The sequence below is a fragment of the Nitrosopumilaceae archaeon genome (genome assembly GCA_035631875.1).
Lineage (GTDB): Archaea > Thermoproteota > Nitrososphaeria > Nitrososphaerales > Nitrosopumilaceae > TA-20.
Genome location: DASQHX010000009.1, coordinates 171,512 through 402,197, shown reverse-complemented (window position 1 = coordinate 402,197; position 230,686 = coordinate 171,512). Strand labels below are relative to the sequence as shown.

The 230,686-nt window shown below is 33.8% G+C and carries 252 protein-coding genes, 6 tRNA genes, 1 other RNA gene and 1 pseudogene (2 of these 260 cut by a window edge); 157 read left to right on the top strand and 103 right to left on the bottom strand.

All coding sequences use genetic code 11. The annotated features are described in order from the left end of the window. Positions 1–93, top strand: partial view of a hypothetical protein gene (locus VEU72_04320; GenBank protein ID HYL66356.1) — the 3' end only. It extends 525 nt beyond the left edge of the window; only the last 93 of its 618 coding nucleotides appear in the window; the start codon falls outside the window, past its left edge; it ends in the stop codon at positions 91–93. Here the strand turns inward: VEU72_04320 and VEU72_04315 are convergent. Next, positions 90–365, bottom strand: a complete 276-nt coding sequence (locus tag VEU72_04315) for a peptidylprolyl isomerase (GenBank protein ID HYL66355.1) — start codon at positions 363–365, stop codon at positions 90–92. The genes VEU72_04320 and VEU72_04315 overlap by 4 nt on opposite strands. Positions 366–556: 191 nt before the next feature. On the opposite strand from VEU72_04315, the gene VEU72_04310 reads away from it, so the two are divergent. Both VEU72_04310 and VEU72_04305 read left to right on the top strand, forming a co-directional pair. Next, complete coding sequence (locus VEU72_04310; GenBank protein HYL66354.1) at positions 557–856, top strand: 4Fe-4S binding protein; 300 nt, start codon at positions 557–559, stop codon at positions 854–856. 93 nt (positions 857–949) lie between these two features. Then, positions 950–1,444 carry a dual specificity protein phosphatase 23 gene (locus tag VEU72_04305; protein ID HYL66353.1) on the top strand — a complete coding sequence of 165 codons (495 nt, stop codon included), beginning with the start codon at positions 950–952 and terminating at the stop codon, positions 1,442–1,444. Here the strand turns inward: VEU72_04305 and VEU72_04300 are convergent, their stop codons facing one another. Further along, positions 1,445–1,591: a hypothetical protein gene (locus VEU72_04300; protein HYL66352.1), complete on the bottom strand. Its 147-nt coding sequence runs from the start codon at positions 1,589–1,591 to the stop codon at positions 1,445–1,447. It lies immediately after the preceding gene. Between the two features lie 30 nt (positions 1,592–1,621). Further along, entirely contained in the window at positions 1,622–2,164 is a 543-nt protein-coding gene (locus VEU72_04295) for a hypothetical protein (GenBank protein HYL66351.1), read from the bottom strand. Between the two features lie 46 nt (positions 2,165–2,210). Here VEU72_04295 and VEU72_04290 point away from each other — a divergent pair, with 46 nt between their 5' ends. The 6 genes from VEU72_04290 (at position 2,211) to cobJ (ending at position 7,393) form a co-directional block, all read left to right on the top strand. After that, a complete protein-coding gene (locus VEU72_04290; protein HYL66350.1) occupies positions 2,211–2,492 on the top strand; it encodes an RpoL/Rpb11 RNA polymerase subunit family protein in 282 nt (93 codons plus the stop codon). Next, positions 2,493–2,804, top strand: coding sequence for a transcription factor S (locus VEU72_04285; protein ID HYL66349.1), 312 nt, complete (start codon positions 2,493–2,495; stop codon positions 2,802–2,804). Positions 2,805–2,839: 35 nt separating this feature from the next. Further along, complete coding sequence (gene pcn / locus VEU72_04280) at positions 2,840–3,586, top strand: proliferating cell nuclear antigen (pcna) (GenBank protein HYL66348.1); 747 nt, start codon at positions 2,840–2,842, stop codon at positions 3,584–3,586. A gap of 43 nt (positions 3,587–3,629) precedes the next feature. Further along, positions 3,630–5,024: an aspartate kinase gene (locus tag VEU72_04275; GenBank protein HYL66347.1), complete on the top strand. Its 1,395-nt coding sequence runs from the start codon at positions 3,630–3,632 to the stop codon at positions 5,022–5,024. Positions 5,025–5,098: 74 nt separating this feature from the next. Further along, positions 5,099–6,547: a hypothetical protein gene (locus VEU72_04270; GenBank protein ID HYL66346.1), complete on the top strand. Its 1,449-nt coding sequence runs from the start codon at positions 5,099–5,101 to the stop codon at positions 6,545–6,547. Between the two features lie 57 nt (positions 6,548–6,604). Further along, positions 6,605–7,393, top strand: coding sequence for a precorrin-3B C(17)-methyltransferase (gene cobJ, locus VEU72_04265; protein HYL66345.1), 789 nt, complete (start codon positions 6,605–6,607; stop codon positions 7,391–7,393). Positions 7,394–7,445: 52 nt separating this feature from the next. Here the strand turns inward: cobJ and VEU72_04260 are convergent, their stop codons facing one another. Both VEU72_04260 and VEU72_04255 read right to left on the bottom strand, forming a co-directional pair. Next, positions 7,446–8,498: a tyrosine--tRNA ligase gene (locus tag VEU72_04260; protein ID HYL66344.1), complete on the bottom strand. Its 1,053-nt coding sequence runs from the start codon at positions 8,496–8,498 to the stop codon at positions 7,446–7,448. Between the two features lie 34 nt (positions 8,499–8,532). After that, a complete protein-coding gene (locus VEU72_04255) occupies positions 8,533–9,084 on the bottom strand; it encodes a hypothetical protein (protein ID HYL66343.1) in 552 nt (183 codons plus the stop codon). A 104-nt stretch (positions 9,085–9,188) separates the two neighbouring features. Between VEU72_04255 and VEU72_04250 the strand changes: the two genes are divergently transcribed. Next, a complete protein-coding gene (locus VEU72_04250; GenBank protein HYL66342.1) occupies positions 9,189–10,277 on the top strand; it encodes a DegT/DnrJ/EryC1/StrS family aminotransferase in 1,089 nt (362 codons plus the stop codon). Continuing rightward, the gene (locus VEU72_04245) at positions 10,274–10,759 is read left to right on the top strand and encodes a tetrahydromethanopterin S-methyltransferase subunit A (protein HYL66341.1); all 486 of its coding nucleotides are present in this window, start codon (positions 10,274–10,276) and stop codon (positions 10,757–10,759) included. The genes VEU72_04250 and VEU72_04245 overlap by 4 nt, the downstream gene beginning before the upstream one ends. On the opposite strand, the gene VEU72_04240 is transcribed toward VEU72_04245, so the two are convergent. From VEU72_04240 to VEU72_04230, 3 genes are read right to left on the bottom strand one after another with little or no spacing between them, the layout of a single operon-like run. Next, positions 10,756–11,088: a dUTPase gene (locus tag VEU72_04240; protein HYL66340.1), complete on the bottom strand. Its 333-nt coding sequence runs from the start codon at positions 11,086–11,088 to the stop codon at positions 10,756–10,758. The two genes, VEU72_04245 and VEU72_04240, sit on opposite strands and share 4 nt — an antisense overlap. A 34-nt stretch (positions 11,089–11,122) precedes the next feature. Beyond that, on the bottom strand, positions 11,123–12,016 hold the full coding sequence (locus VEU72_04235; protein HYL66339.1) for a PfkB family carbohydrate kinase: 894 nt from the start codon (positions 12,014–12,016) through the stop codon (positions 11,123–11,125). 11 nt (positions 12,017–12,027) lie between these two features. Continuing rightward, positions 12,028–12,498, bottom strand: coding sequence for a hypothetical protein (locus VEU72_04230; GenBank protein ID HYL66338.1), 471 nt, complete (start codon positions 12,496–12,498; stop codon positions 12,028–12,030). Positions 12,499–12,634: 136 nt separating this feature from the next. Between VEU72_04230 and VEU72_04225 the strand changes: the two genes are divergently transcribed. Continuing rightward, complete coding sequence (locus VEU72_04225; GenBank protein ID HYL66337.1) at positions 12,635–13,126, top strand: hypothetical protein; 492 nt, start codon at positions 12,635–12,637, stop codon at positions 13,124–13,126. Here VEU72_04225 and VEU72_04220 read toward each other — a convergent pair. Genes VEU72_04220 through VEU72_04210 form a run of 3 tightly spaced genes read right to left on the bottom strand, consistent with a single transcriptional unit; the run spans position 13,119 to position 14,736 of the window. Then, positions 13,119–13,313 carry a hypothetical protein gene (locus tag VEU72_04220; protein ID HYL66336.1) on the bottom strand — a complete coding sequence of 65 codons (195 nt, stop codon included), beginning with the start codon at positions 13,311–13,313 and terminating at the stop codon, positions 13,119–13,121. The two genes, VEU72_04225 and VEU72_04220, sit on opposite strands and share 8 nt — an antisense overlap. A gap of 21 nt (positions 13,314–13,334) precedes the next feature. Continuing rightward, positions 13,335–14,246, bottom strand: coding sequence for a hypothetical protein (locus VEU72_04215; protein HYL66335.1), 912 nt, complete (start codon positions 14,244–14,246; stop codon positions 13,335–13,337). A 10-nt stretch (positions 14,247–14,256) separates the two neighbouring features. Continuing rightward, positions 14,257–14,736, bottom strand: a complete 480-nt coding sequence (locus VEU72_04210) for a peptidylprolyl isomerase (GenBank protein HYL66334.1) — start codon at positions 14,734–14,736, stop codon at positions 14,257–14,259. 348 nt (positions 14,737–15,084) lie between these two features. Between VEU72_04210 and VEU72_04205 the strand changes: the two genes are divergently transcribed. The 3 genes from VEU72_04205 (at position 15,085) to VEU72_04195 (ending at position 16,438) form a co-directional block, all read left to right on the top strand. Next, positions 15,085–15,321 (top strand): hypothetical protein, encoded by a 237-nt coding sequence (locus tag VEU72_04205; GenBank protein ID HYL66333.1) that lies wholly within the window; start codon positions 15,085–15,087, stop codon positions 15,319–15,321. A gap of 83 nt (positions 15,322–15,404) precedes the next feature. After that, a complete protein-coding gene (locus tag VEU72_04200; GenBank protein ID HYL66332.1) occupies positions 15,405–15,851 on the top strand; it encodes a hypothetical protein in 447 nt (148 codons plus the stop codon). Between the two features lie 176 nt (positions 15,852–16,027). After that, positions 16,028–16,438, top strand: a complete 411-nt coding sequence (locus VEU72_04195; GenBank protein ID HYL66331.1) for a hypothetical protein — start codon at positions 16,028–16,030, stop codon at positions 16,436–16,438. A gap of 34 nt (positions 16,439–16,472) precedes the next feature. Here the strand turns inward: VEU72_04195 and VEU72_04190 are convergent. Both VEU72_04190 and bluB read right to left on the bottom strand, forming a co-directional pair. After that, positions 16,473–16,565: transfer RNA gene (locus tag VEU72_04190), tRNA-Arg, on the bottom strand. Between the two features lie 25 nt (positions 16,566–16,590). Next, on the bottom strand, positions 16,591–17,301 hold the full coding sequence (gene bluB, locus VEU72_04185; protein HYL66330.1) for a 5,6-dimethylbenzimidazole synthase: 711 nt from the start codon (positions 17,299–17,301) through the stop codon (positions 16,591–16,593). 86 nt (positions 17,302–17,387) lie between these two features. On the opposite strand from bluB, the gene VEU72_04180 reads away from it, so the two are divergent. Both VEU72_04180 and VEU72_04175 read left to right on the top strand, forming a co-directional pair. After that, positions 17,388–17,461, top strand: a tRNA-Val gene (locus VEU72_04180). A gap of 35 nt (positions 17,462–17,496) precedes the next feature. Next, entirely contained in the window at positions 17,497–17,895 is a 399-nt protein-coding gene (locus tag VEU72_04175; GenBank protein ID HYL66329.1) for a pyridoxamine 5'-phosphate oxidase family protein, read from the top strand. Here the strand turns inward: VEU72_04175 and VEU72_04170 are convergent. Then, entirely contained in the window at positions 17,892–18,389 is a 498-nt protein-coding gene (locus tag VEU72_04170; GenBank protein HYL66328.1) for a hypothetical protein, read from the bottom strand. The genes VEU72_04175 and VEU72_04170 overlap by 4 nt on opposite strands. Positions 18,390–18,473: 84 nt before the next feature. Between VEU72_04170 and VEU72_04165 the strand changes: the two genes are divergently transcribed. After that, positions 18,474–18,968 (top strand): CopD family protein, encoded by a 495-nt coding sequence (locus tag VEU72_04165; protein ID HYL66327.1) that lies wholly within the window; start codon positions 18,474–18,476, stop codon positions 18,966–18,968. On the opposite strand, the gene rtcA is transcribed toward VEU72_04165, so the two are convergent. After that, on the bottom strand, positions 18,951–19,979 hold the full coding sequence (rtcA, locus tag VEU72_04160; protein HYL66326.1) for an RNA 3'-terminal phosphate cyclase: 1,029 nt from the start codon (positions 19,977–19,979) through the stop codon (positions 18,951–18,953). The genes VEU72_04165 and rtcA overlap by 18 nt on opposite strands. Positions 19,980–20,046: 67 nt before the next feature. On the opposite strand from rtcA, the gene VEU72_04155 reads away from it, so the two are divergent. Genes VEU72_04155 through VEU72_04145 form a run of 3 tightly spaced genes read left to right on the top strand, consistent with a single transcriptional unit; the run spans position 20,047 to position 22,528 of the window. Next, positions 20,047–20,544: a nicotinamide-nucleotide adenylyltransferase gene (locus tag VEU72_04155; GenBank protein HYL66325.1), complete on the top strand. Its 498-nt coding sequence runs from the start codon at positions 20,047–20,049 to the stop codon at positions 20,542–20,544. Between the two features lie 42 nt (positions 20,545–20,586). Next, positions 20,587–21,729, top strand: coding sequence for an alanine--glyoxylate aminotransferase family protein (locus VEU72_04150; GenBank protein ID HYL66324.1), 1,143 nt, complete (start codon positions 20,587–20,589; stop codon positions 21,727–21,729). 43 nt (positions 21,730–21,772) lie between these two features. Beyond that, complete coding sequence (locus VEU72_04145; protein ID HYL66323.1) at positions 21,773–22,528, top strand: FKBP-type peptidyl-prolyl cis-trans isomerase; 756 nt, start codon at positions 21,773–21,775, stop codon at positions 22,526–22,528. 2 nt (positions 22,529–22,530) lie between these two features. Here the strand turns inward: VEU72_04145 and VEU72_04140 are convergent, their stop codons facing one another. Further along, positions 22,531–23,592, bottom strand: coding sequence for a sn-glycerol-1-phosphate dehydrogenase (locus VEU72_04140; protein HYL66322.1), 1,062 nt, complete (start codon positions 23,590–23,592; stop codon positions 22,531–22,533). Positions 23,593–23,681: 89 nt separating this feature from the next. On the opposite strand from VEU72_04140, the gene psmB reads away from it, so the two are divergent. After that, positions 23,682–24,314 (top strand): archaeal proteasome endopeptidase complex subunit beta, encoded by a 633-nt coding sequence (psmB, locus tag VEU72_04135; protein HYL66321.1) that lies wholly within the window; start codon positions 23,682–23,684, stop codon positions 24,312–24,314. A gap of 10 nt (positions 24,315–24,324) precedes the next feature. After that, a complete protein-coding gene (locus VEU72_04130) occupies positions 24,325–26,256 on the top strand; it encodes a beta-CASP ribonuclease aCPSF1 (GenBank protein ID HYL66320.1) in 1,932 nt (643 codons plus the stop codon). Here VEU72_04130 and sepF read toward each other — a convergent pair. Continuing rightward, a complete protein-coding gene (gene sepF / locus VEU72_04125) occupies positions 26,248–26,526 on the bottom strand; it encodes a cell division protein SepF (protein HYL66319.1) in 279 nt (92 codons plus the stop codon). The two genes, VEU72_04130 and sepF, sit on opposite strands and share 9 nt — an antisense overlap. A gap of 72 nt (positions 26,527–26,598) precedes the next feature. Continuing rightward, positions 26,599–27,603, bottom strand: a complete 1,005-nt coding sequence (locus VEU72_04120; GenBank protein ID HYL66318.1) for a tRNA (5-methylaminomethyl-2-thiouridylate)-methyltransferase — start codon at positions 27,601–27,603, stop codon at positions 26,599–26,601. 71 nt (positions 27,604–27,674) lie between these two features. Here VEU72_04120 and VEU72_04115 point away from each other — a divergent pair, with 71 nt between their 5' ends. Beyond that, positions 27,675–28,736 carry an aminopeptidase P family protein gene (locus VEU72_04115; GenBank protein HYL66317.1) on the top strand — a complete coding sequence of 354 codons (1,062 nt, stop codon included), beginning with the start codon at positions 27,675–27,677 and terminating at the stop codon, positions 28,734–28,736. 202 nt (positions 28,737–28,938) lie between these two features. After that, on the top strand, positions 28,939–29,226 hold the full coding sequence (locus VEU72_04110) for a hypothetical protein (GenBank protein ID HYL66316.1): 288 nt from the start codon (positions 28,939–28,941) through the stop codon (positions 29,224–29,226). A gap of 116 nt (positions 29,227–29,342) precedes the next feature. On the opposite strand, the gene coaBC is transcribed toward VEU72_04110, so the two are convergent. From coaBC to VEU72_04090, 4 genes are read right to left on the bottom strand one after another with little or no spacing between them, the layout of a single operon-like run. Further along, on the bottom strand, positions 29,343–30,581 hold the full coding sequence (coaBC, locus tag VEU72_04105; GenBank protein HYL66315.1) for a bifunctional phosphopantothenoylcysteine decarboxylase/phosphopantothenate--cysteine ligase CoaBC: 1,239 nt from the start codon (positions 30,579–30,581) through the stop codon (positions 29,343–29,345). Beyond that, a complete protein-coding gene (gene panB, locus VEU72_04100; protein ID HYL66314.1) occupies positions 30,574–31,407 on the bottom strand; it encodes a 3-methyl-2-oxobutanoate hydroxymethyltransferase in 834 nt (277 codons plus the stop codon). The genes coaBC and panB overlap by 8 nt, the downstream gene beginning before the upstream one ends. Then, on the bottom strand, positions 31,400–32,146 hold the full coding sequence (locus tag VEU72_04095; protein HYL66313.1) for a phosphopantothenate/pantothenate synthetase: 747 nt from the start codon (positions 32,144–32,146) through the stop codon (positions 31,400–31,402). The genes panB and VEU72_04095 overlap by 8 nt, the downstream gene beginning before the upstream one ends. Further along, positions 32,146–33,033, bottom strand: coding sequence for a GHMP kinase (locus tag VEU72_04090; GenBank protein ID HYL66312.1), 888 nt, complete (start codon positions 33,031–33,033; stop codon positions 32,146–32,148). The genes VEU72_04095 and VEU72_04090 overlap by 1 nt, the downstream gene beginning before the upstream one ends. 62 nt (positions 33,034–33,095) lie before the next feature. Between VEU72_04090 and VEU72_04085 the strand changes: the two are divergent. From VEU72_04085 to VEU72_04075, 3 genes and pseudogenes are all read left to right on the top strand, one after another. Then, positions 33,096–33,233 (top strand): annotated as a pseudogene (locus VEU72_04085) (AbrB/MazE/SpoVT family DNA-binding domain-containing protein). Between the two features lie 192 nt (positions 33,234–33,425). Next, on the top strand, positions 33,426–34,073 hold the full coding sequence (locus VEU72_04080; protein HYL66311.1) for a PhoU domain-containing protein: 648 nt from the start codon (positions 33,426–33,428) through the stop codon (positions 34,071–34,073). 132 nt (positions 34,074–34,205) lie between these two features. After that, positions 34,206–35,846, top strand: a complete 1,641-nt coding sequence (locus tag VEU72_04075; protein ID HYL66310.1) for a fibronectin type III domain-containing protein — start codon at positions 34,206–34,208, stop codon at positions 35,844–35,846. A gap of 40 nt (positions 35,847–35,886) precedes the next feature. Here VEU72_04075 and VEU72_04070 read toward each other — a convergent pair whose 3' ends face one another. Beyond that, on the bottom strand, positions 35,887–36,558 hold the full coding sequence (locus tag VEU72_04070; protein HYL66309.1) for a hypothetical protein: 672 nt from the start codon (positions 36,556–36,558) through the stop codon (positions 35,887–35,889). A gap of 495 nt (positions 36,559–37,053) precedes the next feature. Here VEU72_04070 and VEU72_04065 point away from each other — a divergent pair, with 495 nt between their 5' ends. The 3 genes from VEU72_04065 to VEU72_04055 all read left to right on the top strand — a co-directional run bounded on the left by VEU72_04065 (position 37,054) and on the right by VEU72_04055 (position 40,279). Then, the gene (locus tag VEU72_04065) at positions 37,054–37,815 is read left to right on the top strand and encodes an Lrp/AsnC family transcriptional regulator (GenBank protein HYL66308.1); all 762 of its coding nucleotides are present in this window, start codon (positions 37,054–37,056) and stop codon (positions 37,813–37,815) included. Next, on the top strand, positions 37,808–38,992 hold the full coding sequence (locus VEU72_04060) for a hypothetical protein (GenBank protein ID HYL66307.1): 1,185 nt from the start codon (positions 37,808–37,810) through the stop codon (positions 38,990–38,992). The genes VEU72_04065 and VEU72_04060 overlap by 8 nt, the downstream gene beginning before the upstream one ends. A 75-nt stretch (positions 38,993–39,067) precedes the next feature. Beyond that, on the top strand, positions 39,068–40,279 hold the full coding sequence (locus VEU72_04055) for a plastocyanin/azurin family copper-binding protein (protein ID HYL66306.1): 1,212 nt from the start codon (positions 39,068–39,070) through the stop codon (positions 40,277–40,279). 24 nt (positions 40,280–40,303) lie between these two features. Here VEU72_04055 and VEU72_04050 read toward each other — a convergent pair whose 3' ends face one another. Together VEU72_04050 and VEU72_04045 are read right to left on the bottom strand one after the other, a co-directional pair. Then, positions 40,304–40,813, bottom strand: coding sequence for an NUDIX hydrolase (locus VEU72_04050; GenBank protein HYL66305.1), 510 nt, complete (start codon positions 40,811–40,813; stop codon positions 40,304–40,306). 27 nt (positions 40,814–40,840) lie between these two features. Beyond that, positions 40,841–41,746, bottom strand: coding sequence for an AsnC family transcriptional regulator (locus VEU72_04045; GenBank protein ID HYL66304.1), 906 nt, complete (start codon positions 41,744–41,746; stop codon positions 40,841–40,843). 116 nt (positions 41,747–41,862) lie between these two features. Between VEU72_04045 and VEU72_04040 the strand changes: the two genes are divergently transcribed. Genes VEU72_04040 through VEU72_04020 form a run of 5 tightly spaced genes read left to right on the top strand, consistent with a single transcriptional unit; the run spans position 41,863 to position 47,389 of the window. Continuing rightward, on the top strand, positions 41,863–43,059 hold the full coding sequence (locus VEU72_04040; protein ID HYL66303.1) for an FtsX-like permease family protein: 1,197 nt from the start codon (positions 41,863–41,865) through the stop codon (positions 43,057–43,059). Next, positions 43,052–43,756 (top strand): ABC transporter ATP-binding protein, encoded by a 705-nt coding sequence (locus VEU72_04035; GenBank protein ID HYL66302.1) that lies wholly within the window; start codon positions 43,052–43,054, stop codon positions 43,754–43,756. Before VEU72_04040 ends, VEU72_04035 begins: the two co-directional genes overlap by 8 nt. Continuing rightward, positions 43,753–45,402: a hypothetical protein gene (locus VEU72_04030; protein HYL66301.1), complete on the top strand. Its 1,650-nt coding sequence runs from the start codon at positions 43,753–43,755 to the stop codon at positions 45,400–45,402. The genes VEU72_04035 and VEU72_04030 overlap by 4 nt, the downstream gene beginning before the upstream one ends. 30 nt (positions 45,403–45,432) lie before the next feature. Then, positions 45,433–45,849 (top strand): hypothetical protein, encoded by a 417-nt coding sequence (locus VEU72_04025; GenBank protein HYL66300.1) that lies wholly within the window; start codon positions 45,433–45,435, stop codon positions 45,847–45,849. Between the two features lie 25 nt (positions 45,850–45,874). Beyond that, positions 45,875–47,389, top strand: coding sequence for an AarF/ABC1/UbiB kinase family protein (locus tag VEU72_04020; GenBank protein ID HYL66299.1), 1,515 nt, complete (start codon positions 45,875–45,877; stop codon positions 47,387–47,389). On the opposite strand, the gene hsp14 is transcribed toward VEU72_04020, so the two are convergent. Further along, the gene (hsp14, locus tag VEU72_04015) at positions 47,390–47,755 is read right to left on the bottom strand and encodes an archaeal heat shock protein Hsp14 (protein HYL66298.1); all 366 of its coding nucleotides are present in this window, start codon (positions 47,753–47,755) and stop codon (positions 47,390–47,392) included. It abuts the gene before it with no gap. Between the two features lie 100 nt (positions 47,756–47,855). On the opposite strand from hsp14, the gene tmk reads away from it, so the two are divergent. The 3 genes from tmk to pyrH are packed head-to-tail and all read left to right on the top strand — an operon-like array spanning position 47,856 to position 50,362. Beyond that, positions 47,856–48,434: a dTMP kinase gene (tmk, locus tag VEU72_04010; GenBank protein HYL66297.1), complete on the top strand. Its 579-nt coding sequence runs from the start codon at positions 47,856–47,858 to the stop codon at positions 48,432–48,434. A 3-nt stretch (positions 48,435–48,437) separates the two neighbouring features. Beyond that, positions 48,438–49,688, top strand: coding sequence for an HD domain-containing protein (locus VEU72_04005; protein ID HYL66296.1), 1,251 nt, complete (start codon positions 48,438–48,440; stop codon positions 49,686–49,688). Further along, positions 49,685–50,362, top strand: coding sequence for a UMP kinase (gene pyrH, locus VEU72_04000; GenBank protein HYL66295.1), 678 nt, complete (start codon positions 49,685–49,687; stop codon positions 50,360–50,362). Before VEU72_04005 ends, pyrH begins: the two co-directional genes overlap by 4 nt. Here pyrH and VEU72_03995 read toward each other — a convergent pair. After that, positions 50,349–50,663 carry a hypothetical protein gene (locus VEU72_03995; protein ID HYL66294.1) on the bottom strand — a complete coding sequence of 105 codons (315 nt, stop codon included), beginning with the start codon at positions 50,661–50,663 and terminating at the stop codon, positions 50,349–50,351. The genes pyrH and VEU72_03995 overlap by 14 nt on opposite strands. Positions 50,664–50,739: 76 nt before the next feature. Here VEU72_03995 and VEU72_03990 point away from each other — a divergent pair, with 76 nt between their 5' ends. Beyond that, entirely contained in the window at positions 50,740–51,297 is a 558-nt protein-coding gene (locus VEU72_03990) for a hypothetical protein (GenBank protein ID HYL66293.1), read from the top strand. A gap of 87 nt (positions 51,298–51,384) precedes the next feature. Here the strand turns inward: VEU72_03990 and VEU72_03985 are convergent, their stop codons facing one another. Together VEU72_03985 and VEU72_03980 are read right to left on the bottom strand one after the other, a co-directional pair. Continuing rightward, positions 51,385–51,960, bottom strand: a complete 576-nt coding sequence (locus tag VEU72_03985) for a hypothetical protein (protein HYL66292.1) — start codon at positions 51,958–51,960, stop codon at positions 51,385–51,387. A 119-nt stretch (positions 51,961–52,079) separates the two neighbouring features. Then, complete coding sequence (locus tag VEU72_03980; GenBank protein ID HYL66291.1) at positions 52,080–52,757, bottom strand: hypothetical protein; 678 nt, start codon at positions 52,755–52,757, stop codon at positions 52,080–52,082. A 327-nt stretch (positions 52,758–53,084) separates the two neighbouring features. Here VEU72_03980 and VEU72_03975 point away from each other — a divergent pair, with 327 nt between their 5' ends. The 11 genes from VEU72_03975 to VEU72_03925 all read left to right on the top strand — a co-directional run bounded on the left by VEU72_03975 (position 53,085) and on the right by VEU72_03925 (position 62,666). Next, complete coding sequence (locus tag VEU72_03975) at positions 53,085–53,861, top strand: sulfurtransferase (protein ID HYL66290.1); 777 nt, start codon at positions 53,085–53,087, stop codon at positions 53,859–53,861. A 171-nt stretch (positions 53,862–54,032) separates the two neighbouring features. Continuing rightward, a complete protein-coding gene (locus VEU72_03970) occupies positions 54,033–54,374 on the top strand; it encodes a hypothetical protein (protein ID HYL66289.1) in 342 nt (113 codons plus the stop codon). Positions 54,375–54,386: 12 nt separating this feature from the next. Continuing rightward, entirely contained in the window at positions 54,387–54,941 is a 555-nt protein-coding gene (locus tag VEU72_03965; GenBank protein ID HYL66288.1) for a V-type ATP synthase subunit E family protein, read from the top strand. Next, positions 54,941–56,008, top strand: coding sequence for a V-type ATPase subunit (locus VEU72_03960; GenBank protein HYL66287.1), 1,068 nt, complete (start codon positions 54,941–54,943; stop codon positions 56,006–56,008). The genes VEU72_03965 and VEU72_03960 overlap by 1 nt, the downstream gene beginning before the upstream one ends. A 2-nt stretch (positions 56,009–56,010) precedes the next feature. Further along, on the top strand, positions 56,011–56,349 hold the full coding sequence (locus tag VEU72_03955; GenBank protein ID HYL66286.1) for a V-type ATP synthase subunit F: 339 nt from the start codon (positions 56,011–56,013) through the stop codon (positions 56,347–56,349). Positions 56,350–56,356: 7 nt separating this feature from the next. Further along, a complete protein-coding gene (locus VEU72_03950; GenBank protein ID HYL66285.1) occupies positions 56,357–58,123 on the top strand; it encodes a V-type ATP synthase subunit A in 1,767 nt (588 codons plus the stop codon). Then, positions 58,124–59,515 (top strand): V-type ATP synthase subunit B, encoded by a 1,392-nt coding sequence (locus VEU72_03945; GenBank protein ID HYL66284.1) that lies wholly within the window; start codon positions 58,124–58,126, stop codon positions 59,513–59,515. A 3-nt stretch (positions 59,516–59,518) separates the two neighbouring features. Continuing rightward, the gene (locus VEU72_03940; GenBank protein ID HYL66283.1) at positions 59,519–60,187 is read left to right on the top strand and encodes a V-type ATP synthase subunit D; all 669 of its coding nucleotides are present in this window, start codon (positions 59,519–59,521) and stop codon (positions 60,185–60,187) included. Then, positions 60,177–60,305: a hypothetical protein gene (locus tag VEU72_03935; GenBank protein HYL66282.1), complete on the top strand. Its 129-nt coding sequence runs from the start codon at positions 60,177–60,179 to the stop codon at positions 60,303–60,305. The genes VEU72_03940 and VEU72_03935 overlap by 11 nt, the downstream gene beginning before the upstream one ends. A 1-nt stretch (position 60,306) precedes the next feature. Beyond that, complete coding sequence (locus VEU72_03930) at positions 60,307–60,633, top strand: hypothetical protein (GenBank protein ID HYL66281.1); 327 nt, start codon at positions 60,307–60,309, stop codon at positions 60,631–60,633. Next, positions 60,633–62,666: a V-type ATPase 116kDa subunit family protein gene (locus VEU72_03925; protein HYL66280.1), complete on the top strand. Its 2,034-nt coding sequence runs from the start codon at positions 60,633–60,635 to the stop codon at positions 62,664–62,666. Before VEU72_03930 ends, VEU72_03925 begins: the two co-directional genes overlap by 1 nt. An 18-nt stretch (positions 62,667–62,684) precedes the next feature. Here VEU72_03925 and pyrI read toward each other — a convergent pair whose 3' ends face one another. Beyond that, complete coding sequence (gene pyrI / locus VEU72_03920) at positions 62,685–63,146, bottom strand: aspartate carbamoyltransferase regulatory subunit (GenBank protein HYL66279.1); 462 nt, start codon at positions 63,144–63,146, stop codon at positions 62,685–62,687. 42 nt (positions 63,147–63,188) lie between these two features. On the opposite strand from pyrI, the gene pyrB reads away from it, so the two are divergent. Continuing rightward, complete coding sequence (gene pyrB, locus VEU72_03915; protein HYL66278.1) at positions 63,189–64,121, top strand: aspartate carbamoyltransferase; 933 nt, start codon at positions 63,189–63,191, stop codon at positions 64,119–64,121. 75 nt (positions 64,122–64,196) lie between these two features. Beyond that, positions 64,197–64,484, top strand: coding sequence for a hypothetical protein (locus VEU72_03910; protein ID HYL66277.1), 288 nt, complete (start codon positions 64,197–64,199; stop codon positions 64,482–64,484). Between the two features lie 91 nt (positions 64,485–64,575). Here the strand turns inward: VEU72_03910 and VEU72_03905 are convergent, their stop codons facing one another. After that, positions 64,576–65,625 (bottom strand): tetratricopeptide repeat protein, encoded by a 1,050-nt coding sequence (locus tag VEU72_03905; protein ID HYL66276.1) that lies wholly within the window; start codon positions 65,623–65,625, stop codon positions 64,576–64,578. Between the two features lie 199 nt (positions 65,626–65,824). On the opposite strand from VEU72_03905, the gene VEU72_03900 reads away from it, so the two are divergent. Genes VEU72_03900 through VEU72_03890 form a run of 3 tightly spaced genes read left to right on the top strand, consistent with a single transcriptional unit; the run spans position 65,825 to position 68,453 of the window. After that, positions 65,825–66,793: a zinc ABC transporter substrate-binding protein gene (locus VEU72_03900; protein ID HYL66275.1), complete on the top strand. Its 969-nt coding sequence runs from the start codon at positions 65,825–65,827 to the stop codon at positions 66,791–66,793. A gap of 3 nt (positions 66,794–66,796) precedes the next feature. Then, positions 66,797–67,591, top strand: a complete 795-nt coding sequence (locus tag VEU72_03895; protein ID HYL66274.1) for an ABC transporter ATP-binding protein — start codon at positions 66,797–66,799, stop codon at positions 67,589–67,591. Continuing rightward, positions 67,578–68,453 (top strand): metal ABC transporter permease, encoded by an 876-nt coding sequence (locus VEU72_03890; GenBank protein ID HYL66273.1) that lies wholly within the window; start codon positions 67,578–67,580, stop codon positions 68,451–68,453. The genes VEU72_03895 and VEU72_03890 overlap by 14 nt, the downstream gene beginning before the upstream one ends. Positions 68,454–68,577: 124 nt before the next feature. Here VEU72_03890 and VEU72_03885 read toward each other — a convergent pair whose 3' ends face one another. Then, a complete protein-coding gene (locus tag VEU72_03885; GenBank protein ID HYL66272.1) occupies positions 68,578–68,961 on the bottom strand; it encodes a CopG family ribbon-helix-helix protein in 384 nt (127 codons plus the stop codon). A gap of 121 nt (positions 68,962–69,082) precedes the next feature. Here VEU72_03885 and VEU72_03880 point away from each other — a divergent pair, with 121 nt between their 5' ends. The 3 genes from VEU72_03880 to VEU72_03870 are packed head-to-tail and all read left to right on the top strand — an operon-like array spanning position 69,083 to position 71,711. Beyond that, positions 69,083–70,060, top strand: a complete 978-nt coding sequence (locus VEU72_03880) for a zinc ABC transporter substrate-binding protein (protein ID HYL66271.1) — start codon at positions 69,083–69,085, stop codon at positions 70,058–70,060. Then, positions 70,057–70,854: a metal ABC transporter ATP-binding protein gene (locus VEU72_03875; protein ID HYL66270.1), complete on the top strand. Its 798-nt coding sequence runs from the start codon at positions 70,057–70,059 to the stop codon at positions 70,852–70,854. The genes VEU72_03880 and VEU72_03875 overlap by 4 nt, the downstream gene beginning before the upstream one ends. A gap of 5 nt (positions 70,855–70,859) precedes the next feature. After that, positions 70,860–71,711, top strand: coding sequence for a metal ABC transporter permease (locus VEU72_03870; GenBank protein ID HYL66269.1), 852 nt, complete (start codon positions 70,860–70,862; stop codon positions 71,709–71,711). Here VEU72_03870 and VEU72_03865 read toward each other — a convergent pair. The 5 genes from VEU72_03865 to VEU72_03845 form a co-directional block, all read right to left on the bottom strand. Next, entirely contained in the window at positions 71,701–73,080 is a 1,380-nt protein-coding gene (locus VEU72_03865; GenBank protein HYL66268.1) for a hypothetical protein, read from the bottom strand. The genes VEU72_03870 and VEU72_03865 overlap by 11 nt on opposite strands. A 126-nt stretch (positions 73,081–73,206) precedes the next feature. After that, positions 73,207–73,710, bottom strand: a complete 504-nt coding sequence (locus VEU72_03860; protein ID HYL66267.1) for a hypothetical protein — start codon at positions 73,708–73,710, stop codon at positions 73,207–73,209. Positions 73,711–73,897: 187 nt separating this feature from the next. Next, on the bottom strand, positions 73,898–74,395 hold the full coding sequence (locus tag VEU72_03855; GenBank protein ID HYL66266.1) for a winged helix-turn-helix transcriptional regulator: 498 nt from the start codon (positions 74,393–74,395) through the stop codon (positions 73,898–73,900). Between the two features lies 1 nt (position 74,396). Next, positions 74,397–74,771 carry a hypothetical protein gene (locus tag VEU72_03850; GenBank protein HYL66265.1) on the bottom strand — a complete coding sequence of 125 codons (375 nt, stop codon included), beginning with the start codon at positions 74,769–74,771 and terminating at the stop codon, positions 74,397–74,399. A 92-nt stretch (positions 74,772–74,863) separates the two neighbouring features. Then, positions 74,864–77,824: a copper resistance protein CopC gene (locus VEU72_03845; protein HYL66264.1), complete on the bottom strand. Its 2,961-nt coding sequence runs from the start codon at positions 77,822–77,824 to the stop codon at positions 74,864–74,866. 185 nt (positions 77,825–78,009) lie between these two features. On the opposite strand from VEU72_03845, the gene VEU72_03840 reads away from it, so the two are divergent. The 5 genes from VEU72_03840 to VEU72_03820 all read left to right on the top strand — a co-directional run bounded on the left by VEU72_03840 (position 78,010) and on the right by VEU72_03820 (position 81,955). Further along, positions 78,010–78,951 carry a hypothetical protein gene (locus tag VEU72_03840; protein ID HYL66263.1) on the top strand — a complete coding sequence of 314 codons (942 nt, stop codon included), beginning with the start codon at positions 78,010–78,012 and terminating at the stop codon, positions 78,949–78,951. Positions 78,952–78,977: 26 nt separating this feature from the next. Further along, positions 78,978–79,679: a hypothetical protein gene (locus VEU72_03835; GenBank protein ID HYL66262.1), complete on the top strand. Its 702-nt coding sequence runs from the start codon at positions 78,978–78,980 to the stop codon at positions 79,677–79,679. Between the two features lie 41 nt (positions 79,680–79,720). Further along, positions 79,721–80,713, top strand: a complete 993-nt coding sequence (locus tag VEU72_03830) for a CFI-box-CTERM domain-containing protein (GenBank protein ID HYL66261.1) — start codon at positions 79,721–79,723, stop codon at positions 80,711–80,713. Positions 80,714–80,735: 22 nt separating this feature from the next. Next, the gene (locus VEU72_03825; GenBank protein ID HYL66260.1) at positions 80,736–81,284 is read left to right on the top strand and encodes a plastocyanin/azurin family copper-binding protein; all 549 of its coding nucleotides are present in this window, start codon (positions 80,736–80,738) and stop codon (positions 81,282–81,284) included. Positions 81,285–81,406: 122 nt separating this feature from the next. Beyond that, positions 81,407–81,955, top strand: coding sequence for a PEFG-CTERM sorting domain-containing protein (locus VEU72_03820; protein HYL66259.1), 549 nt, complete (start codon positions 81,407–81,409; stop codon positions 81,953–81,955). Between the two features lie 70 nt (positions 81,956–82,025). Here VEU72_03820 and VEU72_03815 read toward each other — a convergent pair whose 3' ends face one another. Then, entirely contained in the window at positions 82,026–83,087 is a 1,062-nt protein-coding gene (locus VEU72_03815) for a prealbumin-like fold domain-containing protein (protein HYL66258.1), read from the bottom strand. 153 nt (positions 83,088–83,240) lie between these two features. Between VEU72_03815 and VEU72_03810 the strand changes: the two genes are divergently transcribed. Together VEU72_03810 and VEU72_03805 are read left to right on the top strand one after the other, a co-directional pair. Then, positions 83,241–84,710, top strand: a complete 1,470-nt coding sequence (locus tag VEU72_03810; protein ID HYL66257.1) for a PEFG-CTERM sorting domain-containing protein — start codon at positions 83,241–83,243, stop codon at positions 84,708–84,710. Positions 84,711–84,781: 71 nt separating this feature from the next. Then, on the top strand, positions 84,782–85,513 hold the full coding sequence (locus tag VEU72_03805) for a rhomboid family intramembrane serine protease (protein ID HYL66256.1): 732 nt from the start codon (positions 84,782–84,784) through the stop codon (positions 85,511–85,513). A 5-nt stretch (positions 85,514–85,518) separates the two neighbouring features. On the opposite strand, the gene VEU72_03800 is transcribed toward VEU72_03805, so the two are convergent. Beyond that, the gene (locus tag VEU72_03800; GenBank protein ID HYL66255.1) at positions 85,519–85,758 is read right to left on the bottom strand and encodes a hypothetical protein; all 240 of its coding nucleotides are present in this window, start codon (positions 85,756–85,758) and stop codon (positions 85,519–85,521) included. A 63-nt stretch (positions 85,759–85,821) separates the two neighbouring features. Here VEU72_03800 and VEU72_03795 point away from each other — a divergent pair, with 63 nt between their 5' ends. Together VEU72_03795 and VEU72_03790 are read left to right on the top strand one after the other, a co-directional pair. Next, a complete protein-coding gene (locus tag VEU72_03795) occupies positions 85,822–85,998 on the top strand; it encodes a 4-oxalocrotonate tautomerase family protein (GenBank protein ID HYL66254.1) in 177 nt (58 codons plus the stop codon). Positions 85,999–86,033: 35 nt separating this feature from the next. Continuing rightward, positions 86,034–86,843 (top strand): carbon-nitrogen hydrolase family protein, encoded by an 810-nt coding sequence (locus VEU72_03790; protein ID HYL66253.1) that lies wholly within the window; start codon positions 86,034–86,036, stop codon positions 86,841–86,843. Here VEU72_03790 and VEU72_03785 read toward each other — a convergent pair. After that, positions 86,833–87,309 (bottom strand): DNA topoisomerase, encoded by a 477-nt coding sequence (locus VEU72_03785; GenBank protein ID HYL66252.1) that lies wholly within the window; start codon positions 87,307–87,309, stop codon positions 86,833–86,835. The two genes, VEU72_03790 and VEU72_03785, sit on opposite strands and share 11 nt — an antisense overlap. A gap of 63 nt (positions 87,310–87,372) precedes the next feature. On the opposite strand from VEU72_03785, the gene VEU72_03780 reads away from it, so the two are divergent. The 7 genes from VEU72_03780 to VEU72_03750 all read left to right on the top strand — a co-directional run bounded on the left by VEU72_03780 (position 87,373) and on the right by VEU72_03750 (position 96,725). Continuing rightward, positions 87,373–88,527, top strand: a complete 1,155-nt coding sequence (locus VEU72_03780; GenBank protein ID HYL66251.1) for a thiolase domain-containing protein — start codon at positions 87,373–87,375, stop codon at positions 88,525–88,527. Continuing rightward, a complete protein-coding gene (locus tag VEU72_03775; GenBank protein HYL66250.1) occupies positions 88,520–88,894 on the top strand; it encodes an OB-fold domain-containing protein in 375 nt (124 codons plus the stop codon). Before VEU72_03780 ends, VEU72_03775 begins: the two co-directional genes overlap by 8 nt. Positions 88,895–88,964: 70 nt before the next feature. After that, positions 88,965–89,126: a hypothetical protein gene (locus VEU72_03770; GenBank protein HYL66249.1), complete on the top strand. Its 162-nt coding sequence runs from the start codon at positions 88,965–88,967 to the stop codon at positions 89,124–89,126. Positions 89,127–89,193: 67 nt separating this feature from the next. Continuing rightward, positions 89,194–91,287, top strand: a complete 2,094-nt coding sequence (gene nrdD / locus VEU72_03765) for an anaerobic ribonucleoside-triphosphate reductase (GenBank protein ID HYL66248.1) — start codon at positions 89,194–89,196, stop codon at positions 91,285–91,287. 435 nt (positions 91,288–91,722) lie between these two features. Then, on the top strand, positions 91,723–94,380 hold the full coding sequence (locus tag VEU72_03760) for an adenosylcobalamin-dependent ribonucleoside-diphosphate reductase (GenBank protein HYL66247.1): 2,658 nt from the start codon (positions 91,723–91,725) through the stop codon (positions 94,378–94,380). A gap of 45 nt (positions 94,381–94,425) precedes the next feature. After that, on the top strand, positions 94,426–95,550 hold the full coding sequence (locus VEU72_03755; GenBank protein ID HYL66246.1) for a hypothetical protein: 1,125 nt from the start codon (positions 94,426–94,428) through the stop codon (positions 95,548–95,550). Between the two features lie 26 nt (positions 95,551–95,576). Continuing rightward, complete coding sequence (locus tag VEU72_03750) at positions 95,577–96,725, top strand: hypothetical protein (GenBank protein HYL66245.1); 1,149 nt, start codon at positions 95,577–95,579, stop codon at positions 96,723–96,725. Between the two features lie 15 nt (positions 96,726–96,740). Here VEU72_03750 and VEU72_03745 read toward each other — a convergent pair. Together VEU72_03745 and VEU72_03740 are read right to left on the bottom strand one after the other, a co-directional pair. Next, positions 96,741–96,814 (bottom strand) — tRNA-Gly (locus VEU72_03745). Positions 96,815–96,831: 17 nt separating this feature from the next. Continuing rightward, positions 96,832–97,473: a ribosome biogenesis protein gene (locus VEU72_03740; GenBank protein HYL66244.1), complete on the bottom strand. Its 642-nt coding sequence runs from the start codon at positions 97,471–97,473 to the stop codon at positions 96,832–96,834. Positions 97,474–97,489: 16 nt separating this feature from the next. Here VEU72_03740 and VEU72_03735 point away from each other — a divergent pair, with 16 nt between their 5' ends. From VEU72_03735 to VEU72_03685, 11 genes are all read left to right on the top strand, one after another. Then, positions 97,490–97,861: an RNase P subunit gene (locus VEU72_03735; protein ID HYL66243.1), complete on the top strand. Its 372-nt coding sequence runs from the start codon at positions 97,490–97,492 to the stop codon at positions 97,859–97,861. 31 nt (positions 97,862–97,892) lie between these two features. After that, positions 97,893–98,345 (top strand): 30S ribosomal protein S19e, encoded by a 453-nt coding sequence (locus tag VEU72_03730; protein HYL66242.1) that lies wholly within the window; start codon positions 97,893–97,895, stop codon positions 98,343–98,345. A 7-nt stretch (positions 98,346–98,352) separates the two neighbouring features. After that, entirely contained in the window at positions 98,353–98,631 is a 279-nt protein-coding gene (locus tag VEU72_03725) for a DNA-binding protein (protein HYL66241.1), read from the top strand. Positions 98,632–98,675: 44 nt separating this feature from the next. Beyond that, a complete protein-coding gene (locus VEU72_03720) occupies positions 98,676–99,725 on the top strand; it encodes a zinc-binding dehydrogenase (GenBank protein HYL66240.1) in 1,050 nt (349 codons plus the stop codon). 13 nt (positions 99,726–99,738) lie between these two features. Then, positions 99,739–100,602 carry a CoA ester lyase gene (locus VEU72_03715; protein HYL66239.1) on the top strand — a complete coding sequence of 288 codons (864 nt, stop codon included), beginning with the start codon at positions 99,739–99,741 and terminating at the stop codon, positions 100,600–100,602. 33 nt (positions 100,603–100,635) lie between these two features. Beyond that, positions 100,636–101,226: a riboflavin synthase gene (locus VEU72_03710; protein ID HYL66238.1), complete on the top strand. Its 591-nt coding sequence runs from the start codon at positions 100,636–100,638 to the stop codon at positions 101,224–101,226. Between the two features lie 72 nt (positions 101,227–101,298). Further along, on the top strand, positions 101,299–101,979 hold the full coding sequence (gene ribB / locus VEU72_03705) for a 3,4-dihydroxy-2-butanone-4-phosphate synthase (protein HYL66237.1): 681 nt from the start codon (positions 101,299–101,301) through the stop codon (positions 101,977–101,979). Between the two features lie 2 nt (positions 101,980–101,981). After that, positions 101,982–102,392 (top strand): 6,7-dimethyl-8-ribityllumazine synthase, encoded by a 411-nt coding sequence (gene ribH / locus VEU72_03700; protein ID HYL66236.1) that lies wholly within the window; start codon positions 101,982–101,984, stop codon positions 102,390–102,392. A gap of 1 nt (position 102,393) precedes the next feature. Next, positions 102,394–103,146, top strand: a complete 753-nt coding sequence (locus VEU72_03695; protein HYL66235.1) for a GTP cyclohydrolase IIa — start codon at positions 102,394–102,396, stop codon at positions 103,144–103,146. Beyond that, positions 103,140–104,333, top strand: coding sequence for an amidohydrolase family protein (locus tag VEU72_03690; protein ID HYL66234.1), 1,194 nt, complete (start codon positions 103,140–103,142; stop codon positions 104,331–104,333). Before VEU72_03695 ends, VEU72_03690 begins: the two co-directional genes overlap by 7 nt. Further along, positions 104,320–104,973 carry a 2,5-diamino-6-(ribosylamino)-4(3H)-pyrimidinone 5'-phosphate reductase gene (locus tag VEU72_03685; GenBank protein HYL66233.1) on the top strand — a complete coding sequence of 218 codons (654 nt, stop codon included), beginning with the start codon at positions 104,320–104,322 and terminating at the stop codon, positions 104,971–104,973. Before VEU72_03690 ends, VEU72_03685 begins: the two co-directional genes overlap by 14 nt. On the opposite strand, the gene VEU72_03680 is transcribed toward VEU72_03685, so the two are convergent. The 4 genes from VEU72_03680 to VEU72_03665 are packed head-to-tail and all read right to left on the bottom strand — an operon-like array spanning position 104,970 to position 108,223. Beyond that, positions 104,970–105,479, bottom strand: a complete 510-nt coding sequence (locus VEU72_03680; GenBank protein HYL66232.1) for a transcription factor — start codon at positions 105,477–105,479, stop codon at positions 104,970–104,972. The genes VEU72_03685 and VEU72_03680 overlap by 4 nt on opposite strands. 26 nt (positions 105,480–105,505) lie before the next feature. Beyond that, positions 105,506–106,036 (bottom strand): tRNA (cytidine(56)-2'-O)-methyltransferase, encoded by a 531-nt coding sequence (locus VEU72_03675; GenBank protein ID HYL66231.1) that lies wholly within the window; start codon positions 106,034–106,036, stop codon positions 105,506–105,508. Next, positions 106,026–107,153, bottom strand: a complete 1,128-nt coding sequence (gene hflX, locus VEU72_03670) for a GTPase HflX (protein HYL66230.1) — start codon at positions 107,151–107,153, stop codon at positions 106,026–106,028. Before hflX ends, VEU72_03675 begins: the two co-directional genes overlap by 11 nt. A gap of 26 nt (positions 107,154–107,179) precedes the next feature. Continuing rightward, entirely contained in the window at positions 107,180–108,223 is a 1,044-nt protein-coding gene (locus VEU72_03665; GenBank protein ID HYL66229.1) for a phosphate uptake regulator PhoU, read from the bottom strand. A gap of 102 nt (positions 108,224–108,325) precedes the next feature. On the opposite strand from VEU72_03665, the gene VEU72_03660 reads away from it, so the two are divergent. Both VEU72_03660 and VEU72_03655 read left to right on the top strand, forming a co-directional pair. Beyond that, a complete protein-coding gene (locus VEU72_03660; GenBank protein ID HYL66228.1) occupies positions 108,326–108,784 on the top strand; it encodes a PUA domain-containing protein in 459 nt (152 codons plus the stop codon). Positions 108,785–108,798: 14 nt separating this feature from the next. Then, positions 108,799–109,140, top strand: coding sequence for a nascent polypeptide-associated complex protein (locus tag VEU72_03655; GenBank protein ID HYL66227.1), 342 nt, complete (start codon positions 108,799–108,801; stop codon positions 109,138–109,140). A gap of 90 nt (positions 109,141–109,230) precedes the next feature. Here the strand turns inward: VEU72_03655 and VEU72_03650 are convergent. Continuing rightward, positions 109,231–109,304, bottom strand: a tRNA-Gly gene (locus tag VEU72_03650). 52 nt (positions 109,305–109,356) lie between these two features. Between VEU72_03650 and VEU72_03645 the strand changes: the two genes are divergently transcribed. The 6 genes from VEU72_03645 (at position 109,357) to VEU72_03620 (ending at position 115,349) form a co-directional block, all read left to right on the top strand. Continuing rightward, positions 109,357–109,530: a zinc-domain-containing protein gene (locus tag VEU72_03645; GenBank protein ID HYL66226.1), complete on the top strand. Its 174-nt coding sequence runs from the start codon at positions 109,357–109,359 to the stop codon at positions 109,528–109,530. Positions 109,531–109,733: 203 nt separating this feature from the next. Next, positions 109,734–110,147 carry a S6e family ribosomal protein gene (locus VEU72_03640; GenBank protein ID HYL66225.1) on the top strand — a complete coding sequence of 138 codons (414 nt, stop codon included), beginning with the start codon at positions 109,734–109,736 and terminating at the stop codon, positions 110,145–110,147. Between the two features lie 30 nt (positions 110,148–110,177). Next, positions 110,178–111,443, top strand: coding sequence for a translation initiation factor IF-2 subunit gamma (locus tag VEU72_03635; GenBank protein ID HYL66224.1), 1,266 nt, complete (start codon positions 110,178–110,180; stop codon positions 111,441–111,443). Then, the gene (locus tag VEU72_03630; protein ID HYL66223.1) at positions 111,436–111,624 is read left to right on the top strand and encodes a hypothetical protein; all 189 of its coding nucleotides are present in this window, start codon (positions 111,436–111,438) and stop codon (positions 111,622–111,624) included. Before VEU72_03635 ends, VEU72_03630 begins: the two co-directional genes overlap by 8 nt. Positions 111,625–111,841: 217 nt before the next feature. Beyond that, complete coding sequence (locus tag VEU72_03625; protein HYL66222.1) at positions 111,842–112,498, top strand: MBL fold metallo-hydrolase; 657 nt, start codon at positions 111,842–111,844, stop codon at positions 112,496–112,498. 28 nt (positions 112,499–112,526) lie between these two features. After that, positions 112,527–115,349: a peptidylprolyl isomerase gene (locus tag VEU72_03620; GenBank protein HYL66221.1), complete on the top strand. Its 2,823-nt coding sequence runs from the start codon at positions 112,527–112,529 to the stop codon at positions 115,347–115,349. Positions 115,350–115,361: 12 nt separating this feature from the next. On the opposite strand, the gene VEU72_03615 is transcribed toward VEU72_03620, so the two are convergent. The 3 genes from VEU72_03615 to cobO are packed head-to-tail and all read right to left on the bottom strand — an operon-like array spanning position 115,362 to position 116,893. Continuing rightward, the gene (locus VEU72_03615) at positions 115,362–115,517 is read right to left on the bottom strand and encodes an RNA-protein complex protein Nop10 (GenBank protein ID HYL66220.1); all 156 of its coding nucleotides are present in this window, start codon (positions 115,515–115,517) and stop codon (positions 115,362–115,364) included. A 2-nt stretch (positions 115,518–115,519) separates the two neighbouring features. After that, the gene (locus VEU72_03610) at positions 115,520–116,320 is read right to left on the bottom strand and encodes a translation initiation factor IF-2 subunit alpha (protein HYL66219.1); all 801 of its coding nucleotides are present in this window, start codon (positions 116,318–116,320) and stop codon (positions 115,520–115,522) included. A gap of 39 nt (positions 116,321–116,359) precedes the next feature. After that, the gene (gene cobO, locus VEU72_03605) at positions 116,360–116,893 is read right to left on the bottom strand and encodes a cob(I)yrinic acid a,c-diamide adenosyltransferase (protein HYL66218.1); all 534 of its coding nucleotides are present in this window, start codon (positions 116,891–116,893) and stop codon (positions 116,360–116,362) included. A 108-nt stretch (positions 116,894–117,001) separates the two neighbouring features. Between cobO and VEU72_03600 the strand changes: the two genes are divergently transcribed. Continuing rightward, positions 117,002–118,222: an NAD(P)/FAD-dependent oxidoreductase gene (locus tag VEU72_03600; protein HYL66217.1), complete on the top strand. Its 1,221-nt coding sequence runs from the start codon at positions 117,002–117,004 to the stop codon at positions 118,220–118,222. Positions 118,223–118,260: 38 nt separating this feature from the next. Then, the gene (locus tag VEU72_03595; GenBank protein HYL66216.1) at positions 118,261–119,616 is read left to right on the top strand and encodes a cobyrinate a,c-diamide synthase; all 1,356 of its coding nucleotides are present in this window, start codon (positions 118,261–118,263) and stop codon (positions 119,614–119,616) included. A gap of 47 nt (positions 119,617–119,663) precedes the next feature. On the opposite strand, the gene VEU72_03590 is transcribed toward VEU72_03595, so the two are convergent. The 6 genes from VEU72_03590 to VEU72_03565 form a co-directional block, all read right to left on the bottom strand. Further along, complete coding sequence (locus VEU72_03590; GenBank protein ID HYL66215.1) at positions 119,664–120,215, bottom strand: hypothetical protein; 552 nt, start codon at positions 120,213–120,215, stop codon at positions 119,664–119,666. A 103-nt stretch (positions 120,216–120,318) separates the two neighbouring features. Beyond that, positions 120,319–120,957 (bottom strand): precorrin-8X methylmutase, encoded by a 639-nt coding sequence (locus VEU72_03585; protein ID HYL66214.1) that lies wholly within the window; start codon positions 120,955–120,957, stop codon positions 120,319–120,321. After that, on the bottom strand, positions 120,954–121,700 hold the full coding sequence (locus VEU72_03580; GenBank protein ID HYL66213.1) for a CbiX/SirB N-terminal domain-containing protein: 747 nt from the start codon (positions 121,698–121,700) through the stop codon (positions 120,954–120,956). The genes VEU72_03585 and VEU72_03580 overlap by 4 nt, the downstream gene beginning before the upstream one ends. Then, positions 121,697–122,761: a cobalamin biosynthesis protein gene (locus VEU72_03575; GenBank protein ID HYL66212.1), complete on the bottom strand. Its 1,065-nt coding sequence runs from the start codon at positions 122,759–122,761 to the stop codon at positions 121,697–121,699. The genes VEU72_03580 and VEU72_03575 overlap by 4 nt, the downstream gene beginning before the upstream one ends. 35 nt (positions 122,762–122,796) lie before the next feature. Next, positions 122,797–123,891 carry a cobalt-precorrin-5B (C(1))-methyltransferase gene (locus VEU72_03570; protein HYL66211.1) on the bottom strand — a complete coding sequence of 365 codons (1,095 nt, stop codon included), beginning with the start codon at positions 123,889–123,891 and terminating at the stop codon, positions 122,797–122,799. 38 nt (positions 123,892–123,929) lie between these two features. Next, a complete protein-coding gene (locus VEU72_03565; GenBank protein ID HYL66210.1) occupies positions 123,930–124,370 on the bottom strand; it encodes a DnaJ domain-containing protein in 441 nt (146 codons plus the stop codon). A gap of 55 nt (positions 124,371–124,425) precedes the next feature. Here VEU72_03565 and VEU72_03560 point away from each other — a divergent pair, with 55 nt between their 5' ends. After that, complete coding sequence (locus VEU72_03560) at positions 124,426–125,304, top strand: NAD(P)H-binding protein (GenBank protein HYL66209.1); 879 nt, start codon at positions 124,426–124,428, stop codon at positions 125,302–125,304. Here VEU72_03560 and metK read toward each other — a convergent pair. Together metK and VEU72_03550 are read right to left on the bottom strand one after the other, a co-directional pair. Further along, positions 125,281–126,438 carry a methionine adenosyltransferase gene (metK, locus tag VEU72_03555; protein ID HYL66208.1) on the bottom strand — a complete coding sequence of 386 codons (1,158 nt, stop codon included), beginning with the start codon at positions 126,436–126,438 and terminating at the stop codon, positions 125,281–125,283. The two genes, VEU72_03560 and metK, sit on opposite strands and share 24 nt — an antisense overlap. Positions 126,439–126,456: 18 nt before the next feature. Continuing rightward, on the bottom strand, positions 126,457–126,699 hold the full coding sequence (locus VEU72_03550) for a U6 snRNA-associated Sm-like protein LSm6 (GenBank protein ID HYL66207.1): 243 nt from the start codon (positions 126,697–126,699) through the stop codon (positions 126,457–126,459). 109 nt (positions 126,700–126,808) lie between these two features. Between VEU72_03550 and VEU72_03545 the strand changes: the two genes are divergently transcribed. Genes VEU72_03545 through VEU72_03535 form a run of 3 tightly spaced genes read left to right on the top strand, consistent with a single transcriptional unit; the run spans position 126,809 to position 130,333 of the window. After that, the gene (locus VEU72_03545; GenBank protein HYL66206.1) at positions 126,809–127,465 is read left to right on the top strand and encodes an ATP-binding protein; all 657 of its coding nucleotides are present in this window, start codon (positions 126,809–126,811) and stop codon (positions 127,463–127,465) included. 32 nt (positions 127,466–127,497) lie between these two features. Beyond that, positions 127,498–127,623 (top strand): hypothetical protein, encoded by a 126-nt coding sequence (locus VEU72_03540; GenBank protein ID HYL66205.1) that lies wholly within the window; start codon positions 127,498–127,500, stop codon positions 127,621–127,623. After that, complete coding sequence (locus VEU72_03535) at positions 127,574–130,333, top strand: DEAD/DEAH box helicase (protein HYL66204.1); 2,760 nt, start codon at positions 127,574–127,576, stop codon at positions 130,331–130,333. The genes VEU72_03540 and VEU72_03535 overlap by 50 nt, the downstream gene beginning before the upstream one ends. On the opposite strand, the gene VEU72_03530 is transcribed toward VEU72_03535, so the two are convergent. After that, positions 130,330–131,727, bottom strand: coding sequence for a single-stranded DNA-binding protein (locus tag VEU72_03530; protein ID HYL66203.1), 1,398 nt, complete (start codon positions 131,725–131,727; stop codon positions 130,330–130,332). The two genes, VEU72_03535 and VEU72_03530, sit on opposite strands and share 4 nt — an antisense overlap. A gap of 75 nt (positions 131,728–131,802) precedes the next feature. Here VEU72_03530 and VEU72_03525 point away from each other — a divergent pair, with 75 nt between their 5' ends. From VEU72_03525 to VEU72_03515, 3 genes are read left to right on the top strand one after another with little or no spacing between them, the layout of a single operon-like run. Beyond that, entirely contained in the window at positions 131,803–132,744 is a 942-nt protein-coding gene (locus VEU72_03525) for an ABC transporter ATP-binding protein (protein HYL66202.1), read from the top strand. Beyond that, positions 132,728–133,489: an ABC transporter permease gene (locus VEU72_03520; protein ID HYL66201.1), complete on the top strand. Its 762-nt coding sequence runs from the start codon at positions 132,728–132,730 to the stop codon at positions 133,487–133,489. Before VEU72_03525 ends, VEU72_03520 begins: the two co-directional genes overlap by 17 nt. 48 nt (positions 133,490–133,537) lie before the next feature. After that, positions 133,538–133,774, top strand: a complete 237-nt coding sequence (locus tag VEU72_03515) for a hypothetical protein (GenBank protein HYL66200.1) — start codon at positions 133,538–133,540, stop codon at positions 133,772–133,774. Positions 133,775–133,793: 19 nt separating this feature from the next. On the opposite strand, the gene VEU72_03510 is transcribed toward VEU72_03515, so the two are convergent. Then, positions 133,794–133,883: transfer RNA gene (locus VEU72_03510), tRNA-Gln, on the bottom strand. Positions 133,884–133,979: 96 nt separating this feature from the next. Then, positions 133,980–135,017: a DUF354 domain-containing protein gene (locus VEU72_03505; protein ID HYL66199.1), complete on the bottom strand. Its 1,038-nt coding sequence runs from the start codon at positions 135,015–135,017 to the stop codon at positions 133,980–133,982. A gap of 65 nt (positions 135,018–135,082) precedes the next feature. On the opposite strand from VEU72_03505, the gene VEU72_03500 reads away from it, so the two are divergent. From VEU72_03500 to VEU72_03470, 7 genes are all read left to right on the top strand, one after another. Next, the gene (locus VEU72_03500) at positions 135,083–136,219 is read left to right on the top strand and encodes a hypothetical protein (GenBank protein ID HYL66198.1); all 1,137 of its coding nucleotides are present in this window, start codon (positions 135,083–135,085) and stop codon (positions 136,217–136,219) included. 36 nt (positions 136,220–136,255) lie between these two features. After that, a complete protein-coding gene (locus VEU72_03495; GenBank protein ID HYL66197.1) occupies positions 136,256–136,792 on the top strand; it encodes a nucleotide exchange factor GrpE in 537 nt (178 codons plus the stop codon). Positions 136,793–136,813: 21 nt separating this feature from the next. Beyond that, complete coding sequence (gene dnaK / locus VEU72_03490; protein ID HYL66196.1) at positions 136,814–138,658, top strand: molecular chaperone DnaK; 1,845 nt, start codon at positions 136,814–136,816, stop codon at positions 138,656–138,658. A 37-nt stretch (positions 138,659–138,695) separates the two neighbouring features. Next, positions 138,696–139,796: a molecular chaperone DnaJ gene (gene dnaJ / locus VEU72_03485; protein ID HYL66195.1), complete on the top strand. Its 1,101-nt coding sequence runs from the start codon at positions 138,696–138,698 to the stop codon at positions 139,794–139,796. A gap of 13 nt (positions 139,797–139,809) precedes the next feature. Then, complete coding sequence (locus tag VEU72_03480; protein ID HYL66194.1) at positions 139,810–140,361, top strand: hypothetical protein; 552 nt, start codon at positions 139,810–139,812, stop codon at positions 140,359–140,361. Between the two features lie 10 nt (positions 140,362–140,371). After that, positions 140,372–140,456: transfer RNA gene (locus VEU72_03475), tRNA-Leu, on the top strand. A 70-nt stretch (positions 140,457–140,526) separates the two neighbouring features. Then, positions 140,527–140,871, top strand: coding sequence for a P-II family nitrogen regulator (locus VEU72_03470; GenBank protein ID HYL66193.1), 345 nt, complete (start codon positions 140,527–140,529; stop codon positions 140,869–140,871). Positions 140,872–140,881: 10 nt separating this feature from the next. On the opposite strand, the gene gatE is transcribed toward VEU72_03470, so the two are convergent. Both gatE and gatD read right to left on the bottom strand, forming a co-directional pair. Continuing rightward, complete coding sequence (gene gatE, locus VEU72_03465; GenBank protein HYL66192.1) at positions 140,882–142,792, bottom strand: Glu-tRNA(Gln) amidotransferase subunit GatE; 1,911 nt, start codon at positions 142,790–142,792, stop codon at positions 140,882–140,884. A gap of 32 nt (positions 142,793–142,824) precedes the next feature. Continuing rightward, positions 142,825–144,111, bottom strand: a complete 1,287-nt coding sequence (gatD, locus tag VEU72_03460; GenBank protein HYL66191.1) for a Glu-tRNA(Gln) amidotransferase subunit GatD — start codon at positions 144,109–144,111, stop codon at positions 142,825–142,827. Positions 144,112–144,199: 88 nt separating this feature from the next. Here gatD and VEU72_03455 point away from each other — a divergent pair, with 88 nt between their 5' ends. Continuing rightward, a complete protein-coding gene (locus VEU72_03455; GenBank protein ID HYL66190.1) occupies positions 144,200–145,303 on the top strand; it encodes a site-specific integrase in 1,104 nt (367 codons plus the stop codon). Between the two features lie 77 nt (positions 145,304–145,380). Here the strand turns inward: VEU72_03455 and VEU72_03450 are convergent, their stop codons facing one another. The 3 genes from VEU72_03450 to VEU72_03440 form a co-directional block, all read right to left on the bottom strand. Continuing rightward, positions 145,381–145,635 carry a hypothetical protein gene (locus VEU72_03450; GenBank protein ID HYL66189.1) on the bottom strand — a complete coding sequence of 85 codons (255 nt, stop codon included), beginning with the start codon at positions 145,633–145,635 and terminating at the stop codon, positions 145,381–145,383. A gap of 773 nt (positions 145,636–146,408) precedes the next feature. After that, positions 146,409–146,939: an HNH endonuclease signature motif containing protein gene (locus VEU72_03445; protein ID HYL66188.1), complete on the bottom strand. Its 531-nt coding sequence runs from the start codon at positions 146,937–146,939 to the stop codon at positions 146,409–146,411. Between the two features lie 236 nt (positions 146,940–147,175). Further along, positions 147,176–147,313: a hypothetical protein gene (locus VEU72_03440; protein HYL66187.1), complete on the bottom strand. Its 138-nt coding sequence runs from the start codon at positions 147,311–147,313 to the stop codon at positions 147,176–147,178. 51 nt (positions 147,314–147,364) lie between these two features. Here VEU72_03440 and VEU72_03435 point away from each other — a divergent pair, with 51 nt between their 5' ends. Further along, positions 147,365–148,213: a hypothetical protein gene (locus VEU72_03435; protein HYL66186.1), complete on the top strand. Its 849-nt coding sequence runs from the start codon at positions 147,365–147,367 to the stop codon at positions 148,211–148,213. A gap of 196 nt (positions 148,214–148,409) precedes the next feature. Here the strand turns inward: VEU72_03435 and VEU72_03430 are convergent, their stop codons facing one another. The 7 genes from VEU72_03430 to VEU72_03400 form a co-directional block, all read right to left on the bottom strand. After that, positions 148,410–149,552, bottom strand: coding sequence for a restriction endonuclease subunit S (locus tag VEU72_03430; protein HYL66185.1), 1,143 nt, complete (start codon positions 149,550–149,552; stop codon positions 148,410–148,412). Position 149,553: 1 nt separating this feature from the next. After that, a complete protein-coding gene (locus VEU72_03425; protein ID HYL66184.1) occupies positions 149,554–152,628 on the bottom strand; it encodes a type I restriction endonuclease subunit R in 3,075 nt (1,024 codons plus the stop codon). Continuing rightward, a complete protein-coding gene (locus tag VEU72_03420; protein ID HYL66183.1) occupies positions 152,625–153,872 on the bottom strand; it encodes a restriction endonuclease subunit S in 1,248 nt (415 codons plus the stop codon). Before VEU72_03420 ends, VEU72_03425 begins: the two co-directional genes overlap by 4 nt. Further along, positions 153,862–155,430, bottom strand: coding sequence for a class I SAM-dependent DNA methyltransferase (locus VEU72_03415; protein HYL66182.1), 1,569 nt, complete (start codon positions 155,428–155,430; stop codon positions 153,862–153,864). The genes VEU72_03420 and VEU72_03415 overlap by 11 nt, the downstream gene beginning before the upstream one ends. Positions 155,431–155,435: 5 nt before the next feature. Next, on the bottom strand, positions 155,436–156,146 hold the full coding sequence (locus VEU72_03410; protein HYL66181.1) for a hypothetical protein: 711 nt from the start codon (positions 156,144–156,146) through the stop codon (positions 155,436–155,438). Beyond that, positions 156,143–158,323: an N-6 DNA methylase gene (locus VEU72_03405; protein ID HYL66180.1), complete on the bottom strand. Its 2,181-nt coding sequence runs from the start codon at positions 158,321–158,323 to the stop codon at positions 156,143–156,145. The genes VEU72_03410 and VEU72_03405 overlap by 4 nt, the downstream gene beginning before the upstream one ends. A gap of 107 nt (positions 158,324–158,430) precedes the next feature. Then, positions 158,431–161,520, bottom strand: a complete 3,090-nt coding sequence (locus VEU72_03400; GenBank protein ID HYL66179.1) for an ATP-dependent DNA helicase — start codon at positions 161,518–161,520, stop codon at positions 158,431–158,433. 267 nt (positions 161,521–161,787) lie between these two features. Here VEU72_03400 and VEU72_03395 point away from each other — a divergent pair, with 267 nt between their 5' ends. Further along, positions 161,788–162,735: a DUF5655 domain-containing protein gene (locus VEU72_03395; GenBank protein ID HYL66178.1), complete on the top strand. Its 948-nt coding sequence runs from the start codon at positions 161,788–161,790 to the stop codon at positions 162,733–162,735. Between the two features lie 3 nt (positions 162,736–162,738). Here VEU72_03395 and VEU72_03390 read toward each other — a convergent pair whose 3' ends face one another. Next, a complete protein-coding gene (locus VEU72_03390) occupies positions 162,739–163,026 on the bottom strand; it encodes a hypothetical protein (GenBank protein HYL66177.1) in 288 nt (95 codons plus the stop codon). Positions 163,027–163,087: 61 nt separating this feature from the next. Between VEU72_03390 and VEU72_03385 the strand changes: the two genes are divergently transcribed. Then, positions 163,088–163,363, top strand: coding sequence for a hypothetical protein (locus VEU72_03385; GenBank protein ID HYL66176.1), 276 nt, complete (start codon positions 163,088–163,090; stop codon positions 163,361–163,363). Between the two features lie 164 nt (positions 163,364–163,527). Here VEU72_03385 and VEU72_03380 read toward each other — a convergent pair whose 3' ends face one another. Then, positions 163,528–164,262: a hypothetical protein gene (locus VEU72_03380; protein HYL66175.1), complete on the bottom strand. Its 735-nt coding sequence runs from the start codon at positions 164,260–164,262 to the stop codon at positions 163,528–163,530. 205 nt (positions 164,263–164,467) lie between these two features. Beyond that, the gene (locus tag VEU72_03375; protein HYL66174.1) at positions 164,468–164,605 is read right to left on the bottom strand and encodes a hypothetical protein; all 138 of its coding nucleotides are present in this window, start codon (positions 164,603–164,605) and stop codon (positions 164,468–164,470) included. Between the two features lie 215 nt (positions 164,606–164,820). On the opposite strand from VEU72_03375, the gene VEU72_03370 reads away from it, so the two are divergent. The 7 genes from VEU72_03370 (at position 164,821) to VEU72_03340 (ending at position 168,523) form a co-directional block, all read left to right on the top strand. Then, positions 164,821–165,075: a hypothetical protein gene (locus tag VEU72_03370; protein HYL66173.1), complete on the top strand. Its 255-nt coding sequence runs from the start codon at positions 164,821–164,823 to the stop codon at positions 165,073–165,075. Then, positions 165,072–165,458: an E2/UBC family protein gene (locus VEU72_03365; protein ID HYL66172.1), complete on the top strand. Its 387-nt coding sequence runs from the start codon at positions 165,072–165,074 to the stop codon at positions 165,456–165,458. The genes VEU72_03370 and VEU72_03365 overlap by 4 nt, the downstream gene beginning before the upstream one ends. Before the next feature lies 1 nt (position 165,459). Continuing rightward, complete coding sequence (locus VEU72_03360) at positions 165,460–166,851, top strand: ThiF family adenylyltransferase (protein ID HYL66171.1); 1,392 nt, start codon at positions 165,460–165,462, stop codon at positions 166,849–166,851. Next, the gene (locus VEU72_03355; GenBank protein HYL66170.1) at positions 166,848–167,078 is read left to right on the top strand and encodes a hypothetical protein; all 231 of its coding nucleotides are present in this window, start codon (positions 166,848–166,850) and stop codon (positions 167,076–167,078) included. Before VEU72_03360 ends, VEU72_03355 begins: the two co-directional genes overlap by 4 nt. Before the next feature lie 3 nt (positions 167,079–167,081). Beyond that, positions 167,082–167,489, top strand: coding sequence for a hypothetical protein (locus tag VEU72_03350; protein HYL66169.1), 408 nt, complete (start codon positions 167,082–167,084; stop codon positions 167,487–167,489). 237 nt (positions 167,490–167,726) lie between these two features. Beyond that, positions 167,727–168,050, top strand: coding sequence for a DUF5678 domain-containing protein (locus VEU72_03345; protein HYL66168.1), 324 nt, complete (start codon positions 167,727–167,729; stop codon positions 168,048–168,050). A gap of 17 nt (positions 168,051–168,067) precedes the next feature. Then, positions 168,068–168,523: an aspartyl protease family protein gene (locus VEU72_03340; GenBank protein ID HYL66167.1), complete on the top strand. Its 456-nt coding sequence runs from the start codon at positions 168,068–168,070 to the stop codon at positions 168,521–168,523. Between the two features lie 107 nt (positions 168,524–168,630). Here the strand turns inward: VEU72_03340 and VEU72_03335 are convergent, their stop codons facing one another. Next, entirely contained in the window at positions 168,631–170,832 is a 2,202-nt protein-coding gene (locus tag VEU72_03335; GenBank protein ID HYL66166.1) for a CDC48 family AAA ATPase, read from the bottom strand. A 103-nt stretch (positions 170,833–170,935) separates the two neighbouring features. Between VEU72_03335 and VEU72_03330 the strand changes: the two genes are divergently transcribed. Then, a complete protein-coding gene (locus tag VEU72_03330) occupies positions 170,936–171,667 on the top strand; it encodes a 50S ribosomal protein L2 (GenBank protein ID HYL66165.1) in 732 nt (243 codons plus the stop codon). A 50-nt stretch (positions 171,668–171,717) separates the two neighbouring features. Beyond that, on the top strand, positions 171,718–171,996 hold the full coding sequence (locus VEU72_03325; GenBank protein HYL66164.1) for an acylphosphatase: 279 nt from the start codon (positions 171,718–171,720) through the stop codon (positions 171,994–171,996). On the opposite strand, the gene VEU72_03320 is transcribed toward VEU72_03325, so the two are convergent. The 4 genes from VEU72_03320 to VEU72_03305 form a co-directional block, all read right to left on the bottom strand. Continuing rightward, positions 171,993–172,322 carry a hypothetical protein gene (locus VEU72_03320; GenBank protein ID HYL66163.1) on the bottom strand — a complete coding sequence of 110 codons (330 nt, stop codon included), beginning with the start codon at positions 172,320–172,322 and terminating at the stop codon, positions 171,993–171,995. The two genes, VEU72_03325 and VEU72_03320, sit on opposite strands and share 4 nt — an antisense overlap. 26 nt (positions 172,323–172,348) lie before the next feature. After that, positions 172,349–172,665: signal recognition particle sRNA (gene ffs / locus VEU72_03315), an RNA gene on the bottom strand. 40 nt (positions 172,666–172,705) lie between these two features. Next, entirely contained in the window at positions 172,706–173,614 is a 909-nt protein-coding gene (locus tag VEU72_03310) for a TIGR00269 family protein (protein ID HYL66162.1), read from the bottom strand. A gap of 64 nt (positions 173,615–173,678) precedes the next feature. After that, positions 173,679–174,815, bottom strand: a complete 1,137-nt coding sequence (locus VEU72_03305) for a site-2 protease family protein (GenBank protein ID HYL66161.1) — start codon at positions 174,813–174,815, stop codon at positions 173,679–173,681. Positions 174,816–174,925: 110 nt separating this feature from the next. On the opposite strand from VEU72_03305, the gene cutA reads away from it, so the two are divergent. Beyond that, a complete protein-coding gene (gene cutA, locus VEU72_03300; GenBank protein ID HYL66160.1) occupies positions 174,926–175,255 on the top strand; it encodes a divalent cation tolerance protein CutA in 330 nt (109 codons plus the stop codon). Here the strand turns inward: cutA and VEU72_03295 are convergent. Both VEU72_03295 and VEU72_03290 read right to left on the bottom strand, forming a co-directional pair. Continuing rightward, positions 175,226–176,278: an mRNA surveillance protein pelota gene (locus tag VEU72_03295; GenBank protein ID HYL66159.1), complete on the bottom strand. Its 1,053-nt coding sequence runs from the start codon at positions 176,276–176,278 to the stop codon at positions 175,226–175,228. The two genes, cutA and VEU72_03295, sit on opposite strands and share 30 nt — an antisense overlap. 40 nt (positions 176,279–176,318) lie before the next feature. Next, positions 176,319–176,744, bottom strand: a complete 426-nt coding sequence (locus tag VEU72_03290; GenBank protein ID HYL66158.1) for a hypothetical protein — start codon at positions 176,742–176,744, stop codon at positions 176,319–176,321. A 168-nt stretch (positions 176,745–176,912) separates the two neighbouring features. On the opposite strand from VEU72_03290, the gene VEU72_03285 reads away from it, so the two are divergent. Both VEU72_03285 and VEU72_03280 read left to right on the top strand, forming a co-directional pair. After that, a complete protein-coding gene (locus tag VEU72_03285; GenBank protein ID HYL66157.1) occupies positions 176,913–177,062 on the top strand; it encodes a hypothetical protein in 150 nt (49 codons plus the stop codon). Beyond that, positions 177,043–177,252: a YjbQ family protein gene (locus tag VEU72_03280; protein ID HYL66156.1), complete on the top strand. Its 210-nt coding sequence runs from the start codon at positions 177,043–177,045 to the stop codon at positions 177,250–177,252. Before VEU72_03285 ends, VEU72_03280 begins: the two co-directional genes overlap by 20 nt. 86 nt (positions 177,253–177,338) lie before the next feature. On the opposite strand, the gene VEU72_03275 is transcribed toward VEU72_03280, so the two are convergent. From VEU72_03275 to VEU72_03265, 3 genes are read right to left on the bottom strand one after another with little or no spacing between them, the layout of a single operon-like run. Continuing rightward, positions 177,339–177,494, bottom strand: a complete 156-nt coding sequence (locus VEU72_03275; GenBank protein HYL66155.1) for a hypothetical protein — start codon at positions 177,492–177,494, stop codon at positions 177,339–177,341. Positions 177,495–177,534: 40 nt separating this feature from the next. Beyond that, positions 177,535–177,975, bottom strand: a complete 441-nt coding sequence (locus VEU72_03270) for a metal-dependent transcriptional regulator (GenBank protein HYL66154.1) — start codon at positions 177,973–177,975, stop codon at positions 177,535–177,537. A 20-nt stretch (positions 177,976–177,995) separates the two neighbouring features. Continuing rightward, entirely contained in the window at positions 177,996–178,760 is a 765-nt protein-coding gene (locus VEU72_03265; GenBank protein ID HYL66153.1) for a helix-turn-helix domain-containing protein, read from the bottom strand. A gap of 148 nt (positions 178,761–178,908) precedes the next feature. On the opposite strand from VEU72_03265, the gene VEU72_03260 reads away from it, so the two are divergent. Together VEU72_03260 and VEU72_03255 are read left to right on the top strand one after the other, a co-directional pair. Further along, complete coding sequence (locus VEU72_03260; GenBank protein ID HYL66152.1) at positions 178,909–180,573, top strand: radical SAM protein; 1,665 nt, start codon at positions 178,909–178,911, stop codon at positions 180,571–180,573. 108 nt (positions 180,574–180,681) lie between these two features. Continuing rightward, the gene (locus VEU72_03255; GenBank protein HYL66151.1) at positions 180,682–181,632 is read left to right on the top strand and encodes a glycosyltransferase family 4 protein; all 951 of its coding nucleotides are present in this window, start codon (positions 180,682–180,684) and stop codon (positions 181,630–181,632) included. Here VEU72_03255 and VEU72_03250 read toward each other — a convergent pair. Next, a complete protein-coding gene (locus VEU72_03250) occupies positions 181,629–182,543 on the bottom strand; it encodes an NAD-dependent epimerase/dehydratase family protein (protein ID HYL66150.1) in 915 nt (304 codons plus the stop codon). The two genes, VEU72_03255 and VEU72_03250, sit on opposite strands and share 4 nt — an antisense overlap. A gap of 121 nt (positions 182,544–182,664) precedes the next feature. On the opposite strand from VEU72_03250, the gene VEU72_03245 reads away from it, so the two are divergent. Further along, positions 182,665–184,059, top strand: coding sequence for a nucleotide sugar dehydrogenase (locus VEU72_03245; GenBank protein HYL66149.1), 1,395 nt, complete (start codon positions 182,665–182,667; stop codon positions 184,057–184,059). Next, on the top strand, positions 184,046–185,266 hold the full coding sequence (locus VEU72_03240) for an asparagine synthase C-terminal domain-containing protein (protein ID HYL66148.1): 1,221 nt from the start codon (positions 184,046–184,048) through the stop codon (positions 185,264–185,266). The genes VEU72_03245 and VEU72_03240 overlap by 14 nt, the downstream gene beginning before the upstream one ends. A 25-nt stretch (positions 185,267–185,291) precedes the next feature. Here VEU72_03240 and VEU72_03235 read toward each other — a convergent pair whose 3' ends face one another. Beyond that, on the bottom strand, positions 185,292–186,353 hold the full coding sequence (locus tag VEU72_03235; GenBank protein HYL66147.1) for a glycosyltransferase family 4 protein: 1,062 nt from the start codon (positions 186,351–186,353) through the stop codon (positions 185,292–185,294). A 146-nt stretch (positions 186,354–186,499) separates the two neighbouring features. On the opposite strand from VEU72_03235, the gene VEU72_03230 reads away from it, so the two are divergent. After that, the gene (locus tag VEU72_03230) at positions 186,500–187,543 is read left to right on the top strand and encodes a methyltransferase domain-containing protein (GenBank protein HYL66146.1); all 1,044 of its coding nucleotides are present in this window, start codon (positions 186,500–186,502) and stop codon (positions 187,541–187,543) included. Positions 187,544–187,551: 8 nt separating this feature from the next. On the opposite strand, the gene VEU72_03225 is transcribed toward VEU72_03230, so the two are convergent. From VEU72_03225 to VEU72_03195, 7 genes are all read right to left on the bottom strand, one after another. Further along, complete coding sequence (locus tag VEU72_03225; GenBank protein ID HYL66145.1) at positions 187,552–188,403, bottom strand: class I SAM-dependent methyltransferase; 852 nt, start codon at positions 188,401–188,403, stop codon at positions 187,552–187,554. 85 nt (positions 188,404–188,488) lie between these two features. Further along, positions 188,489–191,281: a glycosyltransferase family 39 protein gene (locus VEU72_03220; protein ID HYL66144.1), complete on the bottom strand. Its 2,793-nt coding sequence runs from the start codon at positions 191,279–191,281 to the stop codon at positions 188,489–188,491. A gap of 37 nt (positions 191,282–191,318) precedes the next feature. Beyond that, entirely contained in the window at positions 191,319–192,203 is an 885-nt protein-coding gene (locus tag VEU72_03215; protein ID HYL66143.1) for a glycosyltransferase family 2 protein, read from the bottom strand. Between the two features lie 90 nt (positions 192,204–192,293). Further along, positions 192,294–193,232 (bottom strand): NAD-dependent epimerase/dehydratase family protein, encoded by a 939-nt coding sequence (locus VEU72_03210; GenBank protein HYL66142.1) that lies wholly within the window; start codon positions 193,230–193,232, stop codon positions 192,294–192,296. A gap of 53 nt (positions 193,233–193,285) precedes the next feature. Beyond that, the gene (locus VEU72_03205) at positions 193,286–194,560 is read right to left on the bottom strand and encodes a DegT/DnrJ/EryC1/StrS family aminotransferase (protein HYL66141.1); all 1,275 of its coding nucleotides are present in this window, start codon (positions 194,558–194,560) and stop codon (positions 193,286–193,288) included. A gap of 4 nt (positions 194,561–194,564) precedes the next feature. Beyond that, positions 194,565–195,584: an SDR family NAD(P)-dependent oxidoreductase gene (locus VEU72_03200; protein HYL66140.1), complete on the bottom strand. Its 1,020-nt coding sequence runs from the start codon at positions 195,582–195,584 to the stop codon at positions 194,565–194,567. A gap of 131 nt (positions 195,585–195,715) precedes the next feature. After that, the gene (locus tag VEU72_03195) at positions 195,716–196,882 is read right to left on the bottom strand and encodes a glycosyltransferase family 4 protein (protein ID HYL66139.1); all 1,167 of its coding nucleotides are present in this window, start codon (positions 196,880–196,882) and stop codon (positions 195,716–195,718) included. 149 nt (positions 196,883–197,031) lie between these two features. Between VEU72_03195 and VEU72_03190 the strand changes: the two genes are divergently transcribed. Continuing rightward, complete coding sequence (locus VEU72_03190) at positions 197,032–197,973, top strand: SDR family NAD(P)-dependent oxidoreductase (protein ID HYL66138.1); 942 nt, start codon at positions 197,032–197,034, stop codon at positions 197,971–197,973. A 37-nt stretch (positions 197,974–198,010) separates the two neighbouring features. Here VEU72_03190 and VEU72_03185 read toward each other — a convergent pair whose 3' ends face one another. After that, complete coding sequence (locus VEU72_03185; GenBank protein HYL66137.1) at positions 198,011–198,856, bottom strand: polysaccharide deacetylase family protein; 846 nt, start codon at positions 198,854–198,856, stop codon at positions 198,011–198,013. Between the two features lie 91 nt (positions 198,857–198,947). On the opposite strand from VEU72_03185, the gene VEU72_03180 reads away from it, so the two are divergent. Then, positions 198,948–200,000: a GNAT family N-acetyltransferase gene (locus VEU72_03180; GenBank protein HYL66136.1), complete on the top strand. Its 1,053-nt coding sequence runs from the start codon at positions 198,948–198,950 to the stop codon at positions 199,998–200,000. Positions 200,001–200,010: 10 nt separating this feature from the next. Here VEU72_03180 and VEU72_03175 read toward each other — a convergent pair whose 3' ends face one another. From VEU72_03175 to rfbB, 3 genes are all read right to left on the bottom strand, one after another. Continuing rightward, positions 200,011–201,057, bottom strand: a complete 1,047-nt coding sequence (locus VEU72_03175) for a glycosyltransferase family 2 protein (protein ID HYL66135.1) — start codon at positions 201,055–201,057, stop codon at positions 200,011–200,013. Positions 201,058–201,129: 72 nt separating this feature from the next. Further along, positions 201,130–202,206 carry a glucose-1-phosphate thymidylyltransferase gene (locus tag VEU72_03170; GenBank protein HYL66134.1) on the bottom strand — a complete coding sequence of 359 codons (1,077 nt, stop codon included), beginning with the start codon at positions 202,204–202,206 and terminating at the stop codon, positions 201,130–201,132. Between the two features lie 20 nt (positions 202,207–202,226). After that, the gene (gene rfbB / locus VEU72_03165) at positions 202,227–203,216 is read right to left on the bottom strand and encodes a dTDP-glucose 4,6-dehydratase (protein HYL66133.1); all 990 of its coding nucleotides are present in this window, start codon (positions 203,214–203,216) and stop codon (positions 202,227–202,229) included. Positions 203,217–203,350: 134 nt separating this feature from the next. Here rfbB and VEU72_03160 point away from each other — a divergent pair, with 134 nt between their 5' ends. The 8 genes from VEU72_03160 (at position 203,351) to VEU72_03125 (ending at position 212,932) form a co-directional block, all read left to right on the top strand. Further along, complete coding sequence (locus tag VEU72_03160) at positions 203,351–204,403, top strand: hypothetical protein (protein HYL66132.1); 1,053 nt, start codon at positions 203,351–203,353, stop codon at positions 204,401–204,403. Positions 204,404–204,759: 356 nt separating this feature from the next. Continuing rightward, a complete protein-coding gene (locus VEU72_03155) occupies positions 204,760–205,872 on the top strand; it encodes an MBOAT family O-acyltransferase (GenBank protein HYL66131.1) in 1,113 nt (370 codons plus the stop codon). Between the two features lie 50 nt (positions 205,873–205,922). Next, positions 205,923–206,375 (top strand): WxcM-like domain-containing protein, encoded by a 453-nt coding sequence (locus VEU72_03150; GenBank protein ID HYL66130.1) that lies wholly within the window; start codon positions 205,923–205,925, stop codon positions 206,373–206,375. Between the two features lie 69 nt (positions 206,376–206,444). Further along, on the top strand, positions 206,445–208,322 hold the full coding sequence (locus VEU72_03145; protein HYL66129.1) for a hypothetical protein: 1,878 nt from the start codon (positions 206,445–206,447) through the stop codon (positions 208,320–208,322). Positions 208,323–208,642: 320 nt separating this feature from the next. Continuing rightward, entirely contained in the window at positions 208,643–208,837 is a 195-nt protein-coding gene (locus VEU72_03140) for a hypothetical protein (GenBank protein ID HYL66128.1), read from the top strand. A gap of 46 nt (positions 208,838–208,883) precedes the next feature. After that, entirely contained in the window at positions 208,884–209,990 is a 1,107-nt protein-coding gene (locus tag VEU72_03135; protein ID HYL66127.1) for a 6-hydroxymethylpterin diphosphokinase MptE-like protein, read from the top strand. A gap of 61 nt (positions 209,991–210,051) precedes the next feature. Next, positions 210,052–211,707: a radical SAM protein gene (locus VEU72_03130; GenBank protein HYL66126.1), complete on the top strand. Its 1,656-nt coding sequence runs from the start codon at positions 210,052–210,054 to the stop codon at positions 211,705–211,707. A gap of 52 nt (positions 211,708–211,759) precedes the next feature. After that, the gene (locus VEU72_03125; protein ID HYL66125.1) at positions 211,760–212,932 is read left to right on the top strand and encodes a DegT/DnrJ/EryC1/StrS family aminotransferase; all 1,173 of its coding nucleotides are present in this window, start codon (positions 211,760–211,762) and stop codon (positions 212,930–212,932) included. A 3-nt stretch (positions 212,933–212,935) separates the two neighbouring features. On the opposite strand, the gene VEU72_03120 is transcribed toward VEU72_03125, so the two are convergent. Further along, positions 212,936–213,802, bottom strand: coding sequence for a polysaccharide biosynthesis protein (locus tag VEU72_03120; GenBank protein HYL66124.1), 867 nt, complete (start codon positions 213,800–213,802; stop codon positions 212,936–212,938). Positions 213,803–213,996: 194 nt separating this feature from the next. Between VEU72_03120 and VEU72_03115 the strand changes: the two genes are divergently transcribed. Both VEU72_03115 and VEU72_03110 read left to right on the top strand, forming a co-directional pair. After that, the gene (locus tag VEU72_03115) at positions 213,997–214,983 is read left to right on the top strand and encodes a Gfo/Idh/MocA family oxidoreductase (GenBank protein HYL66123.1); all 987 of its coding nucleotides are present in this window, start codon (positions 213,997–213,999) and stop codon (positions 214,981–214,983) included. After that, positions 214,980–215,801, top strand: coding sequence for an SDR family oxidoreductase (locus VEU72_03110; GenBank protein HYL66122.1), 822 nt, complete (start codon positions 214,980–214,982; stop codon positions 215,799–215,801). The genes VEU72_03115 and VEU72_03110 overlap by 4 nt, the downstream gene beginning before the upstream one ends. A 24-nt stretch (positions 215,802–215,825) precedes the next feature. Here the strand turns inward: VEU72_03110 and VEU72_03105 are convergent, their stop codons facing one another. Next, positions 215,826–216,521 (bottom strand): acylneuraminate cytidylyltransferase family protein, encoded by a 696-nt coding sequence (locus VEU72_03105; GenBank protein ID HYL66121.1) that lies wholly within the window; start codon positions 216,519–216,521, stop codon positions 215,826–215,828. Positions 216,522–216,560: 39 nt separating this feature from the next. Continuing rightward, entirely contained in the window at positions 216,561–217,259 is a 699-nt protein-coding gene (locus VEU72_03100) for an N-acetylneuraminate synthase family protein (GenBank protein HYL66120.1), read from the bottom strand. Positions 217,260–217,451: 192 nt separating this feature from the next. Here VEU72_03100 and VEU72_03095 point away from each other — a divergent pair, with 192 nt between their 5' ends. The 10 genes from VEU72_03095 to VEU72_03050 all read left to right on the top strand — a co-directional run bounded on the left by VEU72_03095 (position 217,452) and on the right by VEU72_03050 (position 227,195). Next, positions 217,452–218,576, top strand: a complete 1,125-nt coding sequence (locus VEU72_03095; GenBank protein ID HYL66119.1) for an N-acetyl sugar amidotransferase — start codon at positions 217,452–217,454, stop codon at positions 218,574–218,576. Between the two features lie 44 nt (positions 218,577–218,620). Further along, complete coding sequence (gene neuC / locus VEU72_03090; protein HYL66118.1) at positions 218,621–219,772, top strand: UDP-N-acetylglucosamine 2-epimerase; 1,152 nt, start codon at positions 218,621–218,623, stop codon at positions 219,770–219,772. A gap of 6 nt (positions 219,773–219,778) precedes the next feature. After that, on the top strand, positions 219,779–220,186 hold the full coding sequence (locus VEU72_03085) for an acyltransferase (protein HYL66117.1): 408 nt from the start codon (positions 219,779–219,781) through the stop codon (positions 220,184–220,186). 72 nt (positions 220,187–220,258) lie between these two features. Continuing rightward, positions 220,259–221,560: a CDP-glycerol glycerophosphotransferase family protein gene (locus VEU72_03080; protein ID HYL66116.1), complete on the top strand. Its 1,302-nt coding sequence runs from the start codon at positions 220,259–220,261 to the stop codon at positions 221,558–221,560. Between the two features lie 21 nt (positions 221,561–221,581). Then, positions 221,582–222,256 carry an SDR family oxidoreductase gene (locus VEU72_03075; GenBank protein ID HYL66115.1) on the top strand — a complete coding sequence of 225 codons (675 nt, stop codon included), beginning with the start codon at positions 221,582–221,584 and terminating at the stop codon, positions 222,254–222,256. Between the two features lie 177 nt (positions 222,257–222,433). Beyond that, on the top strand, positions 222,434–223,444 hold the full coding sequence (locus VEU72_03070; GenBank protein HYL66114.1) for an N-acetylneuraminate synthase family protein: 1,011 nt from the start codon (positions 222,434–222,436) through the stop codon (positions 223,442–223,444). Further along, complete coding sequence (locus VEU72_03065) at positions 223,441–224,262, top strand: TIM barrel protein (GenBank protein ID HYL66113.1); 822 nt, start codon at positions 223,441–223,443, stop codon at positions 224,260–224,262. The genes VEU72_03070 and VEU72_03065 overlap by 4 nt, the downstream gene beginning before the upstream one ends. Next, entirely contained in the window at positions 224,259–225,248 is a 990-nt protein-coding gene (locus VEU72_03060) for a GDP-mannose 4,6-dehydratase (GenBank protein ID HYL66112.1), read from the top strand. The genes VEU72_03065 and VEU72_03060 overlap by 4 nt, the downstream gene beginning before the upstream one ends. Positions 225,249–225,264: 16 nt before the next feature. Next, positions 225,265–226,014, top strand: coding sequence for an acylneuraminate cytidylyltransferase (locus tag VEU72_03055; protein HYL66111.1), 750 nt, complete (start codon positions 225,265–225,267; stop codon positions 226,012–226,014). Continuing rightward, complete coding sequence (locus VEU72_03050; protein HYL66110.1) at positions 226,011–227,195, top strand: DegT/DnrJ/EryC1/StrS family aminotransferase; 1,185 nt, start codon at positions 226,011–226,013, stop codon at positions 227,193–227,195. The genes VEU72_03055 and VEU72_03050 overlap by 4 nt, the downstream gene beginning before the upstream one ends. A 64-nt stretch (positions 227,196–227,259) precedes the next feature. On the opposite strand, the gene VEU72_03045 is transcribed toward VEU72_03050, so the two are convergent. Then, positions 227,260–228,141: a class I SAM-dependent methyltransferase gene (locus VEU72_03045; protein HYL66109.1), complete on the bottom strand. Its 882-nt coding sequence runs from the start codon at positions 228,139–228,141 to the stop codon at positions 227,260–227,262. Between the two features lie 149 nt (positions 228,142–228,290). Here VEU72_03045 and VEU72_03040 point away from each other — a divergent pair, with 149 nt between their 5' ends. The 4 genes from VEU72_03040 to VEU72_03025 form a co-directional block, all read left to right on the top strand. Further along, on the top strand, positions 228,291–228,458 hold the full coding sequence (locus VEU72_03040) for a hypothetical protein (GenBank protein HYL66108.1): 168 nt from the start codon (positions 228,291–228,293) through the stop codon (positions 228,456–228,458). Between the two features lie 134 nt (positions 228,459–228,592). Beyond that, on the top strand, positions 228,593–228,781 hold the full coding sequence (locus tag VEU72_03035) for a hypothetical protein (GenBank protein ID HYL66107.1): 189 nt from the start codon (positions 228,593–228,595) through the stop codon (positions 228,779–228,781). Positions 228,782–228,825: 44 nt separating this feature from the next. Further along, on the top strand, positions 228,826–229,929 hold the full coding sequence (locus VEU72_03030; protein HYL66106.1) for a 6-hydroxymethylpterin diphosphokinase MptE-like protein: 1,104 nt from the start codon (positions 228,826–228,828) through the stop codon (positions 229,927–229,929). 60 nt (positions 229,930–229,989) lie between these two features. Then, positions 229,990–230,686 carry the 5' portion of a radical SAM protein gene (locus tag VEU72_03025; protein HYL66105.1) on the top strand. It continues 959 nt past the right edge of the window, so 697 of the gene's 1,656 nt are visible here — the first part of the coding sequence; the start codon lies at positions 229,990–229,992; the stop codon falls past the right edge of the window.

Sequence of the window (230,686 nt, the reverse complement as noted above, 5' to 3'; positions counted from 1 at the left end):
ATTTTACTTGAAAAAAATGATCAAGGAATAATTTTAAATTTTTTAGATAAAAAAGAAAAATCAATTATCCCTGCAGATTCAATTCCACTTTAATCCAATCTTTTTATTATGTGATATCCGAACTGAGTTTTTACTATGTCTGAAACCTGACCTTTCTCTAGAGAAAATGCAGCTTTTTCAAATTCTGACACCATCATACCTCTACCGAAATACCCAAGATCGCCACCTCGTTTTTTCGAGCCATCAATTGAATATTCTTTAGCAAGATTTGCAAAGCTTTCACCCTTTGTAATTTTTGTTTTTAATTCTTGAGCAATACTTAGCTTTTCAACTAGAATATGTGCACAATGAACTTTGTTTGCCATGATTTTAAAATAAAATTAAATTATAAAAAAACGTCGATTACATGCAATACACTTAACTCATTCTAAAAATTTAGAATAAGCTAATGATCTCAAATAAAATTTTAACACTGTTATAAAATTCTCAAACGCCGTTATAACTCAGTTATTTTGAGCAAGTTATATTAAGATCCGTTAGCGAATTAATACTGAATATGCCAGTTGGAATAATACCCGATATAGGCGAACAAATGTGTATAGGATGTGCACTCTGCGTAGAGATCTGTACATCACTAGGCCCAGACGTACTAAGAGTAAAACCAGTAGAAGGCTGGAAGAGGGGTAAAGCATTTGTCTTTTATCCAGAAAGATGCATCTCAGACGGTGCATGTATAGGAGTTTGCCCAACAAAAGCAATCTTCTGGATGAGACCAATGGACTTTACAGTAGGTCAACCAGTACCATTATACAGAAACTCTGTATTCGTCAAAGGTTGGACTGAACTAGCAGAATAAGTAGTCCGACAATTAACTTTCTTTTTCTTTAAACTATACTAGTGAATACTATACCACGCTGTCTAAATATATGGAAAAATTCAACCATAATTGTTGAGCAAACCCGGTAACTTATGGCGTCGTGTACATGGTAAGATAACAAAAAAACCAACTAACTTTGGCTGGTTAATTAACAATAAACTTGCAGGAAGTGGAATGCCAACATCTATAGCTGAGCTTGAATGGGTTAGAAAACGGGGCGTGAAATCCATTATTACAATGACAGAAAATCCTCTTCCAGAGTCATGGATTAAAGATATTAACTATCTTCATGTACCCACAGAAGATCTTTCTGCACCAGACATGGATAAAATAGATCAGACTGTTGACTTTATCCAAAAACGGATCAAAAATGATGAACCTATTATGGTTCACTGTGCAGCTGGAATTGGTAGAACGGGAACCATATTAGCTTGCTACTTGATAAAATATCATAACTTATCTGCTAAAAATGCAATTGAAAAAGTACGTAAAGAAAGACCAGGCTCCATACAATCTGAATCACAAGAAATAGCAGTAGGTCTTTATCACAAATTTGTTCACAAGTAACTATTCTGGTATAGAAGTAGTTACCATTTTTCCATTTTCAAGCTTGATAAACAAAAATCTGTTATCCTTGAAGATCAAAGTTATTTCGCCATTTTTTTCTTCTACTTCAAGCAGTTCCTGTCCTCTAAGTCCATCAAATTTTGCCATAACCTAACTCTAATAATTCCATTTATATCCTTATTTGGTAATCTCGATCTCTATCTCTTTAGAATGTGTTTTTTCATCAAATGTATCAGTATAGTCATGTTTTAACCAAGAAACAAAAACCTCTGCACCAACCTTATGTTTTCCAATACTAAGATCAGACGCTTTGAATTCAATTTTTTCATTAAAATTAAGAAGCAATTCTTGAGCCTCTACCAGACTTTTTGGAATAAACGGTTCAAAATTTTTTGCTATCTGTACCCAGATCTTTTTTTCTGCCATCTGGGTGAGTTTAGGGTTACGTGTCCAAAATAACGCTGCCTTTCTGTATGTGTCTACTGGTTTTCCTATCTCACGTTTTCGTAGTCCACCTGTATAGAGTCTGACTCCGTATTTTAGCTTGAACGTATTGTCATGTTTATTGTATGCTCTTTCCCAATTTTTTTCATTAAAAGCTTCTCGAAATGCACCCATTACAGCAAATTTTACATTTATTGTAACATTTTCATCGGTTCTGAATTTATCATTTGATTTCTCTAGTTCCACATCAGTGATGAAGGTCTTTTCATTAGACAATTAACCGTAATGGTTTATATCCTCAATAAGTATTTTTTTTATTTACATGGATGCAAAAATAACAAAATCTTCTCCAAAGGAAGTTTCATTAACTATATCGAAATCTGATATTGGCACATTATACATAGTGCAACATGAACTTCTCAAGGAATCTAGTATAGAATTTGCAGGTGTAATAATGAAGCATCCACTTACTAGAGAATATTGGATGCGTGTAAACACATCAAAAGGAAATCCATTAAAAGAAATAGAAAAGGCAGTAAAGACTGCAATTGAATATACAGACGAACTAAAAAAAGTAGTACATTCTAAATTAAAAGGTGTTTAAATGAAATTTTGCCCCAAGTGTGAGGTGCGCTTAAAACAAGATAGCTCTGATTCTTTTATTTGTCAAAAATGTGGTTACGCTGAAAAAGGAGGAAAAGAAAGAAAACAAGTAAAAGGAGAGAGTAGCTCTACCATTAATGTTTTCGATAAAAATGAAAAAACGCCAACGTTACCTGTTATAAAAATTGACTGTGAAAAATGTGGAAACACAGAAGCAGTGTGGTGGATGTTACAAACTAGAAGTGCAGATGAACCAACAACCCAGTTTTATCGCTGCGTTAAATGCAGCTATACATGGCGTAATTACGCATAACGTTTAACTTGAAGATGTTAGACAATTGATTAAGTTTGGTATTTTCTGCAAAAACAAATGGATCAGATGAATGGAAAGCAGTCATCTCTGCAATTTCTACTTTGGTAGAAGAAGCTACCTTTGAAGCAACAGGAGAAGGAATAGCATTTAGAGGCATGGATCCATCTCATGTTGCATTAATAGATATTGCATGGCCCAACTCCGCATTTGAAAAATATGAATGTGATAATGATGTAAAGTTTGGTGTAAGAATTGATGAATTTTCTAAGCTAATAAAAAGAGCCGATAAAAAAGATAGCATTGAGGTCAGTATATCAGAAGAAAACCTATTACTTGTCACAATAGGAAAAAATAAAAAATACAAAATGAGACTGATTGAGAGCTCTGCGACAGACACTCCTCTCCCAAAAATCTCATATAATGCAAGGATTGGGGTTACTTCAACGGAGTTTGACAAAATTCTAGGTGATATACAAGTTGTTTCAGAATATCTTTCAATAAGTGCAACTGCATCCAAAGCTGAATTTTCTGGAAGAGGTGATTCTGGAGAGGCAGTAATTACACTAGAAAAGGGAATGACAGAAATGCCGGAAATTGAGGTAAAAGAAGAAAGTACAGCAACCTACAGTTTGGAATATCTTAACAGTATTGTAAAAGCTGTGGGGACTGTTGCAGGAACAGTGGTTTGCGAATATTCTACTAAGATGCCACTAAGATTAGAATTCAAAGTAGCAAACATAGGTAGAATTCATTTCTATTTAGCACCTAGGGTAGAAAGTTAAAGCATTTAAGGACAATTAAGACAGGTATACTGAATTGAAATTAGTGTTGAAGTTTGGTGGGACATCAATTTCTTCTGTTGGAAACATTAGACATGTAGCTAATTTTATTAACTCATTATCAAAACAACACAAAATAGTTTGTGTCTTTTCTGCAATTACTGGTGTCACAGATGATTTGATAAGAATAACAACCCTAATTCAAAATAGAAACAAAGACGCTGCAAATAATCTTGCAAAAAAAATAATTAAAAATCACCTGCAAATTTCAAATACATGCGTCAAAAATCCCAAGATAAGAAAAGAATTAGTCGATAAGATGACAGCGGATCTTTCTGAGCTACAAGAATTATTGCATGGAATGCTTTTACTTGGCGAAGTGACTCCTCGTTCTTCTGATTATCTTATCTCATTTGGAGAAAGATTATCTATCAATCTAGTTGCAGCTGCTCTAAATGATTTAGGTACCAAAGCAATAGCCCTTACTGGAAAAGATGCAGGAATAGTAACTGATTCGAATTTTGGTGAGGCAAAACCCCTTATGGACACAACAAGATTACATGTTTCTCATACAATTGATGCATTCTTGGAAAAAAAGACTTTACCTATCATTGGAGGATTTGCAGGAGCTGATCAGCATGGAAACATAACCACTTTTGGAAGAGGAGGTTCAGATTATACTGCCACAATTATAGCTTCTAGTATCAAGGCTGATGAAGTATGGCTTATGAGTGATGTAGATGGTTTAATGACAACCGATCCAAAAATTGTGAAAAACGCCAAGGTCCTAAAGGAGGTTTCTTATATTGAGGCTATGGAAATGGCACTCTTTGGTGCAAAATACATTCATCCAAGAGCACTAGAACCATTAGTTACAAAAAAAATACCACTTAGAATAAGAAGTACATTTAATGTTAAAAATTCTGGAACATTTGTAACTGCTACTCCAAAAGCTGATGCGCAAAAAACAGTAAAATGTGTTAGTGCAATACGACACACTGCACTCATAGATGTTAGAGGAGGAAGCATGGTTGGTGCACCTGGAACTGCCGCTACAATATTTTCTACACTTGCCAAAGCTGGAGTAAACGTTATGATGATCTCACAAAGCCCATCAGAATCAAGTATATCGATTATCGTAAAAAAGAATGATCTAGACAAAGCTGTCAATGCACTTGAAATGAATCTATTAGGTAAAATAATAAAAAAAGTAGATGTAACAGTTGATGTCGCAATAATTGCATTAATCGGATCTGGTATGAGGGGAATTGTTGGTGTTGCATCAAAAGTCTTTGCTGCTATTGCAAAAAAAAGAGTAAATGTTGTAATGATTGCACAGGGCTCTTCTGAGCTTAATTTGGCATTTGTAGTAAAAGATGCTGATTGTAATGTGGCAGTACAGGCCCTACATGATGAATTTGAACTTGCAAAAATAAATTAATTTTATAAAACGAGTTCAAAAATGAGAATTGAGCCTTGGAAAAGGCATTTATGTAAAACAATGATTCGGACTTTATGAACAAATACATTCTTTTGATTGCAATTTTTGCTATTTCTGCTGTTATACTTTCTATCCCATTACTTTCAAATCAATATGTTAATGCAGGAATTATAAAAAAAATACAGTTCACACAGACATTTACCTCATCACAAGATCCAGGTCAAGGGCACGATAGTGAACAAATGGCAATTATTTTATCTCCTAATAATGGAACTTTGTATAGTGGTTCATTAACATATGCTGCAAGTGAACCAGTACAAATCATAATTTTGCATCAAATAGACAGAGCTGATGCAAAAGGTCAGCCTACATGGACAGTTGATGGCAACACCATTTTTGCTGAAACTGTAGTGGATCCTGGTACAAACGCAGGTTCTTATGATTTCACAGGAGCAGCAGTTGGTATGCATTCTACAAACTCTACTGCATTTACAGCGACTGTCAGTGTTGATGGATGGATACGAGGACAAACACCTGAAGCAATGCAACATTACGCAGACTCTGCAATAACACAATCTTCATTAAAATTATCAAGTGCAAGTGTTTCTGCAAAAATTCCAATGCACATGGGATTCTTCAATACTAGTCCTGTTTACTATATCATAACTGATACTAACGATAAAAAAAGTGCTACTGTAATCTCTGAAAAACAAAAATGGAAAGTTGGAAATTCACCAATCCTAAGTAACCTTCCAAAAGAATCGTTAGGCAAAGTCTATCTCTTCGATAATGGAATTATGGGTAATGGAATTAATGGATTTCAAAATGATGTCTTTTCAAGTACTCCTGCACAAGATCAATACACCCCACTTAGATCTGTAATACATGTAATTTGGAATACAAATAATACAGAAATTTTAGATTCCGAACAAAAAATTCTTGATGCAAATATGACAGGCAAAGTAAAACTTAGCAATATTGGCGTAATCATAAACATGCCGCAGATCATGTGGCCTGGTGGTCAAATGTCAATTCGAGAAGATAAAAATCTAGAACAAAAGCCGTTTGAAGGAGGGCAAATTCTTGATATTAATACCAACAACATGGTTGTTACCTTTGTAGCTCACAGATCATGGGGACCAGATGGTAAAACCATTTACTATATTGTAACTGATGCCACAACAGAAGGACTAGCTAAAATGATGGGTATAGTAAATACACCCTCACTTTCCTCACTAAGTCCTGCATTCATAGACTTTTTTCAATTTACAAATGGACTAACAGGATCAGGACCTTTTGGTTTCCAACCAGGAATTAGTAGTGCATCTTCAGGATACGATACGTATGGACCGCTATGCAAGATATCTCTGGTTTCTTGGAATAATCCAACCCAGGCAAAACTTCTTGAAAACATGGAAGATATTAACACAAAGAAATCAATAGGAGATATAACAATACAACCTGCAAAAGTTTTAGATACTGATTATGTTCTGGATTGTCCATTCATAGATCCATTTCAGTAAAATTAGTTATTTTTTATGAAAACGGATAAATTTCCTTAAACAACGGTTTATTGTAACATGACTGGAAAATTATACATTGTAGGAGTTGGTCCTGGTCATCATGATCACATGACTTTTCGTGCAAAACAAGTGATCGAAGAAAGTAATACCATCGTTGGATATGAAACATATGTCAACTTGGTAGAAGATCTTATTGATGGAAAGGAAGTTCACCGATATGCTATGACTCAAGAGGTAGAAAGAGCTCATCAATGCATTGATCTTGCTAAATCAGGAAAAATAGTCTCACTTGTTTCAAGTGGAGATCCAGGAATTTATGGAATGGCTGGTCTCATCTATGAAGTACTTGCAGAGGAAGGATGGGATAGAAAAAATGGTTTGTATGTTGAAATAGTACCAGGAGTATCTTCACTCAATTCCTGTGCTGCTCTTGTAGGTTCTCCGCTCATGACAGATTTTGCTGTTGTAAGCATGAGTGATTTGTTGGTTCCATGGGAAATAATAGTAAAAAGAGTAGAAGCAGCTGCACAAGGAGATTATGTGATAGTTATTTACAATCCATCTAGCAAAAAAAGAATTCATCAACTACAAGACACACGAAAAATTTTGTTAAAATATAGATCTCCAACTACACCAGTTGCAATAGTAAAAGGAGCATTTAGGGAATCACAAACAATAGTTCTAACAGATCTAGAAAACCTTGAAAATCACGCAGATCAACTTGGCATGATTAGTACTGTAATAGTTGGAAATTCTTCTACATATACATACCAAGACTTGATGATCAACCCTCGTGGATATACGTCAAAGTACAACATAATAGATCCGCAAAAAAACAGAAACTAGTATGAAATCAGTCCAAGTGAGTTTATTATTTTCAGAGAAAGTAGACCACAACTTAGGTAGTTTGTTTAATTGCATTAACAAGCTCCTCACTTAAGGCAAGTTTCTGACGAATAGGTTTGATAATCTCTATGATATATCTAGCAACGGTTTCTTTAAGGTCAGAAGGATGTAATTTCTTTTCTGCAAATTCTTTTTCTAGTTGTTGATAGCTGGTGAATGTTATATTTCCACCAAACTTTGAGGGTCTCTCAGCAGTAATTTCCTCAAACTCATGGAAAAGCAGATGTCTTGAAATCTCTAAAAGTGGGTTATTTTCAACAATTCCTTCTGGACACCAAGCTTTTTTGAACTTTGATTTTATCTCATCATCAGAGTCATGAATAAAAATCCCTGATCCTGATTTGGATTTGCTCATTTTAGTACCGGTAAAACTAGAATCCCTGACATCATTATCTTGTGGTTCTGATAAACCTGGAAGAATATGGTGGTGAACAGCCACGGGAACTTTCCATTTCATTTTTGGAAAAATTTCTCTTACAAGCATGTGAATTTTTCTCTGATCCATGCCTGCATGAACAATGTCAAGATCCATGGCATGTATATCAACAGCTTGCATGGGCGGGTAAAGCAGCTGACCCAAGTCTATTTTTTCTTTTTCTGTTCTTCCCATAATTGTAAGTGATCTCATGGCACGTTCAAGTGACATGTGTTTTGCAAACTTCACAAGATCTAACCAATACTCCTTTCTTGACTCATAAAGCTCAGAACCTTGAATTATTTTCACACCAGGACAAAAAAGCTTGAAAGCATCTGCATAGTATTTAGAAACACTCTTAATTTTTTCCCAATCTCCTCCAAGCTTATTATTGATAAAAGTGTGCCAATCAGCTAAAAAGATGGTAGACTCTACTCCTGCCTTGATGAAATCATTGATCTTAAAACCAGTTAGTATGAGACTTCCAAGATGTAAGAATCCGGAAATTTCTAATCCGATATAGTGTTTTGGATGTGAATTTGTCTTGAAAAGATTTTCAAGTTCCTCTTTGGTTACTACTTCTTCAGTAGGATCTTTTGTCACAAGTGCTATTTTTTCTGTAACATCCAATGCGAGTCAAATTTTCCTTTGTAACCCTATAAAGTTACGCATCAAGTTCATGATGTTGTTTCCTTGGTCTTGTACTAAGGTAGAGTGCATGTGAGCTTATTATAAAACCTGCAAGGAACATCTTTGTTGCAAAGATTAGATTCCATGGCCTATTTGGATCAGGATATGCAATAGTTAACGAATCTATGTCTGGTACCTTTCCAGCCACAATGCCTGCAGTAATCTGTGCATTAAGAACTACAAAATTATAAATTGCTTCATAAAGACAGATTGTAGAAAATCCTACTAACATCAACTGAAGAAGAGACAATCTCCATGATGGAATGCTGGTAGTTTTTTTCCACCCCACTCTTGTTACACAATACCATCCTACTATAGTAGAAAAGAATAACCAAGTTGTCAGTTTAGCAAAATGACTTGTAGGAAATTCAGTTTTTACAAGAACCTCTCCCATTACATACGTGCCTTTAGTTGACCACTCTTCAAACATAGCATAGATTCCAAATGCTGTAATAGATGCCATTATTACTGCACAAGCGTAGAAAATGTACAAAAATATCCTGTATCCGGCTTCATTCTCTTGCAAGTGTACTTTCATTCAACTCCAATTGTTTTCATCTGAAATATAAAAATTGGTTTTGAATAAATTCCAGAGGTTTATTATAGTATTTATAATCATAATTTCTGTAGTTGAAAATCCTGGTAAATACACCAATAATCGGCAAAGAAGAAATCAATGAAGTAAGGGCTGTACTGGTAGAAAATTCTCTTACATCTGCAGCAAACTCGGGCGGTAAAAGAGTACAAGAATTTGAGAAGCTTCTTTCTTCATTTGTTAAATCAAAATATGCAGTAGCAGTAAACTCTGGTACTGCTGCACTGCAAGCAGCACTGTATTCACTTGACATTAAACAAGGAGATGAAGTGCTTCTTCCATCATTCACATTTGTTGCGACTGCAAATTCAGTAGTATCAGTTGGAGCAAAACCTGTTTTCGTTGATATATTAAAAGAAAACTATACTATGGATCCTAATGATTTACGAAAAAAAATTACAAAAAAATCTAAGGCAATAATTCCTGTTCATTTGTATGGAAATATGTCTTACATGAATGAGTTGTCTGAGGTAGCAAACAAATACAATTTAGAAATAATTGAGGATGCTGCACAGTCACTTGGTACAACTTACAAGGGAAAACATTCAGGAACATTTTCTAAACTTGGATGCTTTAGTTTGTATGCAGCAAAGGTAATGACATCAGGTGAAGGTGGTGCAATAGTTACTAATGATAAAAGCCTTTTTGAAAAATTGCGCAAAATAAGAAACCATGGTATGCTACATGGTTATGATACCCGAACTCTTGGTTTGAACTTGAGACTTCCCGAAATTAATGCGGCAATAGCAAAAATACAAATGAAAAAACTAGGTAGCTTTCTAAAACAAAGACAAAAGAATGCTATAACTCTCACTGAACTTTTGTCTGACTTGGACATTGTAATCCCTCATGAAAGAAAAGGTGAGAAGGTTAATTGGTATCTTTTTACAATTGCCACTAAAAATAGAAACAAGATAATGAAAAAACTGAATTCTGAGGGAATTGGTGCAACAGCTTACTATTCAATTCCTGTACACAAGACTCCATTTTATAATTCTAAACAAAAGCTTTCTGTTACAGAATGGGCAGCCTCTAGTGTTCTAAGCTTACCAGTTCATCCGTTAGTAAGTAAACAAGAACTCGAATTCATAGCAAAATCTATGCATAAAGCTGTTAAGGCATGAATTTAATAGAAAATCTAGCAGGTGAAGTATGCAAAATTATTCTTCCTATCAACGAAGAAATATTTTTCGGAAATCCAAAATCTTCACTTGCAATTTGTACCCTTTCAAGTATTACTCTGCTAAAAGAAATTGCCAATTCTAATCTGTTGTCAAAAGTTGCCCTCGCAGGAAGACTATTTTCTGAAAACAAAGGGATTAATTCATTGGTTAGATATGTAATATCAAATAAAAATTTAGAAACAATTCTACTTTGTGGAAAAGATACACCTGGGCATAGACCAGGACATTCACTTCTTAATCTTTACAAAAATGGAGTAGACAGTCAGGGAAAAATTATCGGTTCATCTAGTCCTGATCCTGTACTGACTATAACAAAGTCAGATATTCATGAATTTCAAACTCAGATAAAACTTATTGATGAAATTGGTGAAACTAGTATTTCTAAAATTAAACTTTCAATTAATACAAGAGTAAAAATCTAATAGCCGTTCTTCTGTCGCTCTTGATTTATTTTATTTTTCTTTTGGTATTCATTTAAGATATCATCTGGAGTCATATTCAATTCAAGAGAAGCTTGGATAACAAAATGCCATATATCTATGAGTTCTTCACGAGCAGCAGCTTGATCAAAAGTAGTTGGTTTTTTCCACCATTTCCAGTTTGTAGTTCGTTGTAGTTCTATTGCCTCATGAACTATAGCTGTACAAAGAGCAGAAATTTTTCCCTCTACATCCTTTGGATATCTATCTAGGCTCATCATTTTTTCCAAATTTTTTTGTAACTTGAATATTGTTTCTAGTTTATCTTCCATAGGTTTGGTCTTGATTTGATATCTATAACCTTTGTTAGAATCTAACCATACTTCTATATTTTTTAAATCTTTTCTGAACTTGTGATTTCTTTAGATTTGTCAAACCATATACCCCGTATTTCTCTACAGCAAATGATCCCATGATGTTTCCATATACTGCAGCTTCACGAATAGTTGAGATTTTTGTACTATTCTTACTTGACATATATCCAATCATGCCACCTGCAAACGAGTCACCTGCTCCAGTAGGATCGACTATATTTTCCATAGAAAATGCAGGTGATGGAAAAACCACATCCTCATAAAAAAGAAGTGAACCATGTTCACCTTTTTTAATAATTACATATTTTGTTCCCCACTCCATAATCTTTTTTGCACATGTTATGAGGTTGTGAGTTTTAGTCAGAAGTTTTGCTTCCTCATCATTTATTACAACAGAATCTACTACGCCCATCATTTTTATGACATCGTTTCTTTTACTAGAGATCCAAAAATCAATTGTATCGCACATTGAAAATTTTACTCTGTCAAATTCCTTTATGATCTTAGTATTCTGTACTGGATCATTATTTGCAAGATAAACAAATTCTGATTTTCTATACTTTTCTGGAACAATTGGTCTAAAACCCCCAAGAACATTAAGCTCTGTTTTATTTGTAGTTCTAATGCTCAGTGTCTGGTCATAACTTCCATCATATCTGAATGTTTTTCCATTTGCACGTACTACTCCTTTCAAATCAACAAATTTGTTTAAAATATTATGATATTTTTTTGGAAAGTCTTGACCTATTACTGCAATAAGCCCAGGTTTTACAAAAAAACTAGCTGAGATTGCTGCATAAGTTGCAGCACCTCCAAGTACGTTTTTTAGAATTTTCGTAGGTGTCCTTATAGTATCCAGTGCAACAGAACCAAAAACTGTCAGCATATTTTGCTGATTTACGTACCGTGTATAAATGCGCTAGCTTCGTCTTGTGTGGGATAATATGTAAAGGGAATATTAATTGAAGCAACAAGGAAATCGTATTTTGTCGTTCCAGTTAATTTTACAGATGGAACATTATTATTTTTATTATATTTATCAAGAATCGTATTATCAGCTAGAAATGGTGCTTTTTGAACAGTATTTCCCATAGCGGGTATTGTAGATGGTTCTAGTGTACCACTACCAAGATCTTGACCTTCTACAGATATTACAAAGTCAGTTTTTCCTACATTTAAAATCATTAATGATGGATTCTTAAATTCAAGCTGCATATTATAGAGTGTACCATCATTAGTTCTCTCCACAACCTTACTGTCTAATATGGACACATGGAGATGAGTAACAGAAACATACTGAATATACCCAAAAGCACCAACTGCGCCTATTATTGCTATTACCATGATTATCTTAGAATTCTTTTGCATACTATCTCAACCAAAAAATTCCTTTTTAGCACACATAGGAAAAAAAACCAAATAATTTGTGTAAAAATTTTGATCTGTTTTCTAAGCTACTTAGAGCTAGTAGAATAAATGAAAATACTCAAATGGATTGATACGAATGGCCAAAATTAGACTAAAATTCGGTGAAAATGAGATAGAAGTAGAATCTAAGGACTTTTACGTAGACAATAAAAGCATAGACGAAGTCATATACAATCTTTCTAGGTTTGTAGCAAGAAATCAAACCGAAGAACAAAGAACAAACACACAAGTAGAAATCATAAGAGAAGTACTAAATAATGAACCAAAAACAAATTATCTAAGTTCGCTTGAAGATGCTGAAATTCATGAACCTGAATTCGTTCAACCAATTTCTATTGATAGAAATCAGATAAGAAGCAAAATACACATACTAACACGGGATTCTTTTTTTGAACAACCAAGAACAGTTTCAGAGGTTGTTGCACAACTCCGTGAATATGGTTGGGCTGCCGTACCACTAGATGTATCAAAGGTACTGGCAAATATGGCCTTGAAAAAAGAAATACAAAAAGACATGCGAGAAAAACGTAGCTACTACTCAAACAAGATAATAGCACAGTTCAGCTAGATTTGTAACCACAAACTTTGCAGGAATCAAATACATCTCCTTCCAAGTGGTCAAAATGAACATTACATTTTCTACATGTATGATGCATATCAAAATACCCATCACTTTCAATCTTGCCTACCTGTTCTGATTTTAGATCAGTACTTCCGCATTTTATACAATGACAGCCACATTGCATAGAATTCATTTATGGAATACACCTAATAACCTAGTTGAAATTTAGGCGGTTTCTGAACTGTAATGCAATTACAACAGTGATTCCTATGACCAACGGCACAAATAATGGAAATTCAGGAATTGCAGTTGTACCCGTTAACTGAATTGTGCCAGCTTTAGATGGATGTAATCCAATCCAAATATGAGTTCCATTTTTGTAAAACGTGTTGGTTAAAGTACCATTACCATTAAGCTTTCCTTGGAATTCATTGGCCCATAAAAGCTTCTGTGGCATTATTACTGTTACAAATGAATGTGGTTTATTGATATCAAATGAATATGCTTTTGCTGATTGGTCAAATGTATAAGGACCCAAATCTGAAAGAGTTTGTATACCTACTATGAAATTACTATTTTGCCATTCTACATTTTGTAAAGTGACTGGTTCATTGATAATATAGTCTAAAGTAAAACCATTACCGTGTTGTCTAAGTCCATGATCACCTAGATAAACTGGTCTATGATTGGCCCAAATCGTGTCAGCTCCTTTTGGGAAGTAAAAGTCTGTATAACCCGCATCAGATGGTTCTGTATAATTCCATTCCCAAACGCCATTAATTTGAGTTACGGCATTTGTTAGATCATATTTGATTATAGTCATATTTCTTGATGTGGGAGGAAACAATACTGATTTTTGAGCTGTGGCTACACTAAAATATTGTACGGAATTGCCATTTTGATCTGTTACAGAAAAGTTTGTCATATTTCCTTTTACTGTAATTACTTGAATTGCCACTGCACTGTTACCTTTAACAAAATGTGTCACATGAGCTGTTCCGCTTTCATCAAGTACAATTTTAATGTCTTCCACCGGATTTTGTCCCATTGTTAATTCCTGACCAAAAACTTGTGACATTGATAAAAGCATTAATGACATTATTAAAATTGAAAGTAATTTTCTCAATTCATTATTCCTATTCTGATATTGTTACATGAAGCATTTTTGCTTCCTGATGCGGGCAATCATTTTTGTCTCGTGGCAAATTCACTATTTTGTCTGCTACATCCATACCTTCTGTCACTCTGCCAAAGACGGTATACTGTTTATCAAGAAAAGTACTATCTGTTGTAACTATGAAAAATTGCGAGCCAGCGCTATTAGGATCCATTGCACGAGCCATAGAAACTATTCCACGAAGATGAGATTTGGAACTAAATTCGGCTTTGATAGTATGGCCTGGACCACCTGTACCCCACTTACTTTTATCTGGTTTTTTGGTATTGGGATCTCCGCCTTGAATCATGAATCCTGGAATAACCCTGTGAAATAACGTTCCATCGTAGAAGGAGCCCTTTGCAAGTTTTGTGAAATTTCTTACCGTTTCAGGTGCAAGATCTGGTAAAAGATCGAAAACTATCTTACCAAAAGTAGTCTCTATCGTAGCCTTGGGCATTTTCTTCAAACTTGGTCATTTAATCATAAGAATCTTTCTTCACAATTGTTTATGTTAAGATGCCCCTTTGTTATTGTAAATACAAGTCACTGTTAATACTGAAGAAATTATACCAAATAATCTAATTATCACAAAAATGAATCAAAAAATTCCAAGACTTATAATTACCAAAACAATCTAACAATAGATAAGCCCAACATGTTACTTTTGATAATTATTCCTGGTTCAAACAAGATTGAACCAAGAAAAATCTTCTTATGTAATCAAAATTTTTCCATTTTTTAAATATGAAAGTAATACAAAAAAGATAGTAACAGTCTTATATAGAAGATCTGAAAAATACAAAACGTGAATCGCTCTACTCAAAGCACAAATATTAAACAAGCCATAAACTCGTTGCTTGACAAGGGCCTTACAGACAAACAAGATATCTATACCAAAGTGGTCGAAGAGCTTGGTGTTCCAAGACCAACAGTAAGGCGAGTAGCACGAGATCTACGAAATGAACTTTTACAAAAAATTCAGATTTTGCAGTCTGAGGTTCCAAAACTTGGATCAGGCGATAAAGATACTAGTACCGACTAGCAAAATCTTTCCTTTTTATAATATGTATTTTAGATCTGATAATTTCCATTACCGTTATATTCTAGGAATCATGTGATAAAATTATGGGGCACATTCCTACAATAGTAGTTACTTGTCTTGCATCTGCTCTTACAGGGCTATACTTTGTGCTCCCTGACGCAACACACTTTGCTATGATAGTATTCATCGCAGCCGCATGGTTTCTTGTTGTAATATGCTGGTTAGCACAAAAGAGTGCTGACTATATTACGAAGGGCGGCTACGGTCATGAAGAAAAAAAAAAGCTAGTCAACACTAATAATCATCAACAAACAGTACAGATAACTTCAAATCAAATCAAACAAGCCAAAGTTACACTTGGTGCAGAGTTAGATGAATTACGAAACACTGTAAAAAATAAAGATAGTGAGATTGAAAACCTAAAAAATGAGATTGCTAGCCTGCAGACCCTTGTACAAATAGAAGCCCTCAAGACAGAGCTTGCAAATCTAAAAGCACTAGCAGCAAAGGAAAACTCAAAGAGAAAATAATTATTTACAATGTGAACAGTTAATCTTTCCGTGATTTTCTTTACAGCCAGGACAGCTTACTGCACCGCCGAAATGGCAATGACAACGACATCCATCATTTAATTTCTCTTCTGGTACCAATTGATATACACTAATTATGCGTCATCTTAATATGTAACTTTTTCAAAAGAGAATTTATGAAATATGTGCTTGGTATGGCGGTAGGAATTATTTTACTATTATTGCCAAGCCTGAGCTCTGTATCACAAGGAGTCCAATGGGATCCAAAATTAATTGCCAATGACAATATTCAATTAGAAAAATCAATAGTGTACATGCATATTCCAGCTGATAACAAACTTCCATTTGGTTGTGTTTGGGGCACAGTAACAGACGCTGTACCAGGATATCCAGTAGTAGTTCAGATTTATCAAAATGGTAAACCAGTTTATTTTGCCCAAGTAGATGTGAAAAATGATGGTTCATACGAACACTATTTTAGAATTAAATCTGTAGATGGTAATAACGTGATTAATATTTTTCAGGGAGATTACACTGTTGACATCTTCAAAACAGTTTATGCTATAACTGCTCCAACTACAACCTAAGAATTCGTAATTTCATCTAAATACTGTAATAAAGCGGGCTCGGAGGGCTTCGATCCCTCGACCTGTAACTTAGGAGGCTACTGCGCTATCCATGTTGCGCGTCAATAAGACTCTGCGCTACGAGCCCAGAAAAAATCAGTCTTGTTAACAATTTAAGCGTAATCAAGATTTGAAACTATCATCTGTCTGATTTGATTCCAGGTTGGATCATCAAGACTATTCCATTTTTCATAAAATACGACATCTTTCAAATCAAGTCGTGGAAGCCAACCAGCTGCTTCTAGATCTGGTTTTTCTGCAAATTTTGAAACATGACCAAGACACAAGTATGCAATAGGAACAACATGCTCTGGTATTTCAAGAATTTTTTTCAGATCATCATTTGAAAGTATGCTGACCCAACCAAGCCCAATGCCTTCTGTTCTTGCAGCAAGCCAAAGATTTTGTATTGCACAACACACGCTGTAAATTCCTGTTTCAGGAATACTTGATCTTCCTATTACAAAAGGGCCAAACTTTGTAGGATCATATGTTACACAGACATTTACTGCTGAAGACAAAATTCCTTCTAACCTTAAGGAAAGATATTTTGTTCTCTTTGGATCCTCAACAAGAGTTGCAGAGCGTTTTCTTTCATTATCAAATGATTCTTTTACTTTTTTTCTAGTCTCGACATCTTTTATCAGAATAAAGTTCCATGGCTGCGAAAAACCGACAGATGGTGCATGATGCGCCGCATTTAGAATTTTAGACAGAGTCTTGTCATCAATTGGTTCTGGTATAAAATGAGATCTCACATCTCGTCTTGAAAAAACTGCTTTGTAAAAACCATTTTTTTCATCTTGAGAGAATTCTTCATTCATAAAACACTCACCAGTAACAATGCATATTATTCTTGTTTTCTCAAATTAAACGTTAATAACGCCTACAAGAAGAGTCGTATTTTAACGGGCCGATCGTCTAGTTGGTTAGGATACCGCCCTGACACGGCGGTGGTCGAGAGTTCAAATCTCTCTCGGCCCATCTGTTTTTATTCTATAATTTTATGACTAGCATTAATGATCAAATTTACCAAAAAGGAAATAGAGTTTTTACAAAATAACGAAGCATGTAGAATGGCAACCTCTCATGATAACATACCACATGTTGTTCCAGTTACATATTATTTTGAAGATGACCTTTTTTATCTGGCAACAGATTATGATACAAAAAAACATTCCAATCTTCAACAAAATAACAAAATAGCAATAACTGTAGACATTTACACGTCTGGGAAACATAAGGCCGTAATCGTACAGGGAATAACAGAATTTATTGAAAAGGGTTCAGAATACAAACGATTGTATGAAATTTTTTATAAAAAATTTTCATGGGTCAGAGATAATCCTTGGAAAGAAGGAGAAGCACCCTTTGTTAAAATAAAACCAAAAACAAAGACTAGCTGGGGCCTAAATTAGCCAAATGTAGATTCAAAATCTCTTGTAATTAGAGTCCATGCTGACTCTACAGTTACCTGACCAGTTACCTTGTAGCTAACTGGTTGACCGCTTATGATGGATTGGTATTCATTAGAGATTTGTTCAGTATCTACAAGCTCAAACGTATTGGTAAATGTCACTGTGCTACTAGGGAACAGTGGTGCTCTTCCAGCCATGGCAATATCCTCAGTACTATAATGACCACTTCCAAGATGTTTACCATTTACAAATAAATCGTAATTGATAGAAGGAATGGTTGATGTTATGGTGGTAGGGTTTGTTACATTAAACAATACTTCAAGATGAGCTCGATTGTTTATCTTGTCTACATCAATTAACTTTACACCAGCCAAATCTATGTTTACTTGCTTGAGAACATCCTGACCAGAGTTTGCAAATAAAACCAAACCAAGCATCAAAACTCCTAATCCAGCAAATGCACTAAATATAACAACACGACCTCTACTAACCAATTCAACAGCTACGGGTTCTATAGAATTAAAAAACCTTCTCCGGATCCGAATAGATATTACTTGTAATAATAGAATATACTGACAATGCCAGTTTTGGATGCCATACTGATGTGGGCACATCTTGTTTCTGCTTCCATATGGGTAGGAGGATCCATTTTTATCGGAATTGTTTTGGCACCATTGTTGAAGACAATCTCAGAATCAGTAGAAGAAAGAGTAGCAATAATGATTCGGGTTGGAAGAAAATTTAACAAGATTGCAATTCCATCCTTAGCAATTTTGATTGCTACTGGACTTTATAGCTCATCTAATATTCTAAGCAGACCAGAATTTTTGTTTTCTACAAATTATGGAATAATACTTGTAATAAAGATAATTCTTGTAATTTCCTTGCTTGTGATGTTTGCTATTCATGTTAGGATAATTCGGACTGAAATTGAGAAAAAAATAGAATCAAAAGAAATGTTGCCAGAAATAGTTCAAAAACTTCGCTCAAAAATAATTTCTCTTGGCAGAATTATGGTTATTGTTTCTATAGCCATATTGCTTATGGCAGCATTACTACATTCCGGCATCTGAATTTCCCTTTATTCTGACCTCAAACCCATCATCTAATTTTCCTATTCCGTACTTGCAGTTGGTAATTTTTGAAGTGACAAAAAGGTTTGTCTCTAGGTGTTTTGTAATTTTGTTTACTCTAAAGACCGAAGTCTCATTAATCAAGGCCAGAGGAATCACAAGCATATCTGAAAGAAAGTGATCCACTCCTAAATTCGACTCTAAAAATCTGTCTGCTACAGTCTGTCCAATTCCTTTCATACCTTTATCATATATTGCATCAGAACCAATGATTGAACTATCATCGTGTCCAAAAGCTAAGAGTGAACATCCTTTATCTAATGTAGGTTCATTCTTTATCTCGTAATCACAGGACATGCCTTTACTTTCAAAAATTCTTCTGGCTTCGTTTACCTCATTTTCAATTAATTCTTTTGATAACATGGAATATGAACAAAGAAGCATTATTTTTTTTATAGTTCTTTTTAGAAGAGAAATAGGCTTGATTTTTTCAAAAGGCAATACTTGTACATCGACAAGTCCACCGCCCTTTGGATAATACCCTCGCTTTTTAATATCCATAGAAAAATTAATTCCAATTCTAGAATATGCTTCTTTCAAAACAAATTTGGTATAGTTACTTGTTGGACTCCATGCAACATCTGTGCCACCTATGATTGATAATTTCAAATGTTTTTTAGAGATAGCTACTGCAGGAATTAAAATCTGTAAAATTAGTGGAATGCTTCCTGCAGTTCCCACATTTTCTTTTAAAGTAGAATCTTTAATCTTTGAAGGAAAAAATCTAAGCATAGTTGATCCAATATGTAATCCATCTACTTTGCCATTACAAATTTTTGCAAGAATTTTAATTCCAGTAAGATGCTGTGGCCTTAAACCGGGAACATCTCTGCCCTTACGTATGTTTTCAATTTCTATTGGTGTTCCAGTTATTGATGAAAGTGTTACCGCAGTTCGAATTATCTGACCGCCGCCTTCACCGTATGACCCGTCTATTTTTAGAAGCTCCATAAACAATTGAATTGTCTAGCCGTATAAGTAATGATAGTTTTTTAAAGAATTAAAATCAATTTTTATTATGAATGGTCTCTTAATTGGCAGATTCCAACCTTTTCATAAAGGACATCTCGCAGCAGTAAATTTTGGACTCTCTCAAGTAGAGAATCTTTGGATAGGTATAGGCAGCTCAAATAAAAATAATGAAAAAAGAAATCCATTTTCTGCTGATGAAAGAAAGGAAATGATACTATCTTCTTTAGATAAATTCACCTTAAACAGAGTTCAGATATTTTATATTCCAGACGTCGATGATCATGCAAAGTGGACACAGCACGTTGATTCTATTGTACCAAAATATGATGTGGTATTCTCAAATGATGATTTTACAATAGCACTTTATCAAAAACGTGGAATCAAGATTATTCCAGTGCCTCTGTTACAAAGGGAGGTGATCTCTGGAACCAATATTCGTGAAATGATAGCAATGGGAATAAACTGGATGGAACTTGTGCCAGAAGGAACTAAAAACATACTATTAAAAATAGATGCAGAAAGACGACTCTCAAAAATTCTGTAATTATAAATAGTGGTTCCTAATCGTTAAGATTGGAGAATTTATTTGGAATATTTGGTTATGTTGCCGGGGCCAACAAACGTTCCCGAAAGAGTTACCCGTGCGATGTTTACTCCTACAATAAATCATAGGAGCAAAGATTTTGTTAAGCTATACACTGATGTTATAGAAAAAACACAAAAGGTCTTTCAAACCTCGCATGACATTGTTGCATTAACTGCTTCAGGAACTGGAGCAGTAGAAGCATCAGTTGTAAATCTAATAAAAAAAGGAGATAAAGTAATAATTCCTGTAAACGGAGAATTTAGCAGTAGACTAGCTACAATGCTAGAATGGCAAGGAGCAAACGTCATAAGACTTACAACTCCTTTTGGAGAAAATGCTACTTTTGATCAAGTAAAAGAGGCTTTTGATAACAACAAGGATGTAAAGGCATTCTATGTAGTCTATAATGAGACATCTACAGGAACACAAGTGAAATACTTGGACAAGATCTCAAAACTTACCTCAAGAAACGACTCATACTTTGTAGTTGACGCTGTCTCAATACTTGGTGGCGAAGAATTACCTGTAGACAAATGGGGAATAGATGTTTGTATTGCAGCAGGACAAAAGGCAATGGCTGCACCTCCTGGAATCTCACCAATATCAATTAGTCCAAAAGCAAAAAAATACATGATTGCAAATCCACCTCCAACTTTTTACTTTAACTTGGCAAGATACTTCAAATATTATGATGATACAAAAGAGACACCATTTACGCCAGCACTCCCATTACTTTATGCATTCAGAGAAGCACTTGACATTATTCTAGAAGAGGGAATGGAAGCAAGAATAAAAAGACATAGAGTTTGTTCTGATGCATTTTATTCAGGTCTTAGTGCAATGGGTCTTAGTCCATTCGCAAAACAAGATGCAAGATCTACAGTTGTAATTGCACTAAACTATCTGCAAGGATTAGAAGACAAAACATTTAGATCAACACTTTCAGAAAAATTCCGAGTCCTTGTTGCAGGTGGATTTGGTGAATTAAAAGGAAAAGTATTTCGAGTAGGATGTATGGGTGAAGTTCACAAATATCATGTAATGAGAACAATCTCTGCAATCTCCTCAACTCTTGATATGATGGGATACAAGACAAACCCAGAAGCACTCAAAGTAGCTGAAGAAAAACTAAAAGCGCTTTAAACTCATGTTAACTTAATATAAGGAATTCCAAGCACCGATCACATTGACTTTCCAAAAAGGCACACTGGTTTTAGTGGATTATACTGCAAAGGTAAAAGACACTAACGAAGTTTTTGAAACGACTAGAGAAGATGATGCCAAAACAAATTCAATACATGATGCTAATAGAAAATATCAGCCAAGACTCATTTCAGTTGGAGAGTCATGGGTCCTCAAAGGATTAGATGATGCATTACTTAACACAAGTGCTGGAGACAAGCTAACTGTAGAGGTACCCCCAGAGAAGGGATTTGGAGCAAGAGATCCTGCCAAGGTTCGCATGATTCCACTTCGAAAACTTGGTGATGATGCCGAAAAAGTTTCGGTTGGTGATACAATAGAAATTGATGAAAGAACTGGAATTATTCGATTTATTGGATCTGGTAGAGTTCAAGTTGATTTCAATCACAGATTTGCTGGAAAGACAATACTTTATGATGTTAATGTAATAAAATCTCTTAACACTGACGAAGAAAAGATAATGGGTCTCTTAAAGAGAAACATACCTGTTGATGATTCAAAGCTGAAATTTGAGGTAAAAGGCTCAGAACTTAATGTTACAATGCCAGATGAGATACTTATGGCAGAAGGACTAAGTACAATAAAACGCATTATAGCAAATGACATTTTCAAGTTTGTAAACAAACTAGAAAAGATCAACTATATTGAAACGTACAACAACAAGAAAGCTGAAAAACCAGAAGCAAAATCAGCTGAAGTCAAATCGGAAGAAAAACCAGTACAACCAAAGGCTGCCTAAATTTACAAAACACCAGTACTTTTTGCTAGTGTAATAGCTTTTTCCTCATTCATTTTTACTTGGCTTAAAATAGTATATCGTTCAGGTCTGAGTGATTGAGCAATAGTAAGAGCTTTTGCAAGAATTTTTGGTTTTAGACCAATCTCTTTTGCGGTGGTTGGAGCCCCTACGTTTTTTAGCATTTGAACAATTTTTTTCCAGTCTTGACCTTGCAGTTTTGCAATCAAGATAGATCCTATACCACATTTCTCTCCATGTAATCCAACACCAGACTCTAGATAATCAATAGCATGAGAGAAGAGATGTTCTGCACCAGAACAGGGCCTACTACTTCCAGCAATACAGGCAGCAACACCAGAACTGATCAAAGCTTCTACTATCATTCTGACATCTGGTCTTTTTTTGAAATTCTTTGAATTTTCAATTACAATTTTTGCACTCATTGAAGCAAGATTTGCAGCATAGGTTCCAAAATATTCTCCAACATTATCTCTTGCAAGCTCCCAGTCTCTAACTGCAGTAACTTTGGCCATCAAATCTCCACATCCACTGGCTAGAAGTCTTTTTGGCGCTTTCTTTAGGATCTTAATATCAACAAAGACTCCAAGAGGTGCTGTTGCAATAACAGAATATGGTTTTTCTCCACGTATAGAAACAAATGGACTTGCAATTCCATCATGTGATGCTGAAGTTGGGATGCTAACAAAAGATTTTTTCAAAGTAACTGCCGCCATTTTTGCAATATCAACTGATCTCCCTCCACCAATTCCTATTATCAAATCACTATGGTCTTTCCTAATTTCATTTAGAACTTTTTGTACAGATTTTACGTCATTATTTATACTTGTATGCCAGATATTTTTTATTTTAGAAGAAGCAAATGAATTTGCAACTTTTTTGTATGTTATTTTTTTTACATGATCGCCAGAGACAACTGAAACCTTTTTTGGATTAGCTAGATCAGCTATAAACTTTCCAATATCACCAATGTTATTTTCTCCGATGACTATTTTTCTTGGAAGCTCCATTACATGAGAAGGCATAGATTTTTGATGAAATCTCATTATTTATCAATCTCCCGTTTTGCTCAACACAAAGTTATTTAAACGGGTGTTTTCCTAGTCTAAGTATCTTAAGTTAAGGAGAATGTTATTTGTCAGACTATGTTGAACAACACACATTACATGGAACAACTACGGTAGGAATTTCCTGTACCGACGGTGTAGTATTGTGTGCAGACATGAGAGCAAGTGCAGGTTATTTCATAGCAAATAACAATACCATGAAAATACAGCAAATCGATAAGCATGCAGGAATGACAATTGCTGGTGGTGTTGCAGATGCGCAAAACGTTACTGACATGCTAAGATATCATTCCAATATACATAGAATAGAAAAACAAGAATATCTTCCGATAAAATCTATTGCAAAACTTGCTTCTCTGATATTCTTCCAGAACAGATACTATCCATTTATCGCAGACATACTTGTTGGAGGATATGATAATCTGGGACCATCATTATACAACATAGACATGTTTGGTTCCCTTGAAAAGAAAACCTTTGTGACAACAGGAAGCGGTTCTCCAGTTGCATACGGCCTCTTAGAAAATGAATACCGTGATGGACTTAATGTAGAAGAAGGCAAGGTAATTGCTTTACGAGCTGTAAAAGCTGCAATAACAAGAAACATTGGAACTGGTGACGGAATAAACGTCGCAATTATAGACAAGAATGGATATAGACTCTTGACAAAAGAGCAGAAGAAAGCCATCATTACACTTTAGTGAATTTTAATTGCAAAGAAAACAACAACAACGTGAAATATCGCCATCCACAAACATAATGGGTACAATACTACAAAGTATCCCAAAAGAAGCTGATGTTACCAAAATAGATTATGAAGGTCCAAGAATTGCAATTTATACAAGAAAACCCCGTTATCTGATGGAACACAACGAAGTAATCTCTAACATGGTAAATGTGATAAAAAAGAGAATCGTTGTAAGAACAGAAGAATCCATACGAAAATCTGAGGAAGAAGCAAGGCAGATTCTTACTCAATCAATGCCAAAAGATGCAGATCTGCGTGGTACCTTTTTTGATACTGCAATAGGTGAGGTAACACTTGAAGTAAAGCGGCCGTGGCTTTTGTATAATACTGAAACATTCAACATGGCTGATGTTGTTGAAAAGACAGGTTGGAGACTACGAATAAGAAAAGCTACTGCAAATCAATCACAAACAATACAAACCATAAACTATAACCTAAAGATTTCATCTTCAGAGAGAAGTAAGCATCTCAAACAAGTTGGAGAAGAAATTTTCAGACCAAAACTTTCAGAAGATGCCGAAGTTTCTCTTCTTACATTGGGCGGATTTAGTCAAGTTGGTAGATCTTGTATGCTTTTAACAACACATGAAAGCAAAATTTTGATAGATTGTGGTGTCAACCCCGGTACCAGAAATGCACAAGAAGCATATCCAAGACTTGATTGGACTAATATCACACTAGACGAACTTGATGCAATTGTAATCAGTCATGCACATCTTGATCATACTGGATTCTTACCTGCCCTTTTCAAATATGGCTACAAGGGACCTGTCTATTGTTCTGAACCAACTTTACCAATGATGAATCTAATTCAGCTTGATGCAATCAAAGTTGCTGCTGCTCAGGGCAGAGTTCCGCTATATTCTGAAAGAGATGTCAAGCAAGTCATGAAGCAAACAATAACACTTCCATATGGAACTGTAACAGACATTTCTCCAGACATCAAACTTGTTCTTTCCAACGCAGGTCACATATTGGGCTCTGCTTCTTGTCACTTTCACATAGGAAATGGTGACCACAACTTTGTCTACACTGGAGATCTCAAATATGGAAAAACAATGCTTCTTGAAAGTGCATCTTGGAACTTTCCACGTGTTGAAACCCTTCTGATAGAAAGTACCTATGGTGCAAAAGAGGATATCCAGCCTTCACGAGAAGAAGTAGAGGCTGCATTCATCAAATCGGTAAATGAGACGCTAAGAAACGGTGGTAAGGTACTAATTCCAATACCAGCAGTTGGTCGTGCACAGGAACTTATGATGGTAATAGATCAATACATGAAGTCAGGGCAAATAGTAGAATCTCCCGTATTTATGGAGGGAATGATCCAAGAAGCAACATCAATTCATGAGGCCTATCCAGAATATCTTGCACGCGAATTGCGACAAAAGATTTTGGAAACAGATGATAATCCATTTGATTCTGAATATTTCACAAATATTGAACATGCTGATGCAAGAGAAGAACCATTACGTGAAGGTCCATGTATTATAATTGCAACATCTGGAATGCTGGAAGGAGGACCTGTCTTGGAATATTTCAAAAACATTGCACCTGTTCAAAAAAATAAAATTTTGTTTGTTTCATATCAGGTTAATGGAACCCTGGGAAGGAGAGTGCTTGATGGTTCACGACAAGTTTCAGTTGTTGGAAAAGAAGGAAAAATAGAAGTAATTAACATAAACTGTTCTACAGAAAAACTTGATGGATTTAGTGGTCACAGCGACTACAACCAACTTATGTCATATGTACACAAACTACGACCAAAACTACGAAGAGTGATTGTAAATCACGGTGAAAGAAGGAAATGTGAAAATCTTTCTGCATCAATTCACAGAATGTTTAGAATCACAACTGTTTGTCCTCAAGTACAAGAAGGAATAAGATTACTTTAGATCGTACTCTGCTTTCCAGATCTTAACACCTGGAGGAGTGACAATAATTCTTTCTTCTCCTAATCTTGCAATATCTGCGTCATGAGTTTTTGCAATGGCATAAATTTCTTCTACTACTTTTCTTAACTCATCTACATTTTTTTGTGCAAGTGGGGTTACCCTTAACACCAGAATCATGTTTTTTTTGATATCCTCTTTTACGGAATGCACATCACTAGTATCCCTTAATGTGATGGCTTTCAAGTAAGTGGGTGCCTTTTGAGTCTGCATACAAAGTAGATGCAAAGTACTCCCTCAAAAAGTCTTGCTAGTCAATTGCATTTCACAGACTAGCTTGCACGACTAAATTCTGTATTGCAGGTAAGAAGACTCGTCAACTGGCATTGCTGAAATTTCTGACTTTATGTCCTTTTTCTGTGATACCACAACACTTGGGACATCTTTTGGTGCATCGGAATATCGCAGTGTAATAGCTGCAGCTAATCCCAAAAGGTTTTGAGAAATTTCTCCCCGGATTAATGAAACTGGTCCAACATGATCTTTTGTTTCAAGTAACACATCACCATCTAATGCTAAAGCTTTGAGCATTTCATTTTCATCTTGGTTTCTTCCAACAATGAATTTCGTTTTCTCATCAAATCTGAAATGTCTTCCAATTTTTAATAGATCAATATCATTAGTAGTTGGTGTTTGTATATGTTTGAAAAGATCTTTTGCTCTGATAGCAAATTTTGGATCTGTTAAAAGACAACCACCACCCGCATTTGGTGGATTTTCAATTCCAAATTCTTGTGCCATTCTTAACTGATCCTTTCTTGATCGACCCCTTATCTTTCCCAAATCCTCTCTTTTAATCAAGCCGTTTAGTTCTGGTTCTGTAGGTGGAAGCAAAGCTGCTGAAAGTGGTCTTACTATTTTTCCCTCAAGACCAGATTCTTTTTCAATTGTTCTAAGAGCTGGACCGTGCTGGCTCATTGGTCTTTGACCTAAAACTTCGCCTGAAATTATAAATTCGGCACCGATCTCTTCCATATGTTTTTTTCCAGCTTCAAACATCATTGCTCTACAATCAATGCATGGATTCATTCCCGATCCAAATCCATGCTTTGGATGCTTTAGCATCTCAATATACTCATCTCCAAGATAAACTGTTTTTAGATTTACACCTAGATTGTCTGCAGTTTCTCGTATTTCAAAACCGCATCCTCTTCCACAATCAAAATCACAAAATGGTGTCTTGATCGCTACTGCTTCTACCTCAAATCCTTGTTTCTGCATCATTTTGATAGCTAGTCGGCTGTCAAGACCGCCTGACAATAATGCTACAATCTTCTTTTTTTCTTCCACAGAAAATCTCTCGTTTTCGGATATCTAAACCTTCCAGCAAACATAAATTAAGAATTTGTAGATTTTGTGTATTGCAAAAACGTAGGCAAAACCTTCTGAAATTTTGTAATAAAATAGACTGTGATAGTCTAGTGGCATTTGAGCCTGAAAACCTCTATTACATGACAGGATTTTGGGGCGAGGCAATTGGAATATTGGACAAAAATGGTACTACGATTGTATCTCCGGAACTAGAGATGGGTCGTGCTAAGGAAGAGTCTACTAACTGTAAGATAGTAAAATCGGAGCGCGGCAAAGGATCACTTTCTACTCTTATTGGATTGCTAAAAGGCAAGAATATTTGTACAGATAGTAACAATTACGATGTAATTCAGACGCTCAAAAAATCCATTTCTGGTGTAAAATCAACTACAGAACCATTTTACCGCGCAAGGGAGGTAAAAGATTCAAAAGAAATTGGACTCCTAAAGAAGGCATCTTCGATACTAGATGAAATATACGATCTTTGTGTTGATGAAATCAAAATAGGGCAGTCAGAGTCTGAGCTTCAAACTATCTTAATGTCGTATGCAATGGAAAAAGAAGCATTTGCAACTGGATACAAGTCAACTCTTAATCCTCTAATAATAGCTGGTGGACCAAATAGTGCATTACCACATGCACAGGTGACAAAAAGAAAGTTTGTAAGCGGTGACATGATTGTAGTTGATCTCACACTACGATACAAGGGATATGTCTCTGATGCAACAAGAACATTTGGACTGGGGACTATTTCAAGTGAAGCAAAAAAAGTCTATGAAATTGTAAAACAATCGCAGGAAGCTGGCCTTAAAGCTGTTAAACCAAAAGCTTCTTGCAAATCAATAGATGATGTCTGTAGAAAAATAATCACAAAGAAAGGATATGGAAAATATTTCATTCATTCTACTGGTCATGGATTAGGACTAGAAGTTCATGAACTGCCATGTTTGAGTCCATTAAGTAAGACAAATCTTGAAAAAAATATGGCAATAACTGTAGAACCAGGAATTTATCTTCCAAACAAATTCGGTGTAAGAATTGAAGATTCTGTTATAGTAAATAACAAAGCTGATGTGATGCACAAGTTTACGAAAGATTTGATTATCATTTGATAGTGTAGCTGAATAATAATTGATTACAATTTCATTAGAGATCACAGTTCAATAAAGAAAACTCCTGCAGAACAACTGGGATCAAGCTTGAACTTGGTCAGAATAAGATAGAAAGTCTTATCAAGTTGGCATCAAAAAATTAGAACAGTATTCTATATCCAACCTCATGAATTGATAAAAACTATGCGAATCATAAATTTCATTGAATGATGACAAAGAACTAATGTACAAAGAATTGGTGACGGTAGTTATAGAAAAGGCGTTATTAAATATTGGAATGTATGTTTACAACACAATTGTACAAATATTGAAAAATGAATATCAATGTCAAATTTCGGATTGTTATGAGCACCCAGAATATCTACATCAAGTGATAAAAAAACACTTTAGCAGTGCTCATAAGGATATAGTGGATTCTATTAACAAAGACTTGAGAAACTCTATAAAAAATCAAATCACTAAAAGATTTCTTGATATCATAAATCAATAATTGCTTCTAGCGTAGGAAATCTATAACAATTCTAAAACAACCCCCGAAACTGAACACAAAGAAGATCATTAGTATAACACTCAACTACTTAACAGATCTAGAAATAGAAACAGTTATTATTTAAACATAGAAATTCGTTTTTCTATTTCTTTACGGACAAATTTGACAATTTCTAATTTTTTCTTCCATCCTAATTGAACCGTTTTCTTTGAATCTACGATAATTATATTGTTGTAGTCTGGATTTTCTTTATATTTTTTCAATCCAATATCGTTTGCTACAATAAGATCAGCGCTTGATTCTCTTAGTTTTTTTCTTGCTTCACTGATCAATTTCTCTTTGGGTAGATTGGTTTCCGCTTTAAACCCAACAAGAAAAACATCTTTCTGTATTTTTTTAATCTCATCAATGATTTTTGTAACTCGTTTTAATTTTAGAACAATCTTATCAAGATCACTTTTAATCTTTGTCTTGCTTGGTTTTTCTAAAGTATAATCAGATGCTGCAGCAGCTAAAACCACAATATCAAATTTTTGTTTCATCTCTTTTCTTACAGCGTTTAGCATTTCTTGGGCTGTTTCAACTTTTATGACTTTGGCACCTTTAGGTGGCTGTTCTGTTCCTGGGCCATAAATGAAAGTGACTTTGGCACCAGCAGAAACAAGCTCTGATGCCAACAAAACACCAGTCTTGCCTGAGCTTTGATTTGTAATTACTCGTACTGGGTCAATGTACTCAATTGTAGGACCTGCAGTCATTAACACCTTTTTTCCTCTCAAAATAGGTGAGGAACCAAACTTTTTGAGCACAAAATCAAGCACTTCCTCAGGCTCGGCAGCTTTTGCCTTGCCTTCAACAAAGCTTGGAGCAATAAAATCAATTTTCTTTTTTAGAAACTCTATATTTTTTGCCACTGCAGGATTCTCATACATGGCTTCATGCATGGCAAGTGCAATAACAATTGGTATTTTGGAACCTAGTCCAACACTCAAGACAGTAGAAATTGGCGTATCATCAATTCCGTTTGCCAATTTCCCAAGTGTGTTTGCAGTACAAGGATAAACCACAATCAGATCCGAACGTTTGTAATCTGCAACCTTGATGTGTTCAAGATCGCCAGTAAGTTGTGTAATTACTTTGTTTCCAGTTGCCCACTTAAAATAACTTGACTTGATCAGATTTGTTGCAGCTTTGCTTGCAACGCAAGTGACATCTGCACCATATCTCATAAACAGTCTAGCTAATTCAATTGCCTTGTATGCTGCAACACTCCCAGATATACACAAGACAATTTTTTTTCCAGTAAGCTCAGTTCCACTTGAGCCAACAATATCAAATGATGGATGTTTATGCAATTTCTTTTTTCAACCTTTCAAGCTCGGACTTGTCCATAGAAAAAGAATGCTCATTAGCTGGAAACTTGCCTGATATTACATCATTTTTATAAGATGTAACAGCTTTAACAACCTCACCAGAAAGCTCAAGATATCTTTTAGCAAACTTTGGTTTTATTTTTTCATACAATCCTAATACATCATGAATAACAAGGACCTGACCATCACAATCTGATCCAGATCCAATTCCTATTGTTGGAATGTTGATAGAATTTGAAATTATCTTTGATACTTCTTTTGTAACCATCTCTAAAGCTATGCTAAAAGCTCCCGCCTCTTCGAGTACTTTTGCAGCCTCGATTAGCTTTACTGCAGCATCTCTTGTCTTTGCCTGAACCTTGTATCCTTCCTGCAGAGTGGTAGTTTGTGGCTGAAATCCAATATGACCCATTACAGGTATACCTACTTCTACTATAGCATGAACAGTATCTTTTACCTCAAGGCCACCTTCTAGCTTGACAGCATCTGCTCCTGCCTTGATTAATTTACCTGAATTTTCTATTGCTTGAGATTTACTTGCTTGGTATGACATGAAAGGTAGATCTGCCACAACCATTGCATTTTGTCTTCCTCTTGCAACAGCTTCTGTAAAGAAACACATCTGCTCCATTGTAACTGGAATCGTATTTTCATAACCAAGCATCACCATCCCACCACTGTCTCCAACAAGTAAGATGTCTATTCCTGCCTTGTCGCAAAGCTGAGCTGTGGTATAATCATATGCAGTAAGTACAGTAATTTTTTTAGAATTTTTCATCGATAGAATATCCCTTACAGATTTAGGCATTTGCCATTCTCCTAAGATTTTTTTTCACAAGATTAATAGAAAATGCCAAGTTTTTCTTGTTGTCAAATTTAATTTTTGGAGGATTCCTTTTCTTTACAAGTGTTTTAGAATAATCAATTAGAATTTTCATTCCTCTAATGACATTATCTACAATTGTGATATCAGCTGTCTGTGCAGTTCTGGACATGGGGTTTAGATCAAAAGTGATTATTTTCTTTCCAAATTTTTTTAATGCAATTGTTCTATCACCATCCTCAAGTGGTACCAAAACAACATCAGCAGAAAATATTCCTCTCTGATCTACAATTCTTCTTGCACTATCTAGCTTTGGAATTGTTTTAGAATATTTAGGATCAAGTCCCAAAATCTCTTTCGCACCATATTTTTTCAAAGCCTTTGCAATGTTTTTCTTTCTTTTTTCATTTGCATAAAACAGATTGATTTCAATTTTTGCATTAATTATCTTGGCAAGCTGCACGATCTCTTTTGGACATAATGCAGCAAAGTTCCCATTTACTGATATGACTGGCGATTTTGCCAAAATGAGAGATTCTGAGGCAGCTTTTATGGCTTTCAGAGAGTATTTTGAGGTTTTTTCCCCTATGAGATAGTCAAACATCTCGCCCCTACCATGAGCTAAAAGGCCTTCTTCTATTACCAAACCCAACTTGTATCCTGAAACTAGTCTTTCTCTGATATGTAGGGATGCAGCCCTAGGATGTGATTTTGGAATTAGCACTAGGAAACCCTTGCTCCGCTAGTATCAATACTTGATTTGATCATAATACCGCCATCATATTTTTTCAAAATCTCAATCACTAGTTCCTCTTTTGATTTGGGAATTAAAGTAAAGACAGTTTCTCCAAACATTGCAACACCACACTTGAAACCATTTTTTTGAAGATCTTTAATTACAGTATGCATCTTTGGTGTGATAACGTTAACATATTTTGCAAATTCCAACGACATGTCTAAAAATTCCTGATAATCTCTTGATTTAATTAGCTTACCTACCATCTTTCCACCAAGGCCATTTATTTTTGACAAATCATTTTTTATGAATTTTTTAGTTGAAATAGGGGAAAAACAAATCACTATTGCAGAAGAATCCATATGAATTTTTCTTAATGATCCAATACCGGGTGCACCTTGTTTTGTTCTAATCTCAAAACCTCCATGGTATGAAGATAAAACAGTCCCAAGACCAGTTTTACAAAAAATTTCTGCTTTGTGAGCTATCTGCCCAATCTGGGTTCTAGAAAGATTTGTTTGGAATGCTTTGTTTAATGCAAATGCCAAGCTTAGTGCAACAGCACCGCTTGAGCCAAGTCCATAACCAACTGGAATTTCAATTTGATGCTCAACATCTACAAAATAATTTTCTTTTACAAGATTGAAAAATTCCCCAATTACAAACTCAGAAACTTGGGTGTTATCCGATTGATATCCTGTAACTTTTATTTTAAAACTAGGTTTCTTAGAACTTGAAATGTTGACACGTGTAGTAACACCTTCCTTTATACAGAATCCTGCTCCAATAGAACCTTGAAGCTCTGGTCTCTTCTCATCTATCTCAGCTTTGAAAAAACCGGTAATATGACCTGGACAGAAGGCTATTGCCTGCATGATCAAATTTAAATTTGAGTAAAATATAAAAATGATGATTAAATTATTTATATTGATTTAAACTGACTAAATTTATTCGGCGCCTACAAAAAATTGGTAGTAGTATTCTAGTTTCGCTACCAAAAGAATGGATTGATTCAAACAAGTTAGAAAAAAGTGATGAGGTTGAAATAGAAACTGGTTCAGACAGTCTTTCCATTACTCCATCAGGAGACATCAGACAACCAAAGGAAGTAACAATATCATATCCTGTTTCAAAAGAAGAAAATGTTATTGCAGATATCACAGGTGCTTATCTTCTTGGATATGATATAATCAAGATAAAAGGCAAATCAACCATTTCAATTGAAGACAGAGAAAAGATCAGAACGTCAATGCGTAGATTGGTTGGCATGGAAATTGTTGACGAAGACTCGACAAATGTAAATGTACATTTTTTGTTGGATGCAACGACACTTAGTCCAGAAAAAATTTTAAAACGTATGAGCTCAATCGCTCTTGGAATGTTTCGTGATACATTAAGCACATTGACATCTAGTGACAAGACTGTACTGCAAACAATGGTAAACCGTGATGATGAAATAGACAGACAATATTTCCTGCTTGTAAGATTGATTCGAAGTACTATGGTTGACAAGAAACTTGCTCATGCATTAAATCTTGAAAATATTGACATTTTAGATTACAGAATAGCAGCAAATCTTCTTGAAGCTGCAGGTGATACTATAGTAGATCTTGCCAACTCGCTTACAGGTTTATCATTAATGCCAGCTGAAATCAAAAAGATTTATGATGTTGCAAAGGAAATTGAAAAAGTTCATGAAAAGTCAATTGAGGCATTCATTAGTCATAATAGATCGCTTGCAATTGAAGCTATAACGCTTCATAGGAAATATCATAAGAAAATTTCCGAGATTCGTTCCTTACTTGAGACAAAAAAACAGACCTCAATTGATCTGTTTGATATTGTATATTCCTTTGATAGGATTGCACGCTGTTGGAATGATATAGCTGATCTTGTAAAGCCAGTTTACACATAATCAGAATTCAAACGTCACTTGAATATGTGAAAAATGTCCAAAATGTAAAGGACAAGAACTCAAAGTTCAATTCAAGACAATAGAACGTCTGAATCGTGATCAATTTATTTAACCTCATAAAATACATGATGAATGAAATTTAGTCAATTTTTTGTCCCCACAGCTGTCTTTTTTGTTATGATTGGAATTTGGGCTGTTACACCAAATATTGCTCATGCAATGACACCAACTCCAACAGAACGCCCAACAGATCTAACTGCAACAGCAGTCTCTCCAACTCAGATCAATCTTTCATGGAATGCACCGACAGAAAACTATGGAAAAACTATCATTGGTTATAAAATTGAACAGAGATTAGGCGGTGGTAACTATTTTACATTAGTAGCAAACACAAACAGAATAATTACTACGTATTCTTTGACTGGATTGACAACTGATACTACTTACACTTACAGAGTATCAGCAGTTTACCATGATGATACTAGTACAGATCCATCAAATGCAGCATCTGCAACTCCAACCACAACATCTGCACCTCCACCAACTCCATCACTTACATCACCAATTACAAACGTAAAATTTGATTTTACACCATCTGACGGAACCACACTAACAGCTGTTATAATAACACAAAGTGATTATCAACAATTGCAATATGAAAAAAATCCTAGAAGTATAATTTCTAATGCATTACCAACAACCGAAACAATAACTAATGATTTGGCTGGAATTCTAACATACCAGAATTATCATTTAAGCCCAACTTCAGTACCTGGACCACTTATGGCACAAGCAGTCTCTCCAACTCAGATCAACCTTTCTTGGCTTCCTCCAATAGAGAACTATCAACAATCCATAATTGGTTATAAAATAGACTTGAAACGAGCTCCAGGAGATTATGTCATAATAGATGATAATACAGGTAATGACACTACAAAATATTCAATAGTGAGTCTGAAGACTGGCACTACTTACACCTACCGGGTATCAGCAATTTATTCTGATCATACGATTAGTAATCCATCAAACGAAGCTTCAGCAATTACACTTCAATCACTACAGCCTATATCTCAAACTACACCTCCGCCAACTACAACATCTTCACAACCTACACCAACACCACAACCTGTGATGAATGTGAAATTTGACTTTACAGCATCTGATGGAACCACACTAACAGCTGTTATAATAACACAAAGTGATTATCAGCAACTAATAGTAATAAAAGATCCTAGAAGTTTAATTTCTAATGTAACAGAAACAACAAACACCATAAACAATAACCTGTCAGGTCTTCTTAGATATCAAACAATTCATTCTCCTCAAGAAACTACATCTCCACAACAGACATACAACTATACTCCACCAATTCCAAATAACACTAACAGTCCCAATATTGGACTATTATGGGGTGTAGCTACATCAGTAATAGCATCTGGAGTAATAGGTATCATAACTTGGTTTGTTAAAACAAAAGTTGCAAAAAAAATAGCAAAAGAATACTACTTTACATTGGAAAAGATAATTGAAGATGGAATTCAACATATAAGAATTAGAAATAGTGGTCCTACAATAGAAGACTGCATTATCTTATGTTCAGGTGTTACGTGTGTTTGGACTGACACAAAAATAGATAAACCAAGGCACGTCTATGAGGGCAGTATTTTGGTAGTAAGATTACCTGATGAATTTGGAAATAATCCATTGATTAATGTTAAGAGCGGTAAGAGAGTTCTAAAAAAAATTCAACTTGATGATATGGCTCATGGCTAAATATGTCTAAATAAACAAAAATTAATTAAAAAATTGGGGTTTATGCGTTTCTGCTCAGCTTTCCATCCTTATTGAATAAGCTCTGGACTTTTGCATCTGCAAGATTGTATTTGACATTTAAGTCCTTGTTGATGCTTACCAGTTGATCTTTGTGGACTGCAGCTTCATTATTGTATGCCTGTAAAGCCTCTTGCATGGTACCACCATTTCTAAGCACTTGATTCATTGCATTTCTTGCATTCTGAATCTTTTGTTGCATGAAATTAAATTGATCCCAAAAAAGACTCTGTGCAGAGTTGTCTACATGCGTTACAAAGCCTGCATATGCATTCTTTGGAGCAGTTAGATCATTTCCGTTATTCATACCCTCAAGATCATTTTGCAAATACGCATTTGCAATTTTACGTTGTTGCTCTATGAACTGGTTTTGCTGATCTACTATCTGTTGTTTTTGTTGCATTGCAGCATATCTTTGCTTGAATAATTCTATGTTTTCAAGAATTTTCATTTCTGTGGGGTTGTTCTTTATGGCATCTGTAGCTAATATTGTATTGGTGTTGTTTGCTCCAGTATCAGCCCAAGCAAATCCAAAATTTGTTACAACTATTAGCACTGCAAAAACACTTGCAAAAACGCATAGTTGACCTGTCTTATTCATTTTCTTACTTTTGTTGTTAGTTTGCATTTCTTTATTTTCTATGGTTTCAATCATTCTATTTTCACCTCTCTGGTTTCTCCCGACAACAAACAATGTTGTTTCGTCCGAGTTTCACGGACTCATCAGGGGATTTTTTGTATTCTCCTGTTATCATAAAGACCGCAACACTACTTCCAGCACATTTATCAAACCATTCTTAATATCATCTCGAAGGATTGTGCGGATGATTTTGTGATATTGGTTACCACATCCTTCAGAATGTGAGAGTAGATGCCTATTGCAAAAGGCACATCCACAAGTCACACATAATTTTGTACAATTTTGTGAACATGTGCGGCATTGCGATTTTTCAATGCGTTCAATTGTTGGTATTGATGTCATGGTCATACTTGGCTGAAAAATTATAAATCTATTAGAACACTTTTTGCAACAAAAAATCCGAGAATTGTACTTTTGTGAGCAAAGCATCGTGCGTAAAAACACTGGTTCAGCATTTTTGTGACAAAAGTGTAGTAAATATTTTTAACATTAGTTTAGCAGTTTATGAGCATGGTAGGTAGGAATACAGATAGTCCTGACAATGTAGTGCCTGTGAAAAACATGACCAAGAACGGTATTGGCCCTCTTGATTTACTTATTCTTCATGTATTACAAAGTGGTGCGACTCCTGATACAGCAAACAAGGATCTTGAAAAATACGGTTATGTTCTTTCACGTGATAATGTTAAAAACAGAGTAGATGAACTCATAAAAAAAGGCGTCATTATAGAGCATAATAACACAGAAGACAGTAAGAAAGACGATAAAATAAAGTGGATTCTAGTAGATCCAAGTAAATTATTTGATAACCAATGGTATACTTTCATAAAATCGCAGAATCCACTTTTTGAGCGAAGAGTAATTCCATACTCTGAGATGTATGGTAATTTAGTTGAAATAAGCAGAGAATATGGTATAGTGACAGCAATAGACCTTGTTCAGGGAGAAGGTCAAAACTATGATTTCATCTTGCGAATGGCTACAAATGAGCTAACTCTTTTTGAAGAATTTATAGAAAAAATCAGATCACTTGGATGGGTTCATTCGGTTGATAGTAAACCCATTCATGTACTTGAAGGCGTAGGACTATCCAAAAATAATCTGACCAAAGTGCACACAAACTATTTTTATGAACCAATAAAAATTCCTAATTTTGAAACATATTTGAAGAGTATAAAACAAGTATTTCATACTTATGACACTTACATAAAAGAAGAAGGTTCCTCAAAACAAAAAATTACTAGAAAAAAAGATAGTGATGATATTGCTTGAGCTACAAATGATGACATCACATACTCATAAAAATTTAATAGCAATGTGTCCAATGTGCAGTTTTCCTTTAAAATTCAAAAATAAAAATTCATTATTAGAACATGAAGAATTAGATCTTAAATGTACTAAATGTAATTCAACATATTCTTTTAAGAATGATTATCTAAATCTGTTACCACCAAAAATAAGGAAAGAAATTTGTACAAGAGGAATTTTAGAACGAAGAATCAAAGATAAATTTCATATGAATCAACTTTCTAAAAATGAACAAGATCTAGTCAAAGGAATACTGGCTAGCAAATACATGGCAAAACAATACTTTAGAAATGTAGTTCATCCAACACATGCAGCATGGTCAGCTCGCTCTTACGAACGATTTGAAGATATTTTCATAGCAAGTTATCTGGATAATTTATTGAAAAACAAAGAAGTTACTTTTATTGATGCTGGTTCTGGCCCAGGTAGATACCTCATATGGTTAGGATCAAAGATTAGCATTAACTCATGCAAGGAATTGAAAAGAAATTCGGAAACTGCTGCACTTTACACGTATGATGAGATGTATGACAAGAATTTGCGCAATATTATTGGTATTGATTATTCAGAAGAAATGACATCACATTCTACACGATTACTAAAAAAATATGGACTAGGTCAATATCTAAACAAAAGGATATTTCCAATCACAGGTATCATCCAAAACTTTAATCTTAATCAACAAGCACTTGATCGGACTCACAAAGTAATCGTATGCACTTTTCAAACATTGGGTAATCAGGAAAACATGGATTTGCAAATACAATTATTAGAAGCAATGAAAAAATTGGCCTTGCCATATGGTACAATAATAGTTTCAGTTTTTAATAAAAAACTCTTCAAAGATTTTGGATTAAAAACATTCTATGGTAGAGAAGTAAAGCAAACTGTTGGAGAAATAATAAATTCAAAACAAGATCAAAATAATTCTATACTTCGAACAACAAAAGGCGTTTATTCAAAATGGTTTTCAAAAGATGATCTAGAACAACTATTCAAAAAAGCAAAGATATCAAATTACAAGATTATGGATGAAAACTCGTTACAACCTGTCACAGGCTATGAACAATATTTGAAGACAGAAGAACAACGCAGAAATGTGTTTCCTAGAGCAATTATAGGATTAGCTCAAGTGCCATAAGCTAATTTGAAATAAAGATGTAACTGCGTATCTTTGATTCGAATGATTTGTAAGTAATCTTCAAATAAAATCAAGATGAATTATCTAGAATTGGTTGAGATAAGATTTTGTATTTTAGGCTTGATATTGGCAATAGGTATTAGTATTTTTATGCATCCCTCATTTGCTGATACTCAAGTTATCATACCACTTGGTGCAGCTAATACAAACACACCTTTTTCCTTATCACCTTCTGTGCTTGATGTAAAAACAAATGAAACAGTAACCTGGCAAAACAATGATGTTGCTAGTCATACAGTAACAACAGGTACAACTTCACTTGGATTTGATGGAAGAATCGATAGTGGTGTGATTACTGCTGGCAAATCGTTTTCATACAAGTTTGACAAAACAGGAGTCTTTGGATATTATTGCCTATTTCATCCATGGATGACAGGAGTAGTTAATGTAGGGAGCGGTTCAACAATTCAACCAATAGATACAATTTCTTTCTCAACTGACAAATCATTATATCAAAATGGTGATTCAATATTAATTTCTGGCAAAGTTTCAAATTTTATCCCTCATGAACAAGTTACTGTTTGGATAACAAATCCCCAAGGAATCGCAATAGCAATTAATCATGTGGCGACAGAATCTAGTGATAATTTTTCAACTAACATACCTGCTGGAGGCGGTTTGTGGAAATCTAACAATACGTACAAAGTGTATGCTCAATATGGCTCTAGAAGCTCTATTTCTTCAGCAGATATTGCTTTTGAATCACAAAATTACACTAAAACAAATGTATCTCAAATCACACTTGCTACTCCGCTAAAACAAATCATATCAGGAATAAGTGTAGATAGTGTTCAATGTAACTCTGACCTTATACTTGTAATAAAAACAGAAGACGGTTCCCCCGCCTGTGTAAAGTCTGATACTGCAACAAAACTTTTTGCAAGAGGATGGACACAATCCACTACACAGCCAACTTCTCAATCTGATCAAACTTCAAATCAAATTGTGACACTAGCGCAAAACAACCAAGAAATTTATCTCAAAAACGGTGAAAACTTCCTTTTGAAGCTTGGAAATAATTACAATTGGAATATCAATATAAACGATCAAAATATTGTAAGCAGGGTTGTTAATATCATGGTGATAAATGATGCTCAGGGAATTTATAAATCTCATAATCTTGGGACTACAACACTTACTGCTCAAGGTGATCCACTCTGTATAAACTCAATTCCTAGATGTGCCATGCCTTCAATTTTATTTAAAATAAACATTATTGTCACATAATCTACAATTTTTAGAAAAATGATTTTAAACTAATCTTTTCTTCATGTTGTATGCCAAAACTGCACAGATTGTTTTAGAATCCACAATTTTTCCAGACAAGATCATTTTTACTACTTTCTTCAAATCAATTTTTACTACTGATAGTATTTCATCCTCATCTAGCTTAAGTTTACCAGTTTTTTTAATCCCGGATGCGACAAAACAGTGAATGACTTCGGTATTGTATCCTATTGATGGGTAATATTTTATCAGAGAAATCATCTTTTTTGCCTCATAACCAGTCTCTTCCTTTAATTCCCTGAAGGCGCATGTTCGTGGATTTTCCCCTTTGTTACATGTTCCTGCAGGAATCTCTAATACATAACCGAGTGGAAAACGGTGCTGTTTTACTAAAATCACCTTACCGTTTTCAATTGCAAGCATTGCAGCAGCACCTCTATGCTCAATTACCTCTCGACGCACTTTACGCTTGTTAATTGAAACATCATAGAGACTCAATGAGAGAACTTTGCCATCATAGATTTTCTTTTTCATGGTAGACACTCATGAATCTGAAATCAATTATGAATGTATCTGATATGACAGATGGAGTCTTTTTGAAGTTTTTACTTCATTGATACTATCTATTACCCATTTTTGTGGAAATGAAATCTTCTTTGGTATGAAGAGATCTACAGAATGTACTCCGTCAATTTTTTGTACCAACTGAGTCAGTTCATCAAGCTTGAAAATGTTGTCGCTATAAAAAAATAATACAATCTGATTCATGTTTACAAAGGGTTTTTGTAAAAATGTCTTTCCAAATTCTTTTTCTAAATTTTGTAGTGTTTTTTTAACATTACCTTCTACCCCAACAAGAATTGCAAATGGTATGTATCCTATCATTTCCTTAGGATTGTATAACAATGTAAACTGTATTGCTTCATCATTTTGTAGCTTATCAAGAGAACGCGTCACAGTTTTTGTAGAAAGATTAGCTATCTTGGCAATATCTTCAATTTTTAATCTAGGATCTCGTAGAAGTATTTCTATAATTTCAAGATCAGTCTTTGTCAGATCCGATCTTATGCCAGGATTTTTTGCTTCAAAAATTGATAATACCCTAACGCCTTGCAATATTTTTTTTGCAAGTTCCATTTTTTGATTTGGATCTCCTTTTACAACTATACTGCAAACAGTCACACCTCCAACACATGGAACTACAAAAAATGGTTCACCAATTAGCTTAGCTTGATCTAAAATATCTTGCAAATCAGTTCCTGTTACAACAAAATAGAGAACACTATATCCCAAAACAGGTGGTTCTATTTTTAGGGCAAACTCTTCAATAATTTTTCTATCTAACATTTTTTGAATTCTTGATTTTACAGCTCCACCAGATATACCTACATTATTTCCTATTTGTCTGTCTGGCATTCGACAATTATTCAGTAGGTATGAGAGAATATGTATGTCAATTTTGTCCATATATGTTACTCTTATCCATGTATTTAGTATAAAGCATACAACTTTAATATATAATTGTCGTATTTATAATGAGAACTAGGTTAAACCATTAAATATCAGACTATTTTAATAATTATATGGATTATAGGGCCAAGGTAGGCTTGCGTTTTATTACAAGACGTAAAGGTAGTCTAATTGCAGCAAGTCTCGCAGTCTCAATTGCCATTTTGGTAGTACAGGTAAATTCTGTAATTTTTCAGGGTTTGTATAATGCAATTGTACGTGATGAAATAAACTACAATTTTGGACATGTCTATATTACAAGAAACGAGAATTTCATAACAAAATCAGACAAAATGTTGGTAAACTGGCTTGAAAGAATTCCATATGTACAAGCTGCTACGCCAAGACTTGAATCTAATGCATCAATAAACGCAACAGGTTCTGGACAGACAGTTAGGGATTATAATGTTCTAGTAATTGGAGTAGATCCGGTTCTTGATACGCAAGCATCAACATTGTATAAAACAATTGGAGGAGACGGACAATATGTTTCTTCAAGAAATTCTATTGTTCTTGGAGCCTCAGTAGATCGAGATCTTGGATATCCACATGTTGGTGATAGTGTAAAATTAAAATTTAAAGATAAAAATGGTATTGACCAACTGAAACGATTTACCATAGTAGGAATTACACAAAGTGCTGGTAATGTTGGTGCTGATCAAGGTGTCTTAATAAATATTGACACTTTGCGAGAAATATTGGGTAGACCACATGAAACACAATCAATCATGGTTAGGTTAAATGATCCAACGAAAGATCAAGTAGTCAAGGATCTTTTTCTTAATGCATTTCCAACTCGTTCAGACAACTTTAAAGCTCAAACAATTGAAGAATCTGCAGAACAAACACTCAGTGGATTCAGATCAGGTATTGCATTAATTAATTTAGTTGGATACTTTGGCATGATGTCATCTGCTTTTGCAGTTGTAACCATACAAATGATGCAAGTCACAAGTAAGACACGTGAGATTGGAATAATGAGAGCAATTGGTTCTAGAAGAAAAGATATTCTGATAATATTCATCTTCCAAGGAATGGTAATTGGTGCCATTGGGGCTGGTCTTGGTACAGTTTTTGGTGTAGCATATACCGTTTATGCAAAAGAAACACATTTGACATTTCAAGGCAGCTTGGCCTTAGAGGTATCTTACAACTGGATTGGAATATTGCAGACAGACATTTTGGCATTTGTACTTGCTATAGTGGCATCAATTTATCCTGCATACAAGGCAACAAAACTACAACCCGTGGAGGCAATGCGATTTGGTTAATTCAGTACTAGAAGTACGTAATGTAGACAAGATATTCGGTGAAGCAGAAACAGCTGTTTATGCATTAAAAAACGTCTCATTTTCGGTAAAAAAAGGCGAATTTATCTTAATTGTGGGTAGCTCAGGCTCTGGCAAATCAACACTACTAAACATGATTGGACTTTTAGATAGACCAACAAATGGTCAGGTCCTCATCGACGGAATAGATACTTCTAATCTAAATGATAACCAGATTTCATCATTTAGAAATTCCAAACTTGGATTCATTTTTCAATTTTCAAATTTACTTTCAGATTTAACGGTTCTAGAAAATGTAATTCTTCCAAGACAAATACAAAGAACAGATACAAACGCAACTGAAGAAGCCAAGTCATTGCTAAAGACAGTTGGCTTGGAAAATCAGATGAACAAATATGCAAACAAAGTATCTGGTGGTCAAGCACAAAGAGTAGCTATTTGCAGATCTCTTATCAATAAACCAACAGTAGTTCTAGCTGATGAACCAACAGGAAATTTGGATTCCTTATCAGCACAGACAACTGTTCAGTTAATGAAATCTCTTAATAGGAAACTAGGACATACTTTCATAATAGTAACACATGATCGTCCACAATTTGGTGACGTTGATAAAATAATTACAATTAAAGATGGAAGAATTGTCGATGATGAAATGATGGAGGTTCCAACAATAAATTGATCTACAAAACCATTGCTATAGCTATCATATTTCTATTAGGACAAATAATAATTCCAAGCTATGCAGTTACCCCAGAACATATTGAACCAGGTGTATCACCTTTTGAACATGCCTATAATGATATAAAATTTCTTGACGCATATTTTGGCACATCTTCAGGAAAAATTGAGGTGCAACCAGGAGACAGGAATGTACCACTTACCATAGTGTTTTCAAATATAGGATCAGAGGACATTGCAGGAATAAAGGGACTACTTAGTTTGCCTGTTGGATTTTCTCCGGCAGTTGCCAATTCTAATGCAGGTCTAATAGAGGCAGACAACACTCAGGTCGCAACAAGCGGTTCATCATTTTTCCTAACATTCTTTGTTAATGTAGATAAAAATACAAGCGTCAATTCCTATACTGGAACGGTTCAGGTAACCTATTCTAGAGTAAGGGAAAATGGGGCTCACACTAACTACTTTGACTTTGACTTTAAAGTCACAGGAAAAAGTGTTCTAAATATGAAAGCAGAAAATCAATTCATCCAGCCTGCATCAAACAACCAGATCACGGTTCACGTCTCAAACGACGGTACCGCAGGCCTTAACAATATAGACATTACACTCAATCCACAATCAAACTCCTCTGGATCATCTGGTTTACAAAATATCGTAATAGATCAAAACCATTGGAACATAGGAACAGTTGCTGCCCAGTCCTCAAGCACATTCTCATTTAATATTTTTGTACCACAAAGTGTTGAGGGTCAAACCTTACACATACCATTGGGTGTAACATACTTTGATGGGCAAGGAAATCAAGTAACAACCAATAGACTGGTAGACCTAATTGTAGGACCAGCAAGCTCAACATTCGTTGTCAAACTCTCTACCCCTTCTTATCTCTTGATGGGAGTTATGCAAAATCTTACTCTTGGATTAGAAAATCTTTCTCCATCAAAAATATCTGATATATCAATTACACTTGCACCAAGCTCTTCAGATCTTAAGATTCTACAGGATCCCAGGTGGTTCGTAAACGAAATAAATCCACTGGAAAAGACCACATTAAATATTCCTGTATTTGCTGACCAAAGCATATCAAATCAAGCTGTCAACTTTGACGTGAACATACAATATACAAAAGATGGTTCTACAGTTATAGAAAAGCAGAGCTTTGCTACATACATCAGACCAGTGATAGATGTCTCAGTTTATGGAATAGATGTAATGAATATTGGTGGCAAGCAAAACATTATTGGAAATATTTTGAACCAAGGAAATATCAAGGGACAATTTGCTACTGTAACTATAGTTCCAATTGATAATTCAAATATCAAAGAATCAGTCCAGTATATTGGAGACATAGATATTGATGCTCCTACACCATTTAACATACCAGTTGATTTTACAGGTAATCCAACTTTTGGAGAAAACAAAGTAGTTGTAACTGTGACATACAAAGACTCACTTTTGCAACCACACGCAATAACACAAGAGGATACCGTAACTTTGGTAAACCCAGCACCTCAGTCAAATGACAATTCTCAACTTCAACTCATTATTCTTGTCGCGATAGCTGCTGGAATAGGGGGAGCTATATTCAAGGTACGGAAAGCCAAACTTTCAATCACAAAGAAAGTAATTCAAAATTCAAGCTAAAGTTATATTTAGTATGGATGATTTTTGTTCATGACTTGGGATGAAATTGAGGTCCCAAAAGAAATTAGACCTTTTATGCTTGGAGATGCTGAAGAAACAAAACTGGGACAAAAAAATGGTGCAAATAAACAGTATCGATATGGTAATTTACACATACGAGAATATGGCGATAAATATCTTGTCCATATGGATGAGGTTGATCCACGCAAAGATCCGCTTGGTCATCTTGTAATAGATGCTCCTGAAGTCTTGATTGGTCTTGCATCGGCATTTTTTGGAGGAAAACAAATTGCATCACAAATATACAAAATACAAAATAATTCAAAGCTTGCAAAAGGTACCTCATTGTTTGGAGGTCTCTTGGCATCAGTTGCACTTGGTTATATAGGATATTCTCTTACTAAAAAGATTAAAAATTTAGGAGGAATATACTATTTCAAAACTTAGAACAATAAAGATTTTTTTCAAACTATTGCCTCTTATTTTGATTCTAAGAAAAGATAGAAGAGAGTGGGTTAGAAAAGAGGGTAAAAATATCAAAGTTGAAAGATATCAAAAAAATGCTCGCAAGGTTCTCAATACTTTTGTGTCACTAGGTCCTGTTTACATAAAACTGGGTCAATGGCTTTCTTCAAGAGCTGATATTTTACCTCAACCATATATGGAAGAGCTTGCAAAACTTCAAGACGATGTACCAGCTGCTCCTTTTGATCAAGTAAAACCAATCATAGAAAAAGATCTTGGACCACTAGAACAAAACTTTGATTATGTCAACACCAATGTTGTTTCCGGTGCTTCACTTGGTCAAGTATATCTTGCCAAAATTAAGGAAAAGGACGTAATTATAAAAGTAAGAAGACCAAATATTGACAAAATTGTGGAAGAAGACATTAGGGTTCTTAAAAAAATTATTCCTGTTGCAATGAAGTTTATAGATCCCAATCTACGATATTCGGCAGAAGCAATGCTTGCACAATTTATCGAAACAATACATGAGGAAATGGATTATAGAATTGAATCTCAGAATCTAAAGACAATTAAAAGAAATTTTCGTTCATATCCCAAAGTAATAATTCCTTCTGTAATAGATGATCATTCCACAGAACATGTACTTACTATGGAATACATTCCTGGAATAAAGATAACCAATGTAAAAGCACTTGATGAGATTGGGTTAGACAGAGCACAGCTTGTGGTTAAAGTACACAAGGTATTTTTTACAATGCTTTTACACCATAACATCTTTCATGCTGATCCCCATCCTGGCAACATATCTGTGGCTAATGACGGTTCTTTGATTCTGTATGATTTTGGAATGGTAGGAAGACTAGATAATGAAACTCGTCTCAAACTAATCAGACTGTATCTATCTCTTGTTGAAAAAGATCCTCCACGAACTGTTAGTGCAATGGATGAACTTGGGATGCTGCTTCCTGGCTACAATCGTTCTGTAATAGAAAAAGGAATCGCAATGTCAATTCAGGCAATGCATGGAACCAAAGTAGACAAAATGGAAGTAAGAGCTCTAATGGATCTTGCAAACAAGACAATGAGCAGATTTCCATTTAAGCTCCCAAAGCATCTAGCGCTTTACATGAGGATGGCATCTATACTTGAAGGGATTTATCATACTCACAAAGTCAAGTTTAGGTTCATCAATGTTTTACAAAATATATTGGAGGAAGAAAATCTCATTAAAGATGCATATATTGAAGAGCTGAAAATCTCGTTTGGTAAATTTGTAAAATCAATCAATGATGTAATTGCTATTGCACCTGAACTCAAACAATATCTTGAAGAAAAAAGAACTGCTCAATACCAACCGAAAAAATCATCTAGAAACATTTTGTTTTCTGGAAGCATACTTTCCGCAGCTGTATTTGTAGGCTCAACAATACTTTATGGAAACAATCAACTTGTAGGAGAGCTTGGAATGATTGGTTCCGTAGTTATAATTTTAACAACAGTTTTAATGCAAAAACATTAGTTATTCTATTGCAATATCTTTACCGTGTTTTACTGGAATCTTTAGAGTAAGAACACCGTTGTGGTATTTTGCAGAACCCTCAAGATCTTCACCTTCATTTACATCAACTGGAAGTCGGATTTTTTTATCAATTGCATGTGGTCGTTGATGCCAGATTACTGTTCCATCATGGTCAGTCTCTCGTGTTGCATTAATTGAAAGGATGTTTCCACGTATTCTTAATTTGATATCCTTTTTGTCAAAACCTGGAAGATCAACAGTTACTATGATGTTATCATTTTCAAGCTGTATATCTATTGGCGGAAGTACAAATTCATAAAATTCTCTGGATTTATTGCCTATTTCTTTCATGACTTCTTTTGCCATATAACGTACCAAGCCCATTTTGATATAATAAAGTCTTTTTTAGTTATAAACCTTATAGTAGATTCATAATTTATCTACTTCATAATTTAATTACAATCAAATGATTATAGTTATTGAAGGGTTTGATCAAGCAGGAAAAAGAACTCAATCCGAACTTTTAGCAAAATTTTTGAAAGCAAAAAAATTAAAATGCAAAATTTTTAGCTTTCCTGATTATACCACACAAATAGGAAAAGAAATCAAATACTATCTTAGTGGGAAACGAAAATTTCCTCCCCAAGTAATACATTGTTTACTTGCTGCAAACAGGTGGGAAAAATTAAAAGAAATACAAGATGCATTATCTAAAAATTATATTTTGATAATGAATAGATATTATCAATCTAATTTAGTCTATGGCAAGGCAAATGGTCAAGATCTAAAATGGCTTTTAAATCTTGATTCAGGTCTTCCAAAAGAAAATCTGGTAATTCTTCTTGATGTAAAATCAAAAGATTCATTTTTACGTAAAAAAACTCTACGTGATAAATTTGAAAAAGACAAAGAATTTGCAAAAAAAATAATTTATACTTATAGAACATTAGCAAAAAAGTTTGGATGGAAAATAGTAAATGCATCACAAACTCAAGAACAAGTACACAAGGCTGTCAAGGAAATAGCTCTAAAATATATAAAATAAAAAATGACAAAAAAATACCTAGAAATTGTTGATCCAATTCATGACTTTATACGAATTTACGAATCTGAAATCAAAATAATAGACAGTCCTATTTTTCAGAGATTACGCAGAATTAGACAACTTGCAGGTGCTCATCTGGTCTATCCCGGTGCACAGCATTCTAGATTTGAACATTCACTTGGAGTAACACATGTTGCAGGCCAAGCAGCAACAGTACTCAAAGATAAAGGATTTTTGAATTCAGATGATGTTGCAAACCTAAGAATGGGAGGTCTTTTACATGATCTCGGCCATGGACCTTTCTCTCATTTATTTGAGGAAGTTTTACAAAAAAGAAAAAAAATTTCACATGAAGAAATTGGTAAAAAAATCATACTACAAACTGAGATTGGAGATTTGTTATCAAAATCTGGTTTTGATAAGAAGTTTCTAGCTAATCTTGCCTTTGGAAATTCTAAATACCAATTTATGAATGAAATCATATCTGGCGGTCTTAGCGCTGATATGATGGATTATCTACCACGAGATGGATATTTTACTGGCGCAGAACATGCTAAAATTGATTTTAAAAGAATAATTCAATCCCTAGATGTACATGAAAAAAAACTTTCACTTGATAAATCTGCACTCTATTCTTTTGAATCTATGATGATTTCAAGATATCAAATGTTTAAGGCTGTTTATTATCACAAAACTGTGCGATCTGCTGAAGTTATGTTATTGGAATCAATGAGTCTTGCAGATAATGAACTTGATCTTACTTCTACTGATCTTGATAATTACATTAAACTAACTGACGAATTTGTAATTTCAAAACTAATATCTCTTCCAGAAAAATCTTCTGATCTGAGAAGAGCGAGAGAGCTTGCAAAAGATTACCAAGAACGTAGACTACTCAAATGTGTCTTTGAAAAAATTCTTGCACATCATGATCTAATCGGTAAAATAAAAACATTGGATGTAAAAAAACAAATATCTACAAAATCAAAAGTAGACGAGTCAGAAATTTTTATTGATGTATCTATGACTCCATCTATACCTCTTACACCTTCAAAAAAAGAATCAGAGTCAATAATACTCACATCAAAAAAGAGTACACTTTCTAAGGAAGCATATGAGCTCCCCATATCTGAGATACCTCTTGTTTCTGCAATTTCAGGATTTATGAACATCTTACGAGTTTATACAGCACAAAAAAACAGAAAAAAGGTTGAAATTGCAGCACAGATCATCCTTGGTGAAAACAAATTATGAGAAAACGGATTGTCATAAAATTGTCTGGTAGCTTGTTTGGAATGGAGGATGAAAAAACACTCAAGGATTATGCTACATTTTTTGTTAGAATATCAAAGATCTGTCAACCAATTATTATCGCAGGAGGGGGCAAAATTGCAAGACATTACATTACACATGCAAGATCTTCTGGTGCGGATGAATCTACCCTAGATGAACTTGGTATCGAAGTATCAAGACTAAATGCTAAACTTTTGATCTATGCAATACAGGATAAAGCATATCCACATCCTCCCACCAATCTAAAAGAAGTTACACACGCTGCAGATAGTGGATTAATAGTAATAACTGGCGGTTTACATCCAGGTCAGAGTACCAATGCAACAGCAGCACTTATTGCGGAAAAGGTAAGAGCATCTATATTTTTGAATGCTACTGACGTTGACGGAGTCTATGATTCAGATCCGAACAAGAATAAAAATGCAAAAAAATTCAAGCGAATAGATCTGAAAAAACTTCGTAATATGCTTGTACACCAAGAATCCATTGCTGGTGGTTATGACTTGATGGATATTGTTGCACTCAAAGTAATTGAACGATCCAAAATCAAAACACGTATCATAAAGGCAGATGTTAAAACTTTAGAAAAAGCAATCAAAGGGTCTCCTGAGGGAACTGAAATTACACTAACCTGACTTTTCCGATAAATTCGGGTATTCCTGCAACAATTGCTTTTTTCATAATTTTCTTTGCCTCATCTTCGTTCAAAGTTTTGGATTGGGCCTTTGCATATCCTTCATCGTCTACTATTACCGTAATCCAACCATCTGATTTTTGAACAACAGCAACTAATTCCTGCTCGCCCACAGGCACAAATTTTCCTTCTGATTTTTTTACTGTGAGTGTAAGCATAGCAAAGCCTGCATGGGAAAATAGGTTCATTTGAGATTTTCTTGCTCTTTCTTGTCCTATCTTGATCGCTTGATGGTATTGCATAAAATTACCTTCTAAACTTTGACTAAAAATCTTTGCCGCTTAACATTTATGTAAAGAACAAACCATATCAATAAACTTGGACAAAAAATTATTGATTGGTGCTGCAGTTGGTATACTTATTGCAATAACAGTAGTAGTTGCATTACTTCCCAGCTCTGGTTTTCTAAAAAATTTTGTTCAAGAAAATCCTCAGGTTCCTGGAGGATTAAAGGCAGCATCTACAGAAATAAAACCAGTTGTTGTCACTGTTAATAAAACATCAGTATTATCATTCACTAATAAAGAATCAATCATAGATACAAAATTTGATGTTTTAAATCCAAATGATGTTACAGTTATCTTGGAAGCAATAACATATGATCTATACGAAAATGGTATCTTGGTAGGGCATGGTCAAATTGGAGAAAGACTTGAAGGTGCTTTGCAAAGTTCAAACTATTATACACTTGTAGAACATTATACAAACCAACTAGATGGTAAAGTTATTTTAGAAAACACTGGTAATAATCCTGAACTTTGGTCTGCACTACAAAAAAATGATACAAAATGGAGCATTGTGGGTCAGGCATTTTATAATACAAATACTGTCCTTAGTGGTCAACCCGGTTCAATTGGGTTTAATTCTACTCAATAAAACTGATTTACAAACAATTCTTAGGATATAGAATTGGATTTCCATTGATTTATTCTTGAAATTTGTTTTTTAAAATAAATAGAAAGATTATTTTGTTGGGTTGTATCTTGATCTGATAAATTTTACCAAATAAATGAAGCCAAGAATAATCCATGCAATCATCATACCAGCCCATATGTACAAGATTCCAAGATCCACCCATGTAACAAATTGAGAGGGAATTACGATTTTTAATTGGTACAATGGAAAAACATAGGAGCTGAGATCTTGTGTATTCTGATAGATCATCGTGGTACCATCTGATATCTTATTGATAATCTGAACGATAGCATGCCAGCTAACAAAAAATGTCACAAAAAAGAAAATTGCCTTTCTGCCAATGTGTTTTTTATATCCTCTTTTTTCTAATCTTGCGAGTCTTTCATTTACTCTGTTTAATTCATTTCGTAATTCATTTATTAATTCATTGTCTGATGATATTCCAATTTCACGTCTTTTAGCGGAATCTACGTATGTTGAAATTAGTGTATCTAAATATTTTTTATCAGATACAAAGAGAGGTTTTCCATCTTGAAGCGCATTTAAAATATAGTTTAGTCTACCCACATCTCCTTTTCCTGATTCTATTAAATAAACTACTGTTCTGACTAAATCACTTGACATTTACTTTTCCCATGACATTGTAGTATGTAGCCAATAGGAAATGACCATCCATAATAGTATTAGATAAATCTATCAATATTATCAAGCTCTTTTGGGAAAGGATTTTAATGTTAAACGGATTAGCCTACGCTCTTAAGGAAATTAATTATTGGTTCTTTATCTGAATTTGCTAATGAGGCAAACCCTTCCAAAAGTTCCCTCTGAATTATTATTGCTTCATCAAGAGCGTCTCTAACACTATTTGCATCAAATGGAATTAAATGATCTATCTTTCCAATACTATATGCTTCCACGTATTTTCTAAGTATTGAAGAAACAAAGATTGGTGCAACATTTAAAAGTAATAGCATAGATTTTTTGAAATCTTTATCTTTTGAATTAGAATTCTTTTCAAAAAAATATTCAATTATTTTTTCTCTTTCATTTTCCATCTCTTCAAGAGATGCTGCAACAAGTAAACCACCTTCAGTTAATTGATAATATGGTACACCTTCTTCTTGTAGTGCTTTTGGTCCCCGTTTTATCGGTAATCTTCCCGCTTCTTCTACAATTTTAAGAGGAAGCAAAATTTCATCCAAGTCCCTAAAAATTCCAGAATAGATGTTTTGCCAAGTTGTTCCGTTTCTTTCAGCAAGTTTATGAGCTATGGCAGTTCTTGTTTTTTTGGTAGGAATAGTTTCAAGAGCAAGATGCATCACTATTCCTCTTTGACGTATTGCTTCTCCTGTAAGCTCTTTACCTTTAGTCTTGAAGGTCTGAAAAACCGATAATTGTGGATTTGGCATTTTTTGTTTCATAGTTTAGACTTCTTTAGGTTAACATACTCTGTTTTAGTTGAGATTCGATTATTTGATTTAAAAAAATAATGACCTGTAATGTTCATAACGTGTTAATATCTTGATATGCCCAAATATAACAATATACGTTTTTCCAGAATATTAGAATAATTTAATACTTTTTTGTATTTTTCATATTATGTTGGAACCTTTGTAGTATTAGTTACAACACAAAGTTTAGTTTTTCATAAAGGAAATTTTTCTGTTATTTATATTTAAGTAGATTATGCACTCGTAAATTGTAATACAATCTTAATGAATTTACATCACCTAGTTTACAACTAATTTATGTTGATTAACGCAAAGGATGTTCTCAAAGTGCTTGATGATCCAAAATTGATTCTAATTGATGCAAGATCGTACAAGGATTATTCTGAAGGACATGTACCTAGAGCAGTTAACTTGGATTTTTTTTACTATCATTGGTTTGATACTAGTAAAGATGGCATGAAAGCATTTAACATGCAAATGAGAAAACTTCTCTCAATTCTAGGCGTTACAAAAGAAAAAACAGTTGTATTCTATGATGATGTTTCTGGAATGAGTGCATCTAGAGGAGTATGGCTTTTGACTTATTTTTCACATAAAAAAGCTTTCATGTTAGATGGAGGGATAAAAAAATGGAAAAGTCTTGGATTTCCTATTGAAATTAAAACAAATGGATTCAAACCAGACAAATTCTCTGGCAAAGTTAACAAAAATGTATTTGCTGGATTTGAATATATTAAAAAAAATCTAAATAAAATAAAGCTTGTTGATGCAAGAGCACAAGGAGAGTTCAACGGTACAGTAATTAGAGCTGCAAGAAAAGGTCATATCCCAAATGCAATAAACATCGATTGGACTCTTAACGTAGAGGAAGATGGCACCATGAAAAAAAATGAATCTCTTTCCAAGCTCTACAAATTATCCAAAGATGACGAAATAGTGACATACTGTCAAGGTGGATATAGGGCAGCAAACTCATTTTTGGCTCTTAAAAAACTCGGATTCAAAAACGTCAAAGTATATGTTGGTTCATGGGGAGAATGGGGAAATAGATCGGATCTTCCCACGGAACAATAATCTCTTATTTGATTTTTTGTATATATTCCAAATCTGGAATGGTAACTTTCTAGAACTTTGATTCATCTTGATTTTAGATCCAATCTTTGATTGAAAAGTAATATTTTTTTAAAAAAATAGATCGACCATTGTAAAAATTAGATTAATATAACCTCGCTAAATGAGCCATACATGATGATGCTGAACAAACGTTCAAAATTATCCGCTATTATAATAGTTGCAGGTATAACGATCGCACTTTCTACATTCTTTACAACTCCAGCATTTGCACAATCCGCAGCTACAAGTTCAGGTTTAACAAAGCCTTTGCTAGCAATTGCAGCTGCAATTGCTATAGCTGGAGGTTTGATAGGTACTGGTAATGCACAACAAGGAATTGGTGCTGCTGGAATGGGTATCATAGCTGAGAAACCAGAAAAATTTGGTCAGGTGTTATTCTTCTTTGTCATTCCTGAAACACTCTGGATCATCGGATTTGTGCTAGGAATCATTCTGTTACTTGGTATACTGTAGTGAGAATTTGTAATGAGCATAGAGACCTTTCTCCTTGAGATAGAGAATAGGAAACAAAGGGATCTTGCAAAACTTAGCAAAGAACTAGATGAGAAAGGAACTGCTATACAAAACCAAAGAGATGCACAAATTAAAGAAATACGGGAACATTTTGCAAATGAGGCGAAATTAAAATCCGAAAGAGAATTAGCGAGAATAATAGAGTCAGCTAGATTACAAGCAAAAAAAATCATGTTCGATGCTATTAATGAAAACCTGGAATCTGCATTTGATGTCATCAAACAAGAAATCAAGAACTATGTTAGATCATCACAGTACAGAAAAACATTAGAGACCATGGTAAATACATCAAGAAAAAAATTAGGTCAAAAAATTACAGTTCATTGCAGTGAAGAAGACCGTTCGTTTTTAAAAGAAATGGGGATCACCATTGGTTCAACAATTCAAACTTTGGGTGGAATAATCGCAGAAAATAATGATGGAACAAAGGAAATAGATCTAACATTTGAAGAACTTTTACGAACTCATGAAGATGAAGTAAAAGGTTTTCTTACGGAGAGAACATAATGGGAACCTCACAATATGCATCTTCGTTTGGTAGATTGCAAGCAATATCAATGAATTTTCTTACTAAAGATATGATGCAGAATTTGTCAAAAGCAAAAGATGACGTTGAGATGGCAAAAATCCTAGAGTCAACATGGTATGGACCAGAGATTGAAAAAGCTGCATCTGTTTACCAACCTTCAGAAATTTTAGAAGTTGCATTGAACCGATATCTTGTTCAAATCAATAAAATTGCATTAGATGCAACACCGTTTAATGGAAAATCTGCAGTTAGGGCCTATTTATCAAAATGGGATATCTACAATATTGAATTGATACTTTCTTCAAAAAGTATGGGCAAAACAATTACTGAGACAGAATCATTCCTAGTCTCTAGTCGTAACGTACCAGCAGGAATTTCTGCAGGTAATATTACCCATGATGAGATGAAAATCATTCTCTCACAAACAGGTGTAGATGGTGTAGTAAATCAACTTGTGAAATACAACTATGGTCCGATCTTAATGCAACACTTGGAAGAATACCAAAAAAGTGGTGATCTTGGTCCTATGATGTATGCATTACAAAAATTTTATTATAAAGCATTACTTGAATCTCTAAAATTCTTCCAAGGTGATGAAGGCATGATAAGGGAATTTTTCAGAGCAGAAATTGATAAGAAAAATATACTAAATCTTATGAAAGGCAAAGAATCTAATTTGGATAAAGAACTAGTGAGTAGACATCTTATCGACGGGGGAAGAATCCAAATGAATGAGCTATTAGATATCTATGGAGTAAAAGATTCTGCAGAAATTGCCGGAAGAGTGGAAAATCGCTTTTCTCTAATCAATGCGTTAACACAATACAAGAAGACAAAAAGTTTAATTGATTTTGAAGTGGCACTTGACAAATTCATAAACATTCAGTATGTCAAAAAATTGAAAAACATTGCACTTTCTATTGGAACAGTGTTTTACTTTATAATTAATGCAGAATATGAACGTGAAAACATTAAAAGAATCGCTTATGGAAAACGTTACAATTTATCAACTGAACAAATAAACTCAATGTTGCTAAGTGAATAAAAATGTCTAAACAAAAAACAGAATCAAGTGGAAGGATCGCGGTAATAGGAGAGCGTGAGCTAGTCATTGGATATAGACTTCTTGGAATGGACGATACATTTATTGTCAGTAAGGATGATGCTAACAAAACATTGCAAGAACTTTTTTTATCTGGTAAGTTTGGTCTGATTATTGTAAGCGAATTTGTTCGTAACTTACTTCCAAGTACATTTCGAACAAAGATAGAGGCATCTATAGAACCATTGGTGTTATTCATGCCATCACTACAGGGAAACATTCAAGAAGAGTCAATATCCGTTTTAGCAAAAAGGGTATTGGGGGTTAATATTCAAGGAAGTTGATGATGAGATGACAGATGGAATAGTTTCTAGAATTTCAGGACCTGTTGTTTTAGCAAGTGGTCTTGAAGGTGCACAAATGTTTGATGTCGTACGAATTGGTGAACTTGGTCTAGTAGGAGAAATAATCCGTTTAGAAGGTAACAAGGCTACAGTTCAGGTGTACGAAGATACAACTGGCTTAAAACCAGGTGAAAAAGTTATCAACACAAAACGTCCACTCTCAATGCAGCTTGGACCAGGACTTCTAACTTCAATTTATGATGGTATTCAAAGACCACTTGACGTACTAAGAGCACAAAGTGGAGACTTTATCAGCAGAGGAAATATTATCCCTGCACTTGATCAGACAAAAAAATGGGATTTTGTTCCATTAAAGAAAAAAGGTGATCATGTTTCTCCAGGTGAAATTATTGGCGAAGTTCAAGAAACTCCATTGATAATGCACAAAATAATGATTCCATATAATGTTGAAGGTGAACTCACAGAAATATCTGAGGGAAAATACAATGTCAATGAAATTGTAGGTTCTGTTCAAACAAATAGTTCCAAAGTAGAAATTGGTCTTTCAAGTTGGTGGACTGTTCGTGTACCAAGGCCTGTACTGCGTAAACTTCCACCAGAAGAACCATTGCTTACAGGTCAACGTGTATTGGATACATTTTTCCCAGTTGCAAAAGGTGGAACTGCTGCAATTCCAGGACCATTTGGAAGTGGAAAAACAGTCACCCAACAACAACTTGCCAAATGGGCAGATAGTAACGTCATTGTCTATGTAGGTTGTGGAGAAAGAGGAAACGAGATGACCGAAGTTCTTACAACTTTTCCAAAACTAGAGGATCCTAAATCAAAGCGTCCATTAATGGAACGTACAATTCTTGTTGCTAATACTTCAAACATGCCAGTGGCTGCACGTGAAGCTAGTATCTATACTGGAATTACAATGGGTGAATACTATCGTGATATGGGATATGGTGTAGCATTGATGGCAGATAGTACATCTAGATGGGCTGAAGCACTAAGAGAAATTTCAGGAAGATTAGAAGAGATGCCAGGTGAAGAAGGATATCCGGCATATCTTGGAAGAAGGTTAGCAGAATTTTATGAAAGGGGCGGAAAAGCCATTGTCATATCTCCAGAAGAAAGAGTCGGCTCCTTGACTTTGGTTGGTGCAGTTTCACCTCCTGGTGGAGACTTTTCAGAACCAGTATCACAAAACACACTAAGAGTTACAAGAGTTTTCTGGGCTTTGGATGCAAGTTTGGCATCAAGAAGACACTTTCCATCTATCAACTGGCTTACAAGCTATTCATTGTATGCTGATAACATGGGTGAATGGTACAAAAATAATGTTGCAGTAGATTGGGTTGCACTAAGAAAAGAAGCCCTAGAAACTTTACAAAGAGAATCAGAATTACAAGAAATTGTTCAATTAGTAGGCTATGATGCATTACCAGAACCAGAAAAAGGAGTTTTGGATACTGCACGATCCATTAGAGAAGATTATCTACAACAAAGTGCTTATGATGAAGTCGATACTTATACATCAATTAAAAAACAATATCTTTTACTTAGAACAATTTTAGATTTTGGTAGAAAAGAAAGTGATGCAATAAAGAAAGGTGCAACATCATCAAAGATTGGTGCGCTAGAATCAAGAAAAATGATTTCAAGAATAAAATGGACTAAAGAAGATGAAGTAGAACAGCTGGTTAAGAATACAATGACTACTATGGAAAAAGAATTCAATACTCTAATGATTGAGGTGACTACATAGATGTCTGGTGTAGCATTCAAGACACTATCAAAAATTGCAGGTCCACTGATATTTGTAGAAGGCGTAGATAATGCAGCTTATGGCGAAATGGTTGAGATAAAACTTCCCAACGGTGAGCGACGACAAGGACAAGTCCTTGATACTAGACAAGGTTTGGCTGTGGTTCAGGTCTTTGGTCCAACACTTGGCATGACCACATCTGGAACTTCAACAAAATTCACTGGTGAGACTGCTATGATGTCAGTTTCTGATGAAATGCTTGGAAGAGTATTTGATGGATTAGGAAATCCTAGAGATAATGGACCAAAAATAGTATCTAAACAAAAAGTTGATCTTGTAGGTTCTGGTATCAACCCATACGCCAGGGAGGAACCTTCAGAATTCATCCAAACAGGAATGTCAAACATTGATGGAATGAATACTCTTGTAAGAGGTCAAAAGCTTCCAATATTTTCTGGCTCTGGTCTTCCACATAATTTACTTGCTGCACAGATTGCAAGACAGGCCAAAGTTCTTGGTGGTTCTGAAAACTTTTCCGTTGTGTTTGCTGCAATAGGAATTACAAGTGAAGAATCAAATTTTTTCATAAAACAATTTGAAGAAAGTGGAGCTCTTGGAAGAACTGCACTGTTTTTGAATCTGTCATCTGATCCTTCGATGGAACGTATACTTACTCCTAGACTTGCTTTAACAACAGCAGAATTTCTTGCTTATGAGCGAGACATGCATGTTCTTGTAATTATTACCGATATGACAAACTATTGTGAAGCATTAAGAGAAATTGCTGCAGCACGTGAAGAAGTTCCAGGAAGAAGAGGATATCCAGGATACATGTATACGGACCTATCCTCTCTTTATGAAAGAGCTGGAAAGATAAAGGGACGACATGGTTCCGTAACACAAATTCCTATACTTACGATGCCAGCTGATGATATTACACATCCTATACCAGATCTTACTGGTTACATTACGGAAGGTCAGATAGTAATGAGTAGAGATTTGCATAGGGCAGACATTCATCCACCAGTAGATGTCTTAACAAGTCTTTCACGTTTGATGAATCAAGGTATTGGAAAAGGAAATACAAGAGAAGATCATCGAGGTCTAGCAGACCAACTTTATGCAGCATATGCACAAGGTAAAGATGCAAGATCGCTTGCAGCTATAGTTGGTGAGGAAGCTCTAAGTGATTTAGATAAGAAATTCCTAAAGGTTGCTAACAACTTTGAGAGAAAATTTGTCAATCAAGGAATGGATGAAAACCGTTCAATTGAACAAACTCTAGACATCGGCTGGGAATTACTTAGCGAACTATCTGACTCAGAAATGAATCGTATTAAACCAGAATTTATTGCAAAGTACGGGAAAAGAACCACAAAGGGTGGTGCATAGACTTTGCCATCAGTAATTAACATTCGTCCAACTCGTCTTGAATACATTCGTACCAAGCGAAGAATTGTTGTTGCTAAAAAAGGATTAAAGTTACTGAAACTAAAACGTCAAGCATTAATTCTGGAATTTTTTAATGCAAGCAAAACTGCTGCTGCCTTAAGAAGTGGTTTACAATCTGAATTGGTAAAAGGCTACCAAAGTATCAGATTAGCAGAGATGCTTGCAGGCACGATGAGACTAGAAAATGAAGCAATGAAGATTCCACAAATAAGTAAATTGCAAATTCAAGTAAAAAATGTAATGGGAGTTAGTATACCAAAATTACAAGGTGGAAAAAGTAATACTGCCATCATTGAGCATATATTGGAACTTCCTCCTTCAATTAATGAAGCAATAAAGGCATTTCAAAATGTTCACAAAATGGTGCTTGACGTTGCAGAAAAAGAAACCACATTACGAAAGCTTCTATATGAGATTGAAAAGACAAAACGAAAATCTAATGCAATAGAAAACGTTTTCATTCCAAGATTGCAGGGTGCTGTTAAATTCATCATATTCAGACTAGCTGAGATGGAACGTGATACATTCATCATGTTAAAGACAGTAAAACGCAAGATGGGTGAAAGAGAACAAGAAAATATTCAAAGGGAGAAAGAAATACTTGCCAGTTAATTTTGCAAATCCACAACAAAGAAAATTCTATTTGATTATGAGGGCATTTAAAATTGGAAATATCCTTGGAACAATTACTATAGTACTGTATGCAGGAAAGCATTTCTTAGGAGTATAACATGTCAACTCAAGAAAAATACGTTCATTCTCTTAAACAAATTAAGGAAGGCGAAGAAAAAGCATGGGCAGAAGTTCAAAATTTTAAGAAAAAAGTAGCAGAAGATATCAAATCTTTTCAAATTGATGCTGACAAGGCTATTGCAGCAGCAAAGGTACAAGGAGAAAAATTAGTTGAAACAAGTATTGATCAAGCAAGAAAAAATGCTGAAATTGAAGTAAAAAAAATTATTGAAGAAGCAAAAATAAAATCAAAAACCATATCATCACAAATAGACGAAAAAACTATTCATGGAATTCTAGATATTTTATTAAAAGGTGTAGAATAATGGTACTCAAGCCTGTCCCAATGACTATGATGGCAGTACTTGGTTTAAGAAAAGATAGACAAGTTGTAATTTCTGTTTTACATGATATGGGCATAGTACAATTGGAACCATTATCTAAAGACGTAGCTTCTATGCTCAAAAATGAACGTGATAATGACCTTTACAGACAAGTCTCAGATCAACTCCTTAGAGTTAAAGCATTCAAAACAATTCTACCTCCTAATCCAGTTTCAAGTTGTCAACGTTTTCCAACAATTGACAACTTGATGCAAGCGGCAAAATCAATCGATTTAGATTCCAAAATAGCTTCACTAGAAAGAGAAAAAGAAAATCTCCTAACTAAGATAAATGAGACTGAAAATAACAGGAAACTTGTTGAAGAGTTTTCATTTTTCCCAGAAGATTTCAATGTGCTCCAGTTAGTATTAGGACACTCTTACTTTGGTCGTTTAGATTCAAAACAATTTCCATCTTTTAAGAAAGCATTAGAAGCAAATAATCTAGATGTTTTTCTTTATTCTAAAGAAGAAAAAGAAATTACCCGCATTGTTCTTATTACATTTCCTAACTTTCCTCCTCATGCCCTTGCTACTGCTGTTCAAGAGTATAATGTCAAACTTGAAGCTGTACCAAAACTCAATGGAACAGCGGTTCAATTAAAACAATCATTAGGAACTGTTCTCAATGAATTGAATCAAAAATTAAAAGAAATTGATATACAACTAGGCGAGATTTCAAAAGAACACTATGCAAATATTGTCTGTATAGAAGAGCAACTTGAAATAGAAAACAGAAAACTTGAAGTCATTGACAATCTAGGAGTAACATCTGAATCTTTTGCTCTAGAAGGATGGATTCCAAAATCAAAACTAGAATCAGTTAAAGCTAATCTAGACAAACATGCCATAGGAACAATTGTTTATGAATTAGAGACTGAAGCAAATCCACCAACACTATTTGCAAATCCAAAAAGATTCAAGTTGTTTGAAGCTTTTATTAGATTCTATTCTTTACCGCAAGGCAAAGAATTTGATCCTACGTTAATTTTCGGTCTTATATTTCCGGTTTTTTATGGCATGATGGTAGGGGATGCAGGCTATTGTCTTTTTATCCTCCTTGTTTGCAGATGGGTAATCAGAAGAGTAGAGGGTGGAAAACGTAATCTTAACATCATGCCAAAGCCTTTGAGAAAGTTTGCACTTACTATATTGAAACCCAGACAGATGGTCAAATTGGCAAAGGCAATGACTCCGGGTGCTATTATTGGAATTATTTTAGGATTCACATTCAATTTGTACTTTGGATTTCATCTCAATGGCTATCTGTTTAATTATATAAATACGGCACTTGGTATGCAAATTCTTCCTGCCAGTGGGGCAATCTTTAATCCAATTATAGGATTACGTAGACTTTTGCTAATCAGTGGATATATCGGTCTAGGCATGGTGACATTTGGCCTAATTCTTGGAATTCTCAATAGTCTAAGAGAGGGTGAAAAGAAACATGCCATTGGTAAAGTTGGCTGGTTGGTATTTGGCTGGGGTGTTGTGATGACAGGATTGGCATTAATGCATCATGGACACATCAATCCAATTCACCATGTAGAGGGAATTGGTTACGTAGGATTACTTTTGGGTGGAATTGGTTTAATGTTTGTTGGAGAAGGTCCAAGAGCTATTATGGAGTTACCGTCCATAGTCAGTCACATACTTTCTTACACAAGAATTGTTGGAATTTTACTAGCTTCAGTAATACTAGCTGATGTAATTGATTTCATTTTCATAAAAACACTACATCACTCAATACCGTTTATTGTTCTTGGAACAATGATTCTCTTTATTGGTCACATATTCAATATAATAATTGGAGTTTTTGAGCCTGGCATTCAGGGAGCAAGATTAGTTTATGTGGAATTTTTCTCCAAATTTTATCATGGAAACGGTAGAGCATTTAGACCATTTGGAACTACTCGCAAGTTTACTTATGATCAATACGAATTAGAAATAAAAGAAAAAACCAAAGTCAAAAAATAATTCTATATTTTGAATTAATTAATAATATTTTAATTCGTTTACATCTAGAGTTCTTGTGCAATATCTGCATCTAAGAACAAGACCAGTTTTATCAACTACATCCATTATAGGCTCAATGTCTTCGCCACTATTTGTTATACAATCTGGATTTGAACATCTGAATATTCGCTCAATCTCATTTGGAAGAGTTACTCGCCTTTTTTCGACCAGTTTGTAGTCTTTGATGATATTTACAGTAGCTTTTGGTGCAATCAGTGCAAGCTTGTTGGTATCACCATCTTTTAGAAATCTATTCTCAACTTTTATGATGTCTTTTTTTGCAACCTTTGAGCTAGGAACATTTAGTGCTAGTGTAATGACATTGCCGTCCTTTCCATCTATCTCAAGTGCATTTAGAACTTTGAGACCCTTTCCTGCCTCAATGTGATCAATTACAGTACCATTCTTGATTCGTCTTACTATAAGATCAGACTCTGACATTGGAATACTTTGTATAGTACTCATATATATTATTGAACGAGAATGAGCAATTCTTTTTTCCAAAAAGATATTGTCTCAATCCGTGATTTTGACAAGAAAAAATTTGAGACAATCTTTGATGCTACTGATAAAATAATTAAAATGAATCCAAGTGAGCGTCGCGAACTTGCTAGAGGAAAAACCTTGGGATATCTTTTCTTTGAACCAAGTACCAGAACTAGATTAAGCTTTGAAGCTGCAATGGCATCATTAGGTGGTACATCAATAGGCATAGCTGATGCTTCATCTTCTTCCACCAAGAAAGGTGAGAGCCTTGCTGATACTGTAAAGATAATGTCACTTTATTCTGATGTTCTTGTACTGCGACATCAGCTTGATGGATCTAGTAGGTTTGCAGCAGAAGTTTCAGAAAAACCAATGATAAACGCAGGAAGTGGAACAGAAGAACATCCTACTCAAGCAATATTGGATCTTTATACAATTTGGAAAGAGAAAAAACGAATTGACGGTCTGAAAATAGGAATTGTTGGCGATCTAAAATATGGCAGAACAGTATATTCATTACTCTATGCACTTGGTAACTACAAAGTTGATGTACATCTTATTTCCCCAACAGCATTAAAAATTCGTGCTGATTCTACTTATGAAATTAAAAAACGATTGCCTTACAAAGAATCAACAGATCTAGAAGAAAATCTAGATGAATTTGATGTTCTTTATGTTACAAGAATACAAAAAGAAAGATTTGCTGATGCTGAAGAATATGCCAAAGTTAAGGGTAGCTACAAGATTGTGCCTGATATGTTAAAGAAAATGAAAGACGATGTCATAATAATGCATCCATTACCACGTCTAGATGAGATTTCACATGATTTGGATTCTACAAAACAAGCAAAATACTTCAAACAGGCTGAATATGGTAAAGATACACGTGCTGCACTTCTTGCCCTTATTTTAAATGAAAATGGATTTTAATTCATTAAAATTTAAGGAAATATGTTACAAGTAAACTTTAACAGGTCAAAAATTGACAATGGGTTGTATTAGAAGTTGACATATGATAATGATCTAGTAAAAAAGGCATTAGTCAGTCTTGTTATAGAAACAACCTTGCTTGAAATTGGAAAAGAAACATATGATAAGGTTGTTCATGATCTACATAAAAAATATCAATGTTATCTTCCAGATTGCTTTGATCATCCTGAATACCTTAGTGAAATACTAAAGGATTTGTATGGTAATGCTCATAATGTTATTGTAGAAAAAATCAACAAACAACTAGAGGAATTTTCATATCATAAATCTATAGCAGATTTTGTGAAAATCTTAAATCAATAATATAATTTTTTTTACATTGCATCAAGAAACTTTAACTTATCTCCAATATAATATTACAAAATACAAAATAGCAGTACAATTTTGCAGATAATTATTTGACAAGTTTTTGAAATGTAGTGTTGTTGAATAGCCTAAGAAATGATTTGTCCTTTCTGACTCGATCTTTAAAAATTTCTTCTTCTTTGTCATTATGTTCATGATGTTTCTCATATTCGTCAAATGCTAATTTTAAAACATCTAATGTTTCTTTATCATTTTCCTGTATTGCAAGGCTACGGGCTTTGTGATAAAGTGCATTTGCATCATGATTATCATATTTTAATGCCTTGTCAAAATATTCAAGTGCCTTTATGTATCTGCCTAAAATGTGATAAGAAATTCCCTTGTTTATGATAACATCTGTATTCTTTGGATCATGTTTTAGAACTTTGTTAAAATAAGGTATGGCTTTTTTTGGCTTGTTTATTTCATTAAGAGTCATTCCTAATCGCATAGATGCATCAAAATCTTCAGGATTGATTTTAAGAGCTTTTTTAAAACAGTCGGTTGCTTCTCGATATTTCTGTAATTCTGATAAGGAATTTCCTTTATTGCAAAGCGAATCAACATCATTAGGTTTTATCCTAGATGCTTTGTCAAAACAGAAAATGGCTTTTTTGTGATTTTTTTGTCCAGCGTATACAATTCCTTTATTGTTTAGAATTATTGGATCATCTGGAGAAATTCTCAAGGCCTTATCGTATGTATTTATAGACTCATCATGTTTTCCGAGTGCAGTTAATGCATTAGCCTTGTTGCATAGAGCTACTATGCTTTGGGGTTTTACTTTTAATGCCTTGTTAAAGTATGAAATAGCATCAAGGTAAATTCCAGCATCATACAAAGTTGTTGCTTTGTTGTAAAGAACATCAAAGTCGCAAGGATTTATTTTTTCTGCCATGTCATAATATTTTAAGGCATCTTGAAATTTTCCTAATTCAGATAATGTAGTTGCTTTGTTAACTAGAGATTCAAAATCATTTGGGTCTATTTTTAGAATTTTATTATATTGTTGAATCGCTTTTTTGTGATTTCCGATGCTTGTGAAATGTACTGCTTTATCATGTAAAAAAATAATGTATGTTTTTTTATTTTTATTCATTTTTTATAAAAGACCCTGATTACTATCCTCGAATATGTTGATGTACATATTTTAGGCATTTTACAATTAGACTGACTAATTCCTGATAATTATTAATTGTATATAAAGATAATATGCTTAAATTATTAAATCATAACAATTTATTGATTTAATTTTAATAACAAAATGATTATATGTTAATAACATACTATCCTCTAAAGTGAAATCTGGACAAAAAATAGGAGTAATAGGTGGGGTAATTGCAGCTGCAATCCTTATAGCTGCTGTTGTTTTGACAAGTACTAATATTTTCCAACAACAAAACACGCAAAGTACAATACCACCTGTCAGTCCGAGTTCAACATCAACGATACAAATAGTTGCAGCTGAAAATTTTTGGGGCAGTTTAATATCTCAGCTTGGCGGAACACATGTCCAAGTGTTGAGCATTGTTTCAGATCCTAATGCTGATCCTCATGAATACTCAAGCAACGCCGCTAATGCAAGAGCAATTTCAACTGCTGATTTTGTCATTGTCAACGGAGCCGGATATGATGACTGGGCTCTAAAAATTATTTCGGCAAGTAATAATCCAAATCAAAAAGTTTTGAACGTTGCAGATCTTCTTGGAAAAAAACAGGGCGATAATCCACATTTTTGGTATGGTCCTACTTATGTGAATGAAACTCTGAATAAGATGTACTCAGATCTTGTTTCTATCGATCCAACAAATGCCGCATATTATACACAGCAGTATGCTAACTTGAATGCATCACTTGGACACTATAACAATAGAATCAACGAGATCAAGCAGCAATTCCATGGTACACAAGTAGCATCTACAGAGAACATCTTTGAGTATCTTGCAAACGCTGCGGGTCTTGACCTCGTATCTCCTCCTGAATTTATGAAAGCTGTTGCTGAAGGAAACGATCCGCCGGCACAGAGTGTTGTACAATTTCAGCAGCTGCTTCAAGGCCAGGGTGGAAATGTGACCGTGTTGGTCTACAATGAACAAACCGTAACACCGCTCACGCAAAGTATCAAGGCACTTGCCGCTAAAGAAGGTATTCCGATTGTTGGTGTAACAGAAACAATACAGCCATCAGATGTTACATTCCAAGATTGGATGAATGGAGAATTGCTCTCTCTTCAAAACGCACTTAATGCACAAGCCCTTGGAAAATGACGGATGAGCACATCACATTCCAAGATCATTACAGCTGAACATGCAGTAGCTGGTTATCAAGATAAGACCGTCTGGAGTGACGCCAGTTTTGACATTGATCGCGGTGAGTTTGTGGCAATTATTGGTCCTAACGGAGCAGGTAAGACAACTCTATTTCGTTTACTACTCGGATTACAGCAACCAGTTAACGGCACTATCAAAATATTCAATGCCCCTCCTAAGCGTGGAAATACACAGATTGGTTATGTGCCCCAGCGTCACACAATTGACAGCGAAACTAATATTGAATCTCTCGAATTAGTGCGACTAGGTTTTTCCGGCAAGCAGTGGGGTTTTAACCTTTTTTCCCAAAAAGACCGCAAAGCTGCTTTTGATGCGCTGGAAGCTGTTGGAGCGAGAGAGTTGGCACATCGTTCCCTCAGTACATTGTCAGGTGGAGAACTACAGAGGATATTTCTAGCAGAGGCATTAGTAAGCAATCCTGATATATTATTGCTTGATGAACCATTGTCGAATCTTGACATGAGGCGCGAGAAAGAATTGTTGCAGCTTGTCAATAACGTGGTTAGATCGCGTAATGTAACAGCATTACTGATAGCTCATAACATTAATCCTCTTTTACCATTTCTCGATAAAGTGGTGTATATTGCCAATGGCAAGCTGGCAACCGGAAAACCGAAAGAAGTTTTGACGTCAGAGTCTCTTACAGCTTTGTACGGGGTTCCAATTGAAGTACTGAATGATTCCAAGGGCAATATTGCGATTATAGGTATTGAGGACAGCCATGGTCATGAATAGTGCTACCTTTAGCATTAATTTACTTGCTGACCTGCAACAAATGTTTCAGTTCGAGTTTATGCAACATGCATTTGAAGCAGGAACAATAGTCGCAATCATAGCAGGCATTGTCGGTTACTTTGTTGTGTTACGTCGTTCATCGTTTGCAGCCCATGCACTTGCTCACATTGGTTTTGCCGGTGCAGCAGGAGCCGTATTATTTGGAATCAGACCTGTTTTTGGTCTTCTGTTGTCTACAAGTGCCAGCGGTTTTGTGATGGCCATACTTGGTCCTCGTGCTGCCCATCGTGACACTCAGATCGGTATAGTTCTTGCATTCATGTTAGGCATGGGCGTATTATTCATCAGCCTCTATACTGGTTATGCGACTGAGGCATATTCTATCTTGTTTGGAGAAATATTGGGCATTAGTAGCAGTGATGCCTTTCTAACACTTGTTGCTGGTTCGATAATTTTAGCTGCAATTGCGGTTGTATATCGACCGCTTTTATTCGCATCACTTGATGAGGAAGTGGCAGAAGCAAAAGGAATGCCTGTTCTTTTGCTTGGCATAGTTTTCATGCTTTTGGTTGCAATTGCAGCATCGATCGCTGTTCAGGTGGTAGGTGTCCTTCTTATTTTTTCATTAATGGTCACGCCAGCGGCAACTGCTCAACGATTAGCAAAACGACCACAGCGAGTTATAATAATTTCTATAGTTATTGCTCTAATGGCAACGTGGCTGGGTCTCTTTATTTCATTTTATGAGCCATATCCGGTAAGCTTTTTCATAACAAGCGAAGTGTTTATTTTTTATTTGTTTGTTAGGTTCATTTATCAAAGAATTAAACCTAGGGAAGTTTATCAGACTAATTCCCAGTGAGAGATCAATGTAAAATATATCTACAGATTTTTTATAACTCAAAATAAAAGATCTAAGGACAGTTACAATTGGCATAAAACTATTTCGAAATCCTCATGAAATTAATTAAATTTCTGAATTGGAATCAGGTAATAGTTAATTTCACATGTTCCATCTTGTCACTTGCTTGGAACTCTCGTGACATTTCATTAACCTTTGTTGCTTTACCGTTGAGTATGAACAATTCTAAACACTTATCGTTTCTTATCTTACAATGAAGATGTGTCTGAATTATGTTTTCAAATCTGTGTTTTATTTTGGTTACAGACTCTTCATCGTCTTCCTCATGTGTAACTGTAAGAATACAACCAATATCACCTGTCTGTTTTTCTTTGTCTATTTTGTCTGTTAGAAGCATCCTTATTCCGGCTCTTATCAATTCAGATCTTCCAGTAAATCCAAACTCTTTTTGGAGTTGATCCATCTCTTTCAAGATATTATCATTTAGTGATATGCTGATAATTCCCATGTAAATTTTTAATTAATAATTATATATAAAGTTATTATGAATAAATTATTAAGTTTTATGAGAATATGTAGTTATTTTTAATATAAAAAAGATTATAAGTTAATAATATTTATGATTTTGTATGAAGTCAGGCAAGAGTGCAGTAATAATTGGCGGGATAATTGCGTCTGTCATAATTGCAATTATAGCTGTATCAATGAATGCCAGTCTTCTGCAATCAACAACACAAAACTCAGCACTGAATATACAAACACCTGAAAAGCTCAAAGTAGCAGCATCATTTTTTCCATTATATGAATTTACAAAAAATGTAGCAGGTGACAAGGCCGATGTTTCCAGCTTTCTTCCAATTGGAACTGAACCACATGAATGGGAACCCAGTATACAACAGATTCAAGAATTAAAAGGAACAAAACTTTTCATTTATAATGGTGCTGGCATGGAAGCATACATTTCAAATTTCATGTCATCTGAAGAATTTTCAAACATGACATTTGTCAAGGCTACGGAAGGTATCACTCTCTTGAAAGCTGATTCTGCTGAAGACGACAAACAAATTCTAGCTCAGGGAGGAATGGATCCACATGTGTGGAACGATCCAATACTTGCAGAACAAGAAGTCACAAATATAAAAAATGCTATGGAAAAAGCAGATCCTATAAATGCTAAATATTATGAGGATAATGCAAATGCATACATTGCAAAGTTAGTTGCACTGGATAACAGCATAAAATCTGGATTATCAAACTGTAAAAAAGATACTTTTGTATCATTTCATAATGCATATCATTATTTTACAAATAGATATGGTGTACATGATGTCTGGATAAGTGGAATGGCACCGGAAGCAGATGTTCCACCACAGGATATTCAAAAGGTAGTCCAAATTGCAAAAGACAAAGATGTCAAAGTAATATTTTCTGAGGATTTGGTTGATCCTAGACTTGCTAATACATTAGCTAATGAAGTAGGTGCACAGGTTTTGGTACTAAGCCCTCTTGAAGGCATAAATCAAACTGAACAACAAGAAGGAAAGACATACCTAGACAAGTGGTATCAAAACCTGCATAATCTCAAAATTGCGCTAGAATGTCAATGAATGCATTAGAAGTGGAGAATGTTTCGGTAGGTCATAATGGAGCTCTAGCAGTAAACAAGATCAGTTTTAGTGTTCAAGAGGGAGATCTACTAGGTATTGTTGGACCAAATGGCGCAGGTAAAACCACTCTGTTTAGAGCTATTCTTGGATTGCAAAATTATCAAGGCAAAATCAAATTATTTGGATATGAAGGAAATCAATACACTACATTACTATCAATGATAGGTTATGTTCCACAAAAAGTAAATTTTGAACCAAACTTTCCAGCAACTGTTTCTGATATTGTTGCAATGGGAATTTTATCACGAAAAAAGTTAGCTATAGGTGCTGCCTTAATGCAAAGTTGTGGATGCTGTTGGAACAGAATATTTCAAACATCTATCAAAGATAATGAAAAAATAGAAGAAGCACTAAAGATTGTAGGATTAGAATCATTCAAAGATAGAAGAATTAGCGAACTATCAGGAGGTGAACAACAACGAGCTTTCATTGCAAAAGCTCTTGTCAAAGAACCGTTGTTGATGATATTAGATGAACCTGTAACTGGAGTAGACATGGAAGTACAAAACAAATTCTATTCAGTACTTAGAAAAATAAACAAGGAAAACAAGATCACCATAGTGTGGTCTTCACATGATCTTACTGCAATTTCGGATTTGGCAACTAGAGTAGCATGTATGAATAGAGACTTGTTCTTTCATGGTGAGAAAGAAGAATTTTTTGCAAACAAAGATCTACTCAAAACGTATTCAGAATCCGCAATGCAGATGCACATGCACAAACACGATATGTGATTTAAATGAATTTGGATATCTTGTCGTATGGTTTTATGCAAAGAGCTCTGCTTACAGGTGTAATAGTATCAATTACCTGTTCAATTATAGGCCTTTTTTTGGTATTGAAAAGATACTCTTTATTTGGTGATGCTCTCTCTCATGTGGCATTTGGTGGTATTGCCCTTGGATTCTTTCTTAACATATATCCAATTTGGACCGCATTTGCTGTTTCTGTTTCAGCTGCTCTTGGTATGACAAAACTAAGAAAGAGTACCAAAATATCAGGAGATGCTGCCATTGCAGTTTTATTATCATCAGGCTTTGCTATAGGCGTATTACTCATTAGTGCATCACATGGGTTTACTATTGATCTTTTCAGCTTTCTGTTTGGAAGTATCTTGTTAACAAGTACGCAAGACACACTAACAATTTTAGCAGTAAGCTGTGGTGTAATTGTGACATTGATTGTAATTAGAAAACCAATGATACATTTTACATTCGATGAAGAACAGGCAAAAGTTCATGGGATACCTATTGAAAAACTAAATTATCTCTTCGTAGCTTTGGCAGCAGTTACTGTAATTGCAACAATGCGATTGGTTGGAATTTTATTGATATCTGCACTCATAGTGTTACCAAACATAACCAGTATAATGATGGGGAAAGGATTCAAAAAAACAATCATTATTTCAATCTCTCTATCAGTAACTGCAGTAGTTGCTGGAATAACAACATCTTATTATTTCAATCTGGCTCCATCGGGAGCTATAGTTATGCTAATGGTTGCAATGTTTGTAGGAACATTGATAGCAAAACATGCTGGTTTGTTTTCAACAAAAATATTAACAAATGAAAATAATTCACTTAGTACATAACTCTAAATTTTGTGAATTTCGAAAATGAGATTGCAATTACAAATATCGCAAAAAGAACTATCAATGAACTAATTGGAAATTCAGGCACTCGTGTAGGATTTGAAATAACTGATGACATTTCTGCGCCTGCAAAGCTATTTCCCTTTATGTTCTCAAATGCTATTGTGATTGGACCTGTAGCATTTGCTGGAATGGGTGCTGTAATGGTATTATTACCTGTCTCAGCTGTCACGCCAGATTTCTGAAAGATTGCTTTATGATTTGCAATTAATGAAAAATCATAGCCTATATCACTAACTGTCTGATTTACGAGATAAGGATCCAGAATTTTAAAGTTGAATTTAGTATCAGATCCAGCTGTGATCTTTGGTGGATCCCAACTTAAACTAATCTTGAACTGTGCATTTCTTGTAAATTGTACTATGGGAAAGCCAGTTTCATTACTTGGCATTAAGGAATAATCCATTTCTGATTTGGAAGATTGCTGTTTTATCGCCAAATTTGCTAGTTCTTGCTTGTATAATATTAGATGAACTATTCTGTCATCAGATGAATAATCATCTATTGTAATAGCATTATCAGGTAGTTTGATTCCATTGACATAGGCATTATATTTTGTAACTAGAAAATCTCCAAATGTTTTTGGAATCTTGAGCTCTTGATGAACAACTGATACATTATTGATATTTCCCTCTGACCAATCAAATAGCATTGCAAAGTTTATTGATTTTTTTTCTGAATCATAATGGAAATTATTAATCTGATCATAGTATGCAATCATTGTAACATTTTGATTACCGTAATCTTTGTCATGAATTTGGTATTGGTTAGTTTCTGGAATAGATATAGCTGCGTTGTATGATTTGCTAATTTGATTGTCGTATGAACCAATTGTTAATACGTTAATTTTGAATCTGTATAATCCACCAGAATTAAAGATTGGACCCTTTATGTCATACTTGCCACTATGCTGATCAAGCAAGCCAGAAAAAACTGCCCCTTGTTCATTAATTGAAATATCTCCAGATTCTTGTGGGTATGCAAATATTAGAAAATTTCCGCTATCACTTTTAAAAATATGACCAAAAAGAGCTTTGTCACCTTTGAATGCAGATATTGAAACTGTGACATCAGGAAGTGGTTGTTGATTAGATACATCAATTACAAAGAAGTTCATTTCTGTGCCTGTGTGATAGTCATCTATAGAAAATGGTGTAGAGGCAATTGACAAAGTCACATTTATGTTTCCAATCATTTCAGGTGGTAAAGTTTCACTTGCAAGGCCATCGCCGTAAGCTGATAAAAATAAAAGACCAGAAGATCCGAAAAAAATTAAAAGTAGAAAATATTTTGTATACAAAGATATCATATTCTATACTATGATTGATTTCATTACTATAAATAAACACTAAAGTTGATTCCCAAATTGTTACGTTTGGCTTTAAAATTGAAAAAATAAAAAATGAAGTTCACCTAAAAAAGCGGTGAAGTATTTTTATCCGCCACCGATAAATCCTTCTGTACTAGAGAATGTTAAGGTGTTTCTATCTTCAAAGTGAACTGGTTGCTTGCCACTGTTTATTATGGCAAAGTCAGTTGCACCCTCAGATGTGCCTATGTCAAAGTGATATAGACAATTCTTTCCTGGAGTAGATAGCTGTGGGAGGTACTCCTTATCCACAGGAGTTAGTGTATTTACACCAACATCAACTACTCCCTGTAGATATGTTATTGGTGTGTTGCCTTGTTTGTCACATGGTAGGTATGCTGCAACATGACCTTTGGTAGTCATAAATGGAGTTGTATCTACCAAGTCTAGAAATTCTCCCGATTTTAGAGTTATTCCGTTCAAACTGAACCATTGCTCATTTGGCATTGGATTAATTTGTGCAGTATCTGCATGTACAGAAGTTATTTTTTGCATTGGATTTAACCCAAATCCAATTGCGGCCACAATTGCTATTCCTAGAATTGTGCTTAGAAGTTTTTTATTCTTCATTACTCATGAGAAAAATCAATTTATTATTTTACCAATTTGGTATATTCGTCAAATGAACTATAGTACATTCTATGATTGTACCACGTTTTTTATAAAATAAATTTACAAACAAGAAGTGACTTCATAAGGATTCTAAGATGTCCTTTACGAACATCTTAGTTCCTTTCTAGAATATGAAATATAGTACCTAAAGAGAATTGAAAATATCTGCAAGACGATCTGCTGATTTTTCAATTAACGTTGGATGATATTTGTTAATTGCATTTTGAACTATTTCTACATCTTTTATGTAAAAGATTTTTTTTGATTCAATAATTTTGATTTCTACAATATTGTTTTCGATGAGTTGACTAAGATAAATTGAGACTGTTGAGGGTGATTTTCTTACTTTTTCTACTATCTTGTTAAATGAAAGCATTTTTTCATCAAGTAATGACAACAAAATCTGTCTTGGAGTCTCTTGTCTTAGATTTCTTATCAGAATAGATTCTTCACCTGTAATACCAAGGGGATAAAATCTAGTTTGTCTAGGACCTCTTTCCACTTTTACAACTCCGATTTTTTCTAATTTTCTTGTATGGTAGCTTAGTACACCATTTTTCATACCTGTTTCTCTCATTATCTCACGGAATTTTATTCCAGGATTTTTTTCAATAATGTCAATTAACTGTAAACTTCTATCCAATTCAATCTCTCCTAAATACACTTAATGCAAACATTCCTAGTGTACCGATCATCAAAATATGTCCTAATTCAGCTGCTGAGAATTCTCCAAGATAGTAAGTATATTGCCATGCCGCATCTATTACAGAAAATGATTCTGATACAACAAACAAAGAAAATGCAATCATAGTAAACAAAAGTCTTCTAGTTCTATTCTTTGAATATGCAAGAGCAGAAATAATACTCAGAAAAACTGCAAAACTAATCCCTGCAAAATGAAGTAGTATGTGGAAAACTTGGAATTGATGAGATATGTGAGGTAGTACAACAGGTATAGCTAAAAGTCCAACTACCACAAACATCACTATGCTAAGTAGAGTGGATTTATTTTCTAACATCTCACTATATCTGAACACGATTAAAATTAGCTTTTCAGAAATTTAAATGAACTGGTACAAAAGTAGAACTAGTATTAATGAAATTATATTTGTTAATCTGTATTTTTCTTTATTTGTCTTATACTGTTCTTTAGATCTGTAACACTTTTTGAATAAAAGAAAGCAACAACTATTAGCAATCCTGCCATTGAAGGAGCTACCATGTCTGCATAGCTGAAGCCCAGACGTGGAATTCCTGCAGGTAAGTTATTTGTTTGAGAATTGTCTTGTGTTAATGCAGGATTCACATTTGTTGATATAATTCCAAGTGAACCACTCATGTATTCTGCCATGACTATGTTGCCTTGTGAATCTACAGTTAACCACTGAACCCATGTATTTTTCGTTGGTATGTCAAACTCACGGAATTCACCAGTTCTAGGATCCATTACAGCGATTTTATCCAACGTATGTTGTGCAACCCAAAGATTATGATAATTATCAAAAACCATTCCAAGTGGCAAATCTGACTTCTCTAAGTCTAAGGTGATTTTTTTGAAGGTCTTTAAAAGTGGATTAAAAACCGATACTGCATAGCCATCATGTTCTGAAACGTAAATGTTACCTGTTACAGGATCTGAAATTATACCTGTAGGAGTAGCAAGTATAACATTATTTTCTGTTGGAGCATATTCATTAATTTTATAATTATTAGGATCTATACTTGCTATCTTTCCGATTCCTCCTTCGGCAATCCATATTTGTCCTGATGATTTTTCCATGGTAATCCCTAAAGGTTGAGAACCATTCTCCAAGTTTATTGAAGTAAAGTTCTTTGTTATTGGATTGAATTTCAACACTTTATCATTAGATGCATCAATTAACCAAACATTATCAGAATCATCTATGGTAATTCCAGAAATAGTGCCTTGACTTGGAATTTTATAGATTTGATTAGAGTTATTACTTGGATCATAATTTCCAATTATTTTTGATATTGGATCTGTGTACCATATTTTATGTTGAGAATCTAATGTTATAGCTGATATAATGTTAATACCATTAATTTTATGTTCAATGAATTTTTTTGAATTTAGATCAAACTCAAATATTTTACTATTATTGTCGCCTATCCAAACTACATTTCTACTATTATCATACGCAGGATACAAAGGTCGGCTATTGTTTTCAGGCATTTTGAATTCTTTAATATTGACTGTTAGACTAGACAAATTTGGTTTCACAAGTAAGTCATCATAAGACGCAACAAGATTGAGTGAATTTTCCTTATTTTGAATTCCCTCTATTCGTGCATTCCAATGTCCTGGGAATCCAAATGCAGTGTTTACAGAAAATATTCCTGTAGAAACTTGCTGTGCGTTTATCGTGATTGGACCTATTCCCTTATCGACTTGGGTTAATCTCAATTGTACTGATTTCATATCTATTGGATTTTTGTTTGAATCTAAAAATGAAATTTTAAAATCATTATTGCCTGTAAAAAATGGATTAATTGTTAAAATTATTCTACTGCCATTTTCTACAAATTTTGTTTCTGAAAACTTCTGATCAGTGATTGTATTATCGAGTGTCGCTAGTGCAAAAATATTTTGATCTTGTATTGATTGTAACTGATTTTGAAATTCACTTGATGGAACACCAGAGTCAACAAGTACAGCAACAGAAGCAATCAAAGCTATGCCTATTAGTGATTCAATTTTTGCACTATTAGTAAATTTAGATAAAATAGATTTTGTATCATTTACATTTTGTGTAGTTACTGTTCTATTTTTTGTAGTTAAACTGTTAGTTGTGTTGAATGCTTGCTTGTGTATGATCATCTGATTATATGCTCCTATAGCTATCATAGCTGCAGCAAGAGAGAGTTTTACAATCAATATTTTGCCATATGTCGATGCTAAGGTTAAGGCAAGATTATTTTCAAGAGAATATAGCAGAAATGGACCAGTAATTACTATTGCACCAAGAATTGTTATTGCTATAATTGAAAACCTAGGGATCAAAATTGATATGGTAGATACGCCAACATTTTCATTGACAAGTTTTAGTTTTGGCATTACAATGAATGCAATATAGAAAATTCCACCAATCCAAAGAGAAGCTACTACATTATGTATGAAATCTAGTATTAGTGGTAATATTTTTCCAGTAGCTGCACCGTGGCTGATTAAACTTGTAGTTGCAAGTACTACTAAGCCCATCCCAAATAATCCTAAAACATGTACTCTGGATACGATGAAATTTGATTTTTTTATTTTCTGTAATATTACAAAAGATAATACAAGCAATGTAACTGATGAGATCATTCTGATTACCCATATGTTTCCAAATTTTGTAGAAATTGCATCCAGAATTCCTGCATTAATTGAATAAGCTTGAACAGCAATCATGGCAAAGCCAGATGATAATATTATAACGGAACCAATTACTGCTAGTTTCATCATACTTACATCAATTTTGATTCTACTTTCTGTTAGAGAGGTTTCTAACCACTGAATTCTTGATAATGGTTTCCATAACCACAATGTGGCAAATGAAATACCAACTACCATGACCTGACCAACTAGCGCAGGAAATCTTGTGATTGCTTCAGGGATGGAGATCTCTTGATAATTGCTACTAGTAGGATTAACAAAATTTTGTGGTACTGCTTGACCTATAGCAAAAACTATAGCATCTTCAGTTACATGACCATCTGTTTGATCAAGAACTTTGGTAGTAATGGTATAAATTCCATCTTTAAGTCCAGAAGGTAATGATACACTTAATGTAGTTTGATCATTATCAATGTAGTGCTGATCTTTTTCTTGTATCTCATTTCCATCAGAATCCAAAACTTTTAGCTGGCTATACCTAATATCTACAGGATCACTAAAGTATACATCAATTTTAGACGGTTGAGTAGCCAATGATTGTCCTTGAGCAGGATCACTTTTCGTTACAAAAGCATGCGCATAAGAATTAGGAATATTTGGAATTGCAAAGATTATCGATGATATAATTACAATGATTAAAATAATTTGAAATGATAATTTGCCATTAAACTTTGTCATGTACAATGACTATTAAGCTGATTTTACTATATGGCTCTTACTAAGATTCTTAACAAACAATTGAATTAGAATTTTTATGTAGAAATATTATAAAATGAAGTTTAGAAATGATTTTTTATTTTTATACTATGGTGTTCGACATTTGTACTAGAAAATATTTAAACAAAGAGAACGATCAGCAAAATGTGAATAAAAAGGTCATAGCATTATTACTAGCTGGTATAATCTCTTCTGGATTGATATATACTCATCCTGCATACGCACATAATTTTGGTGGAGATGAGAGTGCATCTTGGCTTGCCAAAGTAGCAGAAATCAAAACTGAAGTAAGTATAGTTGCAAAGCATGTTGGTGATACGGCTGCAATTGATTACTATTCTGATGCATTAGGAGAGTATTGGAATGTAAATGACACAAGAGAAATGGGAGAGAGAAATACTTTGTTACAAACAGAGATTCCAACTACTATTAATGCAACTCTTGATGATGCTAGAAAAGCCGGAAACCAGAATATGGTAAATGATGACGTATCAAAACTTAATGGTTATCTAGATGAATCTATACCAGTACGAGTTGACAAGGACAAGCTAAATAACTCAACTGTACAAGCATTAGCTGTAACTTTAGTGCTTAAGGAGACATTAGAAAAATATGGTGACGCAATAAATGCAACTGTTGATCTAAATGATATGTCCCAAATGAAAATGGGTGATAACATATCAGGAGGCAGTATGGTCATGACCAGTACTGTAGTTGATCAGAATAAATATGAAAATTCAATAGGTCTTGCAACCTCAGCACAAAACTTGTTTAATGACCTTGCTGCAAAGAATCCAGATAAATCTGACGGAAATGCAAAAGTATCAGCGGCATTTACAAAACTATTACAGGATCTAAATAGCAAAGCTGATGCAAATACCATAATGATGGATGTCCATAAAGATCTTCATCCGGCTCTTATTTCTGCTTATAATATACAAGAGGGCTATCAAGTAACACCTGGTTATAATAATCCGGGCTCATCTACAACAGTACCAGAATTTCCAATGCCAGCATTATTGGTAATAATTTCTATAGTAGGTGTTATAGCGATAACAAGATTTAGATCCATAAAGTTAAGACAATAAATATCAGATCATTTACTTTAAGCTAAATGAAAACAAGAATTCTAACTCTTGCATCTATCTCTATCCTGATTTTATTAATACTTTCAATTTCTCCCTTTGCAGTAAAACCAGCATCAGCACATATTACCAAAGTATTTGGTAATTATCTTGTAACAATTGGCTGGCAGAACGAGCCGGTGTATAATGGATTGATAAATGCACCTATAGTTATAGTGAAAAAAGGCAGTGGGGACAGCGCTAAACCTGTCATCAACGCATTAGCCAACATGCAAATCTCAATAAAATATGGTTCAGTTACAAAACAATTAGATTTTGTTCCTGATAATACAGCTGATGGGCAGTATGTTTCTCCATTGATTCCAACTCGAGTTGGAACTTATAGTCTTATTATGAAAGGTACTATAGAAGATCAAAGTATTGATACCGAAATACCGCTAGATGATGTTGCAAGCGTAGATATTCTTAATTTTCCATCATCTGGTTCCGCAGATACTTCCAATATGGGACAAGTTAGCACAATTATCAATCAACTAACAAGTGATATTGAAGATGCAAAAAGCAGTGCAAATTCAGCTGCACAAAATGTAGCAAACGTTGGAAAATCCTTTCAAGATGTAAAGGACACTACTGATAGATTGTACATGATAAGCATGGCAGGAATTGGTATAGGTGTAGCTGGAATAGTTATTGCAGTATTTGCTATTTCTCGTAAAGGTGAAAAAATTTGATTTTTTATAATAAATTACTAAAATTGTCTTTGGTGTTAGTTTTGTTACCGCTCTTAATCTTGCCTGTATTTGGGCAAATATCATCACAACAAATCAAACTAACAAGTGGTGGAACCATAAAAGTTGGATTTTCTACAGATCCTGCAAATCCAAATCCAGGAGACCAGACCAAACTTAAAATCAGTTTCATAAACAAACAAACAAATGCGATTCAACCACACATTGACTATAGAGTTACAGTAACAAAAGGACAAAACCAAGTTTTTGGAATTCCCATTACACATGTTGGAGAAGAAGGTGCTGTCAGCATTCCATATCAATTTCAAGATGCAGGAGACTACCAAATTACTGTTAGTGTAGAAGGAATTTTGTTCCAACCAATTCCACCAGAAACGGCAACATTCTCTATTACTGCTGGTAGTTCTCAACCTACACAGCCATCTCAACCAACACAACCGGTTCAGCCAAAAAGCGGTTGTCTCATAGCAACTGCAGCGTATGGATCAGAGCTTGCACCGCAAGTACAATTCTTAAGAGAATATAGAGACAATACAATCATGACAACTGTAGCTGGTTCAAGTTTTCTTAATGCATTCAATACTGTTTACTATTCATTTAGTCCAACAGTAGCTGATGCGGAAAGAACACACCCTCTTTTGCAAGAAACTGTGAGAGCAGGAATATCGCCTCTTCTTGGAATTCTTCAAATGGCAAAATTCTCAACAATTGGAAATAACAATCTTTCAGTTATATCATCAGGAATAATGGCATCATCATTGATTGGTGCAACTTATCTTTGGCCTGCAGGTCTTGCCATTAAATCCGTTAGAGAAACCAAAAAACTAAATCCAAAAATTATAATTACAACAATTTCGGGAGTGTTATCTTTGACATTAATCTCAATTGTTACAGGTAATACTCAGTTTATTATGATTACAACATCTGCAACAGTTTTGATATTTGCGGGTCTAGGTGCAATCTATTCCTCTTGGGCAATTGCAAAAATAATGAGAAAAGCAAACACGTTTTTATAGTGGCTTAGAATTAGCAGGATCCATGAACTCAAAACTAATAGGTTCACTGTTCGTTATTGTAACCTTAGTAGTTGGTATTGTGGCATTTGCTCCATCAGCCTTTGCTCAATCAACAGCTAGTGTTACAGTAAAAAAAGGAGCTGGAAGTTCTGGATCATGTACAACAGATTGTTTTCAACCAGGTAATGTATCTGTAGACGTAGGTGGTACAGTCACATGGACAAATACTGATGCACAATTACATACTGTATCAAGTGGAAATGGTCCAAATGATAATACAACTGGTTCTGTCTTTGACACTGGTTTTAGTACTTTCAAACCAGGAACAACATTTTCACATACATTCGCAGATGCTGGAACATTCAACTACTATTGCCAACTTCATCCTTGGATGGTAGGAGTTGTAACTGTAGCAGCAGCTTCAACAACACCGGCACCAACTGAAACACCTAACGCAACAAACAATAATGCAGTCCCAGAATTTGGTCCAGTCGCATCATTAGTTCTTGTAATTGCAATAGTTAGCGTGGTAGCAGTAACTGCAAAGACTAGAGGATTCCTAAAACTCTAAATCTCTCATTTTCTTTTTATTAATATCAGTCATCGTAAAGATTATTCATATTTACGACAAGAAATAGACATAATCACCAGAAATACAAATACTTTTTTATCACTTGAATAAATAGCATATCCATGAAGTCAAAAACAATAGGTTCATTCCTTGTTGTTTTGACTCTAGTTGGTATTGTGGCATTTACCCCATCCGCATTTGCAAATACTTTCACCGTAGTAAAAGGTAATATCAGTAATCAAGCTTGTGCAGCAACAAATGACTGTTTTACACCAAATCCAGTACAAGTGTCACCAGGTGATACAGTTACATGGACAGACACAGGTACAGGATCACCTCACACAGTAACAAGTGGAAAACAAAACGATAATACTACTGGTTCTGTATTTGACAGTCAATACCTTTCACCTGGACAGACATTTTCTCACACATTTACAACTGCTGATATAGGAGCAATCAACTATTTTGACGAAATTCATCCATGGATGACTGGTCAAGTCATAGTGGGAGCATCTAGTACACAAACAAACAATTCAACAACTACAATTAACAGTACGACTAACAGTACAATGTTACCAGAATTTGGTTCAATTGCATCACTAGTTCTTGTAATTGCAATAGTTAGCGTGGTAGCAGTAACTGCAAAGACTAGAGGATTCCTAAAACTCTAAATCTCTCATTTTCTTTTTATTATTTTTATAATATCTAACATTACTTTTATAATAGAATTCTAGATCTGATTTAGGAGCTTGTTTGGGGCTGTATTGTAATTAATGATATGGCATGATCATCTATGAGAGTACCAACTCCAACTGAAATACTTTGTATTCTAACTGATATCATTCCTAGATCATTATCAGTAAGATTATACTTTTGCGCAAGAATATTCTTTACCTTGGTTTCAGTATTTGATAATTCATTGATACTTGATGGTATCGAAATATCTAGTGTTTTACGAATCATTTCTTTTGGAATCTTACCTGTATTGTCTTGAATTATGTAAAATGAGATCTTATCCACTATTACTTCATGTGGAAGTGTTGCAAGTGCATTAGCGGTGTAAAATACTTGAACATTAAGAAGATTAATTTGATCACCTGATAGGTTTTGTAATGTTATTCCTTTTTCTGGTTGTAATGTTGAATCCAATGGTACGTTAATTATCACAAAACCCTCAACAAAATTTTCATTATTGGTTCCAAGTAGTTTTCTAATATCTTGACAAGTAAGAGCAGTTGATGTTTCAGAATTTAGATTTTTTAAAATGGCATTAGAATTTGGTCCGTCATTTAATACAGCATTCCATAATATTGAAACTTGATAGTTTTGCTTGTTAAAAATGCTAAGATCTGTATCGTAATGACCAGGTCTTAGAGGTCCTTCATCAGCATTAATTGAACCGCATTCAAATTTTGCTGTATACGTTATGTTGTTTACAGGATTGCTTGTTACCAAACTGGTTCCAGAAGAAATATTAGTAAATGTTGAAACTGCAGATGAATCTTTTACTTGTATTGTTTTTGAAAGCTTGTCAAAATCATATCCTGTTGGTGCGTTGATTTGAGAAATTGTATAGTTTCCATTTTTTATGCCAGTTATGGTGATAATTCCATCTTTGTCTTTTTCAGAGTCCAATACAGAATTGTCTTTTATAGTAAAAGTTCCAGAACTTCCTAATGGATTTGGTGTGATGGAATATTCAGCACCACCAAGTAAAACGTTATTATTTGTTAAAGTGATTATAGTTATTGATGAGCTTTGTGCAAAAGCAAAATTTTCTGCACCAAAATTATTAAAATTCAATATAAAATAAAAAGCTGAACCAACTGCAAAAATACTAATAATAAAACAAATTTTTGTCCATTTTTTCATTAGTGATTCTCTTATTTATCATTAATTTAATGGTAATGAGAATTATCCTTAAGAATTAAATATGATCTGTATAGAGGTTTGTTAATGAAGTCATATCTGTCTAAGGGTATCCTATCTGCAATTTTTGCTCTTGCACTTTTTTCTATCTTAGGATCTATGACTTTACATCATGTTTATGGAGATGGCTTTACAATGGAAAATCTTCCACCTGCAACAGTTGGAAATAAAAAAATTCAAGTTTTCATTAAACTTACTCCGCCTATTATTACCTCAAATGTTAATCAGGACAAGACCATGTTCCTTAGAATATTTGATGCAAATACAAATGAGACAGTTCAAAAATATTCACTCTGGATTGAGATAACAAAAGGCAATCAACTTTTGATGCGAGATCTTTTCTCCACCAGTACAGGAACAATAACTCTTAAGATTACTCCAACTGATACCATAGGGCAATGGACTATACAAGCTGATCAAGATCCTGTATTAAATTCGTGGATGTCACAGAGTGGTGGACCAATTAACGTACTGGCACCTATACTAAAAGAAGGAGGACTATATCACATTCATTTGGAATTGCAGACGATTGATTTTTTGAATAACCTTTTTACACCTGATACTGCTCCAAAATTTGATTCTTACCTAAGTGTTGGAGATATTTCAAATCACACTATAACATATAACAACAATAACTACAACTCTGAAATAATTTCATACTATGACAAAATCAATAACGATTTTAGCTTCGATCCATCAAAATTACAAATTTCATATTCTATGCCATTTGATTGGAATACGACTAGATTCCAAGATCGTCCTATCTTTGTACATGAAGAGATTCATATTCCAAAATCATTCAAAGAATTTACAAGTACTCCAACATATGTTGCAAGTGTAAATGGGGATCCGATCACTGGAAGACGACTAATTGTAGATCCATATTCTTTAGGTGATACTGTAATAGCGCATATTTTGTTAAACAAAATTGATATTCAAAATATCGCAAAAACTATGCCTCCTGGAACAAACACTATGGATTTTCAACTTGCACCAGCAGTTGCAAACGTCAAGACTTCTTCTAGTGTGCTAACTGATTTTGGTGGATGGGGAATTAATCTTGGTTGGTCTCCTACACAGATTACTGCAAATACACAAAATAATCTTAAACTGACATTTTTTGATGCCTTTACAGAGCAACAAGTAACTGGAGATGTAAACTATGACCTCAAAATATTAGATAGTGATGGTAATACAGCACTTTCTGAGACAAGTCTTACAGCAAAAGGGGGCATTGATACTCAATCGTTAAACTTGCCAAGCAATGGAATCTATAGAGTAGAAATTAACGTAAAATCTATAATTAACAATGGTCTACCTGACACAAGTAGAATAGGAATAGGTAGAGGAGATCTTGTTATCCCATCTACAGTTACAAGTGACACTATACAAAATAACACTGCAAAAGTACCAGAATTTGGTTCAATTGCATCACTAGTTCTTGTAATTGCCATAGTTAGCGTGGTAGCAGTCACTGCAAAAACTAGGTTACAATAGAAATAATTTCTGTATAAAATTTGAAATTCTACAAATATTATTATACAAAATAAAAGTTAGTTTATTATTCCATGATTCCATTACGTGATGAAAACCCAAAACCCGTAGGTTACAAACCTTATGTTACTTGGACACTTATTGCAATAAATGTAATTGTATTTTTTTGGGAGATTTCTGTTATAGGACAATTCTACGAGTTTACAAATCAGAATGCAGAACAAATTTTTCTTAACTATGGTACTGTCCCGTCAGAAGTAACTCATGGATTAATTGACAAAAATTATGGTGTAATATCATCAATTTTCAGTTCAATGTTTCTCCATGCAGGGATTTTACATATAGGAGGAAACATGTTATTTTTGTATATCTTTGGTGATAACATTGAATACAGATTTGGAAGAGGAAAATTTCTTGCATTGTATCTATTCTGGGGAATAGTTGCAGATTTTGTACACATATTATCTGATCCATCAAGTGTTGCTCCTGCATTAGGTGCATCAGGAGCAATTTCTGGTGTACTTGGAGCATATCTTGTGATATATCCTAATGCAAAAGTAGTAACTTTGATGTTCTTTGGGTTTTTCACTAGAATCATTCGTATTTCAGTAAAGTGGTATCTTCCATTTTGGTTCATATTTCAAAACGTCTTACCAGCATTTGTTGGTTCAAGTGGTTCTGGTGTTGCCTTTTTTGCCCATATAGGTGGATTTTTGGTAGGTTTGCTGACAGGTTTTCTTTACAAAAAAACACACAGCTCAGAATTCACGTATGGAACAAGATACGGATGGAAAGACTACAAGTAAGTTTCTTATTTCCTGATTCTATCTTTGATGAAAATAATTCCTCCCAATACTAGAACTGCTATTCCCAATTTACTCATTATTAAGAGTGAATAACTCAGAGATAGTAGTTCCTGATTTACATCATTGATTAGATGTGAGTGATTTGGATTATTTGTAAATATAGAGTTTAACAATGCGTTTCCAAGAAAATTGCCAACAATCAACATGACTACACCAACTATCAGAACAACGTAACCAAGTTTCATAAGATCACTATTTTATATCGTGATATATCAAGGAATAAATTCTACTTGACTTAATAAAAACACATGCCATTAATTACTATTTCAATGTATCCTGGCAGAACACAAAAACAAAAAGAGGATTTTGCTAAAGCAATAACAAAATCTGCAGTAGAAATTCTCAAGACCAAAGAAAATCATGTCATTGTGGTCTTTGAGGAAAACCCTAAAGAAAACTGGTATATGGCTGGAAATCCTCTTTAAACTACATTTTTATTTTAACTCTCTATACAAAATTTATGACAAAAGTTGCACTTGTACAATTAAAAGCAGATATTGATAAGAAAAAAAATCTAAAAAAAATTCTTGGTTACATAAACAAAGCTGCAAAACGTGGAGCAAAACTATGTGCATTTCCAGAATTTATGATGTTCTATACAACAGCCTCTCAATCTCCAAAAGAGCTTGCAAGTTTAGCTGAAACAATCAATGGAGAATTCGTTCATTCAATTTCAAAATCTGCAAGACAAAATTCTATTCAAGTAATAGGAACATTTTATGAAAAAAGTCCAAAAATTGATCGTGTATACGATACCACTTTTCTTATTGATAAAAATGGCAAGGTATTATCAAAATACAGAAAAATTCACCTTTATGACGCACTTGGTTTTAAAGAATCTAACAAGCTTTATGCTGGATCTAAAATTGTAAAACCAACTAGAACAACAATAGGGAAGATGGGAATGATGATTTGCTATGACTTGCGATTTCCTGAAATGTCTAGAACACTTGCATCTGCTGGTTCAGAAATTCTTGTAGCACCATCTGCATGGGTAAAAGGTACGATGAAAGAGGAACATTGGATAACTATAAACAAAACGCGTGCAATTGAAAATGGCTGTTATCTTATTTCACCCGATCAAGTTGGTAACATGTACTGTGGACGAAGCGTGGTAGTTGATCCATATGGAAAAATATTATTGGATATGAAAAAAAGAGAAGGAATTGGGATTGTTGACATTTCACTTGACAGAGTGCGTCAGGTAAGAAAAAATTTACCGCTCTTACAAAATAGAAGAACAGATATCTATACAGATTTTAAGATTTAATTTCTCTTGTTTTGCATTTTATATTTGCACACTGTCTTATCCATTTTTGTTTTCTAGAATATCTAAAAAGAACAATTGGCCAAGAACAAAACTTACATAAAATTTTAGTTGTACAAAGCATTCCTCTTTGTATAAGTGGTGATGATGCTCTACATCCATTATAATAATTTGAACATCCAATGAATCTTTTTTTTGTTGTACGAGAACGTATTACCATAAGCTTTCCAATATGACACTGAGGACATTCAACCAATCCATTTACTGGAGAATTTGTTCCAAGTATGATGTATTTCTTTTTTCTTGCAGACCAAGAAAGATATCCGTTTTTATCATAATATTGTTTAATCTCATTTTTCATCTTTACAATTTTTCTTTCATTAATTTTGACAGAGTTTCTTGAATCTACTGTTTTTCTCTTTACTGAGATCTGAATCTGAGAATTTTTTTTTCCTTGCATCACTATCATAACATGATCTTGTAATTGAACATTAATGAAGAATTTTTATAGGGAATCTAGTCAGCGAGATTTGTGGAAAAGGTTTGTGTTATTGGTGCAGGCAGCACAAAATATGGTAAATTACAAGATAGCATTACAGACATAGCAATTCAGGCATCAGTTGATGCTATTGAGAGTGCAGGAATAGAACCAAAAGAAATTCAGGCAGGTTACATTTCTAATGTATTTGGTATAGCCGATAAACAGGTTCACTTGGGGCCAGTTATTATGAGTGATCTTGGTATTCCAGAAGTTCCGTCTTTATCAATTGAATCAGCATGTGGGAGTGGATCTGTTTCATTTCGAGAAGCTTATGCAAATGTTGCAGCTGGATTTTATGATGCAGTCTTAGCAACAGGAGTAGAAAAAGTAACTCATACAGGTACAGAATGGACTACAACATATTTTTCATATTGCTCTGATTTTTTTTATGAAGGAGGAGCAGGTGCGTCATTTCCAGGACTCTTTGCATCAATGGCAAGAGCTTATCTAGCTGAATTCAAAGCAACAGAAGAAGATCTTGCAATGGTCGCAATAAAAAATCACGATAACGGTTTGCTAAATCCAAAAGCACATCTGAGAAAAAAAATTACAATTGATGATGTTATGAAATCTGCTGTTGTTGCAAGCCCACTTAAATTATATGATTGCTGTCCATTTTCAGACGGAGCTAGTGCAGTGATTATATGCAGCGAAAAATTTGCAAAAGAGCATACAAAAAATTACATCCAAGTCGTGGGGTCAGGGAGGGGAGGATCTCCTGCAGCATTACAAGGAAGAGAACACATTACAACAATTCCAAGTACAAAGATTGCTGCTCAAGCTGCATACAAGATGGCGGGAATAATACCAAAGGATATTGATTTTGCTGAAGTACATGATTGTTTTACAATTGCAGAACTAGTTGATACTGAAGACTTGGGATTTTTTGAAAAAGGAAAAGCAGTTGAAGCTGTACGACAAGGAATGACCAGACTAAATGGAGCTATACCAATTAATCCATCAGGAGGATTAAAATCAAAAGGACACCCAATTGGTGCTACTGGAATTGGACAAGTAGTTGAAGTCTTTGATCAGTTAACAGGAAAAGCTGGAGAAAGAACAATAAAAGATGCTAAAATCGGTTTAACACATAACTTTGGCGCAACAGGTGCAAGCTGCGCTGTTCACATATTCAAAAGTGTATAAATTGTTAACAAAAGAAGAATTCATCAATAGTGCCAAGGAAGGTAAGGTTCTTGCCCGAAAATGCACAAAATGTGGACATTTACACCTAGTTACCACCTATTTCTGCCAAAATTGTGGAAATAAGGGATTTGAAAATATATTCATTGAGGGAAAAGGCTCAGTTGTAACCTATACCATAATAACGGTTCCACCAGACGGATATGAAAAATACGTTCCATATGCTTGGGTGGTAATGAATCTAGATGGTATAGATCTTCGAATTTCAGGATTTATGTCAGATATACAGTCCCCCGCAGATCTTCCACTTGGAACAAGAGTAAGAATTGTTGGATATGATGAACGTGGAATGTTGATTGAAAAACTGTAAATCAAATTTATTAAACTGATTAAAAAAAACACAAAACAGTTCTTTTATAATTTTATCTGAAACTGATCGCATGTCAGTTGATGTTGTATGCGGAAAATGCGGTGCTAAAATTGCAAATATGCGCATGTTAAAATCTGTTAAAGAAGTTATCAGACCATACAACAATAAATGTCCTTCTTGTGGGCAAACACTTTCATCTTCTGAGTTTACAGTAGATGTACAGAAAAACTGATCAAAAATACTAGTTTAAGGATCAATTTAGTCACAAATCTTATTTACCGATACTATCTAGACATGCCATGGAACTGAGTGAGGACTTTGGTGAGCAAAAGCGAGGAGGTATTTTACAATCAGCATCAAAACGTGTAAGAATGATCTTTTCGGTAATGGCAAGCCCGAACAGGATCGATATTTTACGTATCCTAAATTCAAAAGGACCTCTTACTTATTCAGAATTAAAATCTCTTGCTGGATTTAAATCAAAAAAAGAAAGTGGTAAATTTGCATACCACTTAAGAAAACTACTAAGACAATCTCTAGTGGCTCTGAATAAATCAGAAAGACGTTACACTATTACAAATTTAGGAAAACTAGTCCTAAGTCTTGCTAGACAAATTGAAGAACGCTCTATAATAGAGAGTGGCAAGATGTATGTCAGAACCTCACATGAATCAATAGAGGAGTTTAACTCACATAAGATAATCCAGTCTCTTGTACGTGAAGGTAGCCTTCCACTTGAACTTGCCCAAAAAATAACTGAAGAGGTAGAAAACCGTATCTACAAATTCCAAACTTCATACCTTACTGCCTCATTGATACGTGAAATGGTAAATTCTGTCCTTTTAGAGCAAGGACATGAGGATTATAGGCATAAACTTGCTAGGTTTGGGCTTCCTGCATATGACATTCATGAAATGATAACAAACGTGGATGGTATTCATAATGGTGTAGAGGGTCTCCTCTTTAAGACTGGTCAAACAGTCTTTGGAGAACATCTGGTTCTAAACACACTACCAAAAGATGTTGCTGATTCACATCTTTCAGGAGATATTCATATAACAAATACTGGAATATGGTCACTTTTACCAGATACAGTATTTGTAAACATCAAAGAACTCTTAGAAGACGGTATAGATCTTCGAGGAAAATTCCTTGGAGTAACTAGGGTGCCTCCAATAAATACATTAGATGAACTTGCTACATCATTATCGTTACTCACTTCATTATTGTTTAGAGAAGCATCACAGGAAGTGATAATGGATGGATTAGTAACAATTTTGCAAAAATATTCAAAAAATCTTGGTGAAGTAGAAGAAAAGATTACAAGTGCATTTGCAGCAACATCAACTGCTCCAAGATACAGTAAAAATGGTACACTTGCTTCCTTTAGAATCTCACTTGGAAGTGATTCAAAATTAATAGGTGTAATACTTGAAAGTTACAAAAAATATGTAAAATCAACACCCACTCCTTCAATTGGTATTATAATAGACTATGAAAAAGGCAAAGTTAGCGAGTTTTCCGATATACTCTCTGAAATTATTGCACTAGGAGGGCGTGTAAGCTTTTCAAAGGGTATTGTATCAAATAAAGGAATCTTACGAGGAGATGCAAAAACTACTGGAACTACAATTAACCTTCAGTCACTTTCAATTAATATGCCTAGACTTGCATTTGAATCCAATAAAGATGAAACATACTTTAGAGCACGTCTTGCACTCTTGATGAAGCCTGCACTTGCAGCAATGTCACTTAGGAAGAAGGAAATATCAGATCTAACTAGACGCGGACTTAATCCAATTCTTGCAAATAATACCCAATACATGCAAAAGGGCTCAGTTACCTTAGTAGTTAATCTGATCGGCTTAAAGGAGGCAGTGTTTGGAATACTTGGATATGAAAATAACAAAGCTGGACAAGAAATATTCTCTAAAGTTATAGCAACAGCAATGGAAGTAGCAACCAAGAAAGGAAAAGAGATGGGTGATAATGTTACCATATCTATGACTGAAAGCGATGCGGCAGCACGATTTTCAGCCTTGGATGGGGAAAAATATGGTAAGATGTCTGTTCTCCAATACGTAGAAGGCGAATCATATTCTGAAGGAATAGTACTAAATGCTCCAGAAATAGAAGGAATGAATCTAAAAACAGATAAAATTGTTGAGGCTAATCACATGTCAAAAGCTCTTAATGGTGGATTGCTAGTACAATTAAAAATCCCAGATAACGCAGATGCAGCAATAATAAAAAAGGCTATAGAAAAAACAAGTGAACTTGTAAGTTCATTCAGGCCAATACGAAAGGTGCATATTTGTAGTAATTGTGGCCTAAAGGAAGAAAAACTTACTGACAAATGTCCTACTTGCAAATCACCATACATACTTGCCTAAAATTTCCTTAAACATTGAATAGATCTTATTAATATTTATGAATAACATTTTTTAAAAAATTATAGAATATAATCTTATTTACCTGAAATTTAGATCAATTTTTTGAAAATTTATTTGGGTTCTATGACGATCTAAAAACTAGGGCTACAGGAGACTACAAGAAGCTTCCATATGTGTACATAAGTGGCTTCTTGCCTAGTCCGTGATGTAGAAATACTAACAGATTTTTTATAGATAGAAAATTCGATCATTGAAGTTAAAAAACGCGATATATGAATGTGGATCTTCTTGAAGATTTATTTGGGTTCTATACAGATCTAAAACTATGAAAATAGTAATGGTGTCAATAAAGTTGATCCAAAGTCGATCTTTGGAAAAATATTTTTTGCCTCAATCTTTATTTAACTCCCTTTTCTTAGGTCTGCGGGGAGTCATTTGACAGATTTTTCACAAATAGAGAACTCGATCATTGAAGTAAAAAAACGCGACGGTCGAGTGTTAAATTTCCAGAAGGACAAAATTTCAAACGCAGTATACAAGGCTTTAGTTGCTTGTGGTAGACCAGAACACAGCTTGGCTGATAAATTGGCAGATCGAGTAATGGAGAAACTTGTTAATCAAGGTTATTCTGCTACTGGTGCACCAAGCGTGGAAGACGTACAAGATATGGTTGAATCTACTTTAATAGATGAAGGACTTGGTGAAATTGCCAAAGCCTATATACTTTACAGACACGAACGAAGAAAACTTCGAGAAGAAAAAATGAAGGTTCTTGATTCCAAATCTCTTGATAGTGTAGCAAAGAAGTTTGATCTTAACTGCCTGAGAGTTTTGGCATCACGATACCTGATGCGCAATAACAAGGGAACAATAATTGAAAGTCCAGGAGAGATGTTTGAACGAGTAGCAATTTTGGTTGGAATTGGAGATCTACTAAAGGATTCTACCATATTTGCAGTAGAAGGAGGAAATACACAAAACATAGAGGAAGCTTCACGATATCTTGATAAACTCGATGACTTTGATTACAAATTCAAGATTGGCAAGTATCTTCTTAACAAATGGCATTTTAGGTCATTAATCATTCACTACACAGACTTGGCCAAGCATGGTCAGATGAAAGTAGGCATAAAAGAATTTCTTACCATGCTTGCAGCAAGAAAATTTGATCAATATGCAGAGAGAATCTCAGAATATTATGATCTAATGGTCTCACAAGACTTTCTACCAAATTCTCCCACTATGATGAATGCGGGTGGTAGACTGGGTCAGCTCTCAGCTTGCTTTGTGCTTGCCATGCCTGATGATATGGAGAAAATAATGAAATCGTCTTCAGATGCAGCATTAATTTTCAAATCTGGTGGAGGAGTAGGCATCAACTATTCTGATCTTAGAGAAGAAGGAGATATGGTAGCATCTACATCTGGCGTTGCCTCTGGTCCTGTGTCATTTATGAATATTATAAACACAGTAACTGAAGTTGTTAAACAAGGAGGGAAACGAAGAGGTGCAAACATGGGAATTATCGAATCATGGCATCCTGATATTGAAAAATTTGTTACTGCAAAAACAAAACCAGGCGTTTTAGAAAACTTTAACGTAAGTGTTGGGGTATGGGAAGATTTCTGGGATGCACTTGTAAATTCAAAAGATGGAAAATATACTCTTCGAAGTCCACGTGATAACTCACCAGTACGAGAAATAAATGCACACCAACTAATTGATCTAATTGCACTTTCAGCTTGGAAAAGTGCTGAACCCGGTCTAATCTTCTTTGATCTTATCAACAAATACAATGTATTTGCAAAAGCTAGAGGTGGACCAATACGAGCTACAAATCCTTGTGGAGAACAAAGTTTGTATCCATATGAATCATGCAATCTGGGATCTATCAATCTGGCAAACTATGTTAAACGAAAAGCTGATGGACAATATGAATTTGATTGGCAAAGATATGAAGAGACAATTCGAAAGACAACAAGATTCTTGGATAATGTTATAGATGTTAACAATTATCCAATTCCTGAGATCGATAAGGCATCAAAGGATTCACGCAGAATTGGACTTGGTGTCATGGGGGTTGCAGATCTTCTCTTTAAGCTACGAATTCCGTATAATTCACAAGAAGGTTACGAATTCCAAGAAAAACTTGCTGAAGCATTAACTTACTATTCCATGGAAGAAAGTGTAGCCTTGGCAAAAACACGAGGCGCATTTCCATTATGTGAAAAAACAGAATTTCCTGAAGGAAAAATACCTGTGGCAGGATATTACGAAAAACCAAAGAATGGTCGCTCGTATGATTGGGATGCATTAATTAGCAAGATCCAAAAGCATGGTATTAGAAACGTACTGACAACTACAGTAGCTCCTACGGGTACTTTATCAATGATTGGTGATTGCTCAAATGGAATGGAACCAATGTTTGCTTTAGCATTTGAAAAACGTGTAACTGTTGGAAGATTCTTTTACACAAACAAAATCTTTGAAGAAGTTCTCAAAGAACATGGACTATACAACGATCAAATACTAGAAAAAATCGCAAATAACTATGGTTCACTGAAAGGAATTCCAGAAATTCCAGAATGGATGCAGAAAATATTTGTTACAGCAATGGACATACACTGGGCTGATCACCTTATGGCACAAGCTGTGTGGCAAAAGTGGATTGGAAATGCCATTGCAAAGACAATTAACATGCCATATGATGTGACTGCTGAAGATATCAAAGCAGCATATCTAATAGCACATGAGCTTGGACTCAAAGGAATCACGATATATAGAGATGGTTCGAGACATGAACAAGTCTTACATATGACTGGTGATAATGTACAAAAAATATTCCAAGTAACTCCAAGTCAGTATGTAACAGATTATGTTGCAAAAAATGTCACAAATCCATATCTAAAAGCACAAACCGAAAAAGCATTGCAGATAAAGATTCCAGAAACATCAGTACAATCCCCACAAGTTCCACTTACCCAAGAACAGATAGAAGAAAGACTATGTCCAACATGCAAAAACAACTTGGTCTTTGCAGAAGGATGTAATGTCTGTATAGAATGTGGATACAGCGGCTGTACATCAGGATAGAACGATTCCAAACTCTTTTAGCATCTTCAATTACTGAAACTATTGTTGAATAAAAAAATTCTACGTGGTGCAATAGCTGGAGGAACTGCAGCTATAATAATCGCTATAGTATTACTATGGATAGTACCACAATCACAACCTACACCAGTTCTACCACCAATTCAACCAGCTATATCGCATAACATCAAACTTGGTTTGGTTATAATGCCTCCAACACAAACTCCAACTCTTGCAGAAATACAAAGTGCGTATCAACAAGCTGCATCAACAGGAATTGGAAGAAGTAACGTCTATCTTATTTGGCCAAATATAGAGCCACAACAAGGACAGTACAACTGGAAAACCTCAGATATTCTAATGGGTTTAAACAGAGAACAAAATCTCAATGTAACACTTTATTTTTCCGTAATTAATGATCGTGTCCTAGGTCCATTTCCAAGTTGGATGGGTAAACCACAGTTTGATCAGAAACTTCAAGATGAAACTGTACAAACTCTTGATGCAGTCTTATCTAGATATTACATAGTAGATCACGTCATAATTGGCGGCGATGTTGATGGATACTTTAGAGATCATCCTAACGATATTCAAAATTATGCTCAGTTCTTTGATGGGGTTTATTCCAAGCTTAAAGCAAAACATCCAGATGTCAAGTTTGGAAATTGGTTCTCACTTAATTCAGTATTAAATCAATATCAAACAGATATTGTTGGCAAACTTAACCAAGGAGATTTTGTTGCCTATTCATATTATCCAATAGACTCAACAGGATATGAATCGCAAAGTCCTGAAGTAGAAGGTAAAAACTTGCAAAAAATGATAGATCTTGCAGGAGGTAAAAAAATTGCCCTAGTTGAGGTTGGCTGGAGTACAGCAAAATCCATTAATGGAACAACAGATGATCAAGTAAAATTCATGAAAATAGTATATGATTTTTACAGAAAAAATACTTCTCAATTTGAGTTTCTAACTTGGTATAGACAATATGACAGACCTGTAGAGACATGTTACAACTCATTAAATCAATCTCCAGTGGGTTTTGGTAATGATATAGTGTTAAACAATACTGCAGCGTTACTTTGCAATATGGGATTAATTGATGTAGATAAAAATCTAAAACCTGCTTGGGATGAATTGAAAAACCAAATTCAACTTAGCCCTAATTCTTAATTAATAATAAGGAATTCGTTGTTTAGTTGAGATACATAGCACTTGTTATTATGGTATTTTTACTTGCAAACTTGATTCCTGCATTTGGAATTTATGACCTTCCGACAAAAAGAGAACAGGATTTATACAATCAGTTACTTGCCGAGTTTACAAAACTGAATATTCAAAAAAAGAACGTGAGTGACGTGTTAAGCACATTTGATAAGCCTCTTGTTGTAACTTTTCCATGTAACTCTACTGATACCAACAATCTTGTCGTAAATGTGATTAAGACTAGACTTGCACGATTTGATGAGACTCAAGCTCATCAAGGTGATCTAATTACAGGAGGGACATATACTTGGCAGTGTCAAATTACTACACAAGAAGGAAAAGTAACTAATGATTGCAACAATGACTTGAGATTAAATCCTGATCTTCTCACTAATGGTACCGGCATAGATCCCAGAGTACATCAAGTAGAAAACTTGGTTATTCTTTACCATGAGCTTTTACATGGACAGCTTATGATTGATGCAATAAAATCATCTGACAAATGGAAACAGGATGTCTGCAACAAATCACCTGATGGAAATATTGATTATTCATATGCAGATGGATCTCATAAAATAATTAATCCTCTTCAAGAACAATTTGCAGAAAAACTTGTAGAAAATGAAGGAGGGAAATTAATCATTTCCCAAATTTACCCATCAGAAACATTCAACGGTACATTTTCTCTAAATGTACTCAGTCAACAAGATTATCAACAATATGTTAATGGAATCAGAATATCGTTACGAGGTACAAACATGGCTGATCCAATATTTTCTTCTTCTGATACTAATGTTACATTAACAGGGCATTTAGTAAACAACACAAAACCAGGTATTGCGTGGTTTTATATCTTTGAAAATCAAAATCAGACTTCTAATGCTGAAGTAAAAATACTGCCAGCTTGGCTTAAAAGGACAGCAAGTTTATGGTCACACCAATACATTCCAAATTCAGACTTTCATAAAGTAATAGAGTTTTTCATACAAGAAGGAATGGTCTCTGATACTGGAAAAAATAGCTCTAGTAAAATTCCTGAATGGTTTAAAAATAATGCAGAATGGTGGTACGAAGGATTGATAGATGATAACACGTTTACAAATGAAATTCAATATCTACTGTCTATAGGAGTTATTTCTTGATAAAATATGAAACAATGCGGTCGCCGGGATTTGAACCCGGGTAACGGGCTTGGAAGGCCAGTGTACTAACCAAACTATACTACGACCGCTTAACACTGCCAATCTTTTAGCTACATAATAATTCTTTTTCATATTCATATAATATACGAGAAATGATTACATGAGCTTCAAGAGGATTTTTATCTACTGAAACAAGATTGTTGATCTTTTTTACTATTTGATCTGAAAAATGGCCTTTAGGGAATCCCCCAATTACAATACATGAATCTTTAGTGATTGTTTTTGCAAGTTTTTCATATGAACTTGAAGCTCCTTTTTCAGAAAGACCAATTATTTCTTTTGGGGCAATCTTGTCAATTAATTTGCCAAAATCCATTTTTTTTATTTCTAAAAGTTTCTTTCCACTTTCTTCTATTATTCCAGTGGAGTATAGCTTTTCAATTAATCCAACAAATCTATGATAAGATTTTGGTAGACGCACATTCTCTCCCAAAAAAATTACTTTATCATCTATTGTATGTACATAGATTCTAAGCTTATTTTCAAAATATAATGGAATGCTACAAGCTTCTAATAGACAAAAATGAATTAAATCGGGTCTACCCCGTTTTATCTCATTTTTGATCCCTTTCATTGCTGCAAAATGCCAAGATACATCTAAAATTACTTCGGACGGTTTTTTGTTTACCCTTTTACTATATGCTATTACAGAATTATGATTTTGTAGCTCCTTTGGAACTAATTCCAAAGCAGATTCGACTAGTATGAGCGAAAGCAAGATGTATTTTAAGAGAACTGATATTTATTTAACTAACATGAAGCCAGCACTACGACAAATAGCGTTAGAAAGGATGCAAATTCTAATTAAACATGCTATATCAAACGCACGAACAAATCCTAAACTAGCTCAGAGACAAGCTAGTATTGCAAAAAAACTAAGCACAAAATATCGAATTAGAATGCCATATGAAATACGAATTAATTTTTGTAAAAAATGTAAAAAATTCACTGCTCCTGGAGTAAATGCAAGAATTAGGATAGGAAGGTCATCTGTAAAATCAATTCGTATTACTTGTGGATTTTGTAATCACACCTATAGAAAGATCATCCAAAAATCAATTACAAAAGGTCAATGATTTATAAGACGAACTTGAAATTTTCAATTTTATGGCAAAGGCATATGATGTACCAGCAGATGTATTGATCAACAAATTATCGGAGATTCTAAAAGGAGAAGATATTGCTATCCCAACTTGGGTTCCATTTGTAAAAACAGGAGCACATGCAGAAAAGCCTCCACAAAAAAATGATTGGTGGTATACTAGATGTGCATCGCTTCTTAGGAAAATATATCTTCATGGTCCAGTAGGTGTAAAAGATTTGAGAGGAATGTATGGTGGAGCTAAAGCAGTAGGATATGGGGGAGCTCATCACAGAGATGCAGGTGGAGCAATAATTAGAACAGCTATTCACAATTTAGAAAAATTGGGATACCTTGACAAAGTAGAAGGAAAAGGTAGGACAGTTTCACATGAAGGAATGAAAAAAATTGACAGAGTATCTACTGAAATCTTAAACGAGTTAATTACAAAGAATCCAAGCTTAAAGAAATATTCCTAGTGGTCTTATGAGCGATCCAAATCAAAGTGATGAGAGAAGGCCCAGTGATGCAGAAGTTGCATCAATGAAGGATCAAGCACTTAGAACTATTCTCTCACCACAAGCAAGATTACGTTTAACTAATGTAAGAATGGTAAAACCAGAACTTGCTTCTATGGTTGAAAACTATCTTATCGGTATGGCATCACAGAGAAAATTAAATACACAAATTACAGACGATCAATTAAAACAAATTTTACAATCAATTCAACAACCGAAACGTGATTTTAAAATAAATCGCCTATAGGTACTAGGGAAAATATATTAGGGGTAAATTAGTCGAAACCATCTATGAAAGCAGTAGTTTATGAAAAGTATGCTCCAAATGATGATTACAAATCCATCTTACAAGTTAAAGATGTAGATGATCCAAAACCGAAATCAAACGAAGTAGTTTTCAAAGTAAAATCTACAGCATTAAATTATAATGATATTTGGGGAATGAGGGGAATGCCTGTTCCAGTACCATTACCTCATATTTCAGGTTCTGATGCAGCTGGTGAAGTAATTGCAGTTGGCGAAGACGTAAAGAATTTCAAAGTTGGAGATAGAGTTGTTTCACACTCTAACATGTCGTGTAGAGTATGTGAAGCATGTACTGATGGTCGTGAATTTGATTGTGTTCAAAGAACAATTTGGGGATTTCAAACAGGTCCATTATGGGGAGCTTTTTCAGAAATAACTCATCTTCCTGAAGTAAACGTTGCAAAAATTCCTGATGGTGTAAGCTTTGATGAAGCAGCAGCTGCATCGATGACATTACTAACAGCATGGCATATGTTGGTTGGAAGAGCAAAGATACGACCAGGACAAACTGTCTTAATTATGGGTGGTGGTTCTGGTGTTGGTAGCTTTGGAATACAAATTGCAAAACTCTACAATTGTACAGTAATTTCTACAGCGAGCGGAGACAAGTTAGACAAGCTAAAACAGATTGGCGCTGATTTTGCAGTAGATCACAGAAAAGAGGATTGGAGCAAAGAAGTCAGACAAATTGCAAAGCCATTTGGCGGCATAGATATTACATTTGATCACATTGGTCAAACTCATTGGAATGCACAACTTACCTTGTTAAAATATGGTGGAACGCTAGTAACATGTGGTGCAACCACAGGTTATGACGCAAAGACTGATTTACGACATATCTTCTTTAAGGGAACTAATATTCTTGGTTCAACACAAGGAACCAAAGCAGAATTAGAACAGGGTTTGTACTGGATGGGTAAAAAGAAAATCAAGGCTACAATAGATTCTGTGTTTAGCTTTGAAAATGCTGCCGAGGCTCATACAAAAATGTTAACGGGTAAAGGCCTTGTTGGCAAAATCTTAATGAAACCATAGATCTAATCTCTGTATGGCAAGACTCTTACGCAGTCTTATTTTTGTACCCGGTAATAATTCTAGATTTTTAGAAAAGGCCAAAACTCTTTCAGCTGATATCATATGTTTTGATTTAGAAGATTCAGTCCCTAACGAAGAAAAAGAATCTGCTAGAAACCTAATCAAAGAAGCCCTCAGTAAACGTTTTGAATACAAAGCTGAAGTTTATGTAAGAACAAACTCACCTGCTTCTGGAATCATTCCACAAGATTTATCAAAGATAATTCAAAAAGGAATTGATGGTATAGTTATTCCCAAAGTAAACAACATAGCTGAATTAAAAAAAATCATAAAAACACTTGTTAGTTTAGAAAAAAAACATAAACTAAAACCAATTGAAATCATACCATCAATAGAATCTGCGGAAGGAGTTGTAAATACATATTCTATAGCGTCATCAAGTAATAGAGTATCTGCTCTTGTCTTTGGTGTGTTTGATTTACTAAACGATCTTGGTATTGAGTATACAAAACAACCAGAAGGTGCAAAATATGCAAGAGCAAAAATTCCTATAGATGCAAGAGCTGCAGGAAAACACGTGATAGATGCAATTTGGCAAGATCTTAATGATGAGAATGGTCTAGAAGAAGACTGTATAATTGGACGAAATCTTGGTTATGTAGGAAAAAGCATTATTCATCCTAATCAAATTCCTACAGCACATAAAATATTCTATCCAACTCAAGCAGAAATAGAGTGGGCAAAGAAGGTATGTCAGGCATATATAGAATCTACAAAGAAAAACAAAGGGGCAACTAAAGTAGAAGGAAAAATGATTGATGAAGTTCATTTCAAGAGAGCAAAAACATTACTTGAATCCGTAAACATCCCAGTCTAAATCATTTTATATCTAATAACCACAATCAATCAAGTGTTTACTGGTATAATTGAGGGACGGGGAATTGTTACGAAATTTGCTATTAAAACACAAAATCGTAGTGCAGCAAAAATAACAATAGATTTAGGAAATCTTACAAAAGGCCTTCGTATAGGTGATAGTGTTGCAATAAATGGAGTCTGCCTTACTGCTACACATGTTTCAAAAAAACAAACTGAATTTGAAATGATTGGTGAAACTTTGAAAAAAACAAATCTAGGAATGATAAAATCAGGAGACAGAGTAAACATTGAACGTAGCCTAAAAGTTGGTGAAAGAATGGAAGGCCATTTTGTGCTTGGACATATTGATGGTACTGGTAAAATTATAAAAATAGAAAAACTGTCAAATGAAATCAAATTCTGGATTGAACTTCCAAAAGACTTAGCTAAATTTGTAGTAAAAAAAGGATCAATTACAATTGATGGGATAAGCCTGACACTTGTTGATGTGCTCAAAAATAAAATTTCTATTTGTATAATTCCACATACACTGAAAATCACAAACCTTGGTTCAAAAAAAATTGGCGATAAAGTTAATATTGAAACTGACATACTAGGAAAATACGTAATTTCTAAAGATTAACTGTTTACTACTTTCATGGTACTAACCACTTTTGTAGTAAGATTTATAATCATTACAACAAGCTTCTTAACTATGTCCTTTGAAGAGGCAATTTCATCCCTACGTAAAGGTGGGTTCGTTTTACTTCATGATGCAAACAAGCGTGAAAATGAGGTAGATATGGTAGTTGCAGCAGAATTTGTGACACCAGAACATATCTCAAGAATGCGTCAAGATGCTGGTGGTCTGATATGCTTATCCATAGATCATTCTTTTGCAAAAACTCTTGGACTAAATTATATGCATGATATACTTTCTAATGCACAAAATATAGATAATCAATCAAAAAAAATGATTATGGGAACTGCACCATACGGTGACAAGCCATCTTTTTCTATCTCTATAAATCATACACAAACATATACTGGTATAACGGATCGTGATAGAGCGTTAACCATAAACGAAATGGCAAATCTTTACAAAAATACAAATGGAAACAAAAAAGAAATTTTTATTTCTTCATTTAAGACACCAGGTCATGTGCCTCTTTTGATTGCATCGGAAAGATTGTTATCAGATAGGTTAGGTCATACTGAAATGTCCATCTATATGACTAATCTTGCTGGTTTATGTCCTGCTGCAGCAATATGTGAAATGCTTGATTCTGAAACACATACAGCGCTTTCAATTGAAAAAGCCAAAAAATATGCAAAAGAAAATACAATTCCTTATTTTGATGGTAATGAGCTTGTAAAATTTACTAAGGAGCACTAACTTTGAACATTGCAATTGTTGTTTCAGAATTTAATGATGAAATTACTTCCAAAATGCTTGATGTAGCAGTTGAAAAAGCAAAAGATCTCAAACTAAATATAAAATTCACTTGCAGAGTTCCGGGCGTATTTGATATGCCAATTGTAATTGATTCCTTGTTGAAAAAAAAGGAAGTAGATGCAGTAGTTACACTTGGAGCCGTAATAAAAGGACAAACAAAACATGATGAACTTATTACAAATGCTACGGTTAGAGCCATAACCGATCTTTCTATAAAATACCAAAAACCAGTAACTTTAGGTATAACAGGCCCAGGCATGTCAGATAGGCAAGCACAGGCACGAATAAGACCTGTAGCAGAGAGAGCAGTAGAAGCTGTAGAAAAGATAGCTGAACAGTTAAGGAAGATATGAGATGATCCAACTTACCATAATCAAAATCACAGGATATGGTCCGTGGACACTTACCTTGGGCAGCGATAGAGAACACAAATTACAGATGCTTCAATCTTCCATTTATAACGAAATACAAAACCTTTTTTCAGAAAAAAACTGTCTTGTATTTTCTAATAGATTTGATGAGCTTTTTGCAGTTACAAATGGTTTGTCTCTAGATGATCATATTGAAATTCAAAAAAAATTGGCAAAATCATTTGATCTACAACTTTCTATGACTATAGGATATGGCGATTCTCCATTTGAAGCTAATCTAAATGCAGACAAAGCAAGAAAATCTAAAATAATCTTAGAGAAGGAACATAACATTTTTGGTTATGTAGATGGTAAGGCAGAACAATTAGTGCAGATAATGCATATGGATGTAGATGGTTCTACATCCATTTCAGCAAAAAAATCACCGTATGAGATTTCATCGCTTATGTTTAAATTATATTCTGAAATGTCAGAATTTTTCTTAACAAAAAACTGCCTTACATTCTTTATGGGTGGGGACAACTTTATGATAGTTACTTCAGGTGATGGAAAGGATTATGCTGTAAAATTCTTGAATTTGATGGAAGAAAAACATGGTATTGCATTAAACTGTGGAATTGGAACTGCAAATACTGCACGAGAAGCTGCTAAACTTGCAACAAAATCTCTTGATACTATTAGAGAACTCAGAGATTCCGGTAAAAATCAGCAACGAGTACTTGAACTAACATGCTGATAAAAAATGTTAGTATTCTTTACGGAAATGATTTAGATTACATTAATAGTACAAATATTCGAATTTCTGGCCAATTTGTAAAAGCAATAGGCACTAACCTAAAACCAGACAAAAAAGAAGACGTCTATGATTGTGAAGGACTACTCATGATTCCTGGATTTATTAATGCACATACTCATGTTGGTGATTCAATAGGAAAAGATATTGGTCTAGATTTTGGAGTAGAAGAAAAAATTCACCCAATTATAGGTATTAAACAAAAAATTCTGACAAATTCTACAACATCACATCTAGCAAGTTTTATCAGAAATTCCTGCATTTCAATGATAAAAAAGGGAATTACAACTTTTGTTGATTTTAGAGAAGGGGATTTAGATGGAATTGAACTTTTACGGAATGCGATCAAAGGACTTCCAATTAGATCCATAATTCTTGGCAGAATAAATTACTACCAAGATTTAAAATCAATTAAAAAAAATACTTTATTACCCGAATTAAAAAAGATGGAGCTTAGCGATCTATTAAAGAAATGTGATGGAATTGGTGTAAGTGGTCCCAATGAGTTTAGTGATTCTGTATTAAAATTTTATTCTCAAATGTCAAAAATTAGGGCTATTCACTCAGCTGAAACATTAGAAAGCGGTATGATTTCTAAAAAGATAACTGCAAAAACTGAAACTCAACGTGCTTTATTGCTTAAACCGAATTTTCTAGTTCATATGACACATGCATCAAAAAAAGATCTAATACTTGCATCAAAAAATGAAGCCAGCATTGTTGTGTGTCCACGTGCAAATGCTGCACTTGCTGAAGGAATTCCTGACGTGAATCTGATGATGAAAAGTGGTTGCAATTTAACCATAGGAACAGATAATGTGATGATAAACTCGCCTGACATGTTTAGAGAAATGGACTATCTCTGGAAAGTCTCTATGGGATTACAAGAAACTAGACTAGATCCGAAATCTATACTCAAAATGGCTACGGTAAATGCCGCAAAAATGCTTAGACAAAAGAACATGGGTACCATCCAATCTAACAGCTTGGCTGATTGCATTTTTATCAATAAACATGCTATTGATTTAGAACCAATGCATAATCCTCATGCTTCTATTGTGCATAGAGCATCTGAAACAACCATAAAAGCAATAATGTTTGGAGGCAAAATAGTAGATGGTAAAATCTAGACCACGTGTAATACTTAGTGCGGCAATGAGTATGGATGGAAAAATAGCAACAAGAACAGGTAACTCTAAACTCTCTTCAAAAGAAGATCTGATTCGAGTTCACAAGCTTAGGGCAAGTGTAGATGCAATACTCATAGGAAAACATACTGTGGTAATTGATGATCCCCTATTGACAGTAAAGCATGTGAAAGGAAAGAATCCCATACGTATAATTTTGGATTCTACGGGCTCAATAAAGTCCACTTCAAAAATAATTAAAACTTGTAAAACAATCCCGACAATAATAGCAGTATCAAAAAAAATAACTCAAAAAAATATTATTCGTTTAGAAAGAGAAGGACTTGATGTAATAAAATGTGGACAAAATAAAATTAATCTTAAAAAACTATTACACATCTTAAAAAAGAAGAACATAAAGAGTCTTCTTGTAGAAGGAGGTGGACTAACTAATTGGTCTTTCATAAAAGGTGGGTTTGTTGATGAGATCATTGTTACAATTACTCCGTACGTTCTAGGAGGTAGTAATGCAATTTCGTTATTTCAAGGAAAAGGATCTGATAAAATTTCAAATGCACCTTTGTTAACACTAAAGAAAATCAGTAGAATGAAAAATGAACTTGTATTACATTATACAATTTAATGTTTAAGATCTTCTCGTAGTTGATCTACTTTAGCTTGTAATGATTTCTTCAGCTTTTCATTTTTAGTTATGTTTACAAGCTTTCCGCATGTTGGACATTTAAAAGATAGATCCAACGCCTTCTCAAATGTCAACTTTTGACAATCTTCTGTTCCACAATGATAGAATTCAGCCGAGTTTTCATAATCTAGTCTTTGTTGCAATCTCTCAACGATTTTCTTTTTCTGATTTTCAATAAAATTATCAACCTCATCTTTTCTTGCTCTCCACCTGTAAACAAACCAGCCTTTTTTCTCGTCCTTCACTCTAATGCCAGTTATTAGAGCTTTTCCAAAAAGATCGTACAGCACCTTTCTTACTATGTTAATTCTAAGACCGGTAGAACTTGCAATTTCTTCATCTGTAGCATCTTCCGTATTCAAAAGAGAACGTGCGACTTTTAGATATTCGTCACCGCCAATTAAAGCAGTTATTTTTATAAAAGGATCCTCGTGTTCATTAGTCATTGGCCTCATTGATTTAGATTCTATATTTAATCAATTGTTTTATCTAATACTTTTTTTCCCTTTTTCATAGGAATAATTTCTCGTTGTGCATTTACATGTTTTTTTAAGAACTGCTTACCATCTAAGACTCTATCAAGTAAAACTGCTAGTGCACTTATTTCAGAATGAGGTTGATTACCTATTGCCACATTATAATCTGCAATATCGTATACTTCCCTAGGTACCTTTTCTGCCCCAACAACAACAAGAATTTGCTCCTCTTTTCTGATCTCATCTATAACAGAATTAATGATTTCACCATACATGGTTAAGTGTACAATTTTGAAAGATTGATTCTTTTTTGATTTCAACATTTTTTTCCAATTATCTATTATTTCGACTTCAAAATCACCTCCCCAAATTCTATTGATTTCTGATATTGTATCTTTGATATCAGGATTGACTTCTTGCATTATGATTTTTGTTGCTCCAAAGGCTCTTGAAACAAGAGCGACATGCGTTGTTACTCTATCGTCGCGTACAAGTCTCTGACCTATTCTTAGAATTTCAATCTTCATAATTTATCTCAATTTCTTTTTTTATGATTTCATTTTTTTTCTTTATCACAGGTTCATTTTTTAAAACAAGTGACAAAAGTTCCTTTAATTGATCTAAGTTTTTGCCAGTTACTGCTGAGATGTATAGCCATTTTTTGTTTTCTTTTAATCCAAGAATGTCAACTTTTGACAGAATTTCATCATGTGATGTCAAGTCTGATTTGTTTAATGCGAAAATTATCTTGTTATAATCTACACCAAGTTCTTCTAATACCCGCATACAACTTCTAAATTTCTTTTGTAATTCCAAAGTTGGATCGCTTATATCAATTACAAGTATTACTGCATTAGTGTAGGTAAGCTCTTCAAGTGTTGATTTGAAAGCCTCTATCATATATGCAGGAAGATTACTAATGAATCCAACAGTATCTGAAATTAAAACATCATTTTCGGTGATCTTTATTTTTCGTGTTGTTGTAGAAAGAGTTGTGAATAGCTTTGGATTTTCTTCTCGTGTTTCACCCGTTAATGTATTAAAAAGAGTTGTCTTTCCAGCTGATGTGTAACCAGCTAAAGAAATTATCTTGAATCCAACTCTGTCTCTACCCTGTCTGTGTAACGCGCGTTGTTTTCCAGCTTTTACAAGTTTGGATTTAATGTTGGTCATTCTATTTTTTATGTCATTAGTATAGACATCTACTTCGAATTTACCAATTCCCATGAATCCTGGTTGTTCTCCCATCTTTGCCAATCGTACTTTTTCTTTTGCTCGTGACATTTCATATCTTAATTCTGCCATCTTTATTTGTAATTTCGATTCTGCACTTGTTGCATTACGCTCAAATATTTCAAGAATCAAAGCTTCTCTGTCCAAAATGTTTGTCTTTAACTTCGATGCTAGATTATAATTCTGACTGGGTTTGAGTATTTCATCAAATATGATGACATCCGGTTTTTTTGAACTAACAAATTCTTTTAATTCTTCAACCTTGCCTTCTCCAAGACCGTATTTTGACTTGTTAAGATATTTGTGTTTGATTATTTTAATAACCTGATATCCTGCTGTATCACAGAGAGCAAGTGCTTCCTTTACGTCATCTGCTCTGTCATATGTAATAAGAATTGCAGAATCTTTCATTACCATAAAAGATGTGGATTCGTATCTTATTGCTTTCGCAGTGTTTTTTCTATAGTCATATTCATGACAATTTCTGCAATATCGCTCGCATACTCTGAAATTCTTCTGATATTTTCACCCATTCTTCTTACCCTGTAGATTTCTTCGTCATCTCTTAATGATTTGGTACTCTCTAGCATCTTTTTTTCATATTTTGTAATATCGCCGGTCCTTTCTACAGTGAGTTCTGCTTGGACAAAATCTCTCTTGAATAGTGATAAGCAGGCATCATCAAGCACAGATAGTGCAAAATTATTCATTTCATGAATAGTATCCAGCACAGATTTTTTTATTGGTTTTTTAAATTCTAGAAGGTCTTTGACTATAACAGTAGCATGATCTCCCACACGCTCTATGTTCTTAACAATAAGTCTGTATCCTAGACAACTTCTAGCATTTTCAATACCCATGTCTTTTAACATATGTTCGTTTTGAATTGCAATCTTGAGTTGTCGTATGATGTAAAAACTAAACCTATCTACTTCATCATCACTGTTTATCACTTCTTTTGCCAAATCAAAATTTGCTTCTTCATGTGCTAACAACGCATCATTTTGCATGGATTTTGCAATGATAAGCATCCGTTTTAACGCTCCATCTACTGAAAGCTCAAACAAATTTATCAATACTTGGATGGTAATACCTTCTATAGAATCTGCAATTATTTCAGTTCCCATTAGAATTCCTTTTACTGCATCTTTTACTGCATTTCGTTGATCTGGTTTTAATCTTCCTGACTTTGGTTTTACATTTATGGTGCTAAAACCAAGTAAGTAAAGTGAAATAAGTTTTCTAACAATTGCAGAGCTTTTATCTTCTGGTTTTATTTCAAATGTTGCTTCCTCGGTGTTAATTGATTTTGTATGATGTTTTAGTGGAGTGATTTGTAATGTCGTTGTACCTTGTCTTAAAACTGTAACTTGATCACCTTGTTTTAGACCCATATCGATTATCCATTGTTTTGGTAATGAAACAATGTATGATGATTTTCCTGTGAACTGTATCTTGCGCATTTCTTCATTGGTTCCCATACCTCGCATAGTATTTACCATTCTATATAGTTATTCTAAATTACTATATAGTAATATTCAGCGTGCAAAAACAATTAGAACCCAGTAACTTGACTGTTAACATTGGATTCAATTCTTAAAATTAAACATACATTGGATGCACTATTTGGGATTGGAGTTTCAAAGCATCTTCCAAAAGAAATCAAAATTACTTACTCAAAAAGAACAGGAAGAATACAGCATGTCTACAAAAATGAAAAACTTCTTTGTACTTTGCGAATAGATGGAGGGCTTGCAGTCACACCTTATTTTGCACAATTGTTATTAAAAAGTAAGAAATTTAGAGAAAACTGTCTTGAAGTAGACGATGATTCCAAGTCTTTTGTGGAAAACGGCAGTTCTGTTTTCTGTAAACACGTTATATGGTGCGGCAAGAACATCTTGATCGGGGCAGACGTGCCTATTCTTTACAAAGATAGAGTAATTGCTGTAGGAAGAGCAATCCTCTCTTCAAGAATGATAAATTCTCTAAAACGAGGGGTAGCAATCAAGGTCAGAGATAGTTTAAAAAGTCCAGACTAACCAATTGATTACATATGATGCGTGGCGGAAATCGCGAAATGCGCAGAATGCTAGACAAGATGGGTCTAGAAATGAAGGAAATTTCCAATGTACAAGAGGTAATAATCAAAACTGACAAAAAAGAAATCATAATAATAAAACCATCTGTATCTGAAATGAAGGCAAAAGACAATTCTATATTCCAAGTGATAGCAGAAAGTTATGAAGAGAGGGAACTCGAAATACCAGTATTTAGCCAAGAAGATATAATGCTTGTAGCTCAACAAGCTAACGTTTCTCAAGAAGCTGCAAATAATGCTCTCATAGAGGCTAAAGGAGATCTTGCAAGGGCAATTCTTTTACTTACAACAAAATAGAATACAATATCTCTAACTAACACTTTTAAGATATACAAATGAGAATTATTGCCATTAACCTATTGCATACTGTTTTTGGTTAAAATTAAATGCGGAGTGCGGGATTTGAACCCGCGACCTTCAGCTTGGGAAGCTGACGTCGTGCCGGGCTGGACTAACTCCGCCAATCCAAGATTTAAGACCTAACATTATATAGTTTAGTTACAAAAAATATACATGGATGCAAAATGTCCAGAGTGCGACAAAGTAGCCGTACTTGATAATGAGATAACAAATGTAAAATGCCCTCACTGTGGATTCGAAGCAAATTATGATGATTATTTGAAATTAATGAAAGAAAGAGTTGGCGGCATGGTAGAAAATTTCAACCCTGATAGAACTGGATTTTAAATTACCAAAATGAACCTTTATCAGAACAATCAAGATGCGCTCCACAATTTGTACAAATCATATGACATGCCTGCATTGAGATCATTATATTTTCGCACTTGGGGCATTTGATTTCTTCTTTCATAGTATAGTTTTGTATTTCATAATTTTAAAAGATTTAGGTACAAAGATTAATTAATAGTGTAGAAACTTTTTCAAAATACTTGGCAACATTTAAGCTTACAATATCTGATAAAATAGGAAAATCCATCACAAGAGAACTGAAAGAAAAAGATGCAAATCCACTTTTAGGTCTGCAAATAGGAAATGAATTAGATGCAGCGATTGTAGGTCAAGCTGGTAAGATCCGAATTACTGGCGGAAGCGATAAATCAGGAGTTCCATTGAGAGAAGATATTCATGGTGGAGCAAGAAAATATATCCTATTATCAAAAGGTGTTGGTTTGCGCGATGCTGAAAAGGGACAACGTTTTCGTAAACTTATTAGAGGAAATACCATTACTGAAGAGGCATATCAGATAAACTGCTTCTTAGATGGCGAATTAAAAATTGATGAAGCTTCACCATCTCCAACTGAAGAAAAAAAGGAAACAGCAGACAAACCAAAAAAGGCATAAGTTAACATAGGCGATTTTTAAAACTTGTATGTGCATTGGAAAGAAACACTTCCTGACTGGTATATTAAAAAATACGGACATCAACCATGTGTTAACATTGGTACTGCTGGACATGTAGATCATGGAAAAACAACACTTATCCAAGCTCTTACTGGCATTTGGACCAGTGCACATAGCGAGGAACTAAAACGTGGAATTACTATTAGAGTTGGTTATGCTGATGCAGCATTTTACAAATGTAAAAACTGTCAACCTCCTTTAGGATATTCGGTTACACCAAAATGCAATAACTGTGGAAAGGAAAGTGAATTAACAAGGGTAGTAAGTTTTGTGGATAGTCCAGGTCATGAAAGTTTAATGGCAAACATGCTCTCAGGCTCCGCTCTAATTGATGGTGCTTTACTTGTAATAGCAGCAAATGAAAAGGTGCCACAACCACAAACTAAAGAGCATCTACTCGCACTACAGACACTTGGAATTCAACAAATCGTGATTGCACAAAATAAAGCAGATCTAGTTTCATACGAAGATGCAATGACAAACTATTCTGATATTGTGAAATTTGTTAAAGGCACTAATGCTATAAAAGCACCAATAATTCCAATCTCGGCACAATCAAAACTTAACATTGATGCATTAATTGGTGCTATAGAATCTACGATTGAGACTCCTAAAAGAGATGAGTCAAAACCAACTGTAATGCATGTGTTACGTTCATTTGATGTTAACAAGCCTGGTACTAAAATAAAGAGCATAAAAGGCGGTGTTATAGGAGGAAGTGTGATTCAGGGATACTTCAAAGTAGGAGATGAAATTGAGATAAAACCTGGTCTTGCTAATGAGAAAAATGGTAACTACGAATCAATCATTACAGAGATCTCTTCTCTTGGAACTGGTGCAGGACTTGTAGATGAAGTCAAACCTGGTGGTTTAGTTGCAATAGGTACAAAACTCGATCCATCAATGACACGAAGCGATTCACTTATTGGCTCTGTTATTGGAAAACCAAATACATTACCAGAAAATTCTTCTATTGCAAAACTTGAGATAAACCTCTTTGATACTGCTGTAGGCTCAGCTGATGAAATAAAAGTTTCATCTGTACAAGTAGGCGAATCATTAAGACTTAGTGTAGGAACTGCTCCAGTTCTTTCAAAAGTAACCAGTGTAAGAGGTGAAAGAATAGATGTACAATTCAGAAGACCAGTCTGCCTATTTGAAAAAGGTAGGGTAGCAATAAGTAGAAGAATTCAAGAAAGATGGAGACTAATTGGAGCAGGTGTTGTAGTTGGTTGAAGTTGTCTGTGACACTAGTTTTTTAATGATTCTTGCATCAAAAAATGTAAAAAATATTTCAAATCTTGATACCGAGATTGGAGCAATTGAATTTGCCGTTCCTGATATGGTTATAAATGAACTTGAAAGACTTTCAAAAGACATGAATCTTAAAAAAAAACTTCCGCTATTAATGCACTAGAAATAATAAAAAATTTTAAAAAAATTTCAATTTCAGGAAATGATGTAGATGATGCTTTGGTATTATATGTAAAAAAACATCACGGAATCATAGCAACGGTAGATGCGGAATTGAAAAAAAGAATAAGAAATTTTGGCTCCATCATTTCTCTATCTAATGATAAAATTGTTCTTGAACCAAGTAAGATTTAACTCTAGCAAAAATTATTGTCTAAAACATGTTTGAATACAAAGGAATTAAAATAAAATGGTATGGTCATGACACATTTACACTAGAAAAATCAATTACCATATGTATAGATCCATACAAATTATCTAGTTCTATTCATCCAGATATTATATTAATTTCACATAATCATTTTGATCATATGAGTTTAGATGATCTAAAAAAAATCTCATCTGATAATACTATAATTGTTGCTGCAAAAGAATGCATGGAACAACTTACTAAAATTCCTTCAAAAGAAAAAATAGGTCTTAGTCCAGGACAAGAAAAAATAATATACAATATCAAAATCAAAGCTGTTCCTGCATATAACATTGATAAGATTAATCCAGATACTAGTAAACCATTTCATCCAAAGGAAGACAACAAAATTGGTTATGTTATAAGTATAGGTGAAACATCAATCTATCATACGGGAGATTCGGATCTTATTCCAGAAATGAATGATCTAAAACCAGATGTTTTGCTTGTTCCAGTAAGCGGAACTTATGTTATGACTGCAAAGGAGGCTGCAAAAGCAGTAGAAAAAATAAAACCAAAGATAGCAATTCCAATGCATTATGGCACATTAGTTGGTAGTGACGTTGATGCAAAAGAATTCAAAGATATAGTAAAATCATGTGAGGTACACATTCTTACAAAAGAGTAATAAGCAGAGTAAATTTCACACATTTTAGTTGATTTCAAACCTCAAATTATTTAAAGTTGGAACTTTTGAGTTTCATCTACATCATCTTCTGATCATTGGAATTCTTGCAATTTCATTTTCAATTTCTGTTATGGTACGTTCACAAGCAGCCGACTATGGTTTTCAATTAAATGAATTTGATCCTTTCTTTAACTTTAGAGCAACACAATATCTTTTAGATCACGGTGTAAATGCCTACGTTCACTGGCATGATACCATGAGCTGGTACCCAACTGGTAGAGATGTCTATTCAACATCTCAAGCTCCTTTGCATTTTACAGCAGCATTTTTATACAAAATTTTTGGTGCTGGTTCCAGTCTTTATGATTTTACAATAATATTTCCAGTTGTTTTTGGTTCACTTACAGCCATTATCGTATTTGCGCTTGTACGAGTTATGGGAGGTACAACAGCTGGTCTTTTTGCATCGCTATTTTTTGCAATATCTCCACCAATAATAGTAAGAGGCACAATAGGATGGTTCAAATCAGAACCGCTTGGACTTTTTTATGGTCTTCTAGGACTGTACCTGTTTCTTAGTGGATTAAAATCAAAAAACCGCAAGATTGCTTTTGGAAAATTAATTGGTGGAGGCTTGTTTTTAGCTATTGGTTTTGCTTCATGGGGTGGCATTGAATTCTTCCTCATGCCGTTAGCATTATTCATTATTGCTCTTCCATTTTTTAGAAAAGATCACAAATTCTTGCTATGGGCCATACCTCTTTTTGTTGCTGTGACATTGGCAGTTTCTGGTGGATTTGCAAGACCTGGAATCAGTTTTGTGTTAGGAGTACGTGGATTTGCACTTATCGGACCCACAATATTTCTTGTTATAATGATATTTATTCAGAAATTTAGCAGGGAAGGAACAGCATTACGTAATAGTTTGGCAATTTTAGGAGGATCTGTTATAGCTGGAGTTGCAATAATTTCATCAAATATTCTTCATGCACCAAGCTTTCGTTATCTTAATGCAATAAATCCATTCCTTACATCTCAGGATGCTTTAGTTGATTCTGTTGCAGAACATGCTACGCCAAATCTTACTCAAAACTTTACCTATTTTTCAACTCTGATGTTATTTGCTGGCTTGGGAATTTGGCTTATTTTTAGAAAAAGATCTGAGAATCAAAATTCTTTACCAATAGGAATCAAAAATGAAATGACTATCTTTGCTCTAATAATTGGCATTGTTGGAGCTTATGCAGGAGGAACTTTTGCAAGATTAGATCTTCTAACTGCTACTTCTGTCATTATACTTGCATCAATTGGATTAGCTGTAATCACATCTGAAATCTTAAAGAAACGAACACTAGGAAAACCACCTGAAATCTCAAAGAAACAAACACAAGGAAAATCATCTGATAATTCAAAGAAAGTAACAACACAAAGTAAAAAATCAACCTATGCTTTAGGAATGTTTGCAAGTATCTCTTATGTAGTCATTATAGTGGCTTTACTTTTGGTACCAACTATTTATCCAGCAAACGGAAACTGGATCTCAGTAACTAAATCTCCTCCTACCATTCTTAATGGTGGTTCTAATTATGCAATTTCTACTAATGACTGGCCAGCCACTTTGGATTGGATAAAAAATAATACTCCACCAAACTCGGTTATAGCATCATGGTGGGATTATGGTTATTGGATTCAAACATTAGGTGGAAGAACAACACTTGCAGATAATGCAACTTTATCAACAGGCGTAATTGCAAAAATTGCACAAATATTCCTAAGCTCCCCTGATGAAGCATGGAAAATGCTTCATGATTGGGGTGCTAACTATGTTCTTGTGTATGTAGTAGGACAAGAATTTTCTTCAAACGGACAAACTCTTTACGTACTAGGTGGCGGGGGAGATGAAAGTAAAAAACAGTGGTTTATGAGAATTGCAGGGGAAGATTCGTCAAAGTTTCTTCAAGATGATCAATTTACGCCAACCGATTATTTTTGGCAAAACACTTTGTTAGGAAAAATGTTTCCATTTACACCAGTGACTTATTTTGATCCAAATACTCATGTACAATCAGCCACTTATCAATCTGGATACATTGGTGTTTATTCTAAAACGATCAAATACCCAGTAGATGGTAATGGTCCATTAAAGCTTGTCTACTCATCACCAAGTCTTAATAGCAATAGTTCTGGAATTGTTTCAGGAGTTTTACTATATCAAGTAAATCCAAACTATGTGCTGCAAACAAGTAATACAAATCAAAAGATAACACCTCAAATTAATTCTACAACTGTAAATCCCACAAGTGTAAATCCAACAAGCGATGTAGGTGTCATTTCTACAAAATATGGAAACATTGTCATCAAATTCAGAGATGATGTTGCTCCAAAAACTGTAGCAAACTTTGAAAAACTTGCAAAATCCGGATTTTATGATGGAACATTATTCCACAGAATAATTCCAGGTTTTGTTATTCAAGGTGGTGACCCAAATACAAAAAATGGTTCACGTGATACCTGGGGAACAGGTGACGCGGGATATACAATTCCACCTGAATTTAGTACTCTTAAACACGTAAAATACATGGTATCAATGGCACGCGGTCCTAGCATTGATAGTGCAAGCTCTCAATTTTTCATAATGCTTGGCGATGCTCCGAATTTAGATGGTAAATATACGATATTTGGCCAGGTGATTTCTGGACAAGATGTAGTTGATAAAATTGGAGCGATTAAAACAGATCCAGCTACAGACCAACCAATAGATCCTGAGGAAGCACGTATGAGTAAAGTTATAATTCAATCTCAAGCAACACAATCTATAACATCTTCTACAAACATATCCTCAACTGGTTAGATACAAAATAAGTTATTTGTAACGATCAGAAATTCGATATCTTGCATATTTATCATCTGGAGAATATTTTCCAGGATGAACTGTTACAGTTTTGTTACCACATTTTGGACAATCTTCTTTTAGTGTATATCGTTTACATTCAGGACATTTACGCATCTGAAATCGCATATTTATCCCTCACGTGTTTTCTTTGATTCTTCCCTAGTGAATTTGAAGGTCCCGCCTTTCTTTTCTATAGTATCTTGAATTTCTGAAAGAATCGGTTTTAGTTCTTTTTCAGCTGTCTTGAAATTTTGAGCAGAAACAGTCACTCGGTATTTTGGAGCTCCAATGTAGATTATCTCCACATTGACTCCTTTATTTTCAACAGCATCAAGGAGTGCTTTTTTTATGATTTCAACGCCATTAGGTTTGGTACATGTGATTTCTAATACGCCACGTATCTCGACGTGAGGTACTTGGATCTTTGAACTAATTTCTTCTATAGTTTTTAGCACTTTAGTAGACAAATTAAGACCGTCAAGAACGACTATTCCTTTTGATACTATTTCTGAAAAGGCATCATAAACAGAATTAAATTTGTTTATCAAAACCTCTTCTATTTTTTCAGCCTCTGTTTGCGAAAGTTCTGCTTTTGTTTTTAAACTATCAATTAAGACTTTTTCTTTTTCTTTCTTTTTTAACTCAAGAAGCTTCTTCTTTTTCTGATCACTTGAAATTTGTTTTAATGATAAATCAATTTCAGATCTTGCAGTATTTACTCGTTTTACTAAAAGGACTTTTTTTTCTCCAGTCTTGAGAAACTTTTCTACGTGTCTGATCCAGCCAGTTGCAATTTCTGATATGTGTAAAAATCCCTGAATATTATTATATTCATCAAGAGTGACATACGCTCCCTGATCCATAATTTTTGTAACTGTAGCAACAATAATTTCGCCAACCTCTGGGAGTTCTTGAACAGCTGTGGTCATAGTTTTTCAAATTTTTGTTACGTAATTTAATGTTGCTGGTTAGAAATCTATACCTTTCTTGGCTCGAATACCTGCTTTGAAAGGATGTTTTATTTCTCTCATTTCTGTAACAAGATCTGCAACTTCTATAATTTCATCTCTAGCGTAATTTCCAGTAAGAACTAAATTCAACTTAGGTGGTTTAATTTTTATTAAATCTAAAACATCTTCTAATTTTACTAGATTTAGATTGATTGCATAGTTTATCTCATCAAGTATAATGATATCATATTTTTCTGATTGAATCTTTTCTTTTGCTATGCGAAGAGCCTCGTCAGAAATTTTTTTATGATCTTCGATTGGGCTTTTATCATCCATAATTCCTACAAAACCCTTTCCTATGGCAGTTAACTCAAATTCTGGTTCTAGTCTCTTTGATGAAGTCATCTCGCCATAATGCCAAGAACCTTTGATAAATTGGATCATGCAAATTTTGTGATTATATCCCACAGCCCGTAAGGCCATTCCAAGCGCAGCCGTTGTTTTACCCTTTCCTTTACCTGTGTATACTATAACAAATCCATCTTTTCCCATCGATTTTTGGTTTCAAGTGTGAACTAAAAAGATTCGGATCAAAACTGTCTATAATTTTACAACAGAAAATGTGTAGTTTATAATCATCAAAGAAAAAATGTTGATTGTTTGACAAGAGAATATGATTTTGATATTGTTATAGTAGGAGGTGGTCCTGCTGGTCTTTCTGCAGCATGGTCAGCTGCAAAAAAAGATGTACGTGTAGCTGTACTTGAGCGAGAAGAAGCAATAGGACACTCAGTTAGAACAAGCGGTGTTACTTGGATAAAAGAAGCAAAATCTTTTGGTATTCCTTCTGATTGTTATAACCCGATTAGAAATTATTCATTTTATTCACCAAATAACCGTGTAACAATAAAAGGAACAGAGCCTCAAGCTGCAGTCTTGGATGTAAGGAAAACTTATCAGTTTCTTGCATATCAAGCAGCAAATGCAGGTGCAGATATTTTTGTTAGAACTAATGTGACTAATATTCTTGAGGAGAATGGAAAATTGGTGGGAGTCAAGGCTACATCAATAAAAGATGATCTTGTTTTTCATTCAAAACTTGTAATAGATGCAAGCGGATTTTATTCAGTAATTGGAAAAAATAGAGGTACTGTATCACAATGGAAAAGATTTGGTGTTGGTGCAGAATTTGAAGCATATGTTGATAACATTGATCCAGAAACGTGGCATCTCATGGTTGGACAACAATATTCTCCAGCCGGATATGCTTGGATATTTCCATTGGGAAAAAACAAGGTAAGAATTGGCGTTGGTGTTGGAAAACCAGAATCACAAATTGATCCAACCCAAAGACTGCTTGAACTAATTGACAAAAAGCCAGGTCCAATAGAAAATCTTGGTAGAATTGTTCCAATAGAATTTCATTATGGATTAATTCCAAATGAAGGATTAACACATACCACTATTGCAGATAACCTTATACTGGTTGGTGATGCAGCTGGGCAGGCAAATCCTCTTGTCTTAGAAGGAATTCGATATGCAATAGAATTTGGAAGAGTAGCAGGTCAGGTAGGTGCAGAAGCAGTTTTAAAAAATGACACATCAAAGGAATCCCTAAAACCATATGAAGAAAACTGGAAAAAGGCAATAGGTTCCAAGATAAAAGCTGCAGTCAAAGTACAAACCAGATGGTTAGGTCTATCTGATGAAGAATGGGACAAGGAAATTGCAATAATCCAAGAGCTCTCAGCGGAAGAATTTTTGGATTTTGTAAAAGCTGACTTTAGTATGAGTAATTTGATCAAGCTTGCAACGCACCATCCAAAATTAGCTGTCAGGCAGCTATTTGATATGGTAAAAAGTATAAGGTCTGAACAGTAAACATCCATTTAAATAAAATTCCGTAATATTGTTGAGAATTGAAAATACCAAGGATTGTGCTTGCTGGAACTACAAGTGGTGTTGGCAAGACTTCAATTAGCTGTGCAATAATTCATGGAATCAAAAAAAAGGGATATTCTGTACAATCATTCAAGGTTGGGCCTGACTTTATAGATCCTAGTTATCTTAGTTCTGTATCTGACAGACCTGCACGAAACCTGGATCCTTGGCTTATGGGTTCCAGTGGAATTGTTAAGAGCTTTGTAAAAAATTTTGATTCTGACTTTTCTGTAATTGAGGGCGTGATGGGTTATTATGATGGATTTTCTGGCGACTCGAACTATTCCAGCACACATCACGTAGCATCTATTTTAAAAACTCCAGTAATTCTTGTTTTGGATGCAAGCAAGACTGCACGATCAATTGCTGCAACTGCACTTGGGTTTACGAAATTTCATAAAAATTCTAGAATTTCTGGTTTTATTCTAAACAAGATTGGCAGCAAAAAGCATGAAGATCTTTGCAGACAGGCACTTTCTTCATTGAACATTCCTATCGTTGGTGTGATTCCACGTAATCCTGAATTTCTCATGGAATCAAGACATCTTGGATTAATCCCAGTCTCTGAGCAAAAAGAACTTCAATCAAAGATATCAAAGATAGCAAAAGCAATGTCAGGTTTTATTGATGTTAAGAAAATTATTCAGATTGGGAACAAAGTTCCACCTTTTGGTTTGATTCCTAAAGAAAAAAATCCAAAACAGAAAACCACAATTGCAGTCGCACTGGATCAATCTTTCAATTTTTACTACCAGGATAATTTGGATGCCCTAAAAAAAGAGGGATCAAAGATAGTATTTTTCAGTCCTGTATCTGATTCAAAGATGCCTGAATGTGATGGAATCTATATTGGTGGTGGCTTTCCAGAAGTGATAGGCAGTGCCCTTGAGAAAAACTCTAGGATGCAAAAAAATATCAAGACTCTTGCAGAATCTGGAATGCCAATCTATGCAGAATGTGGTGGATTGATGTATCTTACCCGATCCATTGATTATGGTTCAAAGAAATTCAAGATGGTGGGACTTTTTGATGCCACTACAAAGATGCAAAAAAAACTTAAACTAAACTATACCAAGGCTAGAATAACAAAAGATTGTCTTATTGCAAAGACCTCAAATATCATACAAGGACATGAGTTTCATTTTTCTGAGCTAGAATCAGTATCAAAGGACTCCAAGTTTGCCTATGATCTTTCCATTGGTATTGGTATAAAAAACCAAAAAGACGGTTTAATGCAGTACAACACATTAGCTTCATACATGCACATGCACTTTGCGCAACCTCGCATTGCAAGAAATTTTGTTCAAAACTGTATCAAATTTTCCAAAAGATAATTTGTGAAGGAATTTTACGTTGTAGTGGTTCTTCTTACCTTTGAGAGTCATGGTCTGTATTCGATTATCATTTGCTTAGTGCTATTTGCAGATTCCAGTAAGGTTGAGAAAAGTACCTCTCCATCATTCGCATCTATCAAATAATATGTTGGGAAGCCATTGCCATGAGTTTCCGTAGTGTACCAGCTTAAATCTGCTAGGTATACTAATCTACCACTTGAAGCTTGAAGGACTAATGGACTACGAATATTACAGAAGTTAATTTCGGGAACACATTTCCATACTACAGAATAATTTGTATTATTTATTAGAAATTGAGTGCCATTTGGTGTAATATACCACAAACGAAGTGGATGTTTTGGATAATCAAGATTATTTGGAATTGGATCTTTACCTTCGATAATTACCTTAGTAAGATTTGGCAAATGCTTGGACAAGTCAGATCTTATAATTTGTGTAACCTGATCATCTGATAATGTTGGTTTATAGATTTCATTCAAACTAGTTGTTTGCCTTGTTGATTCCAATTGAAAAATTAAAAAAGTACCAATCATTACAATCAATATCGAAATACATGCATAAGCGTAACCGTATTTCATAATATCTTGTTGATCTTTTACTTAACCTAAAGTTTTACGACAACAGCATGTTTCTACGAGTAAAGTGGGGGTAAACCATTTTTACTCTTTATCGATAAACTCGTTAGCCTTTTGTTTTCTCTTTTACGATCTTGAACAACGCATTAACTATTGCAGACGCACAAGGACTTCCTCCCTTACGACCCTTGTTTGTAATGTATGGTATGTCAATTGTTTGAAGTTCTTCTTTTGATTCTACTGCACATACAAAACCAACTGGAATACCAATTACAAGAGCTGGATGTGTTACGTTCTCCTTTATCATCTGAATCACTTCTATTAGTGCTGTGGGAGCATTGCCTATTGCAATCACCCCTCCGTTCATTTCTGAGGCAGCCATTCGCATAGAGGTCTGTGCACGTGTCTTGTTGAGTTTCTTTGCCTCTTCTACAATTTTTGGCTCGGATATGTTACAAATTGCCTTGTTTCCAAACTCCTTCAGGTTTTCCTTGTTTAGTCCACCAATGACACCATTTACATCTACTATGATATTACAGCCATTTTTCAAGGCATTAATGCCGCTTGATATGGAATTTTTATGAAAAACAATCATGTTTTGTCGTGCAAAATCAAAATCTGCAGTAGAATGAATTACTCTTCTAACTATTGGCCATTCGTCTTTTGAATATGAATGAGAGCCTATCTCGTTTTCAATTATTTCCATGCTCTTGTCCTCAATTGATTGGCCCTTCTGAGTAATCATTTCTCAACTTCCTTTGCTCTTTCTATAACTAGATCTATCAATTTAACATCTGTACCAAGATGTTTTGTTATGAAAATATTTTTAATTCCAGATTTTTCCATTGCTGGATTTAGATCTTCATATATATCTCGTTTGACATGTGCACCTCTATGCAAAAAATATGGAACAATTACCAATACATTTGGATTGTTTTTAGCACAGATATCTATTCCTTGTTTGATGTTGGGCTCTTCTATTTCTAGCCAACAGAGAGATACATTTCGGTATGAATCTTGTAACCCGTCAACAACATATTGCAAAGAGGTTTTTGCATTAGGATCCTTGCTTCCATGACCAATAAGTAACAAATCCATCTCTTTTCTTGAAAACGTGATCTTGTTTTTTGTAATAATATCATCAACTTTAGCATGTACAATATCTGGCAAAGATTTGTGTAAGGTGATTGGTTTTGCAATTTTGATCTTCATTTTACTTTTTGATATCATTTCAATTGCCTTGTTTACTGCTAGTTTGACTTTTTTTCCAGGGTACAAAAAATATGGAACAATTGTCAGGGCATCTATGTCTTGTTTGAAGCAATTTTCCATACCTTCCTCAATAAAGGGTGGAACCACCTCCAAAAAGCAATAATCTGAGAATTGGTAACCCCCAGATTCTTTGGCTTTAGAGCAAATGTATCTTAATTCGTCTTTTACCTCGTCTTCTCTACTACCTCTATCTATTAGTAATAATCCTCTTTTCATTTTGTGATTCTCGCTATTGCTACAGTTAAGTTTGGTGGAAATTTCTGCTTTTCAATTACTAGTTTTCCGCCAGAGCTTCGTAGTGCTGAAGCTTCTGAAACACTTGGAGTGCCCTCAAAGGCTTGCACAGTTTCTGATGGGTTTGGTATGGCAATTTGGGCAAGCTGCTCTTTTTCAAAATAATCTACTGGAATATTCCATTCCTTTGCCAGTTCTTGTAATCCTACTACATCTGATTCTTTTTTTATTGATGAAAATCTTACAATTGATTTTGGGCTTAGATTAAATTTTTTCATACAAAATTCTACTCCTTCTTTGATTGTGTCTTTACTAGTGTCCCAATGTAGGCCTACTCCAACAACCAAAGTCTTTGGTCTGTATACTACAGAGTTTTTTAACAATTCCCTGTCTTCTATTTCTTTATCAGAAATTATCAAATATCCTTTAGAATTAGAATTTCTCAACTCTTCAAAACTATTGTAAATAGTTACATTCTTTGGAAATTCTTTTTTTGGAGTCCACCAATCCTTTTCGCCCGCATCCTGATAGACTCCAATTTTTTCTTCATTTACCATAAATGCACTTACTCTTGTTACAGTAGAATCATCATCTATCTTCCAGCCAAATTCTTTTCCAACCAAATCAACTGCAATCGTTTTGTTGACATCTGCAGCAGTAGTGATGACAGGTGTTGCACTCAAAATCTTGGCAATATCTTCTGTAAGCTGGTTTGCTCCTCCTAAATGTCCTGAAAGGGTGCTTATTGCAAACTTGCCAGTGTCATCAATGACAACTACTGCAGGATCTGTCTTTTTGTCTTTCATATGAGGTGAGACTAGTCTAATCACTGCACCAAGTGAGAATATGCATATGAGAGCTTCATGAGTTTTGAAGAGATCTCCTATTTTTGCGGTAGTAGAGTCCTCGAACCAGTCAATTTGTGAGTCATTATTTGAAAATTTAGATGGTGCAAAAATTTTCCATGAAGGAAATTGTTTTTTTAGCGATAAGGCAATTGAAATTCCGTTTTTTGTAATTGCTAATATGGCAACTTTTTCCATGCATTGAATTTTTTTAGAACTAAAGATATTTGTTACTATCTAGGAAACCTTCCTATTATTTTACCATTAAAATCAAACATTATGACATCAAGTTCAAACTTGGCTTCAGAATGTTTTCTTAGTTGATTGTAAACTTCCAAGCAAACAGCATCAAAAAAATCTACAATGTTTTCTTTCATGACAATTTCATAGACATGTCTTGCAGTGTTTGCTTTTTTTACTTCCTCGATGGTTTCATTTTTTGCATTACATTTTTGCGCAAGATCTGACAGAAACTTCATGTCAATTTTGGAACCTTTGACATGAGTTTGTTTTACGCCCATTGCCATCTTTGTTAGTTTTCCAATAAAACCTGCAACATATGCTTTTTTGATTGGTCGTTTTGCACATTGTTGAAGTGTATATCCTGAAAAATCTCCCATTTGTATAAAACAATGATCAGGAAGTTTTATTATTTCTCTTGAAAAATCTTCGCTTCTTCCACCTGTTGTTAATACAACAATATTATTTCCCATTGCGATTGTAACATCAAGACTCTGTCTGATTGAAGCTGCAAAAGAAGCAGTAGAATATGGTATCACAATTCCGCTTGTACCTAAAATTGAGATGCCACCAATAATTCCAAGTCTTGGATTATCCGTTTTTGTTGCAAGCTCCTTTCCCCTTGGAACTGAGACAATAACATTTACACCATTTTTTTCAAGAATTTCTTTTCCGATTTCCTGAATGTTTTCAATTATCATCTTTTTTGGAGTTGGATTTATTGCTGCAGAATTTATTTCAAGACCAAGACCTGGCTTTGTTACTCGTCCTACACCATCACCGCCATCAATTTCTATCTGATTTGGTTTATCTATAAGTGAAACATGCGTAATTATTTCTGCACCATGTGTAACGTCTGGATCATCCCCACCATCTTTTATGACTGTACATTTTGCACTATGTTTATCAAATTGACAACTTAAGATTTTAATTTGAATCTTAGATTTTTTAGGCAAAGTTACATCCACGACATCAATTTTTTTTTGATTTAGGATTGCTAAAATTCCTGCTTTTGCACCAGCAGTTGCACAAGTTCCAGTTGTAAAACCAGTCTTAAGTTTGCCCTTTAGTTTTGCCTCACTTTCCATAAAGGAAATTAATTTTTTATGTATTAATCTTTATCAAATTACTTTAAAATCTCTGAGAGAATTATCCACACTGCTACAAGACCAAGACCTACATACAAAATGACATGTGTAGAAATTTGTGAAGGTTCTTTTTCTTGGTTATGACTATAGTTTTCTGGTACGTTTACACCAAATGGATTCTGAAATCCAGCAAAATTTACTCTGTCAAACTGTTCCTCGTTTACTTTTTTATCATATTGTTTCCAAAATTCAGTATATGTATGTGCTATGTCCACTTCTGATTTTCGATCTTTCTTTTTTTCTTCTAGTTTAAGGGTTTGATAAGCTTCTATAATTTGCTTGAATCTTTCGCCATCTTTTTCTCCCATATTCCTATCAGGATGATATTTTAGAGAAAGTCTTCTGTAGGCACTTTTTATCTCTTTTTGAGATGCACCTTTTTGAACTCCTAAAATTTGGTAACAATCAGTAGTGTTCAATTAATCTATCTTTAGCATACCTTTAAAATTAATTTGTCGGATACATTTGCAAGTCATGATACGCAAAAATTCGCTAAAAGTGGCAATAACTGGTGCTAATGGCTTTGTAGGCAAAAATGTTGGGAAAGCATTAGCAAAAAAAGGAATCTCTGTAATTGGAATTGTACGTAAAGGCAAAGGATCTTCTATTAACTTTGGAGAAGTTATTTCATCAAAAGATCTTTCTGAAAACCATCTTACTTCAAAACTGCGCGGATACGCTGCACTCTTGCATTTTATTGGCAAAGGAAAACAAACAGTTGATTCTGATTATCAAAAAGTAAATGTAGGTCTTACAAAAAACGCAATAAAGCTATGCAAAAAAGCTAAAATTAAAAAAATAATTTACATTAGCGGACTAGGTGTAAGTAAAGATGCTACTTTTGGATACTTTATTTCTAAATTCCAAGCAGAACAAGAAATAATTAATTCAGGTTTAGATTACACAATTCTTCGTGCATCATACATAATAGGCAAAGATGATCCATTGTCTAATTTTCTTTTTAAACAAATAAAAAAAGGAACTATAATGATTCCTGGTTCGGGTAGATATCGACTGCAACCAATTTTCATAGGAGATGTTGCAGAAGTTATCTTTCAATCAATCATACAAAAAAAGTTTTCATACAAAATTATTGATCTTGTGGGACCAAAGACAGTAACATTCAATGACTATGTTAGAGATTTTCTTCAAGGAGGAAAAACTTTCATAAAGAATATGGATTTAGAGGATGCGTATCATACAGCATTAAATAATCCAAAAATGGATTTTGGTGTGGACGATTTGAATATTTTAGTTGGAGATTATGTTGGAAATCACAAAAAATTGCAAAGTATGTTTGGAATTGAATTTAAAACACACAAAGCAGTCTTAAAGACCAGCGGCCTTTCTTAGTACCTCGGCTTTGTCAGTTTTTTCCCAATTAAACTCAGGCTCATTTCTTCCAAAGTGACCATAGGCTGCAGTTTTTCTATAAATTGGACGTTTTAGTTGTAATTGAGATATTAATGCAGCAGGTCTCATGTCAAAGTGTTTTCTGACTAGATTTTCAATTTGTTCTTCTGGAATCTTACTTGTATCAAATGTACTTACCATTAGAGATACAGGTTCTGCAACGCCAATTGCATATGCAACTTGAACTTCACATCTTTCAGCTAATCCAGCAGCTACGATATTCTTTGCAATATATCTGCACATGTAACATGCTGATCTGTCTACTTTGGATGGATCCTTTCCAGAAAATGCACCACCACCATGTCTTCCCATTCCTCCATAGGTATCTACGATAATTTTTCTTCCAGTAAGACCTGCATCACCAGGAGGTCCTCCGATAACAAATCTACCAGTTGGATTAACATGAACTTTGATTTTATCATGCCAGTATTTTCCACAAACTGGTTTGATTACCTTTTCAATTATCTCTCTTTTTATTTGTTCATTACTTATTTCTGGAGAGTGTTGTGTAGCGATTACTATAGTTTCAAGTTTTTTTGGTTTTCCATCTTCATATTCTACTGTCACTTGTGATTTTCCATCTGGTCTTACCCAAGGAAGGGATTTATTTTTTCTAACCTCTGCAAGTTTCTTAGTGAGTTTATGAGCTAGCATAATTGGCATTGGCATCATTTCCTCAGTTTCATTTGTTGCATATCCGAACATCAATCCCTGATCTCCTGCACCTTGTTCCTTGTTCTCAGTTGACGAAACACCCTGAGATATGTCTGGGCTTTGTGAATGTAATGAAACTAGGACACTACATGATTCTGCATCAAAACCAAATTGGGGATCATCATAGCCAATCTCACGCAATGTTTTTCTTACCACATCCTGCACGTCAAATTTTGCTCTAGATGTAACCTCACCTGCAACTACTACTATTCCAGTCGTAGTCAAGGTTTCAACTGCGACTCTTGATTCTGGATCCTGCTTTAGAAACTCATCTAAAATTGCATCAGAAATTTGATCACATACTTTGTCTGGATGTCCTTCTGTTACTGATTCTGACGTAAAGAGGTAATTTCGCCCCATTTTCAAAAACCTATTTATTTAAAGTTCATTTTCTAATCTGATGAAAAGAACATTATTTCCTCTTACAATAACTCTACCGTAATTTGCAATCACTTTTCCATTGCTTATTTCTTCAGCATCAGTCATAATCAAATTCATATATGAATCAACATTGTTCATTTTTCCTTTGTATTCTATTTCGCTTTTCAGTCTGACAGTAACTTTCTTGTTAATACCTTTCTGTAAAGTTGTCAACGGTCTTTTTGGCTGCGCTTGCGACAAACATAAATCACTTGTTGACCACTGCCTGAGATCGGGAATAAAAGCCTTCCCGATCTTCAATAGTGTTTGACATTCTTTAATTTATGGTGTTCTGTAGATTAGAGATTTGATGATTGCAACTGGAATTGAGAATCTAGACAAACTCCTAAGGGGTGGCATAAGAGGTGGGATGATTACTGACATATATGGTCCAAGTGGATCAGGCAAAACACAGCTATTGTTACAGATTTGTGTAAACTCATTAGCATGTGATGGAATGATTTTGTATCAAGATGCTACTGGTAGTTTTAGACCAGAAAGATTGATTGAATTTCTTAAAGCAAAAGGAATGGATCAAAAACTTCTTGATAAAATGATTGTTGGAAGAATAACAAATACTGTTGAACAACTAAGTTATGTAGATAAAATATTAGAAATTGAGAATTTAACTCTCGTTGTAATAGACAATGTAACCGATCTGTTTTCATTTGAATATTCAAAGGAATCAAACTCGTTGGCAAAACACATTGCATTTATGGAATATATGCACAAATTGGCACATGTTGCTATAAAAAGACAAATTCCTGTAGTTGTGACCAACATAACTAGAAAATCAGATGATGAAGAAAGAGAAAGTTTGGATAGATCGATAAGTATGTTCACACATCAAAAAATCAAATTAGAAAAAATTGGGCAAAAGTACACAGCACAAGTTTTTCCATCATTTAATGGCAAGAAAATTACTGATTATATAATTACACAGATCGGGTTAGAAGATTCACCTTAAGATATTTATCAGTGTAAATTACTAAGGCATTCATGGCAGGCATTTTTGATTCTATACCACTTATCACAGTAATTCTATTTGGAATTGGATTAGTGGGCGTTATGGTGTATGAGCGAGCTAGAACAAGACAGAGTCAAGAACCAGAACCAACTAGCTGATCTTTCTCTTGCAGACAAGTTTCGTTCTCTGGGCTTTGAAAATTTAACTGATATTCAAAAAAAAGCAGTTCCAGTAGTATATCAAAAAATAGATTCATTGATAGTTGCCCCTACTGGTTCTGGTAAGACAGAATCCTCAGTGATTCCAATTTTTGCTCGTCTAGCGAATTCAAAAAAAACTGGAAAAATAAAGGCATTATACATTACCCCACTTCGTGCGCTAAACCGTGACGTTTTTCGAAGAATAATAAAATACGCTGAAAGTGAAAATCTTACCATACAAATACGACATGGTGATACAACTCAGGCAATTCGAAAAAAAATAACAGAATCACCACCAGATATTCTCATTACTACTCCTGAAACTATGATGATACTTTTGACGCAACAAAAATTATTGAATGCTCTTTCAGAGCTAGAGTGGGTAATAATTGATGAAGTGCATGAGCTTTTAGGAAATGAACGAGGATCTCAACTTTCTCTTAGTCTAGAAAGACTCCAGCTTAATTCAAAATTTCCAATAACCAGAGTGGGCCTTTCTGCAACAATTGGAAATACTAACGAATCTGCCAAGTTTGTTGTTGGTACAAAGAGAAAATGCAAAATAATTCAAGATAATTCGATAAGAAAATACGATGTTGAAGTCAAGTACATTGATGGAACCATAACAGATGTTGTAGATTCTATTGTTGAATATGTAGAAAAAAATCACCCTGATTCACCAGTTTTGCTTTTTACAAATACACGTGGAGAATCAGAATATCTCGCTTCTATTTTAAAGGAAAGATCTACTTTAAGAATAGAATTACATCACGGATCACTTTCTCAGGAAGTTAGAGAAGAAACAGAGGAATCACTAAGACAAGGAAGACCTGGAATAGTAGTATGTACTTCGTCACTTGAACTTGGACTTGATATTGGTTCTGTTGAACTAGTAATTCATTATGGATCTCCAAGACAAGTTTCCAAATTAATACAAAGAATAGGAAGAAGCAAACACAACAGAGATTCTTCTGCAAAGGGATTAATTGTAACAAACAATCCAGATGACGAATTTGAGACACGCGCAATACTTGATAGGATAAAAGAAAAGTCAATAGAAGATCAAGTTATCCATGAGAGAGCACTAGACGTACTAGCTCATCATTTAGTAGGTATGACGATGCAATTTGGAAGTGTTCCAGTGGATTTGGCAATGAAGATTATTACGCAAGCCTATTCCTTTAGGAATGTAACAATAGAAGATCTTTTCTCAGTACTTGATATTTTGCATTCTAATTCGATTTTATTTTTTGATAAAGAAGAACTGGTTTTTACAAAAAAGGGGAGAGCGTTTCGATATTTCTTTGAAAATCTTTCTACCATACCTGACATTTTAAAATTCAAGGTCTTTGATACCGCAAGCAAGAAGATTATTGGAAGTCTAGATCAAAGATTTGTAGGAGATTATGGTGATCCTGGTAACATTTTTGTCCTTAGAGGAATGCAGTGGCGAATACTAAATGTTGACGAAAGCTCACTAAAAATTAATGTTGAACCAATAAGTGCAGCAGGAATTAACGTGCCTTACTGGGAAGGCGAAAGCATACCAGTTGACTATACCACAGCACGAAAAGTTGGTATATTTAGAACTAAAACACAGATGGCCTCATCTATAATATCTAATAAAATAATTGAAAATCTTAAGCTAGGAATTATTCCAGATGAAAAAACCATAGTGGTAGAATCACTTAGAGCTCGTAACACTATAGTTATGCATTCATGTTTTGGCACAAAAATTAACTCTACTCTTTCAACTCTTCTTTCTACAATGTTGTCATCCAAGTCAGGATATTTGGTAGATTCTAGATCTGACGCATATAGAATTATGATGTCCTCAAATGGAAGAATATTGCAAAAACCTTTGTTGGATGTATTGGAAGATGAATTTGATCTATCTTTTATTGTAGAAGCATCACTTGCTGGTACACATAATGTGAATTGGCGTACTTGGTGTGTAGCTAAGAAATTTGGTATTGTAGGCCGTGGTTCTGTTTATGATAGAAAATCTGCAAGGTTCCTTTATGAAAAATATGTAAAAACCCCACTTGCTAAAGAAGCACTGCGTGAGCTATTTCATGATAAATATGATTTAGAAAATACATTAGAATTATTAAAGAAAATAAAAACACAAGAGATTAAACTTCATTGGATTGAAGTTGAAAACTTTTCTAAACTTGCAGAACCAATACTTGATCATACTACAAAATACTATGCAGCTCCAGCTAACATTGATAAAGGAATTTTGGATCTTGTTAAGACTAGGCTGTTGAAAACCAAGCATAGACTTGTGTGTGCAAGATGTGGAAAATGGGAACGAGTGATGGAAACAAAGGAAGTAAAAGATTTGCTTTCATGCCCTTATTGTAAATCTAGACAGATAACTGCCACATTCTTTTCTGATTATGAACTGCCCAAAATAATACAAAAGAAGCATTCTGGCAAAAAAATCACCACTGACGAAAATCACAAGTTTGTACGTGCATGGAAAATTTCATCACTCATTGAAAATTTTGGCAGAACCGCACTTGTTGTTCTTTCAGGATATGGTATTGGTGCTGATACAGGTGCTCGCATTCTACGAAATATGATAGGAGAAGAACAACTATACAAGCAAATCTATGAAGCGGAAAGACAATATGTTACAACTAGAGGTTTTTGGGATTCTTAGTTTTTCTTTATAATGCCTGAAAATGGTGTCAAAAAGAGTTCAATTCTGCCTTCTAAACCTGCTTTTGCAGTTACACCAGTTACCGTGATTATCTCGCCTTGGGAAAACTGGTCTAGTAATCTAGCCTGATTTCTCCAACCTTTCAACCAGATTTGTCCAGTGTCATCTTCAATAAACACCTCTGAAAGAGCTACCAATTCACCAGTCTTTGTCTGAATTTCACGTCTTTCTGGGTTTTTTAGAATAATAGATTCTATGCAATAGATACTATCACTTGGTTTAAGATCTCTGATTTTAGTTCTAATTTCTGAAATAGTTGGCATCTTGTTATCATCAATTTTTCTGATAAAAGAATCTCCTTCTAGTGTTATTGAATTTCCATATACTTTAGTTGGCATGCATTCTATTACATCACCGACTTTAAGATCTTTAGAAACTCCAGCTGAATCTACAATGTTTAAAATTTTCTTATTTTGTTCCGATCCTAAAATCATTATATTTCCAGAATCATTTTTTGTCATAGACAAAACTCTAATAATTATTGGTTGAATTTCTTTTGCACCTTCAATTTCAATCACTGTGCCCTCGTCACCGTGCAGTTCTAGTCCTTGTTGACCCATCTTGGTTCTAACTCCAATGAGTCTAGTCTTTGCACCAAGTGTAATCATTTTTGGTAGGGATTTTTCATCAGTATTCCACAATACAACACGTGCAAACGTTCCATCCTTTCCTTTTATTCGTAAATGGAGTGCTTTACCTGGTTGACCCTTAAAGTTTGTAAATTCAGAAACCCTAACATTTCCATCTAATATACCGGAAACTACCAAGTTTTGCTGATTTTCTTTTATTGTACTAACATCATCAGTAATTGAATCAAGAGAAGGAATGTCATTTTGCACATCCCCTGTCTCAATATTTGAATTTGAACCTACATTGATTATGGGAGTACCTGTCATGTCAGATTTTACATAAGCTTTGATTATTTTTACTAGATCTCCTGGCTTGAGGGTTTCTATTCCTGGTAAGTTTGCTTTTTCATCCCATAATTTGACTTTTGCACGTGAGTCTGCATCATAAACCGTCATAGTTCTAAGAAGAAATTGAGAACCGTCTTTTCTAGAAAACTGTTTTGCTGGATAAACATTCATTACTCTTGTTTGAAGTGTAATTTCTTTTGCTCCCACGTATAGATCCTTAAGACCCATTTCAACTTTCAATTGTTCATTTAAGGATACTCCAAGATCTGATGCTATGAGAAAAAGAGCTCCTTGATCTGTCAGATATCCTGCACCGATCTTTTCTTTCTTTTTTTCAATCATTTCCTGTATGTCTGATCTAGAAAGATCAGGCTTTTGTTCTAGAAGTTTGTTTAAGAGAGACTCAAATTCTGACAAGTTACTGTGTGTTAGAAAGTGTGTATTAATAAAAATTTCATTAGATAAATTAGTGGGGGAATAAAATAATCTTTAATGTCCTGTATTGTGGCAAATTCACTTTCTAAATCATATGGGTCAATCATGGCAGTAGATGGAATCGATCTTTCTGTGAATTCTGGTAAGATTTTTGGCTTTTTGGGACCAAACGGTGCTGGAAAAACCACTACAATCAAACTACTTACAACTCTGATCGCACCAACAAGTGGGGCTATTAACATTCTTGGCATGGATGCTATCAAGCGGCCTCTTGATATACGAAAAAAGATAGGTGTTGTTTTACAACAACCAAGCTATGAACCAACACTAAGTGTAGAAAAATCACTGGAAAAATACGGCATGATGTGGAATGTTGAGAGGAAGACAAGAAAAGATAAAGTAGAGGAACTTCTTTCTGCTTTTGATCTACAAGAAATAAGGAAGATGAAAAACGATGATCTTTCAATTGGTCAAAGAAGAAGAGTCCAAGTTGCGCGCGAGTTTATGCATGACATGGAACTTTTGTTTCTTGATGAACCCACAGTAGGATTAGATCCTTCTGCTAGACGTGGATTGCTTGATTTTATTAAAAAGAAAGTCAAAGAAGGTCTTACAATATTTTTTACAACTCATATACTAAATGAAGCTGAATATCTGTGTGATGAGGTTGCTATTATTAATAAAGGAAAAATAATTGCAGTAGATACCCCTAATGAACTGAAAAATAAATTTGGTAGAGAAAAAACAATTAAAATACGTATACCTGAAACAAAAAAAGACGTACAAGGTCTTTTAATTGATGTAAAAGACTATGAAATTGATTTCAATTCTGGAACAAACATAACAATTCGATCAAATGATTCTGAGGAAGTTTTACTAAAAATTCTACAAATCTTAACGGCAAACAATATTTCCATAGAGGATTTGTCTGTAATGCCTACAACTCTTGAAGAAATATTTCTTACAGTGGTGAAAAATTCTAATGCATCCAGTAATTAGATTAGTAAACAGAAATCTCACTATTTCTCTAAACAAGGGTTTTTTGATCTGGCAGATTGTTTTCCCCCTGATCTACATCTTTGTAGCTGGTTTTGCTTATACAGCTTTGATTCATTCTGTTCCATTTGGAAACAAATCTCTAGACTATCCAGCATTCATAGCTTCAGGTATGATTGGCTTTAACATAATGAATAGTACTCTCATATCAGGAATTATTATTTGGAATGACAGAAGACATGGAATGTTCGAACAAATTCTTGTTGGACCATTTACCAGAGCTCATTACATTTTAAGTAACATTTACACAATTGGTATTGTTGGTTTGATTAGTGCAGCTCTCATCACTGCTGTTGGATATCCGCTCTTCTTCAAATCTGTTGAATTTAATTTCTATACTATACCACTTGTAGTTTTTGCTTCAGTTACTGGTTCTATCCTTTTTGGTTCTATAGCATCTATAATTTCTACTAGGCTACAATCCAGCGAAGGATTCAATGTTGTTATTAATACTGCTTTTCTTTTTTTTGCATTCGTAAGTACGGCATTTTATCCTGCACAAGGTGCACCAGAACCACTCTCAACTGTTTTTTATCTTAATCCACTTACATATCTTGTAGATGTTGTAAGAGCAGGAATATTTGGAAATTTTAGCACTTTTGTTGGAATCGAGATGATTGTTCTGGTTGTTGTAGCTTTGATTTTATTTGCAATATCTACCAAACTTCTTTCCAAACTTGAAATATAATTAAAAAACATAATGTAGTTTAAATTCCAATAACTAGTAATTTGTTTAATGGAAATAAGGAAAAGAAGCAGCCTCTGGTTTCTCTTACCTATTCTCTTTAATATTATAGGAGGAATTATTGCTTATTTTATAATAAAAGATGATGATCCAAGTAAGGCAAAAAATTGTTTGTTGCTTGGTATAATATTATCAGCAATTTCCATTGCAATTTTTCTGATTCCTTTGTTGATTGGAATATCGTTATTGCCGCACTGGCACCTTGTTCCAACAGGACCTTACATGTAGTAATTTTGAAAATAAAAAATAGCCCGGCCCAGATTCGAACTGGGGTCAAGGGCTCCAAAGGCCCCTATGCTTGACCGCTACACTCGGTGGATTTCTCCTCTACCGGGCTTCCAGGCGTTGAATCTTCCATTAAGTTCCCTTATATGTTATTCAGTACATTGTTTGAGTTTAGAATGATTTTCTGAAGGTTGCTTGTACTTGAATGTTATTGAACGGTTCTAATTGCAGTAAGAAGTTTCGAAATAGGATCTTCCATTGAATTTAATATTGTTTTTGCTTTTTTTCTAAGATTTCGATTGTCAGATGTTAAAATTTTCTTAACTAATTTTATAATTATTTTTGGATTTTTTTGTCTTCTTACTAGACCAATTCTCACAAGATATTTTTCTATATGGTTAGGAACAGCATCATAAGAAATTGTTGGAATTCCCATTAATACAGCTTCAGCAGTCATCGTGCCTCCAGAACCTATGAAAATATCAGTAAATCTAAGAAGCGCTTTACCATCTACTACTTTATCTATTACTATAATTTTGTTCCCAAATTCTTTTTTAAGCTGATTTATGTGTGGTAAATATCTGCCTAAGACAACTACATTACAATTTGAGAATTCTTTTACAATTTCATTTATAATATTTGTACTAGAATTTTTTCTATTCTTAATGTACGCAGCTTGGGACTCTTCAACTCTTACAAGAATAGTCTTTTTGTCCTTGAGATGAAAGTCATTCTTTGAATAATTTTTTGATTTCTGTTTTACTATTAATGCAGCATCTATAGATCTATAATGTATGATGTCTTTTTTTGCAATTCCGTATTTGGTGAATTCCTTTTTTGGAATTATCCATGGAATTAGAAGTTTTTGTACAAATGGTACAGAAAGTCTCATAACTGCTTCTGCATGGGGTGAATCAGAAAAGGCAATGTGTTTGATACCTGCCCCAAAAGAGATCCTTGCCGCTTCTGGTGAACAGAAGCTAATAGTTAGGTCTGGAGAAAATTTTCCTACTATTTGTGATAAATGTAGTGTTCGTTCAAGACTGGCCTTTAATTTTCCAGATTTGTTCGATCCACCGTGCTTTCCAACTAGTACAAGCTTTACATTTCTAACTTTGGCAAGCTCTACAACCTCATAGTAGTTCCTAGAAGTACATAAAATCTGATTATTTTTACGTAATTTTTCGATCATAGGCTCAAAAAACAAAAGTTGTTTCGGAGTAAGTATATCAAACCAGATTTTCAAACATTTTTGATAGAATTTCAGCATGGAAAAAGTTTTTCTTAGCCTTGTCTCCTAGCTCCAATGATTTGGTAGCTACAAAAGTTGTTGTTTATGGTCTTAGTACTGAGGGTTATTCCATTGCGTGTCAAATGGCAATAAAAGGCGCAGACGTCTTTATTGTAGATGAATCTGCTCATATGGCTATTTCTCTAAAATCGGAGATTGCAAAGACCTATCCTGATGTCACTTCCTTAAAAGAAGATGAACCATTACTTGGAGTAGAACCAATCGATGTTGCAATTTCTCACTCAGAATACCTCTTTTTTGCACCAAGGATCAGAAAAACCGGGCAAGAAACAAAAATGGAGATTCATTCTAAATTCAAAGATGCTACTAGTGCAATGAAGAAAGGAGGTTCTGTCATTTATAACCTTCCTACAGGAATTGGAGGTAACAATGAAACCATCTCACTTTTAGAACATGTAACAGGTCTTGAGATGGGGAAAGGTATCTCATATTTTTATTATCCTCTTGGCGCAAAAAACCAAACTCCTGAAATCATTGGTTCTTTTAATGGTAAAGTCGATGACAAACTTGCAAAGTTGCTTGCTATTGATAAAAAAGAAAAAAAGTTTGTAGCGATTTCTTCATCAGAGCTTTTTCATGCAATAAAGATTCTTTCTCAGTTTTCTGGTCTGTCAAGTATACTTGAAGTATGTAAATTTGCTCAGGAACCAACAACAAGAGCAGATCTCATGTTCACTGAATTCAAAGATCTCTTTTTGGATGATATGACAAATGGACTTTATGATTTGAGATCACTTGGAACCTCAATTGAAGGAGCAGGTACCATGATGTATCTAGTTAACGGAAGCATAAAGGGGATTGAAGGTTATGTTAAGAGACTCATAGACGAAATTCGTTCTACACTTAAAAAAAATGAACTCAAAGCCAGCAGAACTCGAGTCACTATACTTTGGACGCTTGATTCCTATGAAATGCGTGGCGATAAAGTAGATATGTTAAATTCACTTGTTACCAAGTTACGTGATTATATCGGGGACGTTGAAATTCATCAAGGTCCTACCTTTGATTTATTTCATAGTGATAAAACAACAATTGTTGTAGCATGTTCAAAATCGGATTATGAGAAAATTAGTAAGAACAATAAAGACTCTGATATCATAATTATAAAAACAAATCCATTGTGTGAGATCCTGTAATAAGAGTAAAATTAGACGAATTTTAATGGATTTAGTTTGTCTGAAGAAAATGATGAAAAAATTGAAGTAGAAACTGATGGTATGTCTGGTGACGATACATCACAAGAAAAAATTATTGACGAGTTAAAAATACAACTCAAACAAGAGCAGGAAAAAGCAGCATCTTATGAGAAAAAACTACAGTATCTTCTGGCTGATTTCGAAAACCTGAAAAAAAGAACAGAATTTGACGTTCAAAGTAAAGTAAATTTTGCATTAGATTCAATGATGTTAAAATTTCTATCAATATATGATGATTTTGTCAGAGCAAAAGATGCACTTGCCAAGCAAAAAATAAACACTGATGGACTGTCAGCTATTTTAAAAAACATGGACTCATTTTTGTCAGAAAATGGTATAACTCCTATTGAAGCAGTTGGAGAAATTTTCGATCCTCAATTACATGAGGCAATATCTGTAAAAAAAGATCCATCGCTTGATGACAATACAATTACTGCAGAAATTCGCAAGGGATATATTTTACAAAACAGAGTTATTAGACCTAGTTTAGTAGAAATATCAAAAAAAACATGATAATAGAATTGTGATAATAATATGGCAAAAATTATAGGAATAGATTTAGGAACAAGTAACTCTGCTGCGGCAGTAATGATGGGAGGTAAACCAACACTCATTCCAGCAGCTGAGGGAACAACCGTAGGTGGTAAAGCATTTCCATCTGTTGTTGCCTTTACAAAAGATGGTCAGCTTCTTGTAGGAGAACCTGCTAGAAGACAGGCTGTAACAAATCCAGAAGGCACAATTGTAGCTGCAAAACGAAAGATGGGAAGTGACTATATTTTCAAAATAAATGACAAGGAATACAAACCACAACAAATTTCTGCATTTATTTTGCAGAAAATTAAAAGAGATGCAGAAGCATTTGTTGGCGAAAAAATTGAAAAAGCAGTAATCACAGTTCCTGCATATTTTGATGATAATCAAAGACAAGCAACGAAGGATGCTGGTCAAATAGCCGGACTTGAAGTTGTTAGAATTATCAACGAGCCAACAGCTGCATCACTTGCATTTGGTTTGGATAAAGCAAAGCAAGACATGAAAATTTTGGTGTTTGATTTGGGTGGTGGAACACTTGATGTAACCATTATGGAAATGGGTGGTGGAGTTTTTGAAGTGATGAGTACCTCTGGTGATACACAACTTGGAGGCACAGATATGGATAAAATAATAATAGATTACATCGTTGATGCTTTTAGAAAAAACACTGGAATCGATCTCTCAAAGGATAATGCTGCAATGGTTAGAGTAAGGGAAGCTGCCGAAAGAGCAAAAATTGAACTTTCTTCTGTAATGGAGACTGATGTCAATTTACCATTTGTATCATATGATCAAACTACGGGTCCAAAGAACCTAGAAATGAAACTTACCCGTTCAAAGCTTGAAGATCTCATCAATCCAATTGTAGAAAGATGTAAGCCATCCATGACAAAAGCTTTAGAAGATGCAAAACTTTCCCCTTCTGACATTACTAAAATTGTTCTTGTGGGAGGACCAACACGAATTCCACTAGTCAAAAAGTTTGTTGCCTCTGTGTTAGGTAAAGAACCCGAATCTGGCGTTGATCCTATGGAAGCAGTAGCATTAGGTGCTGGAATACAAGCAGGTATTATTGCAGGAGATGTTACAAGTGACATTGTACTACTTGATGTTACCCCACTTACTCTTGGAGTAGAAGTATTAGGTGGATTACGTGAACCATTAATTGAAAGAAATACTACTATTCCTACATCCAAAAGCAAGGTCTTTACTACTGCTGCAGACCAACAAACTGCTGTAACAGTACACATTGTGCAAGGTGAAAGACCAATGGCTACTGACAATGTTTCTCTTGGAAGCTTTAACCTTTCCGGAATTCCTCCTGCACCAAGAGGTGTTCCACAAATTGAAGTAAAGTTTGATCTTGATGCAAACGGAATACTCAATGTTACAGCAAAAGATCTTGGTACCCAAAAGGAAGCAACGATAACAATTACTGCAAGCACAAAACTTTCGAAGGAAGAAATTGAAAAACTCAAAAAAGACGCCGAAGTTTACGCAGATCAAGACAAAAAGAAAAAGGACGAAATTGAAGTCAAAAATGAAGCTGAGAATTTTATTTACGCTACTGAAAAATTAATCAACCAAGATCTCAAAGATAAAGTTACACAAGAACAAGGAATCAAAGTTACAAACGCAATAAAAGATCTAAAAGATGTACTTGACAAGGGCTCTACAGAAATTAAACCAAAACTTGATACACTAAAAACGATAGTTAACGAAATCAGTACAGAACTTTACAAAAAAACTAGCCCACCACCAGGACCAGGTCAGTCTGGAACAGGACCTCAAGGAGGAACTGGAGATGAAAGTGCAGGTCAAAATACTGCTGGCACTCAATAATTGATGATTTATACTTGAGATTAATCAAAATTCATTTATGAGCACCAAGCGAGATTACTACGAAGTTTTAGGGGTACAAAAGAATACTTCTCAAGATGAAATAAAGGCACAGTATAGAAAATTAGCATTAAAATTTCATCCTGATAGAAACAAGTCTCCTGACGCTGGTGAACATTTTAAGGAAATTTCAGAGGCATATGCAATTTTATCTGATACTGAAAAGCGAAAACTATACGATACTCATGGTCATGCTGGTGTTGACGGAAGATACAGCAGCGAAGATATTTTCCGTGGGGCGCGCGTAAACTTTGAGGATGTATTTGGTGGATTCGGTGGTGGAGGATTTGATTCCATTTTTGAATCCCTTTTTGGCAGAGGAGGATTTGGTGGATTCGGTGGTGGAGGATTTGGTAGAGAAAGAGGAGCAGATCTTGTCTATGATACCTCAATTACACTAGAAGACGTTCTTAAAGGAAAAAGAGAAGAAATTGACATTCGAAAGGATATCGATTGTGAAAACTGTAAAGGCTCTGGCTGTACTCCTGGGACATCTATGCGAACCTGTACAGTTTGTAATGGTCATGGTCAAGTAAGGTCCTCTAGAAGTACCGGCTTTTCGACGTTTGTTACAGTTCACCCATGTAACACTTGCAGAGGTCAAGGTAAGATAATAGAAAGACCTTGTAGCAAATGCAAAGGAACAGGAAAACAAAAAGGAACAAAACATCTCTCTTTTGACATCCCACCAGGAGTAGATACTGGTGAATATACAATCAGGGGTGAAGGTGAATCAGTACCAAACGGTGTAAATGGAGATCTGATTGTCAGAATTCGAGTAAAACCACATGAGAAATTCAAAAGAGATGGCACTGACATATTTTATGATCAAAACATTTCAATGATTGATGCCACACTTGGCAAAATCATAATGGTACCTACTCTAGAAGACACAGAAAAGATATCTGTGGAAGCAGGTAGTCAGCCAAATACGATAATAAAACTAAAGGGCAAAGGACTTCCACATCAAAATAGTAGAGGAAGAGGAGATCAATACATCAGACTTGTTGTTAACATACCAACCAAGATTGATAAACATCAAAAAAAGATCCTAGAAGAGTTTAGAGATACTTTTGATTAAACTGGTGTAAAAATTGAGAATAGGTCTTGATGTGGATGGGGTTCTTGCTGATGTGATTCAGTCATGGCTTTCTTATAATAATAAAATAAGGACAAACATAGGCAAATCAGAAATTTCTGAATGGGATTTTTGGAAAAAATTCAAGATAGATAAATTTGATTTTTACAAAGAACTTTCAATGTGTTGGGCATCTTGGGAAGATATTCCACCAACAGAAAATGAAATTTCTTTGGCAACTAGAGATCTTTCGAAACTTGGTACAGTAGATATTGTAACAGCAAGAGAAGAATCTACACATATCCATGTCAAAAACTGGCTAAAATCAAAAGGTATTGCTTACAATAACTATGTGGGAGTGTTAGAAGGAATAGAAAAAACTAAACTTGATTATGATATATTTATTGATGATTCACCAATAAATGCAAAAAGCATGCTTGATGGAGGAAAATCAGTAATACTTTACACACAACCATGGAATCTAGGATTTGATGATTTGCGTGCTAAAAGAATCTATAAACTAAAAGATGCCATTTCTACAATAAAGACACTTATTCAGGAATCTTAATTTTTTCGTTGCGGGGGTTGCCTAGCCTGGTCAACGGCGTAAGGCTCAGAACCTTATCTCTTAGGAGTTCGTGGGTTCAAATCCCACCTCCCGCATATTCCTAATTCATTTTTCAAAATGAAATTGTATGATAAATTTATAATCTATCAGACAGTTGTTTGTCTATTGAAAAAGATTGAAGCAGTGATAGCTCATCAAAAGATAGATGGTGTAATTGAATCCCTGAAAAAAATCGGTGTTGGTGGTTTTACAATACTTGATGCAAAAGGATGGGGGAAAGGAGACAGATCTCAAATGGCAGGTCAAAGAGGTACTTCAAGCTACACTGCAGGTTTCAATATAAAAAACTATATCATTATTGTAGTTGAGGATTCAATTGTAGATAAAGTGATAACAACAATAGTTGGTGCGGCAGGAACAGCCTCACCAGGAGATGGAAAAATTTTTGTCAGTACTATTGAAGATGCTATAGATATAGGTAGTAAGCAAAAGGGAATGCACGCAATTTAGTTAAATATAATTATTGATTAGTTAAATCAAGTTTACGTTTTATTTTCTCTTCTAATAATTGGTTTATTTTTTGGCCATCAATCTTGCCACGCATAGTTTTCATAGCGATTCCCATTAATGGACCAATTGCTCTTAATCCATGTTCCTCAATCATCTTGAGGTTAGTCTCTACCAATTCATCTAATATTTTTTCAAATTCTAAAGAATCTACTTTGTTTATAGATGTCTTCTCCATCGCTTCATAAACTGTTCGTGCATTACCTGACATTATACTTTCAAAAATTATTTCAAGTGATTCTTTTGCAATTTTGCCATCTGCAAGTAAGTTAAAAGCATTTTCAATTTCATTATTTTTTAATAGCATACTATCCAATCCACGTCTTTCTAAGTTTGTAATAGTTCCACAAAGAACTGAAGCAACAAAATTTGGAGAAATTCTATTATCTTTACAAATAGATTCAAACAAAACTAGATAATCTGAATCAAATATCTGCATTGTAAGCTGTGAATTTAATTGGTATTTTTTTTGTAATTCTGATATGGTTTCCTCCCAAGACTTGGGTATTTTTTTTTGTATTTCTTCCAGTTCGATTTTTTCTACAATTATGGGAGGAATGTCAGTTTCAGGATACATTCTTGATGCACCAGGTCTTGGTCTCAAAAACACAGTTTCACCATTTGATGTTGCCGCTCTCGTTTCTGCAGGAACACCATTCTTGGCATCCTCTATTCTTTTTATAATTGATTCTATTACAAGATCAATTTTTTGTTGTTCTCCAGCCAAAATTAAGAATCCATCCTTTAATCCTAAATCTAATGTCTTTTTGACTTGTTGAATCTCTAACTCTTCTATTCCATAATTTGGAAGCTCATCAGAGTGAAATACACCTCCAAGTCCAAAAAATCTTACTAGCTCGCCAAGCTGTTTTCCAAGTCTTATCCCCCCATATGGTTCAAAACCAAACATTCCTGCAAAATTTTTAATCCTAACTGCCTTTACTATTGCACTTTCTTTGAGTGCTTTTTGTATAACTTTTGATTTGCAGTTTTTGAAAATCTCTGAAACGTCTTTTACATCTCTTTCTTTTGCTATTCTTTCTGTTTCTATTTGACGTAATTTTTCTGCTATAATATTCAAGCCATGTTGTCTCTTTGCTTCATATGCTATGACTTTTTCAAGTTGGTCAAGTTGTTGTACTCCCTTTACTTCAACCACATTTCCTCCTTGTATGGAGACATTGACGTCTTGTCGTATGGATCCTAGACCTCGTTCAACTTTTTTTGTAGCACGTAAAAGCCGACCTAAACTAAGTGCAATTTTTCTAACTTCCTCAGGTTTGCCAGATACAGGATCTAAAGCAATCTCTATTAATGGAATACCAAGTCTATCCAAACTATATTCTCTTACATCAGTGGTATCGTTCAGAAGTTTTGCAGCATCCTCTTCCAAACAGATGCTTTGGACGCCAATTTTTTTTCCGTCTACTTCAAGATAACCGCCTTGTGAAATAAGCATGGTTCTTTGAAAACCTGATGTGTTAGAACCATCTATCACAAGCTTTCTCATCACATGAATTTCATTAAAGATATTTGATTTTAAGGAGGCTGCAATAATCAATGCAATTTCTTTTGTTTCGACATTCACATCATGAGGAGGTTCCTCATCCTGTTCTACAAGACAACTACTTGCAGGATTTGCATGATATACTATGGTTTTATTTTTACTACGTTCAAAAACTGCAGTAGGATCAAACTCGCCCAATTCACTTTTTGCAAGTCTGAGTTTACGGAAAAATTTTATTGGATATTCCTCTGATTCTATTGGAGGACAATTACAAAACAATTTCTTGCCTGTTGCAAGCTGTTGATGTATTTCAAGACCGACTTTGAGTCCAATTTTGTCTATTTGAAGTTCAGACACTTCTGACTTATCTATTCAACTTGTTTTAAAGCTTAGTCTGAAAATTCCATAGCGATATTTTCTTTCATAACTTTTTCCATAACCTCTATGGTTTTTGAATTACCAAGTGCCCACATTGCTTTTACAAGAGCAGTTTCTGGAATCATATTTCCAAGAGGAATAATTCCTAAATTAAGCAGATCTCTGCCGCTTTCATAGACAGTCATTCGTACCATGCCGTCTATACATTGAGATGTCATTCCAAGAAAGAGCCCTTTCTTTTTTGCTTTTCCTACGTATTCATACATGACTTTCCCAATATGTCCAAGACCGGTTCCCTCAAAAATTATTGCTTTGTAACCCGAACTGATAATGTGATCTAGTATTTTTGGATCAAGTCCCGGATAATATTTTACTAAAGCAATACGTGTATCAAAATTAATTTTTGGAACATAGTCTTTTTTTATGACATTAAACTGTGGGTTTTTTTCGATTTTATCTTTTTTTACAATAAAAGCAGGAGCTCCACCAATTGTTTGAAATGCATTACGTTTACTTGTATGATTTTTACGTACTCTTGTTCCCCAATGACAAGCAACATCATCATCACTTGTGTTATTGTGCATTACAACATAAATGCCACCAGTATTACATTTTACAAGAAATCTTACTGCAGAAATTAGATTAAGTGCAGCATCAGAGGATGGTCTGTCAGAAGATCTTTGTGAACCGACCAGAGCTATTGGAATTGGAATTCCTGATAAAGAAAATGATAGCGCAGCTGCTGTATATTGCATAGTATCTGTACCATGAGCTATGATTATTCCTTTGTACTCTGATTTCACATGCGTGTTAATTTTTTCTGCAATTATTTTCCAGTGTTCTGGAAGTAAATTTTCAGAATATTCTGAAAAAAGTACTTCTGTGTCTATGTTTGCTATTTTTGAAAGTTCTGGTACTGTGGCATTAAGTTCTGCGGCTGTTAATGCAGGAGTTACTCCACCAGTTCTATAATCTATTTTACTTGCAATTGTGCCGCCAGTAGAGACAAGGAGAATTTTTGGTAGTTTTGGATCTACATGCGGCTGTACTGTGTTTTCTTTTTTTGTACTCACTGAAGATTCTATTCCAATTTTTTTAATTTTATCTATTTCCAAGCCTATGTTGTATCCACTCTTAAGCTTCAAAACTATGTGCTTATCATCATTATACTCATAACGTGGCATCAAAATTCCAGAATAGGTATAATCTGTTTCAACGCTGACGATATTACCTACCTGAAGATTGTGTTTTTCTAAAAATTCAAGAGATTTGCCCTTGTATCCGCTGTGATTAGACATTTGATTGGATTAGATGTGTTATTTTATTAAAATTACCTATAAGCTATGGATCTCGTTATTAAAATAACTGAAGGGGTATAGAATAGGCATGGAAAAGAGCCTGATTGTCTTTGAAAAATTCATTAGATCAGAAGCCACAAAAAAGATCTACCTACATTACTTTAATACATTCCTAAAATGGGCTCAAAGGAACGTTGAGAAGCTAGTCACAGCTGATGGATTATTGCAACTAAAAGATGAAAAACTCCAAGAAATTGTGGAAGACTACCTGATGTATCTCAGAAAGAGGCTATCACCTAATTCAATACCCGCTATCATAGCTGCTTTGGAATTATTTTTCTCCATGAATGACAAGAACATTCAGTTCAAAAAAATTCGTAGGATGGTGCCTACAGCAACAAAGAAGTCTGGACATGCGGCGTGGTCTACAACTGACATACAAAAAATACTACAAAATACTGTATCCAAGCGAGATCGGGCATTTGTACATCTTCTAGCTTCGACGGGTTGTAGAATAGGTGCTTTACAAGAATTAAAGGTGAAACACATGTCGGGAATGCCTGACAATTGTAAAAGTGTATTATTTTATGAGGGTTCCAACGAGGAATATTTTGGATTCTTAACACCTGAAGCTAACAATGCTGTAGAAGAATATTTGGAAGAGCGGAGAAAGGATGGCGAATACATAGATCAAAATTCTCCAGTATTCCGTTCGTCATACCAAGTAGGTGTACAAAAAGTTAAACCAATGAGTACAGCTTCTGCCAAGATGATTGCCTTGCGTCTTGCCAATTCTGTCGTAAGGACCAAGCAGGGTAGTAGATATACAGTGATGGCAGCTCATGGATTCAGAAAAAGATTCAATACAATTCTGAAAAACAATAACGAAGGAAATATTGCATTAAAAGAAAAACTGATGGGTCATAGAGGAGTTTTTGCTTTAGATGGAAGCTACCATGATCCAGATGTTAAAACCTTATTTAATGAATTTAAAATTCATACTGCCAATTTGACTATAAGTGATTCCGACAGACAGAAGATGGAAATTCAAAAACAGCAGGAGAAGATTTCAGATCTTGAGACTAAAAACAAGAAAATATCAGATTTAGAAGAACGCTTGGATAAGATGGAAATGGGATACTATCGTACAAATGAGGTTGCCAAGAACTGGCAAGAATTACCTAAAGAATGATCAACCATAGTAACAATATCATGATGTAAGACTTGGTGCTTTGACCAACCAATAAAGTAACAGCCCCTGAATTAATGCTAAACCTTTTCCTGTAGTTTCTGCATTTTTGCAGCGAAAATACGATGAGCAAAGCCCATACCCCCACCTACACCTATGATAAGCATGCCAAGTTGTGTGTAGGTATCAAAGATGTAGATTAGTGTACCTACGATTGTTATTATTCCATAATAGAGAGTAAATCTCTTCCTTGACCATGTGTTGAATAAATACAAGAAGTTAACCAACCTGTCTCCACTTGACCAATGGCCTGAGTGACTCTTTGGATGCATCATGGTTTTACAATCTCCCTCGATGATTTCCGTGCTGCAGTAAATGTACTAATTTCTTTCATACCTTATAGTATATTATCATTGGTATATGTTTATTGGTATGTAACATTTTGGATAGACATTAAGGCTAACGGGTAAATTGATAAAATTCTCATTTCACATTGCGTCTAGGTTGGTCCCAATACGGACTCTTACACTTTGGACAAACTACAGGTTTGCTTGCCTCCCTTGGAACCCATTCATGTTTACATCGTTCGCAACGATAACCACTTAACTTTATTTCCGCCATACCTTACAGTATATCCTGATTAGTATCTTAATCTTTGTCGGGAAATAACGACATCACAAGGTTGTTTTACATATAACAAGGCAAAAACTTCCTGGGAAAAAATTTTAGACGTGACGTATGATCTTGAACTAATTATCATTAGTTGGGGATAACTTAGGCATGATATCTAATACACAAAAAATAATTTTTTTCGGGCAAAGCCCAATAGTTCTGACCAGTTGTTCCTAGTTTACCTATAGAGATATAGAGATAGAAAATTATCGCGTGTGCAGGTCTATCTCTACGCTTACCTGTGTAGGTTGAGGGGTAGCGCGGGTGTTAAAAACACACACATACAAAAGTTGTGTGTTCTACCAACAACTGGACACCAAAGACGGTACTATCTAAGTATGAATATTTTAGAATCTGCATATATAGGATTTGAAAGAATACCTGACACACAATTTTAATGAGTTATGGGCGACCACGTTAGGCGTATATTCACACCTCAGATATGGTGTGAATTGTAGTTTACTCGGCTCTGTTCTAATTCTTCTTCAAGACTTCGTTCATCACCTTTGAATACTATTATTTCCTCGCCGTTGTTATCTTGGTCTATGGTGTACCACCCTTCATTACTTACAACCTTTCCAATATACTTCGCTATGGTATCAGGGCCTAGGCCGCATACCTCTGCCCCGCCAAATTTGGCTTCCACTAACAAAATAGAATGATTCTCTAGAATTTTGTTGACTAACCAATGGCGAAACTTGGCTTCACCCCTTACATTCTTAATCATTTCCGGTGTCATTGGCCTCTCGTATTGTACGATTTTACTTGGATTCTTTATCCTGTTACATGTACGGCACAGTAACTGTAGGTTTTCAATGATGTTATGATTTTTTATATTGTCTTTGTGATCAATCAAAAGAATCTGATCGGAAGTCTTTTCCTTTATTAATCCACACCCAAGGCAAAACTCGCCCCCTTGTTTTGCAACTATCTTCGGATACCAAAAATTACGTTGTTTTTTGTTCATCGTTGCAATCTTTACAATCGCCAGTGTTGACAGGTTCAATAGTCATTAACTTAAAACCTCTAGCTTCTGAATTGATTTCATGTAAGTCTGGAATACTTTTACCCCAGAGGGTGATTTTTGTTCAAAATGTTCACGACAAACTAAAATCTCTTGATCCATAGAAATTCCCACATCATATGTAATGAGATAGATTGGTGGACGATAGCAACATTTCTTGATTTGAGAAATTTGTTCAATCATGTTTCATTACTCTTTATCTTTAGGAATTTTCTTATGGCAACTTCAATAATTGTAGCACGTGGAACTAGGCCACGTTTGGAATCAAGTTGTTTTAAAATTTTCTCATCGAGTGTAATCCCCAAATTTTTCTTCATTATGGTATAGATACCACAAATGTCATATGCTAAGGATACCTAAGGTGTCCAATGGATACCTCAACTGAACGATTTAAAGGGCAGACAAAATCCAGACCAAGAAAATTAATCATGGATTGCTTGAGGACTGGACCTAAACAACGAAAAGAAATCTATGAATTTATCATAAAACAATCTGATCTTGAAAAATATCACATATCATCTTTAAAAAAACAATTATCCAAAATGCAAGCATTAGGCTGGATAGATCGAAAGGTTACAAAAGGTAAACCATATGGAACTTATTCTATCGTCAAAGGTTCCGAATTAGAGATGGAAATGGATGCACTTGCATTTAGAACATTTGTGCTGTCAAACATACTTCAGAACGAATCAGTTGTTGCTAGAGACATTTACAAAGCAAACATTCGTACAAAACATTCTCTTGATGAAGATTATGTAAAAATGATTTTAGAGCAGATTGGTTTGTATGTATTATTTACTATTTTGCAATTAACCACTTCTAAAAATTCTTTATCATATAGATTGCCAGGTTATTTCAAGCAGGATATGATCTTTGTTAACAATGCTTTATCATTAGGCGATCATCCTAGTACCATACAACTCTTTAGATTTTGGATTACTCAGCTAGCTTATTTCGATGTTAATGGAAAACCTCGCAAAATACCCAGTAAGGAACCAGACCAGCAATTCATACAAGATGCAATTAAAAGAATAATCAAAACCTGTGAACAATTATTTCCTGAAACAATGAAGGTAATGAAGGATGGAAAAGATTTTGCTTACAAGAATACCGGAGGTATAAGAAAGCGTTTATCATATGATTTATCACCAGGACCATTAAAGGAGATCCTAGAATCACAAAGAAGGCTTGGCAGGTATGATGAAAAACCTACATAAATCTTTAAAGCTCTGAGGAACAACACATCGATGAGTTTTATGTAATTTATTGTAATAATTTTAATAGTAAAACCAGATCAAACAAGTTGGTGACGATAAATGTATGTCACAAAGGCGAGAAAGATAACACCGGCACAATAGTTGAGATCTTGGAAGATTATAGTGGCAATATGTATTGGCTAAAAAATGATTATGCTCATACACTTATCTCTCCAGACATTAATTTTGGAAGAAGAGAATCCCGAATTTTTGTTAAAATATCCATCAACATTAAATTTTTGTGAATTGATTCTGACATAATTTTTGTAATTGAATTAAACTTTAACAGGATTTCTTTTTCAGGAATAATTATTGGAATGGAAAGCAAATTTTCTTGATTTAATTTTGGTTGAACTGCACCAGTGATCCATGGTGCAAGATCCAAATTTTTAAATAAAATCCAAAGAAAATTGTTACTAAAATTATTTTTTCCCTGTAAAATGTGAGCATGATTATTAACCCAAAATTTTCCAACAGCAAAAAATATTATCGGTGTCTTTCTACTACGCAAGTTTTCTCCATCTTCTGAAGCTAGTAAATATTCACCATCAAATAGATAGTCGTCAATATAGTCGATTATTCCAGATGCACCATAATAAGGAAAAATCCCAGGTCGTTTTTCTCTTTCAAGTTCAGATAATGGTACTCGTTTGTAATCAAATATTGTAACTGCATCACTAATTTCACCAACTTTCCATCCTTTTGGAATTTGACCTAATTCAGAATCAACAAATTCTTCCTGTCCATCAAAATCAATAAACCATGATTTGAAAATTGATTCAACGATTTTTTCCAGACTTTTATTCTTATTTCCCAATAGGATTATTTTTTTATCTAGTGAATCCAGAATTTGTACAGCTTTTTTTCTAATTGATAATTCAGGAATAAAAATTTCAAAATTTTTTATATCTGTATGAGAAAGATTTGGGAATACAGAACCATTTGCAATAGCAAGCAGTTCTGAAAAATTTGCTAAAATTGAATAGAATGTAAATTTAGTATCGATCTCATCTGATTTACCTTTGATAGCGCAAAGTCCTCTTCCTAAACAGTAACTTTGATCAGCCCAATTCATTCTACCCGTTGTGGAACCTCGTACACAAAATAATAAATCGCCCTGTTGGCAGATTTTTGTAATTTTTGTTGTCCAAGTTTTTGGTGTTGGGTGATAAGTTCCGAATTCTGTAGGTCCATTTAGTAAAGGCATGCCCTCTCTCCCTACGTTATATGAAGAACCAGGAGGGGACTGTCCCATTAAAACATCTGCAATTTCAGATAGTTTAAAATACTTTTTTTTCATATTATATCAAATCAGAAAAATTATTCTCCGCTTGCTGCATTATCACCGGAACTAATTTTTCAAAGGACTCTACTGGAAAATCATGATCGATTAAAATTTTCTTTATTCCTGAACGAATCTTGGCCTTTATGCTTTCCTGGTTTAACCAATCAACAGTCGTGTTACGTTTCATAAAATCAGTCAACTCTGATGCAATCTCTATAATCGTTTTATCTGATTTGGCATATTCTTTTCCTTGAGAAACTGCATCATAAAACACAATTTCTTGTTCCGTTAATCCTAATTCTTCTTCTTTCTTTTTCTGTTTGTATATGTCATCTGACACCTGCTCCATTTTTCCCCACACGGTTTCAAAATTTTCAAAACGAGAATGATAATTTGACAAGGCTTTTTCAATTCTTTCTTGAAATGATTTTTTTGCTACTTCATTTCGTGTAAATTTTGTTTTTATTGCATCATCGAGTAATTTGTTTGCTAATTCTACTTTGAGGTTTTTTTGTTTCATTTTTGCAATCTTTTTTAGATACTCTGGATTTAGTTCAAATTTTTCAGGATCATAGTTGAGGGTAAATTTCTCAAACGCCTTAGCACTAGCAATTCCCTTTTCAACTAATTCCTTAACAGAGGCATCTATTTCTTGGGGAATGAATGGGTGTTGTACAGTATTTTTTGTAACATATCTTCGGAGATTTTGAAAAAATTCTAAATCATCTTCTACGTCAAGACATGCAGGATTGGGGGTACATACAGCATATGCTTTTGTTAGCTCTGTAACATTTTGGAAAAATTTTGTCTTTAATTCCTCAGTTGCAACAATTTCATTTACAGCATTTAGAAATAACTCATCAAATTCTTCTGTAGATAGTTCGTTTCTATTATCAACTGGATTTTCAAAGAAGCTCAATAATTCAGTATGTTTTTTCTTCATATATAGAAGAATTTCTGCTGTTGGCTTCATTGCTTCTTTAATATCTGCATCATTGAAAGCTTTGAATGATTTTTTTAAATCATCTGCAATTCCAATATAATCTATGACCAAGCCAACTGATTTTGTTGGTTTCCATTTCCTATTTACCCTAGATGTAGCTTGGAATAGATTATGATCTCTTAGTGGTTTGTCAACATATAGTGTATGAACTAGCGGGGCATCAAATCCAGTTAGATACATGTCACATACAATAAGTAATTCTATATCATTATTCTCATCTTTAAAATCTTCAACAAGATCTTTGACTTGTTGTTTTGTTCTATAATGTTCTTTTAGATATTCATTTTTTTCTTGTTGTTTTTGTGTTGGATCCTTTATGTTTGATGCTCCAGAAATTACACAGATACACTTTGGATGGTTTGGTTGTTTGTTTATGTATTCATAATACATTCCAGCTGCTTTTTTTGTTGTAGCACAAAGCATTGCTTTTCCTTTTGGAATCAGCTTCTTTTTTGAATTAAAATGAAAGACAACATCTTTTGAAATTTCTTCAATTCTTTCTTCACGTTCAACAAGTGTCACCAAGTCGGACCATTTTTTTGCAACCGCTTCACTCTGTTCTTCACTAAGATTTTCAGTAATTTCATCATAGTCTCTTCCAATGAATTTGTTTAACAGGTGTTGTGGCAATAGTCTGCCATCATATGCAATATCAACTGTAGTTCCATCCTTTACTGATTCAGATTGGGTGTATCTAGTAATTACAGGCCCAAAAACATCGGTAGTAGAGCGATCTTCAAGCTCAATTGGGGTAGCAGTAAAACCAACTTTGAGTGCATTAGGAAGAGCTACTTTGAGATTTATGGCCATCTTTTTGTATTGAGAGCGGTGTGCCTCATCAGCAATAATGATGATATTTCGTCTATCTGATAATTTCGGATATCTTACATTTCCTTCTCTTTCTTCCTTGGTTGTTTGGAATTTTTGAATTGTTGTAAATATTATGTTTCCCGCAGGGATTTTTAATTTCTCCCGCAAATCTTCAATGCTGTCTGCTTCTTGCAATGTGACATTTGGTTTTGGATATGGAAATCCAGCCACTTTAAAGAAATCAGATAACTGCTCATCTAGATCATTTCTATCTGTAATTACAACAAATGTGGGATTGTCCATTTTTTTGACACGGGAAACCATTTCTGTAAAAAATATCATTGACATTGACTTTCCAGAACCTGTACTGTGGAATACTACACCTATTCTGTCTTCATTTGGATCATCATAGACTTTTTTTGCCCGCTCCACTAGCTGATTAATGGCCTTGATTTGGTGTTTTCTTCCAATCTTTTTTATGATTTTAGAACCATTGTCTTCAAATTCAATAAAGTTGTAAATTATATTTATTAAAGATTCTTTCTCAAAAGCTTGTTCTATTAAATAATCCAATCGAAATCTTTCTGGGTCTTTTTCTTCTCCTGGATCATCTTTTTCATACCATGTAAAGAAAAATTCAAAAGGCGATTCAAATGTCCCGTACCTTGCGAGTTTTCTATCGCTTATTACGTTAAATGTATTATAGTGAAATAATTTTGGAATATATAATTGATAATCTGTTTCACCTATCTGATTAAACGCATCTATTATTGTTGTTGAGATATCAAAAGGATTTTTGTATTCAAAGATGACAATTGGAATTCCATTAAGAAATATAACATGATCAGCACGTCTTTTTTTGTGTTGCTCTACAATAAATTGTCGTACTGCAAGAAAATTATTCTCTTCTGGGTGTTCCCAATCTACAAAATTGACTAGTTTTGGGAATGTCTTACCGTCCTTATCTTGAATTTTTACTGTAAAGCCGTTAAGTAGTAAATGATGAAATTTACGATTACTTTCCATAATATTTGGCGAAGAAATTGTATGTAATGCTCCTATTGCCATCTCATAGGCTTGATCTGGTAGTCCAGGATTGATTTTTTCTAGGTTTTGTTTTAGTCTCCTTTCTAGAATGACCTCCGTTAGTGATTGCCTTTCCGGATTTTCTGTACCAGGGTTATGATCTGGTCCCCATTGAGTATCGTAATGTAATTTTTCAAATAGACGATGTGCTGCCTCTTCTACCCAACCTTCATCTAATTTTATTTGTGTCATACTTGAATTTCTCCTGAGATTAGTTTTGGAAGTAGAGCATCTCTAATTTTTTCAAACTTATTTGTCATTATAGAATTTGATTCTATTAGATCAAAAATTGGCCTTGCTGTTTCAGTATATTTTTTTAAAGAATTTTGATCTGGGATTAATAGTGATGACTGTTTTATTGAATTTTGATTTAATGAAGCTTGAGCACCACCACTCTTCCACGAAGTAATTTCATTGATCATATGTTTAATCCACCCATAGATGAATTCTGATGAAATCTCATTATTACATAATACTGCGGCCACGTTTTGATTTATACAGCAAGAAATTTCGACTAAACTTACTTTGCCAATGGTATTACCAATTATTGCTAATACCGTAGATCTTTTTGGAATTTCTTGTGTTGATGATCTCTCCTTTCCCTCTTCTGTGATATATTCATCCGGAGAAATAATTCTCAATTCTCCTGTTTTCTTAGAAGTGATCCATGGGATGGTTCCATTTCTCCAATATGTTTGATTATTACGTGAAGGTGTACCTCCAGTGATTACTTTTAACTCGGAACCTATTTTTGTTACTCGCCATCCTTTTGGTATGTCACCTAATTCTGAATCAACAAACTCTATCTGTCCACCAAAATCAATAAACCATGATTTGAAGATTGATTGAATAATTTTTTCCAATGTGAAATTCTGTTTTTTTAATAATTCTATTATGTCATCCAAACCTGATAGAATTAAACTGATTTTTTTTTGAATTTCAATTGGTGGAATTAAGATGGGGATTTCAGCAAAATCAGATTTATTCAAAATTGGTTGTGCCGTTCCACCAGCAGCCATCATTTTGAGTAAATTTTTCATATTTGATAGGGAATAGTATAGAAAATTGGGTTCGACTAACTCATTTGGTATGATAGAGTTAAACTGCTGATTTGTGATACATGATTTTTTTATCATCACTGCCTTTCCCATATCTGAGCCAATACAAGATACTGTGACGCTAGAAGGAGGAATCTTAAAATTTTCTAATAGCTCAAGGCCTTTCTTTGATAATCCTCTTTCTACGATATCTACGAATTTAGAATCTTTGATATCACTTGGTGTTAAAAAAGGATAGTCAGAACCGAAATATTCCGGATGTGTGGTAGGTGGTGTTTTTCCAGTAACTATTTTTCCTAATAGACCTAATTTTTTTACAATCCAATCTCGTGAATTGTTCACTGAAATATTATCTTCTAAAATAAATTCAGATTTCAAATCCCAACTCTTTTAGGTTTTTACGAATTTCTTTCTCTAGTTCTATAGATTTTCCTGAAAGTTCAGAATATTCTTTTACTAATCTCCTCATTTTATCTTCAAATGGCTCATCATCTTCTTCAATATCTTCTGCACCGACATATCTTCCGGGAGTTAAAACATAATTGTATTTAGCAATCTCTTCTTTTGTAGCTACTTTACAATATCCAGGAATATCTTTGTATTTTGGATAGCCTTCTTCTCCAACATAGGAACGATAAGTTCCAGCAATTTTCTCAATTTGTTCATCCGAAAACTCATTTTGAGCTCTGTCAATAGGTGTAAATATTTTTCTTGCATCAATAAATAACGTCTTGCCTTTTCTGTTCCCATATCTTCCATTTGTTTTGTTTTTTGTAAAAAACCATAAACATGCAGGAATTGTTGTTGTAAAAAACAAATTGGTTGGTAACGCTATCATGCAATCAATTAGATCAGCCTCCACAATGTTTTTTCTAATTTCACCTTCTGTTCCTGAAACACTCATAGAGCCATTTGCTAAAACCAATCCCATTCGACCATTTTTTTCATCTAAATTATACAGCATATGTTGCATGAAAGCATAGTTTGCATTTGTTTTACTTGGAGTGCCATACACCCATCTTTTATCAGCAGATAATTGGTTGTATCCCCACTCTTTAACATTAAATGGGGGATTTGCCAAAATGAAATTAGCTTTTTTATCGTGAGGAAATTTATTATTTTTGAGTGAATCTCCAAGGTAAATGTTTGTAGTGTCAATTCCACGTAAAATGAGATTCATTTTACAAATCCTCCAAATTCCATCAATTACCTCTTGACCATATATTGAAAGATCATCTTTTTTTCCATGGTGTGCTGCCAAGAATTTGTGACTCTGAACAAACATGCCTCCTGAGCCACAGGTAGGATCAAAGACAATTCCTTTGTATGGTTCTAAAATTTCAACTAGTAATTTTACAACAGGACGTGGTGTGTAAAATTGACCACCACGTCTTCCCTCACTCATTGCAAATTTCTTTATGAAGAACTCGTATGCTCTACCAAAAGTATCAACATCAATTGCTTCTTTTGTTCCAAAGCCAATCTTTGAGAATTCGTTAACTAGTGCGGTAAGATTTTCATTTGCGATCTTTGAATCAGAAAAGACTTGAGGTGAAACACCTGACAAAATGGGATTTACCTGTTCAATTTTTCGTAACATTTGATCAATTTTTAATCCTAGATTTTTTTGAGTAGCTTCTTTCATTAAGTCAGACCAACGAGTACCTTTTTCTAAAAATGGAATGTTTTTTTGTGTGTATTCATCTTTATCCTCAATTGACATTTCTCTTTGTTTATCTGATTTTGCAGATTGTTCAATCTCTTTTCTTCTTTCTTCAAATCTGTCTGAGATGAATTTTAAAAACATTAAACCTAATGCAATATACTTGTACTGGGAGACTTCTACAGTTCCTCTTAGTTGCTCAGCCGTTTCCCAAAGGGATTCTTCTAAAGTTTTTACTTTCTCTTCTTTTTTTGATTTTTTCTTTTCTACCATAATTTCTATCTCCGTAATGTTTTAGGGATGAGATATGCCGGTAATGAACATTTTTGATTAAATGAACAACTTTGGCATATGGAAGACAATTCTTCCCTTGGTTCTTGACGTTTTGTTATTGCCTCATGGAGCATAACTGTTCGTTGTTTCATAAAATCAAGTTGATCTTTAAAAGGAATATCAAATAGTTTTAATTCATTAAAGTCTATGTAGATTACTTGAAGTCTCTCTACTTGTAAGTTGAGTGTCGTTTTAGCTAATGTCGCAAAACATTGTAATTGTAAAATGTTAATATCATAAGGTTTGCTTATCTTAGAAACATCTTGTTTTGTTTTTACCTCTACCAGCGTTTTTTCCTTGAAATCATAGCCATCGAATTTGCCTTTTATGTATAATTTCACACCATTGTGGTCAAAACCCAAAGTCATCTGTTTTTCAGTCATATCATAGCGTTTGAGAAATGAATCATGAATTGCACTCCCTACTTGAGATCTATGGAGATTTCCAAGAGTTTCTGCATGGCCTTGAACCCTGTCAAAGTAACTCTTTCTCAAACATGATATTATTTCACCTACGCCATACGCATTAGGATCGTATGAAAACCGTGAGTTTGGCATTATGGTTTCCAGAATAGGCTTTGGTACATTTTGATTTGATTGAAGGCATTCTTCAATTGTTATAATCTTCCCAGTACCGGAAATAATTCCGTTGATCATTGTATTTTCCTCCTTTGAAATAGATTGTTGATTCTTTCTTCCACCAGTTCTTTCCTCTTCTCTGTTTCAGTCATTAGTGATTTTATTTCATTTTTTAATTCAAGTAATTTTTTCAACTCGTTAGCTATTTTCATTTGCTCATCATAAGGTGGAATTGGAATCTTTAATGTGGACAAGTTTTGTAAATTAATTGCCTTAATTGTGCTGCCGATAGAGATTCTCTGTAAAACGTCCTGTCCTTCTGTAGAAGATAAAAACGCAAACAAATAGTACGGATCTACGATATTTCTATTTGGTCTTATTCTGATTAAATTGTCTTTTACAAGTAAACTAATGTTTTCCAGGTCTACTATGCCAACTTTTCCAGGATTTCCAGTTCTTGTCATCAAAATATCATAAGGTTCAGTAATGTACTTGTAGCTTAACTCACGGTCAATTTTGATTGGTAAAATTAATGACGAATCAACAGTGAAATCTTTTATGTTTTGCCCCCTAACAGGGAATATCTCAAACTCTCCTGTTTTTTCCTTCAAATGTTCAGATTTTGTACCAACTTGTAATTCAGCTATTTCACCTAGCAACCTAGTCTCATGTTTGAACTTTTCATGATCAACTTTTTCATAAAAGTCGAAATCCAGTCTTTTACTGTCAGGTGTCTTTGCCAGGATGATGTTTTCTGAAGGCCTGATGATGTTGCGTTGTTCATATTCCCTGTATGCTAAGAGTATTTCATCAAATTGTTCTCTGTATGAGTCTGCCGGGCTTTTTTTCACATCTATTGGAAGTACTCTTGCCAGGAACATTGGCTGATTTAGTTCAGGTCTAGTCTTTGTCAAGACAAGTATGGAAGTTCGAATAGCTGAAACAGAGAACATTTTTGCTGGTAAACTTATTACTGCAACCTTGAAATTTTTCAATAAAAATTCTCTCATTCTTTCATTCTGTGAATTAAACAAAAATCCATCTGGAACTATGATGACTATTTTTCCATTATTTTTAACAAGTTTTGTACCCAATTCTAAGAACAAGCTTTCCGAAAAACCACCAGATGACTTCGTTAAATGGTAATAGTTCAAACGTTCATCTAATATTTTATAATTAAATGGTGGATTTGTTATAAATAAATCATACTGCTCGTGAGATATTTCTTGTGAATCAAGGCTATTCTTTTCAATTAATCTGAGACTGTCCTGGCAAATGACGTTGAGCGGATTCTCTCCTATGAGATACATGTTGATTTTTGCAATATCGACTACTGTTTGAGATATATCAGCTCCAAATATACTGGCGCCATATCGTTTTGCTTCAACCAAAAATCCACCCAGGCCACATGCAGGGTCTATTACATGATGATTTTTTTGTACACCTGCCAATCCCACGCAAAATTTAATCAAATTAAGCGGTGTTACTAGTTCCCTTAATTCCCGTTCATTGATTATCAGTGTATAGAGTGTGTTCAATCCATCTTTAGTTAGTTCTGATTTTGAAATGGAGAATTTCTGTAATCGTATTACCATTTCCTTGATCTCAAGTGGCTCTAATTGGATTTCATGAGAAGTCAAGCCAAATTTTTTTGAAATGTTTAACAAAATTGATTCCATTCTTGATTTTACAGTTTCTGCATCCTCGTCAGGATTTGAATGGAAACTTGGTTCGGATTTGTTTTCTTTTTCATCATAAAATTTTGCAGCAATTATCTGAGAAATACCAAGTAATGCAGAAGTTGTCGACTTCCCTTTTCCTCTAAGATAATCAAACTCATTCCAGGCTATATCTTGAAGATGTTTTGAATCAAGTGTTTTTGAAAGATGTTTATTGTCTATGAAATCAGCCTGTGGAATGTCTGGTATTTTTTCCAAAGTAAGGCCGGCGGGAGTTTTTTGTGACACATAACAAAGAAGGTTTATACCATCACTGATAACCCCGTATTTTGCCTCGCTAACTGATACGTACTGCCTTAACTGTTCCATCATCTCCCATGTGGCTCCTTTGAGCGGGGATTTGATCTCGATTATTATGAATGGCTTTCCTTGCTGATACACAATCATATCGACTTTGTACCTTGCTTGGCCTTTTGACAGGGAGACATTTTTGCGGATTGATTCTATTGAATAGCCATATTCATCTACGAGTCTCTCAAGGAATTCCTCTTCGGGGTTTGAATTATCTTTTATCATGTTTAATCTCTGGCTAGCCAGTGTTGTATACCACACATATTTACCATTATGTCTTATAACATAAAAACCTTCCCAAATATAGCGATCAGATTTACGATTCCCAGTGACTAATTGTCATTTTCAACATAATCACAGATATTTTTAAAACTGCAGGTAAAACAAGCTCCCTTTACAGGTTTTGCCTGAAATTCTTCCTCAAGGATTGATTTTACCACGGTTTCAAGTGTGCTTTTCACCTTGTCTACATTGTCTGTTTTAATCTCGTTATCCAAAACCTTGTCTTCCTTTAGGTAAAACAATGAAGTCTTTTCAGGAAGTTTCTTGTACAATTGCTCAACTGCCAAAGCATAGACATTCATCTGAGGATCTTCTTTTATTGTATTTTTAGTTTCGTACACATTTCCTGTCTTAAAATCAATTACTTGATACTCTCCATCTGGAGTCTTTTCTATTCTGTCAATATACCCATTAACTTTGATTCCGCCAATCTCAATTTGGAATCTTTTCTCAACATCAATTGGTGTGTTTGGATTGGAATCAATCCATTTGAGATAAGTTCTAATCATTACTCTAGCTTTTTCTTTATCTTCCTCTTCTTTTTTTGTAGAAAGGTATGCATTAGAGTTCCAATTACTTTCTAAAATCTCAAAAGCTGTTTCTTCAGTTGGTGTTATTCCGTCTTTTTCTAGTTTTGTGAGATGCTCTGCTACAGCATGAACCGCAGTGCCCAAATTAAAGTAGGTTCTTTCAGGAGTTGGCACTTCTAATACATGTGCAAACTTGAACTGTAACGGACATTTCAAATATGTTTCAAATTTAGAAGCAGAAAGCCTCAATGTTTCTTTGTTTATCAATGGAATCTTTTCTTGGTATAGTAAAGATTCAACTTCCTTGTTACTTTCTACATGAAATAGATCTTCAGTACTAAATCCATCTAATGTACCGTTTTTCTCAAAATAATCTACCTTGGATAAATCTAAAATTCTAGCTATTGCACTCTCTAGTTGCATCTGGTTTACAAATTTAGTAGCTTTTGACTGCAAATCCTGTCGAATAATATCTATCTTGTTTTGTTCTTGTAGTAAGGTCTCTTGAGTAGTGCCTGAAAAATCAACCAAATCCACTAAAGGGTTATTCTCAAAGTCGATCTCTTCTAAAAATACTGAAGGCTTGCTTGTCCGTACATTTTGTGCGTATTTTGTAGGAAATATCACATATAATAAGTTCTGAGCCCTTGTCATTGCCACATAAAACAGCCTACGTTCTTCTTGTAATGCCAAAGCTTTTTCATCATCTTCTCTTTGTAATCCCTTTGCCAAATCATTTGGAACATAGAATTTTTTTGCCTGGTATCGTAAAGGAAGCTTTCCCTGTGCAACATCAACTATAAACACAATTGGAAATTCTTTTCCCTTGCTTTGATGTATGGTTGATACTTGAACAGAATCCATAATCTCTACATTTTCTTCAAGCTCCACATCGAATTCTCCTAGTAATCTAAGATAATCGATAAAATCACCAAGTGTTCCATTTTTGTTTTGTGACTCAAACTCTAATGATAAATGATATAGCTCTTTGAGTATGGTCTGTTTCTTTCTATCTTGTAATGAATCAGTCTGCGTTGCACTCTTGTACAAATCGGTAATCTTCATCATAATCTTAAAAACAGATTCACTTACAGTATTTTGATGCTGAAGACTAGTCAATTCTTGTAATTGTTTTGAAATGTCAAACAATTCATCAAGCTGATCAATTTCTGGAATGGATAAATCAGTTAGAACATCAAATACATAGTCAGAGTTTGTCTTGGAATCATTCTTTCTTTTCTTTGCCTCTTGGTTTATTCTTGCTATATTGGTATCAGATATTCCACTATTTTTTAAAACACGATTTATTGCAAGACCTGCAAGTATAGGATTGTTTGCAATATCCAAATAAGCTAGCAAATCCCTTCCAGTTGAAGAATTGAAAATGTTTGCCTCTCCTACAAATGTTGCAGGAATTCCATATGCATTTAGTGCTTGGGCAAATTTTCTACCATCTATACGTTTTCTGGATAATATGGTAAAATCTCTATATGAGACTGGCTTTTGGGAACCATCTCGTCTGCTGATTTTTGTGCCTAAAATTGAGCGTATTTTGGATACAACATATTCTACCTCGGCCATGTCATGACCACATCGTACAACAGATACCTTCTCACCATCCTCGTTTTCAGAAAATAACTCCTTTACCTGCCTGTTTGGTACACTAGACAATAACTGGGAAGCTAGTTTTACTATATTTTTTGTACTGCGATAATTTTGTTTTAAAATTACTATCTTTACTTTATTATCATATGATTTGATAAAGTGTTCAAAGTTTGCAACATATGCTCCTTGGAATCTGTATATGCTTTGGTCGTCATCTCCTACTACAGTAATGTTTCCAGTAGGTGCAAGTAGTTTTACTAATTCCAGCTGTGCAAAATTATTATCTTGAAATTCATCAACTAGAACATGTTGGAATTGGTTTTGATATTTTGATAAGACATTTGGTTTTTTGTGAAATAGTTGTATGGTAAGTGAAACCATGTCATCAAAATCAATCAGTCTTGATCTTCTAAGATATTCTTGATGTTTTACATATAATTTGTGTAGATCACATAGCTTTTGTAGATAATCTATCTGTAAAACATCTTCAACTAGTTTCATTTTTCCATTTAGTTTTTTATCAAGATAATCTGCCAATTCATCTGGCGTGATTAATTCATCTTTGAATGTACTAATGCCGTCAACCATTGCCTCAATTACATTTACCGCGTTATTTCCTAATTCTATGTGTTCAAATTCAAAAGTATCAATGTGTTTTAGTGCCCATACTAGTAGACTGGATCTGTTAATTACACCGGAACCTATTCCAATTCCTGAATCAAGTACATTGTCTGCTAAAACATCATTACAAAACGAATGAAAAGTGCTAATTTGCATATCGGTAACATCAATGATTTTTTCTAATCTTTCTTTCATCTCTTCTGCCGCTTTTTCAGAAAATGTGAGACAGAGAATTTCGGATGGTTTTAGGCCATTTTTAACTAAATGCTTGATTCTCTCAACAATTACTTTGGTTTTACCACTACCAGGACCTGCAGCAACTAGAAGAGGACTACCTGAATGATTAACCGCCTCATGTTGTTCAGTGTTTAGCTGGACTTGCATCACTCACCTATTGAGGAGTAATTACCTTAAATGAAGATCCTTTTTCTATTACCATAATTTATCGTATTTATGAACAAATGGATCTAGCCGACTGATCCTGAAAATTGGAATGTGATAATATCAAACAATATTTGATCTGTTAACACTGAATTAAAGAAAAAACCTCGACCAAAATAATTACCGTTTGATTTATTCTTATTCTCTTTAAGGTTATTCCAATTCAAGTTTGTCTAAATCCTTAAGTTTATAGAAAATAGCGAATTATCTGTGGAACTTTTTAAACCTGACAAAAATGGAATGAAAAGAGTTTCTATCGAACAATTTGAATTAGAAAAACATCTTGAAAACCTAATTAATGAAAACTTGGAGGATATTTTTAACATAAAGTTTTTCGCAAGTCAATATTCTCTAAATGGAAAAATTGTTGATGCTATTGGGTATGATGAAATTAACGAAAGATTTGTAATAATAGAATACAAGAAAGTAAAAAATCCTACCGTAATAGAACAAACTGTGGCATATCTCCAACGTCTTTTAGACAATCAAGCAAAAATTGTATTAGATTATAATGAAAAATTTCCCAAAAATAAATTAAAATTAGAAGATGTCAGATGGAAAAACTCAAAACTCATTATCATATCTCCCGAGTTCACAGATTTTCAATTAGATTACCATAGACAAATGCAGCAAAATATAGAATTTGAACTATTCAAGGTTACAAGATTTGAAAACGGTTATCTACTATTAGAACCGGTTGAATCAACAAGTAGTCATAACATAGTTCTTGAAAAATTGCACAAAAGCAAAAGTATTACAACTAAAAATCAAGATATTTTATCACATCTTGAAACTTTTAGTGAAGATAATAATCTTAAACTCGCTGAACCTATAATCAAAGAACTTTATAAAAAACTCAAAGGGAGAATACTTGAAATTGGTGGTAATATCAAAGTCGTGCCACTTGCAAAATATGTTGCCTTCAAACATAATACTAATTTTGTTGATGTGACAGTTCAAAAAAATGCTTTGAAATTATTAGTGAATTTAGCCAATGGAAAACTTGATGACCCAAAAAAATTAGCTAGAGTTATGAGACAGGAAAATAATAAAAAAATAGGTCATTATGGAAATGGCGACTATCAAATTATAATAAAAGATGATAAAGAATTTGAATACATACTAGGTTTAATCCAACAATCTTTTGATAAAAATTAGATTCTAAACTCTTCTTGTTTTGTCTATGCCCAAATCAGCTAAGGTTCTCCGATTTTTCATATCTGGTAGACGAGTTACTTTCAACTTATCAGGTTCATATCCTAGAGTTTTTAGCGCATTAACGTATTTTTCGTGAAAAACATGACAAGGATCACAAAGTGTTATAGATTCATAACTTCCATCAGGCTTTCTTTCCATTTCTTTGACATGGTGTTTAGTTACATCAGTTCTAGCCTTGCATACAAGACATATTCCTTTCGTCACAGAAAAGACTAGTTTCTCATTCCTCAAAAATTTGTCGCTTGTTAACAGTAGAAAAAGACCTTAATGCAATACGAAAAAATATTCATTAATGACTTCCAAAAAAGCAATCGAAATCTTGGATGACTTTATGAAATACAAAATAAAATGCAGCGATAGTTTTGCAGCATTATCTCAGAAATGCTACATGATTCCAGGTGGAGTATCTGGTGTAGCTAAGCAATTGGAAAATCTCAACCGTGGCGAGTTTGAAATTCTCACCAGCATAAGAGATGAAATTCAAATCCAATGCAGTCATCCAAAAAAATTCAGAGATATAGATCCTGATGGCAAACCATATTGTGTAGGTTGCAATCAAGATCTATGATTCTATTTTTTAAAACTATTCTTATTACAATAAATTAAAATATATTTGAACAGTTATTTCTTTTGTCTTTTTATTTTACCATATTTCGCCAATGCTATGTTTAATTTTGCATTGTACAATTCTACAGCATAATCCCTAGTTTTCTTTTTTAATACGCCTACCAATTACTTCAACTCCATTTTATTTATCATGTCTTTTATTTTTGATTCCGTTGGTTGATTTAATTTAATTTTCTCCTCATAAATAGCTTGCAAGTTATTTATCGTTGCATCATTAAGCATATGTACACCTTTCTCATCAATATACAACATATCTGTTTTACCACCAACTCCGGGAGCTAACTCTGCTTTCTTTTTTGCCTCGTATGTTGCAAACATTGCTTCTTTGAAGGGAAGTTCTATATGATAATTATTTACAATCAAACTATCAAAAGCATGTCTTTGGCCACTTCCTAAACAACAGAAACCTAATTTGTCAAATTGTGCAGAAACACCAGGGTTTTCAATAGTATGTAAATGAGCACCAGTGCTATCCACTCCTGCTAATAATATAGTCAGACCTAAGTCATATTCAGCAAGTTCATGATCAAGTTTTAGAACAATATTATCATTCATTGCGTTTTGATTTTTTTGGAAACTTGAGATGGACATAGAAACAGGGTAAAAAATCTCTTCCTCTGCTTTTCTATTGCGAACTTCCACATAGTTTTGCTTCACAGAATTTAAAATTTCTTTTATTTGTGGAAATTGTTGGTGAGCGTATGTTGTTTTTACATTTTCAAAAACTTCAGTAGGATTTAATGCAGAACCTGCTGACAAAAGAATACAGTTGTTGGCTATTGGTTCTAATTTTTTAGACCTATGTTCAAACTCTATTGATAATGCTTCTGCAGTAATCATCTTATCAGATATTGCAATTGCACTTTTCCCATCATCACATATGGTAGCAATTACTATTGTCAATGTCATTGAATTTGACTGATAATTATTAAAATGATCTATATGCTTTCCAGGAATAATTAACCATAAGCACTCACACTAGTTAATACAAAGTCAATTTTATAACTTTTAATAATAAAAAGATATTTTGGATTATTAGCTGTATTTACTCTTTCATCCATAAGAGCATTGCTTCTTGTACAGCATTGGTAAGATTGCCTTTCTTCATGCCTTTTTTCTTAGCAACAGCTGCCCTAAATTTTTCTTCAATTTTGTCATCTATTGCTAGGTTTACTTTGCCCATGTATGGCAGATCGGCTTAGTTATATATAAAGATATCAACATATCCACACAAATCTTTTTATAGTGGATATGTAGATATGTAGATATGTTCCAACGTAAAACCGATGCTTGGATTTATTCCCAGTATCAAAAGAATAGAAATCATGGTAAAACCATGAACCTGAAAAAAACATTCCAAAAAAGAGGATTAGAACAAGATTTGGGGGTGAAAATATAATGGAAGTAGTTGATGAGAAGACAAAAGGAAAATTTTTCACCTTTTTTGTAGATGAGAAAGAATCCCACACTGAAAAATCTCAACTTACGGGTGGTGAAATAATGGATATTGCAGGAATACCACATTCCACTGGCATAGTGGAAATCCTGGACGATGGTTCTCAAAAACAAGTCGGTGAAAATGAAGTCATCGAACTTGAAGGACATCATCACAAATTCAAGAAACCTCCGAAGTTCAAGAGAGGTTCACAATGAAGGAACGTCTGTTGCAAGAGATCCAACTCTTGCAAAAATTATATGGAGAGGTAGAATGTGGTCCTAATTTAGAATGGATTATCATCAAGGACTTTAAACTACCTACAGGATGGAATAGAAGTTCTACGGATCTTCTTATCATTATTCTACCAAGTTATCCTGCAACTCCTCCTGACAATTTTTACGTCACAGTAGGGTTGAAATCCGTTAACGGGAATCAAATTGGTAACTTTAGCGACCCAGTGACACAGATTGAAAGGCAATGGGGACAATTTTCATATCATTTGGATGGTGAATGGCACCCTGCTGCTGACATATTCAAAGGAGATAATCTACAAACTTTCGTGCTAAAGGTCATTGATAGATTAAAAGAGGTAAATTAAATTGCATGAAATAAGAATCTCTCAAAACATCTGGGAAAAAGTATACGCACATTTGTTTGAAACTAACGGTGAACATTTCGTGTTTCTTTTGGCAGAAGTTGTAAACATAGGAAATGGGGTAACATTACTTGTTAATGATGCTATTCTGATTCCTAATGAAGATACGGAAGCGGTAGATTTTGCCTTACAAATTAAACTTGAAGCACTTTTGAAAGTAACTAATACGGCACTTAAAAGAAAGATGGCTTTAATTGAAGTACATAACCATGGTTCTGGTTTTGGAAGCGTAGATTTCTCAGGAACAGATCGCAAGGGATTTAAAGAATTTGTGCCATACGTACTAGACGTTATACCAGGTAAGCCCTATGCGGCTATTGTGATGACAGATGAACTTTCAGTTGAGGGATTAATCTGGAAAAGCCAAGATAAACCTGAACCAATATCATATATTAGAATAGTAGGCAATAATTTTAGAAAACTTGTAACAACCTCTGGTAAAAGACTTCATAAAACCGAAATAGACGAAAAAACTTTTGCAAGACAAATTTTAGCATTTGGTAAACCAGGACAAAAAAAGATACACTCTGCTAAAGTTGCAATAGTTGGTACTGGTGGAATAGGTAGTCATGTAGCACAAGAACTTGCATACAAAGGAGTCAGAAACTTTGTTTTAGTAGACCCTGACCTAGTAGAAGAGACTAATCTAAACAGACTTGTTGGTGCTACACCAGACGATATAGGAAAACCAAAAGTGAATGTAGTTGAAATAATGATTACTAGCATCACAGGTAACAAAGCCAAAATCAATTCACTACAAAAAAATCTAAGAAATAATGAAGTTTTCAATGTATTAAAACAGGCTGACATTATTTTTGGTTGTGTAGATAACGATGGAGCAAGACTGATACTAACTCAGTTGGCATTCAGCTATCTTATTCATTATATTGACTGCGGAACTGGAATCAACATTTCAAATGAAGTAATTGAAGAGGCTGGTGGGCGTGTCATGGTTTTACAACCAAACGGACCTTGCATGACATGTGCCAATATGATAGATTTGAAAGAAGTATTGGACAATCTTTCATCCAAAGAAGAATATGAAAACAGGAAAAAATTAGGATATGTAAAAGGTGCAGATGTGCCAGATGCTTCGGTAATTTCCTTGAATGGGGTCATTGCTTCACTGGCAGTTGTAGAATTTATGGTACTAGTAACTGGTCTGAGAGAAGCAAGAATATTGACCATGTATGATATGTTGGCAGGACGAGAACCAGCAATTGTACCCTGTTATGTGTATGTAAATGAAAACTGCTTACATCACTCCTTTATTGGAATAGGAGACAAAATAGGACTAACACGGTATCTCAAAGAAGAGGGCACATTACAAATATGATCAAGGAGATCGGTGCATCTGTTACATGGTCTGTCTATGCTCTTGTCTTAATCTTTGTTTTTTATAATGCAATGACAATATTTTGTCCAGACACAAATTCTGTTGCACATAATACATGTCAAAATGCAAAAAATTCTGCTACAACAGTATTTGTACTGTTGGTTGGTGGCCCACCAGTTGCCATTATTCTATCTATAGTAGGAGTTAGTTCACCGGTAGGAATATAGAATTTGACATTAGCACAAACGTTTACGATTTTTTTTACACCGTTAATACAATCAATTTCATTTTTTATTATCACTTTGATTGGAACAATGTTAGGTAGTGTTATAGTAACTAGTGGCGATGGATGGGGTAAGATTGCAGGATCTAATGAATTTCAATCAAAAAACAAGGTTTTAATTTTTTTTGTAGGGTGGGCTATTGGAATTACTATGGCATTAAATTATTTCTCACCAATGCTAGAAACTGAATTTTCAAAATATACCGCATATTTTCCTGTAATAATTTTTCAATTTGCTATAATTTTTTATTTGTGGTTTAATCACGATTTCCATTATAAACAAAAATGGCTTAAATTTGGCATTATGGAATTCATAGTTTTTGCATTGGGTTATGCTGTAGTATCCGGAATTTAGGTGAAGAGTGGGGGAGGGCTGCCATTGTAACCCACATCAATTCTCAAAACCACATTTGGAAAAGCTGTATGAAACAGAACAATCTAGCATACGGCTTATTAATTTCAAAATGCATTATTATACTGATGAGCTATGCAAATACGGCGAGTATTAATATCGATTATCTAGTTTCAAAGAGAAATTCCCTAAGCCTAAGTTTATTAAGCTTTAAATGAAGATTCTGGAGGTGGCTAATTTATGACGAAATATCATCAATATCTAAAATTGAAGGCCACGAAAGCATCTAAGAATAAAAAAATAATACAAGCAATAACCGCTAGTGATAAATCTCAAATGGCTAAGAATTCCACTACTTATAGTAGCAACTTGAAATGGATTATAAATCGCCGTGAATCATTAAGACAAAAATATGGAAATGAGTATCTAGCGATATATAATAATCGAGTATGCATCCACCAAAAAGATCTTTCCACATTATTGAAACAAATTAATGAAAAATACGATAATGCCCCAGTAGTCGTAGATTATATTGGAAGAAAGAGATTAAATCTTCTACTTTGAAAATCTAAGGGTGTATTTTGAGAATAAATGCACTCATAGATAGACATGGGCAGATAAGAGTTCCAACAACACTGTATGGTTCTGAACTTGGTAAGCACAAATACCAGATGACTTTTTTGGTTGATACTGGTGCAAACGTCACTACAATTTTACCAGTAGATGCTATGAGATTGGGTATTAATTTTTCCAAATTAAAAAAATCTCCTAATGGAGTAATTGGTATAAGTGGTAACCAGCAAGTATATGTTCTTAGGGATGTAGTACTGGCTTTCAAAAAAGGAAATTCAAATAATTTTGTTTATTCATTGTTAGACCAGGTTCATGTAATAAAACCCAACAAAAAAAGTATTCCGTTCCCGTTCAGCATAATGGGAATTGATCTTTTAAAAAAGTTATGTTTGAAGTACTGCGATTCAAACATCTCAATGACTTGTAAGATAGAAAAAATAGATGGGTATGAGTTTATTCCATAAACCCTTCTATTTTCATAATTTTTAGTATAAATTAATTTCAAAGTGAATCTTACGTAAAAGTACGTGAAATCTAGGATTAATTTAATAAGGTTTTTTATAGCTTATAATTACCTGTAGTAAGGAACTGCGATCTTTTCACCAATCTTGAGTTCCTTTTGTGTTCTGACTTTTCTCACAGCTTCTTCGAAGTGTCTCATGGTTACCTTGGCTTCAGAGGCTTTCTTTTCAGCTTCTTTCTGATCTGGGTATTTGTCAAGGAATTCATGTATAACGAGAGAAACTGCCGTATTTGCAATGGACGCAACATCTGCTCCGCTAAGTCCATCTGTGGAATCTGAAAGTTTCTCCAAATCTACATAATCTGGGTTTTTACCTGCTTCAGATTTTGGTTCTCTGTCTATTGGAATTTCTTTTGTACTTATCTCTAATATCTTCTTTCTACCTTCTTTGTCTGGCATTGGTACAAGAATTATCTTATCAAATCTTCCTGGTCGTAATAGGGCTGTATCTATCATGTCTGCCCTGTTTGTTGCTGCAAGGACTACTACTCCATGTAAGCTTTCAATACCGTCAAGTTCTGTCAAAAGCTGACTAACAACTCTTTCAGTAACTGCTGTTTCGCCACCTACTCCTCTGACAGGAGCAATAGAATCAATTTCATCAAAGAAAATTACACAGGGAGAAGCTTGTCTTGCTCTTCTGAATATTTCTCTTATTCCTCGCTCTGATTCGCCAACCCATTTTGATAGTAGCTCAGGACCTCTTACTGAAATGAAATTAGCTTCACTTTCTGTTGCTACAGCTTTAGCTAAAAGTGTTTTTCCAGTTCCACTTGGTCCATGTAATAATATTCCACGTGGCATTCTGTGTCCTAGTTTGGCGTAGAGAGTTGGATATTTCATTGGCCATTCTACTGCTTCTTGTAATTCGCGTTTTACATTTTCTAATCCTCCTACTTCGTCCCAACTTACATCTGGATTTTCAATGAAAACTTCTCGCATTCCTGACGGTGTGACTTCTCTTATCGCATTTTGATAATCATCTCCGGTTACTATTAGTTTGTCAAGGGTTTCGGGTGGAAGTTTTTCGTCTTGAAGGTTTAGCTCAGGTAATAATCTCCTTAGGCATTTCATTGCAGCTTCCTTGCATAGATATTCCAAGTCTGCACCAACATAACCATGGCTAATTCCTGCAATTTTATCCAAGTTTACATCATCACTTAGTGGCATGTTTCTTGTGTGAATCATGAGAATGTCTTTTCTTCCCTTCTTATCTGGAACTTTGATTTCTATTTCTCTATCAAATCTACCAGGTCTTCTAAGGGCAGGGTCTATTGCATTTGGTCTGTTTGTTGCTGATATGACAATCACTTTGCCTCTTGCCTCTAAACCATCCATTAGAGAAAGTAACTGTGAGACAACTCTTCTTTCAACTTCACCTGTTACTTCTTCTCTTTTTGGAGCAATAGAATCAATTTCATCAATGAAAATTATAGAAGGCGATTTTTCTTTTGCTTCTTTGAAAATTTCTCTTAGTCTTGCTTCACTTTCACCATAAAATTTGCTCATGATTTCAGGACCTGATATGCTGATAAAGTGAGCATTGCTTTCATTAGCAACTGCTTTAGCTAATAGTGTCTTACCAGTACCTGGTGGTCCATAAAGCAAGACACCTTTTGGTGCTTCAATTCCAAGTTTTTCAAAAATCTCTGGATGTCGTAAAGGAAGCTCAATCATCTCTCTAACTTTTTTAATTTCATCAGTTAAACCTCCAATGTCTTCATAGGTTACTTGCGGAACACCACGCAGTGTTTCTCCTTTTTCTGCAATGTGGAATACTGTTTTTTGAGTTACAAGTACTGCATCTGCAGCTGGTGTTACACCAATTACCTGAAAAGTAAGTCTGCCTCCAAAGTATGGTACCATAACATTATCTCCTTTAATCAAAGGAACACTTTCTAATGCATCTGCAAGATATCTTTCATCTATTGGAGGAATTGCTTCTAATGGAGCAACTACAACTTTCTCTGCAGCTACTGCTTTTATCTTTCTAACTGCTACAGTATCACCAATTGCTATTCCAGCATTATTTCGTACAAGTCCGTCTACTCTGATAATTCCTTTTCCTTCATCTGATGGATAAAGTGGAAGACATTTAGCTACAGTTCTCCGCTTTCCTTTAATCTCTATAACATCACCAGTTGACGCACTAAGTGAATCCATAGAATCATAATCAATACGTGCCACTCCTCTTCCAACATCACGAGTATAAGCCTCAAGTACTTTAAGGGAGAGTGCATTTTGGCTCATGAATTAAACAGGCTAAAACTAATTTTTATACCTTTGTCGTCATTTGTTCATTACAAGATCGATCACAAGCTTAAAATTTACAAGATAAAGCAGGCTTGTTACTTTGGGTAAACGACCTCTAGTTAGAAGACGTGGCCGAGGAGGAATGCAATTCCGTGCTGCATCTACTGGCAAGTTACTTCCAGCAAAATATCCAAGATTTGCACTCGCTGAACAACGAGAAGGCGAAGTCATAGATCTTGTTCATGAGACAGGTCGTGATGCGCCTCTTGCAAAGGTTAGATTTGATAATGGCGCTGTTTCTTATTTTCCATCAATTCTTGGTACTAAGATTGGCTCAAAAGTACAATTTGGGTTAAATTCAAAAGTTTCTTCAGGAAATGTAATTAGTATTCAAAACATTCCAGATGGAACTATCGTAAGCAATGTTGAAAAGCACTTTGGTGACGGCGGTTCTATTGTAAAATCAGCTGGAACTTATGCCACTGTATTCTCTCATAGTTCAGAAGGAGTTACAATAAAACTTCCATCTGGAAAATTTACTACACTCAATCCTCAAAATAGAGCCATGATTGGAATTCTTGCAGGTGGTGGTACTGGTGATAGACCATTCATGAGGGCAGGTCCAGCATGGAGAAGAAAACGATCTAAGGGTCACAAATATCCAATCGTAAGAGGAGTTGCACAAGCTGCTTATGTACATCCACATGGAGGAGGCAGGCACCAACATGTAGGTAAAAGTTCTACGGTATCAAGGAATGCACCGCCAGGACGCAAAGTGGGTAGCATAGCCGCTAGAAAGACTGGTAGAGCACGAATTAAAGAAAGACAATAATTTTAAAAAAATTCCTAAAACTAATTAAGACTTTAATAAAAATATTTGATATGTTACAGAAACGTGTTCATATCTTTGTTAAAGGAAAAGTTCAAGGAGTTTATTTCCGACAGGGAATGAAAGATATTGCAGAAAAGAAAAATGTGACAGGTTGGGTAAGAAACCTTCAAGATAAAAGAGTAGAGGCAGTTCTTGAAGGAAAAGATATTGATGTAAATTCAGTAATAGAATGGAGTCACATGGGACCACCTAGCGCCATTGTAGATTACGTTGAAATTATAAATGAAAACTATATGGATGAATTTTCAAAATTTGAAATTCTGATCTAGTGTATTGTATTATATGCATCAAGAAGAAGATTTTTTATCTCATCAAGACTCTGATCAGCCTTTATCTCAATTTCTTTTTGCAGTTCCTTTCTATCTCTTCTTATTTTTATTGAGATAAAGTCACGTTGAGGCTCCATATCTGCAAAGAATCTAAAAGTTATTGATTTACAAAACACTACTCTGTGCATCCGCACATCTTCAACCACATTTTTTCCAAGAGACAAACAATACTCTCTTAATGAATCAAATACTGGTTTCATTAAAGGAGTAATCTGCTTTTTAAAATCATCATAGCTTCTTGCACGTCCTGAAGAAATTAGATCCACGTTTATCGCATTGAATAAGGAATATTTAGTAGTAGCTCTACCAGTTCCAGTCTAGGCAGATAGTCTCATTTCATGTCAAGCAAGATCCGCCACGTAGACGACGCAGCGTGGATACTCCGCCTTAGGATTGCTCCCTCCCGGACCTCATCCCTTTCAGCAGTTCGGTCTTGGAGGCTATCCCTTCGGACAGCTCCAGTCCTGTATCCACCCGCTTCGGCGTGATTTCATTTCCGCAAGTCAAGCGAGTACTATCCATCTAGAGATTTACCCAGCAGTTATCTGATCTCTGCGTATAGCCGGTTTCAGATTTGGGGCACGGCTAGCGCCCCGATCTTCCCTACTACCACTTACTCTTACAATCAAATCTTATATTTGCATTAGGATCAATCATGCTTTAGATTTACAAGAATACTGCAGACTGAACAGATATCTCCAGTACATTCACTACTGCACTTGGAACAAATTTTTCTTTGCTTGTAGTTAGAGTCTTTAACCACTGAAGAAATCCTCATTATTGATTTGTACATGTTATTTTTAATTCCACTGTGTTTATTTTCCAAAGAATTCAAGAATTCGCGTATCTCTGTTCTTACTCCTTCATTCATATGAGGACATTGTTCTGACTGGAAAGGAATATCATTTACAAACGCGTAAAACACAATCTCATTTTCATATATGTCGCAAAATGGCTTTATCTTTCTAGTTTTGTTGGAAGATGTGTCGGGATCCATCCAACCTATCTTGTTTGTATCGCCAGATATTATATTAATAACAAAAGTCTGAAGGACGTCATCTAGATTGTGACCTGTTGCAACTACATCTACACCTAAATCTTTTGCACCAAAATCAATTGCCCGTCTCCTTAGGGTTCCACATATAGAACACGAAGATGTTTTTTCATTTTCTCTAAGATCAAGAGATTCCTCTAAGGTTATATCAAAAAGATCTTTGTATGAAAATACTTTGTACTCTACTCCAATATTGTTGCAAAAATTTTTTACAATTTCTAGTGCTTCGTCTCTATAACCAGGTATTCCTTCATCTATTGTTATAGCTTTGATCTCAAAATTATGCGATTCGGACATTTTTTTAAGTATGTGTAAAAGAGAAAGTGAGTCTTTTCCACCGGATACTGCTACGCCAACAACATCGCCATTTTTTATCATGTTATATTTTGATATTGCTCTTGTAGTTTTTTGTAATATGGAATTTGAAAAGCAATCGGCACAAAGGTTTTCTCCAGAATATTTTCTGGAATATGCTGCCATATTGTCACATCTGTCACATTTCATACTAGATTTTTTTCATACCTAAATTTAACCATATGTGATTTTTTGAAAATCTGTAAATTCTATTTTATATTGTAATAAAACCGGATTTGACTACTGATAGTGCTATGTTGAGTGCAAACAAAGCAAAGGTTAGTGCATAAACTGACCACATGGTAACCTTTACCGCTTTGTCTGAGATCTTTTTCTCAATTATGCTTTGGATGAATTTTCCACCATCAAGTATGGGAAGAGGAAGCATGTTGAATATGCCAATAAAAAATGAAAGCATCCAAAGCCAAAGAAGAAACATGAATACTTCTGGGCTCCAATGAATGTAATATGGTACAACTGGTTGATATGCTGGAAATGCCGCTCTTAAAATTCCAAGCATTCCTTTTTGAGGATTATCTTTTGAAGGTGTAGGTACCACAGAAATTTGTAAAGCTTGTCCTTCTCTGAGTATTGATACTGACGCAGTTTCTCCCGGTTTCAAATTTATTTTTTGAAAATCTTGTGGATTAACAATGGGTACTCCATTAATTGCAGTAATGATGTCATCTTTGAGCAGTCCTGCTTTTGATGCACCTGATCCTTCAGTCACTGAAATTATTGGTACACCTAAAGGTTCGTGGTAAAATGCATTGCGAATTGGATCTGGCATTAATAATGCAAATGAGGGATTGAAAATTAGCAGGCCAGCTATAATAAATGAAAAAAGAACATTTGATGTTGCTCCTGCACCTATTACCCTAAGTTTTGAAATCTTACGTGACTTTGCAAACTCTTCCTCATCTGGTTCTACAAATCCTGCAAATAATGCGATAAATACAGCAAAGCCGCCAGTTTTGATTTTTATTTTTTCTAAAGTTGCTACAATACCATGTGCACCTTCATGAATGACAAGAACAATCGGAACAGCTAGTAAAAAATATGCAATGTTTGGCCCTGATTGGATAGTGACACCTGGTATTAGGACTGTCATCTCAGAAAATGATTCTGGCTTTACAAAGAAATTGGAAAGATTGGATATGAGATACCAAAAAGCAAATCCCATCATTATGAAACCGGCAATTACACTTGTATTAGAAAATAATCTTGTCAATTTTTGAGTCCTACCTAAAATCCTAGTTAAGACAACCTGTACCTTTTGATTTTTGTATACTAGGCTGTATGGCTTTATCTCAAAACCATGCTTATCAAGCTTGGAAACTTTTGCAACCACGAATACTATTACCCATACAATCAAAACATAAATGATAGAGTTCTGCGTCAAAAAATTATATGCCAAGTTAATTGATACTCTTTTTAATCAGGGCAAATTTATCGGTTGCTATGGGAGCAATGATAATAATCTCAACATATCCTAACAAGAAATCCGTTCTAAAAACTGCAAATATAGTGGTACAAAAACAGCTTGCTGCATGTGTAAACTTTACCAAAATAAATTCAGTTTACATATGGAAAGGCAAGATGGAAAAAACAGAAGAATTTTTGGCATTTTTTAAAACAACATCTACATCAAGTTCACCACTAAAAATTGAGATCAAAAAATTACATCCATACCAAATTCCAGAAATTGCAGAGATAAAAATAAATTCCATAAACAAGTCTTATTTTGATTGGCTAGTTCAATCAACTAGGCGGAACAAATCTCAAAAGTGAAATAATTCCGCCTAACGATGAAACTCTTAATCCAACATCTGTCGTCGAATCAACTGCAAATACGTTGACTCCTTTACTTTCTGCTTGATTGAGGAATTCTATCACTTTATCTTCATCCTGTTTTTCAAAAACTTTATCTGAAAAAACAAGTGATTCTACAGCTCCTGCGTCATTTGCTCTTGTGGTTTCATCAAAACCCATGGTAAATTTATTACTCTTCTTGTTGACTCTGAGCATTATTTCATCAATGATCAAAGATACTTTGGCAATCTTGCTTTGTGCCATCACTTGTTTCATGGCCTCTGATTTTATGAAAGTGTAAATTCCATCTTCACCTCCAGAGTCTATGCCTTCAGCAACCTGAATTTTGTGTTTTTTGCCAATAGGCATATCTGCAAGAAAATTTCTAAATCTATTTTTTGTCTCTCCAGGGCCAAATATTATTATGAGATCGCCCTCTCGTATGGAAGTTGAGATTGCACTTTGAACATCCTCAAAAAAGGTCTCAATATTAAATTTCGACTTGTATCTTTTTCCACTTGCTCCAGAATACATGTTTGGCATTAACCTGAGATGCGTACCACTTAGCCTTCCTATTCCACTATCACCAGTATCTATGGCTACAAGCAAGAAACTATGGTTTTCTTTTTTTTCATAGATTAGTTTTCTTTCAATATCTGCCCAATTCTTTTTTGTTAAGGTAAATGATTCTCCAATCTTAAGTGCCAGAGAATGATGTGATCCCTTTTTAACTGATTCATTGTCTGATTCTATTATTGTTCCATGAGCTTTTAGTCTGTCTACCACATCGTCAATAGAAATTTTTTCAACTTCTAATGCAACTCTAATTTTAACTCGTTCACCCCTATCTGGTCTCGAAAACTCTTTTTCTTGTTTTATTGCACGTGTAGTGTCTCCAGCAAGTCTGTCTCCTTTTTTTATTATTCTTCGTAATGTAAATAGATCATCTGATTCTTCTGGAATCAACGCTACTGAATTTTCATCAATTGATTTTGCGATCATTTTGTAACTTTAACATTAAAAAACAAAAATAAAAAGAGGTTTAGTTAGTTAGTTCGCTTGTTTTGGCTTGCTGTTTTTCTCCAGCTTTTTTTCTTAGATAATTTTGGACCCATTCTTGCGTAATAACGCCTGCTTCTGTCAAATTTACGAGCGTATTGGTAGATGCATCACCAATTACTTTTCCGCTGTTTCGCCTAATCTGACGCCACTTTAAGTTGGTGTTTCCACTTTTTGATGAATATATTATTCCTAAAACGTCCTTTGCGTTGACAAAAGTCATGTCACGAATTTTCTTGAGAGTTACCTTGTCTGCAGCTTCTACATAAATAAGCCCAGGACTTTCTTCACGTTCTGGAAATACCTCGTAATCCTCAAAGTAGCTTTCAGGAACGAAAGAATTGCATGTACTAAGGATCACAAACTTCCTGAAACTTTCAAGGGAGCACGCAGCATCTATTGCGACCATATGATCTAAATTCTGGCCTCTGCCTTTTATCAAGCTTCTTGAAAGACTCAATTAGGAACAATGAAAATTATATACTGCAGGCGTTGATGACCAAATCCCTTTGATTTGATGAGAAGGATCTTGAGTTCTGAGCCTGCACTAAATATTTATCATAAATATACATTATGATTGATAATGAATTCGGTTACAGAATATCTTACATTCAACACACCATCAAGAAGGGGATTTATGAACATAACATCACAAGTTGAAAAGATTGTTCAAAAAAGTGGAATCAAGAATGGTCTTTGCTTGGTAAATGCAATGCATAACATCTAGTGTGTTTATTAATGATAATGAAACTGGATTACATCACGATTATGAAAAATGGCTTGAGCGGCTAGCTCCGCATGAACCAATAGATCAATACCACCACAACAGAACAGGTGAAGACAATGCTGATGCGCATTTAAAACGACAGATCATGGGAAGAGAGGTTGTTATAGCAATAACAAAAGGAAAAACTTGACTTTGGACCTTGGGAACAAATTTTCTATGGAGAGTTTGACGGAAAAAGATCAAAAAAGAGTGCTTGTTAAATTAATTGGAGAATGATTATGAAAGAGAACCGCGCTTTTGACTATCTTCTAGGTTTGATTTTAGCTTGAAACTCTCTTCATGGTTTTGAGGACCATGATCGCACTTTACACATCCAACCTTAAAGCCATTAACATCTTTTACATAAGTCTCGCATCCACAGAAGCAGGTCATGATATTACAAACTTATACTGTGATATAACTTGTTTCAAAATTAATTTTTACAGCATTTACCACGTGGAATATCGTGTGCATGTGGACATTGTCTTGGATGTTTTAACATAGTACAAAGAGCATCTGTGAATTGTTCATTCATGTGATGTTCAATTCCGCAAACCATCTCTTCGTCAATATCTACCTTAAGTGCACTGTCCATCAACACTTCAAGCAATCTACTATTTCGCATCATGTTAGTACCTACCTGTTCGCCACTTTTGGTAAGAGATACTCCAGTTTTGTTATAATTTACAAGCTTTGATTCATTTAGTTTTTTTAACATTTGCACAACACTTGGCTGCCTAACGTTTAACATCTTAGAAATGGTGCTTATCTTTACAGGATCTCCACTTTCTTTGATATGCCATATAGCTTTTAGGTACATTTCTACATGTTCTGCTTCTGCAGTACCAACAAATAGTACTTCGTCTTTTTTCATATTATATTATCACCGATACTTTACTTTACGTCTTTTGATTCTTTTAATAAATATTCAAAATATTCGCGCGCAAAACCAGCTAAACCTGAATGATCAGCCCAGATTGCAACTGCTTCTGCAGAGGCACCAAGATCTTCTCCAAGTAATATTACAACATATCTCTTATCTGATATTATTCCACCTCCAAAGAGTCCCTTTTTCACCTTTACTTTGGCTACTCTTGACAAAGATTTGAGAGTTTCAGAATCAACATCTTCGGAAACTAATATTGTTATTTCAACTCCTTTGTCGTGCAATGATCTGAGTTTTGGTAATGCCTCCTTTGCTAGATTTTCTGCAACCTTTGGTATTGCAATCAATACTTCGTTTCTGCACGAATCTACCATCTCTAAAATTTTAGAAGCAATATTTACTACTCCAGAAAGAACCCAAATATCAGGTCTTTCACTTGTGCCACTTTGTTCGTAAAGTGGTGTGAGTTCTTTTAAAATAATAGACTCGTTGTTTTTAAAATCAGATTCAAAATTTTGTCGTGAAGTCTCTATAGCAGTTGTAGGTGGCTTTGCAAAATACTGTGTAGGTCTAGAATCATCAGAACCAATCCATCCTTTTTCTTCTAATGTGCCCAAAACTTCGTATATCTTTGAATATGGAACACTTGATTTCTGACTTAGATCAGAGGCATTTATCTGACCTGTTTTCAATAAGGCAGAGTATACCTTTATCTCATAACTTGTAAGACCAATCTTTTCAAGTGCTTTACGTGTCTTATCTGAAAGACTCATCTATTGATCATTCGAGAATATTTGTTATATATGTCAATTATGGCTGGGTGTGCCTAGGTTTCTCATACAAGATATGACTCTCTACCAATTCATCTGGTGTATAGTAGGAAATTGATTAAATACTAATTTTAGAAATGCGTAGTTAAGCATGGAACTGATACAGATATCCAACCAGAAGGTACCTACATTAGGAAAAAAGGCCACGATAAGATTTACTCAAAGTATCTGTCCAGACTGTAACATGATACTTGATGCAGAAGTCTTTGAGAGAGACAGTAAGGTATTCATGACAAAAACCTGTCCAACGCATGGTGAATGCGAAGAACTCTATTTTGGTTCTTATGATATGTACAAGAAATTTAGTACTTACTGGATGGATGGAAAAGGTGCTCATGCTCCAAACGTAATGATTGACAAATGTTCATGTCCAAACAACTGTGGTTTATGTTCGAATCACTTGTCACACACTGGACTGGCAAACATGATAGTAACAAACAGATGTGATCTGACATGTTGGTATTGCTTTTTCTATGTAAAGAAAGGTCTTGAAGGCGCATACATGTATGAACCTTCACAAGATCAAGTACGAGCAATGATGAAGACGTTAAGAGCAGAAAGACCAATTCCAGGAAACTCTATGCAAATTACTGGAGGAGAACCAATGTTACGAGAAGACATTGTTGATGTTATAAAAATAATGAAACAAGAAGGTGTTGACCATATTCAAATGAATACAAACGGAATTAGATTTGCTTTAGATCCAGAAGCAATGCGAGAAGTAAGACTAGCAGGTGTCAATAATCTTTATCTAAGTTTTGACGGTGTAACTCCAAGAACAAATCCAAAGAATCACTGGGAAGTTCCATATGCATTAGAAAGTGCAAGAAAGACAGGAACTACAGTTGTCTTTGTTCCAACAGTTATCAAATCAATTAATGATCATGAACTAGGTGGCATTATTAGATATGCACAAAAGAATCTTGATGTTGTACACGCAGTAAACTTCCAGCCAGTTTCATTGACAGGAAGAATGGGCAAGAAAGAACGTGAGAAATACAGAATCACAATTCCTGATTGCATACAAAGAATCGAAGAGCAAACAGGAGCTGAAGTAACAGTTGATGACTGGTTCCCAGTCCCAAGCTGTATGCCGCTGACAAACGTTATTGAAGCATTTTCAAGTAAACCAAAATACGAATTATCAATTCACTTTGCATGTGGTGCTGGTACTTACATCTTTGAAGACCAAGATACCAAAAAATTCGTTCCACTAACAAAATTTGCAGATATTCAAGGAATGTTAGAACTCTTTGAAGACAAGGCAGACGAAATTCGTTCTGGCAAAAACAAATACTTTACAATGCTAGAGGTTGTAAAAAAACTCTCAAGCTTTGTAGACAAGAAGAAACAACCAGCAGGCCTTGATCTAGCAAAGATGTTTAGTAATATATTGATGAAAAGATCATTTGATTCTGTAGGTTCATGGCATGTCAAAGGACTCTTCTTAGGCATGATGCATTTCCAAGACAAGTATAACGAAGATCTTGAAAGACTGCAAAGATGTGACATTCACTACGTAACACCAGATCTTAGAATAATTCCATTCTGTGCATTTAATGTAATACCAGAGTGGTATAGAGATAGAATCCAAAAGAAATATTCTACATCAGTAGAGGAATGGGAACAACGAGTTGGAGCAAAACTAGAAGATGGTCTCTATAGGGGAATCATGCGAAGAGGATCAGGCGATGAACTTGCTGCAGGCTGTGCAAAAAGCCAAATGTTCCACGAATCTTCACAAGCTTTAATGTAAATCCTTTAACCTTTGAAAAATATTTAATCGATTTAATTCTAAACCACAAAAATACTATAAACTGCTTTGTAGGGTAATACATTGAGTTGAAAAATTGATGATGTATAAATGAAAATTTTGTTTATTGCCCCAAGATATACTGGTGGCATAGGAGGACATGCTGCTAGAATTGCTAGAAAACTGAAAGAACAAGGATTTGATGTGAAATTGATGCATGCACCTCACATACCAATTAAAAATTTGAAGAATCCAAGCTTTGCACTATTGAGCACGCTAAAAGCAAAAATGGATAAAGAAAAATATGATATTGTTCACGCATTTAATGTGCCGTCAGCATTTGCTATGCGCGCCACAAAGGCAAAAAAGAAAGTTTTGTCTGTGCATGGAGTTTATGCTGATCAAGTAGGAAAAATTCATTCAACTACAACAAAAAAAATGGTAGATATTGCAGAACCAAACATGCTAAAGTGGCCAGATAAAATTACTACTGATTCAAAAGCAGTACAAAAAGCATACAAAGAAAAATTAGGATTTGACTTTGAATATTTACCTGCTCCTCTTGATGTATCATTATTCAAAGACATTCCAGATCTTCCAAAAATTGAAAATCAAATAGCATATGTTGGCAGAGACAGTTTTGAAAAAGGAATAGACATACTTCGAAGCATTGAAACTCAAATCAAAGGAAAAGTAGTTTATTGTACAGATGTTTCATGGAAAGAAGCAATGATGACACTAAAAGCATCTGATCTCTTGGTAATTCCATCAAGAATGGAAAGCATTCCACAAGTTATCAAGGAAGCATATTATTTTAGAATTCCAATTGTTGCAACAAATGTAGGCGGCGTTCCAGAAATTATTACAAATAACGTTACTGGTATTCTTGTTCCTCCAAATGAACCAAAAAAATTGACTGATGCAATCAATCAAATATTAGAAAACAAAGAACTTGCAAAAAAATTAGCTGATGCAGGTTACGAATATTTAATAAAAAATTTTACATGTGATGTATTGATGCCAAAATACGTTAATTTTTATGAAACCCTTCTCAAAAATTAATTTTTCATGATTTTCTGGACTGTCTCATTTAACCAGTCTTTAAGTTTAATTTCAGCTTTCCAACCAAGTAATTTTTTTGTTAAACTAACATCTGCTTGACTATCTTTAACATCCCCCTCAAGAGGTGGGTTATGAACTGGTTTTATGGCAAGACCTGACGCTTTTATGATGATATCCGCTAGATCATTAATTGATAGTACTGTACCTGTTCCTATGTTAGCAAAAGCAAAATTCACTTTGCTTTCCATGGCCATTAGATTTGCTTTTGCAACATCTCCTACATGAACAAAATCTCTTACTTGCAAACCATCGCCATTAATTATTGGAGCTTTGCCATTTGCAATATTTTCTAAAAATTTTGTAATTACACCTGCATAAGCAATATTTTGTCTTGGTCCATACACGTTAAAGTATCTTAATCCTATGATAAACACTCCTAATTTTGAATATTTTTCTGCAAGATACTCATCTTCTAATTTTGTATTCCCATATGGATTAAGTGGTTTTCTTTCAACATCTTCTTTGATTGGAATTTTTTTTGTATCACCATATACACTTGAACTGCTTGCATAGACAACCTTGAAACCAAATTCTTTTGCAAGCTTGAAGATATTTTCTGTACCTGTAACATTAACATCATGATACTCTTTTTGTTTTGTAAACGATTCTTGTACCAAAGTGAGTGCAGCTTCATGGAATACACCATCAGTATTTTTAACAGCATTTCTCAATTTCTCATAATCTAAAATATCTATATCTAAAATTTCTATTTTATTTCTGAATCTTGCCAAGTTTTCTAGCTTACCAGTATGGAAATTATCAATTACCGTTACAGAATGATTCTGTTCCACGAGATGCTCTACTATGTGACTTCCAATGAATCCTGCCCCGCCAGTTACTATAAAATTCATATTGAATGCTTTTCTAGTCTCATCTTTAAGTTTTGAGAGACAAAATTAGACACAAATTTATATAAACTCAGAAAAGTCAATCATGTTCTGTTAATGATAAAAAAAGGGCTGAGTTGAAAAATTGAGTCAAGGAATTTCTAAAAATATAATTTCATTGACTGTTGATGAAATCAGAAATTATCTAAAATCTGGCCAAGTACGAGTCTCTGTAATAGGCATAGGAAGAATTGGTCTTCCAACAGCCCTATCGTTTGCACATTCTGGTTTGCCTACCATTGGAGTTGACATTAATGCCAAATTGGTTCAAATGATAAATTCTGGTAATTATCCATTAAAAGATGAACCTGAATTTGATAAAATATTTGAAGATGTAATTAAAAGTAAAACATTCTCTGCAACAGCAGATATTAGCGAAGCAATTCCAAAATCTAATCTTATAATTCTGTCATTGCCTACTCCAATGGATAAAAATAACGTACCTGATTACTCTGCATTGATTTTGGTTGTAAAAATCCTTAGCAAATTACTAAAGCCAGGCTCTCTGATTGTGGTAGAAAGTACAATTGAGCCGGGATTTGTTGAAAATGAATTAATTTCAATTATTGAAAACAATGATCAAAAATTAAGAGTTGGCAAAGATTTTAGCATAGCTACATGCCCCGAGACTGCCAATCCTGGGGTAATAATGCATGATTTCAAAAAATTGCCACGACTAGTGGGTGGCATAGATGCAAGAACAACCGATCTTGTATCTGAAATATACAAGCATGTTTTTAATGTAGAGATGATAAAAATGCCTGACTGCAAAACAGCAAATGCTGCAAAACTCACTGCCAATGTATTTCGTGACATCAATATTGCATTTGTAAACGAACTTGCAATTTTATTTGAAAATCTTGGAATAGATATAATCAAAGTGCTAGAAGCATGTGATAAAAAATACAACTTTGAGACACATTATCCAGGAGCAGGAGTAGGTGGACCTTGTTTACCTGTAAACTCATATCAGATTCTAAATTCTGCACGAGGAATGGAAAATAATGGTATGTTAAGGATAATTCGAGCAGCTAGAGAGACTAACGAATCTATGCCATATCATGTTGTTGAGCTATTAGCTGATGCATTAAATGAAGCTGGCAAATCAGTAAAGGGCAGTACAATTGCAGTACTGGGGTTATCTTACAAGCCAAATGTAGGAGATGTTCAATTGTCCCCTGTTGAGGCAATAATAAAAAGACTAGATCAACTTGATGCAAAAATAAAAATTTATGATCCTTATTTCAAATCAACCGAAGTATTCTCACATAAGACTGAAGATGATCTTGTAAGTGCAATAATAGATGCAGATGCAGTAATAATTGCTACCGCACATAAAGAATTTCATAGTATAGAACCTACATTATTTACTGCCAAAATGAAAACTCCAGTTCTGGTAGATGCTAGAGGACTAATTGACATTCATGCCGCAAAAAAAGCTGGCTTAATTTTTAGAGGCATTGGACGTGGGGGAGTTTAACCACATCAATCCTGATTCTATAAAAAATGCTCTTACTCTCAGATATGATTCTACACAAAAAACTTTTCTACCAAAATTAACATGGAAAGATTTTGTAGAAAAACCAGTTAGAGAACCTTCTACTCATATTGAAAAAACCATACGAAATACTATTAAAAAAAATTTTAATAATTCAAAACTAAGAGTTGCAATTGCTCTTAGTGGTGGCATAGATTCTACTTTGATTCTTAGCTTGCTAAGAAAGACATGTCCCTGTCTATCCATTGATGCAATTTCTGTTAAATTTGCTGATAGTGTTGATGAATCAGTACATGCCGCAAAAATTGCAGAAAAATTTGAAGCAGATCACCATGTCATATACATAGAAAATTATCTCAAAGAATTGCCAAAAGCATTAAGCATAATAAAACTCCCTTTTTGGGATTTACATTGGTATTATGTTGTTAAAAAGACAAAATCCCTTTCAAAGACTCTAGTATCTGGTGATGGCGGGGATGAGCTTTTTGGAGGGTATACTTTTAGATATAAAAAATTCCTGTCTTTAATAAAACCAGGTTTTTCTCCAACTGAGAAAGTAAAAGCATATTTGAAATGTCATGAAAGAGATTGGGTTCCTGACCAAGAAGATCTATTTGGTAAAAAAGCACACTTTTCTTGGAATGAAATCTATGATACTTTAAAACCATATTTTGATAATCCGCTTCCACCTATAGCGCAAGTTTTTCTTGCAGATTTTAATGGTAAACTATTATACAACTGGACTCCAATTTATACAAAAATTCACAAACATTTTGGAGTACGGTCGATATCTCCCATACTTTCAAAGGAGTTGATATCTTATGCAGTTCATTTGCCATACAAATTAAAATATGACAATAAAAGAGATCTAGGAAAGATCTTACTTAGAAAAATTCTTAGAAAATACGTAAGTGATAGTATGATGTTTAAAACTAAACAAGGTTTCTCAGTTAATACTATCAATCTGTTGAATTCACATGGACGTGAACTATGTGATTATTATTTGTCTGATGCAAGAATCATAAAAGAAGGCTGGATAAAAAAAGAATGGGTAAAAAAACATATTAAAAAACTTGACAAGAATCCAGACGTGAGATATGTGAACAAATTTCTAGGGTTATTAGCTTTTGAGGTTTGGTTTAGGTTATTTATTACTAAAGAAATCAAACCTAATGATACACTAGGTTGATTGTATTGATATCACAATGTAGAAATTATGATTTTTGAAGAGTAGAATCAAGTATTGTAATGAATTTCTTTGCTATTTGATCCCAACTAAAATTGTCTTTAACAAAATCTCGGCCAGCTGTACCCATTTGTTTTGCTTTTTTATTATCATTAATTAGAATAAATAATTTTTGTATCCACCCATTATGATCTCCTTTCTCAACTAGAAATCCCGTGTTGTTATTGTCCATTAATTCTGGTATTCCTCCTGCATTTGTTGCAACTACTGGTCTTTCCATTAATGCAGCTTCTTGGAGCGTGAGGGGAGACATGTCAAGCCCACTTACCAATGCGTAAACATCTATTGCAGCAAGGTATTCCCTTACCTTATCTGGATATTCCAAGGGACCTAACCACTTGAAATTATCATATTTTTTGAGTGTTTCAAGGACGTTATCTCTGTAAGGCCCATCTCCTGCCCAATAAAACGTCACATTAGGCATTGCTTCTAATACTTTTGTCAAGGTCAGCATTTCTTTGGTTTTTCCCCAAATCCATGCTCCTTGTAATAATCCAACACATGGATGTTTTAGCTCCATTCCATTAACAGGATACCAGCGAGAAGCATCTATACCTCCATGTAACACATGAGTGGGTTTGTTTGGATAATGTTCCTTTACAACTGTTTCAAGATATCTACAAATTGGGATGATTTCTGTAGCTCCACTAAAACATTTTTCCGCTATTTTCTGCCATCGCCAGAGTGCTAGACGTCTATGTGGAGATTTGTATAATGTTTCTTTGGCCCATTTTATTTCTGTCCAATATTCGCCTCTAAGAAGCATAAACAATGGAATTTTTTTCTTGATTACAGCTAAACTGAAATGCCTTTGTCTATCCACAAAAACTGCATTAGGCTTGAATTCTTCTACCAAATTATCAAATTTTGTAGTTGATTGAAACCAATGTGAAATGTTTCTGCTCGGAAATCCATCATAAACATCCACATCATGTACCAGCTTGTAATCAACACCTAGTCTTTCTAACGCATCACCAAATTCCTTAAGATGGAAAAACTTTGTTTTAGCTCCTGCAATAAGTAATTTCAATTTTAATTACATCACAAGAACATTTACTAATATTAAGACATGCTGCCTAAAATCATTACACCGCAATCTATTCATTAACATTATTTAAAAATTTTTGAATTTATTACATTACTTTTTATTTACCTAGGTAAAATTGAAGACTGATCTTGAAAGCTAATCTAGTAAACTATATTGTTTGCCCCAAATGCTACAAAGGCTTTACACTCAAATCTGAAAAATATGAAAAAAATGAGATTGTTAGCGGTTTGTTAGTATGTAATAACAGGCATAAATTTAGAATTATCAGAGGTATTCCAAGACTAGTTATTGATGAAACAACAGGTTTTGTTAAGACCGAAGCGGCATTTTCTTCTAAATGGAAAAAATATAATAAATTTTACCATCAAAAAAACTGGTTCCTTCACCAACAAAATTGGTTTTTAGATAGATTTGGCTGGAAAAATCTTGCCAATTTTAACAAATTTCTAAAAACTAGAAGCAAAATCTTGGATGCAGGAACAGGAATAGGAAACAGCGCAAAATTGTTTTCCTCAAATCCAAAATCTCATGTTTTTGCTATAGATGCAAGTGAAAGCATAGACTTTGCATACAAAAGATATGGCACAACCACAAACATTCATTTTCTTCAAGCAGATATACGAAGACTGCCATTTAGAAAAAGATTTTTTAATTTTATTTGTTCTGATCAAGTTTTGCATCACACAAAAAACACAGAAACATCATTTAAGAATCTCACAAAATATTTGGAAAAAAATGGCATGATATCGATTTATGTCTATAACAAAAAAGCTCCAATGCGAGAATTTGCTGACAATTTTATTCGTGAACACACAACCATAATGTCAGAAAAAGAATGTATTGAATTTTCAAAAGACATGACTTATTTAGGTAAGATCTTGTCTCAACTAAAAAAGAGAATAAAAATTCCTAGAGACATTCCAGTTTTGAAAATTAAATCTGGAACTTATGATGTACAGAGATTCATTTATTGGTATTTTCTCAAATGCTTTTGGGCAAAAGACGGAAACTTTGAAAGAAGTGTAGGTGTAAACTTTGATTGGTATTTTCCAAAATTTGCTTTTAGACATACACCTGATCAAGTTAGAAAATGGTATGCAGATACAAAAACCAAAATAGTTCATTTTAAGGAAATAGAAAGTGGAATTAGCGTAACTGGAAAAAAATTATGATCTTTTGACTATCGTTCCTTTGAAAGTATAATTCTGATTAGTTGGCCATCATTTTTGTCTGTAATGAGTCTAGGATAGTAGGGATAAAGATTCATTGGTATAAAACTACATTTTTTCATTATTCTCCAAATCCCTGCTTCAATAAGTGTTGGAACACGTAATGAATCACATCGTATTACTTTGTATCCGCAATTTCTAACAACATTCGTTAAGGTTTCTCTCGTAAAATGAAATGTGGATGGATTCTCACGTATTGATTCATTTAAAATTTTGGGGTTTTTGCATTCTGGAACCTCAATGAAAATTATCCCATCTTCACGCAAGTTATTTTTACATTTAACTAAGAATAAATCGGGTCTTATTAGATGCTCAAAAACATGATTTATCCAAATTATATCAAATTTTCCATCAATATTCGAATCTTCTGCAAAACCGGTTATACACTGTCCATGCTTTAACTTGCTGTTTATTAGAGAAACATTTCTTGAATCTGGTTCAATTCCAGTTACCATGTATCCTATATTTTCAAAATAAAATAGTGATTGTCCTGCACCAGAGCCAATCTCTAGTAGATCTTTTTTATTGTCCAGATATGGTTTACAGTATTCAATCTGAGACTTCCAATGTTTCCATTTATACTGTGATGTTTTATCCATAAAATTAGACTCTAAAGACTGAATTGCTTTTCGTTCTTCCCAATATGTGGTGGTATAGATCTTTTTTGATTTATCTCTGATCTCACTTTCTGTAGAACCTGTAACTAACAGATTACACTTTATACATTTGTACACGGGTAAATCCATATTCGAGTTTTCTGAATAGGGAGTAAATGACGTACTACCGCAAGAAATACAATTCATTTGATCAAACCTTGTGAAATGGAATTATCATAAAAATTTATATATCTTGGGTTATAGGCAATTTGAAAACATAATTTTTTGTGCATCATTTATTCTGATCAAAATTCTGGTATTCAATCTTGTATATTTTTAAATGGTATTTGTAACCATGATTCCAAGAATCAAACACTTTTACCAAATATGGATATTTTTCATCATGGTAAAATACATCATTAAGAAAATATGGGCGATTTTTTGCACCATCTACAACTAAATCAGTCAAACCTTTACTTTTTGAAGATTCAATGTATTTTTCTAGGGAATCAAAACCTTGGGTAGGAATTATGATTGTGTTTGTTGGAATTGTTGAACTCAGAACTGGCCACTTTTGAGGTATTTCAGCTGGTTTGATAAAGCTATCATCGGGGTAATAATCATTAACTCCTTTTGCAATGCTGATAATACTTTGTGCAATGCCAAATGATTCTTTTTGATGTTCATAATCATATTTTTTGATATCTAAAAAGATGCCTGATGAAAGAATAATGCCACCAATAATTAAAACCAAAAATATATTTTGATCTTTAAACTTGGCTCCTAATTTCTTTATAGTAAAAATTGATAAAATACAAAATATTGGAAATAATGGGTATATGAAACGTGTATCTTGTAGATAATAAAATGCAAAAACTACTGGTAAACTCATTGAAATTGTGGTTACTATTATTGTTATATTTTCTGATGATTTTTTCTTTAGTATGAGAAAAATACCTATTGGTACCAGACATATTAAAATTGGAATTAGTGACCACGCAGTAAATTCTACTATATTGATTATGCCTTTTATAAAAATAATAAACGAATCTTTTCCAACTGATGATGTTGCCAAGACACCAGTTACACCATCTGATATACGACTACTCAATGAATCTTGTCCATAACTTTTGATTCTAATTATTGCCATTGGTATTATTGTGGCAATAAAAATGGAAACCGCAAATGCAGATTTGGCTATCGCCCCTCCTCCTTTTCTATTCTTTACATAAAACATAATTATTAATGGGAAAAATAAGAACAAACCTTCAGTTCTAACAAGAGATGCAAGTCCTGTGATAGCAAATGAAGCATATGTAATTTTTTTATTTGAACTAAAGAACAAAACTAATGACAACGTTATCAGAATGATATAGAGCGGTTCGGTCAATCCTAGTAAAGAATTTTGAATTATGTGAGGCTCAAGTGCAAAAATAGCTGCTCCGATAAGCGCATATGGTTTCTCAAAGAACCTTCTACATAATAGGTAAACTGGAATGATTGTTAATACAGAAAATGATACTGTTATGAGACGTTGTAATGTCATATAATCAAGCGTATTTTCAAATCGAAAAATAGTAAAGAAAATTGATAAAAATGCAGGCCATCCATTATTACCTACTATGTGATTGGTAGGGAAATGGCCCAAAATACTGGTATCACTTGCATAGAAAAAATAACTATTTAGTGCATCAAGAGTTAATGGAACATTATAAGGAAAATAATACAATCGGAAAAATAGACCAATGGTACATAGTATGAAAATAGAAATAATTGGATTTCTTACTAAAAATTCAATTTTTCTCTCGATAAAATCAATGTTTGAAACTCTATTATTAGTAGTACTTTGATTTTCAAACTTTGTACTTTGATTTTCAAACTTTGTACTTTGATCTTCAAACTTTGTACTTTGATCTTCAAACTTTATTATTCTCTTTTTGAAATACAAACGATCTATAGTGATTAGATATATTGCTTCTACAGTTGTTGCTAAAACATATGACAAAGCAATTCCATTGACTCCAAAAATTTTTCCAAACAATAAAATGGTTGGAATCTGAATTGCAATGAATATTCCTGCTCCTATAAGTACAATTCTAATCTTTTCATTTCCTAGAAATTTCGATATGTACATATTGCTTATGGTAATTGGTATTATTGACAAACTTACGATTTGAATTACTTGAACTGCTTCAGTGAATTTTGGAAATAAAATAGGTACGATAAATGGGGATAACACAATTGATGGAATTGCAAGACCGACAGAAATGACAATTGAAATCTTTTTTAATCTCGCATTTGGATTTCCACTTGCATCATGTGGTACTAGGTAATAATATACAACACTAGGGAAAATGGTTAAAACTGAAAGAAATTGTATTCCTAGCTGATAATTTCCCAAAAGAGCAAAACCTAACATTGGTGCAACAATAATTTTGTCAATACTACTCCCAAATGTTCTTGAAATATCCAGTATATAGCTAATAAACAAAAAACTGAAACGAGGTTTTATTAGAGAAAAATCAATTTTTGAGCCTCTAAATACTTTGTATAATTGTATCAAAGCTGGAAAGTAAGATAAACCAATGCCTATGATTATACCATTATAACCAATAAAATAATAAAGAGAAATTGCTAAAACCACCATTAGAATTCTTTGAATGATAAAATACTGTGCATATTTTTTGTATGATTTTAAACCAAGTAATTCTAGTGTAGATAGTCCAAAAATTCCATTACCAACAACTAGTAAACAAAGTCCAATATTGTAAAAAATAAAGTATAATACAATAGACGCAATTGCTATTGCGACAATAGAAATAAAATAGACTGGAGGTTGAATTTTCACTCCCTTAGCTGTGTAAACTAAAAGAGCGTTACCAGATCCAAAAAGTGAAAACGTAAGTGCAATACCAGAAATTGCAATGATATAGCTAACCTCACCATAATGTGTTGTCCCTAATAGTCTAGCAATGTAGAACCAAAAAAGACCAGAAATTGCACTAGCTATTATATTTGTAAATCCTATAGTGGTTAAACCTTTGAATTTTGTAACAATATTTTTGATATTATTCCAACTACTCATATTAAATGAATTTCATTAACTTCATGTAATATGCTTTTTAGTCACTACGACGTTCTCTTACGACATTTATCAAGGAGTAAAGCATTATTGAAGTCATTGTTAACATTGTACCCAATATTATGGAACCTATACCTATTAATGAAATATTGGTCCAAACCTGACGTGTTAATGTAAATTCCTCAAGAGTCCATACTATAAAGAATAAACCAATTGTCAAGAAAATCAATCCAGGAATTCCATAAAATTTTAGAGGATGCTCTATGGATACAAATTTCATCGTACTAAGTATTACTGATATCCCATGTGAAACTGGATGGTGAGTTGATGTATCACCATCATACAATACAGTTATTGGAACTTCTTTTATTTTGTATTCTCTTTTACTAGCTTTTATAAGAATCTCAGTTGAAACACCCATTCCATATTCAGAAGGAACAATATCTTTTAGAACTTTTTTGTTATACGCTCTAAAACCACTCTGAGAATCAGTTAGGTTCAGATCTGTTGAAGTATTTGTAATATTTGTTATTGTTTTTATGCCGACTTTTCTATACGCTGGAACATTTTTGTCATTTCCACTTAGAAACCTAGATCCAATAACAATATCTGCCTCGTTTTTAATAATTGGTTCTAATACTGCCTGAATATCTTCTACTCTATGTTGCCCATCTGCATCAAATGTCACAAGTATATCTGAATCTAATTCTGATGCTTTGAGAAATATACTTCTAATACCAGCACCGTATCCTAGATTTTTTGGATGATTTACAACAACGGCGCCCATTTTTTCAGCTATGATTCCCGTGGAATCAGTAGAACCATCATTACATACTATTATTTTGTCAGCGACTTCTTGTAATTTTACGATTATTCTTGCTATGTTTTTTTCTTCGTTATATGCTGGTATTCCTACTACTATCAAAATTACTGAATTGACTATACATGTGTGATATAAGTATACTATTCAGATTAAATGCTCAAACAATATGGTAGACTGTTATTCACCAGATTTTCATTTGTTATTTTCTTGCTGTCTTTCATACCATTCTATAGTTTTCTTTAAACCGTCTTCTATATTCACAATTGGAATAAACCCTATCTCTTTTTTTGCTTTTTCGATATTAAGACAACGACGTGGTTGTCCGTTTGGTTTTTGTGTATTCCATCTTATCCTGAGATCTGCATTCATTAATTTAATTATTAATTCTGCCAATTCTTTTATGGTAATTTCTTTACCACTTCCTATATTGATTGGTTCGCTTTTTTCATATTTCTCAGCTGCTAAAATAGCAGCTCTTGCGGCATCATCTACATATAAAAAGTCTCGTGACGGGCTTCCGTCTCCCCAAAGCTCAATTTCGTGTTGATTAAGTATTTTTGCATCATGAATTTTTTTTATCAAGGACGGTATTACATGGGAGGTACTGGGATCGAAATTATCACCTGGTCCATATAGATTTGTTTGTACAAGCACTATTGATTTAAAATTATATTGTTGACGATATGCATCTGATTGAACTATTAACATTTTTTTGGAAAGACCATATGACGCATTTGTTTCCTCAGGATATCCTTCCCAAATTTTTTCTTCAGAAAATGGTACATCCACAAATTTGGGATAACTACACACAGTACCTATAGCAATAAATTTTTTTACGTTATTCTTTCTGCTTTCTTCCATCATCAATGTATCCATCATTATATTATCATAAAACACAGAACCGGGATGATCTTTGTTATACCCTATGCCTCCAACATTTCCTGCAGCATGAAATACAATATCTACACCTTTTGTAATCATTGCACAATTTTCAGCAATTCTCAAATCACAAGTATCTGAACGTGGTACTGTGATGTCTTCTACTCCTTTTTCTTCAAGGAATTTTACTATTCTAGATCCAAGGAATCCTGATCCGCCTGTTACTACAGTTTTTTCCCCTTTCAAATCCATTTATTATTCAATGATGTTGACGCTAAATAACGATTTTCAAGAATTACAAAGGCTCATCGTTTCCACAATTTGCATTCTATGAACTGTGCTATCACATCTACAACATATTCTCGTTGGGGCTTATCTATTTCATGATGATTTCCAAAGAAAAATGAGTTACGCATAGCTAATTTTGAATTTTCTAATTTACCATACTTTGCATGAGGAATAAACTCTATAGTTGGTTGTTCTAAAAAGTTACCTGACATTATTGGGCGCGTTTCTATTTTCTTTGTCTTCAAATAATTTAACAAATGTTTTCTGTCAAAAGGAGCGTCTTTTTTAATTGTTAATGGATAACAAAAATAAACCGACCTTGTATGGGGAGTTTCCTTAGTTAGTATGAAGTAATCTTCATATTGTGAAAATCTCCTACTCCAATATCTTGCATTTTCTTTTCTTATTTTTATGAAGTTTTCTAGTTTTGCTATTTGATGAATGCCAAAAGCTCCTTGAATCTCTAAAGGCCTAAAATTATATCCCAAGTTTACAAATAAATATCTTGGATCTATGTGCGGGTATTTACTCATGAATTTCTCTTTTAGTTTGAGATCTCGAATCCAACCAAATGCTCTTAATGCTTTTGACAATTCGTGCAATGATTCGTCATTCGTTACTACCATTCCACCTTCCATGGTGGTGATGTGATGAGAAAGAAAGAAACTGAAAGTTCCTATGTCTCCTAATGTTCCGACCTTTTTTCCTTTAAATTCTGCGCCGTGAGCTTCACAACAATCCTCCATTATCAGAAGATCTTTTTTTGTAGCTACTTCTTTTATAATAGACATGTCACAAACGTTACCAAGTAGATGTACTGGCAAAAGCAAGGAAGTATTAGAAGAAACTGCTCTATCCAAATCGTCTGTTTTCATGCAGAAATTTTCTAAATTGATATCCACGAATTTTGGTTTTAAATTAAGATTGTATAGAGGATATACTGTAGTAGCCCATGTGACTGCAGGTGTTATTACTTCTGTATTTTTTTTAATCCTTCGTTGGAACCAAGGATTAGTTAATGCTGATAGCGCAACTAAATTAGCTGAAGAACCAGAATTTACCATTGATGAAAAACGAGATTTGATGTATCTTGAAAAAAGATGCTCAAATCTCTTTACTTTCTTGCCCATTGTAACATTTGTGGTAAGCAGTGAATCCAATGCTTCTATAACTTCATCTGGCCCAAACGCTGGCTCGATAAGAGCTATTCTAGTTTTTCCAGGGATGAATTCGTGTCGCTTTTCAAAGTTCTTTCGTATTAATTTGATAATTGTTGGTTTTACTGAGGTCATGATTTCATTTCTTGTGACTTAGGTTCATTCTGTATGTTTTTGCCCATCCCTCAAAAGGAGTAGCAAAATCTGGTGAATTGTTCCTCATCCAATCTATTGTTTTTGTCAGACCTTCGTCAATAGGTACTGTGGGTGTCCACCCAAGTAATTTTTTGGCTTTGTGATAATCGCATACCAACTTTTGAACATCAAATGGTCTAAATCGTTCTTTATCTATCACTATCTTGACCTTTTTCTCGAGAATTTTTGCTACCAACAATACAAGGTCTTTTATTTTATAACTTTTGTTGCTTCCTATGTTGATAGTTTCTCCTATCGCTTTATCTTCTGTCAGTGCTGATATTATTCCTCTAGCTGTATCTGAAACATATGTAAAGTCTCTGAATGATTCAACATTTCCTAATTTCACAAAATTCTTGTTATGAAACATCTGGCTTATTATTTCTGGAATTATATATGGTTGAGTTATCCTTGGTCCATAGCTATTAAATGGCCTTATGATAACAGCTGGAAAGCCATGCTCTTTATGTAAAGTAAATATCGCTCTTTCCCCGGCAAGTTTACTTGTTGCGTATGTTGATTGTGGTAAAGTTGGGTGTTCTTCTGACATTGGAACAGTTTTGGCACTACCATATACTTCACTAGTTGAGATGTGAACAAAACCTTTGATTCGCTTGGATCTAATTGCTGCCATTGCCATGTTAATAGTACCCTCTGCATTTACTTTGAAAAATTCTGCAGGATAATAGTATGAATCAGGTATGAATGGCAAAGCTGCAAGGTTTATTATGTAATCAGATTTGTTGACAACTTCGTTTACCTTCACAGAATTTGTAATGTTGCCTTTGATCTGATGAACACCAAGAATTTCATCCAAATATCTTCTTCTACCAGAAGAATAATTATCAAACACAATTACTTTTGCTCCCAAACCATGTAGCTGTCTTACAACTTCAGAGCCTATGAAGCCTGCACCACCAGTAACAAGAACTCGTCTGTTTCTTAATCTGCTATTTTTGTTCAATGGCAAAATTTCTGTACAAGTGGTATTAGAACCATTTGTTTATCACCATTGTCTAAATGATTATTGGAAATTTTAGATTGTACTTTATACATTTTATGATTTATATAGTAACACCTAATGCAAAGGTTAACTTAACCTGTGGCCCTGTCAAAAATTTCTTTTAAAATAGAATTTTTATGTTTCATTGAAAATTCCCCGCTTTCAATTGCATGTTGTGCTTCTCTTCCTATACTATGACGTAAAGATGAATCATCAATTAACATCCTCATACAATCCTTGGTTTTATCTATCATTGACGTTCTGAATTTTTTCATAGTGTCAATGGGAGGATTTGAATATTCATTTGGACATCCATATTTGGTGTAAAATAACCTAGAATCTGGCAAGTCTATTAACATTCCATTTTTCATATGGGCTATAGCTTCTGGTATGTTGTAGAGATTGGTTGCTATTACTGGAATCCCATAACTCATAGCCTCCAAAGTTGACAAATTCAAGGCCTCATATCCTACATGTGGAAATATGTCGGCAGAGCGATAAAGGTCCTCCATTTGAGCATCTGACAGGAGAGTGTCTATTATCTTGATGTTTGGATACTTGCTTGTTCTTTTTCTTACCTCTGGAGTAACACTTGATCTGATCACAAGCTCAAGATCATCATATTTGTCTTGTAATTGAATAAAAGCCTCTACATTTTCATACAGCGCCTTGTACATCTCTCTCATTCTTCCACATTGATTTATGCTGCCAACAAAAAGCATACGAATTCCAGATTTTCCTACATAGTTTCTTTTATTTTTAGGAGGTACTGTGTATCTCACAACTCTTATCTTGTCTTTGAATGCTGTACAATTAATTGAATTTTGCAATGTATCTGAACCCCAATTACTCCATGGTAAGATGGCTTTGCATTCTTTTGACTTCAATTTTTTTGAAATTGAATTTCTTACCAAGTAAATGTTACAGTAACCAGCAAGTGCATTTACAAATTCAAGATCAACAACCCACGGTTTTTCTGTTTTGAGAAGGTGTTGAGCTGCAAAAATTAAATCACAGTTATTATAATCGATTTTTTCACCTCTCAATTGTATGGTAAGATATGGTAGTGCACCAAATTGATACAAGAATCTTTTATAGAAATTATTGTCTATTTGGAATGTGACTTTTGTAAGTGGGCTTTTTTCTTGCCCGCTTGGTGTCAGAATTTTATAGCCTTGAGGCGGATTCTTGATCATCTCATTGTATAAGCCATGTAATATGGCACCTTTGAATCGAGTTTTAAGAATTACATTTTTCAATATCTTGTATTTTTTCTTGTTTACTCTATATTACTCTTCAATTGCTATCTATTTTTGTAAATTCGATAAGTTCATGATATGAGATAATATTAAATTCAAACTCTGTAATGCTAACTATGATGATCTTTGATTATTTTAGGGTGCAGTAAATGAGAGTACTAATTACTGGCGGAACAGGATTTGTGGGAAGTCATCTATGTGATGAATTGCTAAAAGATGGACACGAAGTTACGCTGTTGGCAAGAAATGATGACAAAAGACAGAATGTTATACAAAATCTAGACAAAATACGATTGGAATATGTCGATGTTACAAATTTTACTCAACTTGAAAAAAGTATAGAAAATAATAATCCTGAAGTTATATTTCACCTGGCCGGTGAGACTTCCCATAAGAAATCATTTGATAATCCTCTCTATGATGTGGACGTGAATTCAAAATCTACTCTTTGCATTTTGGAGAAAATTAAGAAAATAAATCCAAAATGCAGATTTATCTTGGGTAGTACATTCATTGTAATAGGAAGACCATCTCAACTTCCAGTTACTGAAGAAACGGCTTGTAATCCCACAACTGTTTATGGTATCAATAGGCTATCAAGCGAACACTTTTCAAAAATATATCATAATGTATATGGTTTAGATACTGTTGTATTTAGAATAACGAATTCTTTTGGACCTAGAGAGCAGTCAGAAACTCCGATAAAAAACGCTCTGAATTTCTTGATATATCAAGCATACAAAAGCAAAGAGGTCACAATTTACAACAAAGGACAATTCTTTAGAGATGTGATTTACATTTCTGATGTTGTATCATCTCTTAAAACTCTGATGAATAAAGGAAAATCTGGAAATTTGTATTGGATCTCATCATATAAGAAAACTTGGTTTTATGAAATAGGAACTTGGTTGGAGGAACTAACAGGTTCTAAAATAAAATACATAGATCCTCCACAATACACTGAAAAAGTCGATGTGGGAAATTTTCTAGTGGACAATACAAAACTGAGTTCTCTAGGATGGAAGATCGAGGTTCCTGTAAAAGATGGGATAAAAAAAACAATTCAATTCTTTGAAAAAGAAGGAAAATAACTAACAAATTATGAATAGTTAATTTTGTGAAATTTTTTTAAAACGAAGACACGCCTTTTTGAGAAATAAATCTTTCAAAAGAAGTAAACTTGAATTTCTTTATCAAAGTGTCCATCTTGGAAAGTGCTTTACCAAGATTGTGATATGTAATGAAACTGTCTGAGAAAGGCAAATCAATTTTTGGCATTAATTCAGGTGTGAGTTCCCAGGAATGAATGAAAAATGTAGCAGGAATACCTTGTTTGTTCTCATGTTTGATTGCTCTTTCTATGATATTTAATGGAAGAAATCTCAAATAAAATCCTCCACAAGCTGGAATTGTATACCCCATAATGCGTGTAGTTAACATGGGAAATTCGATTATTGTACCAACTGGATCGTTGTGTTCTAATGTTGAACTGGTTATTCTATATGGTTTAGTTTCTGCGTTAGGAATTCCATATAATTTTGTTTTTGCAGGCACTACACTGCTATCATACTGATAGTTATGACTTGACAAAACATCGATTAACCATGAACTAGAGTGGTTTAACGAAAATGAAGGTGCTCTGAAACCTTTTGACCGCTTGGAAGTAATCTTATCAAATAGCTTTAATTCTTCTATGAATTTCTCTTTAAAGTTTGGAGCATCTATTCTAGTGTGATACATGGTGTGAAATGCAATCTCATGTCCGCCATTAGTTATTTTGTCCAAAAGTTCAGGTCTTGCTTCAATTAATTCTCCTACGATAAAAAAAGTAGCAAAAGTTTCATTTTTACGCAGCCAATCTAATATCTTGTTTATACCATTTATTACCGTGGGATTCTTTTCTTTTCCGGTTATGTGACGTTGGATAAGTTCTGGGTGAAACCAATCCTCAAAGTCTATTCCGAGGAGATTCATCTTATAGTTACTCTTTGAGATTTGATCAAGTTTATATCCTTTCAGAGAACTCGCAAATACTCATATCTTATTGTAATCAAAATTAAACCATATGATATTTTCACAGTCTGGTAATTTGGAATATGATAAGGATTCTATTCTAAAACTAACACGAAAAATCTTTGGTGAAACAGAGATATCTAATCCCGATTTTTTTGAATGGCAATATTTGAAGAACCCGGAAGGAAACGCCATTGTTATAACTGCAAAAGATGATGAAAATGGTAATTCTGTTGTGGGAGTTGAATCTATACTTCCAATGAGCATCATTGTTAATCAAAAGATCGTGAAAGCATCACTATCATGTAATTCATACGTAGATCCAGATTATAGGAAAAAAGGAATATTTTCTAAGCTAATTTCAACCGTTCAAGAAGAATCTGTAAAAAAAGGAATTTCATGTATTTACGGAGTTGCAAATGATAACTCGTTTAACTCATTTATGAAGAAGGGATCATTTGAGATTGTTGATCTGCCAATTTTATTTCGGCCATTACGATTATCAGATTATTTTTCTTTTCCTTTGAATGTCATTTTGCGTCCTTTTGATAATTTATGGAAAGTTGACAGAAAGATCAATCCCATGATATCTGATTATGATGTAGATTTTGATGAAAGTTTTGAGATATTGTCTGAAAAAGCAAGCAAAAGAATTCCTATTATTCAAAGACGAACAAAAGAATTTCTTAACTGGAGATATAGAAATAATCCGACAAGAAAGTACAAGACCTTTGTATTGAAGAAAAACTCTATACTAAAAGGATACACAATTGCAAGGAAAACTCAAGTAAATGGCAAATCAGTTGGAATAATTGTAGACTTTGTGGTAGATTCTGATGAAAATAGTGAAGTAATCAAGGACTTGTTAATTGCAACACTTGAATATTTCTGGAATTTGGGAGTATCATTTGTAATTGCAACATGTGGAACTTCTGCATTGGAATTCCAATTACTTCGTCAGAATGGTTTTAAAATTGCACCAAAATTCCTAAAACCTCAATCCTCTCACTTTATACTAATTCATTCTGATTCAAACAGCGGGATGGAACAATTAAAGAAATACGATAACTGGTTCTTTTCATTTGGTGACTATGATGTTTTCTAAATATGTGATTCTACAATAATGTTTTCTTTGTAATTTTACTCAAGTTTGATATTATGGAATTAAAAATTCTGTTAGCAAATGAAGTTGATAGGAAATTAGGTACTAACATATGATTAGGAAAATCTTTTATTAATTCTTTATCGGCAAGTATTTTCTTAGACTCTATTTCTTTATATTTCTCCGATATTTTTTTTCTATTTTTTATAATGTCTGAATAAGCTCGGAATTTGGCACCTATGAATCCTTTTGATAAATAGAAAAGGAGCACCATTATTTCTACAGCTATCAGAGCAGGTAACATTTTGTAAAATGTCTTTTTTGAATAGTGAGTCAGTAAACAATAATGTCGGTTTCTCTCTAACCAAAAGAACTTTTGTGCACTCCATCTCAAATTATAACTAGCAAGATGATAGATAGTTGTTGAGGGTATATAGTATGATTTTATGCCTCTTTGTGCGGCTCTCCAACCTAACTCTAGGTCATCATGATACAAAAACAAGAATGGATCAAAATAACCTATGTTGTTTAACACTTCTATAGATGTAAACAAACATGCACCTGATGCATATCCGATAACTTCTACTTTCCCATATTGACCTTCATCTATCTCTCCTCTTCCTTTTGGATAGCCAAAACCAAATACATGTAACATGTTACCCGCACTCTCAAAGACTCTGTTCTCAAATGCCAATATTTTTGGTTGATAGAGAGCTTCTCCGTATTTGTTATGAGCTGCTACAAGTTCATTTAGCCAATTTGGTTCCACTTTAGTATCTGGATTAAGTATTGCCACATACTGTCCTCTTGCTTTCCTTATGCCAACATTATTTCCTTCACAGTAACCAAGATTCTCTTTATTTTCAATTAAATGAATCTCGCTAAATTTTTCCTTGCATTTTTTATAGCTTTTATCAGTAGAAGCATTGTCAACCAAAATTACTTCATAATTATCATAATTTGTTTTAAAAATAGACTCGATACAATTTATCAGCAAGTCGCCTGCATTATAATTTAGGATTACTATGCTTACCAATGAATTAGAGTGATCTTTTATCAAACTGTTCTTACTGTCTAGCTTAATCTTAGGTTATTTAACATTCTCAAATTTATCTCAGAAATTATTTCTACCTTAAAGTGAAATTTTAGTACCTTCACCTAGTAAGAAAATTTTGTTTTTGTTATTGTCATCTTTTGATATAATTTCAGAATTAAATGCAATTATACTGTCTCGTATTTTAATATCGCAATCAATCTTACAACCTGACATTATTATAGAATTCTCAATATTGCATTTAGCTATGTGAGATTCATCTCCGATGCTGGTATTGGGGCCTATCTGCGTTCCAGCATGTATCGTACAATTTTTTCCTATGATTACAGGTCCTATAATTTTTGAACCAGTCTCAAGTAAAGTATTTTCACCAACCATTACATTTCCAGTAATAAAAACATCCGTCTCTTTTTTTCCAAGAAAATACGGCTTCATGTCTTCTAAAATGACATTGTTTGCATGTATGATATCTTGGGGAGTTCCAGTGTCTTTCCAATAGTCTGTTACCATATAATAGGTGATTTTATTACCTTCTTCCAAAAGCATCTGTAAAGCATCAGTAATTTCAAGCTCATTTCTCCAAGAAGGTTTGAGTCTGTCTATTATTTCAAATATTGTAGGTGTCAGAAAATAGATTCCAGTTACTGCAAGATTTGTAGGAGGATTCTTTGGTTTTTCCATTATTTTTTTAATAACTCCATCTTTAACATCTGCTATACCAAATTGTGTGGGGTTACTTACCTCACAAAGTAAGATCGATGCTTTAGCATCAGATTGTTGAAAATTTATTGCATAATCAGAAATACTTCGCTTAAGGATATTGTCTCCAAGAAAAACTATGAATTTTTGGTCATTGACAAATTCTTTGCACAAACGTATTGCATGAGCAATTCCACGTGGAGAATCTTGTTCAATATAAGTTAATTTTACACCAAATCCTTCTCCTGAGCCATAATATTCTTGTACTTTGTTTGAACCCAAACCGCCTATGATGATAGCAATATCAGTTATTCCTGCATCTCTAAGTGATTCTATACAATATTGTGACATTGGTTTGTTTGCTATTGGAAGAAGTTGTTTAGGACCTGTATGAGTTAAGGGCCTTAATCTTGTACCATGTCCTCCATGCAAAATTATGCCTTTCAATGAATTCATAATCGGTTATTTTATTTAGCTTATCTAGTTTTCCAAGGATTGGAACCTAGTTCTTTTGCTGTAGTCTTTTTCCACCATTTTTTGTTTCTAAGATACCAGTTTATCGTATATTCCAATCCTTTCTCAAAATTATGTGACGGTTTCCATTTTAATTCCTTGTAAATTTTAGAAGAATTCAAGCTATAACGAAAATCATGACCTGGTCGATCAGTTGTAAAATGAATTAGATCTTTTCGTTTTCCCATGATTTCTAGTATTTTTTTTACTATTGTCAGATTATCTATTTCATTGGAACATGAAATATTGTATGATTCGCCTTTTTCCCCCTTGAAAAAAACCTTCAGTAAAGCATCACAATGATCCAGAACAAATATCCAGTCACGAATATTTTTCCCTGTTCCGTATATTGGGATTTTTTTATTATTTTCTGCTAGAAAAATTACTTTGGGAATAAGCTTTTCTGGAGATTGATGGGGGCCATAATTATTTGTGCACCTTGTGATTATTGCATAGCAATCATAAGTTGTTACATATGACTGAACAAGTAATTCTGCAGAGGCTTTTGATGCAGCATATGGACTAGAGGGATTAAACGGATATCTTTCTGGGGCGCTGCCCGTTTTTAAACTGCCAAAAACTTCATCAGTTGAAATCTGGATGAGTTTCTTCCTATGTTTTCGTATTGCCTCTAGGATTGTATAGGTTCCAAGTATGTTGGAGTTTACAAACGGTTTTGGATTGGAAATACTTCTATCTACATGAGATTCTGCAGCAAAATTGATAACAGCATCTGTTTTTGAAACTAGTTTGTTAATTAGTTTTTTATTAGTTATGTTGCCTTTTACATATTTGTAATTTTTATTATTCTGTAAATCAATTAGATTTTGTTTATTAGAACCAGGGAGCTCTGCATCAATATTTGTAATTTTGAAATTTTTATTCGTGGCTAATACATGTAAAATAAAATTACTACCAATAAATCCTAATCCTCCAGTAACTAATAGTTTCATAGTAAATTCTATAATCCGTGTTTTGTTTTCTTTATTTAACATTATACATTATTGAATATACAGACGATGGCAAAAAACATAAAATTATTCGTAATAGAATACTAAATAAATAAACATTTTGTCATATACAGTGATTGAATTTTACTGCAAAAATTGCGATCTCTGCTATCTGCGCAATTATTATAGCGTTTTCTATTTTGTTTGTTGTTGATTTTTTCCAACAATACTCAATTCAAAATAACACTAAAGAATTTTCAAAAGCATTAGATCAAGAAGACCAAGAAAAGATAACTCAAACAAAATTTCTCTCACAACATTTAGATCCTAACAGAAATAAAATTTATCTAATAGGGTCTAGCCACATAAAACCATTAAACACTACTTACATTCAGGAGGAATTATTAAAAAATAATCAAGATTTTGATGTTTATAATTTGGCAATAGGTGCTGATAGCCCTAAAGAAAGATTGAAGAATATGGATCTTTTGATTTCATCTAACCCCAAAATTGTTGTTTATGGTATTTCATATCGTGATTTTATGGATCCATTCCCTTCTGGGCAATTAGCAAGTAAACCTGCTTCTTTTTTGCCTGATGCACATGACTTTTTTAATGAAATACCGACAAAATTGCTTTCAAATTATGATCTTGGGTTTATAGAAAACCCAAAACTTGTAACTCTAACTGCCTTGAAATTACTAGAAAATAATGTAAATGAATCAATTAAAAAAAAATCTACTGAAAGTATTTTATTAGTACGTCCATATCCAAACGCACTTTTTAATGATAGCAAAAACGATGTTCCTAAAAGTGACGCTGAATTAAAAAACACATTTTTTGTAGAAGGTGCATCTTTTAATGGAATTGGAGATTATAATAAAAATGTAAATTTAATTGCATTAAAAGAAATCATAGCCAAACTACAGCAAAATAACATCAAAATCCTAATTTTTACTACCCCCCAATCTAAATATTATTTAGACGCGATGCCAAGTTCTGAAAAGACCTCATTTGATACTCTGATACAAAATTTATCAAAAGATTACAAAGTAAAAATTTATTCTCTTGAGGATAAATACAAAGATCTGTCCATATGGTACGATCCTCAACACATTGCCATATTCAATAATACTTCAATCTACAGTAAAGATATCTCAAAGATAATTTTAGAAGGAATTAATCAATAATGCTTTTTAACACTCTTGATTTTGTTATTTTCTTCATTGTTGTTTTAGCTATGATTGTAATTATTAAAAATCGCAAGTTTCAACATCTATTTCTTCTGTTTGCAAGTTACTTTTTCTTCTATTATTCTAGCAATTATTTAATTTCACTTTTACTCTTCACAACTATTTGGGATTATTATTTTGGTCGGGCTATTTGGAAAGCAAAAAATATTAAAATAAAAAAAGCGCTTTTGATAACCAGTCTGGCTGGAAATCTTGGATTATTGGGTTTCTTTAAATATTCCGATTTTGTTGCAACACAATTCAATATTTTAGGTCATTACTTTAATCTAGATACTCACCTTCCATTACTCAATTTGGCATTGCCAATTGGAATTTCATTCTACACCTTTCATTCAATAACCTATACTGTTGGGATTTATCGTGGAATAATTACCCCAGTACGTCTTAGAGAATATGCACTTTTTGTTGCATTTTTTCCTCAATTAGTAGCTGGCCCTATTATGAGAGCACATCAATTTTTGCCCCAACTCAGAGAAAAACTAGAAAATTCAGGAGCAACTTACAAACTAAAACAAATCTTACTTCACAATTCTAACCTGAAATTTGGAATTACGTTGATGGCATTTGGGTTTTTCAAAAAGATGTTTTTTGCCGATAACATAGCACCATTGGTTAAAGACGTATTTAATTATCCTGTAGGAAGTGAATCATTTACCATTATTTTGGGCACAATTGCCTTTGGAATTCAAATCTATTGTGATTTTTCAGGTTATACCGATATCGCATTGGGTGCCGCAACAATTCTTGGATTCAAACTTCCTCTTAACTTTAACAAACCGTATTTTGCCACTTCACCATCAGACTTTTGGAGACGCTGGCATATCTCATTGTCATCCTGGTTAAGAGATTATCTTTACATTCCGTTAGGTGGAAACCGCAGATCCTATCTTAGAACATATCTGAATTTGTTCATTGTCATGTTTTTGGGCGGTCTTTGGCACGGTGCATCCTGGAATTTTGTCATATGGGGAATGTTACATGGTTCGTATCTTGCATTACATAAAATGATTGTTGATAAAATTCCAATTCTTAAAAATCATGTGTTTTTCAAAAGTAAGATTGGAATAATGTTATCTGTTTTCATTACCCAATATTTTGTGTTTTTAGCTTGGATTGCTTTTCGAGTAAATAATTTTGATTATATGATTTATTCTATGAAAAAATATGTTTTTCTTGATTTTCAAACTACATATACAATACCGTTTTTGTCATCTCATAAAATTCCATTTATGTTTATGATATTATTCATTTCATTACATTATATTTCATACAAAAAGATAAACTTGCCAGAAAAAATATCTAATTATAAATTAAGGTATTGGATTGTATTCTTAGTAGCAATTACACTTTTGATTTTATTGTTTTTTGACGGCAAACCTGAAGATTTCATATATTTTAAATTCTAGTCTATATTCTATAATCAAGACTTTTATTTGAACAAACTTTTAAAACAAATATGGGAAAAGGTACCATAAGTTCTGTAAATCTAGAAAAACATACTACTAAAGATACTAATGATCAACATGTTAATGGAACATTGACTGTAGTCTGGAGAGATTGGGATAACATAATAAAAAATCATCCCAAAATGGTATATGTAAGTTCGGTTAATCCAGGAGAGATAAAAGGGCCGCATCTTCATACTAAACGTAACAGCTATTTTGTTTGTATTCACGGTAAAGTTGTTTTCATTGTTAGAGATAAAAATGGTAAATATAACGAAATAGAATCAAGTGATGATAATCCAGTTTTAATACACGTTCCAAAAAATTGCTCTTCAGCTCATCTGAATATATCAAGTGAAATTTCAAGAGTATTAGCATTAGCAGATATTGCATGGAAACCAAATGATAATGAAATGAAAAACGTGACTTTTGATGATTATGATTGGTCAAAATGGAAGAAATAGGGAAATTAAATTGAATAGTATTATTCATCTAAGATTTTTTGTAAATCTTGCTGTATTATAAAAAAGGAAATGACCTCCACAATTTTCATAATAGAAGGAAATACTAACATTGAAAAACTTAAGAATGAAATGACGAAATACTCTGATTGTAAATTATACGCATTAAATTATGCTGCTCATAAGAACCTCGATCAATACAACATACCACATGAGATAGCAGAAGATCTCCTTAGAATGGAAGATAGAAGGAATATAGATGATAAATCCATAGATATAACGAAAATTTGGCATGAACATGAGCTAATAAAGAAATTCCTTGTTTTTCAAGAAATCAACTTGGGCTCTCTTATAGAAATGGAATTGTTACATTATTTCATAAAAATATATGGTGATGCCGCCATGATTAATACAATAATTGAAAAAGAAAACCCGAAATTAATAATATCGCATACGTTTCTTTCTGACTATTTACAACGAATCTGTGAAAATAAGAATATTCAAGTATTCTCTCACAATATTAGACAACCTTCTTCACAATTTGATAAAATAAACATAAAATACAATGTGGGTTCTTATCCAATTTCTATTACAATATCAAAAAATACTTTCATACAAATTAAAAATTTTTTTAATAAATCAATTAGTTTGATCTTTAAATTAAAACCTGAGCCAAATAAAATACACAAAAAATCTATTCTTTTATTGGATTTTGATCCTGTGAAATATAACATCCTTATAAAAGAATTGTCTAATTTGGATAAAAATATACTATTATTAAACCAGCGCAGACCTGCCATTTGGAATTTACAAAGTTTCAAAATAGTCAAAAATTCAAATTGTAAAATAATACATCTTCAAAATTTTGAAAAAAATATTCATGAAAAAATCAAATCTGAAATTCAAATACTTGAGTCTAACTTAGAAAAGATGTGGAGTTTAGATTCAGTTTTCGAAGAAATTTTTTCTATTTTCTCATTTACTTTGTGGTATTCCATTAAGGAATCATTCATGCAAATTTGTAATTCAAGGTTCCAAGAATCTGTTCAAAGAATTTTATTAGCTAGTGAAATGTTTAACACTTTCAATTTATCTGTAATATTTGAATGGGCTGAATCTGCTCAGGAAGAAAAGGAGATCATCTTTCTTTCTAAAAAAAGAAATGTAAAATCGATTTTACTTCAACACGCTACTGATCTATCATCTGTTATATGGGATAAGTATAATGCAATAGTAATAAATGGTTATACACATTTTATTAGCGATAAACAGGCTTTATGGGGACCACAAGTGAAGAAACGTGCACTTACATATGGAAACAAAGAAGAAAACTTGCTAGTAACTGGAAGTCCAAGACATGATGATTTTTTTAAATCTGCTGGTACAGGAAAATCAAAAGGAATTATACTCTTTGCCACAACTGCTGTTACTGGAAGAATTTCTTTTGAACAAATACATCTGGATGCTTACATAAAATTTGAAAGTTTTGTAAGGGAAGTCTGTAGATTGGCTAGAAAATTTCCAGACAAACAGTTGATAGTTAAACCACATCCTCAACCAGACTCTCTAAGTAATATAACAAAGATAATTAAAGAAGTAGATCCATCGATTCCAATTCTATACAATGCAAGTTTAATCGAATTAATTAATTCCTGTGATCTGCTCATCACATTTAACAATTCTACTGTTGTTTTAGAATCAATGATACTTGGCAAACCTGCTATTTCTCTCCAAATTGAGAAATGGACCGAGGAAGACCAACTAACAAAATCTAATGCATTTCTATCAATATCCAAGATAGAAGAAATAGAAAGCGGAATGAAGAAAATTCTATATGATAAAGATTATACAAATCAACTTTATGAAAACTCGAAAAAATATCTAAACAGTTCTATAGCAAATCATGGTATTGCATCACACGAAGTTGCAAAATTATTAGACAGCTTTTAATTTTAGTATATTTTCAAAAATATAAAGGGAAACCTATTTTTAACTTACAGAATATAGTATTCCATTGAAAAAAAATTGTATTACATGTAGTGCTATTTTTGAGTGCAATTCTTCAATGAATTGCTGGTGTTCTAGTGTGTCTAGACTCTCAAAAGATGAAATTGATGATCGTGATTGTATGTGTAAAGAATGCCTTTTGAGAAAATATAGTGAACAATTAATCCAAAAATAACATTTTTGTTTAAATTTTCAAAATAAGACCTGTTCTTTTCTACTTTGAAACTACATTCTTAAATATCATAATACGTTATATCGTATAAATGAAAGCGAATTTCAACATTAAAAAAAATCTAGAAACAAATGTAGATGTTGAAAAAAATAAAGATAATGAAGATTCAAAGAAATTAACACAAGCAGAATTCGAGGCGTTTATTATAAAATCTGGTGCAAAAGGATCGTTTATGGTATATAGATCAGATAAGAAAGATGAAGAGCTTGGATTAGAAGAATTATAATTACAATAACAATTTAAAATCAAGGAAAAATTAGAATACTATAGAAATGTCAAAAGACTTTGAATTCTCAATTAATGAAAATACCCTTGTAAAAATGCTTTCACTAAAGAAAGAAGCGGGTTTTGAAAATAAGGGATGGGATGAATGGTTTGATCATGTTTTTGCTAGCGATTCTAATACAAAATCAACACAAGATGAAATAGAAAAAACTATGGAAAAACTTCATTATGAGTCATTTGACGATTGGGTACAAAATTTCTCTATAAATCTGAATAACATCTGGATTGAGTCATCTGCAAGAGAACTAGATCCTACCAAAGATCCCAATTACAAAAAAGAAGAACGCTCTGCTATAGTGATAGGACGGGGCCCTTCTATAAAAAAACACAATCATCTGGAACTGCTTGCAAATAGTGATTACAAGGGATCTATAGTTTGTTGCGATGGAGCATTGATAAATGCCCTAAGTGCCGGTGTCACGCCAGAAAAATTTCAAAAATTTTATGTTGTTACAATAGATCCATATGATCTTGTTAAACAATTCTATGACCATAAAATTGTAGATAAATATGGCTCAAAAATAAAAGGAATTTTTTCAACTGTTGTTAAACCAACTACCGTTGAACGTGCAAGGCACGCAGGAATAAAGATACATTGGCTTCACCCGTTAATTGACAATAAAGAAGGGAGAAAGTCATTTAATCAAATAGCTGCATTAATGGTAAGAGCAAAAAATCACCCTCACGGCTTACCTGCAATACAAACAGGAGGGAACGTAGGAACCTCTTCTTGGTTTGTAAGCTGGCAAATTTTAAAATGCTCTACAGTGGCACTAATTGGAATCAATCATGGGTGGAATGAAGATGATCCTTGGGAACAAATTATATCGCATGGTAGATCTAAATTAACTATATCTGTAGACAAAAACAGCCCTGCATTTCAACAATTATTTCCAAAAATTTACAATCCTGAATTTGATTGTACTTGCATCTTAGATCCACTTTTTCAATTTTATAGCAGTGCATTAAAAGAATTCATTTTACGTTCACCGTCTTGGGTTAATACCGTAAATGCTACTGAGGGAGGATCAATCTTTGGTAAGAGAATATTATGCATGACACTTGCAAAATTCATTGGAAAATTCCATGTTTGAGTCACATGTATTTTTAGCTTGTAACATTAATTTAAATAATCAAATGGCAATAATTAGGTAATTGAAAGTTCTATTTGTCATACCTGAGGTAAGAATCGATAGTGGCCCAAATCACTTTCCTTTTTGGGCTGGTATATTGGCAGCTATTGTTGAAAAAAAAGGCGGGCAAGTTGCAATTCTAGATTTAAATGCACTTAGAGATAATTTTGGAGGTAAAGTCGTACCAAATAAAATAATTGCTGAAGAAATTTCTCTTGAACGATGGGATTTGGTAGGTATTGGTGGTCTTACTACTACTTACGGTCGTATTAAACAATTAGCACCGTTAATTAGAAAATATTCCCCTGATTCAATTTTTATCGGAGGAGGAGGATGGAGTACATACAATCCACACGAAATTCTTCAACTAGTTCCAGAATTTGATATGATGTGTATAGGAGAAGGCGAAGAAACTTTCTCAGAACTTTATGATGAAATAAATCAAGGGACAAAAGATTTTGAGAAAGTTAACGGTTTATGTCTACGTGATAAGGATTCATATAAATTCACTGGACCGCGAGCATTAATTTCTGATCTTAATACAGTTCCATATCCTGCCTATGATCTTATGGAAACTGAAATTTATTTCAAATATTCCTCATTACAATTATCAGTAGAATCCTTTAACTCAAGAAGAAGAGCATCTGTTGTTTGGGAACGTGGTTGTCCTAGAGGTTGTACTTTTTGCTCACATAATGGGATGTCGCGTGGAGATTTGCAGAATATCTATGGTAACGGAAATAGGAAAGAAGGAGAGAAACTTGTAAGAATTTCTGACAAGGAAAATGATACATTTCAGCTACCTGCAAGATGGCCTTCTCCAAAATATGCGGTTGAAAATGTAAAATTGTTAAAAGAAAAATTTGATGTCGACTTTATCTCAATTCTTGATGAGAACATGACAAGTAATTTGAAATGGACAAAAGAATTCTGTGAACTTTATGTGAAAGAAGGACTAGACAAAATTGTAAAATGGGGTACATTAGGTGATGCACCTAGCGTTGCTGTGCAGCCAACTATTGTTCAAACTATGAAAGACGCCGGTTGCGCCTACATCTCATTTGGGTTTGAATCTGCATCTGATAAAGTTCTCAACCAAGATATCCAAAAGGGACAATTACGTGCACACTTACAAAAAACAGTAGACACTGTTAAAAAAGCAAATCTTACACCACTTACGACATTTATGATCGGAAATCCGCATGAAAACATCAATGACTTGATGGAGACTGTAGATTTTTGGATTCAAAATGGAGCAGAAGTTGACCCTTTCATATGTACACCATATGTGGGAAGCCCATTGTATTTTGATTATAAAGAATTCTTACTTCAACAATACGATGAAAGACTAAAACTGGTAAAGGATAATCCTAATTTGAATAAAGAAACAATAGCAAAATGGAAATTACAAGCACTAGACAAATTTATGCAAGATTGTGGTGATGCTACACAGTATACGGCTACAGTGAGCCAATACTTCACTATTCCAGAATTGTTTGCATTGAAGCAATTCATGTATAAACATGATACAAGACGAATGTTACAAATGGCTCATCAAAGATATGAGCAAACTGGATTAGAGCAATGGAATCATAGTGAAAAATGGACTAAGTATTGTAGCGTATGCAAATCTCGTGAAGAATTAAATCCCAAAATAAAAATTTCCTCAAATAATTAACGGTTCTATACTTTAGTATGAGTTAATTATATCGTGTAATTATTGTTTAACATTGAATAATGAAGATGGTAGCGTTTCATCTTGGAAAATTCCTCTCTATAAGATTTACACTGACGATGAAGATTTGAATTTAATCACAAAGATAGTTAGACGTGGAAATAATTGGGCGATGGGTCCAGAAATTAAAGAATTTGAAAATGCAATCAAGAATTATGTTGGTACTGATTATTGTGTCGCATTAAATTCAGGTACTTCTGCTCTACACGCTGCATTTTTGGCATATGGTATAGGGCATGGTCATGAAATTATTGTACCATCATTTTCGTTTATTTCTACTGCTAATTCAGTTCTTTTTGTGGGTGCAAAACCAAACTTTGCAGATATAGAAGAAAGTACTTATGGTTTAGATCCAAAATCTATTTTAACTAAGATAAATCCTCTTACAAAAGCAATAGTGCCAATGGATTACGGAGGTATGTCATGTAATATTTTTGAGATTCAAGAAATAGCTAAACGTAATAATATTTTACTAATTGAAGACGCTGCAGAATCTTTGGGTTCTTCGGTAAAAGGAAAAAAAGTTGGTTCTGTAGCAGATTTGGCAATCTTTAGTTTTTGTGGTAATAAAGTACTTACAACTGGAGAGGGCGGAGCAATAGTAACAAATTCAAAAGAAATTCATGATAGGATAAAATTAATACGCTCACATGGTAGAGTTGATAAAACTGAATATTTCAACAATCCCTCTGAATCACAATATGTGGAATTAGGATACAATTGGCGAATGTCCTCCATAACTGCTGCTTTAGGTATATCTCAATTAAACAAACTCAATAAAATTATTAGAATGAGACAAGAAAACGCAAATTATATTTCTTCTAGAATTTCAAAATATCCTGAGATTAGAGTTCCAACTCCGCCTTCAGATTATGAACATATTTACCAAATGTATACCATAAAGTTATCTGATAAAAAAATACGAGATGATTTACATGATTATCTTTTAAGAAAACGAGTATTTTCTAAAATTTATTTTAATCCCATTCATCTCACAGAATTTTATATGCAAAAAATAGGAACTAGCAAGCTGTCATTACCCATAACAGAACGTGTTTCTCAACAAGTATTAACACTCCCATTGTATCCAAATATGACCTCTGAAGAAAAAGAATTCCTTGTTGAATCTATAGCTGAATTTTTTGAGTCTAAATATCAAAATAACTAAATTTTATGAAGAATATTGCTTTATAATCCACATATTCTTTTTTTCTTCAGCTATTTTTTTTTCAGTCTTTGTTATGAGAACTTCTTCTACTTTTTCTCCTTGTCGTAATCCAATTATTTTATGTTTTTTTGAAAGTTTCATGGCAAGATCCTTAATTTTATGAGATTTCATTTTTGGAACAAAGATTTCCCCTTGATTAACTAGTGGTAAACATTCTAAAATAAAATTAACAGCATCATTTACGTGAAAAAAATATCTTTCCATTGTTATGTCAGTTATTGAAAGCGGTTTATTATTTTTTAATTCTTCATCCCAAATTTCAAACACATTTCCTCTTGTTTCAATTACATTGCCAAAACGCACTGAGGCAAATTTGGTTGGGCTTATATGAACACCAGCCCAACTTGTCAGTCTTTCACCAATTTGTTTTGTGGTTCCATATAAAGTTGAGGCATCAGCTGCTTTGTCAGTACTTATGTTTAAGAATTTTTTTGGTTTATTTCGTATTGACATTTTAATCATGTTGATAGTTCCATTAATGTTGGTATCAATGGTCTCTATGGGATTGAATTCAGAAATTTCAATGTTTTTTATTGCTGCCAAGTGGAAAACTATGTCTGCTTTATTGCCTGCCATTTCAATTCGTTCCTTGTCTGTTATACTACCTAGCAATAATCTTAATCTAGCATCTTTTACAGAACGATTTAATCTAAATAAAGCATGTTCATCTATATCTAACACTCTTACAGATTTAATTGGATATTCTAGGACACTTTTTACTAAAACTGCACCTACACTACCAGCTCCACCAGTAATCAAAATTATTTTATTTTTTAATTCTTTAGTGAGGATTGGGTTCAATTTAGTCATTTTGTCTTTGTTGGTCATAACATCGTGCAAAAATCATTTTAATTCTTTCGCAGCTACCTATAAAATGGATTAGATAATAACTTTTCCTGTTTATTTTAATGATAATTTTATCATTCCAATTGTAATTAAGATATGAGAAACCAAATACTTTAGAATTTGAAAACTAATATCCTTGTTATTTACTTGAAAGATGTTTGAAAGCACTTGTTGTAGGTTATGGCTCTATTGGAAAACGTCATATTGATAATCTATCATCTTTTCCAGATGTAGAAATTTTAGTTTACACTAGGCGTAAGTATGATAGCTTTTTACGAAGAAAAAAATGTAAAATACTCCATTCTTTAGAAGACTGTCTTAACGAAAATCCACATATTGCAATACTGGCCAATGTAACCAGTCTTCATGTTAAGATCGCAATAAAATTGGCAAATGCTGGAATTAATTTGTTCATAGAAAAACCTCTTTCTAACTCAATAGAAAGAGTTGAAACTTTGTTAAAATTAGTAAAAAAAAGAAAACTCGTAACATTAATGGGATGTAATTTTCGTTTCCACCCATGTATAAAGGCAATAAAAAAAATTATTTCTAATAATGAAATAGGAAGAATAATCTCTGTTCGTGTAGAGAATGGCTCATTTCTTCCTAATTGGCATCCATATGAAAAATATCCAAATAGCTATGCATCACGTGAAGAATTAGGTGGTGGAGTAGTATTGACATGTATACATGAAATAGACTATCTGTATTGGTTTTTTGGTAATGTTAAAGAAGTTTTTTCTATTACTGGAAAATTCAGTGATCTAAAAATATCTGCAGAAGACTTATCAGCTGCCTTGTTAAGATTTCAAAATAACATTATAGCTGAAATACACCTAGATTATTTTCAGAGTCCACCTGTTAGAAGTTGTAAGATATTAGGAACAGATGGGACAATTTATTGGGATTTAGATACTAATACAGTTAAAATGTATAATGTAAAAAGAAAAAAATGGATTGAAAAGTTGAAATTACAAAATTATAATAACAATGATATGTACATTGAAGAATTGTCTCATTTTCTAAAATCTATTAAAACAAAACAAAAAACCATTAATAGTATTGAGGAAGGTTTTCGAGTATTGAAAATTGCCTTGGCAATAAAGAAATCTTCAAAAATTAAGAAGGTGATAACAATAAATTGAAAAAAGAAAATTCTATTAATAGATTATTTAATTTAAAAAATAAGACTATCATTCTCACTGGTTCAGCAGGACGTTTAGGAACTCGATTTGCACATGTGTTAAGTGAAGCTGGTGCAAATGTTGTTTTGGTGGATATAAAAAATAAACAAAATAAAAACCTAGAAGAGGATTTAGCTAAAAAATATCATACACATCCAATTGCGTTTGATCTAGACATAAGTAAGCAATCTGACATGAAAACACTAACAAAAGATGTTTTAGCAAAATACAAAAAAATTGATATTTTGGTTAATAATGCACATTTTATTCCACGAGATCATCCACAAAGAGATGCACCTTTTGAAAAATATCCTTTGGAATTATGGGATAAAACAATTACTACGAATTTGAGAGGCCTTTTCTTATGCTGCCAAGAAATTGGTAAAGTGATGTCTAAGCAAAAAAAAGGAGTAATTGTGAATATCTCTTCAATATATGGCATTACTGGTGCTGATCAAAGGATTTATGGAAAAAGTAGACTGAATTCACCAGCTTTTTATGCTGCGACAAAAGGCGCCATGGTAAACCTTACTCGTTACCTTGCTGCATATTGGCATAGACAAAACATTCGAATAAACACTCTTACACTTGGTGGCGTTTTTGATCCAAAGCTGCACAAAGACAAAAATTTTGTTAAGAGATACTCAGAAAAAACAATGCTTGGAAGAATGGCATGCAAAGAAGATTATGATGGGCCATTGTTATTTTTGGCATCTGATGCTTCTTCTTATGTTACTGGTACTAATGTGATAGTTGATGGTGGTTGGACTGCATGGTAATACCAAAAATTCAATAAAAAAAATTTAAATTTTAATTTTATTTTTTGCTATCATTTCCGCTATCTGAAATTCAAATTCTGTATCTATCATTAAACCAGTAGGAGGAAGAATTTCATAAGGAAGTGTATGCGGCATATAGAATCTTTTGTATTTTAACAATTTTTCAACATAAAATGTGAATAAACCATTTAGTTGATAGACGATTGGTGCATCTTGTCTGTTTTTAATCCTCCTGCTCTTTTTTTTACTAAATTTCAAAAAACCATTAGAATTTACTTCCATCATATTGAAATAGGGATTGTGATGTTGTCTATAAACTCCACAAACCATGTCACATCTTTTTCTTTTTAATAATTCAATAGACCCTCGGATGTCAATATTTCTGATGAACGGCACAGTACAATCTCGATTTATCATAATGTCAAATTCATATCCCAAGTAACGTAATTTTTCTATTGCATGAATTATGACCTCATACATTCCAGATGTATCACTAGCGAGTTTTTTTGGGCGAATAAACGGTATTTCAGCACCATATTTTTTTGCTATGGAAGCAATTTTATTATCTTCCGTAGAGACAATTACACTACTAAAGAGATCTGAATCAAGAGCACTTTCTATCGTGTACGCTATGAGTGGTTTTCCAGCTAATTTTCTTATGTTCTTTCTTGGTACTCCTTTTGATCCTCCTCTGGCACCTATAAAACAGATGGGTTTCATGTATGGAATTTCAATCCGAATCTAATATATCTATTCGAATTATTTTTTTATTTTCTCAGAAAGACGAATTAATGAAACTAGTTCTTCAAGTTCAGAATAATTAAAACTCACATTATTATCAAAGAAATTCTTTGATTTATCAGATGTAATGTGTACCTCTATTATTTTTGCGCCTAAGATAGCTGCAGTTACTGGTGCTATGATACTAGGAGAATGATTTGAAAAACCATGAAAATCTCTAAAATCTGTGAAATCTAATTCATTTAATTCACAAGGGTATTTAGGAACGCAATAAAGCCATTTTATTTGAGAATTTTTAAAATATTTGCTAGTACGTGGTGATGCATTACTACTCATGATTATTTCCTTATTCGTTTTCAATACTCTTTCGAACAAGGAGGTTGTTTCATTTTTTAATATAGGTCTACTATCACTCTCTCTAATTTTGAATCTTTTAACAAAGGGATCTAATAGATCTACAGCTTCGGCATACATGGGAGTACAAAACCACTCTATTCCAATAGATTTTGATAATTTATCAATTTGTTCTATGTTTTTTTTAGAAATTGAAGTTTTAATTAAACGAGAATTTTCTGGATGATTCTTAACTATGCTTTCATTAAATGCTTGGAATTTTACTGCATCAAAACCAGTTTTTTTTGCATTTAACATCATTTCATTTGCTAGATCTAAATCTCCGTCCCAATTAACACCAATTTCAGCCACTAAAAAAATCATATTTCATTCACTTTTTGGTCATATGACATAGCTAGAAGAAATCAAACCATGAATTAAGCATTATAGTTGTGTTTTGTCTCATAAATATATCTCTAATTTGTATACTAATTAATAGTGCAATTGTTATGATAATTGCTCTTATGCCATATACAGTGAAATCGATATATATGTTGAAATACAAAACTGAGTAAAATGAAATATTGTAAAAAATGTCTTATGCCAAATACAAGACCTGGACTTAAATTTGATGAGAATGGTATTTGTATTGCATGTATTAATTTTGAAAAACAAAAAACAACTGATTGGAATAATAGACTAAAAGAACTTAGAACTCTATGTGATAAGTATAGGGGAAGTAACGGTAATGGATATGACTGTGCTATTGCAGTTTCTGGAGGAAAGGACTCTCACTTTCAAATTTATATTATGAAAGAGGTGATGAAAATGAATCCGGTTCTTCTCACAGTTGGAAATACAGATTGGACTGAAACAGGAAGAAAAAACCTCGATAATATTTCTGATGTATTTGGATGTGAAATAATTGTATTACAACCCAATAGGCACATTACTAGAATATTAACTAGAAAAGCATTTGAGGAATTTGGTCAGCCATCTTGGTATGTTGATTCATTAATCTACGCATTTCCTTATCGCATGGCAATACAGCTAGGTGTGAAATTGTTAGTATATGGTGAAGATGTAAACTATACTTATGGTGGTAAGTATAATACAGAAACACCATCTGCAATGTTACAACCATCAAATGATGTTGTTAGACCTTTTCCAAAAAAATGGCTTGAAGATAATCAAATATCAGAAAAGGACTTGGCATCTACTATTCCTCCATCAGTTGAAGAATGCGAAAAATTTGGATTAAATCCAATTTATTTAAGTTATTTTGTGCCTTGGAATTCTGTACATAATTATGAAGTAGCAAAACGTTGGGGTTTTAGACACCTTGGACATGAATATGAAAGAGAAGGCTCAATTGATAATTATGACCAAATAGACTCATTGTCATATTTATTGAATCCTTATCTGAAGTACCTTAAATTTGCCCATTCCGTAGCTACCGATAATGCTTCCCGTTGGATAAGATATGGATTAAAAACCAGAGAAGAAATGATCCCTGTTGTTGAAGAATTTGATAAAAAATTAGATCAGGGAATTTTAGATAAATTTTGTGAATTTGTGGGAATATCAACTAGAGAATTTTGGAAAATTATGGACAAATGGTATAATCATGATTTCTTTGAGCAAGATAGGGATGGAGTGTGGCACCCCAAATTTAAAGTGGGAACGGGATTAATAAAATAACAAATTAAACCTAATATTATGAAAACTTGTTTATATCATTATAAATGAAAAAAAGAAAAATTTTAGTCACAACTGGAACAAGGGCAGAATATGGAATATTGCGCCCAATTTTACATGCTATATTGAAAAGTAAAAAATTAGATCTATACTTAATAGTTACAGGCATGCATTTATCTAAAAAACATGGGTTAACAATTAATGAAATTAAAAAAGATGGGTTCAAAATTTTTGCTACCGTTGATATGATTCCAAAAGGAGATACCACATATTTTATGTCAGAAGCAGTAGGAAGAGGAATCATCGAATTTTCCAAAATTCTTAACAAAGTACGACCTGATATTAATCTGATATTAGGTGACAGAGACGAAATGTTGGCATCATCTATTGCCGCCTATCACATGAATATTCCTAATGCGCACATACATGGAGGGGATAAATCTGGCGGTATTGATGAATACAATCGTCACGCTATTACAAAAATATCAAATATTCATTTTGCAGCAACTAAAAAAAGTAAAGAACGGATAATAAAAATGGGGGAAAATCCACGATATGTTTTTTTCACTGGTTCTCCTACTGTGGATGAAATTGCAAATAAACAGATCACTAGTAAAAGTAATCTGGAGAAAAAATATGGGATAAAGTTTACTGGAAAGGAAATTTTATTATTACAACATCCGGTTACTACACAAACTGAGCTTGCTGAAAAACAAATTCGAACTATACTTAATGCTATTGTCAAGACAAAAAGAATAACTATTGCAATTGGACCAAACTCAGATGCTGGGAACAACAAGATTTTTGAAACCTTGAAATTATTTTCTAGAAAATACCCTTTTATCAAAATGTATAGATCTATGCCAAGAAATGACTATCTTGGAATGCTAGAAAATTGTGGTGTATTAGTTGGTAATTCAAGTAGTGGCATGATAGAAGCTGGCTATTTTCATATCCCTGTTATTAATATTGGAACACGTCAAGAAGGTAGAGAGAGGAGTAAAAACGTATTTGACATAAAAGATACGGCAGTAAAAACGATTTATCGGACAATATCAAAAGCATTAAAATCAAGAAAAACTATAAACTCAATTGACAACTATATTTATGGAACTGGCAATGCTTCAAAGAAAATTACAAGTCTCCTTGAAAAACTTGATTTGAATAAGAATTTAATCCAGAAACAATTATCATATTGATAACAAATGAAAAAAAACCAACAAAGAAAATGGCAAAAACCGATCATTAAGCATAGCAAACTAACCAAATATAATTACATAGTTCAATATCCAGAAAAACTGATACTTGGTAAGAATTTTGACATTGGCACATTTACTTACATAAACAGTCAATACGGAGTTGAAATCGGTAACAATGTTCAAATTGGTTCTCATTGTTCAATTTATTCTAATTCTACCATTGATAAAAAACATGGAAGAATTGTTTTAAAGAATAACTGTAAAATTGGTACCCATAGTACTATAATGCCTAATGTAATAATTGGAGAAAATTCCATTGTCGGTGCATACTCATTTGTTAATAAAAATATCCCAAAAAATGAATTATGGATTGGCGTTCCTGCAAAATTCAAATCTAAGATAAAAATTATATGAAATAATATCTATTTTATTTAAACTTACAATATTTTTTACTGATAATATGAATAACCATTTATGATCAATTACATGACAAGCAATATGGATATTTTAAAAATTTTAATTCCACTACACACCATGCCTGATACTAAATCCTTTATCACATTATTTTTTGAAAATCTTTTGCCAGTTATACAAAATAGAACTAAAGTACAAATAATGTGGCTGGTTTATACTCCTGAAAAACTACCTGTAATACAGCAAAATAACTCGGAGAACATTATTTTAGATATTCATAATTATAAAAATGCTCTAGATGTAATCCAAAAGGAAAAACCTGATATCATCTATGCAAGCGAGACATGGCAGTTTATTGATTATGCCTTGTCTTCAACTGCCAAAGTTTTTCATATTCCAGTGTTTTGTGTGGTATACAGCAACATCTGGATTGCAAAAAGTGCCACTAAAAATATGATATCTAATTTAAGCCGGTTTTTTCAAGATTCAATTCCAACTGATACAGAACAACAAAAAAAGAAATTTATGCGAAGGGGTAGATTTTACATTTACAAATATCTTTTCATGTTAAGAACTATGATGGTCTTAAAGAAAGACAGATTACAATCCCTCTTTACTATTTGGAAATTTGTTCTCTCTGATCGACTTGATCCAAGATTTGCTAGTGAAACCATACAATTTTTGGAAAATGAAAGTCTCATAAAACAAAGACTTGATTTAGGTTTTAACAAATCAAACCTTATTGTAACTGGTAATCCAATTTATGATGCAGCTTTTCATAAAATGTCAAATCAAAAAGATACAGACAAAAAAGATGGTATTATTCGTGTATTATTTGCACCTTCAACATTGTACGAACATGGATTTTGGACTAGCAAGCAAAGAGAGTATGCTGTTCAAGAAACTGTTAAACAAATTGTACAAAATGGAAAGGAAATGTCATTAACAGTTAAAATTCATCCTTCGTCTTCGGTTCTCTCGGATTATAAATCGCTGATCCATTCAATAGACTCATCGATACCTGTTTACCAGAAGGGCGATATCCAGGATTTTCTAAAAGATGTTGATGTAGTAGTATCTTTTCAATCCAGCACTGCCGAGGTTTATGCACTGTTATCAAAAAGACCAATTATAATATGTAATTTTTTCAATATTCAGGGAGACGTATTTTTGGAACAAGGTTTAGCCATTGATTGTAAAGAGCCATCCTCAATAGTTTCATCAATTCATACTGCATTATTGTCTGATCTTCCATTAGAACAAAAGCGTGAAAATTTCATTAGGGAATTTATGTACAGGTGGGATGGACGTGCTGGAGAACGAATCTGTAATAAAATCATTGAATTAGTTGAGAAAAGAAAGGTAAATCAATAAACAAAGAGTTGAGTGTATGTGATGAGAAAAATAATAATTACTGGTTCTGAAGGTCTTCTAGGATCTGAAATTTGTAAGTTTTTTGAAAAGGACAATAAAATTTACAAATTAGATCTTGAATTAGGACATGATCTGACTGATGAAAAATTTGTAAAAAAATGGTTTAAGAATAACCATGCAAATTATTTGATAAATTGTTTTGCATTAAACGATCATGTAAATGCTGAAAGGAAAAAAAGAACTGTATTTGATATTCCATTAGAATCATTTTCCAATTATATGGAAGTTAACTTGACAGCACTATTTTCTGTTTGCAGAGAATTTGCAAGAAATAATAAAACAGGAGCAATTGTTAATTTTTCATCATATTTGGGAATAGTTTCCTCAAGACCTGATATGTATGAGGGCTCACACAAGGATATCGGCTACTGTGTATCCAAAGCTGGTGTAATACATCTTACAAAATATCTAGCTGTTCATTTTGCACCAAATATACGAGTAAATTGTCTTGTACCAGGTGGGACTTTCCTAAATCAAAGCAGTAAATTTGTTAAAAAATACTCAGAATTGACTCCCATGTCACGTATGATGAGAAAGAATGAGTTGAATGACTTGACTGATTATCTATGCAGTGAAAAATCTAGCTATGTTACAGGTGCAGCAATTGTTGTAGACGGTGGTTATTCTATATGGTAAAATTGCTACGTCTTTTCAAATCTTACACGTATGACTTTCAAATAAAGCAATTATAAAAAAAGGAAAATAGTTGCATAATCTATGGTAGAATGGCAAACAAACAAAAACAAGTCTCTCTGTAGTGATTAAGGATTGGAATACAGTTACAAAAATAAAATTAGAATTGGAGATAAGTTAGTGGGTATTGGAGAGCCATGTTATGTAATTGCAGAAATTGGAATAAATCATAATGGTCAAGTACCTCTAGCAAAAAAACTGATTGATGTTGCAGTAGAAGCTGGTGCTGACGCAGTAAAATTCCAAAAAAGATCTTTAGAAAGTATCTATAAAAATGATGTTTTAGAAAACCCAAATTTGGATAGCCAAGGACTTGAGATATTAATTAACGTTTTAAAGGAAGTTGAATTTAATGAATCGGAATATCAAGAAATAATTGAATATTGTAAGAAGAAAGAAATTCCTTTTTTGTGTACACCTTGGGATACTCACAGTGTAGATTTTCTTGAAAAATTTAATGTTCCAGCTTACAAGATTGCATCAGCTGACATGACAAATTTACCATTAATACACTACGTTGCAAAAGCAAAAAAACCACTAATTATTTCTACGGGGATGTCAACACTTGAGGAAATTGAAAAAACAGTCAATTTTGTAAAAAAAGAAAACATTCCTTTTATTTTGTTGCATTGTAATAGTACTTACCCTTCTCCAGTCGAATTACTTAATCTCAATCTAATCCCACTTTTAAGAACAAAATTTGATGTTCCAATTGGCTATAGTGGGCATGAACCTGGAATTATTCCCTCTCTAGCAGCCGCAAATATGGAATCTGTATTGATTGAACGTCATATTACCTTGGATAAAACTATGGAAGGAATAGACCAAGCTGCATCATTAGAACCAGACGAATTTAAAAATCTTGTACAATACATTAGAGAATCCGAAAAGGCAAAAGGTGAATCAATAAAGAAAATGACTAGAGGAGAAATTCTGCAACGTGAGGTACTTGGTAAAAGCATCATTTGTTCACTGGATATACATGAAGGAGATATTTTTTCAGAACAAAATGTAGAAATCAAAGGACCAGCAAAAGGACTTTCACCACAATACTATTATGATATAATTGGAAAAAAATCAACCAGAAATATAAAAAAGGGGCAATATCTGTTACCAGTAGATCTAAAATGATTCTAGGCATGAAAGTAAGAAAACATGATCTAGATGATATGTTAAAATTTAATCCTAAAACACTTGAATTTCATTTTTCTGATAGTGATTTAAATCTGAATATAGATAGAAATTTTGACCAGCAATTAATAGTGCATTGTTATGAATATTTTAACAGAAAATTGTTGGACATTGTGAGTTTAGAAGAAACCAATCAAATTCACTCACAAGAAAAAACACTAGAATTAATTCAAAAAGCTATTGATAAAACAATTTCTTTTAATGAACACTTTAAAGGTAAACCTACAATAATAATTCATCCTGGCGGTTATTCATTAAATGAACTAAATCCCTCTGTGATTCAAAAAATGAAAGATAAACTAGTAGATGCAGTAAAATACCTAGATATAAAAAATGTGAACTTTCTTTTAGAAAACATGCCTCCTTATGCTTGGTTTTTTGGTGGCAGATGGAATAGCAATGTATTTCTTGATGCCTCGGAAATGGTAAATTACTGTAAAGAAACAGGACTACGTGTATGTTTTGACTTGTGTCATTCTCAACTTTATTGTAACACAAAAAAATTATCATTAGTGGACGAATTACAAAAAATAGAAAACTATGTAGATCATTATCATTTATCAGATGCTGGAGGAATAGATGGTGAAGGATTGCAGTTTGGTGAAGGTGATTTACCATTCGAAAAAATAATACCGATCTTAAATAAATACAAAAACACTAGCTTTGCAATCGAAGTATGGAAAGGCCATGAACATGGTGGAGCAGGTTTTAAAGAGTTTTTAGATAAGGTGATTGAAAATGGATTGGTTGTAGGATGAAAAATGCATTAATTTTTGGAGTTACAGGACAAGACGGTTCCTATCTGGTTGATTTTCTTTTGAAGAAAAAATACAATGTTTATGGTACTTTTAGAAGAACAAGTCACAAATTATTTGAAAGATTAGAAGAGATGGACACATTTGAAAAAATAACCACAGTTAAAGCTGATCTCACAGATCAACTCTCTATTCAACAAGCAATTAAACAATCTCAACCAGATGAAATCTATAATCTGGCAGCTCAGTCATTTGTTACTGCCTCATTTCAACAACCAATTCTTACGGCAGATGTTACAGGTATTGGAGTAATACGCGTTCTTGAGGCAATAAAAGAATATGCGCCACATGCTAAATTCTATCAAGCTTCAACTAGTGAGATGTATGGCAATTATCCCGGAATAAAAAATGAAAGCTCGCCTTTTAAACCAAGGAGTCCATATGGAGCTGCAAAAGTTTTTGCACATCATATGACTGTTAATTATAGAGATGCGTACAATATTTTTGCATGTTGTGGGATTCTTTTTAATCATGAATCTCCATTAAGAGGATTAGAATTTGTAACAAGAAAAATATCTAGCACTTTTGCTGCAATAAAATTTAAAAAAACACAAAAACTTCATTTAGGAAATATACATGTAAAACGAGATTGGGGATTTGCAGGAGATTATGTAGAGGCAATGTGGTTGATGCTACAAAAACCAACTCCAGATGATTATGTAATTGCAACTGGAGAATCACATTCGCTAGAAGAATTTCTTACTTTGGCGGCTGAATATAGCGGATTGGGAGATTGGAATGATTTTGTTGAGATCGATGAATCAATCAAGAGGCCTGCCGATATTGAAGAATTAGTGGGCGATGCATCTAAAGCTAAGAAAGAATTAGGATGGAAACCAAAACTAAGTTTTAAAGAATTAGTAAAAACTATGGTTGAACATGATATTAATTATTATAAATTAAGAATGGATTCGTTAAATAACAAATAATTCAAATGATGCTATGATGGTCATAAAAGATGCGGCAATTGTAACAGTGCGTAATTCCTCCTCACGACTTCCTAATAAAGCAATTATGAAAATCAAAAGAGATTTGCGTTCTATTGATATTGTTATTGAAAGAGCAAAAAAAACAGATTTTCCTGTAATAATCGCAACTTCAACTGCTGTAAGTGATGATATTTTTGAGGAGGTTGCTAAACAACACAATGTACAAATTTTCAGAGGTTCTTTACTAAATAAACTAAAACGATGGTATGACTGTTTTAGCAAATTTAGTGTAGAGTATGCTCTTTTACTTGATGGAGATGATTTGTCAAGTAATTATGATATTGGTTTACGTGCAATGTTAAAACTAAAATCCAATAAATTAGATATTGTTGGTAATCCAGAAAACATCGTTACTGGTTTTTTTACCTATGCGATGAGTCGTAATGCGATTATTAAACTGTATAATGTTGCACCAAATGATGAGATTAATACTGATGTTATTATAAAATATATTGAAAAAGCCAATCTACCAATTTCTGAAATTGAGTTGAAAGATTATGAATGTAATAAAAATATCCGACTTACATTAGATTATGAAGAAGATCTGGCATTTTTTAGAAAATTATATGAAAATGTAGATATTCTAGAAAGCGGTAAAGGTATAATTGATTACTTGGAAAAAAATAAATCTATTTCAGAAATAAACTTTCATCGACAACAAGATTTCCTTAAAAATCAAGCAAAATTTAATGAGAGTGTAAAATGATCAAAGATAAAGGTTGGAAATTTAATGGTAACGAAAGAAAATACGTGGATGAAGTTCTAAAAAATGGTTTTGGGGCTTCTGAATCAGGTTCCATGAATGAGAGGCTAGAAAGAAAATTCGCTGAAATACACAATAAAAAATTTGCCATTACTGCAAACTCTGGAACCTCCACTCTTCATATGGCTTTGAATGCATTTGGGGTTGGTCCAGGTGACGAAGTCATTATTCCAGCACTTACTGTTGCAATGTGTGGTTTTTCTGTGTGGCAATGTGGCGCAACACCAGTATATGCAGATGTTTTACGTGACACTTTTTTGATGGATCCTGAAGATGTAAAAAGAAAAATTACTAAAAAAACAAAGGCGATTATGCCAGTTCATATGTATGGAAATATGTGCGATATGAACAAGATTATGGATTTATCAAATAAGCACAGGTTATTCGTGATTGAAGATTGTGCAGAATGTCTTTTGGCAAGAGATGATAAAGGAAGAAAATCTGGTACAATTGGGCATGTTGGAAGTTGGAGTTTTGAAAATTCAAAACATCTTTCAACAGGTGATGGTGGGATAGTTACTACCGATGACGAAGATTTAGCTACAAAAATGAGGCAGTTTGGCGGGGTTGGATTCAAGAATATTGGTGCCTCCACAGGTAAAGTAAGAATAGATCGAAGCAAATTCCAAGATCCTAATTATGAACGCCATAACATGATGGCTTATAATTACAGAATGCCAGAATTATGTGCTGCAATTGGTCTTGCACAATGCGAAAGAATAGATGAATTTGTTAACCTGAGAATGAAAATGGCAGAAGGATATTTGTCTATTATAAAAGATTCTGAATTGTTATTACCACAAAAAGTGCAATCAGGATTCATTAATACCTATTGGACATTTGCAGCACGATTTATGGGTCAAAACTATGGAATAAAATGGCATGATTTTAGGAAAAAGTATATGAAATTTGGAGGAGATGGAATTTACGCAGCACATCAATTAGTCAAAAATGAACCATGTTTTAGAGATAACAAAATTGGTTATGGTGACGTTCCAGTAGCAGAAACACTTCAAAAAGAATTGATGTTGTTTACAACAAATCAGAAAAATGAAGAAGAGCGAGCAATTCAGATGGAAGTAATGAGTAAAACATTGAATTATTTTAAAAACAATAAATCATAATACGAGTTTATTTTCAGATCAATTTCTATTTTAGAATGTTTATCATCTTTCAAATTGATTTTTTCTATACTGTGCCAACAGACATAATCGTATCACATTTCAAATTTTTTTCCAAGTTTTGTTTATATGATTTTTCTATCCATTCATACGGTTCAGGAAGACTGTATGTAGGTTCATTTAGTTGTGGTTTATTTGTTAATTTCCAGCTAATCATATTTTCTATACTATATCGTTGTACTCCAGAAATTTTGGCTTTAAACCCAGCAAAAGAAAAAACACACCTCAAGTTTTTTGGAGTAAAATAATGAAGATGTGCTCTTTGCCAATAAAACTCTCTATATGATTTATTTAGTTCGAGCTGAAAATCATCGTAATTTGGTACTTCTACTATCAACTTCCCTTTTGGTTTAAGCAATTTTTTTACATTTTTTAAGAAACTAATTGGATCTGCAATATGCTCTAAAACATGAAACATCACAATGGTATCGAAATTTCCAATATCAGGAGATTGCATGTTTATGTCTATATCTAAAATTTTTGCTCTTGTTACCTTTTTAGACATCATTCTTTTTTCTATCGAAATTTCAATTCCAGTGATATTGTATTTTTTTTTACGCATCAATTCAACAAAAAACCCATGACCAGAACCAACTTCCAAAATTTTTCCATTTTTTGGAGTAAATCTTCTGATAAAATTAACGCGTCTGATCGTATCATCTATGCTTTTTCTTCTGTGATCTTCTATATTCCCATAAAATTTGATATTTTTATTTTGCATGTCTTTATCGTAAAATTCTTTATCTTCACTTGGTGATGGTACTGGATATAGTTGAACATGGCTGCATTTTCTACATTTTAAAATCTTGTGTTTTATTGAATCTCTTACATGCGAAGAAATCTGATCAAATTTTGAATATTTGCATATGGCACAAGATTTACTACTCATTTTAATTAATATCCACTTTTTATTATATAAGATATAGTTTGTCATTTTATCGAAAAGTATTATAGAAATTATTTGATTTTAAAGGAGTAAACATTACTTGAGATAAAGAATAGCCATACTAAAATATTCAAATAACTAATAATATAATTATGAAAATTAAGATTTGTCCATCATGTAAAGAAAAATTTCCATGCAAGACAAATTCCTCATGTTGGTGTCATGAACTACCTCCAATTGTAATGGATTACAAAGATACTGGAGACTGTATATGTCCACAATGTCTCGAAATTCAAATAGGAAATAAAAAAACTAACTAGAATGATCTTATATTGCTAATTACAAACTATTTCATTTTATATCATATTCAGCATACAAATTTTATCATGAAAAATATTCATATTATAATCATCTACTAAAACTTAATATTCCATATAAAGACAATCTATTATAGATGAAGGCAAATTTTAATATTAAAAAAAATAATGAAATCAAAAAAGATGTGCAAAATAATGATGATCCTAAAAAAGATTTTACTGAATCAGAATTTGAAGAATTTATGAGTAAAACTGGTGCATCTGGTTCATTTATGATTTTTCGTTCTACTAAAAAAGAAAACGAACTTGGATTAGAGGAACTCTAAATCCAATAACCATTTAAAATCATTTAAAATCAATTAGTGTAGAAATGTCAGATGATGTTGAATTTTCAATTAATGAAAGTACGCTAGAAAAGATATTGTCTCTAAAGAAAAAGGCAGGTTTTGGTGAGAAAGGATGGGATGAATGGTTCAATCATTTTTTTACCAGTTCTATAAAGTCTACACAAGATGAAATAGAAAAAAAATGGGAGGAAGTTTACTATGATAAATTTTATGACGATTGGGTAAAAAATTTCTCTATAAATCTGAATAACATCTGGAACGAATCATCTGTAAAAGAACTGGGTCCTACCAAAGATCCAAATTACAAAAAAGAAGAACATTCTGCTATAGTAATAGGACGCGGTCCTTCAATAAAAAAATACAATCATCTGGAATTGCTTGCGAATAGCGATTATCAGGGATCTATAGTTTGCTGTGATGGAGCACTGATAACTGCCTTAAATGCAGGAGTTACACCTGAAAAGTTTACAAATTTTTATGTTGTTACAATAGACTCACGAAATGAAATTAGAAAATACTATGATGATAAAATAGTAGACAAATATGGCTCAAAAATAAAAGGAATTTTTTCAACTGTTATCAAACCATCTACTGTTGAACGTGCAAGACAAGCAGGAATAAAGATACATTGGCTTCACCCATTGTTTGATTATGACGAGGGCAAAAAATCATTTAATCAAATATCTGCATTAATGGTAAGAGCAAAAAATCATCCTAATGGCTTGCCTGCAATACAAACTGGGGGAAACGTGGGAACCTCATCTTGGTTTGTAAGTTGGCAAATTTTAAAATGTTCTACAGTTGCACTCATTGGAATAAATCATGGATGGAATGAAGACGATCCTCTGGAATTGATAATGACACATGGTTATACACATCCTTTAGTACAAATGAATAAAAACAGTTCTGCATTTCAACAATTATTTCCAAAAATTTACAATCCAGAATTTGATTGTACTTGCATCTTAGATCCTATATTTCAATATTATAGTAAAGCATTAAAAGAATTCATCTTGCGTTCACCGTCATGGGTTAACACTATTAACGCTACTGAAGGAGGATCAATCTTTGGTGAGAGAATAAAATGTACAACTTTGATCAAGTTTCTCAATATGTACAAAAAATGATTGTAATTGTAGATGATTTACTCAGATTCGTTTAAATAAGAAATTAGCAACTGTTTGTGTGTGAAAGTTCTATTAATAGTACCAGAAGTGAGATTAGATGACAAACCTTTTGATATTCCGTTTTGGGCTGGCATATTAGGTGCAATTGCAGAACAAAAAGGCGCTCAAGTTGGAATTCTAGATTTAAACGCACTTAGAATGAATTATGATGGTAGACTAGTACCTACAAAAATAATTGAGGAGGAAATAGGTCTTGCAAAATGGGATCTTATAGGAATAGGTGGTCTTACTACAGCATATCGCCGTATCAAACAATTAGTACCTATAATACGAAAGTCATGTCCTGATTGTACTTTGATAAGTGGTGGTGGTTGGGCAACTTATAATCCAGATGAAATTTTACAACTTGTCCCAGATATTGATATGATATGTGTAGGAGAAGGGGAGGAAACCTTTGCAGAAGTTTATGATGAAATAAATCATGGTACTCGAAATTTCGAAAATGTTAAAGGATTATGCTTAAACAATAATGGAAAAATCAAGTTTACACAACCGCGAGCATTAATTTCTAATCTAGATACAATTCCATATCCTGCTTACCATCTCTTAGAAATGGATATTTATTTTAGATATTCATCTCTTCCGATGTCAGTAGAATCATTTAATTCTAAAAAGAGAGTAAATGTAGTTTGGGAAAGAGGCTGCCCTAGGGGATGTACATTCTGCTCTCATAATGGAATGTCACGTATTGATATAC

Coding starts and splice junctions, on each gene's coding strand:
- VEU72_03415 (HYL66182.1), bottom strand. CDS start 155,430: ATGGTAGAAAAGAAAAAATCAAAAAAAGAAGAGAAAGTAAAAACTTTA.
- VEU72_03795 (HYL66254.1), top strand. CDS start 85,822: ATGCCATTAATTACTATTTCAATGTATCCTGGCAGAACACAAAAACAA.
- VEU72_03980 (HYL66291.1), bottom strand. CDS start 52,757: ATGAAACAAAAAATGCCAAATCCACAATTATCGGTTTTTCAGACCTTC.
- VEU72_03400 (HYL66179.1), bottom strand. CDS start 161,520: ATGCAAGTCCAGCTAAACACTGAACAACATGAGGCGGTTAATCATTCA.
- VEU72_04065 (HYL66308.1), top strand. CDS start 37,054: ATGGTAGGTAGGAATACAGATAGTCCTGACAATGTAGTGCCTGTGAAA.
- VEU72_03725 (HYL66241.1), top strand. CDS start 98,353: ATGAGCGATCCAAATCAAAGTGATGAGAGAAGGCCCAGTGATGCAGAA.
- VEU72_03675 (HYL66231.1), bottom strand. CDS start 106,036: ATGAAGATTGAAATTCTAAGAATAGGTCAGAGACTTGTACGCGACGAT.
- pyrI (HYL66279.1), bottom strand. CDS start 63,146: ATGTCAGAGTCTGATCTTATAGTAAGACGAATCAAGAATGGTACTGTA.
- VEU72_03545 (HYL66206.1), top strand. CDS start 126,809: ATGATTGCAACTGGAATTGAGAATCTAGACAAACTCCTAAGGGGTGGC.
- VEU72_03585 (HYL66214.1), bottom strand. CDS start 120,957: ATGATTACTCAGAAGGGCCAATCAATTGAGGACAAGAGCATGGAAATA.
- VEU72_03560 (HYL66209.1), top strand. CDS start 124,426: ATGATACGCAAAAATTCGCTAAAAGTGGCAATAACTGGTGCTAATGGC.
- VEU72_03945 (HYL66284.1), top strand. CDS start 58,124: ATGTCTGGTGTAGCATTCAAGACACTATCAAAAATTGCAGGTCCACTG.
- VEU72_03985 (HYL66292.1), bottom strand. CDS start 51,960: ATGTCAAGTGATTTAGTCAGAACAGTAGTTTATTTAATAGAATCAGGA.
- VEU72_04245 (HYL66341.1), top strand. CDS start 10,274: ATGAATTTAATAGAAAATCTAGCAGGTGAAGTATGCAAAATTATTCTT.
- hflX (HYL66230.1), bottom strand. CDS start 107,153: ATGAAAGATTCTGCAATTCTTATTACATATGACAGAGCAGATGACGTA.
- VEU72_03430 (HYL66185.1), bottom strand. CDS start 149,552: ATGAAAAAAAAGTATTTTAAACTATCTGAAATTGCAGATGTTTTAATG.
- VEU72_03290 (HYL66158.1), bottom strand. CDS start 176,744: ATGGTCGCAATAGATGCTGCGTGCTCCCTTGAAAGTTTCAGGAAGTTT.
- VEU72_04290 (HYL66350.1), top strand. CDS start 2,211: ATGGATGCAAAAATAACAAAATCTTCTCCAAAGGAAGTTTCATTAACT.
- VEU72_03970 (HYL66289.1), top strand. CDS start 54,033: ATGATGATGCTGAACAAACGTTCAAAATTATCCGCTATTATAATAGTT.
- VEU72_04285 (HYL66349.1), top strand. CDS start 2,493: ATGAAATTTTGCCCCAAGTGTGAGGTGCGCTTAAAACAAGATAGCTCT.
- VEU72_03060 (HYL66112.1), top strand. CDS start 224,259: ATGAAAAATGCATTAATTTTTGGAGTTACAGGACAAGACGGTTCCTAT.
- VEU72_04220 (HYL66336.1), bottom strand. CDS start 13,313: ATGAATTCTATGCAATGTGGCTGTCATTGTATAAAATGCGGAAGTACT.
- VEU72_04155 (HYL66325.1), top strand. CDS start 20,047: ATGAATGGTCTCTTAATTGGCAGATTCCAACCTTTTCATAAAGGACAT.
- VEU72_04210 (HYL66334.1), bottom strand. CDS start 14,736: ATGCCCAAGGCTACGATAGAGACTACTTTTGGTAAGATAGTTTTCGAT.
- VEU72_03220 (HYL66144.1), bottom strand. CDS start 191,281: ATGAGTAGTTGGAATAATATCAAAAATATTGTTACAAAATTCAAAGGT.
- VEU72_04045 (HYL66304.1), bottom strand. CDS start 41,746: ATGGACAAAATTGACATACATATTCTCTCATACCTACTGAATAATTGT.
- sepF (HYL66319.1), bottom strand. CDS start 26,526: ATGCAGACTCAAAAGGCACCCACTTACTTGAAAGCCATCACATTAAGG.
- VEU72_03955 (HYL66286.1), top strand. CDS start 56,011: ATGTCTAAACAAAAAACAGAATCAAGTGGAAGGATCGCGGTAATAGGA.
- cobO (HYL66218.1), bottom strand. CDS start 116,893: ATGGGAAAAGATGGATTTGTTATAGTATACACAGGTAAAGGAAAGGGT.
- VEU72_03455 (HYL66190.1), top strand. CDS start 144,200: ATGGAAAAGAGCCTGATTGTCTTTGAAAAATTCATTAGATCAGAAGCC.
- VEU72_03615 (HYL66220.1), bottom strand. CDS start 115,517: ATGCGATTTCAGATGCGTAAATGTCCTGAATGTAAACGATATACACTA.
- VEU72_03845 (HYL66264.1), bottom strand. CDS start 77,824: ATGACAAAGTTTAATGGCAAATTATCATTTCAAATTATTTTAATCATT.
- VEU72_03735 (HYL66243.1), top strand. CDS start 97,490: ATGAGCGAAAGCAAGATGTATTTTAAGAGAACTGATATTTATTTAACT.
- VEU72_03825 (HYL66260.1), top strand. CDS start 80,736: ATGAACTCAAAACTAATAGGTTCACTGTTCGTTATTGTAACCTTAGTA.
- VEU72_03690 (HYL66234.1), top strand. CDS start 103,140: ATGCTGATAAAAAATGTTAGTATTCTTTACGGAAATGATTTAGATTAC.
- VEU72_03695 (HYL66235.1), top strand. CDS start 102,394: ATGATCCAACTTACCATAATCAAAATCACAGGATATGGTCCGTGGACA.
- VEU72_03170 (HYL66134.1), bottom strand. CDS start 202,206: ATGAATTCATTGAAAGGCATAATTTTGCATGGAGGACATGGTACAAGA.
- VEU72_03930 (HYL66281.1), top strand. CDS start 60,307: ATGTCAACTCAAGAAAAATACGTTCATTCTCTTAAACAAATTAAGGAA.
- VEU72_03680 (HYL66232.1), bottom strand. CDS start 105,479: ATGACTAATGAACACGAGGATCCTTTTATAAAAATAACTGCTTTAATT.
- VEU72_03275 (HYL66155.1), bottom strand. CDS start 177,494: ATGACCTGCTTCTGTGGATGCGAGACTTATGTAAAAGATGTTAATGGC.
- dnaK (HYL66196.1), top strand. CDS start 136,814: ATGGCAAAAATTATAGGAATAGATTTAGGAACAAGTAACTCTGCTGCG.
- VEU72_03210 (HYL66142.1), bottom strand. CDS start 193,232: ATGGATTTGAAAGGGGAAAAAACTGTAGTAACAGGCGGATCAGGATTC.
- VEU72_03135 (HYL66127.1), top strand. CDS start 208,884: ATGTCAAAAGACTTTGAATTCTCAATTAATGAAAATACCCTTGTAAAA.
- VEU72_04240 (HYL66340.1), bottom strand. CDS start 11,088: ATGGAAGATAAACTAGAAACAATATTCAAGTTACAAAAAAATTTGGAA.
- VEU72_03355 (HYL66170.1), top strand. CDS start 166,848: ATGATCAAGGAGATCGGTGCATCTGTTACATGGTCTGTCTATGCTCTT.
- VEU72_04195 (HYL66331.1), top strand. CDS start 16,028: ATGAAATATGTGCTTGGTATGGCGGTAGGAATTATTTTACTATTATTG.
- VEU72_03445 (HYL66188.1), bottom strand. CDS start 146,939: ATGAACAAAAAACAACGTAATTTTTGGTATCCGAAGATAGTTGCAAAA.
- VEU72_03785 (HYL66252.1), bottom strand. CDS start 87,309: ATGATAGTGATGCAAGGAAAAAAAAATTCTCAGATTCAGATCTCAGTA.
- VEU72_03185 (HYL66137.1), bottom strand. CDS start 198,856: ATGAATCTCCTCGGAATAGACTTTGAGGATTGGTTTCACCCAGAACTT.
- VEU72_03055 (HYL66111.1), top strand. CDS start 225,265: ATGGTCATAAAAGATGCGGCAATTGTAACAGTGCGTAATTCCTCCTCA.
- VEU72_03800 (HYL66255.1), bottom strand. CDS start 85,758: ATGAAACTTGGTTACGTTGTTCTGATAGTTGGTGTAGTCATGTTGATT.
- VEU72_03375 (HYL66174.1), bottom strand. CDS start 164,605: ATGGGCAAAGTAAACCTAGCAATAGATGACAAAATTGAAGAAAAATTT.
- VEU72_03770 (HYL66249.1), top strand. CDS start 88,965: ATGTCAGTTGATGTTGTATGCGGAAAATGCGGTGCTAAAATTGCAAAT.
- VEU72_04235 (HYL66339.1), bottom strand. CDS start 12,016: ATGCTGACAGTTTTTGGTTCTGTTGCACTGGATACTATAAGGACACCT.
- rtcA (HYL66326.1), bottom strand. CDS start 19,979: ATGGAGCTTCTAAAAATAGACGGGTCATACGGTGAAGGCGGCGGTCAG.
- VEU72_03250 (HYL66150.1), bottom strand. CDS start 182,543: ATGAATTTTATAGTAACTGGCGGGGCAGGATTCATTGGAAGTCACATA.
- VEU72_03065 (HYL66113.1), top strand. CDS start 223,441: ATGATTCTAGGCATGAAAGTAAGAAAACATGATCTAGATGATATGTTA.
- VEU72_03805 (HYL66256.1), top strand. CDS start 84,782: ATGATTCCATTACGTGATGAAAACCCAAAACCCGTAGGTTACAAACCT.
- VEU72_03105 (HYL66121.1), bottom strand. CDS start 216,521: ATGAAACCCATCTGTTTTATAGGTGCCAGAGGAGGATCAAAAGGAGTA.
- VEU72_03080 (HYL66116.1), top strand. CDS start 220,259: ATGACAAGCAATATGGATATTTTAAAAATTTTAATTCCACTACACACC.
- VEU72_03895 (HYL66274.1), top strand. CDS start 66,797: ATGAGCACATCACATTCCAAGATCATTACAGCTGAACATGCAGTAGCT.
- VEU72_03860 (HYL66267.1), bottom strand. CDS start 73,710: ATGAAGAATAAAAAACTTCTAAGCACAATTCTAGGAATAGCAATTGTG.
- pyrB (HYL66278.1), top strand. CDS start 63,189: ATGAGCAATTCTTTTTTCCAAAAAGATATTGTCTCAATCCGTGATTTT.
- VEU72_03610 (HYL66219.1), bottom strand. CDS start 116,320: ATGACCACAGCTGTTCAAGAACTCCCAGAGGTTGGCGAAATTATTGTT.
- VEU72_04055 (HYL66306.1), top strand. CDS start 39,068: ATGAATTATCTAGAATTGGTTGAGATAAGATTTTGTATTTTAGGCTTG.
- VEU72_03335 (HYL66166.1), bottom strand. CDS start 170,832: ATGAGCCAAAATGCACTCTCCCTTAAAGTACTTGAGGCTTATACTCGT.
- panB (HYL66314.1), bottom strand. CDS start 31,407: ATGCCTAAATCTGTAAGGGATATTCTATCGATGAAAAATTCTAAAAAA.
- dnaJ (HYL66195.1), top strand. CDS start 138,696: ATGAGCACCAAGCGAGATTACTACGAAGTTTTAGGGGTACAAAAGAAT.
- VEU72_03205 (HYL66141.1), bottom strand. CDS start 194,560: ATGACCTCAGTAAAACCAACAATTATCAAATTAATACGAAAGAACTTT.
- VEU72_03575 (HYL66212.1), bottom strand. CDS start 122,761: ATGGAAAAAGTTGCCATATTAGCAATTACAAAAAACGGAATTTCAATT.
- VEU72_03810 (HYL66257.1), top strand. CDS start 83,241: ATGAAGTCATATCTGTCTAAGGGTATCCTATCTGCAATTTTTGCTCTT.
- VEU72_04005 (HYL66296.1), top strand. CDS start 48,438: ATGACAAAAAAATACCTAGAAATTGTTGATCCAATTCATGACTTTATA.
- VEU72_03295 (HYL66159.1), bottom strand. CDS start 176,278: ATGATCGCAAAATCAATTGATGAAAATTCAGTAGCGTTGATTCCAGAA.
- VEU72_03435 (HYL66186.1), top strand. CDS start 147,365: ATGGATACCTCAACTGAACGATTTAAAGGGCAGACAAAATCCAGACCA.
- VEU72_04175 (HYL66329.1), top strand. CDS start 17,497: ATGATCAAATTTACCAAAAAGGAAATAGAGTTTTTACAAAATAACGAA.
- VEU72_03370 (HYL66173.1), top strand. CDS start 164,821: ATGGAAGTAGTTGATGAGAAGACAAAAGGAAAATTTTTCACCTTTTTT.
- VEU72_03865 (HYL66268.1), bottom strand. CDS start 73,080: ATGATATCTTTGTATACAAAATATTTTCTACTTTTAATTTTTTTCGGA.
- VEU72_03590 (HYL66215.1), bottom strand. CDS start 120,215: ATGAAATACGGTTACGCTTATGCATGTATTTCGATATTGATTGTAATG.
- VEU72_03260 (HYL66152.1), top strand. CDS start 178,909: ATGGAACTGATACAGATATCCAACCAGAAGGTACCTACATTAGGAAAA.
- VEU72_03540 (HYL66205.1), top strand. CDS start 127,498: ATGGCAGGCATTTTTGATTCTATACCACTTATCACAGTAATTCTATTT.
- VEU72_03180 (HYL66136.1), top strand. CDS start 198,948: ATGATATTTTCACAGTCTGGTAATTTGGAATATGATAAGGATTCTATT.
- VEU72_03525 (HYL66202.1), top strand. CDS start 131,803: ATGTCCTGTATTGTGGCAAATTCACTTTCTAAATCATATGGGTCAATC.
- rfbB (HYL66133.1), bottom strand. CDS start 203,216: ATGAAACTATTAGTTACTGGAGGATTAGGATTTATTGGTAGTAATTTT.
- VEU72_03030 (HYL66106.1), top strand. CDS start 228,826: ATGTCAGATGATGTTGAATTTTCAATTAATGAAAGTACGCTAGAAAAG.
- VEU72_03580 (HYL66213.1), bottom strand. CDS start 121,700: ATGAAAAGAGGATTATTACTAATAGATAGAGGTAGTAGAGAAGACGAG.
- VEU72_03085 (HYL66117.1), top strand. CDS start 219,779: ATGAAAAAAAACCAACAAAGAAAATGGCAAAAACCGATCATTAAGCAT.
- VEU72_03965 (HYL66288.1), top strand. CDS start 54,387: ATGAGCATAGAGACCTTTCTCCTTGAGATAGAGAATAGGAAACAAAGG.
- VEU72_03385 (HYL66176.1), top strand. CDS start 163,088: ATGACTTCCAAAAAAGCAATCGAAATCTTGGATGACTTTATGAAATAC.
- VEU72_03255 (HYL66151.1), top strand. CDS start 180,682: ATGAAAATTTTGTTTATTGCCCCAAGATATACTGGTGGCATAGGAGGA.
- VEU72_04225 (HYL66337.1), top strand. CDS start 12,635: ATGGCCAAAATTAGACTAAAATTCGGTGAAAATGAGATAGAAGTAGAA.
- VEU72_04080 (HYL66311.1), top strand. CDS start 33,426: ATGGAAATTGTTGACGAAGACTCGACAAATGTAAATGTACATTTTTTG.
- VEU72_03345 (HYL66168.1), top strand. CDS start 167,727: ATGACGAAATATCATCAATATCTAAAATTGAAGGCCACGAAAGCATCT.
- cutA (HYL66160.1), top strand. CDS start 174,926: ATGGGAGCAATGATAATAATCTCAACATATCCTAACAAGAAATCCGTT.
- nrdD (HYL66248.1), top strand. CDS start 89,194: ATGGAACTGAGTGAGGACTTTGGTGAGCAAAAGCGAGGAGGTATTTTA.
- ribB (HYL66237.1), top strand. CDS start 101,299: ATGTCCTTTGAAGAGGCAATTTCATCCCTACGTAAAGGTGGGTTCGTT.
- VEU72_03440 (HYL66187.1), bottom strand. CDS start 147,313: ATGAAGAAAAATTTGGGGATTACACTCGATGAGAAAATTTTAAAACAA.
- VEU72_03975 (HYL66290.1), top strand. CDS start 53,085: ATGTTGATTAACGCAAAGGATGTTCTCAAAGTGCTTGATGATCCAAAA.
- VEU72_03870 (HYL66269.1), top strand. CDS start 70,860: ATGAATTTGGATATCTTGTCGTATGGTTTTATGCAAAGAGCTCTGCTT.
- VEU72_03535 (HYL66204.1), top strand. CDS start 127,574: ATGAGCGAGCTAGAACAAGACAGAGTCAAGAACCAGAACCAACTAGCT.
- VEU72_03310 (HYL66162.1), bottom strand. CDS start 173,614: ATGAAATGTGACAGATGTGACAATATGGCAGCATATTCCAGAAAATAT.
- VEU72_03120 (HYL66124.1), bottom strand. CDS start 213,802: ATGACTAAATTGAACCCAATCCTCACTAAAGAATTAAAAAATAAAATA.
- pyrH (HYL66295.1), top strand. CDS start 49,685: ATGAGAAAACGGATTGTCATAAAATTGTCTGGTAGCTTGTTTGGAATG.
- VEU72_03885 (HYL66272.1), bottom strand. CDS start 68,961: ATGGGAATTATCAGCATATCACTAAATGATAATATCTTGAAAGAGATG.
- VEU72_03570 (HYL66211.1), bottom strand. CDS start 123,891: ATGGAAAGTGAGGCAAAACTAAAGGGCAAACTTAAGACTGGTTTTACA.
- VEU72_03995 (HYL66294.1), bottom strand. CDS start 50,663: ATGCAATACCATCAAGCGATCAAGATAGGACAAGAAAGAGCAAGAAAA.
- VEU72_04315 (HYL66355.1), bottom strand. CDS start 365: ATGGCAAACAAAGTTCATTGTGCACATATTCTAGTTGAAAAGCTAAGT.
- VEU72_03410 (HYL66181.1), bottom strand. CDS start 156,146: ATGATCAACGGAATTATTTCCGGTACTGGGAAGATTATAACAATTGAA.
- VEU72_04270 (HYL66346.1), top strand. CDS start 5,099: ATGAACAAATACATTCTTTTGATTGCAATTTTTGCTATTTCTGCTGTT.
- tmk (HYL66297.1), top strand. CDS start 47,856: ATGATTATAGTTATTGAAGGGTTTGATCAAGCAGGAAAAAGAACTCAA.
- VEU72_04075 (HYL66310.1), top strand. CDS start 34,206: ATGAAATTTAGTCAATTTTTTGTCCCCACAGCTGTCTTTTTTGTTATG.
- VEU72_03875 (HYL66270.1), top strand. CDS start 70,057: ATGAATGCATTAGAAGTGGAGAATGTTTCGGTAGGTCATAATGGAGCT.
- VEU72_03520 (HYL66201.1), top strand. CDS start 132,728: ATGCATCCAGTAATTAGATTAGTAAACAGAAATCTCACTATTTCTCTA.
- VEU72_03720 (HYL66240.1), top strand. CDS start 98,676: ATGAAAGCAGTAGTTTATGAAAAGTATGCTCCAAATGATGATTACAAA.
- VEU72_04310 (HYL66354.1), top strand. CDS start 557: ATGCCAGTTGGAATAATACCCGATATAGGCGAACAAATGTGTATAGGA.
- bluB (HYL66330.1), bottom strand. CDS start 17,301: ATGAATGAAGAATTCTCTCAAGATGAAAAAAATGGTTTTTACAAAGCA.
- VEU72_03270 (HYL66154.1), bottom strand. CDS start 177,975: ATGAAAAAAGACGAAGTACTATTTGTTGGTACTGCAGAAGCAGAACAT.
- VEU72_03325 (HYL66164.1), top strand. CDS start 171,718: ATGTTACAGAAACGTGTTCATATCTTTGTTAAAGGAAAAGTTCAAGGA.
- VEU72_04025 (HYL66300.1), top strand. CDS start 45,433: ATGACTTGGGATGAAATTGAGGTCCCAAAAGAAATTAGACCTTTTATG.
- VEU72_04090 (HYL66312.1), bottom strand. CDS start 33,033: ATGCAGGCAATAGCCTTCTGTCCAGGTCATATTACCGGTTTTTTCAAA.
- VEU72_03265 (HYL66153.1), bottom strand. CDS start 178,760: ATGAGTCTTTCAGATAAGACACGTAAAGCACTTGAAAAGATTGGTCTT.
- VEU72_03450 (HYL66189.1), bottom strand. CDS start 145,635: ATGATGCATCCAAAGAGTCACTCAGGCCATTGGTCAAGTGGAGACAGG.
- VEU72_03890 (HYL66273.1), top strand. CDS start 67,578: ATGGTCATGAATAGTGCTACCTTTAGCATTAATTTACTTGCTGACCTG.
- VEU72_03045 (HYL66109.1), bottom strand. CDS start 228,141: ATGAGTAGTAAATCTTGTGCCATATGCAAATATTCAAAATTTGATCAG.
- VEU72_04200 (HYL66332.1), top strand. CDS start 15,405: ATGGGGCACATTCCTACAATAGTAGTTACTTGTCTTGCATCTGCTCTT.
- VEU72_03655 (HYL66227.1), top strand. CDS start 108,799: ATGATGCGTGGCGGAAATCGCGAAATGCGCAGAATGCTAGACAAGATG.
- VEU72_04140 (HYL66322.1), bottom strand. CDS start 23,592: ATGAGATTTCATCAAAAATCTATGCCTTCTCATGTAATGGAGCTTCCA.
- hsp14 (HYL66298.1), bottom strand. CDS start 47,755: ATGGCAAAAGAAGTCATGAAAGAAATAGGCAATAAATCCAGAGAATTT.
- VEU72_03150 (HYL66130.1), top strand. CDS start 205,923: ATGGGAAAAGGTACCATAAGTTCTGTAAATCTAGAAAAACATACTACT.
- VEU72_03365 (HYL66172.1), top strand. CDS start 165,072: ATGAAGGAACGTCTGTTGCAAGAGATCCAACTCTTGCAAAAATTATAT.
- VEU72_03835 (HYL66262.1), top strand. CDS start 78,978: ATGAAAACAAGAATTCTAACTCTTGCATCTATCTCTATCCTGATTTTA.
- VEU72_03960 (HYL66287.1), top strand. CDS start 54,941: ATGGGAACCTCACAATATGCATCTTCGTTTGGTAGATTGCAAGCAATA.
- VEU72_03405 (HYL66180.1), bottom strand. CDS start 158,323: ATGATAAAAGATAATTCAAACCCCGAAGAGGAATTCCTTGAGAGACTC.
- VEU72_04070 (HYL66309.1), bottom strand. CDS start 36,558: ATGATTGAAACCATAGAAAATAAAGAAATGCAAACTAACAACAAAAGT.
- VEU72_03715 (HYL66239.1), top strand. CDS start 99,739: ATGGCAAGACTCTTACGCAGTCTTATTTTTGTACCCGGTAATAATTCT.
- VEU72_03095 (HYL66119.1), top strand. CDS start 217,452: ATGAAATATTGTAAAAAATGTCTTATGCCAAATACAAGACCTGGACTT.
- VEU72_03645 (HYL66226.1), top strand. CDS start 109,357: ATGGATGCAAAATGTCCAGAGTGCGACAAAGTAGCCGTACTTGATAAT.
- VEU72_04050 (HYL66305.1), bottom strand. CDS start 40,813: ATGAAAAAGAAAATCTATGATGGCAAAGTTCTCTCATTGAGTCTCTAT.
- VEU72_03665 (HYL66229.1), bottom strand. CDS start 108,223: ATGGGAACCAATGAAGAAATGCGCAAGATACAGTTCACAGGAAAATCA.
- VEU72_03035 (HYL66107.1), top strand. CDS start 228,593: ATGAAGGCAAATTTTAATATTAAAAAAAATAATGAAATCAAAAAAGAT.
- VEU72_03880 (HYL66271.1), top strand. CDS start 69,083: ATGAAGTCAGGCAAGAGTGCAGTAATAATTGGCGGGATAATTGCGTCT.
- VEU72_03100 (HYL66120.1), bottom strand. CDS start 217,259: ATGATTTTTTTAGTGGCTGAAATTGGTGTTAATTGGGACGGAGATTTA.
- VEU72_03145 (HYL66129.1), top strand. CDS start 206,445: ATGACCTCCACAATTTTCATAATAGAAGGAAATACTAACATTGAAAAA.
- VEU72_03730 (HYL66242.1), top strand. CDS start 97,893: ATGGCAAAGGCATATGATGTACCAGCAGATGTATTGATCAACAAATTA.
- VEU72_03820 (HYL66259.1), top strand. CDS start 81,407: ATGAAGTCAAAAACAATAGGTTCATTCCTTGTTGTTTTGACTCTAGTT.
- gatD (HYL66191.1), bottom strand. CDS start 144,111: ATGTCTAATCACAGCGGATACAAGGGCAAATCTCTTGAATTTTTAGAA.
- cobJ (HYL66345.1), top strand. CDS start 6,605: ATGACTGGAAAATTATACATTGTAGGAGTTGGTCCTGGTCATCATGAT.
- VEU72_04300 (HYL66352.1), bottom strand. CDS start 1,591: ATGGCAAAATTTGATGGACTTAGAGGACAGGAACTGCTTGAAGTAGAA.
- VEU72_03225 (HYL66145.1), bottom strand. CDS start 188,403: ATGAATTGTATTTCTTGCGGTAGTACGTCATTTACTCCCTATTCAGAA.
- VEU72_03515 (HYL66200.1), top strand. CDS start 133,538: ATGGAAATAAGGAAAAGAAGCAGCCTCTGGTTTCTCTTACCTATTCTC.
- VEU72_03905 (HYL66276.1), bottom strand. CDS start 65,625: ATGAATAAAAATAAAAAAACATACATTATTTTTTTACATGATAAAGCA.
- VEU72_03850 (HYL66265.1), bottom strand. CDS start 74,771: ATGTTAGAAAATAAATCCACTCTACTTAGCATAGTGATGTTTGTGGTA.
- VEU72_03380 (HYL66175.1), bottom strand. CDS start 164,262: ATGATTACTGCAGAAGCATTATCAATAGAGTTTGAACATAGGTCTAAA.
- VEU72_04230 (HYL66338.1), bottom strand. CDS start 12,498: ATGCAAAAGAATTCTAAGATAATCATGGTAATAGCAATAATAGGCGCA.
- metK (HYL66208.1), bottom strand. CDS start 126,438: ATGGGGCGAAATTACCTCTTTACGTCAGAATCAGTAACAGAAGGACAT.
- VEU72_03280 (HYL66156.1), top strand. CDS start 177,043: ATGCAATGCATAACATCTAGTGTGTTTATTAATGATAATGAAACTGGA.
- VEU72_03040 (HYL66108.1), top strand. CDS start 228,291: ATGAAAATTAAGATTTGTCCATCATGTAAAGAAAAATTTCCATGCAAG.
- neuC (HYL66118.1), top strand. CDS start 218,621: ATGAAAAAAAGAAAAATTTTAGTCACAACTGGAACAAGGGCAGAATAT.
- VEU72_03925 (HYL66280.1), top strand. CDS start 60,633: ATGGTACTCAAGCCTGTCCCAATGACTATGATGGCAGTACTTGGTTTA.
- VEU72_03425 (HYL66184.1), bottom strand. CDS start 152,628: ATGACACAAATAAAATTAGATGAAGGTTGGGTAGAAGAGGCAGCACAT.
- VEU72_04040 (HYL66303.1), top strand. CDS start 41,863: ATGGATTATAGGGCCAAGGTAGGCTTGCGTTTTATTACAAGACGTAAA.
- VEU72_03050 (HYL66110.1), top strand. CDS start 226,011: ATGATCAAAGATAAAGGTTGGAAATTTAATGGTAACGAAAGAAAATAC.
- VEU72_03140 (HYL66128.1), top strand. CDS start 208,643: ATGAAAGCGAATTTCAACATTAAAAAAAATCTAGAAACAAATGTAGAT.
- VEU72_03075 (HYL66115.1), top strand. CDS start 221,582: ATGAGAAAAATAATAATTACTGGTTCTGAAGGTCTTCTAGGATCTGAA.
- VEU72_03790 (HYL66253.1), top strand. CDS start 86,034: ATGACAAAAGTTGCACTTGTACAATTAAAAGCAGATATTGATAAGAAA.
- VEU72_03685 (HYL66233.1), top strand. CDS start 104,320: ATGGTAAAATCTAGACCACGTGTAATACTTAGTGCGGCAATGAGTATG.
- VEU72_04165 (HYL66327.1), top strand. CDS start 18,474: ATGCCAGTTTTGGATGCCATACTGATGTGGGCACATCTTGTTTCTGCT.
- VEU72_03625 (HYL66222.1), top strand. CDS start 111,842: ATGTTTGAATACAAAGGAATTAAAATAAAATGGTATGGTCATGACACA.
- VEU72_03190 (HYL66138.1), top strand. CDS start 197,032: ATGAGAGTACTAATTACTGGCGGAACAGGATTTGTGGGAAGTCATCTA.
- VEU72_03950 (HYL66285.1), top strand. CDS start 56,357: ATGACAGATGGAATAGTTTCTAGAATTTCAGGACCTGTTGTTTTAGCA.